Origin of the sequence: Streptomyces sp. NPDC015144 (assembly GCF_043079735.1) — a bacterium.
GTDB lineage: Bacteria > Actinomycetota > Actinomycetes > Streptomycetales > Streptomycetaceae > Streptomyces.
The window spans coordinates 110,891-338,800 of record NZ_JBIBUU010000002.1 but is presented as its reverse complement, the minus strand read 5'-3'; the positions used below and the strand labels follow the sequence as shown (position 1 = coordinate 338,800).

General features: G+C 71.5%; 203 protein-coding genes, 3 tRNA genes, 1 pseudogene and 1 riboswitch (2 of these 208 only partly in view). Of the genes and pseudogenes, 107 read left to right on the top strand and 100 right to left on the bottom strand.

Features of this window, described 5'->3' with window-relative positions:
• The 13 genes in view from ACF08W_RS05615 to ACF08W_RS05555 are tightly spaced (at most 57 nt apart) and all read left to right on the top strand, a layout consistent with a single transcriptional unit that may run on beyond the window.
• Window positions 1-365, top strand: partial view of an acetyl-CoA carboxylase biotin carboxylase subunit family protein gene (locus tag ACF08W_RS05615; RefSeq protein WP_385206926.1) — the end only. 997 nt of this gene lie to the left of the window's left edge; only the last 365 of its 1,362 coding nucleotides appear in the window; its start codon lies beyond the left edge, outside the window; it ends in the stop codon at window positions 363-365.
• A complete protein-coding gene (locus tag ACF08W_RS05610; protein ID WP_392278523.1) occupies window positions 362-1,756 on the top strand; it encodes an acetyl-CoA carboxylase biotin carboxylase subunit family protein in 1,395 nt (464 codons plus the stop codon). The genes ACF08W_RS05615 and ACF08W_RS05610 overlap by 4 nt, the downstream gene beginning before the upstream one ends.
• On the top strand, window positions 1,753-3,015 hold the full coding sequence (locus tag ACF08W_RS05605) for an acetyl-CoA carboxylase biotin carboxylase subunit family protein (protein ID WP_392278522.1): 1,263 nt from the start codon (window positions 1,753-1,755) through the stop codon (window positions 3,013-3,015). The genes ACF08W_RS05610 and ACF08W_RS05605 overlap by 4 nt, the downstream gene beginning before the upstream one ends.
• Window positions 3,016-3,066: 51 nt before the next feature.
• A complete protein-coding gene (locus tag ACF08W_RS05600; RefSeq protein ID WP_385206935.1) occupies window positions 3,067-4,146 on the top strand; it encodes an LLM class flavin-dependent oxidoreductase in 1,080 nt (359 codons plus the stop codon).
• Entirely contained in the window at window positions 4,143-5,414 is a 1,272-nt protein-coding gene (locus ACF08W_RS05595) for an MFS transporter (protein WP_352278191.1), read from the top strand. The genes ACF08W_RS05600 and ACF08W_RS05595 overlap by 4 nt, the downstream gene beginning before the upstream one ends.
• Window positions 5,371-5,901, top strand: a complete 531-nt coding sequence (locus ACF08W_RS05590; RefSeq protein WP_385206941.1) for a flavin reductase family protein — start codon at window positions 5,371-5,373, stop codon at window positions 5,899-5,901. Before ACF08W_RS05595 ends, ACF08W_RS05590 begins: the two co-directional genes overlap by 44 nt.
• Window positions 5,898-6,185, top strand: coding sequence for a hypothetical protein (locus ACF08W_RS05585; protein ID WP_385206944.1), 288 nt, complete (start codon window positions 5,898-5,900; stop codon window positions 6,183-6,185). The genes ACF08W_RS05590 and ACF08W_RS05585 overlap by 4 nt, the downstream gene beginning before the upstream one ends.
• Window positions 6,176-7,426, top strand: coding sequence for a fatty acid desaturase (locus tag ACF08W_RS05580; RefSeq protein WP_392278521.1), 1,251 nt, complete (start codon window positions 6,176-6,178; stop codon window positions 7,424-7,426). Before ACF08W_RS05585 ends, ACF08W_RS05580 begins: the two co-directional genes overlap by 10 nt.
• A gap of 57 nt (window positions 7,427-7,483) precedes the next feature.
• Window positions 7,484-7,948, top strand: coding sequence for a cobalamin-dependent protein (locus tag ACF08W_RS05575; RefSeq protein ID WP_392278520.1), 465 nt, complete (start codon window positions 7,484-7,486; stop codon window positions 7,946-7,948).
• Complete coding sequence (locus ACF08W_RS05570) at window positions 7,945-9,399, top strand: methylaspartate mutase (protein ID WP_392278519.1); 1,455 nt, start codon at window positions 7,945-7,947, stop codon at window positions 9,397-9,399. The genes ACF08W_RS05575 and ACF08W_RS05570 overlap by 4 nt, the downstream gene beginning before the upstream one ends.
• A gap of 4 nt (window positions 9,400-9,403) precedes the next feature.
• The gene (locus ACF08W_RS05565; RefSeq protein ID WP_352278182.1) at window positions 9,404-10,366 is read left to right on the top strand and encodes a quinone oxidoreductase; all 963 of its coding nucleotides are present in this window, start codon (window positions 9,404-9,406) and stop codon (window positions 10,364-10,366) included.
• Window positions 10,363-11,334: a DMT family transporter gene (locus ACF08W_RS05560; protein ID WP_392278518.1), complete on the top strand. Its 972-nt coding sequence runs from the start codon at window positions 10,363-10,365 to the stop codon at window positions 11,332-11,334. Before ACF08W_RS05565 ends, ACF08W_RS05560 begins: the two co-directional genes overlap by 4 nt.
• Window positions 11,331-12,842 carry a pyridoxal phosphate-dependent decarboxylase family protein gene (locus tag ACF08W_RS05555; RefSeq protein ID WP_392278517.1) on the top strand — a complete coding sequence of 504 codons (1,512 nt, stop codon included), beginning with the start codon at window positions 11,331-11,333 and terminating at the stop codon, window positions 12,840-12,842. Before ACF08W_RS05560 ends, ACF08W_RS05555 begins: the two co-directional genes overlap by 4 nt.
• A gap of 114 nt (window positions 12,843-12,956) precedes the next feature.
• Here the strand turns inward: ACF08W_RS05555 and ACF08W_RS05550 are convergent.
• The 7 genes from ACF08W_RS05550 to galU all read right to left on the bottom strand — a co-directional run bounded on the left by ACF08W_RS05550 (window position 12,957) and on the right by galU (window position 18,501).
• Window positions 12,957-13,030, bottom strand: a tRNA-Ala gene (locus ACF08W_RS05550).
• Between the two features lie 74 nt (window positions 13,031-13,104).
• Window positions 13,105-14,280, bottom strand: coding sequence for a gephyrin-like molybdotransferase receptor GlpR (gene glpR / locus ACF08W_RS05545; protein ID WP_392278516.1), 1,176 nt, complete (start codon window positions 14,278-14,280; stop codon window positions 13,105-13,107).
• A gap of 159 nt (window positions 14,281-14,439) precedes the next feature.
• Entirely contained in the window at window positions 14,440-15,081 is a 642-nt protein-coding gene (locus ACF08W_RS05540) for a GNAT family N-acetyltransferase (RefSeq protein ID WP_385207610.1), read from the bottom strand.
• On the bottom strand, window positions 15,078-15,599 hold the full coding sequence (locus ACF08W_RS05535) for a MogA/MoaB family molybdenum cofactor biosynthesis protein (protein ID WP_352278175.1): 522 nt from the start codon (window positions 15,597-15,599) through the stop codon (window positions 15,078-15,080). Before ACF08W_RS05535 ends, ACF08W_RS05540 begins: the two co-directional genes overlap by 4 nt.
• Window positions 15,596-16,159: a cyclic pyranopterin monophosphate synthase MoaC gene (gene moaC, locus ACF08W_RS05530; protein ID WP_392278515.1), complete on the bottom strand. Its 564-nt coding sequence runs from the start codon at window positions 16,157-16,159 to the stop codon at window positions 15,596-15,598. Before moaC ends, ACF08W_RS05535 begins: the two co-directional genes overlap by 4 nt.
• Before the next feature lie 124 nt (window positions 16,160-16,283).
• Window positions 16,284-17,594 (bottom strand): gephyrin-like molybdotransferase Glp, encoded by a 1,311-nt coding sequence (glp, locus tag ACF08W_RS05525; RefSeq protein WP_352278172.1) that lies wholly within the window; start codon window positions 17,592-17,594, stop codon window positions 16,284-16,286.
• A gap of 4 nt (window positions 17,595-17,598) precedes the next feature.
• Window positions 17,599-18,501 carry a UTP--glucose-1-phosphate uridylyltransferase GalU gene (gene galU / locus ACF08W_RS05520; protein WP_352278170.1) on the bottom strand — a complete coding sequence of 301 codons (903 nt, stop codon included), beginning with the start codon at window positions 18,499-18,501 and terminating at the stop codon, window positions 17,599-17,601.
• Between the two features lie 104 nt (window positions 18,502-18,605).
• Here galU and ACF08W_RS05515 point away from each other — a divergent pair, with 104 nt between their 5' ends.
• Window positions 18,606-19,187, top strand: a complete 582-nt coding sequence (locus ACF08W_RS05515) for a 5-formyltetrahydrofolate cyclo-ligase (RefSeq protein WP_392278514.1) — start codon at window positions 18,606-18,608, stop codon at window positions 19,185-19,187.
• Window positions 19,188-19,197: 10 nt separating this feature from the next.
• Here the strand turns inward: ACF08W_RS05515 and ACF08W_RS05510 are convergent, their stop codons facing one another.
• Window positions 19,198-21,990, bottom strand: coding sequence for a penicillin acylase family protein (locus ACF08W_RS05510; RefSeq protein ID WP_392278513.1), 2,793 nt, complete (start codon window positions 21,988-21,990; stop codon window positions 19,198-19,200).
• A gap of 175 nt (window positions 21,991-22,165) precedes the next feature.
• On the opposite strand from ACF08W_RS05510, the gene ACF08W_RS05505 reads away from it, so the two are divergent.
• The 6 genes from ACF08W_RS05505 (at window position 22,166) to ACF08W_RS05480 (ending at window position 28,175) form a co-directional block, all read left to right on the top strand.
• Entirely contained in the window at window positions 22,166-23,758 is a 1,593-nt protein-coding gene (locus tag ACF08W_RS05505) for a potassium/proton antiporter (RefSeq protein ID WP_392278512.1), read from the top strand.
• Between the two features lie 318 nt (window positions 23,759-24,076).
• The gene (locus tag ACF08W_RS05500; protein ID WP_392278511.1) at window positions 24,077-25,360 is read left to right on the top strand and encodes an MFS transporter; all 1,284 of its coding nucleotides are present in this window, start codon (window positions 24,077-24,079) and stop codon (window positions 25,358-25,360) included.
• A gap of 66 nt (window positions 25,361-25,426) precedes the next feature.
• A complete protein-coding gene (locus ACF08W_RS05495) occupies window positions 25,427-25,762 on the top strand; it encodes an FmdB family zinc ribbon protein (RefSeq protein ID WP_392278510.1) in 336 nt (111 codons plus the stop codon).
• 88 nt (window positions 25,763-25,850) lie between these two features.
• Window positions 25,851-26,684 (top strand): S-methyl-5'-thioadenosine phosphorylase, encoded by an 834-nt coding sequence (locus ACF08W_RS05490; protein WP_352278163.1) that lies wholly within the window; start codon window positions 25,851-25,853, stop codon window positions 26,682-26,684.
• Between the two features lie 417 nt (window positions 26,685-27,101).
• Window positions 27,102-27,575: a hypothetical protein gene (locus tag ACF08W_RS05485; protein ID WP_392278509.1), complete on the top strand. Its 474-nt coding sequence runs from the start codon at window positions 27,102-27,104 to the stop codon at window positions 27,573-27,575.
• Window positions 27,576-27,704: 129 nt separating this feature from the next.
• Entirely contained in the window at window positions 27,705-28,175 is a 471-nt protein-coding gene (locus tag ACF08W_RS05480; protein ID WP_352278159.1) for an MscL family protein, read from the top strand.
• Window positions 28,176-28,230: 55 nt separating this feature from the next.
• Here ACF08W_RS05480 and ACF08W_RS05475 read toward each other — a convergent pair whose 3' ends face one another.
• The 6 genes from ACF08W_RS05475 to ACF08W_RS05450 are packed head-to-tail and all read right to left on the bottom strand — an operon-like array spanning window position 28,231 to window position 33,654.
• Window positions 28,231-28,434 (bottom strand): hypothetical protein, encoded by a 204-nt coding sequence (locus tag ACF08W_RS05475; protein ID WP_352278157.1) that lies wholly within the window; start codon window positions 28,432-28,434, stop codon window positions 28,231-28,233.
• 21 nt (window positions 28,435-28,455) lie between these two features.
• Window positions 28,456-28,827: a hypothetical protein gene (locus ACF08W_RS05470; RefSeq protein ID WP_392278645.1), complete on the bottom strand. Its 372-nt coding sequence runs from the start codon at window positions 28,825-28,827 to the stop codon at window positions 28,456-28,458.
• Window positions 28,828-28,859: 32 nt separating this feature from the next.
• The gene (locus tag ACF08W_RS05465; RefSeq protein ID WP_392278508.1) at window positions 28,860-29,531 is read right to left on the bottom strand and encodes a ubiquinol-cytochrome c reductase iron-sulfur subunit; all 672 of its coding nucleotides are present in this window, start codon (window positions 29,529-29,531) and stop codon (window positions 28,860-28,862) included.
• Entirely contained in the window at window positions 29,528-30,130 is a 603-nt protein-coding gene (locus ACF08W_RS05460; RefSeq protein ID WP_352278151.1) for a 4Fe-4S dicluster domain-containing protein, read from the bottom strand. Before ACF08W_RS05460 ends, ACF08W_RS05465 begins: the two co-directional genes overlap by 4 nt.
• Window positions 30,131-30,136: 6 nt before the next feature.
• On the bottom strand, window positions 30,137-32,494 hold the full coding sequence (locus ACF08W_RS05455; protein WP_392278507.1) for a molybdopterin oxidoreductase family protein: 2,358 nt from the start codon (window positions 32,492-32,494) through the stop codon (window positions 30,137-30,139).
• Entirely contained in the window at window positions 32,491-33,654 is a 1,164-nt protein-coding gene (locus tag ACF08W_RS05450; protein ID WP_392278506.1) for an MFS transporter, read from the bottom strand. Before ACF08W_RS05450 ends, ACF08W_RS05455 begins: the two co-directional genes overlap by 4 nt.
• Before the next feature lie 124 nt (window positions 33,655-33,778).
• On the opposite strand from ACF08W_RS05450, the gene ACF08W_RS05445 reads away from it, so the two are divergent.
• From ACF08W_RS05445 to ACF08W_RS05435, 3 genes are all read left to right on the top strand, one after another.
• Window positions 33,779-34,942: a low temperature requirement protein A gene (locus ACF08W_RS05445; RefSeq protein ID WP_392278505.1), complete on the top strand. Its 1,164-nt coding sequence runs from the start codon at window positions 33,779-33,781 to the stop codon at window positions 34,940-34,942.
• A gap of 40 nt (window positions 34,943-34,982) precedes the next feature.
• On the top strand, window positions 34,983-36,251 hold the full coding sequence (locus ACF08W_RS05440; protein ID WP_392278504.1) for a P1 family peptidase: 1,269 nt from the start codon (window positions 34,983-34,985) through the stop codon (window positions 36,249-36,251).
• Between the two features lie 142 nt (window positions 36,252-36,393).
• Window positions 36,394-37,164, top strand: coding sequence for a DUF6227 family protein (locus tag ACF08W_RS05435; RefSeq protein ID WP_352278146.1), 771 nt, complete (start codon window positions 36,394-36,396; stop codon window positions 37,162-37,164).
• A gap of 121 nt (window positions 37,165-37,285) precedes the next feature.
• On the opposite strand, the gene ACF08W_RS05430 is transcribed toward ACF08W_RS05435, so the two are convergent.
• Window positions 37,286-38,881 carry an MFS transporter gene (locus tag ACF08W_RS05430; RefSeq protein ID WP_392278503.1) on the bottom strand — a complete coding sequence of 532 codons (1,596 nt, stop codon included), beginning with the start codon at window positions 38,879-38,881 and terminating at the stop codon, window positions 37,286-37,288.
• A 219-nt stretch (window positions 38,882-39,100) separates the two neighbouring features.
• On the opposite strand from ACF08W_RS05430, the gene ACF08W_RS05425 reads away from it, so the two are divergent.
• Window positions 39,101-40,063: a helix-turn-helix transcriptional regulator gene (locus tag ACF08W_RS05425; protein WP_385207014.1), complete on the top strand. Its 963-nt coding sequence runs from the start codon at window positions 39,101-39,103 to the stop codon at window positions 40,061-40,063.
• A gap of 204 nt (window positions 40,064-40,267) precedes the next feature.
• Here ACF08W_RS05425 and ACF08W_RS05420 read toward each other — a convergent pair whose 3' ends face one another.
• Window positions 40,268-41,266 carry a sigma-70 family RNA polymerase sigma factor gene (locus tag ACF08W_RS05420; protein WP_352278141.1) on the bottom strand — a complete coding sequence of 333 codons (999 nt, stop codon included), beginning with the start codon at window positions 41,264-41,266 and terminating at the stop codon, window positions 40,268-40,270.
• A gap of 476 nt (window positions 41,267-41,742) precedes the next feature.
• Here ACF08W_RS05420 and ACF08W_RS05415 point away from each other — a divergent pair, with 476 nt between their 5' ends.
• A complete protein-coding gene (locus ACF08W_RS05415) occupies window positions 41,743-42,783 on the top strand; it encodes a questin oxidase family protein (protein ID WP_392278502.1) in 1,041 nt (346 codons plus the stop codon).
• 78 nt (window positions 42,784-42,861) lie between these two features.
• Here ACF08W_RS05415 and ACF08W_RS05410 read toward each other — a convergent pair whose 3' ends face one another.
• Window positions 42,862-43,644, bottom strand: coding sequence for a class III extradiol ring-cleavage dioxygenase (locus tag ACF08W_RS05410; protein ID WP_352278138.1), 783 nt, complete (start codon window positions 43,642-43,644; stop codon window positions 42,862-42,864).
• Window positions 43,645-43,782: 138 nt separating this feature from the next.
• Between ACF08W_RS05410 and ACF08W_RS05405 the strand changes: the two genes are divergently transcribed.
• Window positions 43,783-44,295 carry a MarR family winged helix-turn-helix transcriptional regulator gene (locus ACF08W_RS05405; protein WP_385207022.1) on the top strand — a complete coding sequence of 171 codons (513 nt, stop codon included), beginning with the start codon at window positions 43,783-43,785 and terminating at the stop codon, window positions 44,293-44,295.
• 208 nt (window positions 44,296-44,503) lie between these two features.
• On the opposite strand, the gene ACF08W_RS05400 is transcribed toward ACF08W_RS05405, so the two are convergent.
• Both ACF08W_RS05400 and ACF08W_RS05395 read right to left on the bottom strand, forming a co-directional pair.
• Window positions 44,504-46,033, bottom strand: a complete 1,530-nt coding sequence (locus ACF08W_RS05400) for an MFS transporter (RefSeq protein WP_385207025.1) — start codon at window positions 46,031-46,033, stop codon at window positions 44,504-44,506.
• A 263-nt stretch (window positions 46,034-46,296) separates the two neighbouring features.
• Entirely contained in the window at window positions 46,297-47,079 is a 783-nt protein-coding gene (locus tag ACF08W_RS05395) for a TetR/AcrR family transcriptional regulator (RefSeq protein WP_392278501.1), read from the bottom strand.
• Window positions 47,080-47,367: 288 nt separating this feature from the next.
• Here ACF08W_RS05395 and ACF08W_RS05390 point away from each other — a divergent pair, with 288 nt between their 5' ends.
• Window positions 47,368-48,642 carry a M6 family metalloprotease domain-containing protein gene (locus ACF08W_RS05390; RefSeq protein WP_392278500.1) on the top strand — a complete coding sequence of 425 codons (1,275 nt, stop codon included), beginning with the start codon at window positions 47,368-47,370 and terminating at the stop codon, window positions 48,640-48,642.
• Between the two features lie 79 nt (window positions 48,643-48,721).
• Here the strand turns inward: ACF08W_RS05390 and ACF08W_RS05385 are convergent, their stop codons facing one another.
• Entirely contained in the window at window positions 48,722-49,300 is a 579-nt protein-coding gene (locus tag ACF08W_RS05385; protein WP_392278499.1) for a TlpA family protein disulfide reductase, read from the bottom strand.
• A 332-nt stretch (window positions 49,301-49,632) separates the two neighbouring features.
• On the opposite strand from ACF08W_RS05385, the gene ACF08W_RS05380 reads away from it, so the two are divergent.
• A complete protein-coding gene (locus ACF08W_RS05380; RefSeq protein ID WP_392278498.1) occupies window positions 49,633-50,151 on the top strand; it encodes an SRPBCC family protein in 519 nt (172 codons plus the stop codon).
• Window positions 50,152-50,361: 210 nt separating this feature from the next.
• Window positions 50,362-50,434 (top strand) — tRNA-Arg (locus tag ACF08W_RS05375).
• A gap of 191 nt (window positions 50,435-50,625) precedes the next feature.
• On the opposite strand, the gene ACF08W_RS05370 is transcribed toward ACF08W_RS05375, so the two are convergent.
• Window positions 50,626-51,348, bottom strand: a complete 723-nt coding sequence (locus ACF08W_RS05370) for a hypothetical protein (protein ID WP_392278497.1) — start codon at window positions 51,346-51,348, stop codon at window positions 50,626-50,628.
• A gap of 246 nt (window positions 51,349-51,594) precedes the next feature.
• Window positions 51,595-52,143, bottom strand: coding sequence for a site-specific integrase (locus ACF08W_RS05365; RefSeq protein ID WP_392278496.1), 549 nt, complete (start codon window positions 52,141-52,143; stop codon window positions 51,595-51,597).
• A 242-nt stretch (window positions 52,144-52,385) separates the two neighbouring features.
• Here ACF08W_RS05365 and ACF08W_RS05360 point away from each other — a divergent pair, with 242 nt between their 5' ends.
• The gene (locus tag ACF08W_RS05360) at window positions 52,386-52,814 is read left to right on the top strand and encodes a hypothetical protein (protein WP_392278495.1); all 429 of its coding nucleotides are present in this window, start codon (window positions 52,386-52,388) and stop codon (window positions 52,812-52,814) included.
• Between the two features lie 668 nt (window positions 52,815-53,482).
• Window positions 53,483-53,743 (top strand): cold-shock protein, encoded by a 261-nt coding sequence (locus ACF08W_RS05355; RefSeq protein ID WP_385207266.1) that lies wholly within the window; start codon window positions 53,483-53,485, stop codon window positions 53,741-53,743.
• 270 nt (window positions 53,744-54,013) lie between these two features.
• Here ACF08W_RS05355 and ACF08W_RS05350 read toward each other — a convergent pair whose 3' ends face one another.
• Both ACF08W_RS05350 and ACF08W_RS05345 read right to left on the bottom strand, forming a co-directional pair.
• Entirely contained in the window at window positions 54,014-55,852 is a 1,839-nt protein-coding gene (locus ACF08W_RS05350; RefSeq protein ID WP_392278494.1) for an MFS transporter, read from the bottom strand.
• Between the two features lie 343 nt (window positions 55,853-56,195).
• A complete protein-coding gene (locus tag ACF08W_RS05345) occupies window positions 56,196-58,781 on the bottom strand; it encodes a serine hydrolase (RefSeq protein ID WP_392278493.1) in 2,586 nt (861 codons plus the stop codon).
• Window positions 58,782-58,975: 194 nt separating this feature from the next.
• On the opposite strand from ACF08W_RS05345, the gene ACF08W_RS05340 reads away from it, so the two are divergent.
• The 3 genes from ACF08W_RS05340 (at window position 58,976) to ACF08W_RS05330 (ending at window position 61,327) form a co-directional block, all read left to right on the top strand.
• Window positions 58,976-59,698, top strand: a complete 723-nt coding sequence (locus ACF08W_RS05340) for a GPP34 family phosphoprotein (protein ID WP_392278492.1) — start codon at window positions 58,976-58,978, stop codon at window positions 59,696-59,698.
• 238 nt (window positions 59,699-59,936) lie between these two features.
• Window positions 59,937-60,803: a helix-turn-helix domain-containing protein gene (locus ACF08W_RS05335; protein WP_385207277.1), complete on the top strand. Its 867-nt coding sequence runs from the start codon at window positions 59,937-59,939 to the stop codon at window positions 60,801-60,803.
• A gap of 317 nt (window positions 60,804-61,120) precedes the next feature.
• The gene (locus ACF08W_RS05330; protein WP_352278100.1) at window positions 61,121-61,327 is read left to right on the top strand and encodes a DUF397 domain-containing protein; all 207 of its coding nucleotides are present in this window, start codon (window positions 61,121-61,123) and stop codon (window positions 61,325-61,327) included.
• Between the two features lie 132 nt (window positions 61,328-61,459).
• On the opposite strand, the gene ACF08W_RS05325 is transcribed toward ACF08W_RS05330, so the two are convergent.
• Window positions 61,460-62,320, bottom strand: coding sequence for a hypothetical protein (locus ACF08W_RS05325; protein ID WP_352278098.1), 861 nt, complete (start codon window positions 62,318-62,320; stop codon window positions 61,460-61,462).
• Window positions 62,321-62,411: 91 nt separating this feature from the next.
• On the opposite strand from ACF08W_RS05325, the gene ACF08W_RS05320 reads away from it, so the two are divergent.
• Entirely contained in the window at window positions 62,412-63,194 is a 783-nt protein-coding gene (locus tag ACF08W_RS05320; protein ID WP_392278491.1) for an SDR family oxidoreductase, read from the top strand.
• Between the two features lie 102 nt (window positions 63,195-63,296).
• On the opposite strand, the gene ACF08W_RS05315 is transcribed toward ACF08W_RS05320, so the two are convergent.
• Complete coding sequence (locus ACF08W_RS05315; protein ID WP_352278094.1) at window positions 63,297-64,412, bottom strand: ADP-ribosylglycohydrolase family protein; 1,116 nt, start codon at window positions 64,410-64,412, stop codon at window positions 63,297-63,299.
• Between the two features lie 277 nt (window positions 64,413-64,689).
• Between ACF08W_RS05315 and ACF08W_RS05310 the strand changes: the two genes are divergently transcribed.
• Window positions 64,690-65,754: a cobalamin-independent methionine synthase II family protein gene (locus tag ACF08W_RS05310; protein WP_392278490.1), complete on the top strand. Its 1,065-nt coding sequence runs from the start codon at window positions 64,690-64,692 to the stop codon at window positions 65,752-65,754.
• A gap of 109 nt (window positions 65,755-65,863) precedes the next feature.
• Here ACF08W_RS05310 and ACF08W_RS05305 read toward each other — a convergent pair whose 3' ends face one another.
• A complete protein-coding gene (locus ACF08W_RS05305; protein WP_392278489.1) occupies window positions 65,864-68,446 on the bottom strand; it encodes a bifunctional FO biosynthesis protein CofGH in 2,583 nt (860 codons plus the stop codon).
• 494 nt (window positions 68,447-68,940) lie between these two features.
• Here ACF08W_RS05305 and ACF08W_RS05300 point away from each other — a divergent pair, with 494 nt between their 5' ends.
• Entirely contained in the window at window positions 68,941-70,467 is a 1,527-nt protein-coding gene (locus tag ACF08W_RS05300; RefSeq protein ID WP_385207296.1) for an FMN-binding glutamate synthase family protein, read from the top strand.
• A 174-nt stretch (window positions 70,468-70,641) separates the two neighbouring features.
• Window positions 70,642-71,268, top strand: coding sequence for a GNAT family N-acetyltransferase (locus ACF08W_RS05295; RefSeq protein ID WP_392278488.1), 627 nt, complete (start codon window positions 70,642-70,644; stop codon window positions 71,266-71,268).
• Between the two features lie 143 nt (window positions 71,269-71,411).
• Here ACF08W_RS05295 and ACF08W_RS05290 read toward each other — a convergent pair whose 3' ends face one another.
• Together ACF08W_RS05290 and ACF08W_RS05285 are read right to left on the bottom strand one after the other, a co-directional pair.
• The gene (locus ACF08W_RS05290; protein WP_392278487.1) at window positions 71,412-71,957 is read right to left on the bottom strand and encodes an NUDIX hydrolase; all 546 of its coding nucleotides are present in this window, start codon (window positions 71,955-71,957) and stop codon (window positions 71,412-71,414) included.
• Between the two features lie 5 nt (window positions 71,958-71,962).
• Window positions 71,963-73,084, bottom strand: a pseudogene (locus ACF08W_RS05285) (adenosylhomocysteinase).
• 268 nt (window positions 73,085-73,352) lie between these two features.
• Between ACF08W_RS05285 and ACF08W_RS05280 the strand changes: the two are divergent.
• The 4 genes from ACF08W_RS05280 to ACF08W_RS05265 all read left to right on the top strand — a co-directional run bounded on the left by ACF08W_RS05280 (window position 73,353) and on the right by ACF08W_RS05265 (window position 77,020).
• Entirely contained in the window at window positions 73,353-74,474 is a 1,122-nt protein-coding gene (locus tag ACF08W_RS05280; protein ID WP_392278486.1) for a hypothetical protein, read from the top strand.
• Complete coding sequence (locus ACF08W_RS05275) at window positions 74,471-75,142, top strand: YdcF family protein (protein ID WP_392278485.1); 672 nt, start codon at window positions 74,471-74,473, stop codon at window positions 75,140-75,142. The genes ACF08W_RS05280 and ACF08W_RS05275 overlap by 4 nt, the downstream gene beginning before the upstream one ends.
• Window positions 75,084-75,899, top strand: a complete 816-nt coding sequence (locus ACF08W_RS05270; RefSeq protein WP_392278484.1) for a WbqC family protein — start codon at window positions 75,084-75,086, stop codon at window positions 75,897-75,899. The genes ACF08W_RS05275 and ACF08W_RS05270 overlap by 59 nt, the downstream gene beginning before the upstream one ends.
• A 119-nt stretch (window positions 75,900-76,018) precedes the next feature.
• Complete coding sequence (locus ACF08W_RS05265; protein WP_392278483.1) at window positions 76,019-77,020, top strand: linear amide C-N hydrolase; 1,002 nt, start codon at window positions 76,019-76,021, stop codon at window positions 77,018-77,020.
• Here ACF08W_RS05265 and ACF08W_RS05260 read toward each other — a convergent pair.
• Entirely contained in the window at window positions 76,995-77,567 is a 573-nt protein-coding gene (locus ACF08W_RS05260; protein WP_392278482.1) for a putative immunity protein, read from the bottom strand. The genes ACF08W_RS05265 and ACF08W_RS05260 overlap by 26 nt on opposite strands.
• Window positions 77,568-77,676: 109 nt before the next feature.
• Window positions 77,677-78,156 carry an ATP-binding protein gene (locus tag ACF08W_RS05255; protein ID WP_392278481.1) on the bottom strand — a complete coding sequence of 160 codons (480 nt, stop codon included), beginning with the start codon at window positions 78,154-78,156 and terminating at the stop codon, window positions 77,677-77,679.
• A gap of 322 nt (window positions 78,157-78,478) precedes the next feature.
• On the opposite strand from ACF08W_RS05255, the gene ACF08W_RS05250 reads away from it, so the two are divergent.
• The 4 genes from ACF08W_RS05250 to ACF08W_RS05235 all read left to right on the top strand — a co-directional run bounded on the left by ACF08W_RS05250 (window position 78,479) and on the right by ACF08W_RS05235 (window position 81,182).
• Window positions 78,479-79,336 carry a helix-turn-helix domain-containing protein gene (locus ACF08W_RS05250; RefSeq protein WP_392278480.1) on the top strand — a complete coding sequence of 286 codons (858 nt, stop codon included), beginning with the start codon at window positions 78,479-78,481 and terminating at the stop codon, window positions 79,334-79,336.
• Window positions 79,333-79,575, top strand: a complete 243-nt coding sequence (locus ACF08W_RS05245; protein WP_392278479.1) for a DUF397 domain-containing protein — start codon at window positions 79,333-79,335, stop codon at window positions 79,573-79,575. Before ACF08W_RS05250 ends, ACF08W_RS05245 begins: the two co-directional genes overlap by 4 nt.
• 307 nt (window positions 79,576-79,882) lie before the next feature.
• Entirely contained in the window at window positions 79,883-80,413 is a 531-nt protein-coding gene (locus tag ACF08W_RS05240) for a hypothetical protein (RefSeq protein WP_392278478.1), read from the top strand.
• Between the two features lie 346 nt (window positions 80,414-80,759).
• Window positions 80,760-81,182, top strand: coding sequence for a nucleotidyltransferase domain-containing protein (locus ACF08W_RS05235; RefSeq protein ID WP_392278477.1), 423 nt, complete (start codon window positions 80,760-80,762; stop codon window positions 81,180-81,182).
• A gap of 114 nt (window positions 81,183-81,296) precedes the next feature.
• Here ACF08W_RS05235 and ACF08W_RS05230 read toward each other — a convergent pair whose 3' ends face one another.
• A complete protein-coding gene (locus ACF08W_RS05230; protein ID WP_392278476.1) occupies window positions 81,297-81,650 on the bottom strand; it encodes a hypothetical protein in 354 nt (117 codons plus the stop codon).
• A gap of 359 nt (window positions 81,651-82,009) precedes the next feature.
• Between ACF08W_RS05230 and ACF08W_RS05225 the strand changes: the two genes are divergently transcribed.
• Complete coding sequence (locus tag ACF08W_RS05225) at window positions 82,010-82,936, top strand: helix-turn-helix domain-containing protein (RefSeq protein ID WP_392278475.1); 927 nt, start codon at window positions 82,010-82,012, stop codon at window positions 82,934-82,936.
• Between the two features lie 184 nt (window positions 82,937-83,120).
• A complete protein-coding gene (locus tag ACF08W_RS05220) occupies window positions 83,121-83,447 on the top strand; it encodes a peptidase inhibitor family I36 protein (RefSeq protein WP_392278474.1) in 327 nt (108 codons plus the stop codon).
• An 85-nt stretch (window positions 83,448-83,532) separates the two neighbouring features.
• Here the strand turns inward: ACF08W_RS05220 and ACF08W_RS05215 are convergent, their stop codons facing one another.
• A complete protein-coding gene (locus ACF08W_RS05215) occupies window positions 83,533-83,910 on the bottom strand; it encodes a nuclear transport factor 2 family protein (protein ID WP_352278075.1) in 378 nt (125 codons plus the stop codon).
• Window positions 83,911-83,978: 68 nt separating this feature from the next.
• Window positions 83,979-84,410, bottom strand: coding sequence for a GNAT family N-acetyltransferase (locus ACF08W_RS05210; RefSeq protein ID WP_392278473.1), 432 nt, complete (start codon window positions 84,408-84,410; stop codon window positions 83,979-83,981).
• Window positions 84,411-84,584: 174 nt separating this feature from the next.
• On the opposite strand from ACF08W_RS05210, the gene ACF08W_RS05205 reads away from it, so the two are divergent.
• The 3 genes from ACF08W_RS05205 (at window position 84,585) to ACF08W_RS05195 (ending at window position 87,191) form a co-directional block, all read left to right on the top strand.
• Complete coding sequence (locus ACF08W_RS05205; protein ID WP_392278472.1) at window positions 84,585-85,091, top strand: DUF6624 domain-containing protein; 507 nt, start codon at window positions 84,585-84,587, stop codon at window positions 85,089-85,091.
• 153 nt (window positions 85,092-85,244) lie between these two features.
• Complete coding sequence (locus ACF08W_RS05200; RefSeq protein ID WP_392278471.1) at window positions 85,245-86,000, top strand: SDR family NAD(P)-dependent oxidoreductase; 756 nt, start codon at window positions 85,245-85,247, stop codon at window positions 85,998-86,000.
• A 144-nt stretch (window positions 86,001-86,144) separates the two neighbouring features.
• Window positions 86,145-87,191 carry a LysR substrate-binding domain-containing protein gene (locus ACF08W_RS05195; RefSeq protein WP_392278470.1) on the top strand — a complete coding sequence of 349 codons (1,047 nt, stop codon included), beginning with the start codon at window positions 86,145-86,147 and terminating at the stop codon, window positions 87,189-87,191.
• On the opposite strand, the gene ACF08W_RS05190 is transcribed toward ACF08W_RS05195, so the two are convergent.
• Both ACF08W_RS05190 and ACF08W_RS05185 read right to left on the bottom strand, forming a co-directional pair.
• On the bottom strand, window positions 87,167-88,006 hold the full coding sequence (locus ACF08W_RS05190) for an MBL fold metallo-hydrolase (RefSeq protein ID WP_392278469.1): 840 nt from the start codon (window positions 88,004-88,006) through the stop codon (window positions 87,167-87,169). The genes ACF08W_RS05195 and ACF08W_RS05190 overlap by 25 nt on opposite strands.
• A gap of 55 nt (window positions 88,007-88,061) precedes the next feature.
• The gene (locus ACF08W_RS05185) at window positions 88,062-88,586 is read right to left on the bottom strand and encodes a hypothetical protein (RefSeq protein ID WP_392278468.1); all 525 of its coding nucleotides are present in this window, start codon (window positions 88,584-88,586) and stop codon (window positions 88,062-88,064) included.
• Window positions 88,587-88,882: 296 nt separating this feature from the next.
• Between ACF08W_RS05185 and ACF08W_RS05180 the strand changes: the two genes are divergently transcribed.
• Both ACF08W_RS05180 and ACF08W_RS05175 read left to right on the top strand, forming a co-directional pair.
• Window positions 88,883-89,566 carry an alpha/beta fold hydrolase gene (locus ACF08W_RS05180; RefSeq protein WP_392278467.1) on the top strand — a complete coding sequence of 228 codons (684 nt, stop codon included), beginning with the start codon at window positions 88,883-88,885 and terminating at the stop codon, window positions 89,564-89,566.
• 254 nt (window positions 89,567-89,820) lie between these two features.
• Complete coding sequence (locus tag ACF08W_RS05175; protein WP_392278466.1) at window positions 89,821-90,489, top strand: hypothetical protein; 669 nt, start codon at window positions 89,821-89,823, stop codon at window positions 90,487-90,489.
• A 14-nt stretch (window positions 90,490-90,503) separates the two neighbouring features.
• On the opposite strand, the gene ACF08W_RS05170 is transcribed toward ACF08W_RS05175, so the two are convergent.
• Entirely contained in the window at window positions 90,504-91,172 is a 669-nt protein-coding gene (locus tag ACF08W_RS05170) for a DUF998 domain-containing protein (RefSeq protein ID WP_392278465.1), read from the bottom strand.
• Between the two features lie 247 nt (window positions 91,173-91,419).
• Between ACF08W_RS05170 and ACF08W_RS05165 the strand changes: the two genes are divergently transcribed.
• A complete protein-coding gene (locus ACF08W_RS05165; RefSeq protein ID WP_392278464.1) occupies window positions 91,420-92,706 on the top strand; it encodes a phospholipase D-like domain-containing protein in 1,287 nt (428 codons plus the stop codon).
• Window positions 92,707-92,788: 82 nt separating this feature from the next.
• Here ACF08W_RS05165 and ACF08W_RS05160 read toward each other — a convergent pair whose 3' ends face one another.
• Window positions 92,789-93,244: a VOC family protein gene (locus tag ACF08W_RS05160; protein ID WP_392278463.1), complete on the bottom strand. Its 456-nt coding sequence runs from the start codon at window positions 93,242-93,244 to the stop codon at window positions 92,789-92,791.
• Window positions 93,245-93,449: 205 nt separating this feature from the next.
• On the opposite strand from ACF08W_RS05160, the gene ACF08W_RS05155 reads away from it, so the two are divergent.
• From ACF08W_RS05155 to ACF08W_RS05140, 4 genes are all read left to right on the top strand, one after another.
• The gene (locus ACF08W_RS05155) at window positions 93,450-93,830 is read left to right on the top strand and encodes a DUF6507 family protein (RefSeq protein WP_392278462.1); all 381 of its coding nucleotides are present in this window, start codon (window positions 93,450-93,452) and stop codon (window positions 93,828-93,830) included.
• A complete protein-coding gene (locus ACF08W_RS05150) occupies window positions 93,827-96,079 on the top strand; it encodes a hypothetical protein (RefSeq protein ID WP_392278461.1) in 2,253 nt (750 codons plus the stop codon). The genes ACF08W_RS05155 and ACF08W_RS05150 overlap by 4 nt, the downstream gene beginning before the upstream one ends.
• Before the next feature lie 317 nt (window positions 96,080-96,396).
• On the top strand, window positions 96,397-97,089 hold the full coding sequence (locus ACF08W_RS05145) for a hypothetical protein (RefSeq protein WP_352278054.1): 693 nt from the start codon (window positions 96,397-96,399) through the stop codon (window positions 97,087-97,089).
• 22 nt (window positions 97,090-97,111) lie between these two features.
• A complete protein-coding gene (locus ACF08W_RS05140) occupies window positions 97,112-98,539 on the top strand; it encodes a DUF6177 family protein (protein WP_392278460.1) in 1,428 nt (475 codons plus the stop codon).
• On the opposite strand, the gene ACF08W_RS05135 is transcribed toward ACF08W_RS05140, so the two are convergent.
• A complete protein-coding gene (locus ACF08W_RS05135) occupies window positions 98,523-99,323 on the bottom strand; it encodes an alpha/beta fold hydrolase (RefSeq protein WP_392278459.1) in 801 nt (266 codons plus the stop codon). The two genes, ACF08W_RS05140 and ACF08W_RS05135, sit on opposite strands and share 17 nt — an antisense overlap.
• Window positions 99,324-99,470: 147 nt before the next feature.
• Here ACF08W_RS05135 and ACF08W_RS05130 point away from each other — a divergent pair, with 147 nt between their 5' ends.
• The gene (locus ACF08W_RS05130) at window positions 99,471-100,124 is read left to right on the top strand and encodes a TetR/AcrR family transcriptional regulator (protein ID WP_392278458.1); all 654 of its coding nucleotides are present in this window, start codon (window positions 99,471-99,473) and stop codon (window positions 100,122-100,124) included.
• 16 nt (window positions 100,125-100,140) lie between these two features.
• On the opposite strand, the gene ACF08W_RS05125 is transcribed toward ACF08W_RS05130, so the two are convergent.
• Entirely contained in the window at window positions 100,141-100,785 is a 645-nt protein-coding gene (locus ACF08W_RS05125) for an HAD family hydrolase (protein ID WP_352278049.1), read from the bottom strand.
• Between the two features lie 362 nt (window positions 100,786-101,147).
• On the opposite strand from ACF08W_RS05125, the gene ACF08W_RS05120 reads away from it, so the two are divergent.
• The 4 genes from ACF08W_RS05120 (at window position 101,148) to ACF08W_RS05105 (ending at window position 105,310) form a co-directional block, all read left to right on the top strand.
• On the top strand, window positions 101,148-102,158 hold the full coding sequence (locus ACF08W_RS05120) for a FecCD family ABC transporter permease (RefSeq protein ID WP_392278457.1): 1,011 nt from the start codon (window positions 101,148-101,150) through the stop codon (window positions 102,156-102,158).
• Window positions 102,155-103,255, top strand: a complete 1,101-nt coding sequence (locus ACF08W_RS05115) for a FecCD family ABC transporter permease (RefSeq protein WP_385207376.1) — start codon at window positions 102,155-102,157, stop codon at window positions 103,253-103,255. The genes ACF08W_RS05120 and ACF08W_RS05115 overlap by 4 nt, the downstream gene beginning before the upstream one ends.
• Entirely contained in the window at window positions 103,252-104,157 is a 906-nt protein-coding gene (locus ACF08W_RS05110; RefSeq protein ID WP_392278456.1) for an ABC transporter ATP-binding protein, read from the top strand. Before ACF08W_RS05115 ends, ACF08W_RS05110 begins: the two co-directional genes overlap by 4 nt.
• 160 nt (window positions 104,158-104,317) lie before the next feature.
• Window positions 104,318-105,310, top strand: a complete 993-nt coding sequence (locus ACF08W_RS05105) for an ABC transporter substrate-binding protein (protein ID WP_392278455.1) — start codon at window positions 104,318-104,320, stop codon at window positions 105,308-105,310.
• Window positions 105,311-105,343: 33 nt separating this feature from the next.
• Here the strand turns inward: ACF08W_RS05105 and ACF08W_RS05100 are convergent, their stop codons facing one another.
• Complete coding sequence (locus ACF08W_RS05100) at window positions 105,344-106,507, bottom strand: hypothetical protein (protein WP_392278454.1); 1,164 nt, start codon at window positions 106,505-106,507, stop codon at window positions 105,344-105,346.
• Between the two features lie 74 nt (window positions 106,508-106,581).
• Here ACF08W_RS05100 and ACF08W_RS05095 point away from each other — a divergent pair, with 74 nt between their 5' ends.
• A complete protein-coding gene (locus tag ACF08W_RS05095; protein WP_392278453.1) occupies window positions 106,582-109,215 on the top strand; it encodes a helicase-associated domain-containing protein in 2,634 nt (877 codons plus the stop codon).
• 114 nt (window positions 109,216-109,329) lie between these two features.
• Here ACF08W_RS05095 and ACF08W_RS05090 read toward each other — a convergent pair whose 3' ends face one another.
• From ACF08W_RS05090 to ACF08W_RS05075, 4 genes are all read right to left on the bottom strand, one after another.
• Complete coding sequence (locus tag ACF08W_RS05090) at window positions 109,330-109,932, bottom strand: RloB family protein (RefSeq protein ID WP_392278452.1); 603 nt, start codon at window positions 109,930-109,932, stop codon at window positions 109,330-109,332.
• Window positions 109,913-111,274 (bottom strand): ATP/GTP-binding protein, encoded by a 1,362-nt coding sequence (locus tag ACF08W_RS05085; protein WP_392278451.1) that lies wholly within the window; start codon window positions 111,272-111,274, stop codon window positions 109,913-109,915. The genes ACF08W_RS05090 and ACF08W_RS05085 overlap by 20 nt, the downstream gene beginning before the upstream one ends.
• Before the next feature lie 241 nt (window positions 111,275-111,515).
• Complete coding sequence (locus ACF08W_RS05080) at window positions 111,516-112,661, bottom strand: RNA polymerase sigma factor (protein WP_385207624.1); 1,146 nt, start codon at window positions 112,659-112,661, stop codon at window positions 111,516-111,518.
• A gap of 8 nt (window positions 112,662-112,669) precedes the next feature.
• Window positions 112,670-113,077 (bottom strand): YciI family protein, encoded by a 408-nt coding sequence (locus ACF08W_RS05075; protein ID WP_385207397.1) that lies wholly within the window; start codon window positions 113,075-113,077, stop codon window positions 112,670-112,672.
• A 223-nt stretch (window positions 113,078-113,300) separates the two neighbouring features.
• Here ACF08W_RS05075 and ACF08W_RS05070 point away from each other — a divergent pair, with 223 nt between their 5' ends.
• On the top strand, window positions 113,301-114,944 hold the full coding sequence (locus ACF08W_RS05070) for a DNA repair helicase XPB (RefSeq protein WP_385207400.1): 1,644 nt from the start codon (window positions 113,301-113,303) through the stop codon (window positions 114,942-114,944).
• Window positions 114,945-114,953: 9 nt separating this feature from the next.
• Here ACF08W_RS05070 and ACF08W_RS05065 read toward each other — a convergent pair whose 3' ends face one another.
• Window positions 114,954-115,172, bottom strand: a complete 219-nt coding sequence (locus tag ACF08W_RS05065; RefSeq protein WP_385207402.1) for a hypothetical protein — start codon at window positions 115,170-115,172, stop codon at window positions 114,954-114,956.
• 191 nt (window positions 115,173-115,363) lie between these two features.
• Complete coding sequence (locus tag ACF08W_RS05060; RefSeq protein WP_392278644.1) at window positions 115,364-116,323, bottom strand: threonine/serine dehydratase; 960 nt, start codon at window positions 116,321-116,323, stop codon at window positions 115,364-115,366.
• A 474-nt stretch (window positions 116,324-116,797) separates the two neighbouring features.
• Between ACF08W_RS05060 and ACF08W_RS05055 the strand changes: the two genes are divergently transcribed.
• Window positions 116,798-118,888: a HelD family protein gene (locus tag ACF08W_RS05055; protein WP_385207405.1), complete on the top strand. Its 2,091-nt coding sequence runs from the start codon at window positions 116,798-116,800 to the stop codon at window positions 118,886-118,888.
• 48 nt (window positions 118,889-118,936) lie between these two features.
• Here the strand turns inward: ACF08W_RS05055 and ACF08W_RS05050 are convergent, their stop codons facing one another.
• A complete protein-coding gene (locus tag ACF08W_RS05050; RefSeq protein WP_352278032.1) occupies window positions 118,937-119,626 on the bottom strand; it encodes a copper homeostasis protein CutC in 690 nt (229 codons plus the stop codon).
• Window positions 119,627-119,875: 249 nt separating this feature from the next.
• Here ACF08W_RS05050 and ACF08W_RS05045 point away from each other — a divergent pair, with 249 nt between their 5' ends.
• On the top strand, window positions 119,876-122,170 hold the full coding sequence (locus ACF08W_RS05045; RefSeq protein ID WP_385207408.1) for a heavy metal translocating P-type ATPase: 2,295 nt from the start codon (window positions 119,876-119,878) through the stop codon (window positions 122,168-122,170).
• A gap of 68 nt (window positions 122,171-122,238) precedes the next feature.
• Here the strand turns inward: ACF08W_RS05045 and ACF08W_RS05040 are convergent, their stop codons facing one another.
• Together ACF08W_RS05040 and ACF08W_RS05035 are read right to left on the bottom strand one after the other, a co-directional pair.
• Window positions 122,239-123,447, bottom strand: a complete 1,209-nt coding sequence (locus tag ACF08W_RS05040; RefSeq protein ID WP_392278450.1) for a sensor histidine kinase — start codon at window positions 123,445-123,447, stop codon at window positions 122,239-122,241.
• Window positions 123,444-124,121, bottom strand: coding sequence for a response regulator transcription factor (locus tag ACF08W_RS05035; protein WP_385207414.1), 678 nt, complete (start codon window positions 124,119-124,121; stop codon window positions 123,444-123,446). The genes ACF08W_RS05040 and ACF08W_RS05035 overlap by 4 nt, the downstream gene beginning before the upstream one ends.
• A 195-nt stretch (window positions 124,122-124,316) precedes the next feature.
• Between ACF08W_RS05035 and ACF08W_RS05030 the strand changes: the two genes are divergently transcribed.
• From ACF08W_RS05030 to ACF08W_RS05015, 4 genes are all read left to right on the top strand, one after another.
• Window positions 124,317-124,958: a M15 family metallopeptidase gene (locus tag ACF08W_RS05030; RefSeq protein WP_392278449.1), complete on the top strand. Its 642-nt coding sequence runs from the start codon at window positions 124,317-124,319 to the stop codon at window positions 124,956-124,958.
• Between the two features lie 186 nt (window positions 124,959-125,144).
• A complete protein-coding gene (locus tag ACF08W_RS05025; protein ID WP_392278643.1) occupies window positions 125,145-126,152 on the top strand; it encodes an endonuclease/exonuclease/phosphatase family protein in 1,008 nt (335 codons plus the stop codon).
• Between the two features lie 28 nt (window positions 126,153-126,180).
• Entirely contained in the window at window positions 126,181-126,861 is a 681-nt protein-coding gene (locus ACF08W_RS05020; protein ID WP_392278448.1) for a hypothetical protein, read from the top strand.
• Between the two features lie 140 nt (window positions 126,862-127,001).
• Window positions 127,002-128,222, top strand: a complete 1,221-nt coding sequence (locus ACF08W_RS05015; protein ID WP_385207630.1) for a Cmx/CmrA family chloramphenicol efflux MFS transporter — start codon at window positions 127,002-127,004, stop codon at window positions 128,220-128,222.
• Window positions 128,223-128,292: 70 nt separating this feature from the next.
• Here ACF08W_RS05015 and ACF08W_RS05010 read toward each other — a convergent pair whose 3' ends face one another.
• Window positions 128,293-128,568, bottom strand: coding sequence for a DUF4031 domain-containing protein (locus ACF08W_RS05010; protein WP_352280065.1), 276 nt, complete (start codon window positions 128,566-128,568; stop codon window positions 128,293-128,295).
• A complete protein-coding gene (locus ACF08W_RS05005) occupies window positions 128,565-128,933 on the bottom strand; it encodes a hypothetical protein (RefSeq protein ID WP_352280064.1) in 369 nt (122 codons plus the stop codon). Before ACF08W_RS05005 ends, ACF08W_RS05010 begins: the two co-directional genes overlap by 4 nt.
• 209 nt (window positions 128,934-129,142) lie before the next feature.
• Here ACF08W_RS05005 and ACF08W_RS05000 point away from each other — a divergent pair, with 209 nt between their 5' ends.
• The 3 genes from ACF08W_RS05000 to ACF08W_RS04990 all read left to right on the top strand — a co-directional run bounded on the left by ACF08W_RS05000 (window position 129,143) and on the right by ACF08W_RS04990 (window position 132,920).
• A complete protein-coding gene (locus ACF08W_RS05000; protein ID WP_366298363.1) occupies window positions 129,143-130,060 on the top strand; it encodes a MurR/RpiR family transcriptional regulator in 918 nt (305 codons plus the stop codon).
• Between the two features lie 180 nt (window positions 130,061-130,240).
• On the top strand, window positions 130,241-131,200 hold the full coding sequence (gene murQ / locus ACF08W_RS04995) for an N-acetylmuramic acid 6-phosphate etherase (protein WP_385207429.1): 960 nt from the start codon (window positions 130,241-130,243) through the stop codon (window positions 131,198-131,200).
• Window positions 131,201-131,306: 106 nt separating this feature from the next.
• A complete protein-coding gene (locus ACF08W_RS04990; protein WP_392278447.1) occupies window positions 131,307-132,920 on the top strand; it encodes a PTS transporter subunit EIIC in 1,614 nt (537 codons plus the stop codon).
• A 207-nt stretch (window positions 132,921-133,127) separates the two neighbouring features.
• Here ACF08W_RS04990 and ACF08W_RS04985 read toward each other — a convergent pair whose 3' ends face one another.
• Window positions 133,128-133,361, bottom strand: coding sequence for a hypothetical protein (locus ACF08W_RS04985; protein WP_352280060.1), 234 nt, complete (start codon window positions 133,359-133,361; stop codon window positions 133,128-133,130).
• Window positions 133,351-133,599 carry a hypothetical protein gene (locus ACF08W_RS04980; RefSeq protein ID WP_352280059.1) on the bottom strand — a complete coding sequence of 83 codons (249 nt, stop codon included), beginning with the start codon at window positions 133,597-133,599 and terminating at the stop codon, window positions 133,351-133,353. The genes ACF08W_RS04985 and ACF08W_RS04980 overlap by 11 nt, the downstream gene beginning before the upstream one ends.
• 384 nt (window positions 133,600-133,983) lie before the next feature.
• Here ACF08W_RS04980 and ACF08W_RS04975 point away from each other — a divergent pair, with 384 nt between their 5' ends.
• Window positions 133,984-135,609, top strand: coding sequence for an adenosine deaminase (locus ACF08W_RS04975; RefSeq protein WP_392278446.1), 1,626 nt, complete (start codon window positions 133,984-133,986; stop codon window positions 135,607-135,609).
• Between the two features lie 77 nt (window positions 135,610-135,686).
• Here the strand turns inward: ACF08W_RS04975 and ACF08W_RS04970 are convergent, their stop codons facing one another.
• Entirely contained in the window at window positions 135,687-136,316 is a 630-nt protein-coding gene (locus ACF08W_RS04970; RefSeq protein WP_352280057.1) for a TetR family transcriptional regulator, read from the bottom strand.
• 111 nt (window positions 136,317-136,427) lie between these two features.
• Between ACF08W_RS04970 and ACF08W_RS04965 the strand changes: the two genes are divergently transcribed.
• Both ACF08W_RS04965 and ACF08W_RS04960 read left to right on the top strand, forming a co-directional pair.
• Entirely contained in the window at window positions 136,428-137,618 is a 1,191-nt protein-coding gene (locus ACF08W_RS04965) for a cytochrome P450 (RefSeq protein WP_385207444.1), read from the top strand.
• A 5-nt stretch (window positions 137,619-137,623) separates the two neighbouring features.
• Window positions 137,624-137,842, top strand: a complete 219-nt coding sequence (locus tag ACF08W_RS04960) for a ferredoxin (protein WP_352280055.1) — start codon at window positions 137,624-137,626, stop codon at window positions 137,840-137,842.
• Window positions 137,843-138,041: 199 nt separating this feature from the next.
• Here the strand turns inward: ACF08W_RS04960 and ACF08W_RS04955 are convergent, their stop codons facing one another.
• The 3 genes from ACF08W_RS04955 to ACF08W_RS04945 form a co-directional block, all read right to left on the bottom strand.
• Window positions 138,042-140,237: an ABC transporter permease gene (locus tag ACF08W_RS04955; RefSeq protein WP_392278445.1), complete on the bottom strand. Its 2,196-nt coding sequence runs from the start codon at window positions 140,235-140,237 to the stop codon at window positions 138,042-138,044.
• Between the two features lie 68 nt (window positions 140,238-140,305).
• A complete protein-coding gene (locus ACF08W_RS04950) occupies window positions 140,306-140,995 on the bottom strand; it encodes an ABC transporter ATP-binding protein (protein ID WP_385207448.1) in 690 nt (229 codons plus the stop codon).
• Window positions 140,996-141,047: 52 nt separating this feature from the next.
• A complete protein-coding gene (locus ACF08W_RS04945) occupies window positions 141,048-141,275 on the bottom strand; it encodes a hypothetical protein (protein WP_392278444.1) in 228 nt (75 codons plus the stop codon).
• Between the two features lie 462 nt (window positions 141,276-141,737).
• On the opposite strand from ACF08W_RS04945, the gene ACF08W_RS04940 reads away from it, so the two are divergent.
• A complete protein-coding gene (locus ACF08W_RS04940; protein WP_392278443.1) occupies window positions 141,738-142,223 on the top strand; it encodes a MarR family transcriptional regulator in 486 nt (161 codons plus the stop codon).
• A 147-nt stretch (window positions 142,224-142,370) separates the two neighbouring features.
• Window positions 142,371-143,612 (top strand): hypothetical protein, encoded by a 1,242-nt coding sequence (locus tag ACF08W_RS04935; protein WP_392278442.1) that lies wholly within the window; start codon window positions 142,371-142,373, stop codon window positions 143,610-143,612.
• Window positions 143,613-143,790: 178 nt separating this feature from the next.
• Here ACF08W_RS04935 and groL read toward each other — a convergent pair whose 3' ends face one another.
• The 4 genes from groL to thrC form a co-directional block, all read right to left on the bottom strand.
• Window positions 143,791-145,413, bottom strand: a complete 1,623-nt coding sequence (gene groL / locus ACF08W_RS04930) for a chaperonin GroEL (RefSeq protein ID WP_352280049.1) — start codon at window positions 145,411-145,413, stop codon at window positions 143,791-143,793.
• Window positions 145,414-145,782: 369 nt separating this feature from the next.
• A complete protein-coding gene (locus tag ACF08W_RS04925; protein WP_003967346.1) occupies window positions 145,783-145,989 on the bottom strand; it encodes a cold-shock protein in 207 nt (68 codons plus the stop codon).
• 529 nt (window positions 145,990-146,518) lie between these two features.
• Window positions 146,519-146,797, bottom strand: coding sequence for a ubiquitin-like small modifier protein 1 (locus tag ACF08W_RS04920; protein ID WP_352280048.1), 279 nt, complete (start codon window positions 146,795-146,797; stop codon window positions 146,519-146,521).
• 29 nt (window positions 146,798-146,826) lie between these two features.
• The gene (thrC, locus tag ACF08W_RS04915) at window positions 146,827-148,149 is read right to left on the bottom strand and encodes a threonine synthase (RefSeq protein WP_352280047.1); all 1,323 of its coding nucleotides are present in this window, start codon (window positions 148,147-148,149) and stop codon (window positions 146,827-146,829) included.
• A gap of 17 nt (window positions 148,150-148,166) precedes the next feature.
• Window positions 148,167-148,293, bottom strand: a riboswitch (SAM riboswitch).
• A gap of 154 nt (window positions 148,294-148,447) precedes the next feature.
• On the opposite strand from thrC, the gene ACF08W_RS04910 reads away from it, so the two are divergent.
• Together ACF08W_RS04910 and ACF08W_RS04905 are read left to right on the top strand one after the other, a co-directional pair.
• A complete protein-coding gene (locus tag ACF08W_RS04910; RefSeq protein ID WP_392278441.1) occupies window positions 148,448-149,404 on the top strand; it encodes a glucosyl-3-phosphoglycerate synthase in 957 nt (318 codons plus the stop codon).
• Window positions 149,405-149,448: 44 nt separating this feature from the next.
• On the top strand, window positions 149,449-150,882 hold the full coding sequence (locus ACF08W_RS04905; RefSeq protein WP_385207465.1) for a trehalose-6-phosphate synthase: 1,434 nt from the start codon (window positions 149,449-149,451) through the stop codon (window positions 150,880-150,882).
• Here ACF08W_RS04905 and otsB read toward each other — a convergent pair.
• The 3 genes from otsB to ACF08W_RS04890 form a co-directional block, all read right to left on the bottom strand.
• On the bottom strand, window positions 150,879-151,811 hold the full coding sequence (gene otsB, locus ACF08W_RS04900) for a trehalose-phosphatase (RefSeq protein ID WP_352280044.1): 933 nt from the start codon (window positions 151,809-151,811) through the stop codon (window positions 150,879-150,881). The two genes, ACF08W_RS04905 and otsB, sit on opposite strands and share 4 nt — an antisense overlap.
• A gap of 150 nt (window positions 151,812-151,961) precedes the next feature.
• The gene (locus ACF08W_RS04895; RefSeq protein ID WP_392278440.1) at window positions 151,962-152,219 is read right to left on the bottom strand and encodes a DUF3263 domain-containing protein; all 258 of its coding nucleotides are present in this window, start codon (window positions 152,217-152,219) and stop codon (window positions 151,962-151,964) included.
• Window positions 152,220-152,270: 51 nt separating this feature from the next.
• The gene (locus ACF08W_RS04890) at window positions 152,271-153,491 is read right to left on the bottom strand and encodes an extracellular solute-binding protein (RefSeq protein WP_392278642.1); all 1,221 of its coding nucleotides are present in this window, start codon (window positions 153,489-153,491) and stop codon (window positions 152,271-152,273) included.
• Between the two features lie 306 nt (window positions 153,492-153,797).
• Between ACF08W_RS04890 and ACF08W_RS04885 the strand changes: the two genes are divergently transcribed.
• The 4 genes from ACF08W_RS04885 to ACF08W_RS04870 all read left to right on the top strand — a co-directional run bounded on the left by ACF08W_RS04885 (window position 153,798) and on the right by ACF08W_RS04870 (window position 157,985).
• A complete protein-coding gene (locus ACF08W_RS04885) occupies window positions 153,798-154,730 on the top strand; it encodes an ROK family protein (RefSeq protein WP_352280042.1) in 933 nt (310 codons plus the stop codon).
• On the top strand, window positions 154,730-155,884 hold the full coding sequence (gene nagA, locus ACF08W_RS04880) for an N-acetylglucosamine-6-phosphate deacetylase (protein ID WP_392278439.1): 1,155 nt from the start codon (window positions 154,730-154,732) through the stop codon (window positions 155,882-155,884). The genes ACF08W_RS04885 and nagA overlap by 1 nt, the downstream gene beginning before the upstream one ends.
• Window positions 155,885-156,066: 182 nt before the next feature.
• Window positions 156,067-157,071: a 1-phosphofructokinase family hexose kinase gene (locus tag ACF08W_RS04875; RefSeq protein WP_392278438.1), complete on the top strand. Its 1,005-nt coding sequence runs from the start codon at window positions 156,067-156,069 to the stop codon at window positions 157,069-157,071.
• 62 nt (window positions 157,072-157,133) lie between these two features.
• Entirely contained in the window at window positions 157,134-157,985 is an 852-nt protein-coding gene (locus ACF08W_RS04870; RefSeq protein WP_392278437.1) for a ketose-bisphosphate aldolase, read from the top strand.
• Between the two features lie 217 nt (window positions 157,986-158,202).
• Here ACF08W_RS04870 and ACF08W_RS04865 read toward each other — a convergent pair whose 3' ends face one another.
• Both ACF08W_RS04865 and cdgB read right to left on the bottom strand, forming a co-directional pair.
• A complete protein-coding gene (locus ACF08W_RS04865) occupies window positions 158,203-159,135 on the bottom strand; it encodes a CBM35 domain-containing protein (protein ID WP_385207481.1) in 933 nt (310 codons plus the stop codon).
• Window positions 159,136-159,299: 164 nt separating this feature from the next.
• Entirely contained in the window at window positions 159,300-160,931 is a 1,632-nt protein-coding gene (gene cdgB, locus ACF08W_RS04860) for a diguanylate cyclase CdgB (protein ID WP_392278436.1), read from the bottom strand.
• A 402-nt stretch (window positions 160,932-161,333) separates the two neighbouring features.
• Here cdgB and ACF08W_RS04855 point away from each other — a divergent pair, with 402 nt between their 5' ends.
• Window positions 161,334-161,843, top strand: coding sequence for a flavin reductase family protein (locus ACF08W_RS04855; protein WP_385207490.1), 510 nt, complete (start codon window positions 161,334-161,336; stop codon window positions 161,841-161,843).
• 60 nt (window positions 161,844-161,903) lie between these two features.
• On the opposite strand, the gene arfB is transcribed toward ACF08W_RS04855, so the two are convergent.
• Window positions 161,904-162,338 (bottom strand): alternative ribosome rescue aminoacyl-tRNA hydrolase ArfB, encoded by a 435-nt coding sequence (arfB, locus tag ACF08W_RS04850; protein WP_352280035.1) that lies wholly within the window; start codon window positions 162,336-162,338, stop codon window positions 161,904-161,906.
• A gap of 182 nt (window positions 162,339-162,520) precedes the next feature.
• Here arfB and ACF08W_RS04845 point away from each other — a divergent pair, with 182 nt between their 5' ends.
• Window positions 162,521-163,096 carry a TerD family protein gene (locus tag ACF08W_RS04845; protein WP_352280034.1) on the top strand — a complete coding sequence of 192 codons (576 nt, stop codon included), beginning with the start codon at window positions 162,521-162,523 and terminating at the stop codon, window positions 163,094-163,096.
• A gap of 324 nt (window positions 163,097-163,420) precedes the next feature.
• Entirely contained in the window at window positions 163,421-165,001 is a 1,581-nt protein-coding gene (locus ACF08W_RS04840) for a M4 family metallopeptidase (RefSeq protein ID WP_392278435.1), read from the top strand.
• Window positions 165,002-165,034: 33 nt separating this feature from the next.
• Here ACF08W_RS04840 and ACF08W_RS04835 read toward each other — a convergent pair whose 3' ends face one another.
• From ACF08W_RS04835 to ACF08W_RS04820, 4 genes are all read right to left on the bottom strand, one after another.
• Window positions 165,035-166,444 carry a M1 family metallopeptidase gene (locus ACF08W_RS04835; protein ID WP_392278434.1) on the bottom strand — a complete coding sequence of 470 codons (1,410 nt, stop codon included), beginning with the start codon at window positions 166,442-166,444 and terminating at the stop codon, window positions 165,035-165,037.
• Window positions 166,445-166,508: 64 nt separating this feature from the next.
• Window positions 166,509-167,642: a hypothetical protein gene (locus ACF08W_RS04830; protein WP_392278433.1), complete on the bottom strand. Its 1,134-nt coding sequence runs from the start codon at window positions 167,640-167,642 to the stop codon at window positions 166,509-166,511.
• Entirely contained in the window at window positions 167,639-168,235 is a 597-nt protein-coding gene (locus tag ACF08W_RS04825) for an ankyrin repeat domain-containing protein (protein ID WP_392278432.1), read from the bottom strand. Before ACF08W_RS04825 ends, ACF08W_RS04830 begins: the two co-directional genes overlap by 4 nt.
• 63 nt (window positions 168,236-168,298) lie before the next feature.
• Entirely contained in the window at window positions 168,299-168,853 is a 555-nt protein-coding gene (locus tag ACF08W_RS04820) for a heme-binding protein (RefSeq protein ID WP_392278641.1), read from the bottom strand.
• A 164-nt stretch (window positions 168,854-169,017) separates the two neighbouring features.
• Here ACF08W_RS04820 and ACF08W_RS04815 point away from each other — a divergent pair, with 164 nt between their 5' ends.
• Both ACF08W_RS04815 and ACF08W_RS04810 read left to right on the top strand, forming a co-directional pair.
• Complete coding sequence (locus ACF08W_RS04815; RefSeq protein ID WP_392278431.1) at window positions 169,018-170,490, top strand: sensor histidine kinase; 1,473 nt, start codon at window positions 169,018-169,020, stop codon at window positions 170,488-170,490.
• A complete protein-coding gene (locus ACF08W_RS04810; protein ID WP_392278430.1) occupies window positions 170,487-171,116 on the top strand; it encodes a response regulator in 630 nt (209 codons plus the stop codon). Before ACF08W_RS04815 ends, ACF08W_RS04810 begins: the two co-directional genes overlap by 4 nt.
• A gap of 19 nt (window positions 171,117-171,135) precedes the next feature.
• On the opposite strand, the gene ACF08W_RS04805 is transcribed toward ACF08W_RS04810, so the two are convergent.
• Window positions 171,136-172,044 carry a hypothetical protein gene (locus ACF08W_RS04805; RefSeq protein WP_392278429.1) on the bottom strand — a complete coding sequence of 303 codons (909 nt, stop codon included), beginning with the start codon at window positions 172,042-172,044 and terminating at the stop codon, window positions 171,136-171,138.
• A gap of 116 nt (window positions 172,045-172,160) precedes the next feature.
• On the opposite strand from ACF08W_RS04805, the gene ACF08W_RS04800 reads away from it, so the two are divergent.
• A complete protein-coding gene (locus ACF08W_RS04800; protein WP_392278428.1) occupies window positions 172,161-172,658 on the top strand; it encodes a hypothetical protein in 498 nt (165 codons plus the stop codon).
• A gap of 11 nt (window positions 172,659-172,669) precedes the next feature.
• On the opposite strand, the gene ACF08W_RS04795 is transcribed toward ACF08W_RS04800, so the two are convergent.
• Window positions 172,670-173,353 carry a pentapeptide repeat-containing protein gene (locus tag ACF08W_RS04795; RefSeq protein ID WP_392278427.1) on the bottom strand — a complete coding sequence of 228 codons (684 nt, stop codon included), beginning with the start codon at window positions 173,351-173,353 and terminating at the stop codon, window positions 172,670-172,672.
• A gap of 40 nt (window positions 173,354-173,393) precedes the next feature.
• On the bottom strand, window positions 173,394-173,867 hold the full coding sequence (locus ACF08W_RS04790) for a GNAT family N-acetyltransferase (RefSeq protein ID WP_352280023.1): 474 nt from the start codon (window positions 173,865-173,867) through the stop codon (window positions 173,394-173,396).
• Between the two features lie 99 nt (window positions 173,868-173,966).
• Here ACF08W_RS04790 and ACF08W_RS04785 point away from each other — a divergent pair, with 99 nt between their 5' ends.
• Both ACF08W_RS04785 and ACF08W_RS04780 read left to right on the top strand, forming a co-directional pair.
• A complete protein-coding gene (locus ACF08W_RS04785; protein WP_385207523.1) occupies window positions 173,967-174,695 on the top strand; it encodes a rhomboid-like protein in 729 nt (242 codons plus the stop codon).
• The gene (locus ACF08W_RS04780; protein WP_392278426.1) at window positions 174,692-176,092 is read left to right on the top strand and encodes an NAD(P)/FAD-dependent oxidoreductase; all 1,401 of its coding nucleotides are present in this window, start codon (window positions 174,692-174,694) and stop codon (window positions 176,090-176,092) included. The genes ACF08W_RS04785 and ACF08W_RS04780 overlap by 4 nt, the downstream gene beginning before the upstream one ends.
• A 58-nt stretch (window positions 176,093-176,150) precedes the next feature.
• Here ACF08W_RS04780 and ACF08W_RS04775 read toward each other — a convergent pair whose 3' ends face one another.
• Window positions 176,151-178,625, bottom strand: a complete 2,475-nt coding sequence (locus ACF08W_RS04775; RefSeq protein WP_392278425.1) for a hypothetical protein — start codon at window positions 178,623-178,625, stop codon at window positions 176,151-176,153.
• A 298-nt stretch (window positions 178,626-178,923) separates the two neighbouring features.
• Between ACF08W_RS04775 and ACF08W_RS04770 the strand changes: the two genes are divergently transcribed.
• On the top strand, window positions 178,924-180,564 hold the full coding sequence (locus tag ACF08W_RS04770; RefSeq protein ID WP_392278424.1) for a 5-guanidino-2-oxopentanoate decarboxylase: 1,641 nt from the start codon (window positions 178,924-178,926) through the stop codon (window positions 180,562-180,564).
• Window positions 180,561-181,754: a Glu/Leu/Phe/Val dehydrogenase dimerization domain-containing protein gene (locus ACF08W_RS04765; RefSeq protein WP_385207535.1), complete on the top strand. Its 1,194-nt coding sequence runs from the start codon at window positions 180,561-180,563 to the stop codon at window positions 181,752-181,754. Before ACF08W_RS04770 ends, ACF08W_RS04765 begins: the two co-directional genes overlap by 4 nt.
• 59 nt (window positions 181,755-181,813) lie before the next feature.
• On the opposite strand, the gene ACF08W_RS04760 is transcribed toward ACF08W_RS04765, so the two are convergent.
• Both ACF08W_RS04760 and ACF08W_RS04755 read right to left on the bottom strand, forming a co-directional pair.
• Window positions 181,814-182,596, bottom strand: a complete 783-nt coding sequence (locus tag ACF08W_RS04760; protein WP_385207538.1) for a MerR family transcriptional regulator — start codon at window positions 182,594-182,596, stop codon at window positions 181,814-181,816.
• 107 nt (window positions 182,597-182,703) lie between these two features.
• Window positions 182,704-183,837, bottom strand: coding sequence for a serine hydrolase domain-containing protein (locus ACF08W_RS04755; protein WP_392278423.1), 1,134 nt, complete (start codon window positions 183,835-183,837; stop codon window positions 182,704-182,706).
• 177 nt (window positions 183,838-184,014) lie between these two features.
• On the opposite strand from ACF08W_RS04755, the gene ACF08W_RS04750 reads away from it, so the two are divergent.
• Window positions 184,015-184,611 carry a hypothetical protein gene (locus ACF08W_RS04750; RefSeq protein WP_392278422.1) on the top strand — a complete coding sequence of 199 codons (597 nt, stop codon included), beginning with the start codon at window positions 184,015-184,017 and terminating at the stop codon, window positions 184,609-184,611.
• 678 nt (window positions 184,612-185,289) lie between these two features.
• Here ACF08W_RS04750 and ACF08W_RS04745 read toward each other — a convergent pair.
• The 3 genes from ACF08W_RS04745 to ACF08W_RS04735 all read right to left on the bottom strand — a co-directional run bounded on the left by ACF08W_RS04745 (window position 185,290) and on the right by ACF08W_RS04735 (window position 191,483).
• Window positions 185,290-188,337, bottom strand: a complete 3,048-nt coding sequence (locus ACF08W_RS04745; RefSeq protein WP_392278421.1) for a transporter substrate-binding domain-containing protein — start codon at window positions 188,335-188,337, stop codon at window positions 185,290-185,292.
• Window positions 188,337-188,759: a hypothetical protein gene (locus ACF08W_RS04740; RefSeq protein WP_392278420.1), complete on the bottom strand. Its 423-nt coding sequence runs from the start codon at window positions 188,757-188,759 to the stop codon at window positions 188,337-188,339. The genes ACF08W_RS04745 and ACF08W_RS04740 overlap by 1 nt, the downstream gene beginning before the upstream one ends.
• A gap of 1,950 nt (window positions 188,760-190,709) precedes the next feature.
• Entirely contained in the window at window positions 190,710-191,483 is a 774-nt protein-coding gene (locus ACF08W_RS04735; protein ID WP_392278419.1) for a class I SAM-dependent methyltransferase, read from the bottom strand.
• A gap of 387 nt (window positions 191,484-191,870) precedes the next feature.
• Between ACF08W_RS04735 and ACF08W_RS04730 the strand changes: the two genes are divergently transcribed.
• Window positions 191,871-194,036: a DUF4157 domain-containing protein gene (locus tag ACF08W_RS04730; protein ID WP_392278418.1), complete on the top strand. Its 2,166-nt coding sequence runs from the start codon at window positions 191,871-191,873 to the stop codon at window positions 194,034-194,036.
• Between the two features lie 98 nt (window positions 194,037-194,134).
• On the opposite strand, the gene ACF08W_RS04725 is transcribed toward ACF08W_RS04730, so the two are convergent.
• The 3 genes from ACF08W_RS04725 to ACF08W_RS04715 all read right to left on the bottom strand — a co-directional run bounded on the left by ACF08W_RS04725 (window position 194,135) and on the right by ACF08W_RS04715 (window position 198,954).
• Window positions 194,135-195,238: a serine hydrolase domain-containing protein gene (locus ACF08W_RS04725; RefSeq protein WP_392278640.1), complete on the bottom strand. Its 1,104-nt coding sequence runs from the start codon at window positions 195,236-195,238 to the stop codon at window positions 194,135-194,137.
• A 245-nt stretch (window positions 195,239-195,483) separates the two neighbouring features.
• Window positions 195,484-196,587, bottom strand: coding sequence for a serine hydrolase domain-containing protein (locus ACF08W_RS04720; RefSeq protein WP_392278639.1), 1,104 nt, complete (start codon window positions 196,585-196,587; stop codon window positions 195,484-195,486).
• A gap of 114 nt (window positions 196,588-196,701) precedes the next feature.
• A complete protein-coding gene (locus ACF08W_RS04715) occupies window positions 196,702-198,954 on the bottom strand; it encodes an MMPL family transporter (protein WP_392278417.1) in 2,253 nt (750 codons plus the stop codon).
• Window positions 198,955-199,228: 274 nt separating this feature from the next.
• Here ACF08W_RS04715 and ACF08W_RS04710 point away from each other — a divergent pair, with 274 nt between their 5' ends.
• Together ACF08W_RS04710 and ACF08W_RS04705 are read left to right on the top strand one after the other, a co-directional pair.
• Window positions 199,229-200,416, top strand: coding sequence for a sensor histidine kinase (locus ACF08W_RS04710; RefSeq protein ID WP_392278638.1), 1,188 nt, complete (start codon window positions 199,229-199,231; stop codon window positions 200,414-200,416).
• A complete protein-coding gene (locus ACF08W_RS04705) occupies window positions 200,413-201,105 on the top strand; it encodes a response regulator (protein WP_392278416.1) in 693 nt (230 codons plus the stop codon). The genes ACF08W_RS04710 and ACF08W_RS04705 overlap by 4 nt, the downstream gene beginning before the upstream one ends.
• 40 nt (window positions 201,106-201,145) lie before the next feature.
• Here the strand turns inward: ACF08W_RS04705 and ACF08W_RS04700 are convergent, their stop codons facing one another.
• A complete protein-coding gene (locus ACF08W_RS04700) occupies window positions 201,146-201,628 on the bottom strand; it encodes a MarR family winged helix-turn-helix transcriptional regulator (protein WP_392278415.1) in 483 nt (160 codons plus the stop codon).
• A gap of 222 nt (window positions 201,629-201,850) precedes the next feature.
• On the opposite strand from ACF08W_RS04700, the gene ACF08W_RS04695 reads away from it, so the two are divergent.
• Genes ACF08W_RS04695 through ACF08W_RS04685 form a run of 3 tightly spaced genes read left to right on the top strand, consistent with a single transcriptional unit; the run spans window position 201,851 to window position 204,492 of the window.
• On the top strand, window positions 201,851-203,074 hold the full coding sequence (locus ACF08W_RS04695; RefSeq protein WP_392278414.1) for a cytochrome P450: 1,224 nt from the start codon (window positions 201,851-201,853) through the stop codon (window positions 203,072-203,074).
• 12 nt (window positions 203,075-203,086) lie between these two features.
• Entirely contained in the window at window positions 203,087-203,284 is a 198-nt protein-coding gene (locus ACF08W_RS04690; protein WP_352280003.1) for a ferredoxin, read from the top strand.
• On the top strand, window positions 203,281-204,492 hold the full coding sequence (locus tag ACF08W_RS04685; RefSeq protein ID WP_392278413.1) for an NAD(P)/FAD-dependent oxidoreductase: 1,212 nt from the start codon (window positions 203,281-203,283) through the stop codon (window positions 204,490-204,492). Before ACF08W_RS04690 ends, ACF08W_RS04685 begins: the two co-directional genes overlap by 4 nt.
• A gap of 140 nt (window positions 204,493-204,632) precedes the next feature.
• On the opposite strand, the gene ACF08W_RS04680 is transcribed toward ACF08W_RS04685, so the two are convergent.
• On the bottom strand, window positions 204,633-206,069 hold the full coding sequence (locus tag ACF08W_RS04680; protein WP_392278412.1) for a PLP-dependent aminotransferase family protein: 1,437 nt from the start codon (window positions 206,067-206,069) through the stop codon (window positions 204,633-204,635).
• A 93-nt stretch (window positions 206,070-206,162) separates the two neighbouring features.
• On the opposite strand from ACF08W_RS04680, the gene ACF08W_RS04675 reads away from it, so the two are divergent.
• Entirely contained in the window at window positions 206,163-207,032 is an 870-nt protein-coding gene (locus ACF08W_RS04675) for a PhzF family phenazine biosynthesis protein (protein WP_392278411.1), read from the top strand.
• 11 nt (window positions 207,033-207,043) lie between these two features.
• Window positions 207,044-208,015, top strand: coding sequence for an ornithine cyclodeaminase family protein (locus tag ACF08W_RS04670; RefSeq protein ID WP_385215626.1), 972 nt, complete (start codon window positions 207,044-207,046; stop codon window positions 208,013-208,015).
• A 228-nt stretch (window positions 208,016-208,243) separates the two neighbouring features.
• Here ACF08W_RS04670 and ACF08W_RS04665 read toward each other — a convergent pair whose 3' ends face one another.
• The 4 genes from ACF08W_RS04665 to ACF08W_RS04650 all read right to left on the bottom strand — a co-directional run bounded on the left by ACF08W_RS04665 (window position 208,244) and on the right by ACF08W_RS04650 (window position 214,003).
• Complete coding sequence (locus ACF08W_RS04665; RefSeq protein WP_385215623.1) at window positions 208,244-209,071, bottom strand: alpha/beta fold hydrolase; 828 nt, start codon at window positions 209,069-209,071, stop codon at window positions 208,244-208,246.
• Window positions 209,072-209,253: 182 nt separating this feature from the next.
• Entirely contained in the window at window positions 209,254-211,668 is a 2,415-nt protein-coding gene (locus tag ACF08W_RS04660; RefSeq protein WP_392278410.1) for a hypothetical protein, read from the bottom strand.
• A gap of 728 nt (window positions 211,669-212,396) precedes the next feature.
• Window positions 212,397-213,398, bottom strand: coding sequence for an alpha/beta hydrolase (locus ACF08W_RS04655; protein WP_392278409.1), 1,002 nt, complete (start codon window positions 213,396-213,398; stop codon window positions 212,397-212,399).
• A 531-nt stretch (window positions 213,399-213,929) separates the two neighbouring features.
• Window positions 213,930-214,003 (bottom strand) — tRNA-Thr (locus tag ACF08W_RS04650).
• A 179-nt stretch (window positions 214,004-214,182) separates the two neighbouring features.
• Here ACF08W_RS04650 and ACF08W_RS04645 point away from each other — a divergent pair.
• The 3 genes from ACF08W_RS04645 to ACF08W_RS04635 all read left to right on the top strand — a co-directional run bounded on the left by ACF08W_RS04645 (window position 214,183) and on the right by ACF08W_RS04635 (window position 216,669).
• On the top strand, window positions 214,183-215,319 hold the full coding sequence (locus ACF08W_RS04645; RefSeq protein WP_352279043.1) for a sn-glycerol-3-phosphate ABC transporter ATP-binding protein UgpC: 1,137 nt from the start codon (window positions 214,183-214,185) through the stop codon (window positions 215,317-215,319).
• 176 nt (window positions 215,320-215,495) lie between these two features.
• Complete coding sequence (locus tag ACF08W_RS04640; protein ID WP_352279042.1) at window positions 215,496-215,909, top strand: hypothetical protein; 414 nt, start codon at window positions 215,496-215,498, stop codon at window positions 215,907-215,909.
• A gap of 49 nt (window positions 215,910-215,958) precedes the next feature.
• The gene (locus ACF08W_RS04635) at window positions 215,959-216,669 is read left to right on the top strand and encodes a nucleotidyltransferase family protein (RefSeq protein ID WP_352279040.1); all 711 of its coding nucleotides are present in this window, start codon (window positions 215,959-215,961) and stop codon (window positions 216,667-216,669) included.
• A gap of 206 nt (window positions 216,670-216,875) precedes the next feature.
• On the opposite strand, the gene ACF08W_RS04630 is transcribed toward ACF08W_RS04635, so the two are convergent.
• The 10 genes from ACF08W_RS04630 to ispD form a co-directional block, all read right to left on the bottom strand.
• On the bottom strand, window positions 216,876-218,471 hold the full coding sequence (locus tag ACF08W_RS04630) for a DoxX family membrane protein (protein ID WP_392278637.1): 1,596 nt from the start codon (window positions 218,469-218,471) through the stop codon (window positions 216,876-216,878).
• A gap of 167 nt (window positions 218,472-218,638) precedes the next feature.
• Entirely contained in the window at window positions 218,639-219,595 is a 957-nt protein-coding gene (gene rlmB, locus ACF08W_RS04625; RefSeq protein ID WP_352279038.1) for a 23S rRNA (guanosine(2251)-2'-O)-methyltransferase RlmB, read from the bottom strand.
• A gap of 124 nt (window positions 219,596-219,719) precedes the next feature.
• Window positions 219,720-221,120 (bottom strand): cysteine--tRNA ligase, encoded by a 1,401-nt coding sequence (gene cysS, locus ACF08W_RS04620; protein ID WP_385215606.1) that lies wholly within the window; start codon window positions 221,118-221,120, stop codon window positions 219,720-219,722.
• Between the two features lie 81 nt (window positions 221,121-221,201).
• Window positions 221,202-221,609 (bottom strand): PPOX class F420-dependent oxidoreductase, encoded by a 408-nt coding sequence (locus tag ACF08W_RS04615; RefSeq protein ID WP_392278408.1) that lies wholly within the window; start codon window positions 221,607-221,609, stop codon window positions 221,202-221,204.
• 54 nt (window positions 221,610-221,663) lie between these two features.
• Window positions 221,664-222,908 (bottom strand): MDR family MFS transporter, encoded by a 1,245-nt coding sequence (locus ACF08W_RS04610; protein WP_392278407.1) that lies wholly within the window; start codon window positions 222,906-222,908, stop codon window positions 221,664-221,666.
• Entirely contained in the window at window positions 222,905-224,650 is a 1,746-nt protein-coding gene (locus ACF08W_RS04605; RefSeq protein ID WP_392278406.1) for an ABC transporter permease subunit, read from the bottom strand. The genes ACF08W_RS04610 and ACF08W_RS04605 overlap by 4 nt, the downstream gene beginning before the upstream one ends.
• A gap of 4 nt (window positions 224,651-224,654) precedes the next feature.
• A complete protein-coding gene (locus ACF08W_RS04600; RefSeq protein ID WP_392278405.1) occupies window positions 224,655-226,187 on the bottom strand; it encodes an ABC transporter substrate-binding protein in 1,533 nt (510 codons plus the stop codon).
• Window positions 226,188-226,234: 47 nt separating this feature from the next.
• Complete coding sequence (locus tag ACF08W_RS04595) at window positions 226,235-226,831, bottom strand: GNAT family N-acetyltransferase (protein ID WP_392278404.1); 597 nt, start codon at window positions 226,829-226,831, stop codon at window positions 226,235-226,237.
• Window positions 226,832-226,950: 119 nt separating this feature from the next.
• Entirely contained in the window at window positions 226,951-227,490 is a 540-nt protein-coding gene (gene ispF / locus ACF08W_RS04590) for a 2-C-methyl-D-erythritol 2,4-cyclodiphosphate synthase (RefSeq protein ID WP_385215590.1), read from the bottom strand.
• Window positions 227,480-227,910: the 3' portion of a 2-C-methyl-D-erythritol 4-phosphate cytidylyltransferase gene (gene ispD / locus ACF08W_RS04585; RefSeq protein WP_352279027.1), read on the bottom strand. 316 nt of this gene lie beyond the right edge of the window; 431 of the gene's 747 nt are visible here — the last part of the coding sequence; its start codon lies beyond the right edge, outside the window; its stop codon occupies window positions 227,480-227,482. The genes ispF and ispD overlap by 11 nt, the downstream gene beginning before the upstream one ends.

Genomic DNA, 227,910 nt, shown 5'->3' with positions numbered 1-227,910 from the left:
GGATCGGCTCGCTCCTGCCCGACGCCGGCGACGGGTTCCCCGAACGCCTCGCCGCCCTCTCCTACACCGCCGACGGCGAGACGCCGACGGAGAACGCCACCTTCTTCCGGGTCTTCTTCGCCGAGAAGGGGCGCATCGCCTCGGTGCGGGTGAACGAGGAGCTGGCGCTCGCCCCCGTGGTCACGCACCTCCTGCTCAAGGCCGGTGACACGGTCGACGCCACCGCGCGCGAGGTGTTCCTCGGGCAGCTGCTGTGGCGCTTCCCGCGCGAGGAGACCGACCAGGTCCTCCCCGGGCTGACACGCGCGTCCACGCACGCCATCGACATCGAGTACGAGACCCAGGACGAGAGGGGTGCGCGGTGAGCCGATCGACCGGCCGGTTCCTGATCATCGACTACAACCTGTCCCGCATCGACGACGTACGGCACATGAGCGCGTACGCCCGTACGCACCACGGCACGGAGGTCACGCTGATCCGGGCCGACCCGTCCGCCTCCGACGCCGAGATCTGCGACGAGGTGATCGACCTCGACCCGCTGAGCCCGGACTTCGTCGAGCGGGCCGAACGGCTCCTCGGGCCCCGGCGCGAGGAGTTCAGGGCGGGCGTGGTCTTCTCCGACAACGCGGTCCAGAGCGGGGCGGTGCTGCTCGACCGCCTCGGGCTGCGGATCGACTCGCCGGAGCTGGCCGGCGGGGCCTTCTGCAAGCACGAGTACCGGCTCAGCGAGGCGGCCCACCGCAAGCTGCTCGCGGCGCAGCGGCTGCTCGTGCCCGACTTCGCCACGGTCGACTCGCGCGAGGACTTCGCGGACTTCGCCCGCAGCCACCCCCACGGCTTCGTCGTGAAGCCGACCAAGGAGGGCAACAACCGGGGCGTGGCCGTGGTCGGTCCCGGCGACTCCCTGGACACGGCCTTCGCCGAGGTCGGTCCGTACCTGGAGAACGGGGTGATCTGCGAGGAGCTGCTGCCCTACCGGCGGGAGTACTCCTTCGACGGGCTGGGCCGGGTCTCCTTCATCACCGAGAAGGTCAGCGCCACCGGGCGCTACCCCGTCGAGGTGGCCCAGATCCTCCCCGCCCGGCTGAACCACGCCGAGCGGACCGCGGTGGAGCGGGCCGGGTGGCAGGTCAACTGGCTGGTCGGGCAGTGCGACGGCCCCTTCCACAACGAGATCAGGCTGAGCGACGACGCGGCCGGCACGGCGGTCGTCGAGCCCAACCGGCGGCCGGCCGGGATGAAGATCTGGTCACTGGCCCGCTGGGTCTACGGCATCGACTTCTACCACCGCTGGGTCGACGCGGCCTTCGGGCTGACGACGGGGACCGCGCTGCCGGAGCCCCGCTGCTCGGCCGCGACGGTGATGCTGGGCGTGCGGACCGACCGGTCCTTCGCCCCGGTGGACGTCGCCCCCGGCGCGCGTCCCTTCGAGGACGCCGTCGCGGCGACCGCCGCCGCCCACGGCCTGCTCCCGCACGAGCTCGCCGTCAAGGAGTTCGCCTGGCTCTCCCCGGAGCGGCGGGAGCTGCACGCCACCGCCCGGGACAACGCCGACTTCGCCGCCCAGGGCTGCGTGGTGCTGAGCGCCGCGGGCGCCGACATGGGCGAGGTCGTCCGCACCCTGCGCGCGCTCTGGCTGGAGGCGCTGGACGGGGCGACCGGCCGGACGTCCGGGGCCGGCGCGTTCGGGCCGGTGCCCGCCGCCGTTGCCCCGGCGACCCCCGATCCGACCACGATGATGGAGGCGGCCCGATGAGGATCCTGGTCCTGCACCGTGTGCCCTACCCGAAGATCGCCTACCACCGGGGCATCGACCACGAGCTGCACGACGTCACCTACTTCGGCCGGCGCGCGGCGCTCGACACCCTCCCGGACGGGCTGCGCTGCGAGCGGGTCGAACGGCCCGGCCTGCGCTCCCCCTACGACGAGGCACGGGCGTGGCTCGACGCGGAGCCCCGGGGCTTCGACCGGGTGATCTCGATGTCCGAGTACGAACTCCTCGACGCGGCCCGGCTCCGCGCGGACCTCGGCGTCGAGGGCGCCACCGTCGAGCAGGTCGAACTGGCCCGGGACAAGGTCCTGATGAAGCGGGCGGTCGCGGCGGCCGGGCTGCGCGTGCCGCGTTTCCTGCCCGTGGAGGAGTTCCTCGCCTCCGGCGGCGCGTCCCCCTGGACGGGCCGGACGGTCCTCAAGCCGCACCGGGGCGCCTCCAGCGTCGACGTCGTCGTCTTCGACAGCGCGGCCGAGGCCCACGCCGCGCTCATCGGGCGGCGCACCGGGGTCGCGTCGATCGACGAGGACGGCCGGGGCCTGCCGGACCACGAGGTCGAGGAGTTCGTCGAGGGACCGATCCTGCACTTCGACGGACTGGTCGAGCGCGGATCCGTCCTGACCCTGGGCGCCGCCGAGTACGTGGGCACCTGCCTGGCGTACGCGCAGGGCGCCCCGATGGGCTCCTTCCAGCGCGAGGTCACGGACACGCTCGCCGACTGGGTCGCCGCCGCGCTCGCGGCCGTGCGCATCGAGAACGGCAGCTTCCACCTGGAGGCCATCCTCGACGAGTTCGGCCCGGTCTTCCTGGAGGTCGGCAACCGGGTCGGCGGCGCGGACGTCGTCGACACCTTCGAGCTGGCGACCGGCGTCCACCTGCCCTCCTTCGAACTGCGCGTCCTGGTCGGCGGATCCGTCGCGGGCACGCTGCCGCCGCCGCCCGCCGAGCGCGGCTGGTACGGCTGGTTCGTCCACCCCGGGCACCACCTCGGAGCGGGCGTCTTCGAGGGATTCGACGGGGCCGGGCCCTTCCGCTCCGACCCCCGGACCGTCACCTGGCACGAGCTGCCGGCCGGCGCTCCGCTGCCCGACCACATCACGTACGGAGCCCACGAGACCGCGCTCGCCGGGATCGTCGGCACGGACTCCCCGGAGGAGACCCGCGACTGGCTGACGCGCCTGTTCGCGTCGCTGTCCCTGCGGACCTCCGCGCCGCACGCCCGCGTGCCCGATCCGGTCGCGTAGCCCTCCGCCCGGCACGCGACCACCACCCGAGACCGAGGAAGAAGAAGGAACATGGCCGAACTCAGGTTCCACTGGGGATCGTCACTCGACAGTGGCCAGAAGAAGTCGACACAGAAGTACCGGTCCGACCTGCTCGACCTGGACGGCGCGATCGAGTTCGCCCAGGACGCGGACGCGCTCGGGGTCGAGTCCCTGCTCATGGCGCAGAGCTACACCCTGCCGGACCCGCTGCCCATCATCGGGGCGCTGGCCCGGGAGACCGAGCGGGTCAAGTTCATCCTGGCGTACCGGCCGGGCCTGCTCTCGCCCACGCTCTTCGCCCAGATCGTCAACACGGTGTCGTGGATCTCCGAGCGCCGGATCGCGCTCAACATCGTCGCCGGTACCTCCCCCGCCGAGCAGGGCTACTACGGCGACTTCCTCGCCCACGACGAGCGCTACGCCCGGGAGGGCGAGTTCCTCGACATCCTGCACCGCCTGTGGGGCGAGGGACGTCCGGTCACCTTCACCGGCGACCACTACCGGGTCGTCGACGCGCAGCTCGGCCTCGGCCACCGGGGCGGTGGCCGCCCCGAGATCTATATCAGCGGGAACTCGGCCGTGGCGCAGCGGACCGCGATCCGCTACGGCGACTGCTGGTTCCGTTACGGGGACACGCCCGAGGAGATCGCCAAGGCGGCGGCCCCCCTGGTGGCCGAGGGCACGGACGTGGGCCTGCGCCTCCAGGTGCTCGCCCGCGAGACCCGTGAGGAGGCGCTCACCGACCTCGCCGAGATCATGAGCGAGACCGACGAGAACCACCGCGCGTACGTGAAGGCGTTCGTCGAGGCGGGCGACTCGGAGGCGGTCAAGAACTCGATGCGCCTGGCCGAGCAGGCCGGGCACGGCTGGCTCTCGCCGGTCCTGTACTCCGGCGCCGTCGCCTACCGGGGCGGCCCGGCCCTCTGCCTGGTCGGCAGCTATCAGGAGGTCGCCGCCTACCTGATGGAGTACAAGGCGGCCGGGGTCGGGCAGTTCATCTTCTCCGGCTGGCCGGCCCGCGACGAGATGCGGACCTTCTTCACCCACGTGCTGCCGGTCGTCCGCGCGTACGAGAAGGACCACGACGGCGCCCTGGCGGGAACACGGTGAGCAGCGAGCGTACGCGCCGGAGCCTGTTCGGCTCCGGCGTGCTGCTCGGCCTCATGGCCGAGCAGGTCGTGATGTTCAGCGTCCCGCTGCTCATCTTCCAGCAGACCCGCCAGGTCTCCTCGCTCGGCATCGCCTACGCCGTCGAGTGGCTGCCCTGCCTGCTCGCGTACCCGTTCGCGGGGCTCGTCGCGGACCGCGACGGCGGTGCCAGGCTGTTCTCGCGGGCCAACGCCACCCGTGCGGCCGTCATCGTCTGCGCCGTGCTGCTCATCGTGGCGCGGCCGTCCTGGACGGTGCCGACCCTGATGGTGACCGGTGCCGTGCTGGCCACGCTGGTCGCACCGATCCGGATGGCGATCGAGAAGGTCGTACCGCAGCTCGCGCAGGGCTCGGACCTGGCCAGGACCCAGTCCCTGGTGCAGAACATGGAGCTCCTCGCCATGGCGCTCGGGCCCGGGATCGCCATGGTGGCGGTGCTGTTCCTGGGGAAGGTCTGGCTGCTGGCCCTGGCGGGCGCGCTGTTCGCGACGGCCGCCTGCTGCTGGCTGGTGCTGCCGCGCACGGCCGCCGCACCGGCGCCGGCCGGGGCCCGGGGCGCGCGGGCGGTCCTCTCCGAGCTGGGCCTGGGCTGGAAGCTCCTGGTGGGGAACCGGCCGGTCATCCTGCTCGCCGGTCTGAACTTCTCCATCAACCTGGTCTTCTCGACGGTCCTCGCCGCCAACGCGGCCGTGGTCACCGGCGTCCTGAAGGCCCCCGAGTCGCAGTACGCGATGCTCAACATGTTCGTCGGCATCGTCGGGCTGCTCAACCTGCTGCTGACCCCGCTGCTGCTGCGGAAGTTCGACGTGAACTTCCTCGGTTCGCTCGGCTACACGGTCCTCACCGGCTGCCTGCTGCTGCTCGGCACCGCCTCGTCCTTCTGGCTGTACGCGGCGGCGTTCGTGGTCGCGATGTCCGGGGTCGCGTACTTCAACATCTTCAACCGCACCCAGCGGGTGAAGGTCATCCCCCGGGAGCACCTGGGCAAGGTCATGGGCCCCTTCTTCCTGATCGGGCTGCTCTCCTACCCGGTGGGCGGACTGCTCATCAGCACCGTCGGGGCGAGCATCGGCCCGCAGCGGCTCGTCGCCTGCCTGGCCGTCCTCCTCGGGGTGTACGGCGCGGTCTTCGTACCGCTGACCATCCGCAGCTTCCGCGACTTCCACGAGAAGAAGGAGGTGTCCCGTGTCGGCACTGGAACTGAGCCCGCCCTGTCCGGTGGACAGTGACACGTTCCGCGAGGCGATGGCGCACCTCGCGGCCCCGCTGACCGTCGTCACCACCCGCGACGCGGACGGACGCCGGTGGGGCTTCACCGCCAGCGCGGTGACCTCGGTGTCGATGGATCCGCCGCTGCTCCTGGTGGGTCTGGGCAACGGATCGAGCTGCCGGGAGGCGCTGAGCTCCTCGCCCGAGTTCGTGGTCAACGTGCTCGGCGAGCAGCACACCGAGGTCGCCGGCCGGTTCGCCCGGCACGGGGTGGACCGGTTCGCCCAGGGCGGCTTCACCACCTGGCCCGGGAGCGGGCTGCCGTGTCTGGCCGACGCCGCCGCGGTGTTCCGCTGCACGGCCGTCGACCGGATACCGATGGGCGACCACCAGCTGCTCATCGGCGAACTCACCGGTCTGCGCATCCCCCAGGAGACCAGTCCGCTCCTGTGGTACCGGCGGGGCTTCCGCGCCGCCGTCCCGACCCTCACCGGAGAGCCCCGATGACGATGACGACGACGCGGACGCCGAGCACGACGATCCCCGGGGTCGTGGACGGGACGGTCACGCCCTCGGTGGACGGGGAGGGCAACCTCTCCCTCCACATCGAGGTACGCAACGGTCCCGGCCGCGCGGACGGCGGCGACTACATCGAGATCGTCCTCACCGGCAAGGACGCCCGCGCGCTGCTCTCGACACCGGCACGGACCACCTTCCCCTGCTCGGTCGGGGTCCGCCTCCAGACCGATGCCCCACTCGTTGCCACCCGCCAGGAGACGTCATGTCCGTGATCAACCCGGAAGCCCCCGCCGCGCTCCGCCGCCCGGACCCCGTCGAGCCGCGCCGCCCGGCCCCCGTCGAGCCGCGGCAGAGCATGGCCGGGCTCCCCGGATTCCTCCAGTACCCGCTGACCGTCTTCACCGGCAAGCCGCTGCCCGGACAGCGCTCCTCGGGCTGGACGCCCACCTTCCACCTGGTGACCGCGACGGCCTCGCTGCTCGCCGGGCTCGCGGTCGGCGTCACCGCGTACGCCCTCGGCGGCCTCGCGCTGCTGTTGCTGCTGCCCGGCTGGGCGATGACCCTGCACGGGATGCGCAACCTCCGGATGATGATCTACCACCAGTGCTCGCACCGGAACATGTACCGGAAGCGAAAGCCCGACAAGGCCATCGGCCACGCCGTGTCGAGCCTGCTGATCATCCAGAACTTCGCCCGCTACAGCCGCGAGCACGTCGCCGACCACCACGCCACCGGCCACATGACGCTCCAGGACCCCACGGTGCAGGCGTTCCTGGTCAGCCTGGACATGCACCCGGGCATGACCCGCCGGCAGATGTGGCGCCGCCTCCTGCTCAAGCTGGTCTCGCCGCGCTTCCACTTCGCGTTCGCGGTCTCCCGGGTGCTGTCCTTCTCCAAGGAGTCCGCCCGCAGCGAGAAGGCCACCGCGCTCGCGCTGTACGGCACGGCCGTCACCGCCACCGTCCTCACCGGCACCTGGCCGGCGCTGCTCGTCGTCTGGTTCGTGCCGCTCCTGCCGCTCTTCCAGATCAGCAACACCCTGCGGCTCTGCGTGAAGCACACCTTCCCGCCGGCGGGGCTGGAGGACCGGCGCAGCCGGGCGTACTTCACCTCCCTCACCAACGCCATCTTCATCGGCGACCGCGCCCCCTCGCCCGGGCTGCCGGCCGCCCGGCGCGCCCTCGCCTGGGCCCGGTGGACGCTGCGCGCGCTCTTCGTCCACGCCCCGTCCCGCTACCTGGTGCTGACCGGTGACACCGTCGTCCACGACTACCACCACCGCCACCCGCGCAGCGCCGACTGGTCCAACTACCTCTTCGCCCGTCAGCGGGACGCCGAGGAGGCCGCGGCCGCGAGCGACCCCAACCGGCCGCCTTACCACGAGGTGTGGGGCCTGGTGCCCGCGATCAGCTACGTCTTCGACTCGCTGGCCGTCGCCGACCCGGACGAGTTCGACGTGAACCGCCTGAGGTCCGTCAGCAAGCGTGAACTCTTCGCCGCCTTCGACGACTGAGCCCCCTCCACGTGCCCGTCCCCACTCCGTCCTCTCCTCATGATTCGGGAACCAACGATGCGGACCAGCTCCCACCAGGCACCAGCGGCTCGTACGGTCATCCTCGGCGTCGCCGCCAGCGACAGCCACGCCGTGGCCAACCACCTCATCGCCTACTCACTGCGCGGCCTCGGCTACGACGTGGTCAACCTCGGCACCTGCACCCCGGTCGACGAGTTCGCCGCGGCGTGCGTCCGCCACCCCGAGGCGGAGGCCGTCGTCATCGGCAGCCTCAACGGGCACGTCCACGAGGACCTGCGCGGCCTCGACCGGGCCAAGCGGTCCGGCCGCATCCGGTGCCCCGTGATCGTCGGCGGCAACCTGTCGGTCGGCAGCCACAAGGACGGTTCCTCGCACGACCGGCTCTACGCCGCCGGGGTCGACCACATCCTCACCGACCCGTCCGAACTTCCGCTGCTGCTCGACGAGTTGCGCGCCCGGAACGAACGCACCGCCGTGGTGTCCGGACAGGTGGCGTCATGACGCTGACCTCGCTCCCCCCGCTCGGCACGGCACCGGCCCCCGGCACCGGCCCGGACGGGCTCCCGACACCGGCCGAGTCGGCCGCGTACATCCACGCGCTCGGCAAGCCCACCGCGGCCGAGGTCCTCGACCGCTGCCGGGCCCGGGGCCGGGTGGCCATCCAGCCCCGCTGCGGGGTCGGCGGGCACGAGGAGATGAAGGCCCTCCTCGCCACCCTCGAAGCCGAGGCCGCGCCCGACATCCTGACCCTCACCATCGACTCGCACACCCGGCTCAAGCGGTTCGAGGAGGCGCTGCGCACCCTCAACCTGCGCCCCGCCGACCTGAACGGCTACCCGATGGTGGCGCACGGCTGGCGGCGCGGCCGCGAACTCAACGAACTGGTCGCGGCCCCCCTGGAGATCCGGCACGGCTCGCCGGACGCCCGCCTCCTCTTCGACGTGTCCGTGGCCTCCGGCATCACCTCCTTCGAGGGCGGCGGGATCTCGTACAACCTGCCCTACTCGAAGGCCGTGCCGCTCGCCGAGTCCCTCGGGGCCTGGCAGGACGTGGACCGGCGCTGCGGCGAACTCGCCGAGCACGGCGTGGTCGTCGACCGGGAGCTGTTCGGCACGCTCACCGCCGTGCTCGTCCCGCCGTCCATCAGCCTCGCCATCAGCGTCCTGGAGGCGGTGCTCGCCGCCCGCGCGGGCGTGCGCTGCATCTCCGTCGCGTATCCGCAGGGCGGCCATCTCGCCCAGGACGTCGCGGCGCTGCGGAGCATCCCGCTCCTCGCCGAGCGCTACCTCCCGGCCGGGGTCACGGTCCACGCGGTGCTCCACGAGTTCATGGGGGTCTTCCCGCGCGACCGGGGCAACGCCGAGGACCTGATTCTCTACGGCGCCCTGGTCGCCCGGCTCGGCGGCGCCTCCAAGCTGATCACCAAGACCCACCAGGAGGCGTACGGGATTCCGGACACCACCGCGAACGTGGAGGGGCTCCGGCTCGCCGACCGCGCCAACTCGCCCCTCCTCGGCTTCATCGGCGCCGACGAGGACCAGGTGGGCCAGGAGCTGGAGTGGATCCTCGCCGAGGTCGCCGACCTCGTCGAACCGCTCCTCGCCCGGCCCGACCTGATCGGGGCGGTCGTCGAGGCGTTCGCGGAGGGCCGGCTCGACATCCCGTTCAGCGCCAGCCGGTACGCCCGCTCCGACCTGATCCCGCGCCGCGACCGCACGGGCGCCATCCGCTACCTGTCGACCGGCGCGCTGCCGTTCTCGCCCGCCCATGTGCACCGCAACACCGCACTCCTGCACGCGGTGGACGGACCGGAACCCGCCCTGGACACGCTGATGAGCGGCCTGACCGGCGACATCAACCACTTCCGCCACGTGTTCCAGGAGGAGCAGCGCCCCGCCGGGCCCTCCACCGCCCCCTCCCCCTCCCCCGTCCCCACCGAACCGAGGAACTGATCAGATGCGAGCCGTCCACGTCACCGAGGCCGGTACCGCCTCGGCCCTCACCCCCACCGAGCTGCCCGAACCGGTCGCCGCCCCCGGCCAGGCCGTCGTCCGCAACGCCGCGATCGGCCTCAACTTCATCGACGTCTACTACCGCAACGGCACCTACCCGGCCCCGTACCCCCTCGTCCCCGGCCAGGAGGCCGCCGGCATCGTCACCGCCGTCGGCGAGGGCGTCGACGAGGTCCGCCCGGGCGACCGGGTCGCCTACGCGACCCAGCTCGGCGCCTACGCCGAGTTCACGGCGGTACCGGTGGGCAAGCTGGTCCCCGTCCCCGAGACCGTGCCCCTGGACGACGCGGCCGCCGTGCTGCTCCAGGGCCTCGCCGCGCACTACCTCAGCCACACCACCCACCCGGTGGCCCCCGGCGAGACCGTCGTCGTCCTCGCCGCCGCCGGCGGCCTGGGCCAGCTCCTCGTCCAACTGGCCGCGGACCGGGGTGCGACCGTCGTCGCCGTGGCCTCCACCGAGGAGAAGCGGAAGACCGCCCTCGCGGCCGGCGCCCACCACGCCCTGCCCTACGAGGGGTTCGCCGACGCCGTGCGCGAACTCACCGGCGGCGAGGGCGCGCACGCGGTCTACGACTCGGTCGGCGCGGCCACCTTCGCGACCAGCGTCCGGGCGCTGCGCCGCCGCGGCACCCTCGCCGTGTGCGGGCTGTCCAGCGGCCCGGTCCCCCCGGTCGACGTGGAGCTGCTGCGCACCGCCGGCTCGCTGTACCTCACCCGCCCCACCCTCGCCGACCACGTGCCGGACACGGCCTCCCTGCGCTCGGCCGCCGCCCAGCTCTTCCGCCACGTCGCCCGGGGCGTCGTCCGCCCGGACGTGCGGGCGCGGCTCCCGCTGGCCGAGGCGGCGCGGGCGCACGAGTTGCTCGAAGGCCGGGGCACCACCGGCAAGGTGCTGCTGACGCCATGAGTGTCGACATCCGAACGGGCGCGCCGGCACGCCCGGCTACGGGCACCACGACGACCGCCGCCACGGGCCGGAAGGGCATCGGCGTGGTCCCGGCCCCGGCGCTGATGCTCGTCGGCATGGTCAGCACCCAGCTGGGCGCGGCCTTCGCCAAGCAGCTCTTCGGCACCGTCGGCCCGGCGACGATCACCCTGATGCGGCTCGGCTTCGCGGCGCTCGTGCTGCTGCTGTGGTGGCGCCCCTCGGTCCGCCTGGACCGGCGTACGGCGGGTGCCGTGGCGGCGCTCGGCGTGGCCATCGCGGGGATGAACATCTGCTTCTACCTGGCCATGGCCCGGATGCCGGTCGGTGTGGCGCTGACCGTCGGCATGGCGGGCCCGCTCGCGGTCGCCGGGCTGTCCTCGCGCCGGGCGGCGGACCGGCTGTGGATCGTGCTCGCGGCCCTCGGCATCGCGCTCCTCGGCTGGCAGGGCGGTGCGGCGGGCCTGACCGGTCTACTGATCGCGCTGGCCTGCGCCGTCTTCTGGGGCTCGTACGTACCGCTGTCGGCCCGGGTCGGGGCGGTGCTGCCGGGCGGCGGCGGGCTCGCGCTCGCCATGGCCTTCGGCACGCTGTGCTCCCTGCCGGCCGGTCTGGCCGAGGGCGCCGGCGCGCTCGCCCGGCCCGAGGTCCTGGCCTTCGGCTTCGGCGTGGCGATGCTGTCCTCGCTCGTCCCGTACACCTGCGAGATGGAGACCCTGCGCCGGGTCTCCGCCACGGTCTTCGGGGTGCTGCTCAGCCTCGAACCGGCCATCGGCGCCCTGGTCGCCCTCGCCGTGCTGCGGGAGACCCTCTCCCCGGCCCAGGTGGCGGGTCTGGTCGCGGTCGTCGCGGCCTCGATCGGCGTCATCCGGGGCACCCGCAGATCCTCCGCCGCCCGGCAGACCCCGCCCGCTCCTCCCACCCCCACCGAAGGAAGCCACACGTCATGATCTCCACCGGCAGCAACGCGGCCCTCGCGGGCCGTCCCGAGGGCCTGGAGCAGCTCAGGAGCCTTCTGGACACGGCACTCGGCGCCCTCGGCGACGCCGCCCTCAAGCGCGGCGGCCCGGTCGCGCCCGGGGGCCCCGAGGCGGCGGTGGCCGCGGTGTCCGAGGCGCTGGACGGCGGGAGCTTCCTCGCCGAGGAGCCCGGTGCCGAGCGGGTGACGGCGCTCTTCGAGGCGTACGCGCGCTGGTCCGTCGATCTCACCCACCCGTCGGCCGTGGCACGTATGCAGTGCGCACCGACGGCCGCCTCCGCCGCCGCCGAACTGCTCGCCGCCACGCTCAACCAGTCGCTGCACGCCTGGGAGAGCGGCCCCTTCGCGCTCGAACTGGAGCGGCGGCTGATCTCGGAGATGGCCTCCTGGGTCGGCTTCGGCCCGGAGGCGGGCGGCACCCTCACCCCCGGCGGCTCCATCTCCAACCTGATGGGGCTGCTGTTCGGCCGGGAACGGGCCCTGGGGTCCACCGGCGCGGTGTCGGAGACGGGGCTCGCGGGCCGCCCGGTGCGGCCGCGGATCCTGTGCTCCGCGGCCGCCCACTTCTCGGTGGCGCGGGCCGCCGGATTCCTGGGGCTCGGCCGCTCCGCCGTGGTGAAGGTGCCGGTGGACGACCGGGGCCGGATGCTCGCCGACGAGGCCCGCCGGATCGTCGAGGGCCTCTACGCCGACGAGGTCCCCGTCGCCATCGTCGCCACGGCCGGCACCACCGATCACGGCTCCTTCGACCCGCTGCCCGAACTGGCCGACCTGGCCGCCGAGTACGGGATCTGGCTGCACGTGGACGCCGCGTACGGCATCGGCGCCCTCTTCTCGCAGCACCTGGCCCCGCTCCTCGACGGCCTCGACCGGGCCGACTCGGTCGCCTTCGACCTGCACAAGTTCGGCTGGGTCCCGGCCTCTTCGAGCGTGATCGTGGTGCGGGACCGGCAGCACATGGAGTGCCTCGACGAGCAGGCCGTCTACCTCAACCCGTCCGACGACGAGGCCCACGGCTTCACCGCCCTGCTCGGCACGTCCCTCCAGACCACCCGCCGCTCCGACGCCCTCAAGATGGCCGCCACCCTCCTCACCGTCGGCCGCGCGGGCATGGGCGAGTGGGTGGACGCCTGCCACGCCCGGGCCCGCTACGCCGCGAGCCGGATCGCCGCCACCGAGGGCCTGGAGCTGGTCGCGGACCCGCTGCTCAGCACGGTGGTCTTCCGCTGCGTCGCCGCCGGCGGAGCCCCGGTCGCCGACGAGAACGCCTGGAACGCGGCGATCCGCCGCACCCTCATGACGGACGGCCGCGCCCTGCTCGCCCGCACGAAGATCCCCGGCCCGGACGGCTCCCCCCAGGTCCACCTCAAGCTGGTCTTCCTCAACCCGACGACGACCGACGACGACATCGACACCCTGCTCACCGACATCACGACCACCGCCCACACCCTCACGAAAGCCCCCGCACCACCGCGGTAGTCCCTGTCCCGGCGCGCCGCAGGCCCCTCTTTGATCCCTGCGGCGCGCCGCACCACGCCCGGGAAACACGAAATCCCGCCCGATCTTCCGATCGGACGGGATCCGTATGTGCGGTGGACCTGTGGGGATTTGAACCCCAGACCCCCTCGATGCGAACGAGGTGCGCTACCAGACTGCGCCACAGGCCCTTGCAACGAGTGAAACTCTAGCACCCCCTGCGCGATGTACAAAAATCCGGTCCGCGCTGGTCAGCCGAGGCGACTCACTCGTTGGCGGCCCGTGGGCGTTCGCCGTCCTCGTACTGGTCGAAGAGCGGGGTCCGGCCCCGGTCGCGGGTGCGGCGGGACGGGGCCGGGCGGCGGCGGGGGGACTGGTCGGCGGGGGGCTCCACGGGGTGCGAGGTGCCCGTCTGGCTCGGCTCGGCGGAGCTGGAACGGGCGGCGCTCCAGGTCTCCGGGTCGCCGACCTCGACGCCACCGGTGGCGCGCGGGGCGACCGGGGCGGTGACGTACGTCGGCAGCGGGACCGGGACCGGCTCCCAGCTGTCGCCCTGGACCGGGCCGCGCTCGCGCTGCTGGTCGACCCACTCCGCGTGGTCCGTCTGCTCGACCAGGGCGCGGCGGCCGGCCTCCTGCGGGGAGACCTCGGGCGCGGGCTCCGGCTCGGGGCGGCGCGCCTCGGGCTCCTCCTCGGGCTCGACGGCGGACGGACCGGGCGGCTGGTGCCTGCGGGTGCGGTTCTCGCGCAGGTGCTGCGCGGCCACCTCGGCCCGGCGCCGGTCCATGGTGAAGGCGAACCGGTGCCGCTCCTGGGCCCGCAGATGCACGATGTACGAGCTCAGCAGCACCGCCGGGACCGCGGGGGCCCACAGGAAGTGGATGCCGCCGACCGCGGCGACGACCGCTCCGAGGGTGAAGGCCAGGAAGAGGACGACGGTGGTGCGCCGACGCCGCGCGAGGACCTGGAGGCGCTGGGCGCGGCGGGCGCGCTCGGCTTCCGTGCCGCCGCCGCCCGGGCGGGGACGGGCGCGTCTCGCGGGGGCCTGCGCCCGGGGCTGGGCCGCTGCCTGGCCCGGCGCCTGGGACGGGGCCGACGCCTGGGCCGGGACCGGCACCGGTGCCTGGGCCGGGTCGTGCGCCCGGTTCCCGGTGCGCGTCTCGGGCGCGGCGAAGGCCCGGACGTCCACGGAATCCAGTCGGTCCGTGGCGACGTCCGGGTCCGCTTCGTCGGGCCCGGGCTCCTCGGCCGTGCGTCCCCGCAGGTCCTTGGCGTACCGGCGCTCCATCGCCGCCCGTCCGGACAGCAGCCGGATGGCCGTGCTGAAGCGTTCCGTCGGACGGGCTTCGTTGAGCTCGTCCTGCCTGCGGAGCCACATCGGCACCAAGTAGGCGGCCCAGGCCCCGACGATGACTGCGTAAATGAGGCCGCTGCTGCTCACGTCTCACACCGTAGAGGGGTTTGCGCGGGGGGATCCGCCAATTGGGCCGGTGTGTCGCACGATCCGGGTGATATCACAAACGTTTTTTGTGTTTGTTCGGATCGTTCCTGGACGTTTGCCCCTGCGATGTCGCTCGAACGAAGGAGAAATATCGAACACCTATTTGATTTCACGCGGTGTTTGCGGAGCCGCAGGTCGGGTCCGGTGCCAGCGCCGGAGCATCCCGTCCGGCACTTCCTCCGCGGTGAGCGCGTAGATCAGGTGGTCGCGCCAGTCGCCGTCGATGTGGAGATAGCGCGGGCGCAGCCCCTCCGAGCGGAATCCCAGTTTCTCCACGACTCTTCTGCTCGGCCCGTTCTCCGGCCGGATGCACACCTCGACGCGGTGCAGTCCGACCGTGCGGAAGCAGTGGTCGACGGCGAGGGCGACGGCGGTCGGCATCACCCCTCGGCCGGCCACGTCCTGGTCGACCCAGTAGCCGACGTGGCCCGAGCACATCGAGCCCCAGGTGATCCCGGCGACCGTCAGCTGGCCGACGAGCCGGCCCCGGTACTCGATGGCGAAGGGCAGCATCCGGCCCGCGTTGGCCTCGCTCCGCAGATGGCGGACCATCTGACGGTACGTGGGCCGCTGGATCAGCGGGCCGCCCGGGGCGGGCGGCGGCACGGTCGCCTCCCAGGGGCGCAGCCAGTCGCGGTTGCGCCGGTTGACCTCGCGCCAGACGCGCTGGTCACGCAGTTTGATCGGCCGGAGCACGATGTCTCCGTCGCTGAGGACGACCGGCCAGGTCGAGACGTTCAGATCGAGCTCCCCGGTCGGGGGTGGTCGCCGCCGCGCAGTTGGTCGACGGCGTGCACCAGGAGACGGGTGAGGACGGCGAGACCGTCGCGCACCCCGCCGGTGGAGCCCGGCAGGTTCACGATGAGGGTGCGGTCCGCGGTGCCGGCGAGGCCCCGGGAGAGCGCGGCGGTGGGGACCTTGTCGCGGCCCTCGGCGCGGATCGCCTCGGGGATGCCGGGGATCTCGCGGTCCAGGACGCGGCGGGTGGCCTCGGGGGTGCGGTCGGTGGGCGAGATGCCCGTGCCGCCGGTGGTGACGATGACGTCGTACCCGGCGGCGACGCCCTCGCGCAGGGCCCGCTCGACGGGGTCGCCGTCGGGGACGACCCGGGGGCCGTCGACGGCGAGGCCGAGCGCGGTGAGCGCCTCGGCGATCAGCGGGCCGCCCCGGTCCTCGTAGACCCCGGCGGCGGCGCGGTTGGAGGCGGTGACGACCAGGGCGGTGTACGGGGTGGCGGGGCCTCCGCCGTCCCCGGTCACGCGTCCGCCCCGGAAGTCCCGGAAGTCCCGGCGGCCCCAGCAGTCCCGGCAGCCCCGGTGGTCCTGTCCGTCCCCTCGGTCCCGGCGCGGTGGTAGTCGCCGGACTTGCCGCCCGACTTCGACTCGACCCGTACGTCGGTGATCACCGCGGCCTTGTCGACCGCCTTGACCATGTCGATCACGGTGAGCGCGGCGACCGAGACCGCCGTCAGGGCCTCCATCTCGACGCCGGTGCGGTCGGTGGTCTTCACCGTGGCCGTGATCTCCACCGCGTCGTCGGCCACGGAGAGGTCGACGGTGACCCCGGAGACGGCCAGCGGGTGGCAGAGCGGGATCAGGTCGGGGGTGCGCTTGGCACCCATGATCCCGGCGATCCGGGCGGTGGCGAGCGCGTCACCCTTGGGGACGCCCTCGCCGCGGAGCAGCTCGACGACGCGCGGCGAGACGAGGACCCGTCCGCTCGCGCGGGCGACCCGCGCCGTGACGGCCTTCGCCGACACGTCGACCATCCGGGCCGCGCCCGCGTCGTCGATGTGCGTCAGGCTGTTCTGCGTACTCAACTCACTCCGCCTCGCGGTAGGGCGCCGGTTCCCGCGCGGCCCGCGCCGGGGCGCGGGTCTGCGGGGCCCGGGGGTGTCCCCGGGACGGCACAGCGGCAGACACCGTACCGCCACCGCCCGGGAATCAGCGGAGCAGGACCACCTCGACGTCCGTTCCGGGCTCGGCGGAGGTGGTGTCCTCGGGGAGCACGATCAGCGCGTCGGCGTGGGCGAGCGCGGCGACCAGATGCGATCCTGAGCCGCCGACGGGGGTGACCGTGCCGGCCTCCGCGTCGTACGTCCCACGCAGGAACTGGCGCCTGCCGGACGGCGAGGTGAGCGCCTTCTCGCTCGTCAGGGCGGCCCGGACGGTGGGGCGGTGGACGTCGGGCAGGCCCATCAGCGTACGGATCACGGGCCGGACGAACAGTTCGAACGAGATGTACGCGGAGACCGGGTTGCCGGGCAGCGCGAGCAGCGGGGTGTGCTCCGGGCCGATCGAGCCGAAGCCCTGCGGCTTGCCGGGCTGCATGGCGAGGGTGCGGAAGTCGATGCCGCTGCCCTCCTCGTCCTCGTCACCGACCGAGGCGAGGGCCTCCTTGACGACGTCGTAGGCGCCGACGCTGACGCCGCCGGTGGTGACGACGACGTCGGCACGGATCAGCTGGTCCTCGATGGTGGCGCGGAGCGTCTCGGCGTCGTCGGTGACGGCTCCGACCCGGTACGCGAGCGCCCCGGCGTCCTTGGCGGCGGCCGTGAGCGCGAAGCTGTTCGAGTCGTAGATCCGGCCACCGGTCAGCTCCTCGCCGGGCTGCGCCAGCTCGCTGCCGGTGGAGACGACGACGACCCTGGGCCGGGGCAGCACCTTCACCGTCGAGCGGCCGATCGCGGCGAGCAGGCCGATCTGCGGCGGGCCGAGCACCGACCCCTCGGCCAGCGCCGGATCGCCCGGCTTCACGTCGCTGCCCCGGCGGCGGATATGGGCTCCGGCCTCGGCCGGACGGTGCACCCGCACCTCGCCGCCCGCCGCCCCCGGGTCCTCGCTGTGGGCCCGCATCGTGGTGGCGGGGCCCTCGCCCGTACCGCCGTCGGTCCACTCGACCGGGACCACCGCGTCGGCACCGGCCGGGAGCGGGGCGCCGGTCATGATCCGGGCGGCCTCCCCCGGGCCGACCTCCCGGCCGTCGGCGAGCCCCTCGCTGCCCGCCGCGACGTCCCCGACGACGGTGAGCACCGCGGGGAACTCCTCGTCGGCGCCCGCGACGTCGGCGGCGCGGACCGCGTACCCGTCCATAGAGCTGTTGTCGAAGGGCGGCAGGGCGATCTCCACCATGACGTCCTCGACGAGGACGCAGCCCTGGGCGTCGTGCAGTTGCAGCTCGATGGGTTCGAGCGGGCGCACCGCTTCGAGAATGTCCTTCAGGTGCTCTTCCACCGACCACATCGTGCTGCTCAAGGTGCTACATCTCCTCGGTGACGTAACTGCGGAGCCAGGTCCGGAAGTCCGGACCCAGATCTTCACGTTCGCACGCGAGTCTGACAATGGCACGGAGGTAATCGCTACGGTCGCCGGTGTCATAGCGGCGGCCCTTGAAGACGACGCCGTGCACGGGGCCGCCGGCCGACTCGTCCTCGGCCAGGAGCTGGAGCGCGTCGGTCAGCTGGATCTCGCCGCCGCGGCCCGGTCCGGTCCGGCGCAGTATGCCGAAGACGGCCGGGTCCAGGACGTAGCGGCCGATGATGGCGAGGTTGCTGGGCGCCTCGGCGGGCTCGGGCTTCTCGACCAGTCCGGTGATCCGCACCACGTCGCCCTCGGCGGTGGGTTCGACCGCCGCACAGCCGTACTGGTGGATCTGGGTCGGCGCGACCTCCATCAGGGCGATGACGCTGCCGCCCTCGCGCTCCTGGATCTCGACCATGCGGGAGAGCAGCGGGTCGCGCGGGTCGATCAGGTCGTCGCCGAGGAGGACCGCGAACGGCTGGTCACCCACGTGCGGCTCGGCGCAGAGGACGGCGTGGCCGAGACCGCGCGGGTCACCCTGACGGACGTAGTGCATGGTGGCCAGGTCGCTCGACTCCTGGACCTTCTTGAGCCGTTCGGCGTCTCCCTTCCGGGTGAGCGCGGACTCCAGCTCGTAGTTGCGGTCGAAGTGGTCCTCCAGCGGACGCTTGTTCCGTCCGGTGATCATCAGCACGTCGGAGAGGCCGGCGGTCACGGCCTCCTCGACGACGTACTGGATCGCGGGCTTGTCGACCACAGGCAGCATCTCCTTGGGAGTGGCCTTGGTGGCGGGCAGGAAGCGGGTCCCGAGCCCGGCGGCCGGGATGACCGCCTTGCTGATCCTGGGGTGCGACTGAGTCATGCGCAGAACGATAACCGGTACCTATGTGAGGAAGATGAGGTTTCGGTTAACTTTGTACGCCTATATGCACATGGGGAGATCAGGGGTGCCGGTTGAACACCGAGATGGACCGAAAAGCCCGGCTGCGGCGTGAACTGCTGGCCGCGCGACGCCTCCTGACCGGGGAAGACGTGGAGAACGCCGCAGCGGTTCTGTCCCGGCGGGCACGGGCGCTGCCGGAGCTGTCCGGGGCCCGCACCGTCGCCGCGTACGTCTCGGTGGGCACCGAGCCGGGCACCCGGGTGCTGCTGGACGCGCTGCGCGAGCACGGCGTCCGGGTGCTGCTGCCGGTCCTCCTCCCCGACAACGACCTGGACTGGGCCCGGTACGAGGGGGCCGGCCGGCTCGTCCGGGCGGGCCGGGGGCTGCTGGAGCCGGACGGACCCCGCCTCGGCCCCGGGGCGGTGCTGGAGGCCGACGCGGTGCTGCTGCCCGGACTGGCCGCCGACGCGCGCGGCATGCGGCTGGGCCGGGGCGGCGGCAGCTACGACCGGGTGCTGGCCCGCCTCGCGGCGGCCGGGGCGCACCCCGCCCTGATCGTCCTGCTGTACGAGAACGAGGTGATCGCGCGGGTCCCGGAGGAACCGCACGACCACCCCGTCGACGTGGTGGTGACACCGGCCGCGGCCCGTCGGACGGGCCGCTGACCTCAGCGGGTCATGGCTTGAGGGTCAGCGTGTCGGTCGTCGACCGGGCGACGGCGTTGGTGCCGAAGGACCAGCCGAGCAGTTCTCCGTTGACCCACTTGTCGGTCTGGTCGGTGTAGTGCGCGTTGAACGCGTGCCCGGAGGCGCCGGTCAGGTTGATCCAGCGGGACTTGTCCCAGTCGCCCACGTTGACCACCATCCGCATCGACGGCACCCAGACGACCTCGTAGCCGCCCGCCGCGTTCCAGCCCGTGGCGTTCACCGCGGCCTCGCCGCCGCCCAGGTTCCACGGGCCGCGGTTGAGGGCCCGCTGGAGCAGGTCGGGACCGGCGGTGCCGAGGGTCTGGTTCTTCAGTGTCAGCTGGTGCAGCCGGCCCCAGTTCCAGGTGGTGATGTCCTTGCCGAGCTTGGCCGTCAGCTCCCAGCGGGCGTCCTTCATGGCGCGGGCGAAGAGCTGGTCGCGGTTCTCGGTCGGCTCGTCGCGGCGGTTGCCCGCCGTCTTCCACCAGTCGTTGTCCTGGTCGTCCATCAGCTCGGTGACCACCTGGTACCAGCGGTCGCCGCCGTCGGGCTGGGCCGAGTCGGCGTCGCGCATGCCGCACTCGCGTACCAGCTTGTTCTGCTCGTCGACCGGCCCGGAGGCGTCGGCCCGGCGCACGTTGAGGCACTCGCCCTTGACCCGCAGCTCCTTGGGCAGCTTGTTGCCGAAGGCCAGCTTGAGGACGTTGCGCCAGACCGCGTTGAAGTACGCGGCCGCCGCCGAGTCGGGCTCCTGGGTGTAGTCCCAGCCCTCCAGGAGCTTCTGCGCCTCGCGGACGCTCTTGTCCGAGATGTTGATCTTCAGCAGCTCGGGCACCAGCAGCGCGGCGATCGCGCTGTTGTTGTCCATCTGCATCTTCTGCATGTCCTCGGTGGAGATCTTCCCGCCGTCCTTGATCTTCGACTCGATCAGGTCGTTGATCCGCTGGCTGCGGGTGCCGTAGCCCCAGTCCTTGGTCAGCAGGGGGGAGTAGTTCTTCTCGTCGACGACGGCCTGGTTGGCCGTGACGATGTAGCCGCGCTCCGGGTTGTACTCGTAGGGCAGCTGGTCGAACGGGATCGGGTCCTTCTCCCAGCCGTACTCCGAGGTCCAGCCGGGGCTCGGCATCGTGCCGTCGCCCTTGAGGCGGACCGGGATCGTGCCGGGCGCCTGGTAGCCGATGTTGCCCTTGGTGTCGGCGTAGATCAGGTTCTGCGAGGGGACCTCGAAGTGCGCGGCCGCCTTGCGGAAGGTGGTGAAGTCCTTGGCCCGGTTGAGCTCGAAGACGGCGTCCATGGAGTGGCCGGGCTGGAGCGCGGTCCACTTCAGGGCGATCGCGTAGCCCTCGGCGCGGTCCGGGGCCCCGTCGGTGACGGGGGCCTTCTGGCCGACCGTCTCCAGCTCGCCGCTGCGGTCGGAGACCAGCGGGCCGTTGTTGGTCTCGCGGACGGTGATCGTCCGGTCCTTGCCGCCCGCGACCTTGATGGTCTCCTCACGGGTGGTGAAGGGCTTGGTCCTGCCGTCGTAGAGGTAGCCCTTGCCGGAGACCTTCTCCAGGAAGAGGTCGGTGACGTCGGCGCCGAGGTTGGTGAAGCCCCAGGCGATGTCCTGGTTGTGGCCGATGATCACGCCGGGCATGCCGGAGAAGGTGTAGCCGGCGGTGTCGTACTGGCACTTCGCCGAGATCTCGCGGCAGTGCAGGCCCATCTGGTACCAGAGCGAGGGCAGTTGCGGCGCCAGGTGCGGGTCGTTGGCCAGCAGCGGCTTGTCGGTGGTCGTGTACTTGCCGGAGACCACCCAGGAGTTGGAGCCGATGCCGTTGCCGTTCGGGCCGAGCAGCGCCGGGACCTGGTCGAGGGTGTCGGAGAGCGAGGCGAGCTGGGTGTTGAGCCCCTCGGTGACGCCCTGCACGGTGCCGGTGCCGGTGCCGGTGCCGGTGCCGGTGCCGGTGCCGGTGCCGGTGCCGAGGGCGTCGGACGGCTTCGCCTCCGGGTCGTACTTCCCGGTGACCGGGGAGACGGCGCCCTGCTCGACGATCGGCCGGTGCTCCTTGTACGGGTACTCCGGGTACAGGGACTTGATCTGCTTCGCGTCGAGCCTGCTGGTCATCAGCGAGCGGTCGATCTCGTCCTGCATGTTGCCGCGCAGGTCCCAGGCCATGGCCTTGAGCCAGGCGACCGAGTCGACCGGGGTCCACTCGGAGGGCTTGTAGTCGTTGGTGAAGCCGAGGGCCGCGTACTCGACGGAGATGTCCTTGCCGTCACGCCCCTTGAGGTAGGCGTTCACGCCCTCCGCGTACGCCTGGAGGTTCTTCTTGGTCTCCTCGGACAGGACCTTGTCGTACTCCTCCTGCGCGACCTTGCGCCACCCCAGCGTGCGCAGGAAGGCGTCGGTCTCGACCTGGTCGGAGCCGAACATCTCGGAGAGCCGCCCGGCCGTCATGTGGCGGCGGACGTCCATCTCCCAGAAGCGGTCCTGCGCCTGGACGTAGCCCTGGGCGCGGAAGAGGTCGGCGTCGGTGTCCGCGTACAGCTGCGGGATGCCGTAACTGTCGCGCTTGACGTCGACGTTCGCGTCGAGGCCGTCGAGCTTGACCGAGCCGGTCGTCTGCGGGTACGAGGCCCGCACGGTCGATACGGACCAGAACGCCCCGTATCCGATACCCGCGACAAGCGCCAGCACCAGAACGATGACGATCAGGCGGGCACGTCGCCCCTTCTTCCGGCCGGTCTTCGCACCGGCAGCGCCGGGGGCGTCGGAAGAGGCGGTGGTATTGGCGGGCATCGCTGTCCTTCGAGGGGCAGGTGGTCCTGGGAGTGCAGGAGCAACCATAGGCGCAGCGCCGGGGAGGCTCCGACGCGGTATGCGGATGACTCGTACGACGGAGCGATCGTACGGATGCCTGAACCCGTCAAGAAAGCGTTAAAGATTAGGTAAGGTAACGAAGTACCGGCCGCAGATGGCCGATGCCGAAGATCGATACCGGGGGATCGACCGACTCGGCAGGCGCACGCGGGGAAAGGAACGGCCACTGTCTGTCCACACGCTCAACGAACTCCTGCTCGTCTGCTCGCTCGTCCTGCTCGTCGCGGTGGCGGCGGTACGCGTCTCGTCCCGCAGCGGGCTCCCCAGCCTGCTGCTCTACCTGGGCATCGGGATCGCGCTGGGGCAGGACGGCTTCTTCGACGTCTCGTTCAACAACGCGGAGCTGACCCAGGTCATCGGCTACGCCGCACTGGTCGTGATCCTCGCCGAGGGCGGCCTGGGCACGAAGTGGAAGGAGATCCGCCCGGCGCTGCCCGCCGCGGCGATGCTCTCCCTGGTCGGCGTCGCGATCAGCGTCGGCGTCACGGCGGCCGCGGCCCACTACCTGGTCGGCCTGGAGTGGCGGCAGGCGCTGATCATCGGCGCGGTCGTCTCGTCGACGGACGCGGCGGCGGTCTTCTCCGTGCTCCGCAAGGTGCCGCTGCCCGCCCGGGTCACCGGCGTCCTGGAGGCGGAGTCCGGCTTCAACGACGCCCCCGTCGTCATCCTGGTCGTCGCCTTCTCCACCCGGGGCCCGGTGGACAGCTGGTACGTCCTGATCGGCGAGATAGCCCTGGAGCTCGCCATCGGCGCCGCCGTGGGCATCGCCGTCGGCTGGCTCGGCTCGTTCGGGCTGCGCCATGTGGCGCTCCCCGCCTCCGGTCTCTACCCGATCGCCGTGATGGCCATCGCCGTCTCCGCGTACGCGGCGGGCGCGATGGTCCACGGCAGCGGCTTCCTCGCCGTGTACCTGGCCTCGATGATCCTCGGCAACGCCAAGCTGCCGCACTGGCCGGCCACCCGCGGCTTCGCGGACGGGCTCGGCTGGCTGGCCCAGATCGGGATGTTCGTCCTGCTCGGCCTCCTGGTCACCCCGCACGACCTGCTCGACGACTTCTGGCCCGCGGTCATCGTGGGCCTGGTGCTGACCGTGGTCGCGCGCCCGCTGGAGGTCTTCGTCTCGCTGGCACCGTTCAAGCTGCCCTGGCAGGAGAAGGCGCTGATGTCCTGGGCCGGGCTGCGCGGCGCCGTGCCGATCATCCTGGCGACCATTCCGATGGTCTCCGGCGTCGAGGGCTCCACCCGGATCTTCAACATCGTCTTCGTCCTCGTCATCGTCTACACCCTCATCCAGGGGCCGACCCTGCCCTGGCTGGCGAAGGCCCTGAGGATCGCCGACGATCCGGGCGAGACCGCCGACCTGGGCATCGAGTCGGCGCCGCTGGAGCGGCTGCGCGGCCATCTGCTCTCCGTGGCGATCCCCGGCCGGTCGAAGATGCACGGCGTGGAGGTCGGCGAGCTGCGACTGCCGTCCGGGGCCGCCGTCACCCTCGTGGTGCGGGACGGGAAGAGTTTCGTGCCCGCCCCGTCCACGGTCCTGCGCCACGGCGACGAGCTGCTGGTGGTCGCCACCGATCCGGTGCGCGACGCGGCGGAGGAACGGCTGCGCGCGGTCGGCGAGGGCGGCAAGCTCGCGGGCTGGCTGGGAACCGGCGGGCCACCGAAGGCACAGCACCGGGGCGTCTGAGTCCTCGGTCCGGGCAGGGGCCCACACACACATTCACAGGTTCACAAGGGCCCCTGCCTGTACCATGAAGGAAGCTGTCCGTCCCCGGTACGGGGTCGGCCGGCCCGATCGACCAACCCGAACGACCAACTCTGCCTGACGCAGAGCTGGCGCGACCGTATGGCGGTCGTGGCGTCCTCCGCCTCTGCTGAGCGCCCGGCATCTACCGCAGTTCCGCGCGAAGAGGACAGCTCTCGGCAGCACCCGTACGAGCCCGTCGGCGCCCCGTGCCGACGACCGGCGGATGCCCGGCCACCAGGCGGCAGAAAGGCATGGACCGTGGCGTCCACGGTCACCGACCGCCCCGGATACGGGCAGTTGCTGCGCACCCCCGGTGCGTGGACCTTCCTTCTCCCCGGCTTCGCCGCACGGCAGCCCTTCGCGATGCTGACCATCGGCATCGTGCTCCTGGTCCAGCACACCACCGGCTCGTACGGCAGCGCGGGCGCCGTCGCCGCCGTCACCGGTGTCTCCATGGCGCTGTTCGCGCCGCAGACCGGCAAGCTCGCCGACCGGTTCGGGCAGCGCGCCGTGCTCCTGCCCGGCGTCGTGGCGCACGCGGCGTCGGTGTCGGCGCTGACCGCGCTGGCGCTGGCGGGTGCGCCGCTGTGGGCCCTGTTCCTGGCGGCCGTGCCCACGGGCGCGTCCGTTCCGCAGGTCGGCCCCATGGTGCGGGCCCGCTGGGCGGCGCTGCTGGGGGCGGCCCCGGGGCGCTCGGCCTCACCGCTGCTGCCCACCGCCGCGGCCTTCGAGTCCGTGACGGACGAGTTCACCTTCGTCATCGGCCCGGTGCTGGCCACCGCGCTGTGCACCGGGGTGCACCCGGCGGCCGGGCTGGTCACCGAGGCCGCGCTGACCCTGCTGGGCGGGCTGCTCTTCGCCGCGCAGCACCGCACCCAGCCGGCGGTGCGCGCCACCACCGGCGGCCCCGCCGAGCGGCACGCCTCCGCCCTGTCCGTACCGGGCGTACGGGTGCTCGCGGTGGCCTTCCTCGGCATCGGCGCGGTCTTCGGCGGGATGCAGGTCTCGCTGACCGCCTTCGCCGAGGAGATCGGCCGCCCCGGGGCCAACGGACTGCTGTACGGGGTCTTCGCGGCGGGCAACATGCTCGCCGGGATCGCCTGCGGCGCCATCGCCTGGAAGAGCGGCCCGCGCCGCCGGCTGATCGCCGGGTACACGGCACTGGCCCTGACCGCGTCCGGGCTGTGGGCGGTGCACTCGGTGCCGCTGCTGGCCGGTCTCGGTCTGCTGGTGGGGCTCTCCATCGCCCCGGCCCTGATCAGCGGGTACACGCTGGTCGAGTCGCTGGTGCCGGGATCCGCCCGGACCGAGGCGTTCACCTGGCTCACGGGCTCGGTGGCGCTCGGCCAGGCGGCCGCGGTGACGGTGGCCGGGCGGCTCGCGGACGCCCACGGGGCGAGCACCGGATTCCTGGTGCCGCTGGTCGGTACGGTCCTGGCGCTGTTCACCCTGGTGGGGCTGCGTTCCCGGCTGATTCCGGCCGGGAAGGAGCGGACCGTGGCACGTGGCGTCGGTCACCGGGAACCGGTCACGGTGGACTGATGCAGCGGAATACGTCAGTATGGAGCGTCGTTAGCACTCATTGAGTCAGAGTGCCAGGAGGAGCAAGTGCCGACCTATCAGTACCAGTGCACCGAATGTGGCGAGGGCCTCGAGGCGGTGCAGAAGTTCACCGATGACGCCCTTACCGTGTGCCCGAACTGCGACGGACGCCTGAAGAAGGTGTTCTCGGCGGTCGGCATCGTCTTCAAGGGTTCCGGTTTCTATCGGAACGACAGCCGCGGCTCCTCGTCGAGCAGCACGCCGGCCTCGTCGTCGACGAAGACGTCCGGTTCCGGTTCGACGTCGTCCGACTCCGGTTCGTCGTCCTCCTCCTCCGCCTCGTCCTCTTCCTCGGCGTCGACGTCCACCGCGTCCTCGACGAGCGGTACGTCGGCCGCCTGAGCAGCGCGCTCCACACTCTTTCCCGGGAAGCCCCGCCGGTTCGTCCGGCCGGGGCTTCCCGTGTTTCCGGCGCCGTTAGTGTGATCGCATGGCGAACGCAGAGATCGGTGTCATTGGCGGTTCGGGCCTGTACTCCTTCCTGGAGGACGTGACGGAGGTCCAGGTGGACACCCCGTACGGGCGACCGAGCGACTCCCTCTTCCTCGGCGAGGTCGGCGGCCGCAGGGTCGCCTTCCTCCCCCGTCACGGCCGCGGCCACCATCTCCCGCCGCACCGGATCAACTACCGGGCCAACCTGTGGGCCCTGCGCTCCGTGGGGGTGCGCCAGGTGCTCGGCCCGTGCGCGGTGGGCGGCCTGCGCCCGGAGTACGGACCGGGCACGCTGCTCGTCCCGGACCAGATGGTGGACCGCACCAAGAGCCGGACGCAGACCTTCTACGACGGGGAGCCCCGCGCCGACGGCGTGCGGTCGAACGTGCTGCACCTGGGCTTCGCCGACCCGTACTGCCCCGAGGGGCGGCGGGCCGCGCTGGCGGCGGCGCGGGCGAAGGGCTGGGAGCCGGTGGACGGCGGGACGCTGGTGGTCGTCGAGGGCCCGCGCTTCTCGACCCGGGCGGAGTCGCGCTGGCATGCGGCGATGGGTTGGTCGGTGGTCGGGATGACCGGTCACCCGGAGGCCGTCCTCGCCCGTGAGCTGGGGCTCTGCTACACGACGACGACCCTGGTGACGGACCTGGACGCGGGCGCGGAGGCCGGTGAGGGGGTCTCGCACGCGGAGGTGCTGGAGGTGTTCGCGGCCAATGTGGACCGGCTGCGTTCGGTGCTCTTCGACGTGGTCGCCGCGCTGCCCGCGGAGGCGGACCGGGACTGCCCGTGCTCGCACGCGCTGGACGGCATGGAGCCGGGGTTCGAGCTGCCGTGATCCGGGGGTCCGGGTGGGCCGGGTGACCCGTGTGACCCGGGTGACCCCGGTGCGTCGAGTGGTCCGGGATGGGCTGAGTGGGCCGAGTGGTCCGGGTGGCTGTCGGGGCGTGCGTGGGTGACGGAGTTGTCCACAATCCCGGGGGCGTCCACAGCCTCCGGCGGGGATCGCGCGGACGGTGGATCGTGAGGGGAGTCCGCCCGGATCTCCTCACGACAGGTGGTGCCCACCGTGTTTCCTTCCTCCCCTCCCCATGCCCCGCTGCCGCCGACCGCCCCTCCTTCCTCGCCGTCGACCGCCCCGGCCGCGCCTCCGGCCGCTTTCTCCTTCGCGCGACCCGCTCCTTCCTCGGTACCGCCCACGCGTGAGGTGCCCGCCTTCGAGCCGTTACGGGTGCGCGGGGGCGGAGGGCGCCGGTTGCGGCAGGCCCTGTGGCGGCAGCGTCGGGCGCTGGCCGCCGGGCTGGCCCTGACGGCCGCCGTGCTCGGCGTCACGGTGCCGGGCGGAGGCGGTACGGCGCCGGGCGGGGCGGCCGCGTACGGGGCGGGGGCGGGGAGCGGGGCCGACGAGGTGCCGGAGCGGGCCCGGCCACCGGGGCGGCGGGTCTCCGCGCCGGTCCGGATCGCGGACGCGGGGGCGGTGCGCCTCCTGCGCCCCGGCGACCGGGTCGACGTGGTCTCGGCGGGGCGGGGCGGGCCCGGGAGCGGCGCCGGGGACGGCGACGGGGTGCGGGTGCTGGCCAAGGGGGCGCTGGTCGCCGAGGTGCCGCCGCCCCCGGTCGAGGACGCCGGCCGGGACGGCGCGCTGATCGTGCTGTCCGTCCCCCGGTCCACGGCCACCGCACTGGCGGGCGCGGCCATCTCGTCCCCGCTGGCGGTGACCCTGTGCTGAGCTTCATTCGTACTGGCGGCCGATCACTTCACCTTGCCGCGCATCGGAATGGGGTGTTTTCTCCGCTTACTGCCGTACATTTCACCCGAGTCTGCTCGGTCCACGGCACATGCGAAGGAAGGCTCATCCGTGAAGGAGAAGAAGGTCGGTCTGCTGGAAGGGTTCAAAGCCTTCCTGACCCGCGGCAATGTCGTCGATCTCGCGGTCGCGGTCGTCATCGGCGCCGCGTTCACCCAGATCGTGAACGCGTTCGTCAAGGGCGTCATCAATCCGCTGGTCGGTGCGTTCGGCACCAAGGACCTGGAGAGCTACAGCTCCTGCCTCAAGGGTCCGTGCGTCACGGACCCGAAGACGGGCGAGGCGACCGAGGGCATCCGCATCCTGTGGGGGTCGGTGCTCAGTGCCGCGATCGGCTTCGTGATCACGGCCGCGGTCGTCTACTTCCTGCTGATCCTGCCGATGTCGAAGTACCTCGCCAGGCGGGCGGCGATGCAGGCGGCGAAGGACGGCGTCCAGGAGACGCTGGAGGTGAGCGAGCTGGAGGTGCTGAAGGAGATCCGGGACACCCTGGTCGCCCAGCGCGGCGGCCCGACGGGGTGACCCCGGCGCCGTGGGAGCGGGTGGCGGCGCCACCCGACCACCACGGCGCGGAACGTCAGATGTGGTGGGGCGGCTTCTCGTCGAGGAAGCGCGCCAGATCGGCGGCGCTGCCACCGGCCGGGGCCCGCTCTCCCCATCCCTGGTCCGTATCGTCCGAGGACTGCTGGTCCAGCGGATCGTCGAAGACCAGCGCCGGTCTCGGTTTCGGAGCCGGCTGCTGCTCCGGATCACGCGGGCCGGGGGCGGGGGCGGTACTCATACGTCAAGGGTACGGCGGCGGTCAGCGGTCCTTCGGGTCGATCAGCCACAGCACGAGGACGACGAGGAACGACAGGCAGAGGAAGCCCGCGCCCCACCAGGCGGTTCCGGTGCGGCCCTCCATCCAGGAGTCGATGACGACGGTCAGCCCCCAGAGCTGGCCGATGACCACCGTCATGGCGAGGGTCAGCCGGGCCGTCAGCTTCGAGGACCGCTCGGGCTCCTGGTCGGTGCCGGCCCCCGGGCCGGGCCCGGTGTGGCGGACCCGGGGGTCGCCGTAGCCGCTGGTGGCCCGGATCTGCGGGTAGCGCTCGTGGACGGGCCGGTTCAGCTCGGGGCGGGCGCTGCCCGGGTGGTACTCCGGGTACCGCTGGTCCCCCGCGCTCGGGCCCATGGGCCGGTCGCCGCCGGGCTGCGGGGAGCCGGTCATGACGGCCTGCCCGGGTGACCGGCGGCGGTGCCGCTGTCGGGGGCCTCCGCGCCGCCGTCCCTGACGTTCGGGCAGCCGATCCGGGAGGCGAGGTCCGGACGGTTCTCGCCGAGCTGACGGCACAGGCCGTGCTGGACGCTCTCGCCGGAGCGCGTCGTGCCGACCGCCCAGATGCTGCCGTCGGGCTGTTCGGCGAGCACCACCTTGGGCAGCGGGCGGGGCGGCGGACCGGCGGTGACCTCGCCGGTGCGGGCGTCGAAGATCCCCTCGTGGCAGGGGCAGTACAGCTCGCCCTCGGTCCCCCGGTCCTTGCGCCACAGCACGGCGCAGGCGAGGTGGGTGCAGATCGCGGAGTAGCCGACGAGGGTGCCGTCGTCCAGCCGTACGGCGACCGCCCGGTCCTCCTCCTGCGGGTAGCGGAAGGAGAGGGACTCCCCGGGCAGGAGCTGGGCGGCGATCCGCTTCGGCGCGGGCGCCTTGGCGTCCTCCAGTTCACCGTGGCGCGGCAGGATCCCGGCGGCCACGCCGAGGCCGCCGACGGCGAGCCCGCCGGAAACGGTCGTCACGATCCGGAGGTAGTCGCGCCGGGTGGTGAGGGAGTCCGCGGCGATCCGGTCGTGCAGGGCTTCGCGCGGGTCCCCGGCCGGCGGCTGGTCGGTGACGCTCATCGGCGGACGTCCTTCCCATTGATCTCGACGACGGGGAGGCCGCCGGGCACCGGCCACTGGACCCGGTCGGCGGGCACGACCATGGCCACGCCGGTGCGCACCTCGCTCCGGCCGAAGGTGAAGGTGTCGGCGACCTGGACGCCGGGGCGCTCGGCCTGGAGTTCCTCGACGGTCCCGTAGAACAGGGCGCCGGTCGGGCAGACCGTGGCGCACATGGGGGCGAGGCCGTAGGCGGTGCGGTCGTAGCAGAGGTTGCACTTCATCTGGAGCTTCGCCCGCAGGTCGATCTTCGGTACGCCGAAGGGGCAGGCGTTGACGCAGTTGGCGCAGCCGATGCAGCGGGTGGTGTCGGCCTGTTGGACCACGCCGTCGGCGGTCACCAGGATCGCGTCAGCGGGGCAGACCTCGGCGCAGGGGGCGACGGGGTCCTCGCAGTGCATGCAGACCGTGGGAAGGGAGGCCACCGAATGGCCCTCGTCGGTGTAGTCGAGGTGGATCATCGATTTTCCGCGGTGCGAGTCGCACTCCCGGCAGGCGGAGACGCATGCCTGGCAGCCGATGCAGCGCCCCGGGTCGATGAAGATCGTTCGGCCCATCATGGGCGTTCAGCTCCTCTCCGAGGTGCCGCGCCCCTGCGGGGAGGTGGGCGGCAGCGGGTCGGTGCGGGAGACCTGGGTCTCCGGATAGGCGACGTGGCCGGGTGCTACGGGGGGTGCGGGGACCTCGTCGATCGTCTCGGCGTGCTCGATGCGGCAGGCGCACACCTTGTACTCGGGGATCTTGGAGCGGGGGTCGAGGGCGTCGATGGTGAGCGCGTTGGCCGCGGTGGGGACGGGCCAGTGGTACGGGACGAAGACGGTGTCGGGGCGGATCGCCTCGGTGACCAGCGCGGGGAACACCTCGCTGCCTCGCCGGGTGATGACCCGGACCGGTTCGCCGTTGCGGAAGCCGTGGGAGGGGTGGAGCTCGGCCCAGGGGCGCGGGGTCTGTTCGACGAGGGCGCCCAGGCGCCGGGTCTGGTTGCCGGAGAGGAAGTGCGCGACGGTCCGCCCGGTGGTGAGGCTCATGGGGTACTCGTCGTCGTACGGGTCCATCGGGGCGTGCCACTCGACGACCTGGAGATGGATCCTGCCGTCGGGGTGGTAGGTCTTCCCGTCCTCGAAGAGCCGGGGGGTGCCGGGGTGGTCGGTGGTGGGGCAGGGCCAGGCGATTCCGCCGGTCTCCTCCAGGCGTTCGTAGGTGATGCCGTAGTAGTCGTTGACGGTGCCGGCGGAGGCGATCCGCAGTTCGTCGAAGACCTCGCGGGAGTTGGCGAAGGCGAACTTGTCGCCCGCGCCGAGCCGCCTGGCGAGTTCGCACATCACCCAGGTGTCGGTGCGTACGCCGGGCGGCGGGTCCTGGGCCTTGTTGTGCTTGACGACCCGGGCCTCGGCGTTGGCCATCACCCCTTCGTCCTCGGCCCAGGTGGTGACGGGGAAGACGACGTGGGCGTTGGCGGCGGTCTCGGAGAGGAAGAAGTCGAACTGGGCGTGGAACTCGGTGGTGTCGTACCCGTCCTTGACCACCCGGTAGTTGGGGAGGGAGACGAAGGGGTTGTTGCAGATGCCGATCAGTCCGCGGATCTCGCCGCGCTGCATCTGCCAGACCATCTCCATCATCGAGGTGCCGGCGGGCGGGAGTTCGGACTCCTCGATGCCCCAGATCTCGCAGATCTGCCGCCGGTGTTCCTCGTTCATGATCGAGCGGCCGCCGGGGAGGAGGTCGGCCTTCTGCCCGTGCTCCCGGCCGCCCTGGCCGTTGCCCTGGCCGGTGAGGGTGCCGTACCCGGCGCCGGGCCTGCCGATCTGCCCGGTGGCGGCGCAGAGGTTGATCACGGTGAGGCAGTTCTCGACGCCCTGCGAGTGGTGCTCGATGCCCCGGGCGTGCCAGGCCATCGCCCTGGGCGCGCGGGCGAAGGTGCGGGCGACCTGGACGATCTGTTCGGCGGGGATGCCGCAGATCCCGGCGGCGCGGGCCGGCGGGTACTCGGCGACCTTGGCCTTCACCTCCGCCCAGCCGGTGGTGTGGGCGGCGAGGTATGCCTCGTCGGTGAGGCCCTCCTCGACGACGACGTGGAGCACGGAGTTGAAGAACGCCGAGTCGGTGCCGGGCCTGAGCGCGACGTGGATGTCGGCGGTGCGGGCGATCGCGGTCTCCCGGGGGTCGATCACGATCAGGCTCGCGCCGCGGTCCCGGGCTCCCCACACGTACTGGGTCATCACGGGGAAGCACTCGCCGACGTTGGAGCCGGCGATCAGCAGGCAGTCGGTGAGCAGGATGTCGGAGAAGGGGTTCCCGGCCCGGTCGATGCCGAAGGCCAGCTTGTTGGCACCGGCGGCGCTGACCATGCAGAGCCGCCCGTTGTAGTCGACGTGCCGGGACTTGAGGGCGACCCGGGCGAACTTGCCGACCAGATAGGTCTTCTCGGAGAAGAGGCTGGCGCCGCCGAGGAGCCCGAAGGCGTCGTTCCCGTAGCTGTGCTGGATGCGCTTGATCTCGGAGACGGTGAAGTCCAGCGCCTCGTCCCAGGAGACCTCGCGGAACGCTTCGTCGCGGGAGCGGCGCAACAGCGGGGCGGTGAGCCGGTCGGGGTGGTTGACCTGCTGGTACGCGTTGATGCCCTTGGGGCAGAGTCGCATCCGGTTGATGTCGTGGTTGCGGGGTTCGACGCCGAAGACCTTGCCGCCGTGGTCGACGCGGAGATACATCCCGCACTGCACCCCGCAGAAGCAGCAGTGGGTGGGGACGAGCGTCTCGCCCTCCTGGTCGGCGCGCCACTGGTCGGCGGGGATGCCTCCGGCGTCGCGGAAGGCCCGGGTGCCGGGCGGGGCGAGCGCCGGGTCGAGCGGTACGGCCGTACGGAAGCCGGAGCCGGTACGGGGGACGGTGGCACCGGGGTCGGCCGGGCGCGGGTCCGCGGTCACTTGAAGCCCTTCTTCACCTGGGAGAGATAGGCGCTGCCGCGCAGTACCCGCTTGCAGCGCGGGCAGTACTCGGCCCACTCGTCGAAGCCGAGGTCGAGGTCGCGCATGGTGCCGCGCAGGTTCTCGACGTACGGCCCGGTGTCGATGGGCTCCTCGCAGCGGCGGCAGCCCCGGACCTCCTCGTCCCGCCGGGCGGTGTACTTGAACAGATGCATGCCGACCGCGGCCGGGCGCTGGACGATGTGGAAGAACTTCCCGAACGGGATGTAGATGAGGGTGAACACCACCGCCACCATGTGGAGGACGGCCAGGAACTGGTAACCGCCACCGTGCAGGAAGATCGAGGAGAAGGTGAGCAGCAGACCGGTCACCGAGATGACGATGAGCGCGATCAGCGGTACCAGGTCGTAGCCGAAGCGCTGCCCGGTGATGGCGCCGCGGTCCTTCATCCGGCGCCACAGGAAGTACGCGGCGCCGGGGATGACGAGCACGGCGGCGATGTCCAGGCCGTGGAACATCAGCCAGCCCGGGACGGAGAGGGAGTCGAAGCCGAGGATCTTGAACCCCCAGATCCGCATCTCGTAGCCGGGGCCCGAGCCGCTGCCGGAGGTGAAGGTGAACCAGCCCCAGGTCAGCGGGAAGGTGATCAGCGCGGCCAGGACACAGCCCCAGAAGATCAGCTGGTGGGCGGCCCAGCGGGCGTGCGAGCGGGCGCCGAGGAACTTCTGGAAGCCGAGGTAGGTGGCGATCATCCGGGGCAGCGCGGTGGGCGCCTTGCGGAAGTTGGCCGCCGAGAAGAAGCTCCGCCAGCCCTGCTTGAACAGCCGCCGGGCGCCGGGGGCGGAGACCCAGACCGTGTAGCGGTAGGCGACGCCGAAGGCGAGGAAGACGGTGGCGACGGCGTACGGGAGGAGGGCGGAGTCGAAGTTCTCCAGCAGCCGGCTGCCGAACACGATGGCCAGGATCAGCAGGACGGAGACGGCGGTTCCGGCCGCGGTCGCGCGGCCGGCGACGGAACGGGAACCGGCGCCGGTCCGCGGACCGGCGGTGCGTGGTCCGGCGGCGCGCGTGCCGCCGGTGCCCGGGGCGTCGGCCCGGCGCCCGTCGGCCTGTGCGGGGGCGGGTTCGGGGGCGGCGGGGGCGTCTGGCGGCTCGGTCACTCCGTCAACATAGGTCTGTATATGGGGGTTACCCCCGTTTTGCGGATCGGGTGGGTGAATCGTTGCTCCGTCCGGGGGTGTCCCCCCTCCGGCCGGGTGGCGCGCGTCTGGTGTGCTGGCTGCCATGCCTGTCATGACGGCTCGCAGCCGTACCGAGAAGCACCGCGTGTCGACGCCGTTGGAACTCTTCTTCGACCTCTGTTTCGTGGTCGCGGTGTCCCAGGCGGGCGCGCGGCTGGTCCACGCCGTCGCCGGGGGCCACGCCCTGGCCGGGATCGGCGGCTACGCGGCCGTCTTCTTCGCGATCTGGTGGGCGTGGGTCAACTTCAGCTGGTTCGCCTCGGCGTACGACACCGACGACGCGCTGTACCGCGTCGTGACGCTGGTCCAGATCACCGGGGTGCTCGTCCTCGCCGCCGGGGTGCCGCGCGCCTTCGACAAGGGCGACTGGGCGGTCGTCGTCGCCGGGTACGTGGTGATGCGGCTCGCGCTGACCAGTCAGTGGCTGCGCGCCGCGCACTGCACCCGGGGCGCCGAGCGGCGGGTCGCGCTGCGGTACGCCGCCGGGATCACGCTGGTGCAGCTCGGCTGGATCGCCATGCTGTTCCTGCCCGGCAACGCCTCCGTCGGGGTCCGGGCCGCCGTGTTCGTCGTGCTCGTGCTCGCGGAGATCACCGTTCCGGCGGTCGCCGAGCGCGACCGGCCGACGAGTTGGCATCCGCATCACATCGGGGAGCGGTACGGGCTGTTCACGATCATCGTGCTGGGCGAGTCGATCGCGTCGGCCACGATCGCGGTGCAGGAGGCGCTGGACGAGCACGACGCGCTCGGCGAGCTGCTGCCGATCGCCGCGGGCGGGCTGCTGATCGTCTTCTCCGCCTGGTGGATCTATTTCGCCGTGCCGATCCATGACTACCTGCGCGGAAGCAGGGAAGCGTTCCTCTGGGGGTACGGGCACTATCTGATCCTCGGTTCCGCGGCGGCCATCGGCGCGGGCATCGAGGTCTCGGTGGAGGAGGCCGTGGGCAAGGCACATGTCCCGACCACGGTGGCCGCCGCCGCGGTGACCCTCCCCTCCGCGCTCTTCCTGCTGACGGTATGGGCGCTGCACGCCCGCCACTTCAAGCGCGACCTCGCGGAGCAGTTGCCGCTCCCCGTGGCCGCAGCGGCCATCCTGGCCTGCACGTTCGTCGGCGGGTGGGCGGTGCTCGCGGCCGGTCTGGTGGCCTCGGCTGCGGTGGCCGCCGGGGTGCTGCTGTCCCGGCGGTCCGTGTCGGCGGCGGACTGAGCGCGGTGTGCGGGCAGGGCGGCGTGATGAGGAGCTGCGGATGACGGAAGCACCCCGGGGACCGGCGGAGCGCACCGGACCGCCCACTACCGGACCACTGGACTCCGGACCGCCCGCTGCCGGGCCGCTCGACTCCGGACCACCCGCTACCGGACCGCTCGGCTCCGGACCGCCCACTACCGGACCGCTGGACTCCGGACCGCCCGCTGCCGGACCGCTGGACGCGCTGACCGATGTGGCGGGGCTGTGCGTCGGTCATGCCCAGGTGCCCGGCGCGGGCGCGCTGAGCGGGACGACCGTGGTCCTGGCCCCCGAGGGCGGCGTCGTCGCGGCCGTCGACGTACGCGGTGGCGGCCCCGGCACCCGGGAGACGGACGCGCTCGATCCGCGCAACCTGGTGCAGCGGATCGACGCCGTGGTCCTGACCGGCGGCAGCGCGTACGGGCTGGACGCGGCGTCCGGCGTGATGGCCTGGCTGGAGGAGCGGGGGCGCGGGGTGCGGGTCGGCCCCGATCCCGCCCAGGTGGTGCCGGTCATCCCGGCCGCCTGCCTCTTCGACCTGGGGCGGGGCGGTGACTGGCGGGCCCGCCCGGATGCCGCAACGGGCCGCGCCGCGGTGGAGGACGCGGCGGGTACGGGGCCGGGGGCGCCGGTCCCCGAGGGATGCGTGGGGGCCGGCACGGGGGCGGTGGCCGGTTCACTCAAGGGCGGCGTGGGCACCGCGAGCCTCCGGCTGCCCTCCGGGATCACGGTGGCCGCGCTCGCGGCGGTGAACGCGGCGGGTTCGGTCGTCGATCCGCGCACCGGCGTGCTGTACGGGGAGTACGGCGCCGCCGGAGCGCCGGCGCACCACCCGGCGCCCGACACCGTGCGCGCGGCGGCGGACCGCCTGGCCGAGTTGCGGGAGGCCAACGCCCGGCCGCCGCTCAACACCACACTGGCCGTGGTCGCCACGGACGCCGACCTCACCCGGGCGCAGGCGCAGAAGCTCGCGGGCACGGCGCACGACGGGCTCGCGCGCGCCGTGCGCCCGGTGCATCTGCTCACCGACGGGGACACCGTCTTCGCGCTGGCCACGGGTGCCCTGCCGCTCGCCCCGGGCGGCCCCGCGCCGTTCAACGAGCTGCTGGCGGCCGGGGCGGAGGTGCTGGCGCGGGCCATCGTGAAGGGGGTCCGCGCGGCGCACGGCGTCGACGCCCGCCCCGGTGGCGGCTGTTACCCCTCGTACAGCGACCTGTACGGCATACGGGCGCGCCCCTCGCCCGCGCCGGGGGACGGGCCTCCGGCTCCCGACTTGCCCGCCGGATAGGGCAGTTCGGACATTCGGACGAACCATCAGGAACCATCCTTGTGCGCCATACGTTTTCCCGAACCCCGGCCACGATGTCGGCCCCAGGGACTACGTTAAGCACGCAGCAAGTAACACGCGGCGACGGCCTGGAGACAGCACCTTGAGCGATCCGTACGAGACAACCGAGCAGCACCTCGACCGACTCCTGCGACGGGCACTCAACTCTTTCGACCTGCCCGACAGCACGGTCGAAAGACTCGGTACCGCGCTCGCCCACAGCAGTTCCCTGCACTCCTCGCACCACAGTTCCGTGCTCCACCGCGAAACCTACCGGCACACGTACCTCCTGTCGGACGGTTCGGCGCTCAGCCTGTGGGAGCTGGTGCACGGCGGGCCGCGGAGCACGGCCGGCCCGCAGGCGCGTACGGAGCCCGCCCTCACGCACCACGAGCTGTACGACGACGAGGGCGACGCCCAGGTGGCCGCGGCCCGGCTGGCGGGCAGCCTCGGCGACGTCCCGGTCTTCGCGGACGACGCGGTCCAGACCGACCTGGAGACGCTCTCGTTCCTGATGGCGGCTCCCCCGGCCCCGCTCCCCCGGGAGTACGCGCCGGACAACTCCGCCGACCACGCCCGCCGCGTCCTGCGCCGCGCCGAGAACAGCGACGGTCCCGGCGAGGAGACCGCCCGGCTGCTGCGCGCCGCCTTCGCCCACCACATCACCCAGGTCTGCGGCCGCCACTGCCAGGTGGAGGGGCGGGACGCCGGGTTCACCCTGTACGAGCACGCCTTCCTGCTGCTCGACGGCAGCGAGACGAGCCTGTGGGAGGTCGAGCACACGGCCACCCCGGACGGCCGCCACATGTGCGAGGTGTACGGGGACGAGGACACCGCGCGCGGCGTGATGGAGAACCGCACCCACATCTGCTGACCGGGGCCGCGCCCCGCGATCCGGACCACGTGGACATGACGGTGCCCGCGCCCCGGAGCGGGGCGCGGGCACCGTGTGCGGCGCGGAGGCCGGTCGTCAGAGAGGTGGAGGCCGGTCGTCGTCAGGGAGTCAGCGCGGGCTTCCTGGCGTCCTCGACGCCGTCCGTCGCCGCCCCGGCGTCCTCGGAGGCGTTGTGAGGGGCAAGGTCGGCGGCGCCCGCGTCGGGCTCGTCGCCGCCCTCCAGGTGCTGGCGCGGCCGCGCGGGCAGCGCGAACATCACCAGGAAGATCACCGCGAGCACCCCGGCCACCCACCACAGCGAGTGGCGGAACGCCTCGGCGAACGCCGGGCCCACCTCCTGCGGCATCAGCCGGTCGCCGATCGCGCCGAGGAAGACGACCGAGACCAGCCCGAGCCCGAGCGCGTTGCCCATCTGCTGGACGGTGTTGATCAGCCCGGAGGCCGAGCCGGCGTGCTCCTTCGGCACCTCGGACAGGACCGCGTCGGTCAGCGGCGCCACGATCAGACCCATGCCGAGCCCCATGACGGTCAGCGGCAGGATCATCTGCCAGGACGTGATCGCCATGCCGTAGTGGTCGGACTCCCAGATGTAGATCAGCAGACCCGTGACCATCAGCAGCGCACCGGCCTGGAGGACCTTGCGGCCGAACCGGGGCACCAGCTTCTGCACGGAGATCCCGGCGGCGACCGAGACGGCGACCGAGAACGGCACCCCGGTCAGGCCGGCCCGCAGCGCGCTCCAGCCGAGCCCCATCTGCATGTACAGCGTCCAGACCAGGAAGAAGATGCCGAGCCCGACGCCGAAGGTCAGCTGGACGGCGATGCCCGCGGCGAAGCTCTTGACCCGGAACAGGTCCAGTTCGATCAGCGGCGATCCGCTCCGCCGCTTCTTGGCCCGCTCGAACAGCACCAGCGCGAGGAAGACCAGCAGGCTTCCGGCCATCGAGAGGTGGCCCCAGAGCGGCCAGCCCAGCTCGTGGCCACGGGTCAGCGGGTAGATCAGCATCAGCATGCCGAGAGTGACCAGGAAGACGCCGACCAGGTCGAGCCGGAGCGCCTTCGGGGCCTTGGACTCGGTGATGAACTTCCGGCCGAGGAGCAGACCGGCGATGCCGACGGGCAGGTTGATCAGGAAGATCGGCCGCCATTCGAGCCCGGCGATGTTCCACTCGGTGAGCAGCGCGCCCAGCAGCGGTCCGGAGACCGCTCCGAGGCCGACGATCGCGCCGAAGAGGCCGAAGACCTTGCCGCGCTCGTGCGCCGGGAAGGTGGCGTGCACGATCGACAGCACCTGCGGCACCATCAGCGCGGCGGTGCCGCCCTGGAGGATGCGGGAGGCCACCAGCATCTCCGGGTTGACGGCGAAGCCGCAGAGCGCGGAGGCCAGGGTGAAGCCGCCGATGCCGATGAGGAACAGCCGCTTGCGGCCGTAGATGTCGCCCAGGCGGCCACCGGTGATCAGACCGGCGGCGAAGGCCAGGGCGTATCCGGCGGTGATCCACTGGATCGAGGTGAACGAGGCTCCGGTGTCCTCCCGGATGCTCGGTATCGCGATGTTGACGATCGTGACGTCGACCAGGTCCATGAAGGCCGCGGTCATCACGATGGCGAGCGCGAACCAGCGCCGCCGGTCCGACGGGTCCGGGGACGCCGCGGGTCCGGATGGAGCGGACGACAGAGATGAGGAGGAAGTCATGGGGACAACCTAGACAGCCATTAGGTCAGGTAATGACCCAATGGGCCATCATCCTGAGGGGACGCCCGACACACCGGGCGGCCACTCCGGACGGCTGCCGGCAGGGCGGCCACTGTCCGGGCAGCCGGACGACGGGCGGCCGTCACCTGGACGCCCGACACTCCGGACGACACCGGACACCCCGTCCCTGGATGCCCGAACACCGGCGGAAGGCCAGCCATGACCGACACTCCGGCACGACTGCTGAACCTGTTGTCGCTCCTCCAGACGCCCCGGGAGTGGCCGGGCAGCGAGCTGGCCGAGCGGCTCGACGTCAGCCCGCGCACCATCCGCCGCGACATCGACCGGCTGCGCGAACTGGGCTATCCGGTCGAGGCCACCCGGGGCTCGGTCGGCGGCTACCGGCTCGTCGCGGGCGCCGCGATGCCGCCGCTGGTCCTCGACGACGAGGAGGCGGTGGCCATCGCGGTGGGGCTGCGGGCGGGGGCGGGGCACGCCATCGAAGGGGTGGACGAGGCATCCGTACGGGCGCTGGCCAAGCTGGAGCAGGTGCTGCCGTCCCGGCTGCGGCACCGGGTCTCGGTCCTCCAGAACGCGACGATGCCGCTGGCCAGGGGCGACGGCTCGACCGTCGATCCGCGGACGCTGACGGTGATGGCGGCGGCGGTCACCGGGAAGGAGCGGCTGCGGTTCTCCTACCGGGCGGGCGACGGTACGGGGACGAAGCGGGAGGCCGAGCCGTACCGGCTGGTGAGCACGGGGTGGCGGTGGTACCTCGTCGCGTACGACCTCGGGCGCGAGGACTGGCGCACGTTCCGGGTCGACCGGGTCAGCGAGCCGTTCGCGACCGGGGCCCGCTTCGCACCGCGCGAGCTGCCCACCGGGGACGCGGCGGAGTTCCTCGCCGGGTCCATCGCCCGGCGGCAGCCGGAGCTGGCGGTGGACGTGAGTTTCGCGGCTCCGGCCGAGTTCGTCGCAGCGCGGCTGCCGGGGTCGATGAGGCCGCTGGAGCGGACCGGGGAAAACGGCTGCCGGCTGCGGGCGGTGCTCGCGGACTCGCTGGAGTGGGTGGCGCTCCGGCTGGCACTGGTGGACTGCGAGTTCACCGTGCACGAGCCGCCGCAGCTGGTGGACCACCTGGCCCGGCTGGGCGCCCGCCTGACCCGCGCGGCGAACCGCTGAAGGGGCCTCCGCGACGCACGACGCTCCGCCCCCCCTGCACCCCTGCGGGCCCTGCACCCCTGCGACCCGGGGGCCTGGCGGCCTGCGGAGGAAGGGGCCCGGGCCAAAGAAATGAGCCCCGGCGCCAGGGGGGGTGGGCGCCGGGACTCAGCTCGGGGCGGGTCACTCGAAGCGACCCATTTCATATGTTACTGGATGAATCGGTCAGGCCGCAGCGTCGAAGCCCGTGTCGTGCGCCATGCGCTTCAGCTCCAGCAACGCGTGCTTCTCGATCTGGCGGATCCGCTCACGGGTGAGGCCGTGCTGCTTGCCGACCTCGGTGAGCGTCCGCTCGCGGCCGTCCTCGATGCCGTACCGCATGCGGATGATCGACGCCGTGCGGTGGTCGAGCTTGCCGATCAGGTCCTCCAGCTCCTCGCTGCGCAGCAGCGTCAGCACGGACTGCTCGGGCGAGACCGCGGAGGTGTCCTCCAGCAGGTCGCCGAACTGCGTCTCACCCTCGTCGTCCACGGACATGTTGAGGCTGACCGGGTCACGGGCCCAGTCCAGCACGTCGCCCACGCGCTCCGGCGTGGAGTCCAGCTCGGCCGCGATCTCCGCGTGCTCCGGCTCGCGGCCGTGCTCACGGTTGAACTCGCGCTGCACCCGCCGTATCCGGCCGAGCTCCTCCACCAGGTGGACGGGGAGCCGGATCGTGCGGGACTGGTCGGCTATGGAACGGGTGATCGCCTGACGGATCCACCAGGTGGCGTACGTGGAGAACTTGAAGCCCTTGGCGTAGTCGAACTTCTCGACCGCGCGGACCAGGCCCGCGTTGCCCTCCTGGATCAGGTCGAGCAGGGGCAGCCCGGCCCGCGGGTAGCGGCGGGCCACGGCGACGACGAGCCTCAGGTTGGAGCGGATGAATACGTCCTTGGCGCGCTCGCCGTCGGCGACCAGCGCCTCCAGCTCCTCACGCGTGGCCCCGCCCGCCTCGCTGTCCACCGCGCCGTCGAGTATCCGCTGGGCGTAGACGCCCGCCTCGACGGCCTGCGACAGCTCGACTTCCTTCGCTGCGTCGAGCAGGGGCGTTCGCGCGATCTCGTCCAAGTACATGCCGACCAGGTCGCGATCGGCGATCTCTCCGCCCGAGGCGCGAACACTGCTCGCCCGGCTGGTCCCAGAGGTGGCGGACGAACGACGGGCGACGGCACGGGTTGCCATGCGTGCTCCCTTGCTGAGTAGGTCGCGACACCCTCCCGGGTGCCCTGCATCCGATGGAAACAACGACTGGAATCCGGACAGAATTCCCACGCCTGGCATTCTTTTTCTCGATCATGCAGTATCCTGCGCCGTCACATGACGGCACGCATGCGGAAATGCCCTGCGGAACCGCAGGTCAGGCGGGGCTTCGCGAGCGCTCCGACAGTCCTCCGGAACGTTCGCCGCGCCCGTCACATGAGACCGCGCTCACACATACAGGCCCCCTCGCCTCCTGAACGGCGGAAGCCCCACCCGCGTTCCCGCCAGGAGAGACGGCCCGGCCGACTCCCGGGTTGCTCGATACCCCCGGGGGCCCCGGGGCGCGGGACCCCGGGTTGCTCGTACACCCCGGGCCACAGCCCTAAGCCCTGAGCACGGGGCGACCCGGGACCGTGGCCCGTTACGCCGCGTCCGGCCCGTGCCTAGCGTGTTTCGGCATGGGGAACACACCGAGCGACCACACATCGAGCGACAACACCGGCACACTGGACGAGGCGCTGGAACGGCTGCACGCCTCCGGGCCCGAACACGGTGGCTGGCTGAGCAACCATGCCCCGATGGCCGTCGAGGCCCTGGTCAGGCACGGCCAGGCACCGGCCGTCCACCACTGGCTCGACGGCTACCGGCACAAGCTGGAGGACATGCCGGAGACCTCGGCCCGGGTGACCGCCGACAACTGGCGCGAGGCGCTCGGCGACCACCGCCGGGTCGCCGACTGGACGGAGTACTTCCTACGGGAGACCGGGGAACGCCCCTGGCGGGAGGTGCTGGCCGAGTGGTGGCCCCGGCTGCTGCCCGGCATCGCGGCGGGCGCCACCCACCCGGTGATCCGGGTCGGCCACTCCGTACGCACCCTGCTCGCCGGGGAGGAGACCGCACCCCGGGTCGCGGAACTGGCGCACGGGCTGGGCTACTGGGCCGCCCGCCATCAGCCGCTGCCCGCGCTGACCCCGTTGGCACCCGCCCGGTCCGCGGCGGCGGCGCTGGACGCGGTGCCTCCCGTTCCGGACCAGAGCGGCGGCATCCGGGACCGGCTGGCGCAGCTCAGCGCGTTCCCGGTCTGGCCCGGTGAGGTCACCGGCGACCCGGACCAGGCGCGGGCCCGGCTGACGGAGCTGGTCACGGCCGCCACGCACCGGTACGCCACGCACGGCCACGGGGAGCCGGTCATGCTGGTGCACGCGGCGACCGCGCCCAACGCGGTGCTGCGCACCCTGCCCGCGCTCCCCCGCACGCTGTGGGCGCCGAGCACGGCGGCGGCCTGGGCCGCGAGCGCCGCGGTCACCGCCGCGTACGGCCCGGCCGAGGCCACCCCGTACCGGCCGGCGGGCGCCTCCGCCGAGGAGCTGTTCGCCCGGGCGGCGGCGCACGGCGACGACCACACCATCAAGTTCACCGACACCGCGCTGGACGTCGGCGACGCGACGGCCCTCGCCGCCGCCCTCCGCTCGATCGAACTGAACCCGCCGGTCGGATAGCGCGGGAAGGTCGGGCAGTACGGGGGAGACGCGCAGTGCGAGAGGGACCCGCCGGTCGGGGAGCACCGGCGGGGCAGCTCAGCCGAACTGCACCGAGCGCTTCGCGAGCCCCATCCAGAAGCCGTCGATGACGCTGCGCCCCTGATCCAGCTCGCCCTCCGAGGCACCGAGCGTCACGAAGAGCGGCGCGAAGTGCTCGGTGCGCGGGTGGGCCAGGCGGCCGGCCGGGGACTTGTGCTCGAAGTCCAGCAGCGCGTCGACGTCCTGCGCCTGGAGCGCCCGGTTCCCCCAGTCGTCGAACTCCGCCGACCAGCCGGGGACACCCCCGCCGGTGTGGCGCAGGGCGGCCAGGTTGTGGGTGAAGAAGCCGCTGCCGACGATCAGTACGCCCTCGTCGCGCAGCGGCGCGAGCTTCCGCCCGATCTCCATGAGCCGCTGCGGGTCCAGCGTCGGCAGGGAGATCTGGAGGACGGGGACGTCGGCGTCCGGGAACATCTCAACGAGCGGGACGTACGCGCCGTGGTCGAGCCCGCGGTCCGGGATGTCCTGGACCGGCGTACCCGCGCCGCGGAGCAGTTTGCGGACGCTCTCCGCCAGCTCCGGGGCGCCCGGGGCGGCGTACTGGACGCGGTAGTAGTGCTCGGGGAAACCCCAGAAGTCGTAGATGAGCGGGGCCCGCTCCGTGGCACCGAGCGCCAGCGGGGCCTCCTCCCAGTGCGCGGAGACCATCAGGATCGCGCGCGGCCGGGGCAGCTCGGCCGACCAGGCGGCCAGCTCGCCGGGCCAGACCGGGTCGTCGGCCAGCGGCGGGGCGCCGTGCGAGAGGTAGAGGGCGGGCATGCGCTCCGCGGTGACTGTCATGGCACTCCCCATCCGTCGCCGATCCGGGTAAGTCTTCTACTGGCGTGTTTTTGAGAAGGAAGCATTCTTTAATCTTCAAGCTTCCTCTTGCCGGAGACCTTAGCCCTATCTAGTTCAACTTTCAAGAAAAGGCGTAGAGTGGAGCACATGACCACGGCATCCACCGACGAGCCCCGCTGGCTCTCCGACGACGAGCAGCACGTCTGGCGCGCCTACCTCCATGCCACCACGCTCATGGAGGACCACCTCGACCGCCAGTTGCAGCGCGATGCCGGTATGCCGCACATCTACTACGGCCTGCTCGTCCAGCTCTCCCAGGCCCCCCGCCGCCAGAAGCGGATGACGGAGCTGGCCAAGGACGCCAAGATCACCCGTTCGCGGCTCTCGCACGCCGTCGCCCGGCTGGAGAAAAACGGATGGGTGCGCCGCGAGGAGTGCCCGTCCGACAAGCGCGGCCAGAACGCGGTCCTCACCGACGACGGGTTCGCGATGCTGCGCCGCTCGGCCCCGGGCCACGTGGACGCCGTCCGCCAGGCGATCTTCGACCGGCTCACCCCCGAGCAGGCGGACGCGCTGGGCGAGATCATGCGGGTCATCGCCGCCGGGCTGGAGCCGGAGGGCACGGACGCGGACCTGCCCTGGCTCCGCTGACCGCCGCGCACGAACGCGCCCGGCCCGCGTAGGAACGCGCACCCGGGCCCACGTACGACCACTCCCGCCCCGGCTCGCGTACGACCACTCCCCGACTTGGCCCCCGTACGACCGCGACCCGGACCTCCGCGTCCGTTCCGTCCGTACGACCGCGCCCCGGCCCCCGTGCGTACGGGGACCGGGGCGCGACGCGCGTTCACCCGGCGGGTCAGTGGGCGACGACCGGCATCCGCACCTCGTCCTCGGCGCCGTCGGCGCCCGCCCCCGGGCCTCCGGACGCCGGGCCGGATCCGGGACGGCCCGCGTCGATGAAGGCCACCGCGATGACGGAGGCGGCCACCAGGATGCCCACCGCCCACCAGATGGCGCCGGTGAAGCCGTGCACCATCGCCTGGAGCTTCAGCAGCTCCGGGTCCCGGGCGCCGAGCGCGGCGTGCGAGGTGGCGTACGCGGTCGCGGCCGAGGCGGCGATGGTGTTCAGCAGCGCCGTACCGATCGCACCGCCCACCTGCTGCGAGGTGTTCACCATCGCGGAGGCCACCCCGGAGTCCCGGGGCTCGACACCGTGCGTGGCCAGGGACATGGCCGGCATGAACGCCGTGCCCATGCCGAGGCCCATCAGCAGCTGTCCGGGCAGGACGACCGCGGCGTACGAGGAGTCGATGTCCAGCCGGGTCAGCAGCAGCATGCCGACGGCGGCCACCAGGAAGCCGGGGCCCATCAGCTTGCGGGCCGGGACCCGGGTCATCAGCCGGGCGCCGATCTGCGTCGAGCCGGTGATCATGCCCGCGATCATCGGGAGGAAGGCGAAGCCGGTCCTGATCGGCGAGTAGCCGCGCACGACCTGGAGGTAGTACGTCAGAAAAAGGAACAGCCCGAACATCGCGATGACGGCGAGCCCCAGCGAGAGGTAGACACCGCCCCGGTTGCGGTCCAGCAGCACGCGCAGCGGCAGCAGCGGCGACGCGACCTTGGACTCGGTCAGCACGAAGGCGAGCAGCAGCACGGCGGCGGCGACGAACATGCCGATGGTCAGCCCGTCCGACCAGCCCGCGGACTCGGCGCGGGTGAACCCGTACACCAGCGAGACCAGGCCCAGCGCGGAGAGCAGGACGCCCGGGATGTCGAGGGCGGAGCGGTTGCGGCTGCCGGACGGCTCACGGATCACGAAGTAGGCGCCCGCCGCCGCGACGACGGCGAACGGGATGTTGACGAAGAACGTCCAGCGCCAGTTCAGCGCCTGGGTCAGGAAGCCGCCGAGGATCAGTCCGACGGCGCCGCCGCCCCCGGCGATCGCACCGTAGATGCCGAACGCCTTGGCGCGTTCCCGGGCGTCGGTGAACATCACGGCCAGGAGCGAGAGCGCGGCCGGGGCGAGCAGCGCCCCGAACACGCCCTGGAGTGCGCGGGAGCCGAAGAGCATGGCCTGGTTCTGCGCGGCGCCGCCCAGCGCGGAGGCCAGCGCGAAGCCGACCAGACCGACGACGAAGGCCCGCTTGCGGCCCCAGAGGTCGGCGATCCGGCCGCCGAAGAGCAACAGCCCGCCGAAGGCGAGGGCGTACGCCGTGATGACCCACTGCTTGTTGGCGTCGGAGATGTGCAGGGCGGTCTGCGCGTGCGGCAGCGCGATGTTCACGATCGTGGCGTCGAGCACCACCATCAGCTGTGCCAGGGCTATGAACGCCAGGGCCTTCCAGCGGCTGGGGTCCGGGAGTCGGAGGTCGGCTGTTTTCGACATGGGGATATCCACCTAGGAACGCGCGTGTACGTCGCGTACGTCGTGTACGTGAGTCGAGTCGAGTTACGTAAGTCGTGTACGTGGGTTGAGTGCGTGGGACGTGTACGTGGGGTTACGGGTGCGAGGAGTCGTCATGGACCGGCGGCACCGGCGAAGTCGGCGGCCGATGAAGCGAGTCGGGAGTACGGGCTAGGGGTGCGGGCGGGCGTGGGAGGCCGACCCCGGGGCGCCTCGGCGGCCGGGGGTGGAGGTCGGGTCGGGGATCAGGACCGGAGCCGCAGATCCTCCAAGGTCGCAGCCGTGCCCGGGAGTTCGGACCGGGCCGGGGCCTGGAGTCCGTCCAGGAAAAGCTGCAGATGACGGTGGGTGAAGCGGTCGATGTCCGGGCAACCGATGCCGGGCAGCGGCCGGGTGAGCTGGGAGAGGGCGACGATCACGTCCCCGACGGCGATGTCGGTGCGCAGCCGGCCCTCGTCCATGGCGCGCGACACGAGCCCGTCGACGGCCTCGTCGAGGTGCCGGCGCTCGGCGAGCAGGTCGGGGTGGTCCTTGTCGAAGCCGCCGGAGAGCATCGGGCACAGGGCCCCGATCCGCTCGTCGGCCGCCGCGTGCACGAAGCGGCTGAGCGCGGCGAAGGCGTCGGACTCCTCGGCCGCCGCCTCCCGCGCCCGTTCGGTGGTACGGGAGGTGACCGAGAGGACGACCTCGTGCACCAGGGCGGCCCGGTCGGGGAAGTTCCGGTAGAGCGTGGCGTTGCCGACGCCTGCGCGCCGGGCGACGTCGTCAAGCGGGACCTCGGGGCCGAACTCGACGAACATCTCGCGCGCGGCCATCACGATCCGCTCGCGGTTGCGCACGGCGTCGGCCCTCGGGCGGGCCGGGCGGGAGGGGGCCTGCCGGGAGGGGCCCGACTGGGCGGAGTCCGACTGGGACGGGGCCGACTGGGCCGAGCCCGAGTAGGACGGGGCCGACTGAGAGAGGTCCGACTGGGAGTGATCCCAGTGGGACGGGTCGGCTCCGGCCGTGGCGCTGCTGGCGGTGCCCATGACGACCGTCCCCTTCCCTGTTCCGTCGGACCGCCCGGGGGCAGCCTCGTCCTCCCTCATGCTCCCCGGTGCAACCGGGGACCACTTCCCCGTTTCGCGGGGACACGGGTGCAAACGGGGAAGCACTCCCCGGTTATTTCCCACCCGCCTCGTGACCCGCGTCACACCTTCGCGGCGGAGAACCAGCCGAACGGCGCACCCAGCGAGCGCCCGCGCACCACCCGCAACAGGCTGAACCGCAGAGCGCAGTCAGGGTCGGCCGACTGCCGCGGACCCCGAGGCGACTGCATGGAGAATCCCCGCCGCCGGATACGCGACCACCGCCGCCCGATCGTGCTCGCCTCCACGACAGCCCTGGTCATAGCATCCCTGGCCACGGCCAGCAGCGTTCTCCCGGACCCCGACCAGGCCTCGGCGGGACCGGACTCCACCATCAGCGCCGCGGGCATAACGCCGTGCCGAATACCGGCGACCATGGGCGTACAGATGTCGGAGGGGATGCCGACACCGACGGGATACGCCCGCTCGACGGGCCGGATACGCGCCCTCAACCTCATGATCGACTTCCCGGACGCGCCGGGCTCCGGTCCCGCGATGGACCGGTACGCGGAATTCTTCCCGCAGACCACCAAGTGGTTCCGGACCGCCTCGTACGGACGGCTCGACTACCGGCCCGACGCCCCGCTGAAAACCTGGCTGCGGATGCCCCGGCCGTTCTCCGCGTACGGGATAGACCGGGGATCACCGTACGAGCCGGGCTACCGCAAGCTCGTCAAGGACCTCGTCTCCGTCGCCGACCCGAAGGTCGACTTCGCCAAGTACGACCTGGTCAACGTGTTGGTCACCCCGAACGCCGGCCCGTCCGCACTGGACACCGTGCTGTCCGTGACCTTCTCCGGCAACAACGAGGCCCCCCGCGCCGACGGTGTCCCGCTCGCCAACACCTCGTTCATCTACAGCCGCCAGGACGACGGCTCCGGCTCGTTCGCCCGGGACGGCTACCGCGTACTGCCGCACGAGAACGGCCACGTCTTCGGCCTCCCCGACCTGTACACCCCCACCGGCGGCGGCGCGGTCGGGCACTGGGACATCATGTCCGAGGACTGGGGGGCCAACAACGATCTGCTGGGCTGGCACAAGTGGAAGCTCGGCTGGCTCGACAACAAGCAGATCAGCTGCGCCGCCCGCCCCGGCACCACCGACCACCTGCTCGGCCCGCTGTCCGCCAGGGGCGGCACCAAGCTGGCGTTCGTCCCGCTGAGCGACACGACCGGCTACGCGGTGGAGGTGCGCGCCCCGGGCGGCAACGACCGGGCGATCTGCCGCCCGGGGGTGCTGATCTACAAGGTGAGCTCGGACGTCGACACCGGGCAGGGGCCGGTCTCCGTCATGGACAGCACCAAGGGCAGCGCCGGATGCACCCGGCTGCCCAATGTGCACACCGAGCTCTCCGACGCCGCCTTCCTGGCGGGCCAGACCTTCACCGACAAGAAGCACGGCATCCGGATAGCCGTGGTCGACAAGGACGACGGGAAGTACCGGGTCCGGGTATCCCGCCCGTGAGCCCTCCGGCGACGGGGCCGGGGCGCCGGCGGGCGGCCGTCAGCGGGCATGCCCCGGCGGGGGCGTCAGCGGGCGGGCATCAGTGGGCGGTGGCGACCAGGCGCTCCAGGCGGCTCTCGGTGACGGGCTCGGAGGCCGTCGCGGCGATCCGCCCGCGCGGGTCCACGATCAGGGTGACGGGCACCCCGTGGGTGGCCAGCACCCCCTTGGGCAGGTTGAGAAGGCGCTTGCCGCTCGGGTCGAGGACGTTCGGGTACGGCATGTCGTGCTTCTCGGTGAAGACCCGGGCCATCTCGGAGGAGCTGTCCCGGCTCAGCCCCACGACGGCGGCGTCGCCCCGCTCCGCCGCCTTCCGCTGGAACCGGGCCATGACCTCGGCCTGCCCGCGGCAGGCGTCGCACGAGGAGGCCCAGGCCGTGATCACGACGATCTTCCCGTCGAAGTCGGACAGCCGTACCGGGCGGCCGTCGAGCCCGATGCCGGTGTAGTCCGGCGCGCCGGGCCGGTACGCGCTCTCGATCGTCAGCGTGCCGTTCTCGCCGCGGTGGTAGCCCTTGGGCGTTCCGGGACTCCCACCGGCCGTGATCGCCGCGATCAGGGCTCCGACGCAGGCGAGGGCGGCGAGCAGGGGGACTATGGGGCGTTTCAGGAGTTTCATGGGGGTCCTTCGGGGCGGCGTCGGTCAGGCGCCACCCGACGTCCGGGCCGGGGGTTCCCCGTGCGTACTGAAGAAACGGACGGATCAGGACAGCCCGTTCCGAACCCCCCGTACCGAACGTTTCCGTTGGGCACTCAGAACCGTACGCCCACCCCAACTTCCGCCCGCTACCGCCCCCTTGCCCGACCGGCCGCCGGGCCCGCCCGCCGCGATCCGGCGGAGGGCGCCCGGGTACGGTGAACACGGCCTGCGATCCGGGCCGTTCCCGTACCGCGCGCCGCCGGGCAGGACCACCGACGGCGGCGCGTCCGATCCGTCCCTGGAGGATGAACATGCGTCTCGCCGATGCCCGCGTGGAGTGCGTGACCGACATCGCCGCCCCGCCGAAGCGGGTGTGGGAGCTGGTCTCGGACATCACCACCTCCACCCGGTACAGCCCGGAGCTCCAGGAGGTGGAGTGGCTCGACGGCGCCGAGGGCCCGGCGATCGGCGCCTGTTTCACCGGCCGCAACCACAACGAGATGCTGGGCGACTGGCGCACCGTCAGCCGCATCACGGAACTCTCCGAGCCGCACGCCTTCGCGTGGGCGGTCGTCTACGGGGACACCCCCGGCGGCGACCCGCTCTCCATCTGGACGTACACCCTGGAGCCCCTCGCCGACGGCACCGCCACCCGCCTGCGCCACGGCATGAGCCTCGGCCCGGCCCGGGGCCCGCTGAACGCGTACGTGGAAAAGCACCCGGAGAAGGAGGAGGAGATCGTCGGGGGCCGCATCGGCCTGCTCCGCACCGGCATCGAGACCACCCTGGCCGGCATCAAGGCCGAGACCGAGACCGCCCCCGGCCACTGACCCGGGCCCGCACCCTCGGACCCCGCCACCACCCCGGGCCACCCCGACGCGGAAGCCGCCATCGCGCACCGACACCGCTTCCACCCAACCGCTACACTGTCGGCGGTGGCCCGGGCCTTGATCGGCCCACCCGCCACCACCTTGTCGGCAGCCGACCCGAAACCCCTTGCCCTCCGCACAGGCTTTCGGAAACACTTCCGGCGCATCCCCGCCTCCGTAGCTCAGGGGATAGAGCACCGCTCTCCTAAAGCGGGTGTCGCAGGTTCGAATCCTGCCGGGGGCACAAGGGAAAAGGCCACCTACCGATCTTGGTAGGTGGCCTTTGACATCCATGTCTGACATCAACGGTGGCAGTCACTGACAACCAGCGGCGCCCCCTGCTGGGGCAACCCTGTGGCTCATGTCCTCGCACCGCGTGCTCGCCAGGTCCTGTCCGATGAATCGCGTGAGCCGCCCTGTGGTGGATCGTTTCGGTCACATGACGGGGCGGTTGGAAGCCGCGTACTCATCCGCGATGTTGAAGACGCTGGCACAGCGTGGGCATTCCGCCTGGCCGAAGAGATGGGCGATCCCGTCGGCGAGCACGCCTTCCCCATCGCGGACGGCAGTCTCATACATCCATCGACCGATACCGGAGAGGTCCTCGGGGGAGGCCGGCCTCAGGCCGCGTCGGTCCACATCGCCCAGGTGCCAGTCCCGGATCGCTGAATAGCGCCCGTAACCGCCAATGGCGATCGTCACCTCCACAGTGCAGTGAGGGCAGACAACCTGGTAAAAGTCGTCCGCGAAGTCCCCCAGGACCGCACTCCAGTGGTACTGCTCTTCGACAGCAAGCAAGTCACGGAAGGTCGCGAGGTAGTCGTCCGGCCGCGACCGCAGGTGCCGATCCAGCAACTCGCGGAATTCCGCGATCGCGTCAGCACAGCCCGCCAGCAGATCGTCGCAGCCTTGATGCCCTGCCGCGCACCGCACGATCGCCCCGGCCAGCTCACGCGCCCGCGCGCTTTGCGAAGCGAGACGCACCAGACGCGGCAGTGCGGCGATGCTGGCGGGGAACACCAAGTGGCACTCGAGGACCAGCCGGTAACCCATCTCACCCCACGCCTCTGCGTCGTCCTCGCGTTCGACCCGCGCCAGGAGTTCGGGGACGCGATCGACGTCCCCGTGACAGTCGTACATCTGTGCCCAGTTCACCACCTGGGCATTTAACCGCCCTGAGGCTGCCAGGGGCGGCTCCACACCCATGCCCGCCCTTTGCACGACCCAGAGGACAGCCCCCAGGGGCGCCGCGGAAGAGACTCCACAGCAGCGGGGAACTGTTCGTTCGCTGATCACCGCCCACACACGTTGCGCCCTACGAGGTCATGCGTCTGAGCCTCGGCAGGCACGAGCAGAAGCCCCAGCCTGAAAGGGCCGGGGCTTCCCAGTGGATGTCGGAGGTGGTCACTGACGATGGGGGCGCCGCCGCAGCAGCCGGTCCATGTGGCTCATGGCCTCGCGCTGCGTGTCCTGGGCGACGTGGGTGTAGACGTCCATGGTGATGCTGATCTGCGAGTGGCCCAGGATCTCCATCACGACGCGGGGCGCGACTCCGGCCGCCGTGAGGAGGGTCGCGGTGCCGTGCCGAGCGTCATGCAGCCGGATCACACGGAGGCCGGCGGACTCGGCGACGCGGGTGAAGAGCGGTAGACGTTCCGCGGCTCGACCTAGCGGCCGGTGCGGGTGGTGAGGACGCAGCCGGACTCGCCACCGCTCCCCCGCCTTGGTACGAGCAGCTGCCTGCCGCATCCGGTGCCAGCGCAGGGGCGCGATGCAGAGGGCGGGCAGTGGGACGACCCGGCGACGGCGACTCTTGGGGTCGTCGTCGTACAGGACGCCCCGACGGCGCTGGGTCTGCTGGCGGACATGGAGGACGCGGTTGTCCAGGCCGAGGTCCGACCAGCGCAGCCCGACGATCTCACCCCGGCGGAGCCCCATGGCGATGGCGAGCACGAAGGCCGCGTACAGAACTTAACGAAGCACTACTAGGCGGCGTCGCCAGCGGAAGGCAGAGGGGACCCAATCGTCGCCCCAACAACGTCGCCGATGTGGCGACAGTTTTCAGGTTCTGCGATCTGACGCTTCGTGACCTTTCGTGACTAAACTTACTGACTGGGTGACTGAAAAGGCTCTTGCGACTGCCGGAATTCCTGATTTGATCTACGAGTTGCGAAGATCGAACCAAGGGGAGTGGCATGCTCAACGCAAAGGTAATGGGACGCACTTGCGGCGTACTGCTGGCTGCGAGTGCATTCACAGTCGGCGCCACGTCTACGTCGAGCGCTGCTGCGGCAGCGTTCACTAAGACCGCAAGCTGCTCCACCACGGGGGCATCTGGATCGTCGGTTTCCGTGTACGGCTCGGATCCGCGTGGTGAAGTGGCAGTGACCTTGAGCGTCAAGGACACTTCGGCTGACGGCCACCACGTCCGGGTGCGATACCTCACCAAGTCCGACGGCGGCACCACCGTCACATGGCCTTGGCATTCCAACACCGATGGCAATGGGACCACAAAGGTGTGGGAGACCACTGCTCAGAGCAGCTATGGCATTTACGAGAAGGGTGTTCAGATAGCACGCTTCGAGGGCGACACGCTGCTGAACTCATGCACTGGTTGGTCCTGACTCGCCTCCCCCATCCGGCACCAGCGGGGCGCCTCATCGCCGTTGTGAGCACTGAGCGTGGGGGTGTGGCCGCGATCAAGCGGCTTCTGGGGTAGCGCTCTGCAGAGGCAGTTAGCCTGGGCGCTTCCCTTTGGGCTCCAGTGGGCAGCATGCAGTCCAGCGGGCAGCCTGCAGGGCTGGACGGCGGCCCCAGGTGCCCACCGAAAGCTACCTGCCCCTGACTGGCGTGCACCCTTCAACCCCATGTCGCTGCTTACATACTTTGCTACTCCGACCCCGTGTGACGGCAGAGGTTGACGGCAACGTCGCCAGACAACGGCGGATCTGGAAGGGTAGCGGCGGTGCCCCCACCCCATACACGAGATGCCTGAGCCTTGCTCTGGCGACTGATCGGCCGAACTCGCTAAAGCGGGTGCCGCACGTTCGAATCCTGCCGCAGGCACCAGTTCGAAGGGGTTCACCTCCGGATTTTCGGAGGTGAACCCCTTCTGGCGTCCAGACCTGACTCAACGGCGTCGGTCGCTGCCGAGGACCAGGATCTCCATCACCAGCCCGGGCACCACTCCGGTCATCGTGAGTAGCGGGGGCGTTCCATGGGGGCGTCGTGAAACGTCGGCCTGCCGGTCGGGCCTTTTATGATCTTGTGGGTCGGCTGAGGGGAGAGGCAGATGAGTCGTCGCAAGGTGACCCGCAAGGTCACCGCAGGCGTGACCGCGACGGTGCGGGAGTGGCGCGACGAGGAGGGGTGGGGTGTGCTGGACTCGCCCGAGACGCCGGGAGGGTGCTTCGGCCACTACGCCGACATTCAGGCACCTGGATTCCGCACGCTGACACCGGGGCAACAGGTGGATCTCGTCTGGGAAGCACCCGGGTTCAAGCAGGACGGGTACGGCTACCGCGCGGTCAGCATCACCCCCAGATCCGTCTGACATCCGCACCTGGCGTCAACGGCCGCGAACGTCGGCCGCCTGTCGAAGCAACCGGTGCCGGATCAAACGACCCGCCGTTCAACGCCGGTCCGGCACCCTGCACCGCTCGTTGGTGGCCCGCCCTGACGACGGGCGGCGGTGAGGCATTCGCCCCGGCTGGACTTCTCGGTCCAGGCGCCTTCGCCTTCGCCGTTCTCTGTCAGGAGTACGGCGAAGGCGCGGACCGACGCGGGTGCCGCTGTCGATACGGGTGCGCCCCGGGTGGCGGCGTCAGCGCAGTTCCTCCGGGCAGGGGGTGCCGGGGGAGATCTGGTACGGGGCGCCCAGGCGGTAGATGCCGGCGCGGGGGGCGAGGAGTTCCGTCCACTCGTCGCCGTCCGCGTCCTCCTCGACCTTGAGGAGGCAGCCGTTGGTGTTGACGAAGGTGCGCGGGGTGCCGTTGTCCGTACGCCGCTTGGACTCCTCGGTCTCCTGCGGCCGCTCCACGCTCCGGCCCTCGGCGTCGATGAGGGCGAGCCAGCGCGAGTACGGGACGCGGATCAGGACCCGGCCCGGCTTCTTCACGTGGATGGTCAGTTCGCCCGCTCCCGCGCGGTCCACCGTCGCCGGCGGGTCGGCCAGCGGCACCGGGCTCTCCACCGCGTAGAGCCGCCAGTTGCTGTCGGACCACACCGGCTTCAGGTAGGGCAGTCCCCCGTCGACGAGCTCCGCCTCCCGCACCGCGCCGCTGGAGTCGGGCCTGCCCTTGGGCAGCACCACGTAGTGCACGGCCCAGCGGTCGAGCCACTGGCGGTAGTTGGCGGTGTTCAGGGTGTCGTCGTAGAAGAGCGGGTTGCGCTCCATGTCGGCCTGCCGGTTCCAGCCGCGGGCCAGGTTGACGTACGGGGCGAGCGCGGACGCCTCGCGGTGGCTGCTGGCGGGGACGACCTCGACCCGGCCCTTCTCCGCGCCGACCTGTTGCAGCTGGTGGACGAGGGGGGCCAGCTCGCGCGCCCAGGAGGCGGTGGGGGCGGTGCGGACGATGTCGTCGACGCTCTTGAAACCGATCCAGAAGTTCAGCCCGGCGAACGCGATGACCAGCGCGTACCAGCGCCGGGAGCGCGGCACGGCGTAGGGCAGCGCGGCCAGCAGCACCACTCCGGCGTACAGCATCGCCATCCGCGTGATGTTCGACCCGATCTGCGAGTCGATGACGTACGTGAGCAGGGTCCCGATCCCGTACACGGCGGCCGCGGTGCGCACCGTCCGCCAGTCGCGCGGGACCAGGACGAAGACGAGCGCCGAGAAGAGGAACGGCAGCGAGAGCGTCGCGATCGACATCGGCTGCGTCCCGGAGAACGGGAACAGCAGCGCCGACAGCGCCACCACCGCGACCGGGGCCAGCCCGATGGCGTACGCGCCGGGGCGCCGCTTGTGCAGGAAGAGCGCGGCGGCGACCACGCCCAGGAAGAGTCCGGCCACCGGACTGCTCGCGGTCGCCAGCCCGGCGAGCGGCGCGGCGACGGCCGCCTTGGCCCACCGCTTGTACCGCCAGCGGTGCGGCCAGCAGAACACCGCGGCCGTGGCGCCGACCGCGAACATCATGCCGAGCCCGAAGGTGACCCGCCCGGAGAGCGCGTTGCACAGGTACGCGAAGACCCCGGCGAACGAGCAGGCCAGCGGGTTGCGGACGGCCCGGACCCGGACCAGGATCAGCGCGGTCAGCGCCGCCGACACCGTCCCGGCGATCATCATCGTGGTCCGCACGCCGAGCACGGACATCACGTACGGCGAGACCACGCTGTACGAGACGGGGTGCATGCCCCCGTACCAGGCGAGGTTGTACGCGGTGCCGGGGTGCCGCCCGACGAATTCGGCCCAGGCGTCCTGGGCCGCGAGGTCGCCGCCGCTGTTGGCGCCGAGGAAGAACCAGAGCACGTGCGCGACGGCCGCGACGATCGTCGTCAGCAGGACCGGGTGGCTGCGGCACCAGTGCGTGAATCCGGTGGAGGGGGACGGCGGGGTGCGGTCGCCGGTGCGCTTCGTGTTCTCCGCGGTGCGTGGTGCGCTCTCCACGGTGCTCTTCGCCTCCGCGGCGGGCTCCGCCCGTCTCGGCTCAGCAGTGGTCACTGCGCATCTCCCCGTCCTTGTCCGGACCATGATCGGAGCCGACGGCGTACCGCGCGGGCCTTGTCTGCCGGAAGACGCGCCCCAGCATCCACACGTTGTCTCCGGGACGCTAGCACGCACCGTTTTAATGGCCGAAAACAGCCGTCTGGAATTAGCTTGCCCGGAAATGACCGGGTGGGCCTCGCACACGTGCCCCGCAGCGCGTCGGGCGCTGCGGGGCACGGGTGGTACGGGACACAGGTGGTACGGGGCCGAGGGCCCGGCCCATCCGGATCAGCCGATGCGGATCAGCCGATGCGGATCAGCCGGTCCGGGTCAGCCGGTCCGGGTCAGCCGGTCCGGGTCAGCTGATGCGGGTCAGCTTCTGGCTGACGCCGGGGGACTTCAGGTCGCTCTGGAGGGCCACCGGTGCGCTGACCATGCCGGGTCCGGTCCCGACCGTGACCACGCCCACCTCGGTGCCCGCGGCCGCCTCGTGCGGGATCTCCTTGCCGTCGTTCGACACCGACAGCTCGACCTTGAGCCCCGGCCAGCCCTTGGCCTTCAGGTCGCGGGTCGCGACCAGCGGGGTGTGGCCGCCGAGCCCGTCGTCCACGTACCCAACGACGTCGCCCTTCTTCACGACCCGGGCGGAGGTGACGGCCTTCTGCGCGTCCTTGATCAGCTCAAGGCTGTTGTCCAGGGACATCTTCAGGCTGTCGTACGGCTGGCCGGTGCCCGCCTGCTGGCCCATGACGGCGCCGTAGATCCACAGCGTCTTGCCGTCGACCACGGTGTTCGCGGACCAGAGCAGGTTGCCGCCCGCCGGGGTGGACGAGCCGGTCTTGATGCCGCTGACCCCGGGCTCCAGCAGGATCGTGTTGTTGTTGTAGATCGTCTGGTCGATCCCCGGGATGTTGATCTGCGGGGTGTCGACGATGCCCCGGAACACGTCGTTCTGCATGACCGCCCGCGCCAGCTTGAGCTGGTCCTCGGCGGTGGAGACGGTGCCCTTGTCCAGACCGCTGGGGTCGGTGTACGTCGTGTTCGTCATGCCGAGGTCCTTGGCCGCGGCGTTCATCTTCGCCACGAACTCCTTCTCGGACGGGGCGTCCCAGCGGGCGAAGAGCCGTGCCGCGTTGTTGCCGGAGGGAATCATCAGCAGCTGGAGGAGCTGCTTCTGCGTGAACTGCTGCCCCTTCTTGATCGGCGCCGTCGACTCGTCGTCACGGTTGGACTCGTCCTCGGCCTGCTGGTCGACAGTGATCTTCTCGCCCTCCTCCTTGCCCTTGAGGGGGTGGCCCTGGAGGACCACGTACGCCGTCATGACCTTGGCGACACTGGCGATGGGCGCGGGCTTCTGCGCGCCCGCGCTGCCCATCGTGCCGACGCCGTCCACGGTCACCGCCGACTGGCCCTGCTCGGGCCAGGTGAGGTTCAGCCGGCCGCCGCTGAAGGTGTAGGCCGGATCGACCGACAGCTTCGGTTCGGGCGTCGGCAGCGGGCGCACCATCTGCACGATCGCAAAGACGATCAGCAGGAGCAGGACCAGCGGCGTCCAGATCTTGACCCTGCGGACGGCGGTACGGACCGGCGTCTCCGGCGGCGGAGGCGTGTTCGTCAGCTCGGCCAGCAGGTCGAGCGGCGCCTTGGGCGGCATCGGCTGCTGCGTGGTCCGCTCGGCCGGGGCCAGCGAGGCGGGCTCCGCCGCGGCCGCCCCGGCGGGCGCTCCCGGCCGGCCCGGCGCGGGCACGGACGCGGGCGCGGGCGCGGGCGTCTTGGCCTGGGGTACGTCGTCGCCGCGCAGGGGGACGAACGTGCTGGTCCGCCCGGGGGCGCCCTCCGGCTTCGACGCGGACTCCGCGTCCGCCTTCGCGCCGGGCTTCGTTCCGGACTTCGTCGCGGCCTTCGACTCCGGCGGGGCGATCTTGAGCGCGGTCGTCGGCTGGTCGACCCGGGGGGCGGGCGCCCGGAAGATGGCGGTCGGCTGGTCGACGCCACGCTTGTCGTCGGTGTCGGTGTCCGCGTCCGCGTCCGCGCGGGCGTCGGCGCGCTTGTCGCCGGCGTCGGCGGCGTCGTCCCCGGCCTTGTCCTTGCCCGCTTCCTCGCCCTGGCCCTTGTCCTTGTCCTTGGGCTTCGGCTCGGCCTTGTCCTCGGCAGCGCTCTCTTCGGCCTCAGAGTCGGCCTGGACGTCAGCCTTGGAGTCAGCCTTGGAGTCGGCCTTGCCCTCGGGCTTCGCAGCGGCCTTGGCGTCGGCCTTCTCGGGCTCCTCGGCCTTCTCGTCCTCGGCCTTCGCCACAGACTCGGGCTTGTCGTCGGCGTGGGCCTCCGCCTTAACCTCCGCCTCCGTCTCCGGCTCCTTCTCACGGGAAGCGGCCTCGGCATCGCCGGAAGCGTCAGAAGCATCGGAGGACGCCTCGCCCGCTGCCGCCTCCTCGCGCCCCGCAACGCCCTCAGAGGCTTCAGGAGCCGCGTCCGGACCCTTGGCGCCCGTTCCGGCATCCGCCGCCCCGACGGCCCCCTCGGCGCCCTCGGAGTCCGCAGCGCCCCCGGAAACGTCCGCGCCGCCCCCGGAGCCGTCCTCGCCCCCCTCGGAGACGCCCCCGTCGCCCCCGGGCACGCCCTCAGCGTCCTCGGAGGCGTCGTCCTTCACCGACTTCGTACTGAAGACCGCCGTAGCCGTGTCCGTCTTGCCTTCGTCGGCCGTCGGCTTCGTACCGAAGACGGCCGTGGCCGTGTCCGTCTTGCCCTCGCCGGCCGTCGGCTTCGTACCGAAGACCGCCGTGGCCGTGTCCGGCTTCCCGGATGCCCCTTCGTCGGCCCCCGCGTCTTCGGACCCCGTCCGCTCGGCGGTTTCCTCACGGAAGACGGCAAGTCGCGGATCGCTCTCGCTCCGAGCCGTTCCCGACGACTTCTGCTGCTCCGACTTGTCGGGGGACTCGCCCGCCACCGATGCCTCCTCCATACGGCGCGGGAACCCCCCGCGCTGTCCGAACCATCTACCAGTGTCCCGTGGTGAACCACTGGCCCGGCTGCTAGACGAGAACGACATACCTACTGGTTCCCACGCAAAGCACCCTGGCACTCTCGACAGACCAATGTGAGAGGGGTCACCCTGTCATTCATCCACGCGGGGAGGCATGGATGGGCAGGAGCCGCAGAACAATTCCGGAGGAGCTTCTGCTGCTCGCTCTGGACCCGGCCACGGGTACCACAGCGCAGCCGCAGTCGCTCGACCTCGGCCTCGCCGGAGCCCAGCTAGTAGAGCTGGCTCTGGCAGGACGGATAGCCCCTGACGGGGATCGTATCGCCGTGGTGATGCCACGGCCGACAGGAGATCCAACTCTGGACTCCGCACTGGAACTGCTGCGCCGACGCGGCAGCCCGGTTCGGGCGGTCCACTGGATCGGCGGGCCCCGGCTGGGGCTGCGTCAGATCTACCTCGCGCACCTGGAGCGGTGCGGCATGGTGCATGCCGTGGCGGGCCAGATGTGCGGAGTGCTGCCGACAACTCGCTACCAGGCGACGGAGACGGCGATCAGCCGGGACATCAGGACCAGGCTGGACAGTGCGATCCGCACCGGCGTACCGCCGGACCCGCGGACCGCGGCGCTCGCCGCGCTGGCCCACTCGGTCGGTCTCGGCAAGCATCTCTACCCCGGGAACGAGGGGCGCTCGTCGCGCTCCAGGCTCCGGGACCTGATCAGGCACGACCCCATGGGCGGACTCGTGGCACACGCCGTGATGGACGTCCAGAACGGGGCGGCCGCACAGCCGCGCCGCAGTCAGGCGGCCGGAGTTCCGTTGCAGCCGCAAGCGCCGTCGCGATCACGCCGCAGCACCATGGCACGCGCCGCCGCCCACTAGGCCCGCAGCACCGCACCAGCACCAGCACCAGCACCAGCACCAGCACCAGCACTCAACCGAATACCGCCGCGCCGTCGTCACAGACCCGGTTCGGGAGCCGCACCGAGCGCGGGGCAATCGTCAACCACGGTTGCCCCGCGCACATTCGTATGGCCATTTCCCAGCGCGGCGGGGCAGACGGGTGGCAATCTGCTCAGCAGTAGATACGCACAGCTACATAGCCGGAGGTGCCGTTTCCGTGCCGTCCAACGTCAATCCCACCGTCAGACGACGCCGGTTGGGCCAGGAATTGCGCCGCCTGCGCGAACTCAAGGGCATGACGGCCGAAGAGGTGGCGGAGCGCCTGCTGGTCTCGCAGTCGAAGATCAGCCGTCTGGAGAACGGCCGACGTTCCATCAGCCAGCGCGATGTACGCGATCTCTGCGGCGTCTACGAGGTCGAGGACCAGCGGGTCGTCGACTCGCTCATGCAGATGGCCAAGGATTCGCGCCAGCAGGGCTGGTGGCACGCGTTCGGAGACATCCCGTACAGCGTCTACATCGGTCTGGAGACCGACGCGGAATCGCTGCGGGTGTACGAGCCCCAGGTGGTCCCCGGCCTTCTGCAGACCAGGAGTTACGCCGGGGCACTGATCAACGGAGCCCTTCCGGAGGCCCCGCAGAGCGAGATCGACAAGCGCGTCAGCGTCCGGGCCCGCCGTCAGGACCGGATCACCGACCCGGAGAGCCCGCTGCGGCTCTGGGCGGTGATCGACGAGTCCGCGCTGCGCCGTACGGTCGGTAACAAGCAGGTGATGATCGAGCAGTTGGAGCAGCTCATCGAGCTCTCCCACCTGCCGCACGTGACCGTGCAGGTGCTCCCGTTCGACATGGGCGCGCACCCCGGCATCAACGGGCAGTACGCCATTCTGGAATTCCCGGACGCCGCGGATTCCAGCGTCGTCTATATCGAGGGCGTCACCAGCGATCTCTACCTGGAGAAGGGCAACGACGTCCAGCTCTACAGCGTCATGTACGAGCACCTTCGGGCGCAGTCGCTGAATGTCGAGCAGACCCGGCACTTCATCGCCGGGATCGCGAAGGAGTACACGGACCTGGACGGCTGATTCCACGGCCGACTCCACGACCGGCTCCACGGCCGATTCCGTGGCTGATTCGACGAAGGATTCTTCGGAGGATTCCGCAGAGGATTCCGCGGAGGATTCTGCGGCCGATTGTCCGGATTGCCGACAATGGAGTAATGCTGCGGGAGGGGTGGCCGCAAGGTACACCGCCGCCCCTCCCGGACGGAAGATCTTATTGGTACACACCACTCGGTCGAGTGAACGCCTCCTTTGCGCCAGGGGCTTGGCGAGTAGCGTCGATCAGACCAGCCGGAACAGTGATTCCGGACATCGCGCGACTCTTCAGAACCGGAGTGAACATGGCCATTCGTCAGGGTGCTACGGACCAGTGGACGAAGTCCTCGTATTCCGGGGGCAACGGCGCCTGCGTCGAAGTCAGGTCCCCCTTGGTGCGGGCGATTTCCGTGCGTGACTCGAAGGCCCCCGAGGGCCCCTCGATCACCTTCGTTCCCGCCGCGTGGAACCGCTTCGTGCGGGATGTCGCCGAGAGCGGCGTCGACGCCTGACCGGTGCGCCCCCGTTCGCGCAGCGGCATCACCCGGGGTGCCGCCGTCGGCCCTCTCGACCGGTCCGCCGTCCTGGCCGAGAGGGCCGATGCGCGTGTGTGCGGACGGAGTTCGCCGGTCAGGTTTCGCCGGTCAGGTGCGGCGTAGCTGGTCGACGTAGAGGTCGGTGCCCGGCACGGTCGGGATGAACGGCGCCACCAGCTCCACCCTTCCCAGGCCGGACTCGGCGACCTCCGCGTCGAGCCCGGTGAAGTGTTCCGCCCAGCACTCCCCCGGCTCCCGCTGGAGGAACCACAGCAGGGTCAGCCGGGTATCGACGCCCTCCACCTGCTTCACGTAGCTCATCCGGTCGCCGGGAAGCGGCGTCGGGCGGAAGACCGTCACCATCGCCGCCGGTGAGCCGGCCAGCCGCTTCGGCAGGTGCCGGGTGCGCAGCCACTCCAGCAGTTCGGCCCGCCGCTCGGGCCCCTCCGCGTCGACGACTTCGAGGACCAGCCCCGCGTACGGGTGGTCGAGGGCGTGGAAGTCCCGGGGGCCCGCCGCTCCGTCCCGGTAGACCGTCGCCTCGTGGTCCTGGAACGCGGTGAAGACGTGCGTACGGGCCTGGTGGACCCGGCCGTCCTGGTTCAGCCTCCGGTTGATGCCGACGGTCCACCGCATGTGGTCGTCGTAGCGCCCCTCCGTCACCCAGTACGTCGACAGGTAGCAGCCCGCCGTGACCGGCCGCGCCACCGCCGAGGTCTCCGGGTAGCGCAGTTCCTGGAGCGCCCGGGTCGCCACCCAGCGCCGCCCCGCGAAGATCCAGGGCATGGCCATCGCACCCGCGTAGTAGTGGTCGTCCTCGTACCAGCGGTTGTACGCGTACTCCTGGCCCGGGTGCGGTTCGACCATGGTGATCAGCGCATGGCCGGGACGGACCCCGTACGGGCCCAGCGCGGCCAGTTCGGCGTAGGTCTCGCTCCGGGTGCCCCCGGCCGGTGTCTCCTCGCTCATGACGTTCACTCCTGCCCTTCCGTACTCCGTGGCGGCGCTCTACTCTGACGCACCGTCAGAGGAACTGCCAGGGTGTGTCGGGAGGCCGTCGATGTTGCTCGCGGGGAAGACCGTCGTGGTGTCGGGAGTGGGGCCGGGGCTCGGGCACCGGGTCGCGGCGGCGGTGGTGCGGGACGGCGGCAACGCGGTGCTGGGGGCACGGGCCGCGGCGAATCTGGAACGGTCGGCCGCGGAGATCGACCCTGACGGCCGGCACACGGCCTCGCTGCCCACCGACATCACCGACGAGGAGCGGTGCGGGGCGCTCGCCGCGCTGGCGGTGGAACGGTTCGGGCGGATCGACGCGGTGGTCCACGTCGCGGCGCTGGACAACCACTTCGGCGGGGTCGAGGACGCCGATCTCGACGCCTGGCGGTCGGTGCTGGACGTCAATCTGCTCGGCACGCTGCGGATGACCCGGGCCTGTCTGCCCGCGCTCAAGGAGCGGGGCGGGGCGGTGGTGATCATCGGTACGCAGTCCGCGGTGGCCGCGCCGACTCAGGTCAGGCAGGCGGCGTACGCGGCCTCGAAGGGGGCGCTGACCTCGGCCATGTACTCCCTGGCCCAGGAGTTGGGGCCGCATCGGATCCGGGTGAACACGGTGCTGCCGGGCTGGATGTGGGGGCCGCCGGTGCAGGGGTTCGTGCGGGCGACGGCGCGGCGCGAGGGGGTGCCCGAGGCGGAGGTGCTGGGCAGGCTGACCGAGCGCATGGCGCTCCCGGAACCGGCCACGGACGGCGATGTCGCGGAGGCCGTCGCATTTCTGGCCTCGGACCGGGCGCGGGCGATCACCGGGCAGTCGCTGCTGGTCAACGCGGGGGAGCTGATGCGATAGCCGGGCGCGGCGGGCCGGGCTCAGGAACGACGGCCCGGTTCAGGAGGACAACGGCGCGGCCCAAGGACGACAAGCACGCCGGCCCGGTTCGGACATGGTCGCTCAGGCGCGCGGGTAGCGGCTCAGCCAGCCCGGGGCCGCGGCGGCCGGGCCGTGCAGGGCGGGACCCTGCGTCATCTCCATGGCGAAGTCGTCGGCGAGCTCCAGCACCGTGGCCCGGCCCTCCAGTTCGGCGAGCCAGGCGGGCGGCAGGGCGGTCTCGCCGTGCAGGGCCCCGAGCAGCGCCCCGCACAGGGCCCCGGTGGTGGCGGACGGTCCGCCGTGGTTGACGGCCAGCCGGAGGCCGTGCCGGACGTCCTCGCCGACCAGCGCGCAGTACACGGCGACCGCGAGGGCCTCCTCCGCCGCGTCGGTGGCCCCCAGCGACTCGATCAGGGCGGGCCCGGGGATGCCCTGGCGCACCGTTCCGAGGGCCTGCTTCAACGCTTCGGTGACCGGTTCGTGGCCGGGGCGTTCGGCGATCAGGGCCAGGGTGTGCTGGATGGAGCCGTCGAGGGTCTCGCCCCGGGTCAGCCCGTGGACGAGAACGGCGAGGGCGCCGGCCGCGAGCAGGGTGGTGGGGTGGCCGTGGGTCTGGGCGGCGCACTCGACGGCGAGCTGGAGGACGAGTTGCGGCTCCCAGCCGACGAGGAGCCCGAAGGGGACGGAGCGGGTGAGGGGGGCGGCGTCCCGTGCGTCGGGGTTCTTGGGCCGGTCGAGGGTGCCCATGGTGGTGTCGCCGAGGCCCATCAGGCATTCCCGGGTGGGGTCGCGGCGGGCGTAGAGCCATTCCTGACGGCCGAGCCAGCCGTTGTCCTCGCGGCGTTCGTCGGGCCCCCAGTCGTGCTGGGTGGCCGCCCATCGCAGGTGGGCGCGGTGGATGTCGGTGGGCGGGTGCCAGGCTCCGATGTCGCGGCGCACCTGGGCGCGTATCAGTCCGTCGATGGTGAAGAGGCCGAGCTGGGTGACGGCGGTGACGGTGCCCCGGGTGCCGTGCACGGGCAGGAGGTCGGTGACGCCGTCGGTGCCGTGGGCCTCCCGGATCTCCTCCAGGGCGAGCCGGTCGACGGCCGCCCCGAGGGTGTCCCCGATGGCCCCGCCGAGCAGCGCGCCGCGCACCCGGCTGCGGAAGTCCTGCTGCTCGGCACGGCCCCACACGGCCGTGGTTCCTGCACTCACCGTGCCCTCCCCCGCCGGGCCGTGTTCCGGCCCGCCTGCGACTGCGCAGCACTGTAATCGAACAGGAACCGTCGGTAGAGGGCCGCGGAAGCGGGTACGCGTGGGTATGGCAACGGTCGTCCGGCAGGTCGTTTTTGGCCCTGCCGGACGCCCGGAGCCGGACGCCTGGAGCCGGGCGTCAACCACGGCGGCGCCCATGCCCGGAAAGAGGCCGAAGTATCAGGCATCTCCTCCCATACGCGGAGTTTCGCCCGGCCGGTCCTCCTACGCTGCCGCCATGGCAATCCCCACCGAACCCATCGGCAGCATCCCCCGCTCCCCGGAGCTGCTCGGCGCCCTCGCCGCCTTCCGCTCCGGGGAGCTCGACGAGGCCGCGTTCGCGGACGTCCGGTCCCGCGCCGTCGCGGAGACCGTACGGAGTCTGGAGGCGGCGGGCTCGCCCGTCGTGACCGACGGCGAGCAGGCCAAGCCCAGTTTCCTCACCTATCCGGTCGACGGGCTCCCGGGCCTCTCCTCCGACGGTGTGGTCCTTCCGTTCGCCGACGGCCATCAGCGGCAGCTCCCCGCGCTCGGCTCGGGGCCGTTCCGGTACCGGACGTACGCGGCGGAGTACCTGCGGGCGGCGCGGCAGCAGGCGGGCGTGCCGGTCAAGCAGGCGGTCGTCGCCCCTTCGGCGCTGAGCCTGCTCTACCCGCCGGCCGGGATCGACGGCTACCCCCGCGAGCAGTTCCTCGCCGACCTGGAGGACGAGGCGGAGAAGGATATCCGGGGCTGCCTGGACGCGGGGGCGCACGTGGTCCAGCTGGACTTCGAGGAGGCCCGTCTGGCGTTGAAGCTGGACCCGAGCGGTGGCGTGCTGCGGGACTTCGTGGAGCTGAACAACAGGGTGCTGGCCCGCTTCAGCGAGGAGGAGCGGTCCCGGATCGGCGTCTACACCGGCCCCGGCGCCGACCAGGACTCCACCCACAGCCTCGACGTGGACTACGCCGGGCTTCTGCCGGAGCTGTTCAGGCTCACCGCGGGCAACTTCTACCTCCAGTTGGCGAGCGAGCCGGACCCGGAGAAGGTCCTGAGCATCGTCGCCGAGCACCTGCCCTCCGGGGCCCGGGTCTTCGTCGGTGTGACCGATCCGCTCGACCCCCGGGTGGAGACGGCCGAGGAGGTCCGCGACCGGGTCCTGACGGCCGCCCGCCACCTCCCGGCGGACCGGCTCGGGACCTGCGACGACGCCGGGTTCGCCCCCTTCGCCGATGACCGGTCGACCTCGCGGGAGACCGCGTTCGCCAAGATCCGCGCCCGGGTCGAGGGCACCGCGCTGGCCGCGGCGGAACTGGGGTTGTAGGGCCGCGTGGCGGAAGGACGGGGCGCCCGGTCATAGGAAGACCGGGCGCCCCGTCCTTCGTTCCGCCGACGCTCCGCCGTTCCGCCGTTCCGCCGTTCCCCCGTTTCCGTCAGTCGGGCAGGACCGGCAGGAGTTCCGGAAGGTGCCCGTCCGACGCGGCGGCCGCCGCCACCCGCTCCTCGGGGACCTCCCCGTACAGCGTGGTGCGCGGCTTGGCCGGGCGGCCGGCCCGTTCGGCGATGGCGACCAGGTCCTGGACCGAGCGGTACGAGCCGTAGCCGGAGCCCGCCATCCGGGAGATGGTCTCCTCCATCAGGGTGCCGCCCAGGTCGTTGGCGCCGGAGCGGAGCATTTCGGCGGCGCCCTCGGTGCCGAGCTTGACCCAGCTGGTCTGGATGTTGGTGATGTGCGGGTGCAGCAGCAGCCGGGCCATCGCGGTGACCGCCCGGTTGTCCCGGTCGGTCGGGCCGGGCCGGGCGATGCCCGCGAGGTAGACCGGTGCGTTGGTGTGGATGAACGGCAGGGTCACGAACTCGGTGAACCCGCCGGTCTCCTGCTGGAGCCGGGCCAGGGTCCGCAGGTGGCCGAGCCAGTGGCGGGGCTGGTCGACGTGGCCGTACATCATCGTGGAGGAGGAGCGCAGGCCGACCTCGTGGGCGGTCCGGACGACGTCCAGCCAGGTGGCGGTGGGCAGTTTGCCCTTGGTGAGGACCCAGCGGACCTCGTCGTCCAGGATCTCGGCCGCCGTGCCGGGGATGGAGCCGAGCCCGGCCTCCTTGGCGGCGGTGAGCCAGTCCCGTACGGACATGCCGGTGCGGGTCGCCCCGTTGACGACCTCCATCGGGGAGAAGGCGTGCACATGGATGCCGGGCACCCGCTCCCGGACCGCCCGCGCGATGTCGAAGTAGGCGGTGCCGGGCAGGTCCGGATGGATGCCGCCCTGCATGCAGACCTCGACGGCGCCGACGTCCCACGCCTGGGCGGCCCGGTCGGCGACCTGGTCCAGGGAGAGGGTGTACGCGTCGGCGTCGGTGCGGCGCTGCGCGAAGGCGCAGAACCGGCAGCCGGTGTAGCAGACGTTGGTGAAGTTGATGTTCCTGGTGACGATGTACGTGACGTCGTCGCCGACCACGTCGCGGCGGAGGGTGTCCGCGATCCGGCAGAGTTCGTCGAGGGCCGGGCCGTCCGCGTGGAGCAGGGCGAGGGCCTGTTCGTCGGTGAGCTTCGTCGGGTCGTCGGCGGCCTGGCTCAACGCGTGGCGTACGTCGGTGTCGATGCGGGAGGGCACCATGCCGGGGGCGGCGGCCTCGCGCAGCGCCTCCCAGTCGCCGTACACCTCGTCGAAGTCCTCGCGGCGGTCGCCGGTGCGGCCCTCGGTGTCGATGGTGCGGTGGAGGTCGGTGCGGCCGGACGCGCCGAACTGCTCGTCGGGCTCCTGCCAGGGCAGCCCGGCCGGTGTCGCGTCCTCGCGGGCGAGCCCGGTCTCCGGGTCGGCGAGCGCGCGTACGTGCGGCAGCAGCCGGGGGTCGAGCCAGGGTTCGCCGCGCTGGATGAACTCCGGGTAGATGGTGAGGCGTTCGCGGAGCGTGAAGCCGGATTCGGCGGTCCTGGCGGCGAGTTCGTCGATGTGCGGCCAGGGGCGCTCGGGGTTGACGTGGTCGGGGGTGAGCGGTGACACACCGCCCCAGTCGTCGATGCCTGCGCCGATGAGGAGCGCGTACTCGGCGTCGACGAGGTTGGGCGGGGCCTGGATGCGGGCGGACGGGCCGAGGATGTGCCGGGCCACGGCGATCGCGGCGGCCAGCTCCTCCAGATCGGCGTCGGGCATGCCGCGCATCGCGGTGTCCGGCTTGGCCCGGAAGTTCTGCACGATGACTTCCTGGATGCCGTGGTAGGCGCGGGCGGTGCGGCGGAGCTCGAAGAGCGAGTCGGCGCGCTCCTCGTACGTCTCCCCGATGCCGATCAGGATGCCGGTGGTGAACGGCACGTTGGAGCGTCCGGCGTCCTCCAGCACCCGCAGCCGGACGGCCGGTTCCTTGTCCGGGGAGCCGTGGTGCGGGCCGCCGGGCTCGGACCAGAGCCGGGTCGCCGTCGTCTCCAGCATCATCCCCATGGACGGGGCGACGGGCTTGAGCCTCTGGAGGTCGGTCCAGGTCAGCACGCCGGGGTTGAGGTGCGGCAGCAGGCCGGTCTCCTCCAGGACCCGGATGGCCATGGCGCGTACGTAGGCGAGGGTGTCGTCGTACCCCTCGGCCTCCAGCCACTCCCGCGCCTCGGGCCAGCGGTCCTCGGGCCGATCCCCGAGCGTGAACAGCGCTTCCTTGCAGCCCATGGCCGCGCCCTCGCGGGCGATGGCCAGCACCTCGTCGGGCGACAGGAACATGCCGTGTCCGGCGCGGCGGAGCTTGCCGGGGACGGTGACGAAGGTGCAGTAGTGGCACTTGTCGCGGCAGAGCCGGGTGAGCGGGATGAAGACCTTCCGGGAGTACGTGACGACGCCCGGCCGGCCCGCCGCTTCAAGACCGGCGTCCCGGACCCGGGCGGCGGAGGCCGCGAGGTCCGTGAGGTCGTCGCCCCGCGCCTGGAGCAGCACGGCGGCCTCGGTCACGTCGAGGGCGACACCGTCGCGGGCCCGCTTGAGGGCGCGCCGCATGGCGTTGGTGGTCGGGCGTCCGTGCTGCTGATCCGTCATGGTCCCGAGCATACGAGCGGGGCGCGCCCCCCGGACCAGGGCCTCTGTGGCGATCGGGGCCGCCTCGCCAAGGCGGAAGCGGCTGCCGTGCTTCGAAAACAGCGCCGTGGATGGCGGTCGTGTCGCAGCGGGCGACGGCGGCGTGAGGGGCGGTGGCATCGTGGACCCGGTGAGCGGGCGGGGGGTCTTCGACGGTGTCGCGTGACCGGCGGGCCGACGGGACCTCCGGACGCTCCCCGGCAAGGGTTCTACTCGTCCGCTTCGCCCTGCTCGAACCGGGCCTGCCGGGCCCGCCTCGCGCGTCGGGCCGCGCGGCGAGCGAGCGGGGCCGCCCCGTACGTTCGCGCACAAAGCCTCGGGCTATGGTGTGTCGTTTCGTCGTCGGACGGTCGACCCCGCCAGGTCCGGTCCGGTCCGGCGGGACAGCGCCCACGGCCTTTCCCCGTACCGCTAGGGGGACGGGGGGTCGGACAGCCGGAGGAGAGGAACGTTTCATGCGCGCTCGGAGCATCGGTGCGGCGGCCGCGACGGCACTGGCGGTGGTCGCGGCCCGCGACCTCGTCCAGAAGAAGCACGCACTCCTCAGAAACTTCCCCGTCGTCGGGCACGCCCGCTACCTGCTGGAGACGATCGGGCCGGAGCTGCGGCAGTACGTCGTGACCTCCAACGAGGAGGAGCGCCCGTTCAGCCGTGACCAGCGCACCTGGATCTACGCGTCGGCGAAGGAGGAGAACAACTACTTCGGCTTCGGCACGGACGTGGACGTCGAGCACGTACAGGGGCACGCGTACATCAAGCAGCGCACGTTCGCCGACGCGCTGCCCGATCTGCACGACCCGCAGTCCCCGCTGCCCTCGGCCAAGGTCCTGGGCGGTCCGCGCGGGCGCGCCAAGGCGTTCCGTCCGGCGAGCGTCGTCAACATATCGGCGATGAGCTTCGGTTCGCTGTCGGGTGCGGCCATCACGGCGCTGAACAAAGGCGCGGCACTGGCCGGGACGATGCACAACACGGGCGAGGGCGGCCTCTCCCCGTACCACCGCAACGGCGGCGACCTCGTCCTCCAGATCGGGACCTCGTACTTCGGCTGCCGTGACGCGGACGGCAACTTCGACCTGGACAAGCTGAAGCAGGTCGTCGCCGGGGCCCCGGTCCGGGCGATCGAGATCAAGCTCTCCCAGGGCGCGAAGCCGGGGCTCGGCGGAATGCTGCCGGGCGCGAAGGTGACCCCCGAGATAGCCGCGATCCGCGGTATCCCGGCCGGGCAGGACTGCGCCTCGCCTTCGCGGCACACGGCGTTCCACGACGTCGACTCGATGCTCGACTTCGTGGAGCTGCTCGCCACCGAGACCGGTCTGCCGGTCGGGATCAAGAGCGCGGTGGGCGAGATGGGGTTCTGGCAGGAGCTGGCCACGCTGATGGCGCCCGGTGACCGCGGGGTCGACTTCGTCACGATCGACGGCGGCGAGGGCGGCACCGGCGCGGCGCCGCTGATCTTCAGCGACTCGGTGTCGCTGCCGTTCCGGATGGGCTTCTCCCGGGTCTACGGCACGTTCGCCGAGCACGGGCTGACCGACCGGCTCACCTTCATCGGCTCCGGCAAGCTCGGTCTCCCGGAGAACGCGGCCGTGGCCTTCGCGCTGGGCGTCGACATGATCAACGTCGGCCGCGAGGCGATGCTGTCCATCGGCTGCATCCAGGCGCAGAAGTGCCACACCGACAAGTGCCCCACCGGCATCGCCACCCAGAACCCGTGGCTGGTGCGCGGCGTGGACGCCCCCTCGAAGTCCACCCGGGCCGCCGTCTACCTGCGCACCCTGCGCAAGGAGCTGCTGAAGGTGTCGAGCGCGGTCGGCGTCGCCCACCCGTCGCTCATCACCGCCGACGACATCGAGATCATGAACGGCGACTACGAGGCCCGCACGCTGGCGAGCGTCTACGGCTACAAGAACGGCTGGGGTGAACTCGGCACGGAGCTCGCCCAGGAGATCACCGCGCTCCTCACCGCCGACCCGACCGCCTGAACAGCAACCGGCTGACCCGCGCCGACCGGCTGTCCGCTCAAGGACAGCCGGCCGGACGGTTCAGGCAGCGTGCGTGCGTGGTCAAGGCGCTCGGAGGATAGCTGCAGTTGGCGCCGGTGCCTACGGCCGGTGAAAGAGCGGGCGCGGCCGCGCGTGTTGTGTTTCCCTGCCGGAATGACCGGAACGAACAACGAGAGCTTCCCCCTGCCCGCCGAGAGCCCGGACCCGCTCGTCCGGCCCAGGACGGACGCCGACCTGGACGCCTGCGTACGTGTCCTCGCGGAGGTCCATCGCCGTGACGGCTACCCGGTGAACTGGCCCGAGAGGCCGGACGCGTGGCTGTCGGACGGGCCCGTGCTGGGCGCGTGGGTCGCCGAACTCGACGGCCACCTCGACGGCCGCCTCGCCGGTCACATCAGCCTGTCGCGAGAAAGCAGCGGCGATGTGGCCCCGGTGTTGTGGAGCGGGCGGAACGGGGTGGAGCGCGGCAGGGCCGCCGTGGTCGGCCGGCTGTTCGTCGCCCCGTGGGCGCGGGGGCGGCGGATCGGCGCCCTGCTGATCGACCGGGCCGTGGCGGAGGCGGACCGGCACGGGCTGCATCCGGTACTCGACGTCGTCGCGTCCGACACGGCGGCGGCGGCCCTGTACGAGCGGCTGGGCTGGGAGCTGCTGGACACCGTCGAGCAGCGGTGGGGCCCGCACCAGACGGTGACGATCCGCTGTTACGCGGCGCCCGCACGCCCGCTTCCCACCTCTCCTTCAACTCGCCCCGGGCCGAAAGGGCTCCCGGATTCACGGTGACGTTCCCCTCGCCCTCCACGCCTTCCCGCGACGGTCACGGTGAAGCCGCTCCCATGCTCCAGACCGGGGCTCCTCGGGTCGAAAGTGGGTGACTGCCCCCGCTCATGTCGAAGATCGCGGTGGCGGGGGCTACCAGTTGTGGCTCAGCGGAGTACTTGGGCGACGCGCTGCTTGAGGCGCTCGTCGCTGAGGGTGTCGATGTCGCGCCAGGCGGCGTCGGAGACCTCTTCGGTCTGGAGTTCACCGATGCCGGCGGTGGTGCGGAAGAGGAAGCGGAAATCGAAGTGCTGGTGGGCGGGCTCGTCCTTGGCGGGGTTGGCCTCGATGGGGTGGATGTCGATGTGGAGCGGCGTCTCGCCGTGCGGGGTGACGACGTGGGGCGGGATGCCGGTCTCCTCGGCGAGTTCTCGGCCGGCGGCCTGGAGAAGCGTGCCGTCGGAGGCTTCCAGATGGCCGCCCGGCAGCAACCACTTCTGGGTCGCGTTGTGGAGAACGTTCAGGATGCGGCCATCGGGGCCGACGAGGATCGCTCCGGCGGTGACGTGGCCGGGCAGGTTTTTGCGGCTGGTGAGGTCGTCGCCGCCGTCGTTCAGGAGGTCGAGGACAACGCCGAGCTCGCGCTTGTCCTCGGGGTGCTCGTCGAGGTAGGTGGCGATGGTGGTGCGGATGTGGTCGGCTGTGATGGTCATGGTGATCACCTGTTGAAGTAGGAGAGCCAGGTCGCCGCGATGGCTTCGCGGTCGGGTGCGGGGACCTCATGGATGCCGGGGGCGAGGTCGCCGCGGGTGAGCATCCTGATCGCGGCGAGGATCTCGGCCTGGACCAGGAAGATGAACGGCCCAACGCTGGCGCCGTGGATGAAGTTGACGGCGTTGCCGCCGTTCGCCAGATAGAAGTAGTGGCCGGTGGTCTGGTAGCGGGTGACGTGGCTGCCGATCTGCGTGTGGGTGTAGACGTCGGGGAGTCCGGCGAGGTCGAGTTCGTCTTCGCTGCTGGTGACGGTGGCGACGTAGGCGCCATTGCGTAGGTGGGAGAAGTCCTCGCCGTGCAGGGAGAGTGCGCCGGTCGCGCAGAGCACGAGCCCGGCGCCGGTCAGGGCGGCCTCGCGGTCGCGGGCGACGGCGAACCCTTGGGAGAGAGCCTGGGTGCGGCGGACGGGGTCGATGTCGAAAACGGTGACCTGGACACCCTTGGCGTGCAGGAGCCGCGCGATCGAAGAGCCGAGCTTGCCGAAGCCGATCACGAGGGCGGGGCGGCCGTGGAGGATGTCGCCGCAGTCGCGCATGACGGCCTAGGTGGAGAACACCACGGACTGGCCGACGAGGTAGTCCTCGGGGGCCTTCAGTGGGGATCGGGCGACGGAGACGACGGGGCAGGGCAGCTTGTCGAGCTCCTCGTAGCGGCGGTGCCCGTTCTCGGTGTCCTCGATCACTCCGGCGAGCCGGCCGGTGAACCGGCTGTGGACCTCGGCGAGGGTCGGGGCGAAGTAGCCGCCGACATCCAGCAGGCTGACCGTCTCGCCTGCGGCCCGGGACTCAAGGTAGTCCAGGGCGGTGTCGTCGTCGGAGAACAGCTCGCGGGTGAGGATGTCGACCGGAACGGCCTGCTCGACCTCTCTCCTGGCGGCCGGATGGATGGACTTCGGCTTGGGCAGCACAGCGGTGAGCTGGGTCATCGCGGCGACCGCGCGAACGAACGCGGGACGCTCGGCCAGCAGGTGCGTGATCAGGAACGACGCGGTCTGCTCACCCGGGTCGAACTGAGTAGCGATTCGGGCGAAGTACGCGCCCAGTCGAGCGCGTTCGAAGGTCTCCATGGCAGTTCCCTCTCATCCGTTCCGTCCGGGCCGTGCGAGGAGATGGGGACCCAGCGGGTGCGGGCGCGGCCGGACAGCAGTCGGTCGGTTGCGAGGACGGCGTCCAGGTAGGTGCCGACCTGGACGCTCGACAAATGATGACCTCCTGAGCGTGGCGGTCGACTCGGTCACGGCCAATCACCGTCCGTTCCACTCCTGTTCCACTTCCGTCCCGCCGGCCGCGCTCACCGTGCTTCGATGGGGTGCGGGGTGCGGAAGGGAGTGAGGCGTGGCGACCGTGCACCACTGGACCGGCCTGGAGGCCAAGGCCCTGCGTCTCGCCCTGCGACTGAGCGTGCGGGCATTCGCCCAGCAGCTCGGCCTGGCGGTCGCGACCGTGTCCAAGTGGGAGTCCAAGCTCGCCGGAACCGAACCCAGACCCGACACCCAGGCCATCCTCGACACCGCGCTGGGCCGCGCGGACGCTGCCGCCCACCTGCGCTTCGAGACGTTCCTGTCCGAGATGACCAGCCCGGAGCAGAACGCCGGACGGCGCCGCGTCACCGCCTCCGGCCCCAGAGCCTGGGAGTACGAGTCCTGGGCCGATGACCTCGACCGTGTCGTGGTTGCCCTGTCCCGGCAGAACTTCGCCCTCGCCGACAGCCTGCTGTCGCGGTGGCTGGGCCGGTTCAAGGCCCTCGAACTGGACGACAAGGGGCTGTACCTCTTGGCCCGTTCCACCGTTCTCCTCGGAGACCTCAGGCGCTACCAGGGCTCAGTCGTCGGGCTGATGTCGGCGCAGCACTCCTATACCGGCGCCCGCGCCGTCTTCAGCCAGCTCGGCATCCCCCGTCGCGTCGCCCAGCTCGACCTGTCCCTCGCGGTCGTCATGGAGATGTCCGGCAAGCTGGAGAGCGCCGCCCACGCCTACGAGACTCTGGCTGTCGATGACCGGCTCTCCCCACGCGACCGGGCCAGGGCCCGGTTATGGGTAGGGACCGCGCTGAGCAAGGACGGTCAGCACGACTATGCGACCCGCGTCATGATTGCCGCGAAACGCGACTTCGAGGGCCTCACCGAACCCGATGACTGGTCAGTGGCTCACCAGAAACTCGCGCTCGCCCGTCGTGGCGTCGGCGACCTCGAAGGGGCTATCCGGCACCTGGACATCGCCTGCTCCACGGGCACCGCCCAATCCCCGATGGAGCGCGTACAGCTGACCACCGCTCAAGCGCACGTCCTGCGGACCGACCCGGTCACCCATGACGATGGGCTCCGCCTTCTCGACCAAGCCGCTCGGATCGCCGCGCAAGCCGGCCTCGGACATCAGCTACGTAGCATCGAGGCCATCAGACGTACGTGCGAAGGAGCCTTCAAGCCTCAACCGCCCAAACCAGGGAGCAAGCAGTGACGGACGGACGACCGCAGGGAATCACCGACGATCAGCGGGAGGCGGCCCAGCGCATCTGGGACTACCACCACATGCGTCACGAGCCTCGGCCGTGCGACGCGGCCATCGCACTGGGGTGCAACGACCTCGGCGTCAGCACCTACGCTGCCAGCCTCTACGAGTCCGGGCTCTTCCCCACCCTGGTGTTCACCGGCGCCAACAGCCCGGCCACCAGCAACGTGTTCCCCCGCGGCGAGGCCGTGCAGTTCCACGAACACGCCCGTGCGCTCGGTGTACCCGACCACGCGATGCTGCTGGAACCGAACGCCGCCAACACGGGGCAGAACATCACCAATTCCCGTGACGTCCTCGCCGCCTCCGGCATCCAGCCACGCTCCGTCCTGCTGATCACCATGCCGTACATGGAGCGACGGGCGTTCGCCACGTGCCGCCGGCAGTGGCCCGAGGTTGATGTGGTGTGCGCGTCCGATCCTTTGTCCTTCGACGCCTACGTCAAAGCCATGGGCGACGAGGAGGCCGTGATCAGCATGATGGTCGGTGATGTGCAACGAGTCCTCAAGTACCCGGAACTGGGCTTCGCCATCTCCCAGTACGTCCCGGAGGACGTGCATGCAGCCTATGAATCCCTCGTACGCGACGGCTTCACCGAATACCTCATCGCCTCCTGAGCTCCCTACCCCTGGCGGCCTCTGCGCGATCCACCAGCCCAACTTCTGGCCTCGGCTCACGACGCTGGCCAAGCTGTTCACGGCGGACCACTGGATCGTCCTGGACGACGTGCAGTTCGCCCGGCGCGACTACCAGCACCGCGCACGACTGGCTCCGCTCAGCGACCCGGCCCAGCACCGGTGGCTCAGCATCCCCACTCATCTGCCTCACGGGCGGTCCACGCTCATCCGGGACACGGTGATCGACGATCCGGACCGCGCCCGCCGCCGGACGACGGGAATGCTGCGGCAGCACTACGGCACCAGCCCTCACTGGCCGGTGCTCGCCCAAGCTCTGGATCCGGTGCTGGCCGCGTTCGACACGGGCAGGACAGCGAAGGTTGCCGAAGCCTCCACCCGTGCCTTGCTGGACCTGATCGGCTGGCGGGGCCGGATCCTCACCAGCAGCCGTCTGACCGTCCGGCCGGGCCGATCCGTCCGGCTCGCCGACCTGGCCGCCGCGACCGGCGCCCGCACCTATCTGTGCGGGACCGGCGGCATGACCTATCTCGATCCCGATCCGTTCGCTGCCCGGAACGTCGCTGTCGCCCCGTTCCGGCCGCCGGCCACTGGCATCTGGTCCTCCGGTCGCCGCCTCAGTGCCCTGTGGGCCCTGGCAGCACTCGGCCCGGACGCCATGGCCTCCCTCCTCCGGACTCTCGCCGAGCAGCACCTGCGGCACCCACATCTGCCCGGTCTACCGCTACCGAGGCCCTGACGGGCCCGCGAGACGCCAGGGGGCCGGGACTCACACCGCGACCGAAGCACGCACCGATCAGGTGAACACCCGCCCGGTCAACCCTCACCACACCACCCGGGACGTCCAGAATGCGAAGCATGTGTACACGCATCCTGTGGTCGTCGCTGGGCTCCACCCGTATGGCGCACGGCGGCCCCGACAAAGGCAACGTACTGGTCGGCCGGAGCATGGACTGGTACCAGGACACGGAAACGATCCTGGCGGTACGTCCGCGCGGGGAGGAGCGCTGGAGCACGCCCAGCACGCCCGATGACCCAGGCAACTTCACCTGGACCTCGGAGTACGGCAGCGTCGTCGCGCTCATGTACCGCAAGGCCGCGGTCGACGGGGTCAACGAGGCCGGGTTCCAGGTCAGCGGGCTCTACCTCTCCGAGTCGGAGTACGGCGAGCGCGACACCTCCCGCCCCGGGATCGAGCTGTACTGGGCGATCCAGTGGCTGCTCGACTGCTTCGGCACCGTCGACGAGGCGGTCACGGAGATCACGGGCCGGAACGTGCAGCTCATCGAGGACGATCTCGGTGAGAAACCGGGGACCGGGCACCTGGCGCTCGCGGACCGGAACGGTGACTCGGCGATCGTCGAGTTCCGGGACGGCAAGGCGGTCGTGCACCACGACAAGAAGTACACCGTGATGGCCAACTCGCCTTGGTTCGAGGACCAACTGGAGCTCCAGAAGCGGTACGAGGGGCTCGGCGGCGACCAACCGCTGCCGGGCGGTGTCGACTCGCCGGACCGCTTCGCCCGCGCCGCGTACTATTCCGCGCAGCTCCCGGCGACCTCGGACGCGCGCGAGGCGACGGCGTACATGTTCAGCGTGATCCGCAACGCCTCCGCCCCGTTCGGCACGGCGGACGAGGTGCGGCCGAACATCTCGACCACCCGTTGGCGCACCGTCGCCGACCTCACCGAGAGGCGCTACTTCTACGAGTCCACGACGAGCCCGAACGTGGTGTGGGTCGAGCTGTCGCAACTGGACTTCTCCAAGGGCCGGCCGGAGCTCCATCTGGACGTGGTGGCGGAGCCCGATCACGTCGGCAATGTGACGGGTGAGTTCACCCCGGCCCGAGCGCCGAGGTAGCACCCGGCGAGGCGCTGCGGGCGCGGAGCGCCGCGTCGAGTACGCGGATCAGCTCGCCGACCCGGCCACCCCCGTCCGGGGCGGCCGGGTACCGACGCAGTACGTCGACGGCGGCGGGCGTCGCGTGCCCCGCCAGCCGCTCAAGGTGCCGGTCCCCCATCTCCCGTTCCTTGGCGGCCAGTTCCGTCGCGTGAGCGGCGTAGGCGGCGGCGCCGAGGATGTGCTTGACCTGGGTGGCCTTGGCGAGCGGGTGCAGGTAGGCGGAGCCCGCCGCCGACATCGCCGCCCATGCCGCCTCGCGCGCCGCCGCGCTCTCCGTGGCGCGGGCCGCCTTGAGCGCGCCTGCGGCCGTGTCGCGCAGGGCCTTGCCGCGTTCGCCGCCCCGTGCGAACGCCCACGCGGCGTCGATGGCGTACCGGGGCCGGGAGTCGCCCGGCTGGTCGGCCTCGAACACCGCGAGCACACCCTCGGCGCACAGCGCGGCGAACGCGGTGACCTCGCGGAGGTCCTGCTTGCTCAGAACGATCTCGTTCACCTCGTCAGTCACCGCCCCATCCTCGCTGAAGACGCCGACGCCACCGAACCGCGAGGCGATCCGGCTCCATCCGCACCAACCGCCCCCCGCACACGCGGAAACACAACGGCCCGCACCCGCCTCACCCACCAGCCACCGAACACTCCCCCTCCGCAGCCGCCACCCGCACCCCCTCACCCCCGCCCGCCTCCGCCACGACCTCCGCCCACACCGTCTTGCCGACGATCCGGGGCCGGACGCCCCAGGTGCGGGAGAGCGCCGCCACCAGATGGAGCCCGTACCCCGAACCGGCCTCCGCGTCGGGAAGACCGAGCTCCGGAATGCGTTCGCCCCGGGAGTCGGAGACCTCGACCCGGACCGAGTCCGGCAGCGCGAGCAGCCTCAGCTCGAAGTCCCGCCCGGACACAGTCCCGTGCAGCACGGCGTTGGCCGTCAGCTCGGCGACGATCAGGGCCACGTCGTCGGAGAGCCCCGTCCCGAACGGCACACCCCAGGTCGCGAGCTGTTGCGCGGCCAGACGGCGAGCGAGCCTGGCCCCCCGGCGGGTGGTGCTGAAGCGCTGGACGAACTCGTTGCCCGAGAGGGTGATTTCCGCATTCATGTGACTCAGCGTGTCCGCTCGAACCCGCCCTGAACAGCGCCGACACCCCGACTCGGCTTTGTTGTCCGGGTCGGGTCGGCCCGTTGTACGGGTCCACGGCCGTAACCCTCCGCAACCCGGCCCTCTAACGGGTGACGCCACAGGGCCGGACGAACTCGATTCCCGCACGGGTGATTTACACGTTTCTCCAGATCGGCCCCGCCGCCGACTCCTACGCTGATCCGCAATGACATGACGACTCGCTGTGACGGCCCGGACCTGTCGGCTCCGGCGTACGGCGGGTCGGCCGTCACCGGTGGTGGACCAGAGAACGGTGCGGGACATGGACGAGGAAGCACGGCCCGAGCGACCGGCCGAAGAGGACGGAACGGCACACCTCTTCAAGGCACTCGGCAAAATGATCAAGCAGATGCGGGAGAACCTGAAGATGAGCCAGCGCCAGCTGGCCGCCGACACCCACGTCAGCGAGGACCTGATCTCCTCGATGGAACGGGGGGTGCGGACACCGCAGCCCGACTTCCTCGACATCGCGGACGACGTGCTGGGCGCGCAGAACGTCCTACGCGCGTCGATCGAGGAGGTACGGGAGGCGCTGGCGAAGGCCCGCACGCGACATCCGGACTGGTATCGCGGCTACGCGACACTGGAACGCGCCGCCTCACAGCTCAACGTCTACAGCAACCAGGCCATCCCCGGGCTGCTCCAGACCGAGGCATACGCACGGGCGATCTTCTCCCAATGGCGCCCGCTGCTCAGCGAGGCGATCATCGAGAAGCGGATCGCCGACCGGCTGGACCGGCAGCGGGTCTTCGAACGCTGGCCCTCCCCCGAATTCCACTTCATCCTGGACGAGAGCGTGCTGATGCGCCCCATCGGGGGCCGGGACGTACACCGGGAGCAGTTGGGAAGGCTGCTGGATATCGGCCGGCTGCGGACCGTGAACCTCCAGGTCGTCCCGCTGGACCGGATCGAACAGCCCAGCATCGAGGGTCCGTTCACCCTGCTCACCCAGCCGGGGCAGCAGCAGGTCGGCTACCTGGAGATTCACACCTATCCGAAGCTCATCGTCAGCCCAGAAGAGGTCCGGGTACTGGCCGTTCGCTATGGAATTATGCAATCCGTGGCTCTCACGCCTGGGGAGTCCTTGATCGCGATCGAGAAGATGCGGAGAGAACTATGAATACCGGGCAACTGGACTGGTTCAAGAGCAGCTACAGCAGCGGCGGCGGCGGCGAGTGCGTCGAGGTGGCCTACAACTGGCGCAAGAGCAGCCACAGCAGCGGCGGCGGTCAGTGCGTCGAGGTCGCGAGCTGCGACGCTGCCGTCCACGTACGCGACTCGAAGAACATCCCGGGGCCCCGGCTCGACGTCGCCCCCGCCGCCTGGGAAGCCTTCGTCTCGTACGCCCGGAAGAGCTGAACGGGAAGGCCCGTACCGGGTCGTGACGGCCACGACCCGGTACGCGCGACGCCACCAGGACCACCCAGCCCGGTGGCGGTTTCGACCCCCCTGGGAGGCCGCCCCGTGCCCACGCCCGCCGACCACCTCGCGCAGGCACGCGCCGAGAGCGACGGCCCAACCCTGCGGCGGCTCCCGATGTCTCCGTACCCGTTCGTACGGCAGGCCCTGGCCGCCGATTCCCAGCGACAACGTCTGGAAGGACAAGGGCTGAGAAGCCCGCCCCATCGGTGACCGTACGCGGTCACGAGCGTGAATAATCACCGCCATGGACCAGGGACTTGCCGCATTACTGGGCGCGACGGTAGGCGTTATCGGCACGGTCGTGGCGTCGGCGATCTCCAGCGGGACGGCCCGGCGGCAGATGGAGGGCCAAGCCAAAGTCGAGCACTCCCAGTGGCGCAGACAACTGCGGCGAGACGCCTGCAGCGCCTTTCTCGCCCCGGCCAACGAGTCCCGCAGCGCTCTGAAGATGGCGGCGCGAGCGCTTGTGGGCGATGCTCCGGATGTGGCGGAGGCTGATCGGCGGCTCCAGATCGCGCAAGATCAGTTGGCTCTGGTGCAGGCAGCCTGGGCCGGCCTTGCAGTGGAGGGGCCCGAGTCGGTGGAACAAGCCGCCCACGCCGTCCATCTAGGGCTCCACTCGATGCATACGACTCTCCTGGCCTGGCGGGATTCCTCGGGCTCTCCCGATCACAACGTCAACTTCGTCGAGCGTCACGCCGTCGAGGTGACCATGGTCTCCGAGCGCCTCGGCAGCTTCACATCGGCGGCTCGGGCCGCCTTGGACGACACGTGACCTCCGTCGACCAGGCATAGCTGAGGATGCGGCGGTCTACTGGTGGGCTCTCGTATTCGACTGTCGACGGTTCCCCGGGGCCCAGCATGCTGGTGACTTCGTGTGATCTCCCGGGACGTATCGGCTCCATGCCCCGCCAGCCTCACTGCGGAGCCGGGTGGTGTGGGCTGTCGTGTTGCACGATGTGGAGCCGAGTCCGCTTGCTTGTGGCTGCGCCATCGTGGCCCCTGCCGTCGCTGACGGTGGTTGTCGCGGCAGCGGCCTGAGAAGCTGTCCGCGCTGACACGGGCTATTTAGCGGGGGCATTCGAGTGCATCGCGACGATCAGTCAAAGGATCTTCCGGCCGTGCTGTCGCCGGAGCGGGTCGCTGAGATCAACGAGGTCATCGACCAGATCACACGCTGGGCGAGGGGCCGCGAAGACATCGTCGGCCTGCTCTTGGTGGGGTCATGCGCGCGCAACGCCGCGCGGCAGGAATCCGACATCGACATCGTCCTGCTCACCACGGAGGAGTCCCAGTATCTCCTTGAGGATGCCTGGGCCGTGGAACTCGGGCTGGGTGAACTCATCCGCACCCAGTCGTGGGGACCAGTCACAGAACGACGCTACGCCACGGCCTCCGGCACGGAAGTCGAGCTGGGGATCACCTCTCCGACATGGGCAGAGACAGATCCTGTCGATCCGGGAACGCATCGGGTCGTCACCGACGGCGCCCGGGTGCTGCACGACCCGGCAGGCGTCCTTGCCGCCCTTCTCGCCGCCTGCTAACTGACCGGTGACTTTGCCGACAGGGCCCTTGAGGAGCAGCCGACGCAGCAGCCGGGCGGGTGCCCGTCTACGTCACCGGCTCGGCCTGCGGCTGGCCGCCCGCGCCTGAGGCGTCTACTCGTCCTCCTCGGGTTCGGCGGGGCCGATGTGGCGCAGGACCGACTCGTAGTCGCCGGTGGCGACGAGTCCGTCGATGACCTTCGCCATCGCCGCCAGTCCCGGTTCGCGGACGATCAGGCCGTCCCAGTACCACCAGTAGTCCCCCTCCGGTTCGCCCGCTTCGCGGTGCCGGTCCATCAGCCGGCGAACCTGGTCGAGCGTGACCACCGTTCCGGACCAGCGCTCGCCGTCGTCGCGGACCACCCACATGTCCACGTCGCAGACCTCGTCCAGGTCCTCTCCGGCGCTTGGCACGAAGACGATTTCGTACCCGTCCCGTTTGAAGCGGTAGAAGGGGCCGTCCCACATGCGCGCTCTCCTTCCACAGGCTGTGCATAACCACCGGATCGTTGCCCACCGGGACCCGGTGAACCGGGTCCCGGTAAGCCGGGTCGCGGCGAGCCGGTACCCGGCGATCCACGACGTAAAAGGCTTTCAAGTCCTTTGTCTTGAGGACGTTGAAAAAACCCAACCCACCCCGTCTGTAACCTGCGGGCGCCTACGTCACCCACTTGGGTGACTTTGGCCAACTGGGCTGGATTTTGGTGCGGCTTGCGGGCATATGCTCGCGCCAGCACCACCACCCCACACCACATACGTCGGCCCCCGACCGGGACTAGCACTCCCAACCGAGGGCCTGACCACCAAGGAAGAAAGCAGCTTCCCCAATGGGTACCCAGCAGGCTAGCGCGCCCGCGCGCCCCGTGTCCGCCGTACGCGGCGTCGAACACGTCAACACCCGGCACACCAGCCGGTTCACCGTCATCGGCAACCACCTCGCCCAGCACCGCGAACTGACCCTGCTGGCAATCGGGCTCGCCACCCACATCCAGTCGCTCCCCGACGGCGCCCGCATCACCATCAAGCACCTCGCCGAACGCTTCCCCGAAGGCGAAACCCGCATCGCCAAGGCGTTACGCGAACTCGAAACCCACGGCTACCTCAGCCGCGACACCGAGCACCTCGCCAACGGCCAGATCGTCACCCGCACCCGCTCCTACAACCAGCCCCGGACGCAGAAGCCGTCCCCCGCGCCTGCATCCGCGACTGCGCCTGCGCCTGCGCTCGTAGCCAAGGCCGCCCCTGCGCCCGCGCCCGTAGCCAAGGCCGCCCCTGCGCCCGCGCCCGTAGCCAAGGCCGCCCCCGCACCCACGCCCGTGCCGGTACCAGTGCCCGAAGCCGCGCTCCCCCGGCCCCGCGAGCCCCACGAGTCCCGTACGCCCTGCACACCCCGTGCGCCCCGTACGCCCCACGAGCCCCGCCCCAAGTACACCCACGCCGCCATCGACCTCCTCTCCGACCTCCACCACCACGCGCCCCAAGTCACCCTCTCCCAGAACGACATCACCCACCTCGCCCCCATCGCGGCCACCTGGTTCGAGAACGGCTCGACGCCCAGCGCCCTGCGCCAGGCCCTCACCGCCGACCTGCCGCACCCCCTCAAGTACCCGGCGAAGCTCTTGCGCCACCGCCTCACCGTCCTGCTGCCGTCCCCGCCCACGCAGGTGCGGCTCGTCGACCCGCTCCAGAACTGCGACGCCTGCGACCGCGCCTTCCGCGCCCCCACCCCCGGCCGCTGCCGCGAGTGCGCCTGAGCCGGGCGGGCGGGCGGACGGACAGAACACTTTGGTCCGGGACAAAAGGTCGCGCACCGGTCACACGTACCCCCGCATGCTGCTTGAGCAAGCACGACGGCCATCAGCAGGAAAGGGGAAAGTCATCACAAGGAACCTGCGGAGGATCGCGGCTGCGGCCGCGGCATCTCTGAGCTTGGCGGCGGTGGGCCTCACGCTCGCACCGTCCGCGTCGGCCTCGACCAGCCAGTGCCCGCGCGAGTACGTGTGCGTGTGGAACAACTCCAGCTTCTCCGGCGCCCCGACGTGGAAGTCGAAGAGCAACCTGTCAAACCTCACGTCGTCCAACGGCCTGTCCATCGTCAACAACGGCGTGTCCTACCCCGGCGCGGACCACATCCGCTACAAGGTCACCTGGGCGGACGGCCAGTACGCGACGGGCTGCCTGCACTACCCGCCGGACTCCAACTCCCACTCCTTCACCAGCGGCAAGATGACGCTCAACTACGCCAACTGGGGCGGGGAGTGCTGACCGGCTGAACCGGCACCGCGCGGCGGGCGGATGCCCCTTCGGAGGAGCGCGACCTCCGGGGGGCATTCGCCTGCCCGTGAACGGCTCAGGAGGCGAACGGCTCGATCTCGCCCGCGAAAACGATGATCTGGTCGATGAGGCTCCGTCGCAGATGGACGACGTCCGTTCCCGCCAGGCGGGGTCCTCCGTCAGGCGTGGTGAAGACCCACTGGTACCGGGCCCACTCGTCCGGCATGTCCACCGCCGAGCAGCGCACCATCGTGCCGGTCCCCGCCGGGTGGCGCCGGATGTCCAGCACGAACCGCTCGACCGCCGCGATTCCCTCGCTGCGACCCAACGGCCCCCAGAAGACCACGTCCGAGGTCAGGGCCTGGGAGAGCAGGTCGGTCACATAGCTGTCGTCCGAGGCGTTGAACGCGGAGATGAACGTATCGATCGCGGAGCATGCGGTCTCATCCTGCATACCCCAGTAATACCAGGAGTCCCGCGTGCGCTCGCCCCGCGATCGGCCTTCAGAGCCGGCCCTGTTTTCTACTGCCCGAGTATCATCCACTTTTCCGGCGTGATCACCGGCGCGAACCCCACCTTGGCATAGACCCCGTGCGCGTCCTTGGTGGCCAGGACCAGGTAGTTCAGCCCCCGGGCCGCGAGGTCGTCCCGGACGGCCGCGACGAGAGCCGTGCCCAGGCCCTTGCCACGGGCCTCCCGGGCAATGAACACGTCACACAGCCATACGAAGGTGGCGTGGTCGGTCACCACCCGGGCGTAGCCGACCTGGGCGCCGGAACCCTTCTCGTACAGCCCGAAGTTGAGCGAGTTGTCGATCGCCCGCTCCTGCGTGTCACGGTCGCGGTCGTCGGCCCAGTAGGAACCCTCGGAAAGCCAGCGGTACACGGCGTCCCTGTCGAGACGGGCGGGGTCACTGGAGAGGACATAGTCAGAAGAAAGCTCAAAGTTAGCCATGTGGCGCATATAAGCAGCTCAGAGGCCATCTGGGCGATATGTTTTCCCCCACGCGGCGGTCCGGCTCTCCATTCGAACGCGGCCGTCACCGTCCTTCGGGAGGATATTTTCCCGCGGTTTGCACACTTAAGGTTGCGGCGGCCAGTGGGACCTTCGACCTGACATGGAGGAGAGATGGCATCCGATATTGCCGAAGTGGCTGCGGAGCTGACCGAGATGGCCACAGCAGATCACCAGGCCGCGCACCAGGCGAACAGCGACGACCCGGCGGAGCAACTGGCCTGGCGTCGCTTGACCGCGCAGCATGCGGACCGCCTCAGCGAGATCATGGACGCGTACGGATGGCCGACCCCGGAGCTGGTCGGTGAGGACGCGGCTCGGGCCGCGTGGCTGATCGCGCAGCACGCCGACCGGCAGCTCGACATTCAGCGGCGCGCGCTGCGACTGATGGAGCAGGCGGTGTCCAACGGCGCTGCCAGCCCCCGGGATCTTGCCTTCCTGCGTGATCGCACGCTGGTGAACGACGGGCGGAAGCAGATCTACGGCACGCAGATCGCCGGAGTGAAGGACGGCTCGCCGGTCCCGTGGCCCTGTGAGGAACCCGAGCGCATGGACGAGCTCCGTGCCGAAGTCGGAATCCCGCCGTTCGCCGAGTACATCGCCCAGTTCTCGACCACCTGAGCAGCCACTCCGGCACCCGGCATCCGGCGCCCGGCACCCGGCGCCTCGGACACCGTTGAAGGTTGAACTTAACGTCTGAATACCGCCGGACCCGCAGGACGATCCGGTCTTGGATTGAGCTTGCCCAAGACCGGAACAAGGAGTTCTACGGAGATGACGATGAACGGTGCGACGACACTCGACGGCAAGGTGGCGCTGGTGACCGGCGGCAGCCGGGGGATCGGTGCGGCGGTTGCGCTGCGGCTGGCCGAGGACGGCGCGGACGTGGCGCTGACCTACCAGGGCTCGGCCGGGTTGGCCGAAGAGGTGGTCGCCAAGATCACCGCGATGGGGCGGAACGGCTGGGCCGTCCGAGCGGACAGCGCGGACCCGGAGGCGGTGCGCGGCGCGGTGGCGGCGGTCGCCGAGCGGTCCTCGCGGCTGGACATCCTGGTGAACAACGCGGGCGTCGGCGCCGTCGGCCCCATCGAGGAGGTGGCGTTCGACCAGATCGACCGGGTGCTGGCGGTGAACGTGCGCGCGCCCTACCTCTACGCCCAGGCGGCGCTTCCGTACATGGCCGAGGGCGGACGGATCGTGAGCATCGGAAGCTGCATCGCCCAGCGCGTGGCCTTCCCCGGAAGCACGCTCTACGCGACCAGCAAGGCCGCCCTGATCGGCTTCACCAAGAGCATGGCCCGGGAACTCGGCCCGCGCGGGATCACCGTCAACCTGGTCCACCCGGGCCCGATCGACACCGACATGAACCCGGGCGACGGCGACTCCGCCGACTTCCAGCGCGGCTTCACCTCGATCGGCCGCTACGGCACGGCGACGGAGGTCGCGGACGCCGTCTCGTACCTGGCCGGCGAGAGCGCCCGATACGTCACGGGCGCGGAGCTGGCGGTGGACGGCGGCTTCGCGGTCTGACCCCGCACGGTCCGCCCTCGACCATTCACACCTCCACCTTGATCATGAATCATGACCAGACAGCCAGAATAGCCACACTTATCCCATATTCTGGGGTCATCAATTCACCATAGATCAACCTCGTGACGAGTGAGGAGGCTGCCAGTGCCGGCCAGGCAGATCCCCAGCACCTCGACGTTGCTGGCGTTCGAGGCTGCGGCACGGCACGGCAGCTTCTCGCTCGCCGCCAAGGAACTGGTCGTCACCGAGGGGGCGATCAGTCGCCAGGTCGCGCGACTGGAAGCGCTCCTGGGGGTGCCGCTGTTCCGTCGCGGCGGGAACCGCGTCGAGCTGACGGCGCACGGCGCGCGTTACGCCGAGGAGCTGGGGCGGCTGCTCGGGTCATTGGAACAGTCGACGGTCCAAGTGATGACGACACCGCCGCAGCGGCGCGTGCTGGAGCTTGCGACGATCGGAACCTTCGCCACCAAGTGGCTGATTCCGCGACTGCCGTCGTTCCTGCGGGAGCACCCGGACGTGGTGGTGAACCTCAGCACGCGCAACGATCCGTTCGTGCTGAACGGCAGCGGTTTCGATGCCGCGATCACCTTCGCCCATCCGGCGTGGGCGACAGCCGCATCACGGCACTTGTTCCGGAGTCCCCTGATCCCGGTATGCCGACCTGGCCTTGCGCCATCGGGTCCCCGCGCGGACTCCAGGGTGCCGCCCGGAATGCCGTCGCTGCCGTCACTGCCGTCACTGCCGTTGCTGCCATCGCTGTCGTCTCTGCCGTTGCTGCACAAGACCACGACGCCCGAGAGCTGGCGCGACTACTCACGCGAGTTCGGGATCGACCTTCAGGACGCGGTGGCGGGAAGCCGATTCGAGCAGTTCTCCATGCTGATCGAGGCGGCACGTGCGGGTCTGGGCGTGGCGCTCGTTCCGTATCTCTACGTCGCCGACGAACTGCGAACCGGAAAGCTCGTTTCCCTCGGTCCGCCTGGGCGCCAGGCAGTCAAGGACTTCATCCTCGTCACCAACTCGCGGAACGTGCGGAACTCCCAGGGCCCCCAGAGCTCCCAAAGCTCCTGGAACTCCCGTGCGGAACTGCTCGACGAATTCTCCGATTGGCTGGTGGAGGAGGCGAAGCCGGACACCCCGCCCGACGCACCGGAAGCCGCCGGCGCTCAGTCCTCGTCCGTGATCGAATAGCCGCTGCTCGACCGCTCGACCCGAGCGAATCCCCGCTCGTTGAGATGCGCGCCAGCGACGAGCAGGTCCTCGGAGCTGGCCATCTCGAAGACCTTGGAACGTGTCTCGGCGGCACGGACCGGATCGTTGTCCAGCGTGACCGAGGCATCGGGCCGTGGCACCTGGATCGTCGGGAAGTGAACGGTGTCGCCCCAGAAGAGCGCGCTCTGGTCCTCGGAGTTGATCAGGTAGCCGGTGTGGCCGCTTGTGTGGCCGGGAAGCGGAATCGCCGAAACGCCGGGTAGGACCTCGCCCTCCTTGATCGTGCGCAGCGCGCCGCCGTAGGCGTCGAGGGCTTTGCGGGCGATCTGGAAGTTGCCACGGGCGCGTTCGTTGGCACGCGCGAGGTTGCCGTCGTCCTGCCAGAAGGCCAGCTCCCGGTGGTGGACGAGCAGTTCCGCGTGGGGGAAGACAGTCTCTCCCGACCCGTCGAGGAGACCGCCTATGTGGTCCGGGTGCGCGTGCGTGAGAAGGATCGTGTCGACGTCCGAGGGTCGCACCCCTGCCAGCCGCAACCCGGCCTTCAGGCGGCCACCCCAGTGCTTGACGCCGCCCGCCCCGGCGTCCACGAGCGCGGTGCGGCCGGCGCCACGTACCAGGTAGCCGTTGATGTGCATGGGCGACCGATCGTCCAACCCACCTCGCTGTTGCAGCTCGGATGCCTGGTGGCGATCGATGTTCAGGAGAAGGTCCAGACTCGCGGTGAGGTACCCGTCACTGATGGCAGTGACCGTGTAGTCGCCGATCTTCTTGGCGGGGAAGGAAAAGTCCGTCATTGTCAATTCTCAATCTCTCTCGGGATGCGTCAGCCGCGTGCGCGAGTGCTTTGCTTCAGGGCCTTTGGGCATTCAACTGAGGAGTCATCGGCGCGTAGATATGGACACCGTCCGGAAACTGCGAAGGGGGCGGGAATTCAGCGCTTTCCGCCGTGGCCAGCCAACGCATTTTCGGGTTCTTTTCCATCGCCACGGCATGCAGGGCGTGCGGCACGAGTCCCAGCCGCGTCAGAGCCTCTTGACCGGTTTGGCTCAGCACCAGGTACTCGCCCGCGACCACGTCGGGCGCCCGGTCGATTCCGTCGTAGAGGTTGCGGTGCCAGTCGGTGATATCGGGCTGCCAGCGAGCGAAGTTCCCGCCGCCCTTCTCCCGGTACTCGTCCCCGTCCAGCACCTCATGGCCGTCGATGGTGTGAACGGCGAGATAGACGGGACACCCGGCACTGATCGCCTTGAATCGCTGCGAGGTGCGGAACCCCGTGACGGATATGAGCGCCGGCAGCTTGAGGTCGGAGTAGAAATCGTTCCACTCGCCTTCCCGTGTCGGCTCCATAAAGCTGCACTCAACGGTGTAGATCATCTGGAACACCCTTTGCTATGACCGATGGTCAAAATCATAGATCGGGTGATGACGCCGAATACCGAAATGAGCCGGACATTTCTGCACCCCAGTATGACTTCAGGTAATGGAGAGGACGTCAGGCCCTGGGCAGCGATCTGCTTCTCCCCCGGCTGCCGGACCACCACGCGTCACGCGTCACGCGTCACGCGTCACGCCTCGGACTCGCCCGCCGCGCGCGCGTCCGGAACCGGCGTTGTCAGAGGCCCCCGATAGCGTGCCCCGGCCAGCTCCAACGCATCCTGGGGAGAACCGCCGTGGACATCCTGCTCATCGCCGGCCTGTGGCTCGACGCATCCGCCTGGGACGACGTCGTACCCGAACTCACCGCGCTCGGCCACCGTCCCGTCCCCGTCGCCCTCCCGGGCCAGGGTGACGGCGCCGACTCCGCGACGCTCGACGACCAGGTGGCGGCCGTGCTCGCCGCCGTCGACGCGGCACCCGGCAAGCCGCTGGTGGTGGGGCACTCCGCAGCCACCGCCCTGGCCTGGATGGCCGCCGACGCGCGACCGGAGAAGGTGGCCGGGGTAGCCCTGATCGGCGGCTTCCCCGCCCCCGACGGACGGGCCTACGCCGACTTCCTGCCGATCGAGGATGGCGCCCTGCCCTTCCCCGGCTGGGCCCCCTTCGAGGGGCCGGACGCCGCCGACCTGGACCAGGAGGCCCGGGACCGCTTCGCGTCCGCCGCGATCCCCGTGCCCGAGGCGGTCGCCCGAGGCGTGGTGCGCCTGACCGACGAGCGCCGCTTCGACGTCCCCGTCGTGGTCGTCTGCCCCGAGTTCACCCCGGCCCAGGCCGAGAAGTGGATCGCCGCCGGAGAAAGCCCCGAACTCGCCCGCGCCACCCACCTCACGTACGCGGACATCGACTCCGGCCACTGGCCCATGACCACCCGCCCCCGCGAACTCGCCCACCTCCTGGCGGAGGCGGCCGGGGCGTAGGCCCTGCCCCAGGCAGTGTCCTGACGATCACGAGCGGAGCCGGACGACGAGGGCGGCTGCGGTGACGGTGCCGGTGCCGAGGCAGACGTAGCCGCGCTTGCCGAACCTGGTTGCGACCGCGCGGCACGCGGATCCCCCTCCCTATCCACTCTCCGACAACCGCCGGGTGAAGACAAGACTGCAAATTTTGCTGTCAAACCAGGAGAATTTCTCCCGAGCGGAGGTCTGCGCCGCTCTCCACCGGGAGGACACTCATGTCAGATGTCTGGGATCCACACGGCAGCCTGCGGCGCGCGCTGTGGATCGGCGGCGCGCAGTGGTCCGGCAAGAGCACCGTTGCCGAACTCATCGCGACGACGTACGGGTTGACCGCGTATCACTACGACTACCACGACGCCCGCGGGCACCAGGATCGCCGGATCGCGCGTCGTGTCGCCCTGGGTGAGCCCGTGGAAGATCCCACCCCCGACCATGTCTGGTTGGGCCGGGGCCCGGAGGAGATGGCCGCCGAGACGCTGGCCGGCTTCCCGGTCCGCTTCGAGTGGGCGTTGGACGACCTGCGCGCACTGTTCACCGGCCGGCCGGCGATCGCCGAGGGATGGGGGCTGCGACCGGAACTGGTCGCGCCGCTGCTCGACTCACTCCAGCGCATGGTCGTCCTCGTCCCCACCGAGGACTTCCGCCAGCACCAGATCCGGAACCTCCCGCGCGCGGGAACCCTCAACGTCCCGGTCACCGACCCGGCCCGCTCCCAGGCCAACCGTGTCGCCCGTGACCGGCTGATCGCCGAGGACGCGGCGCAGAACGCCCGCCGCCTCGGCATCCGCGTCATCGAAGTCGACGGGACGCTCGACGCGGTGGCTGTGGCGGCGGAGGTGGCCGAGCATTTCGCCCCTTACCTCGGCGTGGCGACGGCTGCCTGATCGCTCGGTGTCCCCTACTGGTTGGCGGACGCAGTCGCCAGGCGGACCGTCACCGCGCTCAGCCACAGCAGACCGAGTCCGGCGCCCGTGGTGAACGCCAGGACCGAGGCGGCCGAGGCCATGAAACCGGCGAGAACGGCCACCGGGACGATGCGGGACGCGATGGCCCAGCCCCGCAGACCCCGGGCCGCCAGCGGGCGGGCCAGGACGAAGAACGCGGCGCACAGGGCGAGGTAGCCGACCATCCCGGAGGCCATGTGGACGGTGCCGTGGCCGGTCATCACGGTCGCGTCGGGTGTCCCGACCGGGAAGCCCGCCCCGGCGTCCGCCGGGAACGCCGCGGCCGCCCAGAAGGAGGCGCCGAAGACGCCGACCAGAGCCGGCCCCCATGTCGCACCGGGGCCGCCGCGCAGGGCCCGTCTCAGTCCGGCCGTCCCGGCGACCAGGAGTGCACCGGTCAGCAGGAAGCTCACCGTCTGGATCCAGCCCGCCTCGCCGAGGGCGAGCTGACTGATCGCGTTCCGGGTGAAGTCGAAGCCGTCCCGCAGGGCTCCCTGGGCGAGTCCGGCCGCCAGGAACAGCGGCCCCGCCACCACGGCACCGGCTGCGGACCACCGTGCGGCGGAACGCGAGGCGGGCGCGACGGAGGGGACGCGGTGGGGAGCGGTGAGCGTGTCAGTCATGGTGGGGCCTTCCTCGCTTCGGTGCAGTCGCTCATATGACCGATGGCGAGGCGAGAATTCATCGCTGCCGACCATGTGCGCTGGACCACTTGCACCCTGGTGGAGGCGGCGAGGACACGGCACCCGAATCGGGTGACCTGGCGCTGAAGTCGTGCTTTGCTGAACCGGTTTGACGGCCCGAGGGGTCGACGCTGCACACCGCACACCGCACACCGCACGGAACGACGAGGAAAGAGGAAAGCCGACGATGATACCGACGCCCGCCAGGACCCGTTCATGGCCCCTGTCCCGGTGGTCCGCCGCCGCGCGCTCCTCGGTGCGGCCCTCCGCCCCGGGGCGGAGGGCGGCCGGTGGGCTGCTCGCCGTCTCCGCCTGCGTGGCCGCGCTGCTCGCGCCCGCGCAGACCGCCGGCGCGGCGACCGTCCCCACCAGCCCGGTCTTCAACAAGCCGACCGGCACCACCGCCGAGCAGCAGGCCATCCGCGCCCAGGTCCGCTCCGTGATCGCGAACGCGGACAGCGGCTCGGTCCTGCGGCTCGCGATGTACCACCTGTGGGACGAGACGGTCGCCACGGAACTCGGTGCCGCGAAGGCCCGGGGCGTCAACGTCAAGGTCGTCCTCGACGAGAGCACCCTGGAGTACCGGGCCTCCTACGACCTCCTGGCGAGCAGCCTCGGCACCAGCACCTCCGCCGCCTCCTGGGTGACCCTGTGCGCCAAGGGCCGCTCGTGTCTCAGTACGGAGCAGACGGGCATCAACCACAACAAGTTCCTGCTCGCGAGCAGTGTCGGCGGCGGCGCCCAGAAGAACGTCGTCGTCCAGCTCACGTCGAACCTGACGCCGTCCAACTACAGCCGCTACTGGAACAGTTCGGTGACCGTCGCCGACAACACCGCCCTGTACGACGGTTACGTCGACTACTTCACCCGGCTCCCGGCCCAGAACCGCACCGCCTGGTCCTACACGTACGGCAACGCGGGCGACTACAAGTACTACTTCTTCCCCCGCGCGGGCAGCGACTCGACCACGGACACCGTGGTCAACGCGATGGACAACATCACCTGCCGCTGGACCGACTCCACGGGCACCGCACGCCGCACCACCGTCCACGCCGCGATGCTGAAGATCACCCGGCAGGGCGTCGCGGACAAGCTGCGCGCGCTGGCGGGCCAGGGCTGCCTGGTCGACCTGGTCTACAGCGAGAGCGACTCCGGTACCTGGACCGCCCTGCACGGCGTCTCCGGCATCACGAACCGCTGCTACCAGCACGACGACGACGCCGACCCCGCGACGCCCAACCGGATCGTGCACTCGAAGAACTGGATGGTCGACGGCATGTACGCGGGCACCGCCCAGAAGGTGATGTTCACCGGCAGCCACAACTGGAGCGGCCCGGCCCTGCGCAACAACGACGAGGCCATGCTGCGCATCACCACACCGGCGGTCTTCGACGCGTTCGAGGCCAACTTCCAGGCCGCGCGGTCCGCCGCCGTGCCCGGCACCAGCGACAACGTGGCCGCCTGCAAGAGCTGACGGCGACCTGACCGGGTCTCATAGGACCGCACCGGTCGCAGCCGTGATCGAGGGGCTGCGACCGGCACCGGCGCCACCGCGCTCAGAAGACGTCGAACTCGTTGCCCTCGGGATCCTGCATGGCGACGGCGTAGAACCCCGAGTCCGGCTCGTCCTTGGTCTGCAGCACGGTGGCACCGGCCCCGACCAGCCGTTCCACCGTCTCGTCGACCCGCCGCTTACGAACATCCAGCGCCACGTCACGGCCGCCGCTGACCTTCAGGTCGAAGTGCCACCGGTTCTTGAGGGACTTCGGCTCCGGCACCTTCTGGAACCACACCCTCGGCCCGCGCCCCGCAGGATCGATGATCGACTCCGGAACGTCCCCCGCCCCGGGCGGCAACTCCTCCTCGGGCACCCCCATCGCCGACCAGTAGGCCCGCCACGTGACATGCCCGCCCGGCGGTGGCTCCGGAACGTAGCCCAGGGCCTCGGTCCAGAACGCCACCATCCGCTGCGGATCGGCACAGTCGATCGTCATCTGCAGGGTCATCTCCATGCCCGGAGCATCGCAGGCACCTCTGACAACCGGCCCGAGCACTCACCCATCCGATCAGGCACACCCCACACCCAGAAGTATTTCCCTTGGCAAACAAAAGGTCACACCATGCCTCCTTTCTCCTGGCAGGAGTTGACTCGAAATCCATTGCTGTCGCTACTAGCGCGTTGATAGAGATGGAGGCTGGTCGCACAAGGGGGTAGGCATGACCGGATGGGACATCAAGCCGAGCGGAGTGGAGTCCGTGCTCTCGTTGGTGGGGTTGGCCGGCGAGGATCTGAGCAAGAGCGTCATGGGCTATGGCGAGAACGTGGAGGACGCCGCGCTCAACGTCGGCACGATCAGCGGACCGTACTGCGGCGAAGTGCCGTCCGGGCCGGTGGGCGCCGCGGTGGCGGACTTCATCGGCGACACCCAGCAGCGGATCAGGTTCATGGCCGCCCGCACGAGGAAGACGATGGACGGCACGGTCAAAGCCGTCAGCGAGTACGTCGACGGTGACCTCACCATGGCCGCGCGGGCGCAACGGGAAGCGGCGAAGGCCCCGACCCCCGCCGAACTCCGCGCAGTGGGAAAGACGTCGTGATCGAGCCGGGAGGAATCCCGCAGTACACCGGAGACTTCGAGCTGTTGGAGAAGGCCGTTTCCGGCCTTCGCACGCATGCCACGGGCATCCGGACCGGCGGGAAGGACATCCACTCCCGCTTCCAGGCGACGGCCGCGTACTACCAGGCCCCCGAGGCGGAGGCGTTGTTCTCCTCGACCCGCCCGGTCATGGACACGGCCGACGAGTTCGCCGGGGACATCGAGGCGTTGGCCGATGCCCTGGCCATCTTCGTCTTCGAGGCCCGGCCGCACGCCGACCGGCTCAAGCAGTTGAAGCAGGACGCGATCGCCTTCGTCGACAGCGTCCAGGGCGACGACACATGGACGCGGGACGAGGAGAAGACCGAGAAGCACCAGGCGTTACTGGACAGCGTACTGGCGGCACGCGAGGGCTTCCAGGAGGCCGAACGCACCGCGGCCAACAAGATCGCCGCCATCAGTCCCGCCACCTGCCGCCCCCGGTGGATCGTGGACGACGGCACGCATGGGCCCGGCATGTACGGCCAGAGCGCCGACGCCCTCAAGGAAGCGGAGGACCTCCCGTGGGGCAGCCCTGAGGGGCGCACCTACGAGCGGTGGAGCCTGGGGTGGTGGGGGCACGGAGCCAAGAGCTGGGCCTGGGACGGCCTGGTGAAGGACAGTATCGGGGCCGGCCTCGACGGCCTGGCCACTCTCGCGGGCTTCCACGGAGGCGAAGCCCGCGACGAGGCATGGGACGGGCTGCGACGTACCGTCGTGGGCGGATACGCCTACGGCATGGACCTGTTCGGCCAGGACGAGCACCTGTCCGACTGGCAGCGCGACAGCAAGGCGTACGCGAAGGAATTCGGTAAGCAGTTCATCGCGTACGACATGTGGGAGGAGGACCCGGCCCGCGCCCACGCGGCCGCTTCCTTCAACATCCTCACTCTCTTCGCCGGGTCGTCCGGCGTCGCCGCGAAGCTCGGGAGAGGCGGCGAGATCGCGAAGGCTGCCGGAACCATGGCGAAAGTCGGCGACGCCCTCGACCCGCTCACCGGCACCTTCAGGGCCGCCAAGGCCCTGTCCGAACTACCCAAGGTGTCCCAGGTACTGGCCAACGTCAGCGAGCACCTGCAGCTACCGAAGACCCGGTTCCCCGATGGCGCCCTCGACCTCGACCACCGGTACCGGGTCGACAAGGACGGCAACTTCATCCCGCTCGACCGGAACGGCGACCCACACCTCGAACCTGCCAGACACGAACCCACCGCCGCCGAACGCGGAGCCGACGCCCGGCCGCACGCCGACCGCGAACCGGCCGGCGTGGGAGGACGCGGACACGGGGCGAGCGCCCACGGGGGCGATAGGGCACCGTCGCCTGGCGGACATGACACCCCAAGATGGTCCGAGGGCTCCCGAGAAGGCAACGACGCAGGGGCGACTGATCATTCGGATAGGGGCAGCCACCCGGGAGATACCTCAGAATCCGGCCATGGAAACGGGCCACTCGCTGACACTTCAGCCGCAGGCGACGGCGCGGGACTTTCAGGACACGCTGATGCCGGAGATCGGTCCGACTCCTTTTCAGAATCAGGCGACTCAGGCCCCATGGAGTTGGGAGGTGAGGCCGAGCGTCAGTTCCGTGAAGCCATGAAGAACATCCCCAACAACAACATTAAGCCAAAGGTCCTCGAGAGGATCGTTGCTCGGATGGGCAAGTACCCCGACGGCCAGGAGATCAGCGAGATAATCACCTCCGGACGCTTGGCCCAGACAAATAAATTCAGAGACGTCGTCTCCATGCTGGGATCCGGGATTCGAGGCCAGGACATTCGAGCGATGGACCAGATCAGACTCGGTGATCAATTTTACAGAAGCGGACTCCGGGACATCGAATTCGAAATCAAGAACCAGGCTTACAAAGCAGACCTCGACGTTCGGGTGACAGACTCGCACGGAGAGAGCTACGGGTACCAGATGAAAAGACTAGAGAATCCCAAGAATCCATTTGAATCAATCGCGAAAGCAGACAACCTGGGACAGCTCTCAAAATCCGAGGCAGACCACAGGATCATGCTCGTGGACGGGCAGGGAACCATGGCAGAATGGCACTCCAGAGGCATCCCGGATGAGCTCCTTCAAGTCCATCGAGGGGAGCACGCTTTCAAAAGCGACAAAGGGCGCGGCATCCTCTTTGTCATCCGCCTTGAGGACGGGACGATCAAGATCCCCCCGCACGCCAAGGCCGACCCGAAGGGCATCCTGTGATTACCACCAACCCCGTGGGCAGCTGGTTCTGGGAAACGAGGATGGGGGGGCCGGATCAGGACCTGGCACTACAGTGCGGCAGCACGGCACTGCACGTATGGCGGGCCATGCGGTCCATCGGAATCGTTAAGAGTCACGCAACGGCCGATGTCACCTCGCGCGCCAGGAGTGATCACTCCATTCTTTTCACCCGAAAGCGGGTACGTGCAACACTTGCCGGGGCCAAGAATGAGACTAGTTTTTTTGAGGCTCTGAATTCGACCCCGAAAGAAGGAGTCGGCTCCGCGGAAGTAAGCTTGGCCGTTCCAGGCACCTGCATGCGCACCGGAACTCCCCATCAAGTCGAAAAACTTTTTACAATTTCAGTCGAAGGGTGGGAAAGTGGGGCGGCTACCGTAACGCTCGACACGTACAGCGACGCCTGGCTTTCTCATGATCTGCGCGGACATCGGCAATCAGAAATACAGAGGGAGAATGCGCCCCGCCTGAGCGCCGCCATCACAGCAATCACACAAGCGCTGGAAGCCGAAGTCGTCGCTTCAGACTTCACGTCCTACGGGATCCCTACCGCAGACGGGTTCGAAGATCTACCAGATGAAGATCCAGACATTTTGGATTCCTGGTACATGGCAGAAATCCCACGCCGGACAGCCTGGCTCAGATCTCTCCTTTCACCGAATTCACCTTGCTTCGAGGCAGAGACCGATGAGCCGGTCACCTGCGTGGAGGTGGCCGAGAGCGGTCGCACCCTCGGCTATCTCTGGGCAGCGGAGGATGGACTCGCAGCAGGGTTCGAGCCCCGTACCCCGGCGGGCGACGAGGCTATCGATGCCGCGCATGACTGGTTGCTCTACCTCAGCAGAGCAAAGCACCGCGGCTTGACATCCGATCAGGCGCTTTCCGAGTCCGATTCATGGTCCGGCAGCGCCCACTCCGGAAGTGCTTTGCCAGAGACTCGAAGAGTCTTCTCCTCGCTGGAGGAACTTCAGGATCTTTCTGGACGCGAATAATGATCCGATTCACGGAGTACGCATGACCCAGGACGTCATCGCCCTCACGCCGCGGATGCCGGACACCAGGACGCTGATGGCCGGGTTGCTCGCGGGGGGACCCGAGTTGTTGGTGCGGCCGGGCGGGGAGGGGGCCGTGGTGGAGCTGTGTACGGCTGCCGGGGCGGCGCTGGTGGCGGTCGAAGCACCTCGGTACGTGCAGGTGCCGGGGGAGGTGGAACGGCTGCTCGGGCCCGGAGTCCGGGGAACGTCGCCGGTGTGGTGGACGGAGGCGCGGGCGAGCAGTGCGGTGGAAGGGGCCGGAGAGCTGGCCGGAGCCGTGGGCGGGCGGCTGGCCTCCGTACTCGGGGGTGACGTCTGGCCGCGTCGGGCCGCGCGTACCGAGGTGGTGGCCGGACTCACCGGCGCGGTCGTGGAGGGGCCGGCGCCCAGTGGGGTCGACCTGCTCACCGACCGGGCGGCCGTCGTCATGCAGGGCCGACCCGTGGTCGCCGCCACGACCTGGCTCACCGACGTCGTGCGCAACGTCGTCCGCACCGGGCTGGAGCTGGACCTCGTCACCCCGGCCGACACCCGGCTCACCTTTCCCGCCCGCACCCTGCTGGACGGGGCGCCCTCCCGGTGGGTCGTGAGCGATCCGGAGTGCGGCTACTACGACGGACTCACCGGGGCGGTGCTGTGCTGGGACGGGGAACGGTTCGCCCCCGTCATGGTGGAGGGCGGTTCCAGGACCGCGGACGCGTTCCTGGAACCATCCGGAGCGGACACCGGTGAGCGGCAGCTTCTGCTCTCGCTCCGAACGGTTCACCCGGCCGACGAACGCCTCGTTCTGGGGCGCGCTCTGGAGCAGTGCTGGCGCACTCTCACCGGTGCCCCGCCTGCGGGCTGGTCAACCGCCGAGCCCGTCAACGTGCCGTGGTCGACACGCCAGTTGACGGATCTGGCCCGAACTCGCGCCCAGCGGTCCCTGCCCACCTGGACCGTGGCCGTCGGCTCCCCCGACCGGCCCGCCATCGCGACCGTACGTACGGCACGCACCCGGCTCGGCGTCGAGGAACACATCACGCTTGCGGTCGGCCACCGCGTCGGCGAGCGCACCCCGGTGGACGCCCTGCCCGAACTGGCCGAGGCCCTCGCAGGCGGGCACGGCCTCGCCACGATGGTCGGGCAGGTCCGCATCGCGCGCGCCGATCTGACCACCCCCGCACGCCACGAACCGCCACCGGTGCCGGTCTCCTTCACTCTCGGCCCCGAGGCCGTCTCCGGGCGCGGCGCGGACCACGCCGCCTTCGCGCCGCTCCGGGTCGGCCCGGCCACCCGGCCCGCGTTGCACTACGTAGTCGGCGACGGCACCGACCCCGCCTCCGCCTGGCGGCGGTTGCGGAAGGTGGGCGGGGACGGGGCCGGGGCCGGACCGGCCCCGGGGGTCACGCCTAGGGGTGGCCGGTGAAGAAGGTGATCAGGGCCGGGGCCAGGTCCTTCGGGGCGATGGTGTGCTCCTCGCCCGGGAAGACCTGGAGGGTGAAGTTGTCGCCCGTGCCGGCGAGTTCACGGGCGCCGGTCAGGATGTGCGGGGCGCCCGCGTCGCCGCTGCCGACGAGGACGGGGACGGTCACCGACGCCCAGCGGTCGAGCGGGAGGGGGCGGCCGGACATGGTGTCGCCCATGACCCTGCCGTCGTAGGGAAGGGTGCGGGCGACCGCCGCCATGCCCGCCCAGAACGGGGCGTGGCGCATGCCCGCGACGGCCTCGTCGGGCAGGTTGATCGCCGCCGTCATGAAGTAGGCCGCGGCGTCCCCGTACGCCTCGCGGGCCACGAGCTCCGTCAGGTGCTCCACGTAGTCGACGGGCAGCGGCGGGCGGCTGTCGTCGGTGATGAACGGCGGCTCGTACAGCGCCAGGCGCGGTACGGCGCTGCCGGAAGCGGTGGCCTCCAGGGCGAGGACGGCGCCCGAGGACATCCCGAAGAGCATGGCCGCCCCTCCGCCCGGCCCCTCGATCAGGGCGTTCAGGTCCTCGATCTCGCGCCGCACCTCGTACGTCGTGCCGTCCCCGCTGTCGCCACGGCCCCGGCGGTCGTAGGTGATCACCGTGAAGTGCCCGGCCAGCAGGGCGGCCAGCTCGGCCGAGTCCGCGCGGGTCATGAAGGCACCGCCGACGAGCACCACCGCGGGGCCCGAGCCCTGCCGCTCGAAGGCGATGGCCGTGCCGTCGGCCGAGAACACCTGATCCATGCGTAACCCCCATCGACATGCGGCGCGTGAGTACTCTCCCGCACCACGGAACTGGACGGTACAGTACCCATGCGAGTACTGGCCGGTCCAGTACCCTCCCGGGAACGGCGGACTGGAACGACGGACGCACGAGAGAAGGAGCCGACGATGGACAGCCGGTCAGCGCGCAAGCACCAGGCGATCCTGGACGCCGCGACCACCGTGTTCCTCGACAAGGGGTACTCGGGGACGAGCATGGACGACATCGCGAGACTGGCGGCGGTGTCCAAGCAGACCGTCTACAAGCACTTCGCCGACAAGGAGAAGCTGTTCGCGGAGATCGTGCTGGCCACCACCCATCGCGTCGACGCCATGGTCGACCTGGTGGCCGACATCCCCGTCGAGGCCGACGCCCTGGACGAGAACCTGACCCGTCTGGCCCGTCAGTTCCTGACCGCCCTCACCCAGCCGCAGGTGATCCAGCTGCGGCGCCTGATCATCGCCAACGCCGACACGTTCCCCGAGTTGGGCGCGGCCTGGTACGAGCAGGGCTTCGAGCGGGTCCTGGCCACCCTCGCGGCCACCTTCCGCAACCTCTCCGACGAGGGACTCCTCAAGGCCGACGACGCGATGCTGGCCGCCCACCACTTCGCCGGGCTGCTGCTGTGGATCCCGGTGAACCGGGCCATGTTCCAGGGCGCCGCCCGGAGCGGCGAGGCCGATGAGGCCGGCGACACCGGAGAGGCATCTGAGGCCACTGAGGCCGAGGTCGACCGGCTGGCCGCCGCCGGGGTCCGCGCCTTCCTCGCCGCGTACGCCTGAGCGCCCGGCCCGTCCGTTACGGCAATGCCCCGGGCTCGTACGTGTCCAGCCAGGCCGGGAAGTCGGTCAGGGACGGGAGGATGACGTCCGCGCCCTCCGCCAGGAGCTCCCGGGCGTCGCAGGGGCCCGTGGGGACGCCGACCGAGAGGGCTCCGGCGGTACGGGCGCCGCGCACGTCGCCGATGTGGTCGCCGACGTAGACATGCGCGCCGTGCTCGCGCAGGGCACGGGCCTTGGCCTCGGCCCACAGGCTGCCGATGACCGCGTCGGGTTCGATGCCGAGGTGGGTGAGGTGGAGTTCGGCGTTGGGGCCGTTCTTGGCGGTGACGACCACAGCGCGGCCGCCCCGGGCCCGGATCGCGTCGACCGCCTCGCGGGCGCCCGGGAGCGCCCGGGTCGGGGCTATCGCGTACGTGGGGTAGAGCGCCCGGTAGCGGTCGGCGACGGCGGGCACGTCCTCGGCCGGGAACCAGTTCCGCAGCTCGTCCTCGACCGGCGGCCCCAGCCTGCTCACCACCAGATCGGCGTCGATCGGCGTGCCCGTCTCGGCGGAGAGCGCGAGGTAGGTGGCCTTGATGCCGGGGCGGGAGTCGATGAGGGTCATGTCGAGGTCGAACCCGACCGTGAGGGGGTGGGAGGGGGGCGCGGGGTGTGAGGACATGACGTCCATTGTTCCCGAGCGCCCGGAGCCGGGCGCGGGCGTCGGGCACGGGGAGGCCGGGAGCCGGGCGCGGGCGTCGGATGCAGGGCGGCCGGGCGTCGGGCGCAGGGCGGCCGGAAGTCGGGCTCGGAGGTCGGGTACGGAGGAGGGCGGGGTACGAGAGACGGGTGGGGGCCTCCGGCCCCGAAACGGCGGTGCTTAGACTTAGCCAAGGCTTACCTTTGCGATGTTCTCAGCCGTTTGTTCCTTGCCACTTCGTCCCTCGTAACTCCGTTCCCCGTAGCTCTGTTCCTCGCAGCTCTGTTCCTCGTAACTCCGATCCTCGCCCCGCACCTCCGATTCTCGTCACGTGATTGGGTCCGATGTCAGCCGCCGCTCCACGCCGCTCCAGACGCGCTCTCGCGACGGCGGCGGCCGTCGTGGCGCTGCTGGTGGCGGTCCTCCTCAGCCTGGCCGTGGGGGCCCGTTCCATACCCCCGGCCGAGGTCTTCGACGCCCTGCTGCACGGCGGGCACTCCGACAACGCCGAAGTCGTACGCAACATGCGCGTGCCGCGCACCCTGATCGGCCTGATGGTCGGGGTCGGGCTGGCCCTCGCCGGGACGGTGCTCCAAGGCATCACCCGCAACCCCATCGCCGACCCCGGCATCCTCGGGATCAGCCAGGGCGCCTCGGTGGGGGTGGTGCTGGCCATCGCGTTCGCCGGGGTCCACACGCTGACCGGGTACGTGTGGTTCGCCTTCGCGGGCGCGGCCATCGCCTCCGTCGCGGTGTACGCCATCGCGTCGAGCGGGCGCGGCGGTGCCACGCCGGTGAAACTCGCGCTCGGCGGGGCCGCGATCAACGCGCTGCTGGTCTCGGTGACCTCGGCGGTGCTGACGACGAAGGCGTCCGCGCTCGACGAATTCCGCTTCTGGCAGGTCGGCTCGCTCGGCGGGCGCGAGGCCGTGGTGGCGGGTCAGATCTGGCCGTTCCTGCTGGCCGGGACGGTGCTCGTGCTGTCCGTCGCACGCGGTCTGGACGCGCTGGCGCTCGGCGAGGACGTCGCCAAGGGGCTCGGGCAGAACGTCGCGACGGTCCGGATCCTCGGCGGCGTCGGCGCCACCGTGCTGACCGGGGTCGGGGTCGCGGCGGCCGGGCCGATCGCGTTCATCGGCCTCGCCGTCCCGCACATCGCCCGCGCCGTCGTCGGCACCGACCACCGCTGGGTGCTGCCGATGGCCGCGCTGATCGGTCCCGTGATGCTGCTGGTCGCCGATGTGATCGGCCGCGTCGTCTTCCCGCCGAGCGAGGTCCCGGCGGGCGTGATGACGGCGCTGATCGGCGTTCCGTTCCTGGTCACCCTCGTACGCCGGAAGGCGGTGCCCGCATGAGCGTCGGAACCGAGGCGCGGGCGGGGGCCCCGGTACGGGTGCGGCCCGCCGGGTACCACGTCGTACGGATCGGGGCGCGGGGCCGGTTCCTGCTGCACCGGCGGGCCGCGCTGGTCGCCGGTGCGCTCGTGGTGGCGCTCGCCGTCGTCTGCGTCGCCTACCTCTGCGTCGGCGAGAACTTCGTGGCGCCCGGCGAGGTGCTGAAGGTGCTGCTGGGGCAGCCGTCCTCGAACGAGCTGGTCGTCGGCACGCTGCGACTGCCCCGGATGGTGACCGGGCTGCTGGTCGGCGTCGCCTTCGGGATCGCCGGGGCGCTGATCCAGACCGTCGCCCGCAACCCGCTGGCCAGCCCCGACATCATCGGGATCAGCCAGGGCGCGAGCGCGCTCACGGTCGGCGCGATGACCTTCGGCATCACCTCGTACACCGTGCTGCCGTACCTCTCCGTGCTCGGCGGGGTGGTGGCGGCGGCGCTGGTGTACGTCTTCGCCTGGCGCGGCGGGCTGCACGCCACCCGCTTCGTCCTCATCGGCATCGGCTTCGCGATCGCGCTGCGCTCGGTCACCACCCTGTTCCTGACGAAGGGCGACTACCTGGTCGCCCAGCAGGCCAAGATCTGGATGACCGGCTCGCTCAACGGCCGGGGCTGGGCCGAGGCCACACCGCTGCTGTGGACGCTGCTGGTCCTGCTCCCCGCCGTGCTGTGGGCGGCCCGCGCGCAGCGCACCGTCTCCATGGACGACGACACCGCGACCGCGCTCGGGGTGCGGCTCGGGCGGGTACGGCTGGGGCTGGTCGCGCTCGGCGTCGTCCTGGCGTCGGTGGCGACCGGGACGGCCGGGCCGGTGGACTTCGTGGCGCTGCTCGCCCCGCAGATCGCCCGCCGGATGACCCGTACCGCGCAGATCCCGCTGCTCTGCTCGGCGCTGCTGGGCGCGGTCATCGTGGTGTGCGCGGACCTGCTGGCGCGCAGGCTCTTCTCGCCCGTCGAACTTCCGGTGGGCGTACTGACGGCGGCGGTCGGCGCCCCGTATCTGATCTGGCTGATCATCCGAGGCCAGGGTGGCGGTCGCGGCCGCAGTGGAGGAACGGCATGACTTCGACCCGTACGACGTCCGGGACCCCGGACCCGTCCCCGGCCCCGTCCGCGGACCTTGTCACGGACCCGGCCCCGGTGGGCGAGGGGCGGCTCACCGCACGGGGGCTGACGCTCTCGTACGAGGAGCGCACCGTCGTCCACGAGCTGGACCTGACCGTGCCGGACGGGCAGGTCACCGTCATCGTCGGCCCGAACGCCTGCGGCAAGTCGACCACCCTGCGCGCGCTCGGCCGGCTCCTCAAGCCGCGCGGCGGGGCGGTCCTCCTCGACGGCACCGAGCTGTCGAGCATCCCCACCCGGAAGATCGCCCAGGCCATCGGGCTGCTGCCGCAGACCCCGGTGGCCCCCGAGGCGATCACCGTCAGCGATCTCGTCGCGCGCGGGCGCCAGCCGCACCAGCACTGGTGGCAGCAGTGGTCGGACGAGGACGAGCGGGCCGTGACGGAGGCGATGGAGCGCACCGACATCACCGCGCTCGGCGAGCGGTCCGTGGACGAGCTGTCCGGCGGCCAGCGCCAGCGGGTGTGGATCGCGATGGCGCTCGCCCAGGAGACCGATCTGCTGCTGCTCGACGAGCCGACCACGTACCTGGACATCGCGCACCAGGTGGAGGTGCTGGACCTGGTGCGCCGGCTCACCGCCCCGGCGGCGGACGGCAGCCGGGGCCGGACCGTGGTCACCGTGCTCCACGACCTCAACCAGGCCGCCCGGTACGCGGACCACCTGGTCGCCATGAAGGCGGGCCGGATCGTCGCCGAGGGCCGCCCGGCGGACGTCGTCACGGCCGGGCTCGTCCGGGAGGTCTTCGGGCTGGAGGCGGTGATCGTCCCGGATCCGGTGACCGGTTCGCCGCTCGTGGTGCCGGGCGCGCCCTGGCAGCCCGGCCGGGCGGACGACTGAGACGCCGGGGCCGGCCCCGTGGACACCCCGGGCCCCGGTCCGGCCCCGTGGACGACGACCGGGCCCCGGGACAGCCCCGTGGAGCCCCGGGCCGGACCCGTGGACGAGTGACCAGTTCGAAGGCACGACAAGAAAGCACGACAAGAAAGCAGGGCAGCCCATGACCGCCACCCCCCTCACCCGCCGTCGCGGTCTCGCGCTCGGCGGGCTCGCGCTGGCCGGTGCGCTCACCCTCTCCGCCTGCGGCTTCTCGGAGTCCGGCGGGAGCGCCAGCGGCTCCAGCGACTCCGGGTCCGACGCGGCCAAAACCCACACCGTGAAGACGGCCATGGGCGACGTCGAGGTCCCCGCGCACCCGAAGCGCGTCGTCGTCCTGGACACCGGCGAGCTGGACTCCGCGCTCACCCTCGGGGTGCGGCCGGTCGGCGCGACGCACTCGGCGTCGGAGGACGGCTTCCCGTCGTACCTTCCCGCGAGCGCCACGAAGGGCATCAAGGAGGTCGGTGAGATCGCCAACCCCAACCTGGAGACCGTCGCCTCCCTGAAGCCGGACCTGATCCTCACCAGCAAGGTCCGCGACGGCGACCGCTACGAGCAGCTGCGCGCCATCGCCCCGACCGTGATGACCGAGTCCACCGGCACGGCGTGGAAGGAGAACTTCCAGCTCCACGCGGAGGCGCTCGGCAAGCAGGCCGAGGCGGAGAAGGCCGTCGCCGCCTACGACGACCATGTGGCGAAGGTGACCGAGGCGATCGGCGGGAAGAAGAAGGCCGCCGCGACCGAGGTGAACTTCGTCCGTTTCGTCGAGGGCGCCGACATCCGGATCTACGGCAAGAAGAACTACATCGGCTCGATCCTCGCCGACCTCGGGGTGGGCCGCCCCGCGATCACCGACAAGGCCAAGGACGGCTTCTCCTACGACGTGTCGCCGGAGAAGATCGACCTGGCCGACGCGGACGTCGTCTTCACGTCGACGTACGGCGACCCGGCGAAGGCCGGCACCGACAAGACGATGGACAGCGGGCTGTGGAAGAACCTGCGGGCATCGAAGAACGGCAAGGTCTTCAAGGTCGACGACCGGCTCTGGATCGCGGGCATCGGCTACACCGCGGCCGACAAGATCCTCGACGAGTTCGAGGCGAAGATGAAGTGACGACGGTCGGCCGGGGTCCCGCGCCTCCCGCCGCTACGACCGTGGCCTCCGCGCGCGCCAGATCAGGTAGAGCGCGGAGGCGACGGCCGCTCCCCGGACCGCCCACGGCCAGGTCTCGTCGATCGCGGCGTTGAGCTGCCCGGCCGCGACGGGCTCGCCCCAGCGGCCCTCGGTCCGGCCCCACAGCCAGAGCAGCGCGCCCGCCGCGACCGTGCCCGGCAGCCCCATCGCGGCCCACTTCGCCTCCGCGCGGGAGAGCGTGCGCGAGCTGTACGCGAGGAGCCAGCCGCCGCCCAGGGCCAGCCAGGAACCGGTCACGGCGCCCGCCACCAGGATCACCGCCGCGAGGAAGAGCAACGGGTGGGTGATACGGCGGCCGCCCTCCCGCTCCTCGCGCGGGGCGCGGCGGACGAGCCGCAGTAGGCGGCGCGACTTCCCGGCGGGCCGCCCGTCGCCCCCGGTCCCCGCTTCCTCCCCGGGCTCCTCCCCCGTCTCCTCCACGTTCTCCGCGTCCTGCTCCGCCGCTTCCGCGCCGGGTTCGGAGGGCGCGAGCGGCTGGCGGAACATGGCCGGGATCTCCACCCCGCCACTGAACCCGGGTACGTCGACGCCCCGGCCGAACGGCACCGGATCGACACGCCACCAGTCGGGCTCGCCCCGGGAGGGCCCCAGCTCGTCCGTACCGGCCCGGTGCGGCGGCAGGGGGCCCTCGTCGGTCATCGGCTCCGGCGGCGCACCGGGGCCCGTCGCCGGGGCGGGCACGTCCGCGAGGGTGTTCCCGGGCACGTCCTCGGAGGCGCTCCCGGGGGTGTTGTCGGGGATGTTCTTGCGGAACAGCCCCCGGCGGGGGCGGGGCACGGCGGGGCGGGGCTCCGGGACCACCTGGGATTCTGGGGCTGATGAGGCTGATGGGGCTGCTGGGGCCTCGGGGTGTCCCGGCCCGCCGCTGTCGTCGGGGGACGCGCCGCGGGTCGAGGCCGCGGCGGCCACCAGTTCGTCCGGGGAGCCGAGGCGACCGATGATGCGGCGGACCGCCGCCGGGCTGTCCCCGGACGCCTTCCCGCGCTGCCGGTCGATCTCGCCCCGGAGCCCCGCGACCAGCTTCATCCGGTCCGCGGAGGACATCTGGCGCTGCTGTGCCAGGTCCCCGACCCGGCTCAGATAGTCGTAGACCAGCTGGTCGCTCTCGATGCCCACGTACGCGTCCCCTCCTGAAGCCTGCACCGAAGGTAGCGCCCTCGGGCCCGTCCGGAGCGGCTACCGTGGGGCGGATGGGGACGATCACACCACCACGGACGCTCGCCGAAGCGCTCCGCGCCCGGGACGACGCGTCGCTGGCCGCACTGCTGCGGGCCCGCCCCGACCTGCTCAACCCGGTGCCGGGCGACATCACCCAGCTCGCGACCCGGGCCGGTACCCGCGCCTCCGTCGTCCGCGCGCTGGAACGGCTGGACCGGTTCGCCCTCCAGACCGCCGAGGCGCTCGCGGTGGCCGCCGAGCCCGTCCCGTACGCGACCCTGCTCGCCCTGCTCACCGGCGACACACCGGACGGCGAACCGGGCGACGCCGAGGACTACGAACCGGGCGACGCGCCGGGTGGCGAACCAGGCCGGGCCGCTGAACGCTCCGCCGGCCAGTCTCCTGGGCGCGCCCGGCGCCAGGCTGCTGCGCGCGCCCCGGGCCCCGGGGCGGCCACCGTGGCCACCGCCGGGACGATCGCCCGCGCCCTCCCCCGCGCTCTGGCCACCCTGCGTGAACAGGCCCTGGTCTGGGGCGATGACGACCGGCTGCGGCTGGTCCGTACGGCGCGCGAACTCCTCTCCCCGTCCCCGCAGCACCCCTCCCCCACCGGTCTCGGGCCGACCGTCGCCGAGGCGACCTCCGGCATGTCCCCGGGCCGCCTCCAGGAGATCCTGGCCGCCGCCGGGCTGCCCGCCACCCATGACCCGGTCTCCGCCGTGCAGGCCCTGACCGGGCTCTTCACCGACCGGGCCGCGATGGGCGCGCTGCTCGACACCGCCCCGGCCGAGTCCCTGGCCGTGCTGGACCGGCTGGTGTGGGGGCCACCGTACGGGGAGGTCACCCCGAACCCCGCCCCGCCGGTGACCTGGCTGCGCGACCGGGGACTGCTGCTGCCGGTGTCGGCCCGCACGGTGGTGCTCCCCCGCGAGGCCGCCCTGCACCTGCGGGCCGGACGCGCCCACCGGGTGCCGGAACCGGAGCCGCCCGTCGTGACGGCCGCCACCCACCGCGATCCACAGGCTGTGGACAACGCTGCGGCCGCCCAGGCGTTCCTCGCGGTGAGCACCGTCGAGGAGCTGGTGAAGAGCTGGGACGGCGGCGGACCGCCGATACTGCGGGCCGGCGGGCTCAGCGTCCGCGAGCTGAAACGGACCGCCACCACCCTGGACGTCCCCGAACGGACCGCCGCCTTCTGGGCCGAACTGGCTTACTCGGCAGGGCTGTTGGCCTCCGACGGCGAGGCCGACGAACGGTACGCGCCGACGCCCGCGTACGACGACTGGGCCGCCCTGCCCGCCCAGGAACGCTGGGCGGAACTGGCCACCGCCTGGCTGGCCGCCACCCGCGTCCCCGGACTCGTCGGCGGCCAGGACGCCAAGGGGCGGACGATGGCCGCGCTCGGGCCGGGGCTCGACCGCTCCGCCGCCCCCGAGGTCCGCCGCCGGGTCCTCGCCCTCCTCGCCGGGCTGGAGCCCGGCACCGCGCCCGCCCCGGAGACCGTCCTCGCCCGGCTCCGCTGGGAACGCCCGCTGCGCGGCGCCGCCTCCGCCCCCGCCTCCTCCGTTTCCTCTGCCTCCTCCGCCTCCTCCGCCTCCGACGGCGGCACCGCCGACCTGCGGTCCCGGGTCGCCCTGTGGACGCTCGACGAGTCGGAACTGCTCGGCATCACCGGCCGGGGCGCGCTCGCCGCCCCCACCCGGGCCCTGCTGGACGACGGCCCCGCCGAAGCCGCCGCGCGCCTCGCCCCGCTCCTGCCCGAACCGCTCGACCACGTACTGCTCCAGGCCGACCTGACGGCCGTCGCCCCCGGACCGCTGGAACGCCCGCTGGCCGAGGCGCTCTCCGTCCTCGCCGAGATCGAGTCGAAGGGCGGCGCGACGGTCTACCGCTTCACCCCCGGCTCGGTGCGCCGCGCCCTGGACGCCGGGCAGTCCGCGGCCGACCTGCACGCCTTCCTCGCCACCCACAGCCGTACGCCCGTACCGCAGCCGCTCAGCTACCTCATCGACGACATCGCCCGCCGCCACGGCCACCTGCGGATCGGCGCCGCCTCCTCGTACGTGCGCTGCGACGACGAGGCCGTACTGAACGAGATCCTCGCCGACAAGCGCTCCGCCACGCTGCGGCTGCGCCGCCTCGCCCCGACGGTCCTGGCCGCGCAGGCCGACCCGGCCTCACTGCTCGACGGGTTGCGCGAGATGGGGTACGCCCCGGCCGCGGAGTCCGCCGAGGGCGATGTCCTGATCACCCGCGCCGGTACCCGCCGCACCCCGCCCCGCACCGCCCCGGCCCCGGTGCCCGAGGGCCCGCCGGTACCGGACGCCACCCTGCTCGACGCGGCGGTCCGGGCCATCCGCGCCGGGGACACGGCCGCCACGGTCGCCCGCAAGGACACCCCGGAATCCCCCGCCACCCCCGGCGCCCTGCCCCGCACCACCTCCGCGGAGACCCTCGCCACCGTCCAGGCCGCCGTACTGACCGGCTCGGCGCTCTGGATCGGCTACGTGAACGCGGACGGCGCCGCCAGCCAGCGGGTCATCGCCCCGGTCCGCGTCGAAGGCGGCTTCGTCACCGCGTACGACCACACCGCCGACGAGATCCGCACCTTCCCCCTCCACCGCATCACCGGCGTCGCCGAACTCGCGGACGACGCCACGGCGTGACGATGTGACGGCGTTACGGCGTTACGGCGTTACGGCGCGACCTCGTGACGACCTCACGACCTGACGGCCTGACACGGCCGGTTTCCCCGGGGAGCCCCACGGCGGCGGACGACGTCAGCCCCGTGCACCGGTGCCGTGCCGCGCCGCCCTCAGCAGCCCCACCAGCCGGTCCACGTCCGTCCACGGGTTGTCCGTGTACCCCTTCGCCCGTCGGCGCAACGCCGCCGCGCGCTCCTCCGCTCCCACGTGCCGGCCGCTCAGACTCTCGTACGCCAGATGCTTGCGACCGGCCGCGTAACCACAGGTACCGAGCTTCTCCAACGCCCGCTGCGCGTCGGCCGACGTGCGGTATCCGGACACGTCCTGGAAGTGGAGCAGGAGCCAGAGCTCGAAGCAGGGGTTGGTGAGCGCCACCTCGACGCCGTTGCGCCGGGCCAGGTCCAGGGCTTCCGCGAGCCCCTCGTGCGGAACGGGTGCTTCGACGTCGATCACGCACCAGACCTCGTCGTACGCCGTGTACCGGTCGTCCGGCGAGTGGGGTGCCCGCTTCTTGTGCTCGATGGCCGCGCGCACGAGTGATTTCGGCTCGCCGTGCTCCTTGCCGAGGCAGATGGCCAGCGGGAGGGTACGCAGTTCGGCTTTCAGCCCCCGGAAGTACTGGACCTCCGTGCGCTCCCCCTCGCAGTAGATCAGGAACCTACGCTGCTCCGGGCGCACGCCCTTCGTCCGCCGTAGCGGCTTCCCCCGCTTCACGTCCACCCCCGTACCGCAGCGCCGCCGTCATGTCCCGCAGCACATCGTCGTCCAGATGCGGCACCGCCCCGTAGCGTCCGCCCAGATACCGCTTCTCCAGATTGTCGGCCGAGCCGCGCACGGAGAACTCGGTCAGGGGGAAAAGTCGCGTCGCCAGTGTCTCGGGGTCCTTCTCCGTGAACCACACCTGGTCCCTGAAGAGCTCGGTCCGGACGTTCCGCCCGAGCAGAGCCGCTTCGTGCGTGCTGAACACCAGCTGGGCTCCGGTGACATTGGTCTCGGGCGACTGGAACATGCCCACCAGGGCGTCCACGAGGTAAGGGTGCAGGCGTGCGTCGAGTTCGTCCACGCAGAGCACCCCGCCCTCCATCAACGTGGTGATCACCGGGCCGATCAGCCCGATCCAGGTACGCGTCCCGCTCGACTCGTAGGCGAGGTCGAGGGGGAAGACCCCGTCCGCCGTACGGTGATCCACCCGCACACGCCGCTTCTGGTCCTGCTGGATGCGGACCTTCTCCCCCAGGACGTCCCTGATCGCCCGGGTGATCCGCTCGTGGTCCTCCCGCGCCGCCTCGTCCCACTCCTTGATCTCCAGGCCGGAGACGCCGAGGTCCGCGAAGCGGAGCAGCGCCATCGCGGATTCCGCCGCCGGCTCTCCGTCCTCCGCGAGGCAGAGCCGCACGGTGTGATCGAGGCGCTGCGGGAAGTCCCGGTCCGTCGCCATCCGCAGACCGGATCCGAACCAGCGGAACACCGCCCCCAACTGCTCGTGCCCCTGGGCCGCCGCCACCGACAGGTAGAGGCTGTTGGGCCTCAGCAGCTCGGCGATCAGCTTGCGCCGCCCGGTGAGCCAGCGCCCGAAGACGACCTGCCCCTCGGCGTCACGCTCGTAGAAACGCCGCTGTCGGCCTTCGGGGTAGTAGTAGAGCCACTCCTCGGTCACCCGGTCGTCGTCGGTCGAGAAGCCGAACTGGTGACGCACTCCCGCCACGACGAAGTCCACGGCGAAGGAGCTGGGGTGCGCGGAGGCGTCCCGCCGAAGGGCGAACGGCCGCCGCGGGACTCCGCCGCTCGGATCCCAGTGCCGGAACGACGACAGCACCGCCGAACGCATCCAGCCCAGCGCGTCGAGCAGATTCGACTTGCCGGAGGCGTTGGTCCCGTACACGGCGACGACGGGAACCGCACTCACGTCGTCCGACAGCCTCACCTCGGCACGCTCCGGGTGATGGTCGCCCACGACGAGCGACAGCTCCTGCTCCTCCCGGAGCGAAGCGTGGTTCGCAACCTGGAACCGAAGCAACATGGCGACTCCTCCCCGCATTGGACGATGTCGTCAGACAGGCTTTCCCGTCAGTATTCGACCTTACTGTCGGCGAAACGACATTGCACCAAGTTGTCACTCCTTCTGTTCGCGTAACTCACTTCGCCTTCTGTCATCGCCTTCTGCTCTTCGCCTTCTGCCTTCGTCCTCTGTCTTCGTCCTCTGTCTTCGCCTTCTGCTCTTCGCCTTCTTCTTCCTCCGGCGTTCCTCCAGCCGTGTCGCGTCAGCGAGGGCGGCGGGCGTTGAGGTGGGCCGCCCGGCGGGTCAGGTGGTCGCGTTCGGCGAGGTTGGTCGCCCGGTGGGCGGCCTCGGCGTACAGCCGGGCCGCGGTCTCCCGGTCGCCGGCGCGCTCGTGGAGGTAGGCCGCGGCGGCGGTGTGGCGGGGCAGGTCGGCGTCCAGTTCCGCGAGGGCGGCCAGTCCGGCGTGCGGCCCGTCCGCCTCGCCGACGGCCACCGCGCGGTTGAGCCGGACGACCGGGCTGCCGGTCAGACGGACCAGCTCGTCGTACCACTCGACGATCTGCGGCCAGTCCGTCTCACCGGCGCTCGGCGCGTCGGCGTGCAGGGCCGCGACGGCGGCCTGGGCCTGGTACTCGCCCAGCCGGTCCCGGGCGAGGGCGCCCTGGAGGATCGCGATGCCCTCGGCGATCGCCCCGGTGTCCCATCGGCTCCGGTCCTGCTCGGCCAGCGGCACCAGGCTGCCGTCCGGGGTGGTCCGGGCGGCGCGCCGGGCGTGGTGGAGCAGCATCAGGGCGAGCAGCCCCGCCGCCTCCGGGTGGTCGACCCGGGCCGCGAGCTGCCGGGTGAGCCGGATGGCCTCGGCGGCCAGGTCGATGTCGCCGGAGTAGCCCTCGTTGAAGACCAGGTAGAGGACGCGCAGCACGGTGGCGACGTCGCCGGGCCGGTCGAACCGCACCCCGGACACGGTGCGCTTGGCCCGGCTGATGCGCTGCGCCATCGTCGCCTCGGGCACCAGATAGGCGCGGGCGATCTGCCGGGTGGTGAGCCCGCCGACGGCGCGCAGGGTGAGCGCCACCGCGGACGAGGGCGTCAGCGACGGATGGGCGCACAGGAAGTAGAGCTGGAGGGTGTCGTCGGCCGAGGGCGCGGGCCCGGCCGACGGTTCCTCGTCGACGAGGTCCTCGCGTCTGCGGCGGGCGGTGTCCGCCCGTACCGCGTCGAGGAAGCGCCGCCAGGCGACGGTGACCAGCCAGCCCTTCGGGTCGCGGGGCGGTGCGTCGGGCCAGACGCGGACCGCCTCGACCAGCGCGTCCTGCACGGCGTCCTCGGCCGCCGCGAAGTCGGCTCCGCGGCGGACGAGGATCGCGAGCACGCCGGGGGTGAGGCCGCGGATCAGCGCCTCGTCCATGGGTGGGGTCACTCCGTGATGGTCGGCGGCTCGGTCAGGAGCGGACGCAGTTCCAGCCACTCGTGGATCGGCCGGCCGCCCGCGCCGGGCGCGGCGGACAGTTCCCCGGCCAGTTCGACGGCGCGCTCGTGGCTGTCGACGTCGATGACCATCCAGCCGGCGATCAGGTCCTTGGTCTCGGCGAACGGTCCGTCGGTGACGGGCGGGCGCCCCTCTCCGTCGTACCGGACCCACTCCCCCTCGGGGGCGAGCGCCAGGCCCTCGACGAACTCGCCGGTCTTCTCCAGCCGGGCCGCGAAGTCGTTCATGTACTGGATGTGCGCCGCGATCTCCTCCGGGGTCCACTGGTCCATCGGTACGCAGTTGACCGCGTCCGGGGCGCCCCGGTAGTGCTTCAGCATCAGGTACTTGGCCATGGTGTCTCTCCTCGTCGGTGCGGCCGGGTGTGGTCGCGTTCGTCCCGGGGACGGAGCCGGGTCCGGGTTCTCGACATCCCCGCGGACATCTTTCAGAAGTTTCTTCGAGGACCGGCCCCGGGCAGGGCTCCGGACCGTACGCCGGGCCCGTTTCCGCTCCGATGCGGCACACTGGACGTTTGGCCTCATCCCTGGCCGCACCCCGTAGAAAGGGCCGACGCGCGTGACCGGACCCCTCATCGTCCAGAGCGACAAGACGCTGCTCCTCGAAGTCGACCACGACCAGGCCGACGCCTGCCGCCGGGCCATCGCCCCGTTCGCCGAGCTGGAGCGGGCGCCGGAGCACATCCACACCTACCGGCTGACCCCGCTCGGGCTGTGGAACGCGCGGGCCGCCGGGCACGACGCCGAGCAGGTCGTCGACGCCCTCGTGCAGTACTCGCGCTACCCGGTGCCGCACGCGCTGCTCGTCGACATCGCCGAGACGATGGCCCGGTACGGCCGCCTCACCCTCTCCAAGCACCCGGTGCACGGGCTGGTGCTGACCTCGACCGACCGGCCGGTGCTGGAGGAGGTGCTGCGCTCGAAGAAGGTGCAGCCGCTGGTGGGGGCGCGGATCGACCCGGACACCGTGGCGGTGCACCCCTCCGAGCGCGGGCAGATCAAGCAGACGCTGCTGAAACTGGGCTGGCCCGCCGAGGACCTCGCCGGTTACGTCGACGGCGAGGCGCACGCGATCGAGCTGGCCGAGGACGGCTGGTCGCTGCGGCCGTACCAGCGGCAGGCCGTGGAGGGCTTCTGGCACGGCGGCTCGGGTGTCGTCGTACTGCCCTGTGGGGCGGGGAAGACGCTGGTCGGGGCGGGTGCGATGGCGCAGGCCAAGGCGACCACGCTGATCCTGGTGACGAACACGGTCTCGGCCCGGCAGTGGAAGCACGAGCTGGTGAAGCGGACCTCGCTGACCGAGGACGAGATCGGCGAGTACAGCGGGACCCGCAAGGAGATCCGGCCGGTCACGATCGCCACGTACCAGGTGCTGACGACCCGCAGGAAGGGGATCTATCCGCACCTGGAGCTGTTCGACTCCCGGGACTGGGGGCTGGTGATCTACGACGAGGTGCATCTGCTGCCCGCTCCGGTCTTCAAGTTCACCGCCGACCTCCAGGCGCGGCGGCGGCTCGGCCTGACCGCGACGCTGGTGCGCGAGGACGGCCGCGAGTCGGACGTCTTCTCGCTGATCGGGCCGAAGCGGTTCGACGCCCCGTGGAAGGAGATCGAGGCGCAGGGTTACATCGCACCGGCCGACTGCGTCGAGGTGCGGGTCAATCTGACGGACTCCGAGCGTCTCGCGTACGCGACCGCCGAGACCGAGGAGAAGTACCGGTACTGCGCGACGACAGCGACGAAGCGGAAGGTGACCGAGGCGCTGGTGCGGCGGCACCGCGGCGAGCAGACCCTGGTCATCGGGCAGTACATCGACCAGCTCGACGAGTTGGGCGAGCATCTGGACGCCCCGGTGATCAAGGGCGAGACGAGCAACGCCCAGCGCGAGAAGCTCTTCGACGCGTTCCGGTCCGGTGAGATCAGCGTGCTGGTGGTGTCGAAGGTCGCGAACTTCTCGATCGACCTGCCCGAAGCGACCGTGGCCATCCAGGTTTCCGGCACGTTCGGCTCCCGCCAGGAGGAGGCGCAGCGGCTGGGCCGGGTGCTGCGGCCGAAGGCGGACGGGCACGAGGCGCGGTTCTACTCGGTGGTCGCGCGCGACACGGTCGACCAGGACTTCGCGGCACACCGCCAGCGTTTCCTGGCCGAGCAGGGGTACGCGTACCGGATCGTCGACGCGGACGAGCTGCTGGCCGAGGGCTGAGCCCGCGGCTCAGCGGGCGTGGTGGTGGCGGCCGGTCTCTCTGCCGTGGTGCCGGGGGTCGGTCTCGTCGGCGTACTCACCGAGGACGACCACGTCGAAGGCGGCGCGGACGAAGACCTTGACGGCGCGTACCGCGTCGCCGACGCGGTGGGTACGGAGGTGACCGGTGGCCGCGGTCGCGCCGTGCGCGGGGCCGGTCCTGCGAGGGTTCAGGCTGACGGTGCTCATGTGTTCCATGGTGCTGCGCCGGGGCCGATAGGGGTATCGGCCCGGGGGTGGAATTCGGCGGCTTCCCAGGTAGGCCCCTGGGTGCACCCGCCTCCACCCCGTCCCCTACGGGGCTGACCCACAAACGGCGTACGCGCCCGCCCCACGGCGCTCCGGCGACTGCGGAGCGCCGTGCCGTGGCGGGGTGGTGTTCAGCGCAGCCCGAAGCGGCCGGCCCAGGTGGTCACATCGTCGGTCGTCGCGTTGCCGCCGCACACCACCAGGCCGATCCGGGCGTCCTCACCGACGCGCTCCAGGACCCGGCGCGCCGCGGGCAGCAGGCATCCGGCGGCGGGCTCGGCCCAGACCTTCGCGTGGTCGGCCAGATCGAGGGTGCCCCGCACGGCCTCGGCGTCCGTCACCGTGAGCACGTCCGTGACCAGCGCCGAGACGTGCTCGTAGGTGAGCTGTGAGGCACTGGGAGCGCTCAGTGTCGAAACGATCGAGGAGAGTTCGACCGGCACCGGCCCGCCGGACACCAGGGCCTCCGACATCGCTCGCGCGCCCTCGGTCTCCACGCCCCAGATCCGTACCCCGGGGCGGCGCGCGTGCAGCGCGGCGGCGACCCCGGAGATCAGTCCCCCGCCGCCGATGCTGACGAGTACGTCGGTGAGTTCCCCGGCGTCCTCCGCGAATTCCAGGCCGACCGTGCCCTGGGCGGCGACGACGACGGGGTCGTCGAAGGGATGGACCGGGGTGAGTCCCTTGGTCCGAAAATCGTCCAGGAGGGCGAACGCCTCGTCCATGGTGTCGGCGAGGACGACGCTCGCCCCCGCGGCCTCCGCGACGGCCACGGCGCGGCCCGGAGCGGACCGCGGCATGACGACGGTCGCTTCGATGCCCAGCGCTCCGGCCATGACCGCGGTCGCGATGCCGTGGTTGCCGCCGCTCACCGCCACGACCCCGGCGGCGCGCTCCGCCTCACCCAGCGCCAGCAGCTTGGCCGTCGCCCCCCGGGCCTTGAAGGAGCCGGTGCGCTGGAGGAGTTCCAGTTTCACGGTGACGTCCGCGCCCAGGAACGCGGACAGGCCGGGGCTCGGCACCGTGGGGGTCCGTATCACGTGCCCGGTGATCCGCTCGGCTGCGGCTTCCACGTCCGCGACATCAATCAGCACATTCGCCTCCGTCACACGATCCGAGCCGCGACAGCCGGGGATCCGTATCGTCCACGGCACGGGGCGGCGGCCACGCGGCCCCGCTCCCGCGCGGGTGGGATCGTCCGGGCGGCAGTTCGATCACCCTACGCCGTCCGTTCCCCGGTCGGCACGGATCGCGGGACCGGGCACCGGCCTCCGCCGGGGCGCCCGCGGGGGACGGTGGCGCTCCGGTCGAAATGCGTTGGCCCCGGCCCGGCCCGGTCGATACAATCGCCGGTCTGCCCGCCTCCCGCACCGTGGTACCGGCGGCCCGCGAGGGCCCGCGCCGGCAGCCGGGGGAGCGCCGCCGACCGGACGGAAACCGGTCGACACCCCGACGCGCGCCCGTCGCGCGTATCCGTGATCGATCCCTCAGCGGACCGTACGGCCCGCGCAGTGAGCGGGTCGGCGCGGTCCGCCGTCCTGCGTTGAAAAGCCGGAGGCGACACCGTGCCCGCGCACGAACTCGAGAACGACAGCACCACCGATCCGCTGGCCCGCGAGCGCGCCCATCTCGCCGCGTCCCGCGCCGCGTTGCGCGCGATGCGTGAGGACGCCCAGGCCCTCGACATCCGCGACGTGACCGCGAACTGGGTCAACGCGGCCGTCCTCCAGGCCCAGATCGACGAACGGATCAAGTCCCTCGCCGACCTCGCCCACACCCCGCTCTTCTTCGGCCGGCTGGACTATCTGCACCGGGTCGGCGGGGAGCGGGCGGAAGGCGCGGAGGGCGAGCAGTTCTACATCGGCCGCCGCCATGTGCACGACGCGGGCGGCGACCCGATGGTCATCGACTGGCGCGCCCCCGTCTCGCAGCCCTTCTACCGGGCGTCCCGCAAGGACCCGCAGGACGTCGGGCAGCGCCGCCGCTTCGGCTACACCGGCGGCGAGCTGACCGCGTACGAGGACGAGCACCTGACCGACCCGGGCGAGGCCGAGCAGACCAGCCGGCTGCTCCAGGCGGAGATCGAGCGTCCGCGCGTGGGCCCGATGCGGGACATCGTCGCGACGATCCAGCCCGAGCAGGACGAGATCGTCCGCAGCGGGCTCGGCGGGACGGTGTGCGTGCAGGGCGGTCCCGGTACCGGGAAGACGGCCGTGGGCCTGCACCGGGTGGCGTACCTGCTGTACGCGCACCGGGAGCGCCTGGCCCGTACCGGGACGCTGGTGATCGGGCCGAACCGGTCCTTCCTCCAGTACATCGAGCAGGTGCTGCCCGCCCTCGGCGAGCTGGCGGTGGAGCAGTCGACGGTGGACGACCTGGTGGCGCCCGCCGGTATCGAGGTTCGCGGTACGGACACGGCCGAGGCGGCGGTCGTCAAGGGCGACGCCCGGATGGCGGAGGTGCTGCGGCGGGCGATCCGTTCGCATGTGACGCCGCCCGAGGAGCCCGTCGTGGTGGTGCGCGGTTCGCGGCGCTGGCGGGTGCCCGCGTACGAGATCGCCGAGATGGTCGAGGAGCTGCTGGCCCGGGACATGCGGTACGGGGCGGCGCACGAGGCGCTGCCGCAGCGGATCGCGCACGCCGTGCTGGTCCGGATGGAGGAGGCGGGCGAGGCCCCCGACGACCGGGTGCAGAACGCGGTGGCCCGCAACGCCGCGGTGAAGGCGGCGGTGAAGGCGGTCTGGCCCGCCGTGGACCCGGCGAAGCTGGTGCTGCGGCTGCTCGGCGACGCGGAGTTCCTGGCCGCGCACGCCGAGGGGCTGCTCGACGCGGACGAGCAGAAGGCGATCCTGTGGACGAAGCCCGCGCGGAGCGTGAAGTCGGCGAAGTGGTCGGCGGCGGACGCGGTGCTGATCGACGAGGCGAACGACCTGGTGACCCGGACGCACTCGCTGGGGCATGTGGTGCTCGACGAGGCGCAGGACCTGTCGCCGATGCAGTACCGGGCGGTGGGCCGGCGCTGCACGACCGGTTCGGCGACGGTGCTGGGCGATCTGGCGCAGGGCACGACGCCGTGGTCGACGGCGAGTTGGGCGCAGGCGCTGCACCATCTGGGGAAGCCGGACGCGGTGGTGGAGGAGCTGACGGCGGGGTTCCGTGTGCCGCGCGAGGTGATCGCGTACGCCTCCCGGCTGCTGCCGGTGATCTCGCCGGGGCTGGCGGCGGTGGAGTCGGTGCGTGAGTCGCCCGGTTCGCTGGAGGTGCGGGCGGTGGACGGCGCGGACGGGCTGGACGCGGCGGTGGTCGCGGCGTGCGAGGAGTCGCTGGCCCAGGAGGGGTCGATCGGCCTGATCGCGGCGGACGCCCGGATTCCGGCGCTGGCGCGGGCGTTGGAGGCCGCGGGGCACGCGTACCTCTCCCCGGGCGAGGAGACGACCGCCGCGTCCCGCCTGACGCTGGTGCCCGCGTCGCTGGCGAAGGGCCTGGAGTACGACTACGTGGTCCTGGACGAGCCGGCCGCGGTGGTGGACGGCGAGGCGGACACCCGGACGGGGCTGCGCCGGCTGTACGTGGCGCTGACCCGTGCGGTGTCGGGGCTGACCGTGGTCCACGCGGCGGACCTGCCAGGCGAGCTGTCGGCGCCCGCGGCCGCCTGAGCGTGCGGGGCGGGGAGGCCGGGCTCCCCGCCCCCGCTCGCGCCCCCGTTACGCGTCGAGGACCGTGCGCCACTCGCGTACGGCTGCCGCGTCCACCGGGCCGGACCAGCCGAGCGGGCGGGCGGCGCCGCCGATGTGCACGGCGTCGATCCCGGCGGCCAGCAGCTCGGGGAGGTGTTCCAGGCGCAGGCCGCCGCCCACCAGGATCTGCGGCTCGTAGCCGGGCTGCCCCTTGCGGGCCGCCTCGGCCAGCAGGGTCGGGATGCCCTCGTCGACGCCCTTCGCCGAGCCGGCGGTGAGGTACGTGTCCAGGCCGGGCATGTCCGCGAGGCGCTTGCGCAGCGCGTCCCGGTCGGCGGCCCGGTCGATCGCCCGGTGGAAGGTCCAGGGGCAGCCGTCCAGCTCGGCGATGAGCCGCTCGACGGCGACCAGGTCCGGGCGCCCCTGGTCGTCGAGGAAGCCGAAGACGAACTCCTCGGCGCCCGCCGCGCGCAGCTCGTGCGCCTTGGCCACGAGCACCTCGATGTCACCGGCCGCGAAGCCGTCCGCCACCCTGAGCATCACCCGCAACGGGATGTCCACCGCCGCCCGGATCTCCGCGAAGGTCGCACAGGACGGGGTCAGGCCGTCCGCCGCCATGTCGGTGACCAGCTCAAGCCGGTCCGCACCACCCGCCTGGGCCGCGACCGCGTCCTCCGCGTCGAGAGCGATCACCTCCAGGACTGCACGGTTGCTCATGGGATCCCAATCCTCCAGGAGACAGCAATAGGTCTAGTCCAATGTCCACCCTACGGGCCGGTAGGCCAGGGGCGCAGCCTCAATGCCAGGTGAAGATACGTGAGCTCGACCGCACATCCGGTGACCGAACGCACACGTTCCGGGCTCGCACGGCATATCCACCCTTGCGCTTTATAGGGGAGGGGGGTATACATGAGTCAGCAGGGCATACCCCCTAGGGGTATCAACGTCACGGTCAGGGAGGACAACGTGTCCGCGCACATCGCCACACCAGGCACCGACACCGGCACCGCCGCAGAGGTCGAGCTCGCGATCGGCGGCATGACCTGCGCCTCCTGCGCGGCCCGGATCGAGAAGAAGCTCAACCGGATGGACGGCGTCACCGCCACCGTCAACTACGCCACCGAGAAGGCCAAGGTCAGCTACCGGGGCGAGGACGTCTCCGTCCAGGACCTGATCGCCACCGTCGAGAAGACCGGCTACACCGCGCAGGAGCCCGCTCCCCCGGCCTCCACCGCCGCGGCGGACGCGGCCGAGGGCGACACGGCGGGGGCGGACGAGCTGCGGCCGCTGCGCCAGCGGCTGCTGACCGCCGTCGCGCTCGCGGTGCCGGTGATCGCGATGTCGATGATCCCGGCGCTCCAGTTCGACTACTGGCAGTGGCTCTCCCTGACGTTGACCGCCCCGGTCGTCACGTACGCCGCCTGGCCGTTCCACAAGGCCGCGTTCACCAACGCCCGGCACGGCGCGGCCACGATGGACACGCTGATCTCGGTCGGTACGTCGGCCGCGTTCCTCTGGTCGCTGTGGGCGCTGTTCTTCGGTACGGCGGGCATGGTCGGCATGACGCACCCGTTCGAGCTGACGATCGGCCGGACCGACGGCTCCGGGAACATCTACCTGGAGGCCGCCGCCGGGGTCACCGCGTTCATCCTGGCCGGGCGCTACTTCGAGGCCCGCTCCAAGCGGAAGGCGGGCGCGGCCCTCAAGGCGCTGCTCGAACTCGGCGCTAAGGAGGTCACCGTGATCCGCGGCGGCCGCGAGGTGACCGTACCGACGGCCGAACTCCAGGTCGGCGACCGCTTCCTGGTCCGCCCCGGCGAGAAGATCGCCACGGACGGCACCGTCGTCGAGGGCGCCTCGGCCGTCGACGCCTCCATGCTGACCGGCGAGTCCGTACCCGTGGAGGTCGGTGTCGGCGACCCGGTCACCGGCGCCACGCTCAACGCGGGCGGCCGGCTCGTCGTCGAGGCGACCCGGGTCGGCGCCGACACCCAGCTCGCCCGGATGGCCAAGCTCGTCGAGGACGCCCAGAACGGCAAGGCGGCGGCCCAGCGCCTCGCCGACCGGATCTCCGCGGTCTTCGTCCCCGTCGTGATCGCGCTGGCGCTCGGCACGCTCGGCTTCTGGCTGGGCAACGGCGCGGGCCTGACGGCCGCGTTCACCGCCGCCGTGGCCGTACTGATCATCGCCTGCCCCTGCGCCCTGGGCCTCGCCACCCCGACCGCCCTCATGGTCGGCACCGGACGCGGCGCCCAGCTCGGCATCCTCATCAAGGGCCCCGAAGTCCTGGAGACCACCCGCCGCGTCGACACCATCGTCCTCGACAAGACCGGCACCGTCACCACCGGCCGCATGACCCTCCTCGACGTCCACACCACCGACACCACCACCGAGAACGAAGTCCTCCGCCTCGCCGGAGCCCTCGAACACTCCTCGGAACACCCCATCGCCCAGGCCGTCGCCACCGGAGCCACCGACCGCACCGGCACCACCCTCCCCACCCCCGAGGACTTCGCCAACGTCCCCGGACTCGGCGTCCAGGGCATCGTCGACGGCCACGCCGTCCTCGTCGGCCGCGAACAACTCCTCGCCCAGTGGGAGATCCACCTCCCCGTGGAACTCGCCCGACTCAAGGCAGCCGCCGAGACCGCCGGCCGGACCGCCATCACCGTCGCCTGGGACGGCGAGGCACGAGCCGTCCTGGAGGTCGCCGACGCGGTGAAGGACACCAGCGCCGAGGCCATCGAGCGGCTGCGGGGCCTGGGGCTGACCCCGATCCTGCTGACCGGTGACAACCGGGCGGTGGCCGAGTCGGTCGCGGCCGAGGTCGGGATCGAGAAGGTGTACGCGGAGGTCATGCCGGAGGACAAGGTCGACGTCGTCAAGAAGCTCCAGGCCGAGGGGCGTTCGGTCGCCATGGTCGGGGACGGGGTCAACGACGCCGCCGCCCTCGCCCAGGCCGATCTGGGCCTCGCGATGGGGACGGGTACGGACGCCGCGATCGAGGCGGGCGACCTGACGCTGGTCCGCGGCGACCTGCGGTCCGCCGCCGACGCCATCCGGCTGTCGCGCCGGACGCTCGGCACCATCCGCACCAACCTGTTCTGGGCCTTCGCCTACAACGTGGCCGCGCTGCCGCTCGCGGCGGCCGGGCTGCTCAACCCGATGATCGCGGGCGCCGCGATGGCGTTCTCCTCGGTCTTCGTGGTCGGCAACTCGCTGCGGCTGCGGGGGTTCAAGGCGGCGGCCGGGAGGAGCTGACGGCCTCGGCGCACGTCGGCGGGACGGCACCCTTCGGGGCGCCGTCCCGCCGACGTGTCCCGCACCCCTCAGGGCCCGTCCGGCCGAGCGCGACCGGACGGGCCCTTGTCGTCGGGCGGCGGGCCCGGCAGCGACACCCGGACGGTGAGCCCTCCCCCGGGGTTGGGGGTCAGCGTCAGGTCCGCGTGGTGGGCGCGGACGATGCTGGCGACGATCGCCAGCCCGAGGCCGTGACCGCGCCGCCCCGGGTCCGGCCCGGCCACCCGCCCGCCGCCCCGCAGGAACGGTTCGGTGAGCCGGTCGACCGTCCCGGCCACCGGCGGTCCGGCGTTGGCGACGGTCAGGAGGGCGTGGCCGGGACGCGCCGGGTCGGGGCCGGTCGTCAGGGTGAGCGTTCCGTCCGTGGGCAGGTTGTGCCGTACGGCGTTGTGGAGCAGGTTCACGACGAGCTGACGCAGCAGGACGTCGTTGCCGGTGGCCGGGGCCGGGCGGATGTCGGTGGTCACGGTGACGCCCCGCGCCCCCGCCTCTTCGCGGACGGCGTCGACGGCTCCCCGGGCGGTGTCGGCGAGGTCGAGGCGCCGGGTGGCGGGCGGGTTGTGGTCGAGCGCGGAGAGTTCCAGCAGGGCGTCGGTGATCTCGATGCCGCGCCGGTTGGTCTCACTGAGCCGGGAGACGAGCTGTCGGTAGTCCTGGCCGTCGGGGTCGGCCGCGGCCACGTCGAGCATGGTGCGGCTGACGGCGAGCGGGGTGCGCAGCTCGTGCGAGGCGTTGGCGGCGAAACGCTGCTGGGCCTCGAAGGACCTCTGGAGGCGGGCGAGCATGTCGTCGAAGGTGTCGGAGAGTTCGGTGAACTCGTCGCGCGGGCCGGTGAGTCCGATGCGGTGGTCCAGGGAGCCGTCGGCGGCCCGCCCGGCCGCCCGGGTGATCTCCTGGAGGGGGCGCAGGACGCGGCCCGCGATGATCCAGCCGCCGCCGAGCCCGAGCAGCGCCAGGAGCAGCAGGGTGACGCCGGCGGCCACGAACAGGGCCTGAAGGATGTCCGGCCGGGCGGCCAGGGACGCGGCCTGCGGGTTCACCGCGGTCAGCGGGTAGTTGGGCAGGAAGCGCAAGGCCAGGTAGACCATGATCAGGCTGAGTGCCCCCGATCCGAGGACGAACAGCGCGTAGGTCAGGGTGAGTTTCATCCGGGCGGTCAGCCGCCGCGGCCGCGCGGTCCGCGACGCGCCCCGCTCCGTCTCCCCGGATTCCTGGCCGGGTGCCGTGCGGCGGTTCACCCGGCGGACCCGGTCGGCCCATCGATGCGGTAGCCGACGCCCGGCACGGTCTGGATGGCGGAGGGTTCGCCGAGCCGTTTGCGGAGGGTGGAGATGGTGATGCGGACGGCGTTGGTGAACGGGTCGGCGTTCTCGTCCCAGGCCCGCTCCAGCAGCGTCTCCGCGCTGACGACGCCGCCGCGCGCGGCCATCAGGACCTCCAGGACGGCGAACTGCTTCCGGGTGAGCGCCACGTACCGGCCGTCGCGGAAGACCTCGCGCCGGAACGGGTCCAGCCGGATTCCGGCGCACTCGATGACCGGGGGCGTGCTGTCCTTGGGCCGGCGGGCCAGTGAGCGCAACCGTACGACCAGCTCCTTCAGGTCGAAGGGCTTCGTCAGGTAGTCGTCGGCACCGATCTCGAAACCGGTGACCTTCTGGTCGAGGAGCCCCGCCGCGGTCAGCATGAGCACCCGGCAGCCCAGCCGCCGTTCCACGATGGCCCGGCACACGTCGTCGCCGTGCGTCCCCGGGATGTCGCGGTCGAGCACGACGACGTCGTACTCGTTCACTTCCAGGCGCTCCAGGGCGGCGTCGCCGTCCCCGGCGATGTCGGAGGCGATGGCTTCGAGCCTCAGACCCGCCTGCACCGCCTCGGCGAGATACAGCTCGTCCTCGACAATCAGCACCCGCATACGGCCTCTCCTGCTCTGCTTCGCACCCGGACCTCCCACATGAACCATGCCGGGCCCATCGAAAACGTAGCGCTCCGGACCTATCGAAAACGTATGGGGAAATCGAGACGGCCCCACAACACGGTCCGCTCTTCACTCGGTGCATCGGCCCGCGGCACCCGCCGCCCGCCCCGACCGAGATTTCCGGAGGCCACCATGCACGACGACCCGGCAGCGAGCCCTTCCGCCACGGCGGCGCGCCGCTTCCCCGTCCGGACGGCGGCAGGGGTGTGCGCGGTCGCGGTGCTGGCGCTCGCGGCGGCATGCGGCGTCACGGCCCGGAGCGAACCGGCCGCCCGGGCCGTCGCGGCGGCGGACCGGGGGCCGAGCGGCCCGGCGACGGCAGGGGCCTCACCGCGGAGCGCCGACGACGACGACACCCCGCGGGAACGTGACCTCACCCCCTTCGACACCCGGTCCCCGGCCATCGACCGGCTGGACGAGAACCTCCTGGAGGCCGTACGGAAGGCGGCCCGGGACGCCCGCGAGGACGGCATCGAGTTCCGGATCACCTCGGGGTGGCGCAGCAGGGAACACCAGCAGCGCCTGCTGGACGAGGCCATCCAGAGGTACGGGAGCGAGAAGAAGGCGCGGCAGTTCGTGAACACCCCGGAGAAGTCGACCCACGTGTCCGGGAAGGCCGTCGACATCGGCCCCACCGACGCCGACGACTGGCTCATCCGCAACGGCGCCGACTACGGCCTGTGCCAGGTCTACAACAACGAGATGTGGCATTTCGAGCTGCTGACCAGCCCTGGCGGCCACTGCCCGACACCGCGGACCGACGCCGCCGGCTGACCGGTGCGGCGCCGCTCCCTGCCCCCGGGCTTCCGATCATCCGCGCTTCCGAGCTGCCTAGCTTCCGAAGGACATGTCATGGCCGATCTGCGCGAGGACCCCTATCCGGATGTGTACATCGGAGGCGGATTCTCCGACCCCACCGGCCTCTCCGGTCCCACCGACCTCTCCGATCTCTCCGGGTCGATGGCCGACCCCGTGCACGCACCGGACCTGCACGCCCCGGACCGGCCGGGACCGGACCGGCCGGGGCGGCTCCCGCGCCGGTACGGCCCGGTGCTCCGTACGGGCCGGACCACGAGCGCCGTCGCGGCGGGGGCGGCGCTCCTGATGGTCGGCCACCCGCTCGTGCCCAACCGGCCGGGCAACCTCGGCAGCCTGCTCGAAACCCTGCTGCCCTGGACCGGCCTGGTCGTTCCGGCGCTGCTCCTGACCGCTCTGCTCCGCAGGTCGGTACCGGCCGTCGTCGCCGCCCTTCTGCTCGGGGCCGTGTGGGTCGGCGTGTTCGGACCCCTGCTCCTCGGCGGGGGGAGCGGGGGAAAACCGGATCTGACCGTGGTCACGCACAACGTCGGCGCCGCCAATCCCGACCCCACCGCGACCGCCCGTACGCTGCTGGCCGCCGACCCCGACCTGGTCGCCCTGGAAGAGATCACCGACGACGCGCTGCCCGCGTACCGCGAGGTACTGGACCGCCGACTCCCGCACTCCGTACGCATCGGCACCGTCGCCCTGTGGAGCCGCTACCCCCTCGCCGAATCCCGCCGTATCACCATCGACCCCGGCTGGAGCCGCTCCCTGCGCGCCCGGGTCCAGGCGCCGAACGGCCCGCTCGCCGTCTACGTGGTCCACCTGCCCTCGGTACGCGTCGGCGCCGCCGGCTTCACGATCGGGCGGCGCGACGCGGCCCTCACCGCCCTCGACCGCATGCTCGACGACGAGCGGCAGGGGAAGGTCCTCCTGCTGGGCGACCTCAACGGCGCCACCACCGACCGCCGCCTCGCCCCGTTGATGTCCCGGCTGACCTCGGTCGAGGACGAGGCGGGCAGCGGTTTCGGCTTCAGCTGGCCCGCGGCCTTCCCGATCGCCCGGGTCGACCACATCCTCGTCCGGGACGTCACCCCCACCGACGCCTGGACCCTCCCCGCCACCGGCAGCGACCACCGTCCCGTCGCCGCCGCGCTCAGGACGTAGCGCGGGGCGAGCCCTTAGGGTCGGTGCCATGACCGACAGCTCCCGTGCGAACGGTGCCCCCGGCGCGGGGCGCGACGACTCCCTCCGTGAGCGCTGGCGGACGGCGCTCGTCGGTGCGCGGGGCGGCGCCCCCGGCCCCGACCCGGCCCCGTACGCCGACAACCTGCTGGCCCGCTGGGCCGAGCCACAGCGGAAGTACCACACCACCGCACACCTGGTCGCCGTGCTCGGCCACATCGACACACTCGTCCCGTACGCGGCCGACGTGGACGCGGTGCGCCTCGCCGCCTGGTTCCACGACGCGGTCTACCGGCCCGACCGGTCCGAGAACGAGGAGCGCAGCGCCGCGCTGGCCGAGCGTGCCCTCCCCGAGGCCGGAGTGCCGGACGGGGTCACGGCCGAGGTCGCCCGTCTCGTCCGGCTGACCGTCACCCACGACCCGGCGGACGGCGACGCGAACGGGGAGGTGCTCTGCGACGCGGACCTGGCGGTGCTCGCGGCCGGCCCGGAGGAGTACGCGGCGTACGCGGCCCGGGTGCGCGAGGAGTACGGCTTCGTGCCCGACGAGGCGTTCCGGGAGGGGCGGGCGGCGGTGCTCCGCCAACTGCTCGGGCTGCCAAGGCTGTTCCGTACGCCCTACGGGGCGGAGCACTGGGAGCCCCGGGCGCGGCGGAACCTGCTGACCGAGCTGGAGCTGCTGAACGGCTGAGCCCCTTCGCCCGCCTGCCGGCAACGGGGCCGGGCGACCGGAAGATGACAACTACGTAAATCCGACAAGCGCCGGGAATCTGACGGCGTCGGACACGGTTGTCTGCTGGCATGCCCGACTCTGCCGCTCGACGCTCCCGCATGCCCCTGGCCGTCTACATCCTGGGACTCTCGGTCTTCGCCCTGGGGACCAGTGAGTTCATGCTCTCCGGTCTGCTGCCGCCCATCGCCGACGACATGAACGTGTCCATCCCGCGCGCCGGACTCCTCATATCCGCCTTCGCGATCGGCATGGTGATCGGTGCCCCGCTGCTCGCCGTCGCCACGCTCCGGCTGCCCCGCCGCACCACCCTGATCACCCTGATCACCGTCTTCGGGCTCGGCCAGGTCGCGGGCGCGCTGGCCCCGACGTACGAGGTGCTGTTCGCGTCCCGGGTGGTGAGCGCGTTCGCCTGCGCCGGGTTCTGGGCGGTGGGCGCGGCGGTCGCCATCGCGATGGTGCCGGTGAACGCGCGGGCCCGCGCGATGGCCGTGATGATCGGCGGTCTGTCGATCGCCAATGTGCTCGGTGTGCCGCTGGGCGCGTTCCTCGGGGAGAACCTCGGCTGGCGGTCGGCGTTCTGGGCGGTCGGCGCGGCCTCCGCGGTGGCCTTGGTCGGGGTGGCGACGCTGATCCCGCGCATCCCGCTGCCGGAGCAGAAGCCCCGGCTGAAGCGGGAGATGGCCATCTACCGGGACCGGCAGGTGTGGCTGGCAATCGTGATCACGGCGCTCGCCGCGGGCGGTGTCTTCTGCGCGTTCAGCTATCTGGCCCCGCTGCTGACGGACGTCGCCGGGCTGGACTCGGGCTGGGTGCCGACCGTGCTCGCGCTCTTCGGCGTCGGCGCGCTGATCGGTACGACGATCGGCGGCCGGGTCGCGGACGCGCATCTCTTCGGGGTGCTGATGAGCGGGATCGCCGCCTCGACGGTCTTCCTGGTCGCGCTGGCGCTGTTCGCGTCGAGCCCGGTCGCGGCGGTCGTGCTCGCGTTCCTGCTGGGAGTCTCGGCGTTCTACACGGCTCCCGCTCTGAACGCCCGGATGTTCAACGTCGCGGGCGCCGCCCCGACGCTGGCGGGGGCGACGACGACCGCCGCGTTCAACCTGGGCAACACGGGCGGCCCCTGGCTGGGCGGTGCGGTGATCGACGCCGACTTCGGCTTCACGTCGACGGCGTGGGCGGGGGCCGCCATGACGGTGGTGGCGCTGGTGGCCGTGGTGATCGCGCTGCGGCTCCAGGGCGGCGGACGCTCGCGCCGGGTGACGGGGGCTCCGGCCGCGGTGTCGGAGCCGGTGGAGGCGGCCGCGGAGGTACGCCCCTGATCCCGCACCCCTCGCACGCGCGCCGGTGCACGCCGCGTACATCACATGCGCCGGTCCCCGGATTCCGCCGTCAGGCGCCGGGGGCCGGTCGTCGTTTGGGGCGGCGCAGCCCCGCCTCCGTGATCCGGCGGACCAGCTCCTTCGAGCCGATCTGCCGGGCCCCGGCCCGTACCGCGTCCTCGTAATGGGACTCCGGTACGTCGTAGTGGTCCCGGTCGAAGGCCCGGGGCGGGCAGCCGATGGACGCCGCGAAGGCGTGCAGCTCCTCGAAGGACACGTCGCTGACCAGGTGCGACCAGAACCGGCCGTGCCCCGGCCACTGCGGCGGGTCGATGTACAGGGTCACCGGCGCGGTATCCCGGCCAGCGAACCGACCGGCGCCACCGCCACCGCGGCCTTGGCGCACACCCAGTGCGGGTCCGGTCCCAGCTCGGGTTCGACGTCGAGGGCGTGCGGGTCGCCCGCGTCGCAGACCGGGCAGAGCGGCCAGCGTCCGTACCGTTCGAGCAGGGCGTCCTGCACGTCCTGGGCGACCAGCCCGACCACGAACTCGACGCCCTCCGGCCACTGCTCGACCCACCAGCGGCGGTGCGTCACCGCGTCCTCGACCAGCGAGACGATCCCGGCCTCGGCGACGCCCCCGGCGGCGAGATCGGCCATGACCAGCGCACGGGCCGTGTGCAGGGCCTGTTCCAAGGGATTCATCTCCATGGCCCCATTGTCTCCCGCCCGTGCGGCCCGGACCGCCGGGCACGGACCCGCGCGCGGCCGGGAACGCCCGGCACCCGCCCCTCAGGACCGCCGGACGGCCGGGAACGGTCCGCCCGTACGGCCGGAAGCAGACAGACCGGCGACCGGCCGAAGGAACAGGGACCAAAGGAGGGGTTGACGGCCAACCGGGTTGAAAATATCTTTCAAATGTGACCCATGACCTGAAGGAAAGTTTCAGCGCCGAGTCCCCGCCCGCCCCGGCGGCCCTCGCGGCCAAGGTACGTACGCTCGCGCCGTCCATGACCCGTTCGATGCAGCGCGTCGCCGAGGCCGTAGCCGGGGATCCGGCCGGCTGCGCCGCCCTCACGGTCACCGGTCTCGCCGAGCTCACCGGCACCAGCGAGGCCACCGTGGTCCGCACCGCCCGTCTCCTCGGCTATCCCGGCTACCGCGATCTGCGCCTGGCCCTCGCCGGGCTCGCCGCGCACCAGCAGTCCGGCCGGGCCCCCTCCGTCACCGCCGACATAGCGGTCGACGACCCGATCGCGGACGTGGTCGCCAAGCTGGCCTACGACGAGCAGCAGACCCTCGCCGACACGGCCGCCGGGCTCGACACGGTGCAGCTCGGCGCCGCCGTGGCCGCCGCCGCCACCGCCCGCCGCATCGACATCTACGGGGTCGGCGCCTCCTCGCTCGTCGGCCAGGACCTGGCGCAGAAGCTCGCCCGGATCGGCCTCATCGCACACGCGCACACGGACCCGCACCTCGCGGTGACCAACGCCGTCCAGCTGCGCTCGGGCGACGTGGCGATAGCGATCACGCACTCCGGCTCCACGGGCGACGTGATCGAGCCGCTGCGGGTCGCCTTCGACCGGGGTGCGACGACCGTCGCGATCACCGGCCGCCCCGACGGCCCGGTCACGCAGTACGCCGACCACGTACTGACCACGTCCACCGCCCGGGAGAGCGAACTGCGCCCTGCGGCCATGTCGAGCCGCACGAGCCAGCTCCTCGTGGTCGACTGCCTGTTCATAGGTGTCGCGCAGCGCACCTACGAGACGGCCGCACCAGCCCTCGCCGCCTCCTACGAAGCACTCGCCCACCGCCACACCCCGCGCCCCCGCTGACCGGGCCCGCCCCGACGGACCGGGGCACCCGTAAAGCCGTACGGACCAGAACCGCACCCCGCGCTTCCGCTCCACGCGCATCCGAACCGCGCGCACCCGACCCACGCACTCCCGAACCGCACGCAACCGAACCGCTCGCACCCGATCGAGACGAAGACCGAGAAAGCTGAGCCGCCCCCCATGACCTCCACCACTTCCCCCGACGCCGCCGGCGGATACGGCGAGCTGCGCGCCGAGCTGGCGACGCTCACCACCGAGGCGTTCCGGCCGGAGCTCGCCGAGATCGACCGCCTCGGCACGCTCGACATCGCCCGCATCATGAACGGCGAGGACCAGTCCGTACCGACCGCCGTCGCCGCCCGGCTCCCCGAGATAGCCGCCGCCATCGACGGCACCGCGGCGCGCATGGCCCGCGGCGGCCGGCTGATCTACGCGGGCGCGGGTACCGCCGGCCGGCTCGGCGTGCTCGACGCCAGCGAATGCCCGCCCACCTTCAACACCGACCCGTCCGAGGTCATCGGGCTGATCGCGGGCGGCCCCGGCGCCATGGTCAAGGCCGTCGAGGGCGCCGAGGACAGCAAGGAACTGGCCGCCGCCGACCTGGACGCGCTGCACCTCACTGCCGACGACACCGTGGTCGGCATCTCCGCCTCCGGCCGCACGCCGTACGCGATCGGCGCCGTCGAGCACGCCCGCGCCAAAGGCGCCCTGACGATCGGTCTGTCCTGCAACGCGGACTCGGCGCTGGGCGCCGCGGCGGAGCACGGCATCGAGGTCGTCGTGGGCCCGGAGCTGCTCACCGGCTCCACCCGGCTCAAGGCGGGCACGGCCCAGAAGCTCGTCCTCAACATGATCTCGACGATCACGATGATCCGGCTCGGCAAGACGTACGGGAACCTGATGGTCGACGTCCGCGCCTCCAACGAGAAGCTGCGCGCCCGCTCCCGCCGGATCGTCTCGCTCGCCACCGGGGCCTCCGACGCCGAGATCGAGGCCGCCCTGGCCGCGACCGACGGCGAGGTCAAGAACGCCATCCTCACCATCCTCGGCCAGGTCGACGGGGAGACCGCCGCCACGCTGCTGGCCGCCTCCGACGGCCACCTCCGCGCCGCCCTCGCCGCCACGACCGACACCGACTGACCCGACCGCCCCACCCGCACCACTTCCCCCCTCGTACCACCCGCCCCCTCCGCATCACCCGCACTGCCTGCACCACCCGCACCCCCCCACAGCAAGGCCCCGCACCATGGCACCAGAAGACAAGAACCGCGCCACCGCCGCCGCGATCCTCCCGCTCGTCGGCGGCGCCGCGAACGTCGACTCCGTCGCCCACTGCATGACCCGGCTCCGGCTGGGTCTGCGCGACCGCTCGCTCGTCGACGACGAAGCCCTGAAGGCGGTCCCCGCCGTCATGGGCGTGGTCGAGGACGACACGTACCAGATCGTCCTCGGCCCGGGGACCGTCGCCCGCGTCACCCCGGAATTCGAACGAATCATCGAGGAGGCTCGGGCGACGGAGCCCGGCGCACACCCCACTCCGGAAAGCGCCCCCGGAGCCACCGCCGGAACCACCGGAACCTCCGACCCCGCGTCAGCCCCCTCCGGACCCGATGCCTCCGCGGCCGGGCTGGCCGCGCAGGGAGCCGCGATGAAGGCGGCGCGGAAGGCGAAGAACGCCACCCCGTTCAAACTGTTCCTGCGCCGGATCGCCAACATCTTCGTCCCGCTGATCCCCGCGCTCATCGGCTGCGGCATCATCGCGGGCCTCAACGGACTGCTGGTGAACCTGGGTCGGCTGCCCTCCGTCACCCCCGCGCTGGCCGCGATGGCGTCCGGCTTCATGGCGCTGATCGCCGTGTTCGTCGGCTTCAACACGGCGAAGGAGTTCGGCGGAACGCCGATCCTGGGCGGCGCGGTCGCCGCGATCATCGTCTTCCCCGGCGTCGCGAACATCGAGGCGTTCGGCCAGAAGCTCTCCCCGGGACAGGGCGGTGTGCTGGGCGCGCTCGGCGCCGCGGTGCTCGCGGTGTACGTGGAGAAGTGGTGCCGCCGCTGGGTCCCGGAGGCGCTGGACGTCCTGGTCACCCCGACCCTGACGGTCCTGGTCTCCGGCCTGGTGACGATCTTCGGCCTGATGTACCTGGCCGGTGAGGTCTCCACCGCCATCGGCACCTTCGCCGACTGGCTGCTCTCCCACGGCGGCGCGGGCGCGGGGTTCGTCCTCGGCGGCCTCTTCCTGCCCCTGGTGATGCTGGGCCTGCACCAGGCGCTGATCCCGATCCACACCACCCTCATCGAGCAGCAGGGCTACACCGTGCTGCTCCCGATCCTCGCGATGGCGGGCGCCGGCCAGGTCGGCGCGGCCGTCGCGGTCTACTTCCGCCTTCCCCGCAACGGGTCGATCCGCCGCACCATCAAGTCCGCGCTGCCGGCCGGTCTGCTCGGCGTCGGTGAACCGCTGATCTACGGCGTCAGCCTCCCGCTCGGCCGTCCGTTCGTCACGGCATGCGTGGGCGGCGCGTTCGGCGGCGGCTTCGTCGGTCTGTTCAACCAGCTCGGCGACAAGGTTGGTTCCACGGCCATCGGCCCGTCCGGCTGGGCGCTCTTCCCGCTCCTCGACGGCAACCACGGCCTGGGCACCACCGCCGCGATCTACGCGGGCGGCCTGCTGGTCGGCTACCTCACCGGCTTCCTCGCGACGTACTTCTTCGGCTTCGGCAGGGACCTGCTGGCGGAGTTCGACGTCGCACAGGAACCGGCCCCTGCCACGTCCTCGTCCCCGAACCCGGTCACGGGGACGAGCACAGACCCCCGGGGCAACGGCCCCGACTCCCCGACGAAGGAACCCGCCGGAGTCTGACCCACGACCGACCCACCGAACCACCGACCCCACGAAGCACCGACCCCACTAGCCACCGGGCCCCACGATCACGGGCGGCCCGGTGGGCGGCCGGGCGGGCGGGGAGCGTCGACGGGAACGGCGTAACGGCGCTGGTCCGTCTCGTCACCGCTCCCGTTCCCGTCGACGCCCCACGCCCCCGTGGTCAACGCGGCAAACCCGGCACCCTCACGGCAGCCTCCCCTCCCGGTTGACCTCCCGGACCCTGGCCCGCAGGACCTCCCGCAACGGCGCCGGGCGCACCGAATCCGGCGGACACTCCCACTCCGGCCCGCCGCCGGGCGCCCGCAACTGCACGTACGGACCGATCGTCCCCATCACGCGCCCCACCCGGCCGTCCCGGATGTCCACCGCGAACGACCCCGGCTCGGGCGCCCCCGGCTCGCGGTCCTCACTCCGCATGACCGGCCGACCTCTGCGCCTCCAGCACCGTGCTCAGCCGCAACGCCGTATCGAGGTTGCACCGCCCCAGGTCCACCAGCGGCGCCGACGAGTCGTCCGCCGCACACGACACCGGGTCGATCCGCAGCGACGGCAGAGTGATCCCGACGTTCGAGAACCCCTCCTTCAACCGCGTCACCGCGTCCTCCGCAGCCCGCACTCTGCCCTCCGCCGCCCCGCGCCGTTCCTTGATCGTCATGAGCCATTCCTTTCCACGCTGAGTAACGAAAATGCACACCCAGCGTGTCCAACGCGCCGCACGCCCGGAAGAGGCGCAGAACCCGCAACCGCACATCTGTCACAGGGAGTTGTCATGCTGCGCCCAAGCGATTCACTCCTCCGGAGTGCGGCGCACCAACGAACGCGGACGCACCGCCCAACACTCCCCGTAGCCCCCGAACCTCCACAGAGCCCCCACCACCACCCTCTTCCCACACCACTCCCGCCCTCTCGTTGAGCGGCGTCACCATCGCCTGCCCGGAGAACGGGGAACAAAGACCGAAATCCCTCGATTGAGTGGAGGTTTCAGGCCATACATGTGGTTTGGACGATGAATACCCTCTCCGGACGCAATCATGCGGCGGTGATCTCAACATTCCGGACGGCCCACCGTCCCCGTCCCCGCCCCGCGTCGCTGCGCACGGCCGGACTCGGCGCGCTCGCCGTACTGACCCTGCTCCCGGCGATCCCGGCGGCGGCCGCCGCCCCCGCACAGGCCCCGGCCGCCCACTCCGCCGCCCGCCTCCTGCCCCGCGCCGTCACCCCCGCCGAGGCCAGGACCTCCGCGCACCTTGCGTCGCTGCGGAACAACCCGGCGCGGCTGAAGACCTTCTTCAAGGCCCTGCCCAAGGGCGGCGACCTGCACAACCACCTCTCGGGTGCGGTCACCACCGGATACCTGATCAAGCTCGCGGCCGAGGACGGGCTCTGCATCGACGCGACGATGACGGCCGTGGCGCCGCCGTGCGGTCCGGGCACCCGCCCCGCGGCCGACGCGCAGCGCGACGCCGCGTTCCGCCGGCAGATCGTCCGGGCCTGGTCGATGCAGGACTTCCCGCCCAACGAGCTCGGGCACGACCACTTCTTCGACACGTTCGGCAAGTTCTCCATGGCCACCTGGTACACCAGGGGCAAGATGCTCGCCAACGTGGCCAACACCGTGGCCGAGCAGAACCAGTTCTATCTGGAGACCCTGGTCACCCCCGCGTCGGACAGCAGCAAGGCGCTCGCCGACAAGGTCGGTTACGACTCCGACCTCGCCGCCCTGCACCGCAAGCTGCTGGCCGGCGGACAGCTCGACCGGGTGGTGAACGAGGCGGTCAAGGAGGCCGACGACACCGACGTGCAGTTCCGGGCGACCGCGCACTGCGACACCCCGCGCCCCGACCCGGGCTGCCGGCTCCCGGTCCGCTGGATCTCCCAGGTGTCCCGGGGCAGCTCCCCGGTCCGGGTGTTCACGCAGATGGCGGTCGGCATGCGGCTGGCCGAGCGCGACCCGAGGTTCGTCGCGGTCAACCTCGTACAGCCCGAGGACGGCGCCACCGCGCTGGCCGACTACAGCCTCCAGATGCGGATGCTGAAGTACCTGCGCGGCCAGTACCCGGGCTCGCACCTCACCCTGCACGCCGGTGAGCTGGCACCCGGCCTGGTCAAGCCCAAGGACCTGACCTTCCACATCCGCGAGGCCGTACTCGTCGCGGGCACCGAGCGCGTCGGACACGGCGTCGACCTGGTCCACGAGGACGACTGGCGACAGCTGGCCCGGACGATGGCCCGGCGCAACGTGGCCGTCGAGGTGCCGTTCTCCAGCAACAAGCAGATCCTCGGCATCGCCGGCAACGACCACCCGTTCAACGCGTACCGCCGCTACGGCGTCCCGATCGTGCTGGCCACCGACGACCCGGGCGTCTCCCGGATCGACATCAGCCACGAGTTCCAGTACGCCTCCAGCACCTACGACCTCGGCTACGTCGAGCTGAAGGACCTGGCCCGCGCCTCGCTGGAGTACGCCTTCCGCGAGGGCCGCAGCCTGTGGGCCCGGAACACCGCCCCGTCCGCCTACCGCCCGGTCGCCGCCTGTCTGGCCGACCGGCTGGGCAGCGACCGCCCGAGCCCGCGCTGCGCCCGCTACCTCGCCGCCAACCCGAAGGCGGCGACCGAGTGGCGCCAGGAGGCGGCCTTCGCCGTCTTCGAGCGCAACAACGCCTGACCGGCGGCCGCTCGTTCCCTCCGGGCCCGGGACTTTCCGTTCCGGGCCCGGTCACGTCGCATCCACCCGGTGCGCCGTTACGGAGTCGGCGCCCCCGGCGCCTCCTCCGCCCCCTCCGCCTCACCTGGTGGCGCCGCCCAGAGGTGGCCGAGCGTGCCGAGCACCAGACGGCAGACCTCGTCCGGCTCCGCACCGGCCAGCGGCTCGCGCGCGACCACCGTCCGCATCAGACCGATGCCCAGCAGCCAGGCCATAGCGAGATCCGCCCGCAGCACCGCGTCGGGGGCATCGGAGAGCCCGGCCAGCGCCTTCTGGTACTCCTCCCCCAGCTCCCGCAGCGTCCCGGCCGACTCACCACCGCGCCCCGTCGAACGCAGATAGACCTCCAGGGAGCGGTCCTCCGTCCCCTCCGCACTGCGGGTCAGCATCGATCGCAGAGCGGCCTCGAACAGTTCCTCCGGCGGCGTCGCCCGCACCTGCTCCAGACCGCCCTGCGCCATGACCTCCGTGAGCAAACCTCGTTTCGAGCCGAAATAGCGGAACAGCAATGCCTGGTTGGCCCCGGCCCGTGCCGCGATACTCCGGACCGTCGCCCCCTCGTAGCCCCGCTCCGCGAACAGGTCACGGGCCGCCTCCAACAGCCGCCGACGAGTGGCCGCCGCGTCCCTGCGGCGCTCTTCGGGCGGCGGAACGGAACCGGGTTCCATGGCGCTCTCCTCTCGAACGACCCGTCAGGATAACGGCCGTAAAGCATCGTTGACCGCCGGAGACAGAGGCTCCTACCGTTGTAAGCAGCTGCTTACATCCGGGAGGACGCAGTGACCACCGCTGACATCTCACCCCTCGCCTATCCCTTCAACACCCCCGACGGGCTCCAGCTCGCCGACGCCTACGAACGCGTACGCGAACAGCCCGGCCTGTTAAGGGTCCAGATGCCCTACGGCGAGCCGGCCTGGCTCGTCACCCGCTACGCCGACGCCCGGCTGGTCCTGGGCGACCAGCGCTTCAGCCGGGCCGCCGCCGCCTCGCACGACGAGCCCCGGCAGTCCGAAGGAAAACGGGACGGCGGCATCCTCGGAATGGACCCGCCCGACCACACCCGGCTGCGCTCTCTCGTCGCCAAGGCGTTCACCGTCCGCCAGGTCGAGAAGCTGCGCCCCCAGGTCCGCGAGCTGACCGGCGAACTCCTGGACGCGATGGAGGCGGCCGGGGCCCCCGCCGACCTGGTCGATCTCTTCGCCCTGCCGCTACCGGTCGCCGTGATCTGCCGCATGCTGGGCGTACCCACCGAGGACCGGCCGCTCTTCCGCAAGTGGAGCGACGACGCACTGTCGACCAGCTCCCTGACGGCCGAGGAGTTCGAGGCGAGCCGCGAGGAACTGCGGGCCTACATGGCCGGGTTGATCGAGCAGCACCGCCAAGCCCCGCAGGACGACCTGATGACGGCGCTCATCGAGGCCCGCGACGGCGGCGACCGGCTCTCCGAACTCGAACTCGTCGATCTGTGCGTGGGCATCCTGGTCGCCGGGCACGAGACCACCGCGTCCCAGATCCCCAACTTCGTCCTCACCCTCCTGGACCACCCCGACCAGCTCGCCCGCCTCAGGGCCGAGCCCTCGCTCGTACCGAACGCGGTGGAGGAACTGCTCCGCTTCGTCCCCCTGGGCAGCGGAGCCGGGCAGGCCCGGTACGCCACCGAGGACATCGAGGTCGGCGGCACGCTCGTCCGCGCGGGCAGCCCGGTCCTGGTCGCCGTCGGCGCCGCCAACCGCGACGCCCTACGGTTCTCCGCCCCGGGCGTCCTCGACATCGCCCGCGAGGGCAACCAGCACCTCGGGTTCGGCCACGGAGTCCACCACTGCCTGGGCGCCCCACTGGCCCGGCTGGAGCTCCAGGAGGCGCTGTCCGCCCTCATCACCCGCTTCCCCGGACTGCGCCTGGCGGCCGACGTCACCTGGAAGTCCGAGATGCTGGTGCGCGGCCCACGCGTCATGCCGGTGGAATGGTGACCGCCATGACCTGGAACGTACGCGTCGACCCCCAGCTCTGCCAGGGCTCTGGCATGTGCGCCGGCACGGTCCCCGAGGTGTTCGAACTCGACGGCGAGCGCGCCCGCGCGCGGACCGACGAGATCGAGCCGGACGAACGGGTGCTGGACGCCTCCGACATCTGCCCCGCCCTGGCCATCACGGTGCACGACGGAACCACCGTCATCGGCCCCCACCGCGACTAGAACACCCCACCCGCACCAGGCCGGATCGGGGATCAGGGTCCGCCACGCGAGCCGCGAGCCCGCCCCGGTTCGATCCGGTCCGGTCCGGTCCGATCCGAACCATCCCGCCCAGGCCCCTCCCGATCCGATCCGATCGCGGCAGCCCGCCTCGGCCGACCCGGTGTGCCGGAGCCCACCCCCCTCCGGCACACCGGGCCCGTCAGTCCCGCCCGATCAGCTCGGGGTCCACCCGTCTTCCGACCAGCGGCAGAGCGCCGATCGCGGCGACCACCACAACGCCGGCGGCCGAGAACAGCAACAGCGGAACCCCCGCCCCGTCCCAGAACACCGCACCGCCCCCGGTGATCAGGTAACCGGACTCGGTGAGCTTCCCCGCCACCAATGCGAGCAGCAGCCCCACCGCCAACGGCGACACCACCTGGACGCACTGCACCACACGCAGCGTCCGGGGCCGCGCCCCAAGCAAGGACAACGCCGTGACCTGCGCTCTTCGTTCCACGGCCCGATCGGTCACCGACACCAGGTAGGCCGCGACACCGATCACCAGCCCCAGCACCATCCCCGCCCCCAACAGCGCCTTGACGACAGCGATCTGTTGCATCCCCTCGACGTTCGTCCCCACCAGGTCGACGGCGGCGGTGGGCGCGACGGCACCGATCCCGTCCAGCACACCCCGAACGACCGCCGGATCCGGCGCGCTCGTCAGGAGGAGTGTGGCGTTGTCCGGCCGGGCCTTCCTCGGCACCATCGAAGGCGGGACCAGGATGTCCGAGTCCACCGCTGACAAGTCATGTGCGCGGAAGCGGACCTCCCTCTGCGGGACCGTCACGTCCACGGTCGTGCGGCGGGATCCCTGCCAGAACCGGAAGGGGAACACCTCACCGATCCGCTCCGGGCCGGAGGGCACCCGCTCGTCGGTGAGCCGCATGACCTTCCCGTCCACGCACCCGGTGGTGGCGGTCACCATCCTGGCCAGCTGCGCGCACGTCGCCACCGTGGCGGAGATCTCCGGGGGCGGCTCGTCCAGGTTCCCGTCGAACCAGGATCGCTGCTCGGTGACGCTCCCCTTCACCCCCGGCAGTAGCGTCAGCGCCGTCACGTCGGCCGCGCCGATGCCGTCGAGTGGGATGCGGTAGTCCTGCTGGACGGTGTTCGGGCGAGACACCTGGTCCAACTCGACCAGCACACCCTGCGCCAGGGACGCGGCGAAGACCAGCAGCACCAGGCCCGACGCGACCCTGAGCGCACTGCCCGGCTCGACCTCGTTCCGCCGCATGGCCAGCCCGAGCGGCAGGGACGACGTGGCCCCCGCCACCCGCCGCGACAGTCGGTGACTGAGCACCGGCAGGGTGAGCACCAGGCCGATGCCGACCATCACCACCGCTGCGGGCATCAGCAGCGAGGACAGCGCGGTGTCGCGCGGTGGCCGGTCCAGCACGCCGAGCACGCAGTAGCCGACGACGATCCCCATGCCCGCGACCAGCAGCAGCACACCCCAGGCACGGGGCGTTCCGGCCACCCCGCTCCGCCGCACGGCCAGGGGGTTCGCCGCCGCCTTCGCGGCCCCGGCCCTCGCCGCGAACCAGGCCAGCACCGGAGCCCCGACCAGGCACACGGCCACCGTGGTCACCGTGAGATCACCGTCGCCCACGTACCACTTCAGGCCGGGCAGCCCGATACGGCCGATGATCTGGTTGGCCAGCCAGTACTCGGCGAGCCCGAGAACCGCACCGAACAGCGCGGCGACGACCGTTTCGGCGGCGTTGACCCGCCCAACGCCCTTGACGCTCAGCCCGAGCAATCTCAGCGCCGCGAGCCGGCGGAGTCGGGTGGCCGCGGAGAGCCTGGCGCATACCGAGAGGAAGACGGCCAGAGGCAGGAGCACCACGCCCGCCAGCGTGAACCGGAGGATGTCGAGTGTGGACGGCTCCACGACCGGGCTGGGCGCCCATCGCACCCCGAACCCCGCCACCGGCGAGCCGCCGTGGAGCTGATCGGGGCGCATGCCGATGTACGCGTAGAGCTCATCGGGGTGGGCGAGTCCGGCAGGGCCGATCAGGCCACGCTCCCGGCCCGGCAGCAGCTTTCCCACCCCGGGCTCCGCGCCCAGGAGATCATGGAGCCGGGGCGACACGAACACCTCGCCCGGATTCGGCAGCCCGGGAATCCCCGGCGGCGGGTCGGGCACCTTCTCGCCCCGGGCGACGAACACCCGGCCCAATGGCCGTGAACCATTGGCATCGGCAGTGGCCAGCAGACGGGTGGCACCGGCCGCTGAGGAGTGCGGGCCTCGCGGCTCCCGCGCCGCGACCCGGCCGTCCCGTGCGTCGAGAACGGCGGGAATGGTGAGGACCGCGGCAAGACAGCACACGCCGATCGAGCCACCCACCACCATCAACAGGAACCGAACCCGGTTTCCGCGCTCGGACCCGAGCAACAGCCTGAACCCCAGAAGGATTTCCCTCACACCGGCATCTGCGCGCCGAGCACACCGTCCGTCATCACGTACCGGCTGTCGGCCCGGCCCGCCACCGCCGGATCATGGGTGACAAGCACCACCGCCGTCCCCTGCGACCGGGCGAGTGTCAGAAACTCGTCCAGCACCGCCGCCGCGTTGACACTGTCCAGCGACCCGGTCGGCTCATCGGCGAAGACGACGGCCGGGCGATGGACCAATGCTCTCGCCACTGCCACCCGTTGGCTCTGTCCACCGGACACCTCTGAGGGCCTGCGCTGTCTCAGGTCGCCCAGCCCCAGCCTCCCGAGCACCTCGCCGGCCGCCGCATGCGCCCGCACCTTGCGCTGCCCCGCGAGACGCAGGGGAAGCGCGGTGTTCTCCTCGATGGTCAGCTCCGGCAACAATTCGCCGTACTGGAAGACGAACCCGAAGCGGTCCCGCCGGAGCGCGCTCAGTTCCGCGTCCTCGAACTCGCCCAGCGATCGTCCCTCGAAACGCACGACTCCCCGACCGACCGGCAGAACCCCCGCGAGGCAGTACAACAAGGACGACTTCCCCGAGCCACTCTGCCCGGTGACGGCCACGACCTCCCCCCGTCCGACAGAGAGCCAAGCATCCCTGACCGCGACCGTGCTCCCGTACGAGAGCTCAACACCCCTGGCCGACAGGACCTCGACCTCACTGACCTGGCCCACGGGAACCTCCTCGAAGAGCGGCCCGGGCGCTACCGCCCGGGCCGGGCGGTAACTACTTGTTCTTGTAGTGCATGGTGCGCGAGCAGTTGTCCGGGCGCAGGGATCCACGGTCACGACAAGCGCGGATGTGGGCCGTACTGGTGTACCGAGCCGCCCCGTCGTAGACCGTCTTGTGGAGGTGGACCGTCTTCTTCTGCTGCCCGTTGAAGCGGTTCCAGCTGTACCCCTCGACTCGCACCTGGACGTACACGTTGTTGCCGTCACCCGGAGACACGTCCACGAGGTCACCCTGCCATTCGAACCCTCCGTGATTCCGCCCCGCGGGATTGAACCGGTACTGCCCCTTGGAAAGCTTCACTCCCCCGCTCTCCAGGTCAGGGACCCGCTGCCATCCGGCAGCCATGGCGACCCCCGCCCCACCGAAGAACAATCCTGCGGCGAGCACCGCGCTTGCCGCCGCTTTCGACTTCCTCATCCCGCGCCTCCCATCGACCGACCCACCACCAGAAGGAAGCGGGTGATTACACACTGTAGTCAGCCACCGCCGACGGAGCCATCACGCTCAGTAATGTTCACCGCATCGAGTGATTCGCGAGACACGAGAGCGCGGACACAGAACCGCGAGCCCCGCCGGCACCCGTCGAACTCCCTTGACCCCAAGCGCGGTTGAGCTTCTACGGTCGGTCCCACTGGCCACATCGGCCACGTCACACCGACCCGAGCAATGGTGGAGGAAGCAGTCATGGACTACTCGCACAACGACGCCGATCTGATCAAGCAGCCCATCGGTTACTGGAGTTGGGCCGCCTACAACGCCGTCGTCTCCCGGACCCGGGCCGCGCTCGAAGGGATCGGCACCAGCCAGCCGCAGTGGTGGGTTCTCGCACAGGTCGCACAGGCCGCGCAGGTCGCACAGGCCGGGCACGCCGAGGGCGGCAGGGATCGGGGCGAGGTGTCCCGGCTCCTGCGGAACTACCTCGACACCGGCCCGGAGGCCATGGAGGCGGAGATCGACCGGACCATTTCCCAGGGCTGGATCACCGAGGACGCCGAAGGGCGCCTCGTCATCACGGCCGAGGGCCGGGCGTTCCACAAGAAGGCCGCCGCCCTCCAGGCGGAGCTGTGGGCGGAGCGGCACGCCGGTATCTCCGACGAGGAGTACCTGACCACGCTCAAGGTGCTCCAGCGGTTCATCCACAACACGGGCGGGACCGCCTGGCACCACTGAGGCGGGTGGCGGGCGGGGCAGTGGGATGTGTCCGAAAGTTGCTCCCACCTGGGGGTGGTTTGGCCGGGCATCTCCCGCTGGACGGCTTCGGTACGTGCTCCCCTGGGCGCGCATCGTTATCAACCGTCCCAAAGGGGAACGCCACCCATGCCCGAGCCGTCCCGCGAGCAGATCGTCTCCGCGCTCCACGAAAGGCCCGCCATCGCGCTGACGCCCGGCACGCGGCTGGACGCCGAGCGGCCCGGCTCGCTTCCGGTGTCGCCCAGCGCCGTATGGGATCTGCCGGGCGGCACCGCCTGGGTGTACCGGGGTGAGGGGAACCCCGGTCTCGTACGGCCCGTGATCCTGGCCGACGGTTTCGGGACGGGCCCCAGCGAGCTGGAGTCCTCCTGGCAGATCCTGGAGTTCGGCGACTTTCCCCTCATCAGCGAGCTGCGCCGCCGTGGCCGTGATGTCATCCTGCTCGGCCACCACGACCGCGGGGCGTCGATTCTGGACAACTCACGCACCGCACGCGCCGCGATCACCCGTGCCCTGATGGAACGGCAGGGCGGCACCCCGCTGGTCGTCGGCGGGTTCAGCACGGGCGGGCTGGTCACCCGGCACGCGCTGGCCCGGATGGAGTTCGAGGGCTTCGACCACGGTACGGGGCTGTACTTCTCGTACGACAGCCCGCACCGGGGCGCCTGGATCCCGGTCGCGCTCCAGGCGTTCGCGCACTACGTCAGGGATCTCGACGGCCGGTTCTCCGACCAGATCAACAGCCCGGCCACCCGGGAACTGCTGTGGCGGCACATCGGTACGTGGAACGGCACCCCGGACCGGGACGGGGCGCGCGCCGCGTTCCTCGCCGAGATGGCGGCCGTCGGTGAGTGGCCGCGCCGTCCCCGGCTGATCGGGGTCGCCAACGGCACGGCCGACGGGGTCGGCACCGACGTACGGGCGGGCGAACTGGCCCTGGAGGGCACAGGCGGATCGGTCGTCGGCACCCGTCTCCACACCCAGGCGCCCGGCCCCGACGAATCCGTGGCGAAGCTCCGGGTGGTGGCCCCGAAGACCCACGAGGTACGGACCACGGGGCTCCCCTCGATCGACGGCGCCCCCGGCGGCTCGCTGGAGGGCTTCGGCATCCTCGCCGACGGGCTCAACGCCCTGCACCCCGATCTCGGTCTCACGACCGCCGTGCGCATCCGGTCGCACTGCTTCGTGCCGTCCGTCAGTGCGGTGGACATCGGCGAGCTGGACACGGACGACGAGTTGTACAAGGACATCTCCGCGCTTCCGGCCGGGACCGGCGGGCTGGACGCCTACCGGCTCGCCTCCCGGAACGAACCGCACGCGCTCGTCACCGGAGAGCTCTGCACCTGGCTCCTCAGCCACCTTCCGTAGCGAAAGCCACCTTCCGTAGCGAAGCCGCCTTCCGTATCGAAGAAAGCCGGCTTCCACGGGGAAAGCCGACTTCCCGACGGAGCGCGGAACGGCGTTGGCCCCCGGGACCAGAAGGTCCCGGGGGCCAACGCCCGCAGAGCTCGGAAGCCGTGCGGAAGGAACTACCGATCCGTCAGGATCAGAAGTCCATGTCACCGCCCGGCATGCCGCCCGGAGCGGCCGCGGCGGCCTTCTCCGGCTTGTCTGCGATGACGGCCTCGGTGGTGAGGAACAGCGCGGCGATGGACGCGGCGTTCTGCAGGGCGGAGCGCGTGACCTTCGCCGGGTCGAGGATGCCCTCGGCGATCATGTCGACGTACTCGCCGGTGGCGGCGTTCAGACCGTGGCCGACGGCCAGGTTGCGCACCTTCTCGACGACGACGCCGCCCTCAAGACCACCGTTGACGGCGATCTGCTTGAGCGGGGCCTCCAGGGCGAGCTTCACGGCGTTGGCGCCGGTCGCCTCGTCACCCGAGAGCTCCAGCTTCTCGAAGACGGCCGAGGCCTGGAGCAGAGCCACGCCACCACCGGCGACGATGCCCTCCTCGACGGCGGCCTTGGCGTTGCGCACCGCGTCCTCGATGCGGTGCTTGCGCTCCTTCAGCTCGACCTCGGTCGCGGCACCGGCCTTGATGACGGCCACGCCGCCGGCCAGCTTCGCGAGGCGCTCCTGGAGCTTCTCGCGGTCGTAGTCCGAGTCGGAGTTCTCGATCTCGGCGCGGATCTGGTTGACGCGGCCCTGGACCTGGTCGCTGTCACCGGCACCGTCGACGATCGTCGTCTCGTCCTTGGTGATGACGACCTTGCGGGCGCGGCCGAGCAGGTCGAGACCGGCGTTCTCCAGCTTGAGGCCGACCTCCTCGGAGATGACCTGGCCACCGGTGAGGATGGCGATGTCGCCGAGCATGGCCTTGCGGCGGTCGCCGAAGCCCGGGGCCTTGACGGCGACGGACTTGAAGGTGCCACGGATCTTGTTGACGACCAGGGTCGACAGGGCCTCGCCCTCGACGTCCTCGGCGATGATCAGCAGCGGCTTGCCGGACTGCATGACCTTCTCCAGCAGCGGAAGGAGGTCCTTCACGTTGCTGATCTTCGAGTTGACGATCAGGATGTACGGGTCGTCGAGCGACGCCTCCATACGCTCCATGTCGGTGGCGAAGTACGCCGAGATGTAGCCCTTGTCGAAGCGCATACCCTCGGTGAGCTCCAGCTCCAGACCGAAGGTCTGGGACTCCTCGACGGTGATGACGCCTTCCTTGCCGACCTTGTCCATGGCCTCGGCGATGAGCTCGCCGATCTGGGTGTCGGCGGCGGAGATGGAGGCCGTCGAAGCGATCTGCTCCTTGGTCTCCACGTCCTTGGCCTGCTCCAGGAGGGCGGCGGAGACGGCCTCGACGGCCTTCTCGATGCCCCGCTTGAGCGCCATCGGGTTGGCACCCGCGGCGACGTTGCGCAGACCCTCGCGGACGAGCGCCTGGGCGAGAACGGTGGCGGTGGTCGTACCGTCGCCGGCGACGTCGTCCGTCTTCTTGGCGACCTCCTTGACCAGCTCCGCACCGATCTTCTCGTACGGGTCCTCCAGCTCGATCTCCTTGGCGATGGACACGCCATCGTTGGTGATCGTGGGGGCGCCCCACTTCTTCTCAAGGACGACGTTGCGACCCTTGGGGCCAAGGGTGACCTTGACGGCGTCGGCGAGCTGGTTCATGCCGCGCTCGAGACCGCGCCGGGCCTCCTCGTCGAACGCGATGATCTTGGCCATGTGAAGTGGTCCTCCCGGACAGGGGTGGATTTCTCCGGACCGGATGGCGCCCGCGACGGACGGCCTGCGTACCCGGTGGTTCCTTGCCCCACCGGGCTGCGGGCCTCACCGGCCCGGTCCAAGTTCTGTCACTCTCACCTGGAGAGTGCTAACGCCAATGATTAGCACTCGACCCCCGAGAGTGCAAGCGTCCCCCTCGGGATGTGGACAGTGCGCCGGGCGCGTGGCGGACGGCGCGCGGGGCGCGTCGGGGGGTCGGGCGGGGCGCGAGGTCCGCGCGCCGGGCGCGTCCGGGACGCACTGAGGGCCCGTACCTCATGGGTACGGGCCCTCAGTGCGTGAGTGGCGTCGTTGGCCGACCGCTCGAACTCAGCCGACGGCGAGCTTGACCATGTCTGCCTGCGGCCCCTTCTGGCCCTGCGAGATCTCGAACTCGACTCGCTGACCCTCTTCAAGGGTGCGGTATCCGTCCATCTGGATCGCGCTGTAGTGGACGAAAACATCCGCACCACCGTCGACCGCGATGAAGCCGTACCCCTTCTCCGCGTTGAACCACTTGACGGTGCCCTGAGCCATGCCTAACTCCCCTATTACTGGCCCTTGCGCAGGTCCGCACTTCGCGGACCCGGGTCAGAACTCCCCCTCCGACAGGTAGAGGGCGTGTGCGCCGGAACGCGTCGACCGCGGCTGAATGTATCTGTCCAACTGCCCTCTGCAACAGGTCAATCGGACGAGAATTCTGGGCAGCGCTGAACACCCGGATATGCGCGATTCAGAGGATTCCCGGGCAACTCGGGCCGGGCAAAGGTGACTTATGCCGCAAGCGGAACACACACTTTGGCTGCATCTTGTCGGGGCCGGGCGCATTCTCATACGCGGTTGGCGCGAGCAGCTGGGGGGACTTCCCCTACTCTACCGCGCTCAACCATGCAGAATTGCCCCCTCCGTTTGAATCCGGAGAGGGCAATTCGACAACGCGGGCGACAGTCACGGCCGATCGGCGCGGCATCAGGAACACCAGGACATCGCGACATCAGGCCTCAGGACATCAGGCCGTCGGACATCGGAACGGCGTGAGGACATCGTGATGTCAGGGAGTCGGGCCTCAGCAGCCGCCGGCCACGGCCGGGATGATCGAAATGCCGGCGCCGTCCGGCGTCGCGGTGTTCAGGCCGTCCTCGAAGCGGACGTCGTCGTCGTTGACGTACACGTTCACGAAGCGGCGCAGCTTGCCCTGGTCGTCCAGGACGCGGGCGGCGATGCCCGGGTGGTTCTGCTCCAGGGACGCGATGACCTGGGAGAGGGTCGAGCCCTCGGCCGGAACCTCGGCCTGGCCGCCGGTGTAGGTGCGGAGGATGGTGGGGATACGGACCTTGACGCTCATGGGTGTGTCCTTCCTGGAGGCTCGGTTGATCAGCTGGTGGCGAGGCCGGCGGCGCGGAACGCCTCCAGGCTGGGGCGGATCGTCGCGGTCGCCTGAGAGGTCTCGGCCACCGCGTCGAGGGTCTTGAGTCCGTCGCCCGTGTTGAGGACGACCGTGGTCAGCGCGGGATCGATCAGACCGGCCTCGATGAGCTTCTTCGTCACGCCGACCGTCACCCCGCCCGCCGTCTCCGCGAAGATCCCCTCGGTGCGGGCCAGCAGCTTGATCGCGTCGACGACCTGCTCGTCGTTCACGTCCTCGACCGCGCCGCCGGTGCGGCGGGCGATGTCCAGGACGTACGGACCGTCGGCCGGGTTGCCGATCGCGAGCGACTTGGCGATCGTGTTCGGCTTCTGCGGCCGGACGACGTCGTGACCGCCCTTGTACGCCACCGAGACCGGCGAGCACCCCTCGGCCTGGGCGCCGAAGAGCTTGTACGGCTTGTCCTCGACCAGGCCGAGCTTGATCAGCTCCTGGAGCCCCTTGTCGATCTTGGTGAACTGGGAGCCGGAGGCGATCGGGATGACCAGCTGGTCCGGGAGCCGCCAGCCGAGCTGCTCGCAGATCTCGTACGCCAGGGTCTTGGAGCCCTCGCCGTAGTACGGGCGCAGGTTGACGTTGACGAAGCCCCAGCCCTCGCCGAGCGGGTCGCCGATCAGCTCGGAGCAGAAGCGGTTGACGTCGTCGTACGTGCCCTCGATGCCGACCAGCTCGCCGCCGTACACCGCGGCCATGACGACCTTGCCCTGCTCCAGGTCGTGCGGGATGAAGACGCAGGAGCGGAAGCCGGCGCGGGCGGCGGCAGCGCCCACCGCACCGGCGAGGTTGCCGGTGGAGGAGCAGGACAGGGTGGTGAAGCCGAAGGCGCGGGCGGCCTCGATGGCCTGGGCGACGACACGGTCCTTGAAGGAGTGCGTGGGGTTGCCGGAGTCGTCCTTGACGAACAGCTTGCCGGGCTCGACGCCCAGCTCACGGGCGAGGTTGTCGGCCTGGACGAGCTTGGTCCAGCCGGGGTTCAGGTTGGGCTTCTCGGCGACGTCCGCGGGGACCGGCAGCAGCGGGGCGTAGCGCCAGATGTTCGCCGGTCCGGCCTCGATGCGCTTCCTCAGCTCCTCGGGGGAACCGGTCGGCAGTTCGTACGCGACTTCGAGCGGGCCGAAACAGGAGGCACAGGCGAAAATGGGGCCGAGCTCGAAACGCTCGCCGCACTCGCGACAGGAAAGGCCGGAAGCGGGTCCGAGATCGACGGACGCGGCGGATTCGGTGGTGTCGACGGAAGCGTCGGTGCTTACTGCAGCGGTCTGCGCAGCCATGATGGCGAGGCCCTTTCTCCTCATCTTCCCCGCGGCGCGTTTCGCCACGAGACGGAATTGGCACCTTCCTCACCGGACCGCACGGTCGGTGGGGGGGTTGCCGGGACTTCAACGGGCCGTTCCCTCAGTCCCTCTGGATGAGCGCTGTGGCACCGGATCTTCGATCCGGGCATTTTTCGGCGGACGGACCCCGGCATGCGATGGTCGTCCGCGTTGTTCAAGACTGTAACCGAAGCCGCGGGCTGTTGAGATAGTCGTCCGACCCGCGAGATGGATCACACAACAGGGAGTACCGACCGTGCTGGAAGAGGTCGAGCACTGGCTGACCAGGCGTTCCTGGCCGGCCGCCGACCGCCCGCTGGACCGCCTCCTGGCCGCTCGGGCCGCGGCCGGGGAGGCGGGGCGCGGGAGTGTCAGCGTCGTGCTGCCCGCGCTGAACGAGGAGGCGACGGTCGGCGAGATCGTCGCGACGATCCGGCGCGAGCTGATGGAGAAGGTCCGGCTGGTCGACGAGCTGGTGGTGATCGATTCCGGTTCCACGGACGCCACCGCCCGGGTGGCCCGGGAGGCCGGTGCGCGGGTGGTGCACCGCGACGCGATACTCCCCCGGATACCGGCCGTGCCCGGCAAGGGCGAGGTGCTGTGGCGGTCGCTCCTGGTGACCGGCGGGGACATCGTGTGCTTCGTCGACGCCGACCTGAAGGACTTCTCGCCCGACTTCGTCTCCGGCATCGTCGGCCCCTTGCTGACCGATCCGGACGTGCAGTTCGTCAAGGCGATGTACGACCGCCCGCTCGGTGACACCGCGGGGCAGGGCGGCCGGGTGACCGAGCTGGTGGCGCGCCCGCTGCTCAATCTGCACTGGCCCCGGCTGGCCGGATTCGTACAGCCGTTGGGGGGCGAGTACGCCGTGCGCCGCTCGCTGCTGGAACGGCTGCCGTTCCCGGTCGGCTACGGGGTGGAGCTCGGGCTGCTGGTCGACGCGCTGCACACGGTCGGGCTGGACGCGCTGGCCCAGGTCGACGTGGGGGTGCGCAAGCACCGGCACCAGGACGGGCAGGCGCTCGGCCGGATGGCCGCTGCCATCTACCGCACGGCCCAGCTCCGGCTCTCCCGCGGGCACTTGGTGCGTCCGGCGCTCACCCAGTTCGAGCGCGGAGCGAACGGCTTCGTGCCCCGCACCCATGCGGTGGACACCGAGGAGCGGCCTCCGATGTGCGGGATCGAGGAGTACCTGGCCCGCCGGGCGGCCTGATTTCGCACGTTTGGGCGGTTCGCGATCGGGCTAGATTCCGCAACATGGTCTCCGCGCGCGATTCCCGTCCCACCGCCCGGCCCGACGACGCCCCGGCCGACGGTCCCCCGGCCGGTGCCCGGGTGCTCGTCGCGTCCAACCGCGGCCCGGTCTCGTACACCCGGGAGCACGACGGCTCGCTCGCCGCGAGACGGGGCGGCGGCGGGCTGGTGTCCGGGCTGAGCGCCGTCGACGACAAGCTGTGGGTGTGCGCGGCGCTGGGCGACGGGGACCGGGAGGCGGTCCGGCGCGGGGTGGGCGAGCCGGGTGTGCGGATGCTCGACATCGACGCGGTCACCTACGCCGACGCGTACAACGGCATCGCCAACTCGGTGCTCTGGTTCATCCACCACCTGCTGTACCAGACCCCGACGGAGCCGGTCTTCGACCGGGAGTTCCGGCACCAGTGGGCATCGTTCGAGCGGTACAACCGGGCCTTCGCCGAGGCGCTCGCCGAGGAGGCCGGGCAGGGCGCCGACGTACTGGTGCAGGACTACCACCTGGCGCTGGTGCCGGGCATGCTCCGCGCGCTCCGCCCCGATCTGCGCATCGGCCACTTCTCGCACACGCCGTGGGCGCCGGTCGACTACTTCCGGCTGCTCCCCGACGACATCGCCGAGCAGTTGCTGCGCGGCATCCTGGGCGCGGACCGGGCGGCGTTCCTGACCCGGCGCTGGGCGGACGCGTTCACCGACTGCTGCAACCGGATCCTGGGCGGCACCGGCGAGACCCGGATCGGCGTGCACGGGCTCGGCGCGGACGGGGACTTCCTGCGCCGCCGGGCCCACGAGGCGGACGTGGACGAGCGGCTGGCCGCGTTGCGCGAGCAGGTCGGCCCGGACCGGAGGACGATCGTGCGGGTGGACCGGACCGAGCTGTCCAAGAACATCGTGCGCGGCCTGCTCGCGTACCGGGAACTCCTGGCCGAGCGGCCCCAGTGGCGCGAACGCGTCGTCCACATCGCCTTCGCCTACCCCTCCCGGCAGGACCTGCTGGTGTACCAGGACTACACGGCCGAGGTGCGCCGGGTCGCCGACGACATCAACATGAAGTTCGGTACGGCCGGCTGGACGCCGGTGGTGCTGCACGTCGAGGACGACTTCGCCCGCTCGCTGGCCGCGTACCGACTGGCGGACGTGGCGCTCGTGAACCCGATCCGCGACGGCATGAACCTGGTCGCCAAGGAGATCCCGGTCGTCTCCGACCACGGCTGCGCGCTGGTGCTGTCCCGGGAGGCGGGGGCGTACGAGGAGCTGGGCGGCGACGCGGTCGTGGTGAATCCGTACGACGTGTCGGCGACGGCGACGGCGCTGCACGAGGCGCTGACGATGGCCGAGGACGAGCGGGCGGCGCGCACCGAGCGCCTGGCCGCTGCGGCGGTCGCGCTGCCGCCGCAGCAGTGGTTCCTCGACCAGTTGGACGCGCTGCGGCGGGATTAGGGCGTGTCTCGGGGGTTGTTGGTCGTTCCGATGGTTTCGGCCAGTCGGGCGAGGAAGGCGACGACGCCTGCGGGGCCGTCGAGGCGCAGGTCGGCGCGGTCGGAGAGTTCGGTGACCTCCGCGCTGCCGCTGCAGATCAGGAGTCCGGGGACGGCGTCGGGGCCGTCGGCGCGGAGCTTCTCCACCGCGGCGTAGGCGGCGAGGTCGCCGAGGTCGTCGCCCGCGAAGAGCACGGACCGGGCGCCGGTCTCCCGGAGGTACTCGGTGAGGGCCACGCCCTTGTCCACGCCGGGCGGGCGCAGCTCCAGGACCAGACGGCCGGGCTCGACGACCAGTCCGTGCCGGGCGGCCAGCTCGCCCAGGGGCCCGCGCAGGGCTTCGAACGCGCTCTGCGGGTCGGTGGCGCGGCGGGTGTGGACGGCGATGGCCCGGCCCTTCTCCTCGGTCCAGGTGCCGTGCCAGGAGCCGGAGCGGTCCAGGACGCCGGGGAGTTCGGCGCGGACGGCGGCGATGCCGGGGTGCGGGGCGGGGGCGTGGACGGTGCCGGTGACGGCGTCCCAGCGCTCGGCGCCGTAGTGGCCGAGGACGACGAGGTGGTCGAGGCCGGGGACCCCGGCGAAGCCGCCGTGCCGCACCGCGACGCCGGCCGGGCGGCCGGTGATCACGGCGACGGAGGCCACCTTCGGGGCGAGCGCGGCGAGGGCCGGTACGGCGCCGGGGTGGGCGCGGGCCTGCTCCGGGTCCGGGACGATGTCGGCGAGGGTGCCGTCGAAGTCGAGCGCGATCACGGCACGGTCGGGGCGGGCGAGGATCGCGGCGAGGGCCTCTCGGCCGGCCCCGGTGGTCGGGACCGGGAGCCCGGCGGGCGTCCCGTCCGGGGCGGGGGTGGGTGCGGATGCGGGGGTGGGTGCTTCCGGGTTGCTGCCCATGGGGCGAGCCTATAGCCGGGGAACGGGGTGGGGGCGGCGGTCGGCCAAGGACCTTCCCGGGCGGGGTCCGGTTCGGGGCCGGGGCGCGTTCCCGGGCTCGTTCCTGGGTGGGCCGGCCGCTTTCCTCTCCGTGAAGACCGTGCCCGGTGCTCAGCGGCGGGCGCGGCGGGCGTCGCGGATCCGGCGGAGGCGGTTGACGGTGACCGGGTCCTCCGTCAGGGCGCGGCGGTCGTCGAGGAGGGCGTTGAGCAGTTGGTAGTAGCGGGTGGGCGAGATGCCGAGCTGCTCGCGGATCGCCCGCTCCTTCGCCCCGGGGCCGGACCACGACTGCCGTTCGACGGCCAGCACGGCGCGGTCGCGCTCGGAGAGGGCGTCGGGGGTGTCGGGCCCGGGGTCGGAGGTGGTCATATCAGCCAACCTATCCCCCGTCCGGCGGGCCGCCACCCGTGCCGGTCCCCGCTACTTCCCGCGCTCCGCCGCGGCCGCGTCCCGGGCGACCAGGCCCAGTGTCTTCTCCGGGCTGCCGCCCGGCTCGACGGCCCGGCCCATGTTCTCCTTGAGCGAGGCGCTGGTCCGGGCCCAGGAGGTCTTGCCGTACGGGTAGAACTGCGAGTCCGGCAGCGCGGCCAGGAACTTCCGCAGCGACGCGTACTTCGGGTCGGCCTCCATGGCCGCCGAGGCACTGTCGGTGACCGGGAGCATGTCGTACTCGTCGGCGAAGGCGATGACGTTCTTGTCGGTGAACAGGTAGTCGAAGAACTTGCCCAGCTGCACGCGGTGGCCGTTCTGCTTGAAGCCCATGATCCAGTCGGCCACGCCCAGCGAGCTCCGTCCGGGGCCGTCCCGTCCGGGCATCGGCACCATGCCGACCGACACGCCCTTGCGCGCGGCCTCCTGCATCAGCGTCGGGTGGCCGTTCAGCATGCCGACCCGGCCCTCGGTGAAGGCGGCGAACGCCTTGCGCCGGTCGAGTTTTCCGGGGGCCTGCGGGCCGACGAGCCCGGGGTCGACGAGGTTGGTCTTCAGCCATTCGAACGTCGTCACGTTCTCGGTGGAGTCGATGTCGTACGAGCCGCTGTCGTCGGTGTAGCCGCCGTCCCCGCCGAGCAGCCACATCATGGTCTCGGCCTGGGCCTCCTCCTGCCCGAGCGGCAGGGCGAAGGGGTACGTCACGCCGCGCTGCTCGAGCGCCGCCGCGTCGGCGCGGATGTCGTCCCAGGTCCGGGGGGCGGCGAGGCCCGCCTGGGCGAAGAGCTTCTTGTTGTAGAAGAGCAGCCGGGTGCTGGCGACGAACGGCAGTCCGTACTGGGTGCGGGTGACGCTGCCCGCGTCGGCGAGTGGCGGCAGGAAGTTGGCCTGGGTACGTATGGACAGCATCTGGTCGGCCCGGTAGAGCTTGCCGGCCGCGGCGTAGTCGGCGTAGGAGGCGACCTGAGCGACGTCGGGGGCCTGACCCTTCTTCACCATCTCGGCGACCTCGCGGTCGATGTCGTCCCAGGAGCGGATGCTGACGTCGACCTTGATGCCCGGGTGGGTGGACTCGAAGCCCTCGACGACCTTGTCCCAGTACTTCTGGGAACTGTTGGCCGGGCCGGTCCCGTAGTCGGCCGCGACGAGTTTGAGGGTGACGTCTCCCGAGTCCCCGTCACCGCCCCCGCAGCCGGCCAGCGCCGCCGTCATGCCCAGTGCGGTGACGACCGCCGTCAGTACCCGGTAGCGCAGTTGCACAGCCCCGACCGTCCTCGTCCATCGCGTTGTCGGCACCGGCCGTGCCGGTGCCGGGGTCCTTGGATGAGGAGCGATCCTGCACCAGTCGATCATGAAGGTCTACACCTTCGGCGGTCTCGCTTTCGCAACGCGACCGGTACGTCACCAGGTGCTGCCGCCGGAAGGGGGCGCCCGCCTTGACCGTGATTTTGTATGCATCCGCAACAAAACGGGTTAGTGGACTAGACCTTTTTCGATCCTCGGGCGAAACTGTTTCCCGTGAAACACGTCATCGCCCTCGATGTGGGCGGCACCGGAATGAAGGCCGCACTGGTCGGGGCCGACGGCGCGCTGCTGCACGAAGCGCGACGGGCGACCGGCCGCGAGCGCGGCGCCGACGCGGTCGTGGAGTCGATTCTCGGCTTCGCCGCCGACCTTCGGGCGTACGGCGAGGAGCACTTCGGCGAGAGCGCCGTGGCAGCCGGGGTGGCCGTTCCCGGCATCGTCGACGCCGCGAACGGGATCGCGGTCTACGCGGCCAACCTGGGCTGGCGCGACGTCCCCCTGCGCAGCCTGCTCGGCGAGCGGCTCGGCGGCGTTCCCGTGGCGCTCGGCCACGACGTACGCACCGGAGGGCTGGCCGAGGGCCGGATCGGTGCCGGCCGGGATGCCGACCGCTTCCTCTTCGTCCCGCTGGGCACCGGCATCGCCGGGGCCATCGGCATCGCCGGCACGATCGAGGCGGGCGCGCACGGATACGCGGGCGAGATCGGGCACATCGTGGTCCGCCCGGACGGCCCCGACTGCGGCTGCGGCCAGCGCGGCTGCCTGGAGACCCTGGCCTCGGCCGCCGCCGTGAGCCGCGCCTGGGCCGCCGCCTCCGGGGACCCCGAGGCGGACGCGGCGGACTGCGCCAAGGCCGTCGAGTCCGGCGACCCGGCGGCGGTGGAGGTCTGGCGGAACGCGGTGGACGCGCTCGCCGCCGGGCTGGTCACCGCGCTGACCCTGCTCGACCCGCGCACGCTCATCATCGGTGGCGGTCTCGCCGAGGCCGGGGAAACCTTGTTCACACCACTCCGTGCGGCCGTCGAGGAACGGGTCACGTTCCAGAAGCTGCCCCACATCGTCCCGGCAGCCCTCGGGGACACCGCCGGATGCCTGGGCGCGGGGCTGCTCGCCTGGGATCTTCTCTCCACGGAGGTATCCGCCTGATGGCCGGACGCGCAGACAGCACGGTTCTCGCAGGTGCCCGGGTGGTCCTTCCCACCGGGACCGTCGAGAACGGCCGGGTGATCGTCGAAGGCACCCGGATCGCGGGCAGCGCGGCGCAGGACGCCCGGACCCTCGACCTGAGCGGCCACTGGCTGGTGCCCGGCTTCGTCGACATGCACAACCACGGCGGTGGCGGCGCGTCCTTCACCTCCGGCACCGTGGACGAGGTCCTCACCGGCATCCGCACCCACCGGGAGCACGGCACCACCACCCTGGTCGCCTCCACGGTCACCGGCGAGATGGACTTCCTCGCCCACCGGGCCGGTGTCCTCTCCGAGCTGGTGGAACAGGGCGACCTGGCCGGCATCCACTTCGAGGGACCGTTCATCTCGCCCTGCCGCAAGGGCGCGCACAGCGAGAACCTGCTGCGCCACCCGGACCCGGCCGAGGTCCGCAAGCTGATGGACGCGGCGCGCGGCACGGCGAAGATGTTCACCCTCGCCACCGAACTGCCGGGCGGCATCGACTCGGTGCGGCTGCTCGCCGAGCACGGCGTGATCGCCGCGATCGGCCACACCGACGCCACGTACGAGCAGACCGTCGAGGCGATCGACGCGGGCGCCACCGTCGCCACCCACCTCTACAACGCGATGCCGCCGCTCGCCCACCGCGAGCCCGGCCCGATCGCGGCGCTGCTGGAGGACGAGCGGATCACCGTCGAGCTGATCAACGACGGTACGCATCTGCACCCCGCCGCCCTGGAGCTGGCCTACCACCACGCGGGCGCCCACCGCGTCGCGCTGATCACCGACGCGATGGACGCGGCCGGCTTCGGCGACGGCCACTACCAGCTCGGCCCGCTCGCGGTCGAGGTCAAGGACGGCGTCGCCCGGCTGGTCGAGGGCAACTCGATCGCGGGCTCCACGCTCACCCTGGACACCGCGTTCCACCGGGCCGTCACCATCGACCGGATCCCGGTCGGGGACGTCGTGCAGTCCATCTCCGCCAACCCGGCCCGGCTGCTCGGCGTGTACGACCGGGTCGGCTCGCTGGAGCCGGGCAAGGACGCCGACCTGGTGGTGCTGGACGAGAACTTCGTCCTCCGGGGTGTCATGCGCAAGGGCGAGTGGATCAAAGAGCCCGAAATCGCCTGATACCGCGCATTGTTGACGGCGCGTCGAATACGTAACAAAGAGGCGGCGGTTGGTCCGGAGGTCTGGGCCGATCGCCGCCTCTTTGACATGATCGCCTGGAAAACAGCCGGTGAATCGGTCGACGAAGGCGCGCTCCACCCCGGTTCCGCGCTTCGGAGCAGGGTGGGAGGAAGGCGGTCGCGGTGATCCTGACGGTCACACTGAACACGGCGCTCGATCTGACGTACAGCGTGCCCGCGCTCGTCCCGCACACCAGCCACCGCGTCCGCGAGACGTCCGAGCGGCCCGGCGGCAAAGGGCTCAACGTGGCCCGGGTCCTCTCCGCGCTCGGCCACGACACCGTGGTCACCGGCTTCGCCGGCGGCCCCACCGGCGCCCTCCTGCGCGAGCTGCTCGCCACCGCGGCCCCCTCGGCCGCCGGCCCGGTCACCGACGCCCTGGTCGACAGCGGTCCGGTCACCGACTCCCCGGTCGACAGCACCCCGGTCACCGACGCCCTGATCACCGTCGCCGGGAACACCCGCCGCACCATCGCCGTGGCCGACCGGGCCACCGGCGACACCACCCAGCTCAACGAACCCGGCCCGCAGATAGCCGCCGACGAATGGGCCGCCCTGCTGAGCCGCTACGAGGAACTGCTCCCCGGGGCCGACGCCGTCGCGCTCTGCGGCAGCCTGCCGCCCGGCATCCACGTCAGCGCGTACGCCGAACTCGTCCGGGCCGCCCGCGCCGCGAAGGTCCCCGTCCTCCTCGACACCAGCGGCGAACCGCTGCGCCGCGGCATCGCCGCCCGCCCCGACCTGATCAAGCCGAACACCGAGGAGCTGGCCCAGCTCACCGGCGCACAGGAACCGGCCCGCGCCACCCGCGACGCCCGGCGGCGCGGCGCGCACGGCGTCATCGCCTCGCTCGGCCCGGACGGGCTGCTCGCGCTCGTCCCCGAGGGCAGCTGGCGGGCCCGGCCGCCCGCCCCCGTCCGGGGCAATCCGACCGGCGCGGGCGACTCCGCGGTGGCCGGGCTGCTGTCCGGGCTCGTCGAGGGGCTGAGCTGGCCGGACCGGCTGCGGCGGGCGGTGGCACTGTCGACGGCGACCGTGCTCTCCCCCACGGCCGGTGACTTCGACCGCGCGGCGTACGAGGAGCTGCTGCCGCGCGTCGTCGTCGAGGAACACGCACCGGCGGCCTGAGGGGCCGCGCCGTACCGGACCCCGCCCGCTCGCGGTCCGGAGGAAGCAACAAGAGGTCCGCAATGCCGCTCGTCAGCACCGGTGAACTCGTCTCCGCCGCCCAGGCCCGGGGACGCGGAATCGCCGCCTTCAACGTCATCACCCTGGAGCACGCGGAGGCCATCGCCGCCGGGGCGGAGCGCGCCGGGGCGCCCGCGATCCTCCAGATATCCGAGAACGCCGTGAAGTTCCACGGCGGACGGCTCTCCGGCATCGCCGCCGCGGCCGCCGCCGTCGCCCGCACGTCGAGCGCCCCGCTCGCCCTCCACCTCGACCACGTCGAGTCCGTGGAGCTGCTCCACCAGGCGCACACGGAGGGCTTCGGCTCCGTCATGTTCGACGCGTCCCGGCTGCCGTACGAGGAGAACGTGCGGGCCACGGCCGAGGCGGTGGCCTGGGGCCACGAGCGCGGCATCTGGATCGAGGCCGAGCTGGGCAAGGTCGGCGGCAAGGAGGGCGAGGCCCCGCTCGACGCCCACGCCCCCGGCGTCCGCACGGACCCGGACGAGGCCGCCGCGTACGTGCGCGCGACCGGGGTGGACGCGCTGGCCGTGGCGGTCGGCTCCTCGCACGCCATGACCGAGCGCACCGCCGCCCTGGACCACGAGCTGATCGGGCGGCTGCGCGCGGCCGTCCCGGTGCCGCTGGTGCTGCACGGCTCCAGCGGCGTCCCGGACGCGGAGATCCGCCGGGCGGTCACCTCGTCCGGCATGGTCAAGATCAACGTGGGCACCGCCCTGAACACCGCGTTCACCGGAGCGGTCCGCGCGTACCTGGCCGAGCACACCAGCGGCGTCGACCCGCGCAAGTACCTCGCCCCGGGCCGCGAGGCGATGACCGGCACGGTGGCCGGGTTCCTGGCCCTGATGGGCTGAGCCCGGCACGCGGTGCGTCACGCCTGCCGGGTAACACCAGTTCCACCGTCACGGGGGGGGCGAGGTCTGGCGTCGACCAGTCCGGGTGGTTGAGATGAGGCAAAGTCGCTGAAGGGCTGCCCCGCGATCGACAGCGGGACAGCCCTCAAGGTTGCGAAAGGTCGGCGGACACACGGACCGACCGCGTGAATCCACGTGTCCGCCGTTCCGAGAACGGCTAACCGTTCACAGGGGTGACTTTCAACCAGTCCAGGATCACGTCGCACTGATTCCCTTCTTGGCACGAGATGCTGACCTGGTTCTCACCCTTGACCAGGTCGACCGGCGCCCAGGTGGTCTGCCAGTTCTTTTCCCAGTCCGAGTCGGACGAGTGGATGAAGTTCTTGAGGCCGATGGGCTGCGAATTCGGCTTCCCGTTCACTGTCAGCGTGGCATTGGCGTCCTTGGCGGGAATCGCGTAGCGCACCGTCAGGCGGTACTTGCCTTCCTTCTCCATCGCCGCGTTCCACGTCACGGACGACCCGACCTCGTTCAGGCCCGTGACATATGAACCGTTCGGGCCTTCCGCGCCCTTGACCGACTGGCTGACCACCGCCGAACCGCCGAGCTTCAGTGTCGCCGCGTCCTGCTTGGGCAGCTCGACCGGGGCGTCGGAGCTGGCGGACTCCTCGGGCTTCGGGGACTCCTCGACCTGGCCGCCGGGGGCGGCGGAGGAGTTCGCCTCGCTCTTTTTGTCGTCCTTCTTGTTCTTCTCCGAGAGCAGCGCGGCGCCGATCCCGATGAGGACGACCAGAACCACCGCGACCGCGCCGATCAGCAGGCCCTTGGTGTTCGGCCCGCCCCGGCCCGGGGTCTCGGGGCCGCCGGGACGGCCCTGGCCGCCCTGCGGCGGGGCTCCGGGGTACGTCTCGGGCGCCGCGTACTGGGCGTTCGGCTGGCCGTACGGCTGCTGCTGGCCGTACTGGCGCTCGCCGACGGCACGCACCTGGTTGTACGACGTCCGGGGCACTCCGCGCTGCGGTGCCACCGGCGGGTAGCCGTAGCCGCCCTGCCGGGGCGGCTGGGCGCCCGCTGCCTGTCCGTCCTCGTACAGGTAGCCGAACGGATCGTCGTCCTCGGGCGTGTTTGCGCCGTTGTTCCCGGCCGTCATCCCTGGGTCACTCCTCACCATCTCGCCAGCCGTCGCCGAATAGTGCCAGCCGTGGCCGACCGGCCGAGCCTACCCCGAACGGCTCAGGCCAAGAATCGCCGTCCACCGCGGCCGCGTCCCCGCCGGGGCGGCGGCACGGCCCCGGAGCGGCCGCCCCGTTAACCTCAGCCGGCTCTGCGGTGAACCTTTGAGCGGGACCGCTTCTCCACGTACATCCGCTGGTCGGCGGAGCGCAGGACTTCCTCGGCGGTCATCCCGCAGGCGGCCCAGCCGATGCCGAAGCTCGCCCCGACCCGGACCGCCCGGCCGTCCACCCGGATGGGCGGGATGATGGCGTTCCGCAGCCGGACGGCGAGGTCCGCGGCGTCCGCCTCGCCCAGCCCGTCGGCGAGGACCACGAACTCGTCACCGCCGAGCCGGGCCACGGTGTCGCCGTCGCGGACGCCGGTGGTGAGCCGACGGGCGACCTCGATCAGCACGGCGTCGCCGGTGTGGTGGCCGAAGCGGTCGTTGATCGACTTGAAGCCGTCGAGGTCGCAGAAGAGGACCGCCAGCCCCTTCGCCCCGTCGTCGTGCCCGGTGTCGGGCGCCACGACGTGCACATGGTGGTCGTACGGGCCGCCGGGGGCCTGGTCCACCTCGTAGCCGCGCCCCGCCCGGTCGTCGGGGTCGCGGTGGGCCGCGTCCGGCGACTCCAGCGCCCCGGCCGCGCCCGGGCGCTCGCAGAGCCGGGCGCCCAGCCGGGAACGCAGCTCGGCGCTGTTGGGCAGACCGGTGAGGGCGTCGTGCGAGGCGCGGTGCGCGAGATGCAGCTCGTGGCGCTTGCGCTCCTCTATGTCCTCGACGTGGGTGAGCAGGAAGCGGGGGCCGTCCGCCGTGTCGGCGACCACGGAGTTGCGCAGCGAGACCCAGAGATACGTTCCGTCCCGCCGCCCGAGCCGCAGCTCGGCCCTGCCCCCCTCGGCGGAGGTCCGCAGGAGGGTGCCGATGTCCTCGGGGTGGACCAGGTCGGCGAAGGAGTAGCGGCGCAGCGCCGAGGCGGGGCGGCCGAGCAGCCGGCACAGCGCGTCGTTGGTGCGCAGCAGCCGGCCGTGCTGGTCGCCGCCCATCTCGGCGATGGCCATGCCGCTGGGCGCGTACTCGAAGGCCTGGCGGAAGGACTCCTCGCTGGCCCGCAGCGCCTGCTGTTCCCGTTCGAGGCGGACCAGGGCCCGCTGCATGTTTGCTCTGAGCCGGGCGTTGCCGATCGCAATGGCGGCCTGCGAGGCGTACATCTGGAGGGCTTCGCGGCCCCAGGCACCGGGGCGGCGGCCGTTGCGCGGCCGGTCCACGGATATGACGCCCAGCAGATCGGGGTCGCCGCCGGTCGTGTACATCGGGGCGTAGAGGCGGTCCTGGGGGTGCCACTCGTCCTCGAAGCGGGGGTCGGGCCCGTCGGTGTGCCACTGGGGAACGTCGTCGTCGAGGAGGACCCAGCCGTCGGTGTGCGGTATGAAGCGGAGCTCGTCCCACGCCTGCCCCATCATCAGCCGGCGCTCCCAGGAGGCACGTGAGCCGACCCGGCCGGTGATCAGGGCCTCCGCCGCGCTGTTCCCGGCGAAGGCGGCGACGACGAGGTCACCGTCGGCGCGGACCAGATTCACACAGGCCAGCTCGTAGCCGAGACCGGTGACGATTCCGTCGGCCACGGTCTGCAGCGTGTCGGCCAGGCTCCGCGCCGTGTTGAGATCGGCCACGGCCTGGTGCAGCTGCCGCATCGTCGCAAGGCGGACGTACGGCTCCGACTCGGCCTCCATCGTTCGCACTCCCCGAGACCTCGACAGCACTCCAGGTTTCATATCGACGTACTAACCGCAGTGTCATCGCAACTGAATCACAGTGAGCTGTGCCATCGGTACACAGGGTCAACGAAAAACGCACTCTGTGACTCAAGTCACAAGAGATGGTAAAGAATCGGGGGTGGTGGGTGAATTCGCCCCGTTCTTTTGCCGAACGCAAATCCGGACGTTGCAACGACGGCACGGGGGCGTCCGCGGCGGGCGGGGGCGACCGTCCGGGTCGCACGGGGACGCCTGGTCCTAGGACCAGGCTGGTCCCATGGCCCGATGCGGAGGCTCTCGCTCCGCGGCTAGCGTGCCGGTGTGTCCCAGACGATGACCTCCACCCCGCGCCCCCGGCCCGTCCCCCATGCTGAGGGGGTGAGCAACGATGAGTTCCGTGCCGCCCTCGCCCGGCTGGCCGCCGGCGTCGTGCTGGTCACCGCCCAGGAGCCGCCACTGGACGAGGACGGACGCGGCGAGGACGCCGGGATGACGGCGACCGCCTTCATGTCGGTCTCACTGGACCCGCCGCTGGTGATGGTCAGCCTCCGCAATGGTTCCCGGATGGACGACCTGCTGGACGAGCAGCCGCTGTGGGCGGTGTCCGTGCTCGCCGAGGACCAGCGGCACATCGCCGGGCGGTTCTCGATGAAGGGCCGGATCAGCGACCGGCTGCTGTTCGAGGAGCTCGACTGTGCCCGGGGGCCGATCACCGCGGCGCCCCTGATCGACGGTGCGCTGGCCACGCTGGAGTGCCGGACCGAACAGCGGGTGGTGGCCGGTGATCACACGCTGGTGATCGGCCGGGTGCTGGGCGCGAAGCTGCCCTCCGGGGGCGGCGGGGCGCCACTGATGTACTTCCGGGGGCAGTACCGGCACCTGAAGTAGGGGGTCGCCCCGGTCACACGGCGGCGGACCGCCCCGGCCGTGGAGGAGAGGGGCGCCCCGTCACCAGTCGCGGCCGGAGCGGCCGCGCTTGGTCTCGCCGCGCTGCTTCTTCTCGCGGAGCCGGCGTTCGTTGATCCCCCGGGGGATACGGGTCTTGCGGCGCGGGCGGGGCGGCGGGGCCGTCGCCTCGGCGAGCAGGGAGGCCAGCCGGACGAGCGCCGTCTCGCGGTTGCGCCACTGGGAGCGGTGCTCGGAGGCCCGTACCGCGATCACCCCGCCCACCAGTCGGCCCTCCAGCCGCTGGAGCGCCCGCTCCTTCCACACCTCGGGGAGCGCTTCGGTCGCCGCGAGGTCGAAGCGGAGCTCGACCTGGGAGTCGCTGGTGTTGACGTGCTGGCCGCCGGGCCCGGAGGACCTGGAGAAACGCCACATGAGCTCGGCCTCCGGCAGGGAGACCGAACCGCGGATGACATAGGGCCCGGACATGACACCCATGGTCCCCGCTCCACGGCGGGTTCGTCACCTTCTTTTCCCCAGGAGGTGGCACGTCCGGCCGGGGATTTCGGTAAAGAAAGCAAAGGGATCAGGAACCTCCTGGTCCCTTGCCCGCGTTATGGCCTGTGACGGTAGCTTCGTGACGGCACGAAGCCCGCGAGTGATGATGAAAGGGACTCCCCATGGCTGTAAGCCTGTCCAAGGGCGGCAACGTCTCCCTCACCAAGGAGGCCCCCGGCCTGACGGCCGTCACGGTCGGCCTCGGCTGGGACGTCCGCACCACCACCGGTACCGACTTCGACCTCGACGCCTCGGCCATCGCGGTCGACGCCTCCGGGAAGGTCGTCTCCGACGGCCACTTCGTCTTCTTCAACAACAAGTCGACGCCGGACCAGACCATCGTCCACACCGGTGACAACGTCACCGGCCAGGGCGAGGGCGACGACGAGCAGATCAACGTCAACCTGGCGGGCCTGCCGGCCGAGGTCGACAAGATCGTGTTCCCGGTCTCGATCTACGACGCCGAGAACCGCAGCCAGAACTTCGGCCAGGTGCGCAACGCGTTCATCCGCATCATCAACCAGGCCGGCGGCGTCGAGATCGCCCGCTACGACCTGAGCGAGGACGCCGCCACCGAGACCGCCATGGTCTTCGGCGAGCTGTACCGCAACGGTGCGGAGTGGAAGTTCCGCGCCGTCGGTCAGGGCTACGCCTCCGGCCTGCGCGGCATCGCGCAGGACTTCGGCGTCAACATCTGAGCCCACCTGCCTGAGCTCCGGCGCACGACGCCCTGACCCGGGCGTGTCTGCTCCGCACGAGCCCCCGGCCGCTGCCCGCGGCCGGGGGCTCGTGCGTGTCCGCGCCTGCCCGCAGGTTTCGTGCTCGACCGGGGCCGGCCGAACCCGCCGCTATTCCTGGCCGAGTATGGCCAACTCCCGCCGATTAACGAACACTTGTGTATTCCATTCGGACAAGAAGTAGTCAAATAAATGTGAGGTATTTGTTGGCACACGGTCAATGTCGCTCATTCGGTGGCACGCTCTCGGCTCGTAACCCCCCACGGAACGAGCATCGGAGAGCGCATGACCCTCCACAAGCACACCCGTCGCGCCGCAGCCCTGGCCGCCGTGGCCGCGATGGTCGTCGTCGGCGTACAGACCGGCGCGGCAACGGCCGCCCCCACCACCTCCGGTGACGGCCCCTCGGTCACCCGCAGCGCCGTCCCGTTCAGCGCGAACACGGCCGCGAAGCGCACCGCCGCCATCATGTCCGCGCAGAGCGACGCCGCCTCGACCGCCGACTCGCTCGGGCTCGGCGGCAAGGAGAAGCTGGTCGCCCGCGATGTGATCAAGGATGCGGACGGCACCGTCCACACCCGTTACGAGCGCACCTACGACGGTCTGCCGGTGCTCGGCGGCGACCTCGTCACCCACACCGCCGCCAACGGCAAGCTCAAGGGCGTCACCAAGGCGACCAAGGCCCGGATATCGGTGGCCTCCACCACCCCGAAGATCAAGACCGCGGCCGCCGCCCGCACGGTGATCTGGGCCAACTCCGGCAAGCCGGTCCTCGCTCTGGAGACCGTGAAGACCGGGGTGCAGAAGGACGGCACGCCGAGCCGGGTGCACACCATCACCGACGCCACCACCGGCAAGGTCCTCCGCAGCTACGAGGCGGTCGAGACCGGGGTCGGCCACAGCCAGTACAGCGGCGACGTGGAGCTGTCGACCACGCAGAACGGCTCCTCCTACGAGCTGACCGACAACGACCGCGGCGGCCACAAAACGTACGACCTGAACCAGGGCGAGAGCGGCACCGGCTCCCTGGTCACCAACACCACCGACACCTGGGGCGACGGCACTGGCAACGACCGCCGGACCGCCGCCGCCGACGCCGCCTACGGCGCCGCGCAGACCTGGGACTTCTACAAGTCGGCGTTCGGCCGCGACGGCATCGCCGGTGACGGCAAGGCCGCCTACTCCCGGGTCCACTACGGCGACTCCTACGTCAACGCCTTCTGGGACGACAGCTGCTTCTGCATGACGTACGGCGACGGCGCCGACAACAAGAGCGCGCTGACCGCCCTCGACGTCGCGGGCCACGAGATGAGCCACGGCCTGACCTCGTCCACCGCCAACCTGGACTACTACGGCGAGTCCGGCGGCCTCAACGAGGCGACCAGCGACATCCTCGGCACCTCCGTGGAGTTCGCCGCCGACAACAGCACCGATGTCGGCGACTACCTCATCGGCGAGAAGATCGACATCAACGGCGACGGCACCCCGCTGCGCTACATGGACGAGCCGAGCAAGGACGGCGGCTCGGCCGACTACTGGGACAGCAACGTCGGCGACCTCGACGTGCACTACTCCTCCGGCGTCGCCAACCACTTCTTCTACCTGCTGTCCGAGGGCAGCGGCGCGAAGACCATCAACGGCGTCGACTACGACTCGCCGACCGCCGACGGCTCCACGGTCACCGGCATCGGCCGGGACAAGGCCGTCCAGATCTGGTACAAGGCGCTCTCCGAGTACATGACCTCCTCCACCGACTACGCGGGCGCCCGTGAGGCGACCAAGGAGGCGGCGACCGACCTGTACGGGGCGGACAGCGAGGAGCTGGCGGCCGTGGAAGCGGCCTGGGACGGCGTCAACGTGAAGTAGTACCGCGCACCGGCCAGCGGTGACGGGAGCCGGTCAGCCCTGCGGGGCGGGCCGGCTCCTGCCGTACAGCCAGGTCTTCCACAGCGCGCTCAGGTCGCGGCCGGTCGCCCTCTCCACGTAGGCGGTGAAGTCGGCGGTCGACGCGTTGCCGTACCGGTGGGCGCCGGTCCAGCCCTTGAGCAGGGCGAAGAACCGGGTGTCGTCGCCCACCGCCCTGCGGATCTCGTGGACGACCATCGCCCCGCGCCCGTACACCGGGGGCTCAAGGATGTCCGCGGCGGTCGGCGGATCGGCGGGCGGGAAGGCCCAGTTGACGTCCTTCCGGAACGCGGCGTCGAAGCTGTCCCCGACCGGGACGCCCTCCTTGTCGGCCGCCCACAGCCATTCCGCGTAGGTGGCGAACCCCTCGTTGAGCCAGGTGTCCCGCCAGCTCGCGGGGGTGACGGAGTCGCCGAACCACTGGTGGGCCATCTCGTGGACCAGCAGCCGGGGGCTTGGCGGCCCCGGGAAGAACGGCCGGTTCTGGGTCTCCAGCGCGTAACCGGCGTCCCCGGTGCGGCCGACGATCGCACCGGTGGAGGCGAACGGGTACGGGCCGAAACGGCGCGCCGCCCACGCCACGATCTCCGGTACCCGGGCGAGGACCGGCGCGCTGTCCGCCGCCACTGTCCGGTCCGCCGCGGTGAACACCTCGATGCCGCCCGCCTCCTTCGACTTCTTCGTGTCCTTCGTCTCGAAGTGGCCGACGGCGACGGTCGCCAGATAGCTCGCCATCGGCTCGCCGACGTGCCAGCGGTAGGTGGTCCGGCCCGCCGAGGTGACGGGGGGCGCCGGTTCTCCGTTGGAGACCGCCGTCAGCCCCTTCGGGACGGTGACCGCGATGTCGTACGACGCCTTGTCGCTCGGGTGGTCGTTGCCGGGGAACCAGGTCATCGACCCGGCCGGTTCGCCGAGCGCGACCGCCCCGTCCGCCGTCCACAGCCAGCCCTCCCGCGAGCCGTCCGGGTCGGTGAGGGGGCGCGGCGAGCCCGCGTAGCGGATCACCGTGCGGAAGGTGTGCCCCTCGCTCAGCCGGACCCCGGCGTCCGGTCGAAGCGTCAGCTTCTGCCCCGCCCGGCTGACGGCGGCGGGTCGGCCGTCGACCGTCGCGGACTCCACGGTGAGCCCGAGGAGGTCGAGGTGGAAGGCGCTGAGGTCCCGGGTGGCGCGGGCCGTGAGGGTGGCCGTGCCGCGCAGCCGGTGGGCGGCCGGGTCGATGTCGAGCGCGAGGTCGTAGTGGGTGACGTCGTAGCCGCCGTTGCCGAGCTTCGGGAAGAACGGATCGCCCGCCCCGGCGGCACCCGGCCGGCCCTCGACACCCCCGGAGCAGCCGGTGCTCGTCACCAGCACCAGCAGGGCGAGGGTGACGAGCACAGTGCGGCGTACCGGTGTTCGGTGGTTCACCCCCGCGATCCTAGGGGCTGGTTACGGCTTTTCAGCGGTAATGCCCGGTGACCGGTCCGGCGGTTCAGAGGACGGCGATCCCGAGCGGGCGGGCGCCGGCGGCGATCTCGAACGGGCGCTCGCGGCCCGTGAGGTCGACGACGGTGATGGCGTCGCGGTAGCCGTCGCGGGTGAAGCCGCCGGTGACGTACGCCGTGCGACTGTCGTCGGTGACCGTGACGTCCTCGTGCGGTCCGGGCAGCGGTACGACGCGTTCGGTGCCGTCGGGGGCGCGGACGGTCAGCGAGGGGCCCCGGTCGCCGGAGACGATCGGGCCGGTGCCGACGACGAGCAGGGTGCCGTCCGGGGCGAGCGTCGCGCCGTGCTGGTGGGTGTCGGCGGTCATCCGCTGGATGGCGGAGCGCCCGGTGCGCGGGTCGAGGACGACCAGCCGTTCACCCTCGAAGGGAAGCAGCAGCCTGCCGTCCGAGGGGCGCACGACGGCGTAGTGCGGCTTCAGCCAGGAGCCGAGGCCGCCCTCGGTCCCGTACGGGGCGACCTCGAAGCGCCGGGTCCGGCGGGTGTCCGGGTCGACCGCGGTGACGTCGAAGGAGTCGTGGCCGGTGGCGTACACCTCGGTGCCGTCGGGCGCGACGTCCACGTCGAAGGGGCGGCGGCCGACCGGGACGGTGCCGGTGACCTCGCGGGTGGCGGTGTCGATGATCTCCAGCACGCCCGTGCGGCCGGGCACGTTGACGCCGACGTAGACCCGCGACCCGTCGGGGGCGAGCGCGATGCCCATGCCGCCGCCCCGGTACTCGCCGGTGGTGACGGGCCCGGTCCGCGTCCGGTACGGGATCCGGGCGAGGCGGGTGCGCTTCTCGGTGTCGACGACCGCGACGCCCTCGGCCGTCGCCACCCAGGCCAGCCCGTCCTCGCCGACGACCAGGCCGTACGGGGCGGTGCCGACCTCGACGGAGCCGAGGGTGTGGCGGCGGTGCGCCGGGTCCGGGTCGACGAAGGTCACGGTGGTGGAGCCGAAGTCCGCGACGAGCAGGGTGCCGTGCGGGGTGGCCTTCGCCGACGGGAGGGGTGACGGGCTGGCCGAACCACGCCCCGGCGCGCTTTCCGGCGTACGGGACGTCTCCGGCGTACCGCCCGCGCAGCCCGCCAGGGCCGCGGCCGCGAGGAGCGTGACCAGGGCGTGGCGCGCCTTCACCGGGCACCCCGCAGCAGGGCGGCGATCTCCGCGAAGCCGCGGCGCTCCGCGTGCTCCAAGGCGCTCGTCCCGTCGGCATCCGGCAGACCGGCATCGGCACCGGCGGCCAGCAGCAGCTCGACGATCTCCTGGTGGGCCCGGCCGCCGTCGCCGAGGATCACCGCTTCCAGCAGGGCTGTCCAGCCGAGCCGGTTGACGTGGTCGACGTCGATGTCGGTGAGCCGCAGCAGCTCCCGCACGTACGCGGCGTGGCCCCGCTCGCTCGCCGGGATGAGCGCGATGCCGCCGAAGCGGTTGCGGAGCGTCAGGTCGGGACCGGCCGGCAGGAGGACGTGCAGCATCCGGACGCTGCCGGTCACCCCGGTCGCCAGCCAGGGGCTCTCCTCGCGCGTGTCCTGCGCGTCGGGGTCCGCACCCGCCGCGACCAGCAGCCGGGCCGCCTCGACGTGGTCGCCGTGGACCGCGAGGAGCAGCGGGGTGCGCAGCTCCTCGTCGCGGCAGTCGACGCGGGCGCCGCCCTCGATCGCGGCCCGCACCCGGTCGGGGTGACCGGTGCGCGCGGCGTCGAGCAGTTCCTGATCGAGGGCGTTCATCCCCGTGTCTCTCCTGTCGGTCCTGTCGGTCCCGTCGGACCTGTCGCTCCGTCTGTCCGGCGGTTACTTGCCCAGCGCGGCGACGCCGGCCTGGGCGAACTTCTCGTCGAGGTCGCCGGAGGGGGCTCCGGCGACGCCGATGGCGGCGATCGGGGCGCCCTTGGCGGTGACCGGGGCACCGCCGGCGAGGAAGAGGGTGCCCGGGATGTCCTTCAGGGTGGGGGCGTTGGCCAGGCGCTTGGCCAGCTCGGAGGTGGGGGCGTTCCAGGAGACGGCGGTGTACGCCTTCTTCACCGCCGACTCGTAGGCCTGGGGACCGGCACCGTCGCCGCGCAGGGTCAGGATGGTGTTCCCGTTGCGGTCGACGACGGCGACCGAGACCCGCTGGTTCTCCTTCTTCGCCGCGTCCAGCGTCGCCTGCGCGGCCCTCGACGCCGCCTCCAGCGTCAGGTGCGTGCTCTCCTGGAGGTTGCCGTTCTTGGTGTCGGTCTTGACGGCGGCGGCGGGGGCGGCGGCCGGGGCGGAGGCACTGGCGGAGGCGGCCCCGACCGTACCGGCGACGACGGCGGCGGCGGCGACACCGGTCAGGACACGGGCGCGCAGCGACAGCTTCTTCATGGTGAACGACTCCTCGGATTCGGCCAGCGGGTCCGGCTCTGTCCTCCATGCTCCGGCCGCCCCCGGTCCCGTACGGTCGACGGACCGGCTCGACGCCGCGCCCGGGACGGTCGACGGCCCCATCGGCCGAACGGTTGATGCGGGGGCGCCGGACCGGGGTGACCATGGCGGTATCCGTGCAGATCACGACCGTACCCAGGTGGGTCGGCCGGAGCCCTGACCCGGGGAGCGAGAGGTACGAGGTGAAGCACCGGTCCAGCCCATCGGCATCCGGCACCGGCACTGGCACCGGCGCGGGACGGGCCGCGGACGGCTTTCACTCCACGACCGGTACGGAAACGGCCGCCGGTGCGGGGCGGGGAACGTCTGCCGGTGCGGGGCGGGGAGCGGCTGCCGGGGCGGCACAGGGCTACGATCCGGGCGCCCGGTGGCTCACGCTCCTCATGCACGCCGCGTTCTTCCTGCTGCTCGGCGCCTCGCTCACCCGCTTCCTGCTGCGCCACCCCGGCGAGGCCCGCACCCCGTGGATCATCGCGCTCTCCCTCGCGCTCGCCGTGCTGTACGTGCTCGGGCCGGTGCTCGGAACGCGTCCGACGCCGCGATCGCTGGTGTGGCTGGGCGTGCTGGTCGCCGTGTGGATGGTGGTGGTCGTCCTCGCGCCGAGCTTCGCGTGGTGCGCGGTGCCGCTCTTCTTCACCGGGCTGCGCATCCTTCCGCCGCGCGCCGCGCTCGCGCTCGTCGTACTGCTCACCCTGTTCGTCGTCGCGGCGCAGCTGCGCCTGGCCCAGGGGTTCGACCCGAACCTGGTCCTGGCCCCGCCCGCCGTGGCGGTGATCGCGACGGCGGTCTTCGTCCACATGCGGCGCCAGGCCGAGTACCAGCGCGAGCTCTCCGAACGGCAGCGGGAACTCATCGACGACCTGCTGCGCACCCGCCGCGAGCTGGCCGCCACCGAGCGCCGCGAGGGCACCCTCGCGGAGCGGCAGCGGCTCTCGATGGAGATCCACGACACCCTGGCCCAGGGGCTGTCCAGCCAGCAGATGCTGCTCCAGGCCGCCGACCGCACCTGGGACGCCGACCCGGCGACCGCCCGCCGTCACGTCCGTACGGCCACCGGCATCGCGGAGCGCAATCTCGCCGAGGCCCGCCGCTTCGTCCACGACCTGGCCCCCACCGATCTCGCGGAGGGCGGCGGGCTGGAGGCGGCCCTGCACGCGCTGGCCGCCCGGGAGACGGCACAGGCGCAGGGGCGGCTCACCGTCCGCTGCCACGTGGAGGGCGAGCGGCACTCCCCGCTGCCCGACCGGACGCAGTCCGCCCTGCTCCGGATCGCGCAGGGGGCGCTCGCCAACGTGAAGGAGCACGCGCACGCCACGGAGGCCGCGCTGACCCTGACCCACCTCGACGACCGGGTCGTCCTCGACATCGCCGACAACGGGCGGGGCTTCACCCCCACCGGGGCCACCCGGACCCCCGGCAGCGTGCGCGGTCACGGGCTGCCCGCGATCCGGGCCCGGCTGGGCCAGCTCGGCGGCACGCTGACCGTCGAGTCGGTGCCGGGCGAGGGTACGGTGCTCTCCGCCGCCATTCCGCTCGCCCCCGTCACCCCGCCCACCGCCGCGAAGGACCCCCGATGACCGCGACGCCGCCCGTACGCATCCTGCTCTGCGACGACCACGTCGTCGTCCGCGCCGGACTGCTCGCCCTCCTCGGCAGCGAACCGGACATCGAGGTCGTCGGCGAGGCCGGCAGCGGCGAGGAGGCCGTCGCCCTGGCCGCCAAGCTCACCCCGGACGTCGTCCTGATGGACCTCCAGCTCGGCGCGGACATCGACGGGGTCGAGGCCACCCGCCGGATCTCCTCCACCGGCGTCCACGTCCTGGTCCTCACCACGTACGACACCGACGCCGACATCACCCGGGCCATCGAGGCGGGCGCCACCGGCTATCTGCTGAAGGCCGAGCGCCCCGAGGAGCTCTTCGCCGCGATCCGCTCCGCCGCCCAGGGCCGTACGACGCTCTCCCCACCGGTGGCGAGCCGGGTCATGGCCCGGATGCGCAAGCCGCTGCCCACCCTCACCGATCGCGAGCTGGACATCCTGGCCCAGCTCTCCCAGGGCCTGGGCAACCGCGAGATCGCCCGGGCCCTGTTCATCAGCGAAGCCACGGTCAAGACCCACCTGGGCCGGATCTACGACAAGCTCGGCGTCGACACCCGCGCGGGCGCCGTCGCCGTCGCCAAGGAGCAGCGCCTGCTGCCGTGATCCCCCGTGATCCTGGTCGTCAGCCCTGGTCGAAGAGGTCGTCGGTCGTCTTCACCGTGAACGCCCGGTCGACCCAGAGATCGAGCGTGGCCAGGTCCCGGCACGCGCCGATGCGCTCCCGGTCGGCCTCGCTCACGGCCACGCCCCGACGGTCCAGCATCCGCAGCACGCTCAGGGAACGCTCCTTCGCGATGCCTTCCTCGCGCCCTTCTTCGCGCCCTTCTTCGCGCCCTTCGTCGCGGAAGCTCTCGGCGACGATCCCGCGGAAGTGGCTGAGGCTCGTGCTCATCAAATTCCTCCAGATCTCGCGGGCCTGGGTGTCTCCCAACCCCGCCTCGGTGAATTCGGCGAAGATCGCCGCGGAATCGGCGTCCGTGGCTCTGAGGGCCACGGCGAGGGCTTCCAGTATGGCAGCGATGTCCTGATCGTTACCATGTGTGATCGCAGAGAACACCGCCATGGGGATGTCGGCGGCGGCGCGCGCCGCGTCCGTCACGACGGGAACGTTGTGCGGGCCCAGGACCAGCGGGAACACGGCGAGGCTCGGATGCTTCTCCAGTCCGATACGGATCGGCTCGGCCGCCCATTCGGCGGTCGCCTTGTCCCGGCAGACGACCAGCAGCACCGGCGGGTAGCGGAACTTCGCGTACAGGTGGGCGAGGTAGTACGCCCAGCTGCTCCGCTTCTCCGGGTCCTTACGTCCCTGCGCCTCGATCGCCAGCACGTAGCATCCGCCACCCACGACATCGATCCGCAGCAGTGTGTCGACGTGCCGTTCGACGGGACACATCTCGGTCAGGTCCGTGTCCATGAGGGACACGGCGACCGGTTCCGGGAAGGGCACGCCCAGCGCCTCGAAAGCGCTGGTGAACAGCGTCGGATTCTCCTGGAAAATCCGATGCTGTGCTTCATGGGGTGAACTGACCATGCGCAAAAACTATGTGCCTGGCATATGCCAGAACAGGAATTCCCCGACCATTCACCGGATCGAGCGCATCGACCGCCCCGGCGTTGACGGTGCTTCCGGCATGACACCATCGAGACATGCTCGACATCGGCTACTCCCTCTCCCGGCGCTTCCCCGACCCGCCGCAGACCGACTACCGCCGCGCGGACGTCCACGCGCTGCGGCACGACCTGTTCTGCGGTGACGTCTACCTCGCGGACACCAAGGAGGACCGGGAGCTGTCCACAGCCTGGGGATGGGTGCCGGTGCTCGACTTCGCGTGGGCGCTGTGCGACATCGTCGAGCGGATCGACCAGGACCCGCGGGGCAGCCGCTCGCACCGGCGGCAGCAGGCCGAGCTGGACTTCACCGAGTCGTCCGACCTGATGTTCTTCGAGCGCCGCTTCGGCTGGGTCGACATCGAGGCGGACTGGATGCCCGGCGACGAGCCCCCGCTCACCTTCGGCCACTCGCTGCTGCGCCGCGAGGCCCGCGACTTCCTGCACGACCTGATCGCCGACCTCTCCGACCTGCACGAAGGGCTCGCCGACAACCCCGTCATCTGGGACCTCCAGGCCCGCTTCCCCCGTATCTGATCCGAGCGCCTCTACGCCTCCACCCGCACCCCGATCTGCGCCGCGAACGCGGGGGCCAGCTCCATCAGCTGCACCGGGCTGATCACCGCACCCGCCAGCCGGTCCACCCCGCGCGCGATGTCCAGCTCCGCGGCCGCCCGCAGATCCACCGCCTCCATCCGCGCGGAGCTGAAGTCGGCCCGTCTCAGCACACAGTCGCGGAACTCCACCCGGACCAGCCGCGCGCCCCCGAAATCCGGCTCGGAGAGCACACAGCCCTCGAACACGACGTCCGTGAGCCGGGCCTCGCGCAGATTCAGGTAGTCGATCTTCCCGCCGCGCACCAGCACCCGCTCCAGCACCGCACCGTGCAGCTGCACCCCGCCCAGCCGGGCGTCCACCACTTCCACGTCGCGCAGCGAGGCCCCCGCGAGATCGGTGCCCACGCCCCGTACCCCGGTCAGCACCGAGTCGATGAACCGGGCCCTGGCCAGCCCCGTACGGTCCAGTGCGCAGCCGTCCAGGGCGCAGTCCATGAACCGGGCGCCCCGGCCCGACCCGTCCGAGAGGTCCGTCGCCGCGAACCGCACCCCGTCGTAGTCACCGTCCGGCTCCAGCCCCGCGCCGTCGTACGGAACGAGCGGCGGCAGCCGCACCTCCGGCCGCCGTGCCGCCGCGATGGTCCGCTTCGCCGTCTTCCCGCTGCTCCGTGCCATGCCCCCATCCTGGCGCACCCCACCGACAACGCCCCCGGAGCTACCGCCCGCCCAGCTCCGCCAGGGCCGCGTCCGTCATCCGGTACACCGTCCACCCGTCCTGCGGCCGTGCGCCCAGCGACTCGTAGAAGGCGATGGACGGGGCGTTCCAGTCCAGCACCGACCACTCCAGGCGCTGGTAGCCGCGCTCCACGCAGATCCGTGCCAGCTCGGTCAGCAGCGCCTTCCCGTGGCCGCCGCCGCGCCGCTCCGGGCGTACGTACAGGTCCTCCAGGTAGATGCCGTGCACCCCGCGCCAGGTGGAGAAGTTCAGGAACCACAGCGCGAAGCCGACCGGCTCGCCGTCCTCCGCCTCGGCGATGTGCGCGTACGCGGCGGGCCGGTCGCCGAACAGCGCCTCGTGCAGCTGCTCCTCGGTGGCCCGCGCCTCGTGCGGGGCCTTCTCGTACTCGGCCAGCTCACGGATCATCGTGTGGATGGCGGGGACATCTGCGGGAACAGCGGTACGGATCATGGGGGCAGGGTAAGCAGACGACCGCCGCCCGCTTCCTCCGCCCCCGTCCTCCGGGATGTCGGTCACGCCGCCGGTCCCGGGGCCGTGCGTCAATCGGATATGACCCCGAGCAGCCCCGCACCGCCCACCCGGCGCCGCTCCACCGCCGGCCGGTGGCTCCGCAGCACCGGCTCCTGGATCCGCAGCGCGCCCGGCACCTACGTCTGGCTGGCCGCGCTCTTCGTCACCACGGTCCTCGTCCACTTCATGTCACCGGACTTCGAGGAGGACTTCCTGCGGCAGCGCTCCACCAACATCCACGAGCTGAGCCACGACCCGGTCCGCGTCCTGTTCACCAGCGCCCTCTGGATCGACGGCGGCCACTGGCTGCCGTACGCCTTCCTCTACACCGTCTTCCACGCGACCGCCGAACGCTGGCTCGGCACCCTGCGCTGGTTCGCCGTCGTCGTCCTCGCGCATGTGCTCGCCACGCTCGCCAGCGAGGGGGTGCTGGCCTGGGGGATCCGGCACGGGCAGGTGGTGCCGTCCGCCGCCGACACACTGGACGTGGGGGTCAGCTACGCGCTCGCGGGAGTGGTCGCCGTCCTCACGTACCGCGTCCCGGCGCCCTGGCGGTACGTGTACGCCTTCGCCGTCCTCGTCTTCTACGGCGTCCCGCTCATCACCAGCCGGACCTTCACCGACCTCGGCCACTTCTGCGCCGCGCTCATCGGCCTCGCCTGCTACCCGCTCACCCGCTCCGGCAGGGGACGAAACCCCTCCCCGCGCAGTAACGTCCCGCCCGAGAGCCACGAGGGCTCCCTACCGGACAGAGCAGGGTCAACATGAGCACCGTCAGCACCGTAAACGGCGGCATATCGTTCTGGTACGCGGACCAGGGCGTCCCCCTCGGCCGGGAACCCCTGCCCGGCGACTCCACCGCGGACGTCTGCATCGTCGGCGGCGGATACACCGGGCTGTGGACGGCCTACTACCTCAAGAAGGCCGTCCCCTTCCTCAACATCACCGTCCTCGAAGCCAAGTTCTGCGGCTACGGCGCCTCCGGGCGCAACGGCGGCTGGCTGTACAACGGCATCGCGGGCCGCGACCGCTACGCGAAACTGCACGGTCACGAGGCCGCCGTCCGCCTCCAGCAGGCGATGAACGAGACGGTCGACGAGGTCGTACGGGTCGCCGCCGAGGAGGGCATCGACGCCGACATCCACCAGGGCGGTGTCCTGGAGGTCGCCTACACCCCGGCCCAGCTGGCCCGGCTCAAGGACTTCCACTCCGTGGAGATCGCCTTCGGCGAGACGGACCGGGTGCTGCGCGGGGCCCGGGAGACCTGCGAACGTGTCAACGTGGCCGGGGCGGTCGGCTCCAGCTGGACCCCGCACGGCGCCCGGCTGCACCCGGTCAAGCTGGTCCAAGGGTTGGCCGCCACCGTCGAGGCGCTCGGCGTCACCGTCCACGAGTCGACCCCGGTCACCGAGATCACCCCCAAGCACGCCCGCACCCCGTACGGCACCGTCCGCGCCCCGTACATCCTGCGCTGCACCGAGGGGTTCACCGCGAACCTCAAGGGCCAGCGGCGCACCTGGCTGCCCATGAACTCCTCGATGATCGCCACCGAGCCGCTGCCGCGATCGGTCTGGGACACCATCGGCTGGGAGGGCCGCGAGACCCTCGGCGACATGGCGCACGCCTACATGTACGCCCAGCGCACCGCCGACGACCGGATCGCGCTCGGCGGCCGGGGCGTGCCCTACCGCTACGGCTCCGGCACGGACAACGACGGCCGCACCCAGCCCGCCACCATCGAGGCGCTCCGCGACATCCTGGTCCGCTTCTTCCCCGCCGCCGCGGGCGCCCGCATCGACCACGCCTGGTCGGGGGTGCTCGGCGTCCCGCGCGACTGGTGCGCCACCGTCACCCTGGACCGTTCCACCGGGCTCGGCTGGGCGGGCGGTTACGTCGGCTCCGGCGTCGCCACCACCAACCTCGCCGCCCGCACCCTGCGCGACCTGGTCCAGCAGGACTCCGGCCAGTCCGGCCCCACCGAGCTGACCACCCTCCCCTGGGTCGGACACAAGGTCCGCCGCTGGGAGCCGGAGCCCTTCCGGTGGATCGGCGTGCACGGCATGTACGCCGCCTACCGCGCCGCCGACCGCCGCGAACTGGCCTCGCCGAGGGCCGGTACGGACCCGGTCGCGAAGTTCGCGGACCGGCTCGCCGGCCGCCACTGACCGCACACGCGGAGGCACCCGCCACCTGGGTGGTGGCGGGTGCCCGTGGTCCGGCGGGTCAGGCGTGGCAGTGACTCTTCTGGTGGCAGGGCTTCGGCTTCGGCTTGCAGTCCTTGCCGTGGCACGGCTTGGGCTTGCACTCCTTGCCCTCGCACGGCTTCTTCTGGACGTTGATGCGGGCCTGGTCCGTGTTGGACACCACGGCGCCGTTCCGTGCCGAGGCCACCGCGGTGTTGACCACCTCGCCGCGTACCGCGTCCGCCCGGGTGACGGTGTACGTACCGGTGCAGGTCGTGGAGGCGCCGGGGGCGAGCGTGGTCGCCTCGCAGGTCACCCCGGTCACCCGGTCATCACTGACCGAGACGCCGGTCAGCTCCTGGTTGCCGGTGTTGGTGACGGTGTAGGTGTACGTCACCTCGTCGCCCACCTTGTAGGTGCGCGAGGTGTCCACCTTCTTCGTCAGGTGCAGCGAGAGCACGGCCTCCTGCTCGGTGCGCACGGTGGCGTCGTCGGGCTCCGACTGCACCTCGGTGCGGCCGAACTGTCCGCGCGCGTCGGCCACGTTGACGATCTGCCCGCGCTCCGCGTCCGCCCGGGTGACGGTGTACGTACCGGTGCAGGTGGTGGAGGCGCCGGGGGCGAGCGTGGTCGCCTCGCAGGTCACATCCGGCACGAGGTCGTCGGTGACCGCGATGTTGGTCAGCGGCACATTGCTGGTGTTGGTGACGGTGTACGTGTACGTCACGTGGTCGCCCGGCCGGTAGACCCGGCTGTCGTCAACCGACTTGGTGAGCCCCAGGGACAGTTCGGAGGCGACCAGCACGGTGGCCCGGTCCGGCTCCGACTCCACGGCGGTGCCGTCGGAGCGGCCGTGCGCGGTGGCGGTGTTGGTGACCGACTCGTCGGCCGCGTCGGCGTCGGTGATCCGGTAGGTGCCGGTGCAGGTGGTGCTGTCACCGGGCTGCCCGGCCGGGGCGAGCGTGGTCGTCCCGCAGGTCACCCCGGTCACCCGGTCGTCGCTGACGGAGACGCCGGTCAGCCCGGTCGGGCCGATGTTGGTGACGGTGTACGTGTAGGTCACCTCGTCGCCGACCTCGTACACCCGGGTGTCGTCGACCGACTTCTCCAGCCGGATGCCGGGGCCCCTCTGCACCGGCAGGGTGACCTCGTCCGGGGGTGATACGACGGGGGTGTCGTCGGCCCGGCCGTGCGCGGTCGCCCGGTTGGTGACCTCTCCGGCCGCGGCGTCCGCGGCGGTGACGGTGTACGTGCCGGTGCAGGTCATCGACGCGCCCACGGCGAGCGTGGTCCGCGGACAGCTGATCCCGGTGACCCGGTCGTCGGCCACGGTCACATCGGTCAGCGGCACCCCGCCGCTGTTGGTGACCACGTACTCGTACGGCACCTCCGTACCGGGGGTCAGCGGCAGTTCCAGCGGCGGTTCCTGGGAGACCTGCTTGACCAGGTTGAGCTGGGGCAGCGGCGCGGCCGCGTGGACACTGACGTTCCGGATGAGGTGGACGTCGGTGAAGTCACCGGTCGACGCGGCGAAGCCGAACTTGTAGGTGCTGGGCACCGGCTGGGGCGCCGGGGTGGAGAGCACCTGGCGGCTGCCGTTGCCGTCGTGGAAGTCGATCGCGACGGTGACGACCGGGTTCGGCGCCGGGGAGATCTCGACGGTCACCGTGCGGCGGGACGGCTCCAGCAGGGCCTCGGCCTCCTGCGGGGTGACGCCCGCCGGGAGCGTGGTCGTCGGGCCCTGGAGGCGGCCCGGCAGGGTGGAGGGCCAGGGGCCGGTGGTGGAGAAGTTGCTGGTCGTGGCGTCCAGGAAGCAGTAGCCCTCGGTGCCGTTGCCCGGCCCGCGCAGGGTCACCATGTTCTCGCCGGGCGCCGGGATGTAGAAGGCGGTGCCGGACGGGGAGCGGTTGGCGCAGCCGGTGCCCCGGCGTTCCCAGTCGCCGAAGTAGTTGCCGAGCACGTCGAGGCCGACCCCGAGGTAGCCGTGGTTGACACCCGGCAGGAAGGGCTGGGACGGGTCGTTGCTGGGCAGCTTCTGCGCGTAGCCGAGGCTGCCGCCGAAGGCCCCGGGAGCGGTCAGCGAGGCGGCGCCGTCGATGAGGAAGAACGAGATGCCGTCGGCCGGGGGGTTGGTGGTGGCGCCGTACTGCCACTGGTCGAAGCTGGTGACCAGGCCCTGGTTGGCGGGGAGGGCGTGGTTGTAGAGCACCGCGGCGGACTGGTCCTGGGAGGCGTCGGTCAGCCGGAGGTAGCCGTGCGGGGCAGCGTTGTCCGGCGGTACGGGACCGGTGGCTCCGGCCGGGCACCCGGTGAGCGGGTGGGTGCCGGGGCCGGGTGCCGGGGCCTCGGGGGCGCCGGTCAGGCAGGCGGGCCCGAATCCCTCGAACTCCGGGTCCGCGGTGGCCCCGGTGAAGGTCTCGTTCACCAGGGGTACGCCCGAGGGCTGGGCCGTGGCCGACTGCGCGGGCAGCCCCAGACCGGCCGCCACCATCCCGAGCACACCGAGCCCGCCCACGGCCCAGCGTCCCAGCCTGCTCTGCCCCCGACCACGGCCACGGCCTCTGGTCCGGGATCCGAAATGTCTCAGCCTCATGCCGGGCAAGGTAGGGATTCGCCCCGGCCGCCGGAGGTGGCTCGCCCCGCGGACACCGCCGACCATTCCACCGGCGTACGCAACCGGGTGGCGGCCCTCGTCCGGTCGTGGTACGCGCGAACCACCCTCCCGGATTGAACGCACATTCAGTACCCGGCACATTGACAGGCCGGGCCCACGCTCTCGATACTGACCCTTCATTCAGTAAGGAGTCCGTGCCGTGCCCGCACCCGCCCCGTCCGGTCCCCCCGCCCCCACCACCCCGATCACCGGCGGGGAAGCCCTGGTCAGAGCGCTCGCCGCGCACGGCGTGACCCGGATCTTCGGCATCCCCGGCACGCACAACCTGGAGATCTACCGGCATCTGGCCGCCCACCGGATCGAGCACATCAATCCCCGCCACGAACAGGGCGCGGGGTACGCGGCCGACGCGTACGCCCGGGCCAGCGGGCGGCCCGGGGTGGCGCTCACCACCACCGGCCCGGCCCTGCTGAACATCGCGGCCGCCGTCGGCCAGGCGTACTCCGACAGCGTCCCGCTGCTCGTGGTCTCCCCCGGCATGCCGCTGCGCCACCCCCGGCAGTCCACCGGGCTGCTGCACGAGACCCGCAGCCAGACCGAGGCGCTGCGGGGCGTCGCCGCCGTCAGCCACCGGGTCTCCTCCGTCGAGGAGATCGGCGTGGCCGTGGCCCGCGCCTTCACCCTCTTCCGGACGCGACGCCCCCGGCCGGTGCACATCGAGGTCCCGCTGGACCTGCTCACCGCCGCCGAACCGGCCGGGCCGGTGCGCACCGCCCCGCCGGTACCGCCCGTCGCGGCGGACCCCCGAGCGGTCGCGGAGGCCGCCGGGGCGCTGTGGGCGGCCGACCGGCCCGGGATCGTGCTGGGCGGCGGGGCGCGCGGGGCCGCCGCCGAGTGCCTGCGCCTGGCCGAGCTGCTGGACGCCCCCGTGGTGACCTCGGCCAACGGCAAGGGCATCGTCCCCGAGAGCCATCCGCTCGCGCTCGGCGTCTCGCTGCACAGCCCGGCCGTCCAGCGCTGGCTCGCGGAGCGGGACGTGGTGCTCGCCGTCGGCACGGAGCTCGCCGAGTCCGACCTGTGGACGTCGCCGCCCGCGCTCGGCGGCACACTGGTACGGGCCGACCTCGACCCGGCGCAGATGTACGCGGGGCTGCCCGCCGGCATCCCGCTGGTGGGCGACGCCCGCCCCACCCTGCGCGCCCTCCTCGCCGCCCTGCCCGCCCTGCCCGCTCCTCCCGGAAGGGCCGGGGCACACCGCACCGTCGCCGCCCTCCGCGCCGAACGGGACGCCGCAACAAGGGAGTTGGACGGCCACCTGCTGCCGTACCTGGCGGCGATGCGGTCCGTGCTCCCCGCCGACACGGTCCTGACCTCCGACAGCGCCCAGTGCTGCTACAACGGCGCGCTCCCGCACCTGCCGGTCGGCCCGGAGGGCCGCTACCTCCACCCGACGGGCTTCGGCACGCTCGGCTACGCGCTGCCCGCCGCGATCGGCGCGAAGGCGGCCGACCCGGACCGGACGGTGGTCGCGCTCAGCGGCGACGGCGGCCTCCAGTTCTCCGTGCAGGAACTGGCCACCGCCGTACAACTGGGCCTCCCGCTGCCCGTCGTGGTCTTCGACAACGGCGGCTACGGCGAGATCCGCGACGAGATGGCGGCCCGCGGCGACCGCCCCACCGCCGTCGACCTCCCGCCCGTCGACCTGCCCGCGCTGGCCCGCGCCTACGGCGGCCACGGCGTACGGGCCGACTCCCCCGAGGCGCTCGCCGAGGCGCTGCGCCACGCCCTGGACACCCAGGGCCCCACCCTCATCACCGTCCCCGAGGAGCCCTCCCGATGACCCCGTCCACCGCCAACGCCCCGCTGGTCTCCCTCACCTGGACCGACCAGGAGACCGGGCACCGGGGGCACCTGGTCATCGACCGCCTGGTGCGCGGCGTCTCCAGCGGCGGCCTGCGGATGCGGGCCGGCTGCACCCTGGAGGAGGTCGCCGGACTGGCCCGCGGCATGACGATGAAGGAGCTGCTGCACTACGACCCGGCCGCCCGCTACATCCCGCTGGGCGGCGCCAAGGGCGGCATCGACTGCGACCCGCGCGACCCCGCCGCGTACGGCGTCCTGGTCCGCTACCTGCGCGCCGTCCGCCCGTACGTCGAGCACTTCTGGACCACCGGCGAGGATCTCGGCCTCACCCAGGACCTGGTGGACCGGGCCGCCGCCGAGGCGGGCCTGGTCTCCTCCGTCCAGGCGGTCTACCCGCTCCTGGACGACGAGGAGGCGGCCCGGCAGCGCCTCGCCGACGCCTTCACCATCGAGGTGGACGGCATCGGGCTGGACGAGTTGGTGGGCGGCTGCGGGGTCGCCGAATCGGCGCTCACGGCGCTGGACCGGGCGGGCGTCCCGTACTCCGGCACCCGCGTCGCGGTGCAGGGGCTCGGCACCATGGGCGGCGCCACCGCCCGCTTCCTGGCCCGCGCCGGGCTGCGCGTCGTCGCCGTCGCCGACATCAAGGGCACCGTCGCCAACCCGGACGGCCTGGACGTCGAGGCGCTGCTCGCCGCCCGCGACGGGCACGGCACGGTGGACCGGGCCGCGCTCCGCCCCGGGGACCGCGAGCTGCCGCCCGACGCCTGGCTGACCGCCGACGCCGACGTCCTGGTCCCGGCCGCCGTCAGCTACGCCGTCGACACCGCCAACCAGGCCGGGATCACCGCCCGCTGGATCGTGGAGGCGGCCAACATGCCGGTGCTGCCCGAGGCCGAGGCGCTGCTGGCCGCGCGGGGCATCACCGTCCTGCCGGACGTCGTCGTCAACTCCGGTACGAACGCCTGGTGGTGGTGGACGCTCTTCGGCGACATAGGCGCCGACGCCGACGAGGCGTTCGCGTACGTCCGCCGGTCGATGCGCACCCTGGTCGACCGGATGCTCACCCGCGCCGAGGCCGAGGGCACCACCCCCCGGGCCGCCGCCCACGCCCTGGCCGCCGACCGGTTGCCGGCCGTCACGGAACGCTTCGGCAGCTACCGCTGACCCCGGAACGACCCGACCCGACCTGACCCGACCGCATTGAGTGAGCGGAAGGGCCCAGGTCAGCGGGGCCGCGGCCCCGGGATGCGGACTCCGGCGGCGCGGAGCCTGGCCTCGACGAGCGCGGCCAGCCGAGCCGCCCCCGGGGCCTCCTCGCCGTGCCGGGCGACCATCTCGTACCGGGTCGCGGCCTCGGTACGGGCCTGGAGCCCGGTCACGATCTCCAACTGCTCGGGGTGGGCGAGGTAGTGGTCGGCCAGCGCGACGGCCACCTCCTCGACCCGGGGATCGTCGGGCGCCCAGCCGACGGACTCGGCGGCCCGCTTGCTCAACTCGACGAACGCGGCATTCCCCAGGGCGCGTTCGACGCGGGCCAGATGCTCGTCGAACCCCTCGGGCACCAGCGCCCTCGCCAGCACCAGCCCCTCCCGGGCCGCCGCGGCCTCCTCCTCGTCGAAGCCGAGATCGGACATCCGCTCCAGCAGCGCCACCGCCCGCTCGGGCAGCAGCGCCCGGTCGCCGTCGGCGAGCCGACTCAACGTGTCCCGACGCGCGGTCAACTCGTCTATCTTCTCGGTCAGTTGGCGTTCCACATCCGTGAGCGCGGCGGCGAACCGGTCGGCGTCGGCGTCGAGCAGCTCCCCGACCTCGGCCAGCGGCACCCCGGCGGCGGCCAGGGTCCGGGCCTGCACCAGCCGCAGCAACTCGGCCGACCCGTAACGCCGGTAGCCGGAGCCGTCGCGGTCGGGCTCCTTCACCAGGCCGAGCTTGTGGTAGTGCCGCACCGTCTTCACCGTGACGCCGACGAACTCCGCCGCCTGCCCGATCGTGACCCCGTTGTTCATCCGTCCAGCCTGCCTCGTACCCGGACCCGGCCACGCCGGGATCGGCGCGGCTCCGGTCCGCTTTCTACGCGACGCCCCGGCCGAAGGGAACTCCTCTGCCCCGGCGTTCACGCGTCCGGCCGCCCGGCGGCACCGGTCCGTCCGGCACCGAACACCGCGTCGACGAGCCGCTGCGTCGCCCGCTGGAAGGGCAGGGCCAGGGAGAGCGTCGCGTCGTCCACGTAGTTGAGCGTGCCGGTCAGGGTGGTGGAGCCGTCCGGGGTGGCGTACATCAGCGCCGCGTGTCCGGCGGCGCCGCCGTTGTGGGTGATGACGGTGGAGCCGTCGCCGAGGTCCTGCACGAAGACCCCGAGTCCGTAACCCATCCCGGGGGCGGGCGTGGGGCGCGGCGCGCACATTTCGGCCAGCAGCTCCGCGGGCAGGAGCCTGCCGGTCACCAGCGCGCGGAGGAACGTCTCCAGGTCCCGGGAGGTCGAGATCATGTCGCCGCCGCTGGAGATCCAGGAGGGGTTGAGGCGGGTGACGTCGACCGTGTGCTCCACGCCGTCCTCCTCGTACCGGTAGTAGGCGTGCGCGTGCGGTTCGGCGATGTCCGGCTCGGTGCTGGGGGCCGTGGTGCCGGAGAGGCCGAGCGGTTCCGTGATCAGCCGCCGCATCTCCTCGGCGACCGGACGGCCGGTGACCTTCTCGATCAGCAGCCGGGCCAGCACGTAGTTGGTGTTGGAGTAGCTCCACCCCTCGCCCGGCTCGAACCGCGCCGGCTTCGACAGGGCGAGGCGCACCAGGTCCTGCGGCGGGTACGTGGTGAAGCGGTTGTCCACCCACTCCTTGCCGGCGGTGGTGGCGGGGATGCCGGGGACGACGGTGCCGTCCTCGTAGTACTCGCCGGTGAAGTTGAAGATCCCGCTGGTGTGCTGCAACAGCATCCGCACCGTGACCCTCGGGTCCACGTCGAACTCCGGCAGCCGCCCGCCGACCGGGTCGTCCAGCCCGATCCGGCCCTCCGCGACGAGCGCCAGCACCAGGGCGGCGGTGAACGTCTTGGTGTTGCTGCCGATCCGCACGTACCCGTCGACCGGTGGCTTCTCGTCCCCGCCCAACCGGCCCACTCCGGCACTGCCGGTCCACTCGCCCCGCGCGTCCCGCACCCGCAGCGTGATCCCGGTGATCCCGGACTCGACGATCTCCTCCAGGATCTCCTGAAGCTCCGGACGGCACTGATTCGACAGGCTGTTGGACATCGCGACCACTCCCTCGTACGCATCCGCCGCGTCCCTCGCGGCTTCCGGTACGAGAAGCGTCCGCCCTGACCTCGGGTCAACCTCAACAGTGATCCAGGTCACTCCCCCGGGCAGTTCGTTGTCGGACCCCGCTGTTACGTTGGCGCTGGAATCCCGCCCCGGCCCCGGAGAGAGCGCATGTACGACGAACGGCTCGCCGCCTTCTCCCGCGACCGGCTGGACGGCCGCCCAATCCCGGACGACCTGCGTGTGCTGCTGATCGCGCAGTGGGAGGGCCGCACCGACCTCGCCCGCCTTCTCGGCCTCGAATTCTTCGAGCCGGGCGAGGTCCACCCACTCCTGGACACCAGCTACCTGACCCCGCAGGAACTCGCGGACCCGGAGCTGCGGGCCGTCAACGCCGCCGCCGCGGAGATGGCCGGACACGTGAAGCTCGTGGCGAAGGGCGGAAAGGGGTGGCTCGGCTACTGGCTCCATCCCGGCGAGCCCGCGGACCGTCCCTGGCGCCTCGTGGAGCTGGACACCGAGTTCAGCTTCTGGAGACCGGCCGGCCGCACCCTGGCCGAGGGTGCCGCCGCCGACCGGGCCGCCTACCAGGACGAGCCCGACGAGCGCATCGCCTTCGCGCGACTCGCGGCCGACCTCACCGCACTGGGCCTCCCCCTGAGCACCCGGGACTACGACGCCCTGGACGACACCGAGTACGAGGTCGACCCGGAACGCCTCATGGAGGAGCTGACCGAGGCCGCACGCGAGAAGCACGGCCTCGGCTGAGCGGACCGCCCCTGCCCGCCGCCCCCACCTGACCGGGGCACCGCAGGGCCCCGAACCAGGCCGACCGGGCAGCCTCGGCCGCCCGCGCCGGGGGCAGTCCCGCCAGGGCGTGAAGACGATCCGCGAGCGCCCCGCCAGGGCACGCCCGGCCCACCCGCAGCCCTTCACGCCCGACCGGGCCGCGCCCACCGCGATGTGTCGCCGGCCTACTTGGCGCTCGACCGGGCCCGGAAGCCTGCGAGGGCCCCGTTGGACTGTTTCTGGCCCCAGGTCAACGGAAGCTTCCGGGCGACCTTGTAGCAGGTCGCCGCGTGAGGATCGAGGTCTCGTCCAGGACGACTCCGCTTCCCTTCCGGGGGATCTTCATCAGCGCGCGGTCCAGGCGTGGGGCACGGACAGCGAACAAGCCGACGGCCTCACGCACCAATCAGGAGACGGTGGTGTGGTGTATTCCGTTGCCGTCAGCAAGGTTGCCCGGCTGCTGGTCGCAGCACAGTACCGCCAGCACAAGGGCGGCGAATTTCATGGAACCCGCCACTGTGAGCCGATCTTCTTCAGATGGACGCGTATCAGATCGGCGAGGTAGTTCAAGGAAGCGCTCGACAGCGACGGGCGGTGCAGGCAAGTCCACCAGAGCCCTCGGCGCAAGGGCTGCTCTTCTTCACACCAAACTCGGAATCAGCTCTCGCACTCCGTCAGGTCAGCAGGATTTGGCGGATTCTTGGCCCCCGTCAAAGCGGTCAGGTTCTTCCTGAACATCTTCTCCCAGTCACCGCCAGACACAATATCTTTGAGTGCCGAGCACACCTCGTTCTTCAAGGCCGGCGTCTCGGAACGCATGGCCACGCCGTAGCCCCCTGCGCCAGGGATGCTATCCAGTCGTCGCACCTTGCTCGGATTGGCCCTCTCGTACCCGGCAACGGCGATGTCGTCCGAGGCCATCGCGTAGACGTCGGAAGCCGGATCCAGCAGTCTGTCCAGGCAATCCTGGTCGGTGAGGGGCTGTGCTTTCGCCATGGTGAATCCCTGCTTCGGCAGCGCCGTCTCGTACGTCGAGCCACGTGCGGTGCATACATTCACGTGCAGGCGACGCAGGTCACTGGAGTCGTCGATCGTGTACTTGGTCGGCTTCGCGCCGACCAGGAAACCCCCACTCGGTATGTAGTACGGGCCCGCGAAGTCGAGGGAGGTCGCCTTGCGGTCATCCGTGATGCTGTATGAAGCGATGACGAAGTCGACCCTTCCCGTTTCCACGTAGGCGCTCCGACTCTCACTCGTCACAGGGGAGAATTCGACCTCACGATTGCCGTACCCCATATTTCGAGCAATTGCTCGGGCCATATCGACTTCGAAGCCCGACAAGCTTTTCGTCTTCTCCTCATACATGCTCATGCCCGGCTGATCCCTCGCAACGCCGATACGCAGCAGAGGGTGCGAGACCCGCCACCGATCACCCTCGCTGTGGTCCCCGCCGCTCTGGTCCCCGCCACTCACGAGCCAGCCGGCCGTGATCAGCAGAGCTGAGCTCAGGGCGACAACAGGCAGCCCCAGCATCTTGTTGCGCCGCCGGACTGCTTGGGCGCCGGCGTTCAGGAACTTCCGCTGCAGGGCGGTGGGGTGACTGTGCCGGGTGGAGCTGGTGACCCATTCCTGGGCAAGACCGAGAGTGGACCCACGATACAGATGGGAGGGGTTTCGCCCGTCCCTGTCCCATGCATCGGCGTCCTGGGCAAGCTGTTGATGGATACGCATTCCGGACCGATCGTCGTCGATCCACTGACGCAACCGTGGCCAGGCGTGAAGCAACGCCTCATGGGTGATGTAGGCAGTTCCCGCCTCGATGGTGACCAATTGGGCTTCGACCAGCTTTTCCAGAACTTCATCCACGGTCTCCGGATGGGTCGAGTCGTGAAGTAGCTGGATGCGATTGGCTCGACGCCGGGAGTCCTGGGTGCCTTCACCGATGTGGACCAAGCTCAGCAGCAAGGATCGGGCTGCCTGCCGTTCGGCGGAATTAAAGTGACTGTAGATCGCCTCGGAGGTGTTTTCGACTGAGTTTCGGACATAGCCAGTGGCCACGTAACCGGCCACAGTCAGTGAGCGACCCTCGCGACGTTGCCATGTGGCGCGCAAGGCATGAGACAGGAGCGGCAGATACTCCGGGTCGGAGCCTTGCCCTGTGTCATCGACACCGAGATCGCGCAGCAGAATCTCAACCAGCCCTGGTTGCAATTCCAGTCCGGCGATTCGAGCAGGCTCGGCGATGGCCTCACGCAGTTCCGGGGCGGTCATCGGCCCGAGGAAGAGGGGAGTGTTGCGCACAGCGCGCCGCAGTTCAGGGTAGGTGGCACAATGGTCGTGGAAATCTGACCGCAGTCCCAGGACCACCAGTGCGGACGGCTCATCACCACCACCACTGGCGGCGGCGCACAGGGCACTGATGAACAGCTGGCGCTCACGTCTGTCCACGCACTGGGTAAAAACTTCCTCGAATTGGTCCACCACCAGCACCAGACGCGACCCGGTGATCGTCGTCCGGCCAGCTCGAGCGCGAAGCATCTCGCGGATGACGGAGGCGAGTCGAGCTGGGTCACTGTCGAGCTCTTCGCGCAGCGATGCACTCGGCACGCCGGCCAGCCGCTCCAGACGGCTGGTCAGTTCGGCCAACGGGTGCTCGGTAGGGGTCATGAGCAGGTGCGGCCATGTTCTGGCCCCCGGCATCGGCATTACCCCCTTACTCAGAGCGGACAGCAGACCTGCGGCCAGCACGGAGGACTTGCCGGCCCCGGAGGGGCCCGTGAGGACCAACGGGTCGGTTGTGTCCATACACCCAGCCAGCCTTCCGGCGAGCTCGGTAATCACATGCTCCCGGCCGAAGAACCACTGTGCCTGGCTGGGAGTGAACGCGGCCAGGCCCGGATAGGGGCACGTTTGAGGTATCGAATCCTCCCGCGCTCGTTCCGGCGCGGGCGACAGAAGCGGCGGCCGGTAGGCAGGGTTCGGACACAACACCAAGTCGTCGATCCACTCGCTCGCACGGTGGCGGGGACGCGGAAAGCCTCGCACGGGCAGCGTTCGGTCCAGGTAGCGATAGGCCTGTCGTAGCGTCAGCTGTTGCGGGCCTTCCGGGTCGCCATCGGAGAGCAGACGGATGAACTCACCGGTGAAGGCGGTGTGAGGGGCGCCTGGCGTGGCCAGCGCCAGCTCATCCCGGGCTGCCGCGGCCAGGACGTACCCGCCGTGGACCCGAGCCAGGTCCACCTCCTGGTCCTCGATGCTCCCCAGGACACCCACGGCCCTCCCCGAAAAGCAGCAGTCGAGTACAACGATGATGGACCGGGCCCGAGTTTCGAGCAGGGATCCACGCAACGCCGTGTAGGCCAGCGCGGTGTATGCCACCCGGCCCGGGCGGGCATCAGTGGCGACGGTGGCCAGATACAGTTCGCCAGCGGGGTTGACCAGCCCGTGGCCCACGTAGTAGATCCACAGCACTCCCTCAGCAAGCTCGGCCTCCTCAGCGATGGCAATCCCCAACTCGGTCGGATTTGCCGGGTCGCGGACCACTCGCAGGTTTTCCTCAGCCAGTCCGCAGCGCTCGACCAGCACCTGCCCCAGATCGGCCAAGGTGCCCATCACCGCCGGCACCGGCGGCAGGCCGGATGTCTCGCTGTGGGAGCTGGTGCCGATCAGAAGCACCCGAGTTCCGGGCGCACTCAGGCTGGTCATCAAGATTGCGATCGAGGCGATACAGCCGGATCGGCCTCATCAGCCACGACCGAGTTGGGATCGCCCTCCAGCGTCCTGGCCAACTCGGCGACCAGTTCCCGTACCTCTGCTACATCCGTTCCACGTACCCGCTGAGCCGAGACCTCTACGCTCGTCCCGTCCGGCCGGGTCAGTTTGCACGCGACCTCGCCGGTGCGGTGCCGCATCCATGCGATGACAGCGCTCGCCAGCACCGCGGACACCCCGCCTGGGGCCAGGGCGATGGTGAGCATCTCCGGGATCGCGCCGAGAGCGCCAGTCGGCGGCGGCGATTGCATCAACCGTACCCGGCCCCGGAGTTCCTCCTCGACTGTCAGCCACTCGTGCAGGGGACGCAGCTCATCCGCCACACCTGCCCCAGTGATCACAACACTCACGTTCATTCCCAGCTCCCCTGCAATCCGAAACTCATGACGGCCTTTCCTCATCCGCAGGCAAAGGCCAGGCCCTTATACCCACTCCGACACCTCGCCACGGAGTTGCCAACATTAACGGTAAACCGTTGCACACAAAGCGACTTGAGGACGCAAGGTCGCCACCTGATCTCATTGACACGTGTTGGTGGTACGTAATCCCCGCACCAAATCGACCACTCAGGGGGGATACGTGGCAGGTATACGCCGGCCCGCCCCACAAAGGACTCAGATGGCTGTTTGCCTCGGCCGTTTCACCGGCTTGGGTCGCCGAGTCCGCTCTTAAGGCTGACAGCTAGGGCGGCTCGGTTTTGCCACCCGCACGAGGACGCACCCTTCGAGGTTCACCCACGGTGCACTTCTTGGATTGAGGCGACCGGAGATCAGCGCCTGTAATCGAACTCTGGACCGCGCGGCCGAATATGGAGTTCCCTGGCAGGCTGAGATAAAGCAGGTGACCGAGACACTGAGCTTCTTCACCTGTCGACAACCGAAGTGAGCGATCACTCTGGTCAAGGCCCTACTGGTGCTGACGATCCGCGAAGTTGCCCAGTGACCGATGATCCTTGCCGAAGCCGTCCGCCTGCTACCAGTACGAGCACACAGACCGCGGGCACACACCAGTCCCTGACTAGCAACTTCAGAACGCACAATACTCAGTGCGCGTCAACGGGACAACGCCGCGGGTTGGCCCCATACCTGGACGGGGGACCGTCGCGTCGGGGTTCCTGTTCGACGCGGTCCGGTGCACGTCGGAGAACGCGCGACGACGGGGACCGGTACGGGCCCTGCAGGTGGTGCGCGCCCGACAACACGATCCTGGCATTCCGGCGCGTAGGTCCACGCCGCGAAGCCGTTCGGGATGACACCGCGCGACGCGAGACGCGCGGCCGAACAGGTCGACACGCGCCGCGGGGTGTCTCGGGGGCCGCTCGACAACGGCGCTCCGCTCGGATTCAGCATGACCATGGAGAGCGGGGCCGTCGCGGAGTGGACCGTACGCCCCGTGCGCCATGTCGAACTCCATGTACCGATCCACCACAAGCAAAGGCTGTACGCAAACGGAGCCAGCCCTATGAGTCCGCAGGTCTTTGCCGAGGCACCCCGCATGACACCTCCCCCGACGGCAGAACTCGCCCGACTCGTCGAGCACGGCGGCACGGCCTGACTGACTTCCTGGAACCACCGACGCGAACATCTCGGGCTGAGCATCGTCGCCGGTGAAGACATCACCGCCAAGCCTCCGCCTCTCGCTTACACCTCGCCGATCGGCCTGCCCACCGGCCCCGGGCCAGCCGAACTGCGGCCTCCGAACTGGTTCGACTGGGCACTGTGGTCCGGCTCACCAATCCATCGTTGTGGGAAGCGATCGTGGGCGCCGTGCTCCGCCAGGTCGTGCGTGCCGAGCAGACCGTCCGGAGCACCAGGCGTTCCGCTCCACGTAGGAGCGCCGGTTCGACACGGCGGGCGGCGAACTCTCCGTAGTTCCCAGCGCCGAGACGGTACTCGGCATCTCACCCGACAAGTTCACCGTTGCCGGCACGGAGTTCAACCGCACCGCGCTGCGCGCCGCCGCCGCCGCGACGTACCTCGACTGGGGCGAGCAGTGGCCCATCCTCGCCCCGGACACCCTGATCAAAGAACTCGTTGAAGTGCCTCGCATCGGCCCGTGGACCGCAGCCGCGGCAACGGCAACGGCCGACTACAGGGGCAACTTTTCCGTCTACCCGCACAGCGACATCGCCGTGCGGGTAGGCCCGTAGGGCGGCTCCTGGTCTTGATCTCTGCGGGCCGAGGGCGAGTTCCGGGTCCGGTGGCGCCAATGGGCCCCGACACGTACACAGCTCCCCCTGCCTCTCTGCACTCCCACCTGGGGAGGCAACCAGCTCGGTCCGGTCTGGTTCGGACCAGACCGGGTCGCTAGGCGGCGGCGCGACGGAACAGCGCGGTCCACAGGAACGGCACACCGAAGAGCGGTGACTCGGCCGACTCCTCGCGCATCCGGCGCATTTCGATCTCCTCCAGACCGGAGAAGATCCGGCGCAGCGCCTCGGGCGAATAGGCGAGGCCGCCGTGCAGTCGGCGTTCGCGGTAGAAGTCGGCGTCGGGGAGTTCCGATCCCATTCCCCCGTCACCGGCGGCGAAGCAGCTGAGGACAAGATGGCCGCCGGGGGCCAGGACGCGGTCGAGGAGGTGTAGGTAGCTGATGCGGCGGTGCGGGGGCAGGTGGTGGAAGCACCCGGAGTCGACGACCAGGTCGTACGGGCCGTCCAGCACGTCGGCGGGGAGGGTGAAGGCGTTGCCACAGAGGAAGCGGATGTCGGCCCCGGCCTCCCGGGCCCGGTCCTTCGCCCAGGCGACGGCCACCGGGGAGAGGTCGAGCGCGTCCACCTCGAAGCCGTTCGAGGCGAGGTACAGGGCGTTGCGGCCCGGCCCGCACCCCAGGTCGAGGGCGCGGCCGGGAGCGAGCAGGCCGCGCTCCACATGGGCGGCCAGATTCTCGTCCGGCTTCGGTACGAAGAACGGGGCCGGGCCGGACCGGTCGGCGTAGAAGCGGTCCCAGAAGTCCTTGCCGTCACCGGTCGCCAGACGACCGGCCCCGGGCTCGGGGCAAGTTTCGGTCTCGGCTTCGGCTTCGAACAGTCCGTCCAGGAGCGTGAGAACGTCCTCGACGGTGCGTACGGTCCGGTCCATCCGGCCCCCCTTTCGACCGAGGCCAATTCTAGGAACGGCCGAGCCAAAAGTGCAGGTCACGAGGTGTTTCACCGAGCCCCACCGGGCTGCCGCACGCCCCGGAGAAGCCCGCGCGGGGCAGCGGCGGCCCAGGGCTCCGGGACGCGTCCCCCATCGGGCCGGAGCACCTCGCCGGGGCCGGGAAGGCCCCGTTCACGGCCGCGCCCGGACGACTGTTTCGACGAGTTTCCCGTACGACCGGACCCGCGCCCGTCGCCGCACTAACGCCCCTGTGAACGGCCGGGGTTGGCCCGCGGTCTGCCCGTTCCGTCCTTTCCTCCCGCCGGTTCCTGCGGCAGAGTCGCGTTCCGAGGCGGTGCAAGCGATCTCGTGCGAATGGATTCCTCCATGCGGTACACCCCGAAGTCCCGCCGGAACGACGGCCCCGGCCCCCATTCCGGCCCCGGCCCAGGCCCCGGCCGCGACCACGAACGCACCGGTCCGGAAGGCACCGTTCGCGCCCCCGCCACGCTTCCGGCCGCCCCGGTCTCCGCCCCGCCCGGCTCCCTGGACGACTTGCAACGTACGTACGGCAACGCCGCCGTCGCCCGCATGATCGAGGGCGAGCGGAACCGGGCGGACGCCGACCAGGGCCACGATGCCGTCCGCGAGGCCGTGAGAACGGCCGGGCGTGGCGGCACCCGGCTGCCGGGCGGCATGCGGGCGACCATGGAGCGGGCCTTCGGTGCCGATCTCGGCCACCTCAGGGTCTCGGTCGACGCGCGGACCACCGCGGCCATCGACGCGAAGGCGTACACCGTCGGCGACAACATCGTCGTGCAGAACGCGAGCGTCCTGCGCGACATGGGGACGATGGCCCACGAGATCCACCACACCACGCAGCGCGGCGCACCCGCCGGGCTCAGCGACCCCGGCGACCGGTGGGAGCGCGAGGCCGCCGAGGTCGGCGACCGCGTCGCCCGCGGCGGGAGCGCCCACCCCCACGCCACGACCGGCGGCGAGGACCGTGGGAACGGCGCCGGCCACCGGGACGCGGTCCAGCGCCACGTCGGCTTCGAGTTCGAGTCGCAGTGGCGCATGCGCGACCACAACGACCTGACCCAGGCGGACGAAGAGAGCTACCAGAACGAGATCGTGGAGCGCGAGGCCGTCCGCCACGCGCAGATCATGGTGACGCTCGCCGGAAAGTCGGCCGACGCGAAACGCCTCCTGGACGAGACCGAACAGAGCGCGTCCGAGACGGATCTGATGCGCAGGTGGCTCACCCCGGCACCCCCGGACCGCCCCTACGAACGCCGGCTCACCGACGAGGGCGCGGGGCGGCTCCGACGACTGCGGCAGGAGGCCCCCGACACGTACGAGCAGCTCATGGCGGACGGCGAGACCGCGCTGCTCAGGAACAACGCGATCCGGGAGACCCCCATACCCGGCCGGGACGTCCCCAAGATGGGTGTGGTCGGCGGCGGCACGAAGTACCAGCTCACCTCGGACGTCAGCCCCACGGGCGGCTCGGCCCTGGAATGGGTGACCGATCCGCTGGACAGCAAGGACGAGGTCGTCGAGGTGATGAACACGATCACCAAGGTCTCCAGCGCCCTGGACGCCAGGCAGGCGGAGACGTCCTTCCCGCTCGACGGCATCCGGGTGGCGGGCTTCGAAGCGCAGTCCGGGATCATGGTGTTCCCGCTGCGCGGCCCCCTCCTCTACGAACCGCAGACGACCGGCGGCTTCAAGCTCGATCAGCTGCCCCGGTTCCTGGAGTACCTGGAGGTGCCGAAGAAGCCGTCCAACCCCTTCAAGCGCCCGGCCCACCGACAGCGCAAGCAGGCCGGCGAGGACCTGCACCGGACCGCCCTCACCAAGGTCACCAAGATCCGTCTGGCGGCCGAGGAGCTGGCCAAGGAGCTGCCCAGGGAGAGCATCGGGGACGCATCGACGGACGGCCTGGTCGGCCTGGTCTCCCTGATCGGCAGCTACCTCCATTACGGCGCCAAGCTGGAGGAGAACCCCAACTCGAAGTCGATCGCGGGCGGACTGATGTCCCGCACCTCCTTCGCCCACAACTTCGCGCTGCTGCCCGGCCCGCTCCAGGCGTACTTCCGCGAGGACCCGAACAGGTTCGTCGCGTTCGCCCTCAGGGCGGTCGGATTCCCCGAGGACGGGAGCGCCCAGCTGTACGCCAAGCCCGTCGCGCGCGGGGACGCCGGCGACCGCGAGACGAAGCAGATCACGCTGACCCGGGCCGAATGGCTGAAGGGCATCCCGGCCGGCAAGGACCTGCTGCGGAACTTCGCGCACCTGAACGACGAGGAGAAGGAGCAGGTCGGCGACCGCGAGGAGGAGTGGGACTACGTCCACCCGTCGCTCGGCAAGCTGGGCACGGTGGAGGACCAGGTGGGCAGGCCGGGCGAACAGGAACTCGCTCTGGTCGCCGAACTGCGCCGCATGAAGCAGGACATCCCCACCGCAGCCATCAAGCCCTTCGCCCTCGCCGCCTTCGGCCTGATCCAGCGCCTGAACGAGCGGAAGACCCTCAAGTACAAGAAGAAGTAGGGCCGCGGTCTCACCGGCCCGTCCTCCCGCCCACCTCCTTCTCCGCCCCGGTTCCGGGCCTGTTCCGGGCCTGTTCCGGGCCTGTTCCCCGCCCGGGGTCAGCGGCACAGTGCCGTGTCGACGGCGGCCTCCACGTGCCGGGAGGCCGCGCCCGTCGGGGTGGTGGTCACCGCGACGGTGGCGGCGCGTCCGTCCTCCGTGACGCCTCCTCGTGTCCGGTACCCGAGGGCGGTTCCGCCGTGGCCCCAGTAGACGCCACCGCACGACAGTGGCGTACTGGTCAGGCCCAGGCCGTAGCGGACGCCGGGGCCGCGTTCCTCCGCGGGGACGGTGGTGCGCATCTCGGCGAGCTGGGCCGGGGGCAGGAGCTTGCCGCCGAGGAGGGCGGCGAAGAAGCGGTAGAGGTCGCTGTTGGTGGAGACCACCGCGCCTGCGGCCCAGGCCATGGACATGTCCATGGTGGTGTAGTCGACCAGGGGCCCGTCGTCCGTTTCCCGTTCGTAGCCCTTGGGGTGGGGCTCGTGGACGGTCGTCTCTCCGGGGGCGGGGAAGTGGGTGTGGCGCAGCCCGATGCGGTCGATGATGCGTCGGCCGATCTCCTCGCCCACGGGGCGGCCGGTGACCTTCTGGATGATCAGGCCCGCGACCAGGTAGTTCGTGTTGTTGTACTCCCACTTCTCCCCCGGCGCGAAGTGGGCCTTCTGCGCGAGCGCACCGTCGATGAGCTCGCGCGGCTCGAAGTACCGGTACCGGACGGCGGGGAAGTCCTCGAAGACGGGGGCCGCCATGTATTCGGGAAGTCCGCTGGTGTGCTGGAGGAGTTGGCGGACGGTGATGTGGCGGCCGTCGATCCCGTCACCGCGCAGCAGGCCGGGCAGGTAGGTGTCGACGGGGGCGTCCAGGGCGACCTTCTTCTCGGCCACCAACTGGAGCACCACCACCGCCGTGAACGCCTTGGTGTTGCTGCCCGCCCGCACCTGCCCGTCCTTCGGTACCTTCGCCCCGGTCTTCAGATCACCGACACCCGCCGTGTAGACGCGCGTCCGGCCCTCCCGGTCCGTGACGGTGGCCAGCGCGGCAGGCACCCGGTCCTCGCGCACCAACGTGTCCAAGCTCTTCTGAACCGTGTCCGGCCTGGCGGCGGACGCCGCGGACGGGAACAGCGCACCGGCGACCATGACCGCCCCGGTCAGCACCGACATCGCCAGCAGGACTCTGCGCCGACCACCCGGCTTGAGCGGGGGACGAGACCTCGGCGGGACACATACATCCATGGGGCAACTCCTTTGGTGACGGTGAAGAGCGGTCGAAGAGTGGGGCGGCGGCGCGCCCCGGCGCGGACCGCCGGCCCCGCCCGCGTCGGGCATCTGTGCCCACAGGGCGGGGCCGGCGGTCATCCCGGCCGTCCCGGTTGATCCGGTTGATCCGGCTGGTCAGGTGGGAGCCGTCAGCGGCACAGGGTCGTTTCGACGGCGGCCTGCGCCTGCTCCTCGGTGGCGCTGTCGGCCGGTATGGCGGTCAGCGCGATGTTGACCGCGCGGCCGTCCTCCGTGACACCGCCCAGGGTGGCGTATCCCGGGATGGTGCCGCCGTGGCCCCAGTAGACGCCGCCGCACGGCAACTGCCGGCTGGCCAGGCCCAGCCCATAGCGGTAACCCGGGTCCGACGGATCCACGGGGACGGTGGTGCGCATCTGGGCGAGCTGGGCCGGGGGCAGGAGCCTGCCGCCGAGGAGAGCGGTGTAGAAGCGGTTGAGGTCGCTGTTGGTGGAGATCACCGCGCCTGCGGCCCCACCCCACGACGGGTCGAGTTCGGTGACCTCGCGCCAGGGCGAGCCGGGCGCGTCCCGGTGGTAGCCCTTGGGGTGGGACTCCTCGATGGTCATGTCCCCGGGGGTGGGGAAGTAGGTGTGGCGCAGCCCGATGCGGTCGACGACGCGCCGGTTGATCTCCTCACCCAGCGGGCGGCCGGTGACCTTCTGGACGATGAGGCCCGCGACCAGGTAGTTCGTGTTGCTGTACTCCCACTTCTCCCCCGGCGCGAAGTGGGCCTTCTGCGCGAGGGCGGCGTCGAGGAGCTCGCGCGGCTCGTAGTACCTCTGCGGATCCTTGAGGATCGCGGGCTTGTCCAGGTATTCCGGAAGTCCGCTGGTGTGCTGGAGGAGTTGGCGGACGGTGATGTGGCGGCCGTCGATCCCGTCACCGCGCAGCAGGCCGGGCAGGTAGGTGTCGACGGGGGCGTCCAGGGCGACCTTCTTCTCGGCCACCAACTGGAGCACCACCACCGCCGTGAACGCCTTGGTGTTGCTGCCCGCCCGCACCTGCCCGTCCTTCGGTACCTTCGCCCCGGTCTTCAGATCACCGACACCCGCCGTGTAGACGCGCGTCCGGCCCTCCCGGTCCGTGACGGTGGCCAGCGCGGCAGGCACCCGGTCCTCGCGCACCAACGTGTCCAAGCTCTTCTGAACCGTGTCCGGCCTGGCGGCGGACGCCGCGGACGGGAACAGCGCACCGGCGACCATGACCGCCCCGGTCAGCACCGTCACGGCCATCAGGACCTTGCGCCGACCACCCCGCGAGAGCGCGGGACGGAACTTCGGCGAAACCGGCGAGACCGGCGATACATGTGCGTACATGGAACTACTCCTGTCGGTAGGGGAACAGCGTCAGTGGGTCGGGGAGAGGTGGTCGTGGTGCGACGGGCCTGCCGGTGACTCGTCCTGGCGGCCCTGGTGGCGGCCCTGGTGGCGGCCCTGGTGGCTTCCCTTGGGGCGTCCCGGGCGGACGGGCCACCACGTGGCCCGGCCCAGGAGCGCGACGAGCGCGGGTACCAGCACGATCGAGACGACGAAGGCGGAGAGCATGATGCCGAGCGCCGTCGCGAAGCCGATCTGCTGCGTGCCGGGGTCGGAGTTGGCGCCGAGGCTCCCGAAGGACGCGGCGAGGACGACACCGGCCGTGGCGACGGCGGGAGCGGTGTGGCGCACGGCGCGGGCGACGGCGGCGCGGGCCGGCCCCGGCCGGTCCATCTCCTCGCGGATGCGGTCGCTGATCAGGATGTTGTAGTCGGTGCCGAGCGCGACGACGAAGAGGAACAGCACCAGCGGCAGGATGAAGCCGACCCCCGGCCGGTCGAGGAGGTGCTGGAAGAACAGGGCCGACGCGCCGAGGGTGGCGGCGAAGCCGAGGCCCACGGCGACCATGAGCACGGCCGGGGCGAGCAGGCTGCGCAGCAGGACGATCAGGATGAGCGCGATCAGCGCGGCGGCGACCGGGAACACGGTCCTCAGGTCGTGGCCGACGGCGGTGGAGATGTCCGCGAAGACCGCGGCGGTACCGCCGACATGGGCCTGCGCGCCGGGAGGTGTGTGGTCGGCGACGGTGGCGCGGACGGGGCCGGACACGAGGTCGCGGGCCCGTTGGCTCCGGGTGTCGACGGTGAGGTGGACGTCGATACGGGCGGCGGTGCGGTCCTTGGTGAAGACGGTCTCGCCGACCCGGCCGACGCCGTCGACCCCGGCCAGGGCCTTGGGCAGCGCGGCGAGTCCCCGGTCGGTCAGCGTGGCGCCGTCCTTCGCGGTGACGTAGACCGTGGCCGGATCGGACACACCGGCGGGCAGGGAGCGGGCGATCTCGGCGGCGGTGACGGCCGCCGGGGTGTCCTGGCCGCCGGACGTCTGGCCGAAGTCCATCCGCATGCCGACGAGTCCGGTGGCCAGCGCGCCGAGCAGTGCGACGGAGGCGACGATCAGCGTGAGCGGGCGGCGGGCGACCAGATCGCCGACGCTCGCGGCCTTGCCGGTGCGCGGCTCCCGCCCGAGCGAGCGGGACGGCCAGAACATCGCGCGTCCGGTGGCCGCGAGCAGTGCGGGCATCAGGGTGAGGCCGGCGAGGAGCATGACGAGTACCGAGACGGCGATGGCCGGGCCGAGCACCCGGAACTGCCCGAAGGTCGCGATGCCGAGCGTGGCGAAGGCGGCGACGATGGTGAGCGCCGCGGAGGTGATCGCCGTGCCGACCCGGGCGCTCACCTCCGCGGCGACGGCACGGGCCGACACGTCGGGGCGGGCCCGGAGCTGTTCCCGGAAGCGGAAGAGCAGGAACAGGAAGTAGTCGACGCCGATGCCGATCAGGACGACGCCGATCATGCGCGGGGTGGACGGGTCGAGGTCGATGCCGGCGAGCATCGAGGTGCCCACGACCACACCTCCCGCCGCGCCCGCGACGACGGCGACCGCGATCAGGGGGACGAAGGCGGCCAGCGCGCTGCGGAACACCAGGATGTGGATCAGGACGATCAGACCGAGCATGAGGGCGCCGACGACCGTCGCGGTGGTCTCCTCCGCCTCGGCCGTGTCGACGAGGTCGGCCAGGCCGCCGGTGAATCCGGTGCGCATCCCGGCATCGGCGAACTCGTCCTTCGTCCCGTCCCGGAAGGCCCGGTAGAGGTCGTGCAGGCCGGGGTCCGTGCTGTTGCCGGTCAGCTGCGCGGAGAGCAGCTCGAAGCCGCGGTCCGGCGCGACCATGGCGGGAGTGACCTTCGGGGTCTGGGAGTAGTCCTCGTACATGAACGAGGGCGTGTCGTCCTCCGGCTTGGGCATCTCGACGTGCCGGCGGCCCAGCTCCTCGGCGACCTCGCCGATGCGCCGCTGGTCGGCCCGGGTGAGGGGCTTGCCGTCCTGCCTGCCGACGAGCACGGTGACCGCGTTGGCGTCGGACTTCACCCCGAACTTCTCCTCGGCGACCTTCAGCGCGGCCGCCGAGTCGTACTGCGCGGGCAGGAAGTCCCCGTTCCCGGTCCGTGTGACCTTGAAGACCAGCGCCTGGGCGAGCAGGGTGAGGAAGATGCCCACCACCGCCCAGAGGGCGATGACCTTCCACGGGTTGCGGGTGGAGAACCCGGTCAGGGCGCGGATCACGGTGTTCTCCAACGGTGGGTGGGATGCGGCGTTTTCGGCACAGGAAAAGCTCATCACCGCGGAACGCGCGGATCGTCCGAGTACGGGACGAGAAGCGGCCTGGGAGCGTGGGCCGGGGGTGGCCGCCGACCAGGACCCTGGTCCCAGGCCGAGGGTCGGCCCGGGGGCCCGGGAGGCGCCCGGATCCCGGTGCGAGACTGGATCGCGGGCGGCAGGCGTGCCGCACCGGTGGCGGCTGGTGAGTACGGCCCGGTCAGGAGAGAAGAGAACCGTGATGGTGACGAAGCGCCCCGACCCCGGCGCCCCGGGGATCCCGGCGGGCGGCGAGGCGCTGCCGTGGACGCGCGACGACGCCCTGGTCATGACCGGTGTGGCGGCCGTGGACCTGATCGGCTTCACCCTCAGCAGCCAGTCCGAGCAGGGCGACGTGCCGGTGGCCGGCTGTTTCCTCGTGGTGGTGGCCGCGCTGCCGCTGCTCGTCCGGCGCCGGACGCCGGTCCTGTCGTTCGCGGCCGTTCTGCTGCTGGGGCTGGTCCTGCACCTGAACGTGCCGATGAGCCAGCACTTCAATGCCGCGGTGGTCGTCGCGCTCTACACGGTCATCCGGTCCCGGCGCACGGCCGTGGCGGTCGCGGCGTCGCTGGCGGCCGTGACGATGTCGCTGGTGGACACGGCGTCGTGGCCGCAGCCACCGGTCGTGGACATCGTGGGCACCGTCTCCGCCGCGGCGGTCGTGGCGATCGCCGCGACCGTGATGAACCACTGGCAGCGGGACATCGAGGCCAGACGCCGACTCCTCGCGGAACAGGCGGTGGCGGCCGAACGGCGGCGTATCGCCCGGGAGTTGCACGACATCGTGGCGCACCACATCACCACCATGCAGCTGATGTCCGGGGGCGCCCGGGCCAACCTCGCCCGTGACCCGGAGGTGGCCCGGGAGGCGCTGGTCACGCTGGAGGCGTCCGGCCGGGTGGCCCTGCGCGAGATGCGGCAGCTGCTCGACGTGCTCCGGGCCGGGGACGAGTGGGAGAGCGAACCGACCGCCCCGCAGCCGGGCGTCGGCGACCTGGAGCGGCTCGTCGCCGAATCGTGCCGGGCCGGGCTCCCCGCCTCGCTCGACGTACGGGGCGAGGAGCGTGCGCTGCCGCCGAGTGTGGGCCTGAGCCTGTTCCGGATCGTCCAGGAAGCGCTCACCAACGCCCGCAAGTACGCCGGAGACGCGCGGGCCCACGTACGACTGGCGTATGCGCCGGACGGGGTGACCGTGGAGGTCTCCGACGACGGACCGGGCACCGGCCCCGCAGGACCGGGCAACGGATCGGTGCCCGGCTACGGTCTGGTCGGGATGCGCGAACGGGCCGTGCTGCACGGCGGCACCCTGGAGGCCGGGCCGCTGGACGAGGGCGGGTTCCGGGTGTCGGCCCGGCTGCCCCTGCGAACCGACGCGGGAGCACTGCGGTGACCGGGGCGACGACGCGCGAGCCGGCCATCAGGGTCCTGATCGCGGACGACCAACCGCTGGTACGCCGTGGGCTGGCGCTGATCCTCGGCCCCGACCCGGCCTTCGACGTGGTGGGCGAGGCCGCGGACGGCGAGGAGGCGGTCGCCCTCGCACACCGGCTGCGGCCCGACATCGTCGTGATGGACATCCGCATGCCGGTGCTCGACGGCGTCGCCGCGACGGGCCGGCTCACCCGGGAACTGCCCGGCTGCCGCGTCCTGGCGCTGAGCACCTTCGATCTGGACGAACACGTGGTGGCCGCCCTGCGCGCGGGCGCCTGCGGATTCCTGCCGAAGGACACCTCGCCCGAGGAACTGGTGGCGGCGATCCACGTGGTCCACACCGGCGAGGCGGCCGTCGCCCCCCGGCTCCTGACCCGGCTGATCGCCACCTACGTCACGGCCCCGCCGCGCCCCGCACCCCCCGTCACCGCCGACACCGGCGACCTCACCCCGCGCGAGGCCGAGGTGTGGCGCCTGATGGCCACCGGCCTCGACAACGCGGAGATCGCGCGGACCATGCGCGTCAGCACGTCGACCGTGAAGAACCACATCACCGCCGTCTTCGGGAAACTGGGCGTCCGCGACCGCGCCCAGGCCGTGATCGCCGCGTACGAGACCGGACTGATTCAGGCGGGCCGATCGGACTAGGACCTGTCTTAGGTGTACTGACCCTTGAGGTTGCGGTCCGTCAGCTCGTCGCGCCTTGTTCCGAGCGGGCCAGGGCGAGCCCTTCGAGGCGTTCAATGCCCTGGTTGAGTTCGCCGAGCAGGGTCACGAAGTCGCGCGTTCGCCGCTCGGTCCACCCCGTCGCCCCGATCAGGCGCGCGACCCCTTCGAGGCCGATCGCCCGGTCGGCCCGGAGCCGTTCCAACCCGAGGGCGGTGGGGCGGTACTTGCGCGCCATTCCACCGTCGGGGTCGGGGATGCGTTCCACCAGATCCTTGCGGAGCATCGCGCTGACCTGACGGTTGATGGTGGAGATGCCCACCTGGAACGTGTGGGCCAGTTGCTTGAGCGTGAGCGGCTCGCCAGCCTCCAGGCGCGTGAGCAGCACGTAGGCGGAGCGGTCCAGGCTCTGGCCGGAGCGTGGCCCGCGTGAGGCGACGAAGTGGCGGGACAGCAGCGTCAGCTCCCGCTCGAAGTCATTGAGCCGGTGCTCTCGTTCGTCCATGCCTCTGCCCCTCCTGTCAGCGCGTCCCTCCATCATCGCGCACGTCGCCGCCCCACCCTCCGAGGCCCCGACGCTCCGATGCCCGACGTCCCGATCTTGTGCATGATGCAATTGATGTGCATGATGAACTACCGTTGCACGATGCACATTTGGTCGAGGGCCGCTCTGTCCCCACACGCATGAGCACAGCTCTCGCCTCCCCCACGAGTAACGGAGTAACGCGTGAGCGCAGACCCTTCCGCAGGACCGTCCGCCATCACCTATCCGACCGAGCGATCGTGCCCGTTCAGCCCGCCCGCCGAGTTCGCCGGACTCCGCGCGGTTCCCGGGCTGCCGCGGGTCAAGGCGCTGGAGGGCGCCGAGCCCAGGCTGATCACCCGCTACGAGGACGCCAAGGAGGTCCTGTCGAGCCAGGGCATCTCCGCCAGGCTCGACAACCCGGCCTTCCCCCTCTTCAGCCCCGGCGACGTCCAGCAGCGCGACGACAAGTCGGAGAGCCTGATCCGCACCGACGACCCCGAGCACCTGGTACAACGCCGCCGACTGGCGCGGCACTTCACGGTCAAACGGGTCAACGCCCTGCGCGCCGACATCCAGCGGATCATCGATGACGCCGTGGACGATCTGCTGGCTTCCGACTCACCCGCCGACCTGATCGAGCTGGTGGCCCAGCCCATCCCGTCGCGGGTCATCTGCCTGCTGCTGGGCGTGCCGTACTCCGACCACGCCTTCTTCCGGAACGCCGCCTCCCGCGCACTCGCCGGCAACGCGGACCCGAGCGAGGTGCGCGTCGCCCTGGGCGAGCTGGCCCAGTACCTGGACGCGCTGGTGGGCGAGCGGCTCCGCACCGGCGGCGGCGACGACGTGCTGGCGCAGTTGGCCCGTGACCTGGTGATGCCCGGCACCATCGCCCGGGCCGAACTCGTCACCATCGGGATGACGTTGCTCGTCGCGGGCTTCGAGACCACCGGCAACATGATCGGCCTGGGCACCGCGCTGTTCCTGCGCCACCCCGACCAGCGCGACCTGTTCCTCGCCGGTGACGAGGCGGCGCAGGCCGAGGCGATCGAAGAAATGCTGCGCTACCTCTCGGTCGCGCAGCACCCCCGGCAGTTCGCCGTCACGGAGGACATGACGGTCGGCGGCTGTCCCGTCCGCGCCGGGGAAGGGGTGCTGATCTCCCTGCCCTCGGCCAACCGGGACGCGGCGGCCTTCGACGACCCCGACGTGTTCGACGTGCGGCGCCCCGCCCGCGGGCACCTCGCGTTCAGCCACGGCACCCACCAGTGCCTCGGTCAGGCGCTGGCCCGCCTGGAGCTGCTGCTGACCTTCCGCACCCTGTTCGCACGGGTGCCCACGCTGCGTGCGGCCGACGCGTCCCGGCCGTACGACATCAAGCAGCACAGCCGTGTCCACGGCCTCAACTCGTTCCCCGTCGCCTGGTAGGAGACCCCACACATGAAGATCACCGTTGACGAAGGCAAGTGCGTCGGAGCGGGCCAGTGCGTCCTGATCGCCCCGGACGTGTTCGACCAGCGCGACGAGGACGGTGTCGCCGTCCTCCTTTCCGAGGAGACGCCGGAGCGGGAACGCCCCCGTGTCGAGGAGGCGGCCCGGGTGTGCCCTGCCGCGGCCATTCTGTGGGACGGGCGGTGAGCCGCAGCATCCTCGTCGTCGGAACGGGCGCAGCCGGCCTGACCGTGGCGGAGGAACTGCGTCGCCTGGGCTACGACGACGCCCTCACCCTCGTCGGCGGGGAGGACCACCCGCCGTACGACCGACCGCCGTTGTCCAAGCGCTTCCTCAAGGGCGAGGCGGGACCCGAGCAGTTGTGGCTGGCGGGCCCCGACGCACTGGAGCGGCTCGACGCCTCCGAGTACCGGGGGCGGCGGGCCGTCGCCGCCGACCTCGCGGCACGCGTCGTCACCCTGGACGACGGGACGGCCCTGCCGTACACGGACCTGGTCGTCGCCACCGGCGTCGCTCCGCGCACCCTGCCCGGGACCGCCGGACTCCCGGGCGCCGTGACCCTCAAGACCGTTGAGGACGCGGCAACCCTGGCCGGGCGGCTGCGTCCGGGGCAGCGGCTGGTCGTGGTGGGCGGCGGGTTCCTCGGGACCGAGACGGCGTGGACGGCGCTGTCCCTGGGATGCGAGGTCACCTTGGTCACCCCGGCCTCCACCGTTCTGCCGGGACTCGGCCCCCACGTGGGCGCCCTCGCCGGGGAACGGCTCACCGCAGCAGGTGCCACCGTCCTCACCGGGGCGACCGTCGAGAAGATCCACCGAGGCGGCCGACTCCCCCGGGACGAGGGCCTGGAAGTACTCCTGGACAACGGCACCCGCCTCACCGCCGGGACCGTGCTCACGGCGATCGGCTCGGCCCCGGACGTGGACTGGCTCACCCGTACGGAGCTCGACCTGTCCGACGGCGTCCGCTGCGACGCCGTCGGCCGGGCGGCCCCGGGCGTCCACGCATGCGGCGACGTCGCGGCCTGGTACCACCCGCGAAGCGGCCGGCACCTGCGCCTCGAACACCGGATGCACGCCGGGGACCAGGCCCGCGTCGTCGCCGCCGATCTGCTGGGCCAACGGCGCGACCTGGAATGGGTGCCCTACTTCTGGACGGACCAGGGACCCCACAAGATCGCCGTACACGGGCTGATCACGCCCGAGGCGGAGTACGAGCCGCACGAGGCCGACCCGGAGGACGACCGGTTCACCGGGGTCTACCGGACGGACGGACGCGTGTGCGCCGTCCTCGGCTGGAACGCCCCGCGCCAGGTCCTCCGCCTCCGCCGCGAGCTGCTCACCACCCCGGGACCGACCGAGGCCCTCCCCCCGGCGGCCCCGAAACCCGCATGAGTGCCCGAAGCCCCTCCTGACGGGCAGGCCCCACGCCTGCTCGACCCCGTCCACCGGATCACTGATCGCCTACGACCCTTGACCGGGACATCGGACTACTCGTCCGGCACACCGCGAAGCGGCCCGGGGCGCGGGCTCCCTCAGGGGGCGTCGTCCCGGGCGGCATGGGCCTCGGTGAGTCTGTCGACCGCAGTGTCGAGCGCCTCGGGCGGGAGGGTGAAGGGAATGCGCAGGTAGCGGTCCAGGGCTCCGTCCGGGGAGAAGTGGAAGCCGGGTGTGAGGGCCAGGCCGTGCCTGGCGGCCAGGTCGGTCAGGCGTCGTGAATCGGTGTCGAGGAGTTCGAGCCACAGGGACAGTCCGCCTTGCGGTACCCGGAAGCGGCACCACGGCAGGGCCGACAGCCGCGCGGCGACGTGGTCCCGCTGATGGGCCAGTTGTACGCGCCGGCGGTCGAGGACCGCCTGTCTGCGTTCCAGCAGGCGGGCGGCGACGAGCCGGTCGAAGGGCGAGGGGGCGAGGGCGGCGGCAAGCGGAAGCGCCGCCAGTCGGCGGACGACGTCCGGGTGTGCGCGGATCCAGCCCACACGCAGGCCCGGCCACAGGGACTTGCTCAGGGATCCCACGTACACGATGTGCCGGTCACCCGCGCGTGCCGCGAGGCGGGGCGGCGGGGCGGCTGCCGCTGCCCCGCGCAGGTCGAGATCGCGCATGGTCTCGTCGAAGACGACCAGGGTGTCGTGGGAGGACAGCCGCCGCCCGAGTTCGGTGCGGTCGCCCTCGTCCATCAGCAGGCCGGTGGGGTTGTGGAAGTCCGTGACCAGGTAGGTCAGGGACGGCCGGGCCGTCGCGAGGGTACGGTCCAGGGCGGGGAGGTCCCAGCCGGTGGGGGTGAGGGGCTGGGAGACCAGCTCGGCCCCCGCGCCGCGGAAGAGGGCGAGCGCCCCCGGGTAGGTGGGCGAGTCCAGGACGACCCGGCTCTTGGACCGCAGGTATGCCGCGCTGAGCAGACTCAGCGCGGCATCGGCGCCGCTGGTCAGCAGGAGGTGTCCCGCGTCGGTCGTGAGCCCCTGGGCGTTGTAGAGGTCGGCGACGCCCGTGTGCAGCGCCGACGGCCGGCGGGCCCCGGCGGCGTCCCCGAGCAGCTCGGCGGGCAGTGTGTCGGTCGCTTCCCGCACGGCTTGGAGCAGTTCGTCGAAGGGTGCCGCGGGTTCCGCGACGGTCAGATCCAGCGGCGCCCCGTTCCTGCCCGCCTCACCCCGGTCGCTGGCCCACGGCGAGAGGCGGTCGTGCAGCCGGGGCGGCAGGGAGACGGTGCTGCCGGAGCCGGTCCGGGTGACGATCAGCCGCTCGGCGCGCAGGATCCGGTAGCTCGCCGCCACGGTGCCCCGCGCGAGGCCGAGCTCGTCGGCGAGGAGGCGCTCGGCAGGAAGCTGTGCGTCGAGCGGGAGCCGGCCGTCGTAGACGGCCTTCTCCACGGCATCGGCCAGCCTGCGCGCCAGCGTGCCCTCACCGTCGCGCCACTCGCCGAGCATCCGGGGGAACCGTGACGCGGGGATGCGCCGCACCACTCGATCCACATAGGCCACTTTACGCGGATTGGACCACGACAGCGGGGTCGGTGCCGCTTAGCGTCGAGACGTACCCCCGCTCCCGCACCGCCTGGAAGCCTCATGCCCCTGCACTACCGCCATGTCGACGTGTTCGCCGACAAGGCCTACACCGGCAACTCCCTCGCCGTCTTTCCCGACAGCTCAAGCCTGTCCACCGGGCAGATGCTCACGATCACGCAGGAGCTCCGCCACTTCGAGGCGATCTTCCTGAGCGGCACGGAAGGAAGTCATCGCGTCACCGCACGGGTCTTCGATCTCTTCGAGGAACTCGACTTCGCCGGACACCCGGTCCTGGGCGCGGCCGCGGTCCTGCACGAACGAGACGGCGCCCCCGGTCCCCGGCGCTGGACGTTCCACCTCTCCGGCAGGACCGTCGAGGTGTCCACCCGGCGCACCGCCGACGGCTACCACGCGGACCTCGACCAGGGAGCACCGGAGTTCCTCGCGACCGTACCGACGCAGGACAGGGCGGGGATCGCGGCGGCTCTGAACCTGCCCGTCCGGGCACTGGCCGATCTTCCCCTGGAGGTCGTCTCCACCGGCCTGCGCTACCTCGTCGTGCCGGTCGTGTCGGGGCTGCCGGAGGCGAGGATCGTCCCTGGCGACTTCGCCGAGGTGGTCGGGCGGTACGGCGCGCAGTTCGCCTACGTCCTCGACGTCCAGGCGCTGGAAGGCCGCCACTGGAACAACGACGGCGTTCTGGAAGACGTGGCGACCGGCAGCGCGGCCGGCTGTGTCGGCGCGTACCTGGCGCGGCACCGCGTCGTCCCCACCGAGAAGGAGTTCGTCCTGCGGCAGGGGCGCTTCACCGGCCGCCCGAGCCGACTCTCCGTCCTGCCCCAAGGCCGTCCCGACGCGCTGCGCAACGTCCGGGTCGGCGGCGCTGTGAGCCTGGTGGCCCGCGGAACGCTGGACACTCTGCCCGAGTGAGGACCCCTCTCATGCCCGGTTTCCCCCACTACACGCCCGACCGGATCCGCGCGGTCGTGGATCTCGCCGACCTCGTGGAGCCCGTCGCCGACGCCTTCACCGCGTTCAGCACCGTCGAAGACGCCCGGGCGCCCGTCATGGTGCTGCCCGTGGCAGAAGGCGGGGACTCCCACGTCAAGGCCACCTACCTGCCCGGGGGCCGTCACTTCCTTGTCAAGGTCGCCAACTGGTTCCCGGGCAACCGGGCGCGCGGCATGACCGAAGGCGGCGGGTTCGTCGCGCTCTTCGACGCGTCGACCGGCGCCGTCAGGGCCGTGCTGGAGGACGAGCACCACCTCTCCGACCTCCGCACGGCCGCCGCCGGAGCCGTCTGCGCCCGCGCGCTGTCCCGCCCGGACGCAACCCGCGCGATCGTCCTCGGCACCGGCAGGCAGGCCGAACTCCAGGCCCGCGCCCTCACCCTCGTACGCCCGGTCCGCCGGCTCCGTGTCTGGGGCCGCGACCACCGCCGGGCGCTCGCCCTCGCCGACCGCCTCGGCCAGGATCTGCCCCACGTCGACGTCACCGCGACCGCCGATCCGGAGCGGGCCGTGCGCCACTCCGACATCGTCGTCACCGCGACCGCCAGCCCCACCCCCGTCCTGTTCGGCTCCTGGCTCCGGCCCGGTCAGCACATCACCGCCCTCGGCGCCGACGACCCGACCAAGCGTGAACTCGACGGAGCCTGTCTGAACCGCGCCACCCGGGTCATCGTCGACAGCAGGGACCTCGCTCTCCGCCACGGGGACATCCACGCGGCCCTCGCCCGTGGAGAGATCACGCGGGACCGCGTGGACGGCGAGATCGGCGAGGTCCTGGCCGGCCGAGCCCCCGGGCGACGTACACCGGACGACATCACGGTCGCCAAGCTCATCGGCATCGGCCCCCAGGACCTCGCCGCCGCGGAGACGGTCCTCACCCTGCTGGAAAGGACCGGCGGATGATCTCCCCGCAGCGCCCCGTTCGCGCACGCGTCGCGACCCGCGCCTCCACGTAGTGACCGAAATCGGCCGCCAGGCGGTTCGGCGGGATGGCGCCCGCATACGGCACGCGTACGGCACGGACAACCGCGCCCGTGCGGGAATGGGCGGGTGGGTGGTGGCCCCGGGGCCACCACCCACCCGACTTCGAACGGTCCGCACCGCGGCCGTGGCCGGCAGCGGGGACGGAGGTCACCGGTTGAGGAACTCCAGCAGGTCCTTGTTGAAGCGTTCCTTGTCACCCGGCACCAGGGCGATGCCGTGCGAGCCGCCCTCGTAGACCTTCAGTTCCGCGTCCGCGATGAGCTCGGCGGACTTACGGCCGGTGGCGTCGATCGGCACCACCTGGTCGTCGTCGCCGTGCACGATCAGGGTGGGGACGTCGAACTTCTTGAGGTCCTCGTGGAAGTCGGTGGCGGCGAAGGCGTCCACGCAATCGACCCCGCCTTCGATGGTCTGCGCCATGGCCATGTACCAGAAGGCGTCCTTGTTGCCCTGGGTGACCTTGTTGCCCTCGCGGTTGGCACCGAAGAAGCCGACCGCCGTGTCCTTCCAGAACTGCGAGCGCTCCTTGAGGATGCCGGCCTTGATGTCGTCGAAGACTTCCTGCGGGACACCCTCCGGGTTGTCGGGGCCCTTCAGCATCAACGGCGGGACGGCGGAGAGCAGGACGGCGGAGCGGATCCTGGCGGTGCCGTGGCGGCCGATGTAGCGGGCGAGTTCGCCGCCGCCCATCGAATGCGCCACGAGTGTCACGTCCTGCAGGTCGAGGCTGCTGAGCAGGTCGTTCAGGTCGTCGGCGAAGGTGTCGAAGTCGTAGCCTCCGTACACCGGCGTCGAACGGCCGTGACCGCGGCGGTCGTGCGCGATACCTCGGTAGCCTGCGTCGGCGACGGCCTTCAGTTGGTCCTGCCACGCGTCACCGTTGAGCGGCCAGCCGTGGATGAAGACCACGGGTCGGCCACGACCCCAGTCCTTGTAGAAGATCTCGGTTCCGTCTCGCGTCGCACAGATCGGCATTGCGGGTCCGTCCTTTCCCTGCGGCAGGGAACATCGCTGTCCTTCCGAGGATCACCCGGTCACGCGTCGGTCACCACTCAAAATGTCACGGAATGTGACGTCATGGAGGCCGGGCGGGCCCGGGGCGGGCCCGCCCGACGGGGGACGGTGAGGGCGGGACGGGTGGTGGGGCGTGGTGCGGGTCAGGTGTGTCGGCGTCGGCGTCGGCGTGCGGGGCCGATCAGCAGAACGGAGCCCGCGGTCGCGCAGGCGAGTGCGGTCAGGGCGAGCGGGCCGCTGTTCGCGGCGCCGGTGTGGCTGAGTTCGCCGCCTCCACCGTGGCCGCCACCGTGGCCGCCGCCGTGGCCTCCGCCGTGGTCGCCGCCCGGGGGCTTCGTGTGGCCGGGGCCGGGCCAGGTGTGTGTCGGGTGGGGTGAGGGTGAGCTGCCGTGTGAGGTGTTGGTGAGGGTGCAGGTGACGTCGTCACCGGCGGTGAGTGTCACCTTCCCGTCGGCAGCGTCGACGTCCTGCCCTTCGGTGTCCGTGCAGGTCCAGCCGGCCGCCTGGTATCCCGCGGGGCCGTTCGACTCGCCGAGGGAGTACGTTCCGGGCGGTACCGGGACGTGGGTGACGTCGGCGCTGCCGCTCGTTCCGGAGAGGTTCTTCGGGCCGTCCGCGGTCAGGGTCCAGTCTCCGGGCTCCGCCGTCGCGCCGTGCTTGTTGGCGACATGCTTGACCAGGGTCAGCCAGGTGTCGTCCTTGTGTTCGCAGGTCACGGTGTTGCGTACGGTGAAGGTGTTCTCCGCCCGGGTCAGCCGTGCCTCGTAGGGGAGCACCTCGTCGGCGGGATCACCGTTGGCCGAGGTGATCCTGCGGCTGTCGAGGGTGCAGGTGTCGGGGACGGTCGTGGTCTCGGCGATCGTGGCGGCGTCACCGAGGAGGTAGCCGCCGCGCGGTACTCCCCACTCCTGGGGCGTGGCGGCCGCGGAGCCGGGTCCGGTCAGGGTGAGGCCGGCGTCGAAGCCGGGCGGCCGGTTGGCGTGCGGGTAGGTCTTTCCGTCGATGCGCCATTCCTTCTCGACGGTGATCTCGGCTTCCGCTTCCTCCCGCGGCCGGTTGTACACGGTGCAGCTGACGGCGGAGAGGCGGGGGACGTCCACGCCGAACGCCGGGTTCTGCGCCGTTCCGGAGTTGGTGACCGGCACCGGGGTGTCGGTGTCGAGATCGGTGCAGACGGCGTTGAGCCCGCCCTGCGTCACCAGGTCGTAGCCCGGTTGCTGGGCCTCGGCCACGGTGATGTCGGCGGATTCGGTACCGGCCGGATAGGTGGGTTCGAACGCGACGGCACCGGTGTTGTCCGCGGAGGTCTCCTGTGTGTCGGGCAGCCCGCCGATGCCGGGGGTGGTGGTCGTCGCGCTGAACGTCCAGCCCTCGCCCGCGGGAGTGGCCCCGGTGACGTCCTCGCCGGTGTTGTCCGCGGGCACGATCTGCTTGACCACGGAGAGCGTCCCGGCGCAGTTGCTGAGCGCGAGATCGGTCAGGGCCGCTCCGGCCCCCGCGAAGTCGGCGGTCTGGTAGTAGTCGGCGGTACGCGTGTTGGTGCCGTCGAACGCCTCCGTACCGGAGATGGCTCGGAGGTTCAGGCCGGACACCCCTTCGACGCCCCGGCCGACGCCCACGGCGATGACGCGCGAACCCTTCGCCTTGACCGCGTTGGCCGAGAAGATCCCGCCCTCGACATCGGCGAAGTGGGTGTGCGAACCGTCGCCCATGCGGGGGTTGTTCCAGTACGTCGGGTTCCCGTCGGTGAGGACGACGACCGCGTCGTAGTGCGGTTCGGCCTTGGCGACCGCGTAGAGCCCCTGGTCCCAGTTGGTGCCGGAGCCCAGGGTCCAGTCCGCGTAGAGGGCCTTGAAGGCGTCCGCGCCGGTCTGCGTCGACAGTGGCATCAGCTCGGGGTGGTTGCTGGTTCCGGTGCTGGGGGAGCCCCGGTCGAAGGAGAACAGCGCGGCCCGGGAGGGGGTGCCGGCCAGCGCGTCGACGAATCCGTTCGCCGCCGCCTTCAGCGCGGGCAGCGAACTTCCCACGGACGCCGAGAGGTCCAGGACCAGCGCGACGTTCAGGCCGCAGCTCTCCGGCAGGTCGGGGTTGTTCCGGGACTGCTGCCAGATGCCGCCGGAAGCGACGTACGGGCTGGCCGCGTAGTCGGTGCTGAACATGAAGTCGCGGGTCGAGGAGTACGTCCGCCCGCTCTCCAGCGCCGGTGTCAGGAACCGGTACGGGGACCGTACCGACCCCGACCCGCTCCCGGCACCGGTCCGCAGAGCGGTGTTGGTGTACCACCCGGGGGGCACGCCGTCCTCGGGCTGACCGACGTAGTAGCGGGCACCCTCATTGGCTCCGCCCGGGCCGGTGTCCGGCACGACGAAGCTGCAGTCCCCGTCACCGTCCGAGGTGCACCGCGCCCAGTCCGCGTCGAGGGGCGTCGTGGTGTCCTGCGAGGAGTACAGGGCGAGCCGCACCCCGGCCAACGGCCCGACCGTCGAGTCCGTGACCCGGTCACCTCCCGTCCTCACCGTGACCACGGAGCTGTCGGGCGTCGGCGGAGGGACCGTCATCGGAGCCGCTCCCAGCAAGGACACGAGCGCGACCGCACCTGCGAGCGCACGGCCCACGCTTCGGACCCGGCCCCGACGCCACCCCGGTGCAGCCGACACGCTGCTCGGCATACGCATGGATTCCCCTTCGAGCGAAATACGGAGAACCCAGACAAGCAGGTACTACAACAAAATTTTTACCATTAGTGCACATAGGGGCGTGTACGTCAGTGCGGTTCCCCACGTGGCGGGAGTGACTGACTCGATGGTCAGGGTGGGTCGACATCCGGTTCGTCGCGGACGTATCCGACCTCACCGGCCCCCGAGCGGCGGCGGCCGGTGAGGCGGAGGAGCCGTCGCGAGATCCGCAGCACGGCAGGTGCGCTGGTGTCGGAGCCCGGCAGCGGCCGGATGCGATCCGTTCGCTGTCGCCCGCGCAGTGCCGGCGACAGCGAACGGAGTGCACGTCGACGAACCGGGCTTCTGTTCATCGGGGGAACCTGTCGAAGTACCGGTGGCGGTCCGTGGCGATCCTCACCCGGCCTGGTTCGAGGCCACGCGCCGACCGTTTCCCCACGGCGCGAAGACCGCGGAGGACAACGCTCAGCAGTGGGACTGGACCACAACTGCTCCAGGGGGACTCGCCCAGGCTTCCGTACCCGGTCGCCGGAAGGGAGAGCGCCGCCGCCGTGGTCGCCCGAGAAGCGAAGGGCTCCCGGCCTCGCGGGCCTCCAACCGTCCTGCCCCCGCTACTTACCGCGTTCCACTCCCTGCGGGAGCGGGTGCAGGGCGTCGTGCAGCGCGCCGACAGTCTCCGCGATCGCGTTCTTGTACGAACGCGTTTCCCGGAGGCCGTTGAGCATCATGAAGTCATGAGGGACTTCGGGGTAGTGAGTGCTGGTGACCGGGACACCGGCGGCCCGGAGTTTGGCGACGTAGGCCTTGGCCGCGTCGAGCAGCACGTCGGAGTCGGTGATGACCAACGCCGGTGGCAGACCACGCAGTTGCTCCGTGCTGGCACGCAGCGGGGAAGCGGTCGGCTGAGTGCGCGTGCGCTTGTCCGGCGCGTAGGAGTCCCAGAACCACTCCATGCCGGGGCGAGTGAGCCAGCAGGACTCAGCGAAGCGCTTGTAGGAAGCAGTGCCGAACTCGGCGTCGGTCACGGGGTACAGCAGCGTCTGCTGGACGAAGCGCGGCCCGCCTCGCTGCTTGGCCAGCATGGTGACCGCGGCGGTCATGTCGCCGCCGACCGAGTCACCGGCGATGGCGAGCCGGGAGGAATCGACGTTGATCTCGCGGCCGTTCTTGGCGACCCAGCTGGCAGCGGTGTACGCCTGCTCGATGGGGACCGGGTACTTCGCCTCGGGCGAGGGGGTGTAGTTGACGAAGACCACCGTGGCGCGGGCGCCGTTCGCTATCTCGCGGACCAGCCTGTCGTGGGTCTTCGCGTTGCCGAGGACCCAGCCGCCGCCGTGGATGAACACGATCCCCGGGAGCGGGCCGGTGACCCCGGCGGGCCGGACGATCCTGATGGACACAGGTCCGGTCGGGCCTCCGGGCACAGTCCGTTCGCTGATCTCGGCGGCTGGTGCGGGCACGGGTCCGGCCTGAAGGTCGTCGAGGACCTTGCGGGCCGCCTGCGGCGTGAGTGTGTTGATCGGGGGGCCGCCCTTGGCGGCCAGGTCGTTCAGGAACTCCTGCGCCTTCGGCTCGAGCTTGACGGGAGGAACTCCACAGGGTGTGTTCTTCACGGTGGCCGCGACGCCTTCGGCAGCGGTCGCGGGGAGGGGCGCTTCGCTTCGTGCTCCGGTGGTACCGCAGGCACTGAGGGCCCCGGCAACGGTGACCAGCACTGCGGTGGCGCACAGGTGTCTGCGCCGACCGTGAGTACGTGAAATTGCGTTCATTACCTCTCGTTTCGCCAGAAGGTTCCCCCTGGGCTGAGCCTTCCCGGGGTCCATTCGACGAGCACCCCGGAATACGCCGGTGGAGTTGGTCCCCGTGGAGGAAACGGACGCCGCCCACTGCGCAGGTCGTCTACGGAGTTCGAGATCGCGAGCACGGGTGCGCAACGTCATGGGCACGACGCCGAGAACGGGATCCCCCGCGGGGCCGGCCGCGCGAAGCACTCGCAGGGGTGGACAATCCGGGAGCAACCGGACCGGGGGTGACCATCCGCGCTCGCCCCGCCGACGCGGTTCGAAGCGGGTACGCCCGTGGAGGTCCCGCCACGGAAAACAGAAAGACCCAGATCAGAAGGTTCCTGTCCTGGGTCTTCGCAGAGCCCCCTGTCGGATTCGAACCGACGACCTACGCATTACAAGTGCGTTGCTCTGGCCAGCTGAGCTAAGGAGGCGTGCCGGAGCAGTCTAACCAACGTCACACCCCTCGCGGTCCGGAAATTTCGCGGACCTCGAACTACTGACAGATTCCACATGTCCAGGTAGCGTCGCTGAAGGTTCACTCAAGTGGACCAGACCACTCCCGTCACTCGGATCGTCCGGCACGTTCCTGCCGGTGGAGGAGAAGATCAGCATGGCCAGCGTTACGTTCGACAAGGCGTCCCGCATCTACCCCGGCTCCACGAAGCCGGCCGTGGACCAGCTGGAGATCGACATCGCGGACGGCGAGTTCCTCGTCCTCGTCGGTCCTTCCGGTTGCGGCAAGTCGACCTCCCTGCGCATGCTCGCGGGTCTCGAGGACGTCAACGGCGGCGCGATCCGCATCGGTGACCGCGACGTCACGCACCTGCCGCCGAAGGACCGGGACATCGCCATGGTGTTCCAGAACTACGCGCTGTACCCGCACATGACCGTCGCGGACAACATGGGCTTCGCGCTCAAGATCGCCGGTGTCAACAAGACCGAGATCCGGGCGAAGGTCGAAGAGGCCGCCAAGATGCTGGACCTCACCGAGTACCTCGACCGCAAGCCGAAGGCGCTCTCCGGTGGTCAGCGCCAGCGTGTGGCGATGGGCCGTGCCATCGTGCGTGAGCCGCAGGTCTTCCTCATGGACGAGCCGCTGTCGAACCTCGACGCCAAGCTCCGCGTCTCCACCCGTACGCAGATCGCCTCACTCCAGCGCCGCCTGGGCATCACGACCGTGTACGTCACCCACGACCAGGTCGAGGCCCTCACCATGGGCGACCGGGTCGCGGTCCTCAAGGACGGTCTGCTCCAGCAGGTCGACTCGCCGCGCAACATGTACGACAAGCCCGCCAACCTCTTCGTGGCCGGCTTCATCGGCTCCCCGGCGATGAACCTGATCGAGGTCCCGATCACCGACGGTGGCGTGAAGTTCGGCAACAGCGTCGTCCCGGTCTCCCGCGAGGCGCTCTCCGCCGCCGCCGACAAGGGCGACACGACCGTCACGGTCGGCATCCGCCCCGAGCACTTCGACATCGTCGAGCACGGCGGCGCCGCCGCGAAGGCCCTGTCGAAGGACAGCTCGGACGCCCCGGCCGGCCTCGCCGTCTCGGTCAACGTCGTCGAGGAGCTCGGCGCCGACGGCTTCGTCTACGGCTCCGCCCAGGTCGGCGGCGAGGACAAGGACCTGGTCGTCCGCGTCGGCGGCCGCGCCGTCCCGGAGAAGGGCACCAAGCTGCACGTCGTGCCGCGCCCGGACGAGCTGCACGTCTTCTCGACCTCCACGGGTGCCCGTCTCACCGACTGACGCCCGCGCATCACGCGCTCAACGGCCCTGAACAGCCGTGAACGGCCCTGAAGCACCCGGCATATCGGGTGTTTCGGGGCCGTTCGTCAATGCGCAATTCGAAAAGTCCCCTCGAACCATCCCTCGCAAGAGTGACGGAATGTTGTCACGGCATTACCGGCCGCTACGCTCGCTGCGTGACCCACACTGCGCGCCGCATCGGCCGATCCCTTGCCTTCGTACTGCCCGTCGTGATGGTCCTCTCCGGGACTCTCGCTGTCACCAGCGTGCCGTGGGCAGCCCACAACTCCGAGCCGCAGGTCCTCGCCGCGGCGACGCACGACATCTCCGCGCGCCCCGCCACGCGCACCCCGCAGGACGCCCTGCGCGACCGGCTGCTCGTGGAGCTCCGGGAGAAGGACCCGGGCGTCGCCCTCACCGACCTCCAGCGCTCCGTCGAGGGCCGCCCCTCCCTCGCCCGGCACTGCATGTCGATCGCCCGGGCGCTGGGCCGCGCGGCCGTCGAGAAGTACGGCCCGACCCGCGCCCACCGCTTCTCCCGCCCCGTCTGCGACACGTCCTTCGCCTCGGGCGTCGCCCGGTTCAGCTGAACCGCCCGCGCCGGGCACCGCGTGCCGGGCACCGCATAGGGTGCCTGGCATGCATACGTATCCGACGCAGGCCGTGGTTCTGGCGGGTGGCCAGGGATCACGGCTGCGCCCGTACACCGATGACCGCCCCAAGCCGATGGTCGAGATCCCGGGCACCGGGACGCCGATCATCGGCCATCAGCTTTCCTGGCTGGCCGCCGAGGGCGTGACCGACGTCGTGGTGTCGTGCGGGCATCTGGCCGAGGTACTGCAGGAGTGGCTGGACTCGGCGGTGCTGCCGCTGCGCGTGACGACCGTCGTGGAGTCCGAGCCGCTGGGGCGCGGCGGCGGCCTGAAGTACGCGGCCGCCCGGCTCCCCGACCCCGAGCAGCCCTGGTACGCCACCAACGGTGACATCTGGACGCGCTTCTCCCTGCGCGAGATGGCCGCGTTCCACGCCGAACGCGATGCGACCGCCACCCTGGCCCTGGCCCGTCCCCGCATCCCCTGGGGTGCCGTCGAGACGGACGCGTTCGGGCACATCACCGACTTCATCGAGTCGCCGCCGTCCCCGTATCTGATCAATGCCGGGGTGTACGTCTTCTCCCCCGCCTTCACGGGGCTGCTGCCCGACCGGGGCGACCACGAGCGGACCACCTTCCCCCGGCTGGCCCGGGAACGCCGACTGGCCGGCTACCCGCTGCCGCACGGGGCGTACTGGCGGGCCATCGACACCGCGAAGGACCTCACCGAGGCCGCCAAGGAGCTCGACGAGCGGTAGCAGGAAGCAGGACGGGCCCGCGCGACGGACGCCCGCAGCGGACGGAGGGGCGGTCACCGGTACGGAAACCGGTGACCGCCCCTCTGTCGCAGGAACCTCCGTGGCAGGAACCTCCGTCAGGAACCTCCGTGGCAGGAACCCCCGTCAGGAACCTCCGGCGCGGGAACTTCCGTGGCGGGAACCTCCGGCGCCGGAACCGCCGTCGCTCAGCCGAGCAGGCCGCCGATCGGGTTCTGCCCGGCGCCGGACGAGGCGCCGTCGTCCGTACCGCCGCCGTTGTCGGAGCCGCCCGTGGAGCCGCCGCCCGTGCCGGTGGAGCCGGCGGACGTCGGGCCGGAGCTGCTGGCGGACGGGGGCTGCTGCGGGGTCGTCTGCTGCGGGGCCTGCTGCCCGGTGCCCTGGGTCTCGCTGGGCCGGCCGGCACCGGCCACCTGGCCCGCCGTCCCCTGCGTGGCGCCCGCGGTCGGGGTGGGCGGTGCGGTGGGCGCCACGGCGGCGCCGCTGCGGGACGGGGCGGGGCTGCGCTGCTCCGGGCTCTGCGACGTTCCGCCCGTACGGGACTCCTCCGGCAGCGGGACGCCGGGGAGCTGGTTGGTCGGGTCGCCGTTGGGGCCGGGCACCGTGACCACCCCGGAGGAGCGGACCGCGCCCCCGAGCACCGAGCCCACCAGCAGCGTCAGGCCCACGACCAGCGCGGCGCAGAGCGCGCCCCGGCGGAGCACCCGGCGGCGCAGGTCCCAGATGGCCGAGCGCGGGCCGAGCCTGCGCCATGCCTCACCGGCGAGCCGCCCGTCGATCGAGTAGACCGGCGCCCCCGCGATGATCAGCGGGCTCCACGCGGCGAGGTAGATGATGTCCGGCGCGTCGTAGGCGGCGACGGCGCGCCAGCTCACCGTGAGCAGCAGGGCGGCCGACAGCAGCGCGCCGACCGCCGCGGCGACCCGCTGCCAGAGGCCGAGAACGGTGAGGACGCCGACGACGACCTGGAGGAAGGCGACGCTGAGCCCGGCGCCGACGGGGTGCGCGAGCGCGAAGTCGCGCAGCGGCTCGGCCTGCGCCCAGGGGTGCAGCGCGGTCAGCCACTTGACCATGGAGCCACGCTCGCCGCCGTCGAAGAAGACGGGGTCGCAGAGCTTGCCCATGCCCGCGTAGATCGAGATGAAGCCGAGGAAGACCCGCAGCGGGAGCAGGACGACGCCGAGGTTCATCCGGCGGCCGGGGAAGTACGCGTTGCGCACCGAGTCGGCGCTCTCGCGCCCGTCGCGGGCCTCGGCCGTCTCCTCCGCGCCGTCCGCCCCGTCGTCGGGGAAGTCGTCGCCGTAGGCGTCGTAGCTGCCGGGCGGGAACGGGCCGTCGTCGGTGTCGTAGGCGCCGACCGCGCGGCGCATCGGCGGCAGCAGCGGCCCGCCGCCGTAGCCGCCCGGCTGGTGCGGGGCGGTGACGACGGGGGTGGGCTGGGTCTCTTCGAGGAGGTCGATGAGGCGGGTGCCGGCCGTGGCGGGCCCGCCGTCGCCTTCGGCGGGCGTCGCGTACGGGTCGTACCCGGTGGGGCGGCCCACGGCGGTGTTCCGCACGGCCTGGAGGAGTCCGCTGGCCCCGGCGTCGCCGGGCTCGGACCTGCCGCTCCACACGACGGGCGCGCGTCGGCCGCGGGCCGCTCCTGCACCGCTCATGGCGGGAATCCTGGGGGCGCCGGCCGGGGCCAGACCGCGCAGCCGCGGGCGCTGGCCGGGGGCGAGCCGCACCCGGAAGCTGGCGTGGTTGACGATGACCTGCGCAGGATCGCAGTCCACCTTGGCCATACTCAGGGCGGGTTGGTCGTCGAACCGAGGCGTTCTGGTGTCCACACTCATCTAACCGAGTGATGTGTGGTTAGGACACTGCCTTGACGGCCCCGATGTGTCCGAGGCCCGTCAATGGGGTCGGGTACGGGGGCGGACCTGCCGGGCCGCCCCCGTACCGCCGGGTCTCAGCCCCGGCGGCGGGCGACCTCGTACAGCACGATCCCGGCCGCGACACCGGCGTTCAGCGACTCGGCGCCGCCCGGCATCGAGATGCGGACCCGGTAGTCGCAGGTCTCGCCGACCAGGCGGCCCAGGCCCTTGCCCTCACTGCCGATGACGATGACGACCGGGCCGTCCAGGGCCTCCAGGTCCTCCACCGTGTGCTCGCCGTCGGCGGCGAGGCCGACGACGGTGAGGCCGGCCTTCTGGTAGCCCTCCAGGGCGCGGGTCAGGTTGGTCACCCGGGCGACCGGCGTACGGGCCGCCGTGCCGGCCGAGGACTTCCAGGCGCCGGCCGTCATCCCGGCCGCGCGCCGCTCGGGGACGACCACGCCGTGGCCGCCGAAGGCGGAGACGGAGCGGACGATCGCGCCGAGGTTGCGCGGGTCGGTGACCCCGTCGAGGGCGACGATCAAGGGGTCGTCGCCCTCGTCGTACGCGGCGGCGGTGAGGTCCTCGGGGTGCGCGTACTCGTACGGCGGGACCTGGAGGACGAGGCCCTGGTGGTTCAGGCCCTTGGTCATCCGGTCCAGCTCGGCGCGCGGGGCCTCCATCAGGTTGATGTTGCCGCGGTCGCCGGCGAGCTGGAGGGCCTCGCGGACCCGCTCGTCGTTGTCGATGTACTGCTGGACGTACAGGGTGGTGGCCGGGACGCCGTCGCGCAGGGCCTCGTAGACCGGGTTGCGGCCGACGACCATCTCGGAGGAGCCCTTGACGCCGCCGCGGCGCGGGGCGGGGCGGCGGGTCGCGGCCTGCTTGGCCTGGGCGTTGGCGATGCGGTTCTTCTTGTGCCCCTTGCGGGCGGAGGCGGGCGGCGTGGGGCCCTTGCCCTCCAGGCCACGGCGTCGCTGGCCACCGCTGCCGACCTGCGCGCCCTTCTTGTTGGACGTGCGGCGGTTCCTGCGCTGGCTGTTCCCGGCCATGACCTACCTGTTTCGTTTGCTGCTCAGAGATGCGCGTCGGACGTGCGTGTCGGACGCGCGCGTGTCGGACGTGCGTACGTAAATGAAGTGTGCCGCCCGGGAGGCCGGACGGCACACTCGGGGCCTACGAGCGTGGGCCGAGGGTCCAGCGTGGTCCGGACGGGCTGTCCTCGATGACGAGCCCGGACTGGCCCAGCTGGTCGCGGATGGCGTCGGCCGCGGGCCAGTCCTTGCGCTCCCGGGCCGCCTGCCGCTGGTCCAGGACCAGGCGGACGAGCGTGTCGACGATCCCGTGCAGGTCGTCGCCGCGGTCGTCGCCGCCGGCCCAGTGGTCGTCGAGCGGGTCGAGGCCGAGGACGCCGAGCATCGCCCGGACCTCCGCGAGCCGGGCGACCGCGCTCTCCTTGTCGTCGGCGGCCAGCGCGGAGTTGCCCTGCCGGACCGTGGTGTGGACGATCGCGAGCGCCTGCGGGACGCCCAGGTCGTCGTCCATCGCCTCGGCGAAGGCGGGCGGCACCTCGGTGGCGGGGGCGACCTGCTCGCCCGCCTTCTCGGTGACGCGCTGGACGAAGCCCTCGATCCGCGCGAACGCGGACTCGGCCTCGCGCAGGGCCTCCTCGCTGTACTCGATCATCGACCGGTAGTGCGGGGTGCCGAGGTAGTAGCGGAGCACGATCGGGCGCCACGCCTTGACCATCTCGCTGACCAGGACCGAGTTGCCCAGCGACTTCGACATCTTCTCGCCGGACATGGTGACCCAGCCGTTGTGCACCCAGTACTTGGCGAACTCGTCGCCGTACGCCTTGGCCTGGGCGATCTCGTTCTCGTGGTGCGGGAAGATCAGGTCGATGCCGCCGCCGTGGATGTCGAAGGCGGTGCCGAGGTACTTGTGCGCCATGGCGGAGCACTCCAGGTGCCAGCCGGGGCGGCCGCGGCCCCACGGGGTCTCCCAGCTGGGCTCGCCCGGCTTGGCCGCCTTCCACATGGCGAAGTCGCGCTGGTCGCGCTTGCCGGTCTCGTCGCCGGAGGGCTGGCGCAGGTCGTCGAGATCCTGGTTGGAGAGCTCCAGGTAGCCGGGGAAGGAGCGCACGTCGAAGTAGACGTTGCCGTCCGCCTCGTAGGCGTGACCGCGCTCGATCAGGCCCCGCATCATCTCGATCATCTCGGGCACGTGGCCGGTCGCACGCGGTTCGTAGGTGGGCGGGAGGCAGCCGAGCGCGTCGTAGCCGGCGTTGAACGCCCGCTCGTTCTCGTAGCCGATGGCCCACCACGGGCGGCCCTGCTCGGCCGACTTCGCGATGATCTTGTCGTCGATGTCGGTGACGTTCCGGATGAACGTGACGTCGTAGCCGCGGTATTCGAACCAGCGGCGCATGATGTCGAAGTTCAGCCCGGACCGGATGTGCCCGATGTGCGGAGCGGCCTGGACGGTCGCGCCACAGAGGTAGATCGAGACACAGCCCGCGGTGAGCGGGACGAAGTCACGGATCTGCCGGGCGCTGGTGTCGTACAGGCGAAGAGTCACGCCTCCAGGGTAGTGGGCGCGCACCAGTGCCCCGCGACCTCTTGGCACATCGCGGGGCGGACTTCGTGGCGCGGCGGCGGTTCAGACCCGGCCGACGACCTTCCTCGGCGTGATCCGGACGATCACCCGCTCCGCGTCGTCGTTCGCGGCCGAGGGGTTGAACTCCGCGAACTTCTTGCCGGTGTACTTCAGCGACAGCTCGTTCATGAGGTCCTCGGCGCCCTCGGTGGTCAGCTCGGCGGTGCCGCGGATCTCGGCGTAGGTGTAGGGGGCGGCGAACGGCTGCACGACCACGGAGACCCGCGGGTCCCGGCGCAGGTTCTGCTCCTTGCGGCGGCCCACCGAGGTCGAGATCAGCAGGTCGTCGCCGTCCCGTTTGACCCAGACCGGGGAGAGCTGGGGGCTGCCGTCGGGCTGGATGGTGGCGACGGTGACGAAGACGGGGCTGTCGAGGAGTTCCTTGAGTCCTGCGGAGAGTGCGGCGGTCATGGCGTACGTCCTCCCGAGACGATCGGTGCTTCCTTCTGGTGACGCAACCTCCGCTCAGCCGCTCCGATTCCCCTTTTCCCGGCCGTTCACCGGAAGGGTGGACGCCAGCACGGCGCCGGTCAGCGGTACGGCGGCGAGGACCGCCCAGCGGAGGGGGCCGGGCGCCTGGAGCAGCGCCCCGGTGGCGGCGCTGCCGAGGAGCACGGCGATCCCGGAGACGGACGAGAGCGCCCCGGTGGCCAGCCCGAGCCGCCGGTCGTCGACCAGGTCCGGTACGAGCCCGCGCGCGGCCGGGACCAGCACCATCTGGCCGAGGGTGAGCAGGACGACGAGGACGGCCCCGGGCAGCAGCCCGCCGGGCCCGGCGGGAGCGAGCGGAACGGCGGCGAACCCGGCGGCCACGACGAGCAGCCCCGTGACGAGCGCGGTGCGCGGGGCGATCCGGCGGGCGGCGAAGCGGGTGAGCGGCAGTTGGACGCAGACGACCAGCAGCGAGGAGAGCGCGAACAGCCAGCCGAGCGCGGACTGCGACCCGGTGGCCTCCTCCACCTCGGCGGGCAGCGCGAGGTAGAGCTGGTTGTACGCGATCAGGTAGCCGCTGTACGCGAGGCAGAGCACCAGGAAGGGGCGGTTGCCGAACACCTCGCGCACGGAGTGCCGGGGGTGGGCCGTACGGGTGACGGGGGCGCGGCGGGGCATCAGCCGGGCGTGTCCGGCGAGGACCGCGACGAAGACCAGCGCGCCCGTGAGGCAGGTGGCCCGGAAGCCGTCGTCGAGGAGCAGGAGCAGGGAGCCGAGCAGCGGTCCGACGAAGGCCCCGGCCTGTCCGGCGGCGGAGAAGACGGCGAGGACCTGGGCGCGCGGGGTGCCGGTGGCCCGTTCGTGGCGGACGGCCTCGCGGGCGGTCTCGGACTCGACGGCGGGCGAGAACAGCGCGGCGGCGAAGCCGATCAGGACCACCGCGGCGATGACCGTCGCGGTCGATCCGGCGACGGCCAGCCAGCCGAATCCGGCGATCCGCAGGGCGCAGCCGGCGAGGACGACGGGCCGGGGCCCGTACCGGTCGGTGAGGGCGCCGCCGACGACGAAGAGGCCCTGCTGGCTGAAGGTGCGCAGGCCGAGGACGAGGCCGACGAGCCAGCCGGCCATGCCGAGACCGGTGCCGAGGTGCCCGGCGAGGTAGGGCAGTACGGCGTAGAAGCCGATGTTGAAGGCGAACTGGGTGGTGGTGAGGAGGCGGAGGTAGGGGGTGGTGGTCCGTACGGGGGTCCCGACCGCCTCCGTCCCGGGGGCCGTCACGGCGCCTTCGTCCGGCCGCGGGCCGCCGTCGCGATGCCCTTGCGGCCGCGGACCGCCGTCGCGGTGAGGACGGTCAGGGCGCCGAGGACGGCCAGGGCGGCGGCCGGGGCCAGTACGGGCCAGGGGGCGCGTTCGGCGTACGGGAGGTTCTCCGCGAGCATCCGGCCCCACTCCGGCGCCGGGGGCTGCGCGCCCAGGCCGAGGAAGCCGAGCGAGGCCAGCGCCAGGGCGATGGCCGGTGCGCGCAGCACGGCGTGGCGCAGGACCGGGGGCAGCACGGCGGGCAGCAGGTGGCGCCGGGCCACGTGCCAGGGGCCGGCGCCCGCCGCGCGGGCCGCCGCGATGTGCGGGGCCGCCTTCTCCTGGGTGTACAGGGCGGTGGTGTGGGCGGCGAGCGGGGCCCAGGCGACGGCCGCCACGGCGAGGGCGGCGCCCCACGGGCCGGGGCCCGCGATGCCCGCGACGACCAGGCCGGAGAGGATCGCGGGCAGGGCGTTGGCGCTCTCGGTGAGCGCGCCGGCCCGCACCGCGCCGAGGGCCAGCCCGGCCAGCAGGGTCGCGGCGGAGACGGCGAGCGCGGTGAGGACGGTGCGGGCGGCGCCGTGGCCGAGGCGGGCCAGCACGTCGCGGCCGAGCTGGTCGGTGCCCAGGGGGTGGGCGGCGGACGGGGCGGCGAGCCGGGCGGCGGCGTCGACGTGCAGCGGGTCGCGCAGCAGCCCGGCGACGGTGACCGCGACGAGGAGCGCAGCGAGCAGCACGGCCCCGGCGGTGAGCAGCCGCCGGGCGGGCAGCACCGGGGGGACCAGCGCGGGGAGGGCCCCGTCGCGCAGGGCGGGGCCGAGCAGGGTGCGGGCGGCGAGCCGGGTGACGGCACCGGCGAGGACGCCGAGGAGCAGCAGGACCAGTACGCAGGACTGGAGGACCGGCAGGTCCTGGGCGAGGGCCGCGGCCAGCGCCGTACCGCCGAGGCCGGGCACGGCGTACAGCGTCTCGACGGCGACGGCGCCGCCGGTGAGTCCGACGACGACCAGGCCGAGCTGGGGCAGCAGTCCGGGCAGGGTGCGGCGCAGGGCGTGCCGGGCGACGCGGCGGCCGGGCAGTCCGCCCGCGGCGGCCGCCCGCGCCCACGGTTCGGCGAAGGCGGCGGGCAGCGCGTCGTCGAGCAGCCGGCCGAGCAGCGCGCCCGCCGGTACGCCCATGGCGAGCGCGGGCAGCACCGCCTGGGCGGGGCTCCCCCAGCCGAGCGCGGGCAGCCAGCCGAGCCGTACGGCGACGATGGCGGCCAGCACGGCGGCGAGCAGGAACTCCGGCAGCGCGGCGAGGACGGCGGCGAGCGCCCCGGCCCGCGCGGTGACGATCCGCCGGCGCGCCCCGCGCCGCAGGGTGCTCGCGCAGAGGGCGGCGGCCAGTGCCAGGGCGACGGCGAGCGAGAGGCCCATCAGGGTGAGCGAGACGCCGAGCGCGGACCGGACGTCGGGGGCGACCGGCTGCCCGGAGACCCAGGAGGTGCCGAGGTCGCCGTGGAGCAGCCCGGCCAGCCAGCGGCCGAGGACGGTGAGCGGGCCGCCGTCGAGTCCGGTCTCGGCGCGGATCGCGTCGAGGGTCTCGGGGGTGGGCGGCCGGTCGGCGTACCGGGCGTGCAGGATCGTGAGTGCCGGGTCGGTCCGGGTCAGCCGGGGCAGCAGCCCGATGACGGCGACGACCGCGAGGAGGGTGCCCAGCCGCCCCGCCAGGTGCTTCACCCGGTCACCCGACGCGGGTGTCGGCGGTGATCAGGGTCCGTTCCATCGGGTCGAGCGAGACGCCGTGGACGCGGCTCTCGTCGTAGCCCTGGACGAAGCGTTCGTGGAGCAGCGGGACGAGGGCGTCGGTGCCGAGGACACCGGCCTCGGCGGCCATCTCGGCGCGGTGGCGGGCGGCGGTGTCGGCGAGGGCTCCGGCCTTGTCCACGGCGGCGTCGACGCGCTTGTCGCAGAGCTGGGAGATGTTGAAGCTGCCGTCGCAGGTGAAGTCGGAGGCGAGGTAGGAGACCGGGTCGGCGGTGTCCAGGAGGGTGTTGCGGGCCTGGATGAACGCGTCGAACTTCCCGCCCAGCGCGTCGGCCTCCAGCTGGGCGTAGTCGCGGACGACCTGCTTGACGGTGAAGCCGCGGGCGGTGAGCTGCTGCTGGACGACGGTGGCGACCTCGGGCAGCTCGGGCCGGTTGGTGTACGTGGCGAGGACGATCTCCCCCGTCTTCGCGACCTGCTCCTTGCTCGCGGCCTTCGCCCGGTGGGTGGGGGCGGTCCGGTCGGCGGCGGCCCAGGGCACGCCGGGGCCGAGGAGGCCCTTGGCGGTGTCGGCGCGGCCCTCGTAGACGCCCTTGACCAGGGCGGCGGAGTCGATCGCCTCGCGGGCGGCGGCGCGCATCGCCGGGTCGGCGAAGACCCCGCGCCGGGTGTTGAGGGAGAGGCCGTTGGTGCGGGCGGAGGGGAACTCGTGGACCAGCCCGTCGCCGAGGAGGGGCGCCTGGGAGAGCGGTACGTACTCGGCGACGTCGGCGGCCCCGGTGCGCAGGGCGTTGGCGCGGGCGGTGCCGTCGGCGACGAACTTCACGTCGACTCCGGGGGCCTTGGCCTTGCCGCCCCAGTAGCCGTCGTTGCGGCCGAGGGTGGCGCTGACGGCGCCGTTGACCTTGGTGAGGGTGAAGGGGCCGGTGGCGTGCCCGGCGGGGTCCACCTTGCCGCCGGTGTACGCGGCGCCGGAGAGGATCGTGAGGGAGGGATTGGCCAGTCGCTGGGGCAGCAGCGGGTCGGGGGCCGCGGTGGTGATCCGTACGGTCCTCGTGTCCGGGGTGGCGACGGTGAGGCGGGTGTCGCTGAGGACGCGCGGCTTGGGGGACGCCTTCTCGGCGGCGCGCAGCGAGCGGGCGACGGCGGCCGCGTCCAGCTGCGTGCCGTCCTGGAAGCGGGCCTCGCGCAGGGTGAAGGTCCAGGTGCGGTCGCTCTCGCGCTTCCAGGAGGTGGCGAGGGCGGGCTTGGGCGCGCCGTTGGCGTCCAGCGCGGTGAGGCCCTCGATCACGGCGAGCCGGCTGAGGGTGACCGCGTCGTCGCCGTAGGGGGACATGGCCTGGGCGGGCGGGAAGGCCATGACGACCCGGAGCCGTTGCGCACCGCCGCCCGAGCTGCCGGAACCGTCGGATCCGTTCGAGGACGAACAGGCGGTGGCCAGCGGGACGAGGAGGGCGGCGGCGAGGAGCGCCGCGGGCAGCGCGGGGCGACGGCTTCGGGGCAGGGACATGAAAGCGACCTTATATGAAAATGATTGTCATTTAAAAGATGGCGGCGTTACCGGACCGGGGCGGCGGACACCGGAGCCGCCACCGGCATCGGCAGTTCGAAGTGGACGATGCCCTGCCCGCCGCCCGGGAACACGCGCTCGTCGCAGACCTCCTCGGCCAGCGAACGCCAGAACGGCTCCGCGCCGGGCACCGCCGGATCGGTGTGCAGGTAGATCGCCTCGTACCCGCCCGCCCGCGCGGCGAAGTCGCACAGCTCGCGCACCAGCCGCCGGGCCAGCCCGTGCCTGCGGTGGCCGGGGGCGACGTAGATCCGGCAGAGCTGCGCGGTGGTGCCGGACGGGAAGCGGTCCGCGACCCACTGCGGATTGGGCGGCGCCTGCGGACCCCGGTCGCGCACCGCACCGGTGGCGACGATCTCCCCGCCGTACTCGACGACCAGCAGGGTGCACCGCTCCGGCCGGAGATAGGCGGCCTCGGGGTCGATGATGTCGGCGTGCCAGCGCGGCACGTAGCCGGACTTCAGATCGCGGTAGACGGTGTCCAGCATCACGGCCCGCGCCCCGCCGAGATCGTCCGGGGTGGCGGTGCGCAGGACGTATCCGTCCGCCTCGGGCGCCGCCGGCGCCTGGGTCATGGTGCTCATCGGCGGCTCACCGTTCTCCTGCCTCTACGACACATCGCTTGCCGTACCAGCGTACGTGCAAGCGATGTGCAACAAGAGGCGCGGTCCGGTGTACCGCCAGGTCAGGGCCGCGCCACCGGTCAGGCGGTGCGGTAGACCAACGCGGTCGCGATGCCCGCGAGCCCCTCGCCCCGACCGGTGAAGCCCAGCCCGTCCGAGGTGGCGGCGGAGAGCGAGACGGGCGCGCCCACGGCGGCCGAGAGCACCCGCTGCGCCTCCTCGCGCCGCTTGCCGATCTTCGGCCGTACGCCGACGACCTGGACGGCCACGTTGCCGATCTCGAAGCCCTCGGCCCGCACGATCCGGGCGGCCTCGGTGAGCAGGGTCACCCCGGCCGCGCCGGACCACTCGGGGCGGCCGGTCCCGAAGTGCTGCCCGAGGTCACCGAGCCCGGCGGCCGAGAACAGCGCGTTGCACGCGGCATGGGCCACGACGTCGGCGTCCGAGTGCCCGGCGAGCCCGGGCCCCTCGCCGTCCCAGCGCAGCCCCGCGCACCACAGCTCGCGCCCCTCCTCGAAGGCGTGGATGTCGGTGCCGATCCCCACCAGCGGGATCATCGGCCCGGTCCGCCCCAAGGGGGAAACCGTTTCCTCGGAATCCGTCGACCTCTCAGAAGCCATCGTTCGCCCTCCTGCGTGCGAGTACCGCCTCGGCCAGCACCAGATCGAGCGGCCGGGTCACCTTGAACGCCTCTTCGTGCCCGGGGACGACCACGACGGGCGCCCCGGTCCGCTCCACCATGCCCGCGTCGTCCGTCGCACCCTCGCCGCTGAGCGCGACGGTCTCGTGCGCGCGGACGAGCGTGTCCCGGTCGAAGCCCTGCGGGGTCTGCACCGCGCGCAGCCTGGCCCGTACCGGCGTGCCGAGCACCGGCTCCGGCTCCCCCGGCGCCCCCGGCTCGACCTCCTTGACGGTGTCGGCCAGCGGCAGCGCCGGTACGACGGCGGGCGCCCCGCCCCGCACCGCCTCGACCACCGCGTCGACCGTGTCGACCGGCACCAGCGGGCGGGCGGCGTCGTGGACCAGGACGACGGAGACGT

Coding starts and splice junctions, on each gene's coding strand:
- ACF08W_RS05415 (WP_392278502.1), top strand. CDS start 41,743: ATGGGGAACACACCGAGCGACCACACATCGAGCGACAACACCGGCACA.
- ACF08W_RS05085 (WP_392278451.1), bottom strand. CDS start 111,274: ATGTTGCTTCGGTTCCAGGTTGCGAACCACGCTTCGCTCCGGGAGGAG.
- ACF08W_RS05475 (WP_352278157.1), bottom strand. CDS start 28,434: ATGAGTACCGCCCCCGCCCCCGGCCCGCGTGATCCGGAGCAGCAGCCG.
- ACF08W_RS05005 (WP_352280064.1), bottom strand. CDS start 128,933: ATGGAGATGAATCCCTTGGAACAGGCCCTGCACACGGCCCGTGCGCTG.
- ACF08W_RS04840 (WP_392278435.1), top strand. CDS start 163,421: ATGACCCTCCACAAGCACACCCGTCGCGCCGCAGCCCTGGCCGCCGTG.
- ACF08W_RS04800 (WP_392278428.1), top strand. CDS start 172,161: ATGCTCGACATCGGCTACTCCCTCTCCCGGCGCTTCCCCGACCCGCCG.
- ACF08W_RS05440 (WP_392278504.1), top strand. CDS start 34,983: ATGACGGAAGCACCCCGGGGACCGGCGGAGCGCACCGGACCGCCCACT.
- ACF08W_RS04665 (WP_385215623.1), bottom strand. CDS start 209,071: ATGCCGATCTGTGCGACGCGAGACGGAACCGAGATCTTCTACAAGGAC.
- ACF08W_RS04920 (WP_352280048.1), bottom strand. CDS start 146,797: ATGAGCGTCAAGGTCCGTATCCCCACCATCCTCCGCACCTACACCGGC.
- ACF08W_RS05580 (WP_392278521.1), top strand. CDS start 6,176: ATGTCCGTGATCAACCCGGAAGCCCCCGCCGCGCTCCGCCGCCCGGAC.
- ACF08W_RS05515 (WP_392278514.1), top strand. CDS start 18,606: ATGGACCGAAAAGCCCGGCTGCGGCGTGAACTGCTGGCCGCGCGACGC.
- ACF08W_RS05430 (WP_392278503.1), bottom strand. CDS start 38,881: ATGACTTCCTCCTCATCTCTGTCGTCCGCTCCATCCGGACCCGCGGCG.
- ACF08W_RS05425 (WP_385207014.1), top strand. CDS start 39,101: ATGACCGACACTCCGGCACGACTGCTGAACCTGTTGTCGCTCCTCCAG.
- ACF08W_RS04720 (WP_392278639.1), bottom strand. CDS start 196,587: ATGGCCGTGACGGTGCTGACCGGGGCGGTCATGGTCGCCGGTGCGCTG.
- ACF08W_RS05125 (WP_352278049.1), bottom strand. CDS start 100,785: ATGTCCTCACACCCCGCGCCCCCCTCCCACCCCCTCACGGTCGGGTTC.
- ACF08W_RS05155 (WP_392278462.1), top strand. CDS start 93,450: ATGACCGGATGGGACATCAAGCCGAGCGGAGTGGAGTCCGTGCTCTCG.
- ACF08W_RS05290 (WP_392278487.1), bottom strand. CDS start 71,957: ATGACCATCACAGCCGACCACATCCGCACCACCATCGCCACCTACCTC.
- ACF08W_RS05015 (WP_385207630.1), top strand. CDS start 127,002: ATGCCCCTGGCCGTCTACATCCTGGGACTCTCGGTCTTCGCCCTGGGG.
- ACF08W_RS05395 (WP_392278501.1), bottom strand. CDS start 47,079: ATGGGCACCGCCAGCAGCGCCACGGCCGGAGCCGACCCGTCCCACTGG.
- ACF08W_RS04820 (WP_392278641.1), bottom strand. CDS start 168,853: ATGAAGAAGCTGTCGCTGCGCGCCCGTGTCCTGACCGGTGTCGCCGCC.
- galU (WP_352278170.1), bottom strand. CDS start 18,501: ATGACTCAGTCGCACCCCAGGATCAGCAAGGCGGTCATCCCGGCCGCC.
- ACF08W_RS04970 (WP_352280057.1), bottom strand. CDS start 136,316: ATGGAACCCGGTTCCGTTCCGCCGCCCGAAGAGCGCCGCAGGGACGCG.
- ACF08W_RS05380 (WP_392278498.1), top strand. CDS start 49,633: ATGCGTCTCGCCGATGCCCGCGTGGAGTGCGTGACCGACATCGCCGCC.
- ACF08W_RS05470 (WP_392278645.1), bottom strand. CDS start 28,827: ATGGGCCCGAGCGCGGGGGACCAGCGGTACCCGGAGTACCACCCGGGC.
- ACF08W_RS04990 (WP_392278447.1), top strand. CDS start 131,307: ATGGCACCAGAAGACAAGAACCGCGCCACCGCCGCCGCGATCCTCCCG.
- ACF08W_RS05020 (WP_392278448.1), top strand. CDS start 126,181: ATGACCGACAGCTCCCGTGCGAACGGTGCCCCCGGCGCGGGGCGCGAC.
- ACF08W_RS04905 (WP_385207465.1), top strand. CDS start 149,449: ATGGTCTCCGCGCGCGATTCCCGTCCCACCGCCCGGCCCGACGACGCC.
- ACF08W_RS04675 (WP_392278411.1), top strand. CDS start 206,163: ATGCCCCTGCACTACCGCCATGTCGACGTGTTCGCCGACAAGGCCTAC.
- ACF08W_RS04940 (WP_392278443.1), top strand. CDS start 141,738: ATGGACTACTCGCACAACGACGCCGATCTGATCAAGCAGCCCATCGGT.
- ACF08W_RS04760 (WP_385207538.1), bottom strand. CDS start 182,596: ATGAACAACGGGGTCACGATCGGGCAGGCGGCGGAGTTCGTCGGCGTC.
- ACF08W_RS05065 (WP_385207402.1), bottom strand. CDS start 115,172: ATGAGCACCGTCAGCCTGAACCCTCGCAGGACCGGCCCCGCGCACGGC.
- ACF08W_RS04635 (WP_352279040.1), top strand. CDS start 215,959: ATGCATACGTATCCGACGCAGGCCGTGGTTCTGGCGGGTGGCCAGGGA.
- ACF08W_RS04925 (WP_003967346.1), bottom strand. CDS start 145,989: ATGGCTCAGGGCACCGTCAAGTGGTTCAACGCGGAGAAGGGGTACGGC.
- ACF08W_RS04660 (WP_392278410.1), bottom strand. CDS start 211,668: ATGACGGTCCCTCCGCCGACGCCCGACAGCTCCGTGGTCACGGTGAGG.
- ACF08W_RS04805 (WP_392278429.1), bottom strand. CDS start 172,044: ATGGTCAGTTCACCCCATGAAGCACAGCATCGGATTTTCCAGGAGAAT.
- ACF08W_RS05200 (WP_392278471.1), top strand. CDS start 85,245: ATGACGATGAACGGTGCGACGACACTCGACGGCAAGGTGGCGCTGGTG.
- cdgB (WP_392278436.1), bottom strand. CDS start 160,931: ATGGAGGCCGAGTCGGAGCCGTACGTCCGCCTTGCGACGATGCGGCAG.
- ACF08W_RS04780 (WP_392278426.1), top strand. CDS start 174,692: ATGAGCACCGTCAGCACCGTAAACGGCGGCATATCGTTCTGGTACGCG.
- ACF08W_RS04710 (WP_392278638.1), top strand. CDS start 199,229: ATGGTGACGAAGCGCCCCGACCCCGGCGCCCCGGGGATCCCGGCGGGC.
- ACF08W_RS05320 (WP_392278491.1), top strand. CDS start 62,412: ATGTTGCTCGCGGGGAAGACCGTCGTGGTGTCGGGAGTGGGGCCGGGG.
- ACF08W_RS04670 (WP_385215626.1), top strand. CDS start 207,044: ATGCCCGGTTTCCCCCACTACACGCCCGACCGGATCCGCGCGGTCGTG.
- ACF08W_RS04750 (WP_392278422.1), top strand. CDS start 184,015: ATGTACGACGAACGGCTCGCCGCCTTCTCCCGCGACCGGCTGGACGGC.
- ACF08W_RS05255 (WP_392278481.1), bottom strand. CDS start 78,156: ATGAATGCGGAAATCACCCTCTCGGGCAACGAGTTCGTCCAGCGCTTC.
- ACF08W_RS05265 (WP_392278483.1), top strand. CDS start 76,019: ATGTGTACACGCATCCTGTGGTCGTCGCTGGGCTCCACCCGTATGGCG.
- ACF08W_RS05310 (WP_392278490.1), top strand. CDS start 64,690: ATGGCAATCCCCACCGAACCCATCGGCAGCATCCCCCGCTCCCCGGAG.
- ACF08W_RS04985 (WP_352280060.1), bottom strand. CDS start 133,361: ATGCGGAGTGAGGACCGCGAGCCGGGGGCGCCCGAGCCGGGGTCGTTC.
- ACF08W_RS04725 (WP_392278640.1), bottom strand. CDS start 195,238: ATGTCGGTGCTGACCGGGGCGGTCATGGTCGCCGGTGCGCTGTTCCCG.
- ACF08W_RS05110 (WP_392278456.1), top strand. CDS start 103,252: ATGACTTCGACCCGTACGACGTCCGGGACCCCGGACCCGTCCCCGGCC.
- ACF08W_RS04955 (WP_392278445.1), bottom strand. CDS start 140,237: ATGGTGGTGGGTGGCTCGATCGGCGTGTGCTGTCTTGCCGCGGTCCTC.
- ACF08W_RS05225 (WP_392278475.1), top strand. CDS start 82,010: ATGGGTACCCAGCAGGCTAGCGCGCCCGCGCGCCCCGTGTCCGCCGTA.
- ACF08W_RS05105 (WP_392278455.1), top strand. CDS start 104,318: ATGACCGCCACCCCCCTCACCCGCCGTCGCGGTCTCGCGCTCGGCGGG.
- ACF08W_RS05185 (WP_392278468.1), bottom strand. CDS start 88,586: ATGATCTACACCGTTGAGTGCAGCTTTATGGAGCCGACACGGGAAGGC.
- ACF08W_RS05210 (WP_392278473.1), bottom strand. CDS start 84,410: ATGGCTAACTTTGAGCTTTCTTCTGACTATGTCCTCTCCAGTGACCCC.
- ACF08W_RS05120 (WP_392278457.1), top strand. CDS start 101,148: ATGTCAGCCGCCGCTCCACGCCGCTCCAGACGCGCTCTCGCGACGGCG.
- ACF08W_RS05505 (WP_392278512.1), top strand. CDS start 22,166: ATGGCCGATGCCGAAGATCGATACCGGGGGATCGACCGACTCGGCAGG.
- ACF08W_RS04785 (WP_385207523.1), top strand. CDS start 173,967: ATGACCCCGAGCAGCCCCGCACCGCCCACCCGGCGCCGCTCCACCGCC.
- ACF08W_RS05325 (WP_352278098.1), bottom strand. CDS start 62,320: ATGAGCGAGGAGACACCGGCCGGGGGCACCCGGAGCGAGACCTACGCC.
- ACF08W_RS04865 (WP_385207481.1), bottom strand. CDS start 159,135: ATGACGGCCGGGAACAACGGCGCAAACACGCCCGAGGACGACGATCCG.
- otsB (WP_352280044.1), bottom strand. CDS start 151,811: ATGGGCAGCAACCCGGAAGCACCCACCCCCGCATCCGCACCCACCCCC.
- ACF08W_RS05460 (WP_352278151.1), bottom strand. CDS start 30,130: ATGATGGGCCGAACGATCTTCATCGACCCGGGGCGCTGCATCGGCTGC.
- ACF08W_RS04890 (WP_392278642.1), bottom strand. CDS start 153,491: ATGACGGCGGCGCTGGCCGGCTGCGGGGGCGGTGACGGGGACTCGGGA.
- ACF08W_RS05355 (WP_385207266.1), top strand. CDS start 53,483: ATGAGTCGTCGCAAGGTGACCCGCAAGGTCACCGCAGGCGTGACCGCG.
- ACF08W_RS05140 (WP_392278460.1), top strand. CDS start 97,112: ATGACCCAGGACGTCATCGCCCTCACGCCGCGGATGCCGGACACCAGG.
- ACF08W_RS04960 (WP_352280055.1), top strand. CDS start 137,624: ATGACCTGGAACGTACGCGTCGACCCCCAGCTCTGCCAGGGCTCTGGC.
- ACF08W_RS05305 (WP_392278489.1), bottom strand. CDS start 68,446: ATGACGGATCAGCAGCACGGACGCCCGACCACCAACGCCATGCGGCGC.
- ACF08W_RS05390 (WP_392278500.1), top strand. CDS start 47,368: ATGGAGAATCCCCGCCGCCGGATACGCGACCACCGCCGCCCGATCGTG.
- ACF08W_RS05555 (WP_392278517.1), top strand. CDS start 11,331: ATGATCTCCACCGGCAGCAACGCGGCCCTCGCGGGCCGTCCCGAGGGC.
- ACF08W_RS05600 (WP_385206935.1), top strand. CDS start 3,067: ATGGCCGAACTCAGGTTCCACTGGGGATCGTCACTCGACAGTGGCCAG.
- ACF08W_RS05245 (WP_392278479.1), top strand. CDS start 79,333: ATGAATACCGGGCAACTGGACTGGTTCAAGAGCAGCTACAGCAGCGGC.
- ACF08W_RS04745 (WP_392278421.1), bottom strand. CDS start 188,337: ATGACCAGCCTGAGTGCGCCCGGAACTCGGGTGCTTCTGATCGGCACC.
- ACF08W_RS05420 (WP_352278141.1), bottom strand. CDS start 41,266: ATGGCAACCCGTGCCGTCGCCCGTCGTTCGTCCGCCACCTCTGGGACC.
- ACF08W_RS05175 (WP_392278466.1), top strand. CDS start 89,821: ATGTCAGATGTCTGGGATCCACACGGCAGCCTGCGGCGCGCGCTGTGG.
- ACF08W_RS05115 (WP_385207376.1), top strand. CDS start 102,155: ATGAGCGTCGGAACCGAGGCGCGGGCGGGGGCCCCGGTACGGGTGCGG.
- ACF08W_RS04825 (WP_392278432.1), bottom strand. CDS start 168,235: ATGAACGCCCTCGATCAGGAACTGCTCGACGCCGCGCGCACCGGTCAC.
- ACF08W_RS04595 (WP_392278404.1), bottom strand. CDS start 226,831: ATGAGCACCATGACCCAGGCGCCGGCGGCGCCCGAGGCGGACGGATAC.
- ACF08W_RS05170 (WP_392278465.1), bottom strand. CDS start 91,172: ATGACTGACACGCTCACCGCTCCCCACCGCGTCCCCTCCGTCGCGCCC.
- ACF08W_RS05130 (WP_392278458.1), top strand. CDS start 99,471: ATGGACAGCCGGTCAGCGCGCAAGCACCAGGCGATCCTGGACGCCGCG.
- ACF08W_RS04870 (WP_392278437.1), top strand. CDS start 157,134: ATGCCGCTCGTCAGCACCGGTGAACTCGTCTCCGCCGCCCAGGCCCGG.
- ACF08W_RS05570 (WP_392278519.1), top strand. CDS start 7,945: ATGACGCTGACCTCGCTCCCCCCGCTCGGCACGGCACCGGCCCCCGGC.
- ACF08W_RS04765 (WP_385207535.1), top strand. CDS start 180,561: ATGACCCCGTCCACCGCCAACGCCCCGCTGGTCTCCCTCACCTGGACC.
- ACF08W_RS05340 (WP_392278492.1), top strand. CDS start 58,976: ATGGGCAGGAGCCGCAGAACAATTCCGGAGGAGCTTCTGCTGCTCGCT.
- ACF08W_RS04615 (WP_392278408.1), bottom strand. CDS start 221,609: ATGACCGCCGCACTCTCCGCAGGACTCAAGGAACTCCTCGACAGCCCC.
- nagA (WP_392278439.1), top strand. CDS start 154,730: ATGGCCGGACGCGCAGACAGCACGGTTCTCGCAGGTGCCCGGGTGGTC.
- ACF08W_RS05035 (WP_385207414.1), bottom strand. CDS start 124,121: ATGCGGGTGCTGATTGTCGAGGACGAGCTGTATCTCGCCGAGGCGGTG.
- ACF08W_RS05160 (WP_392278463.1), bottom strand. CDS start 93,244: ATGGAGATGACCCTGCAGATGACGATCGACTGTGCCGATCCGCAGCGG.
- ACF08W_RS05510 (WP_392278513.1), bottom strand. CDS start 21,990: ATGCCCGCCAATACCACCGCCTCTTCCGACGCCCCCGGCGCTGCCGGT.
- ACF08W_RS05030 (WP_392278449.1), top strand. CDS start 124,317: ATGCACGACGACCCGGCAGCGAGCCCTTCCGCCACGGCGGCGCGCCGC.
- ispF (WP_385215590.1), bottom strand. CDS start 227,490: ATGGCTTCTGAGAGGTCGACGGATTCCGAGGAAACGGTTTCCCCCTTG.
- ACF08W_RS05145 (WP_352278054.1), top strand. CDS start 96,397: ATGCGCACCGGAACTCCCCATCAAGTCGAAAAACTTTTTACAATTTCA.
- ACF08W_RS05050 (WP_352278032.1), bottom strand. CDS start 119,626: ATGAGCAACCGTGCAGTCCTGGAGGTGATCGCTCTCGACGCGGAGGAC.
- ACF08W_RS04600 (WP_392278405.1), bottom strand. CDS start 226,187: ATGTCCCTGCCCCGAAGCCGTCGCCCCGCGCTGCCCGCGGCGCTCCTC.
- ACF08W_RS05445 (WP_392278505.1), top strand. CDS start 33,779: ATGCCTGTCATGACGGCTCGCAGCCGTACCGAGAAGCACCGCGTGTCG.
- ACF08W_RS05205 (WP_392278472.1), top strand. CDS start 84,585: ATGGCATCCGATATTGCCGAAGTGGCTGCGGAGCTGACCGAGATGGCC.
- ACF08W_RS05270 (WP_392278484.1), top strand. CDS start 75,084: ATGCAGCCTATGAATCCCTCGTACGCGACGGCTTCACCGAATACCTCA.
- ACF08W_RS05385 (WP_392278499.1), bottom strand. CDS start 49,300: ATGAAACTCCTGAAACGCCCCATAGTCCCCCTGCTCGCCGCCCTCGCC.
- ACF08W_RS04735 (WP_392278419.1), bottom strand. CDS start 191,483: ATGGACCGGACCGTACGCACCGTCGAGGACGTTCTCACGCTCCTGGAC.
- ACF08W_RS04740 (WP_392278420.1), bottom strand. CDS start 188,759: ATGAACGTGAGTGTTGTGATCACTGGGGCAGGTGTGGCGGATGAGCTG.
- ACF08W_RS05575 (WP_392278520.1), top strand. CDS start 7,484: ATGCGGACCAGCTCCCACCAGGCACCAGCGGCTCGTACGGTCATCCTC.
- ACF08W_RS04700 (WP_392278415.1), bottom strand. CDS start 201,628: ATGGACGAACGAGAGCACCGGCTCAATGACTTCGAGCGGGAGCTGACG.
- ACF08W_RS05165 (WP_392278464.1), top strand. CDS start 91,420: ATGATACCGACGCCCGCCAGGACCCGTTCATGGCCCCTGTCCCGGTGG.
- ACF08W_RS05095 (WP_392278453.1), top strand. CDS start 106,582: ATGGGGACGATCACACCACCACGGACGCTCGCCGAAGCGCTCCGCGCC.
- groL (WP_352280049.1), bottom strand. CDS start 145,413: ATGGCCAAGATCATCGCGTTCGACGAGGAGGCCCGGCGCGGTCTCGAG.
- ACF08W_RS05215 (WP_352278075.1), bottom strand. CDS start 83,910: ATGCAGGATGAGACCGCATGCTCCGCGATCGATACGTTCATCTCCGCG.
- ACF08W_RS04895 (WP_392278440.1), bottom strand. CDS start 152,219: ATGACCACCTCCGACCCCGGGCCCGACACCCCCGACGCCCTCTCCGAG.
- ACF08W_RS04815 (WP_392278431.1), top strand. CDS start 169,018: ATGGCGGTATCCGTGCAGATCACGACCGTACCCAGGTGGGTCGGCCGG.
- ACF08W_RS04645 (WP_352279043.1), top strand. CDS start 214,183: ATGGCCAGCGTTACGTTCGACAAGGCGTCCCGCATCTACCCCGGCTCC.
- ACF08W_RS05585 (WP_385206944.1), top strand. CDS start 5,898: ATGACGATGACGACGACGCGGACGCCGAGCACGACGATCCCCGGGGTC.
- ACF08W_RS05330 (WP_352278100.1), top strand. CDS start 61,121: ATGGCCATTCGTCAGGGTGCTACGGACCAGTGGACGAAGTCCTCGTAT.
- ACF08W_RS05565 (WP_352278182.1), top strand. CDS start 9,404: ATGCGAGCCGTCCACGTCACCGAGGCCGGTACCGCCTCGGCCCTCACC.
- ACF08W_RS04630 (WP_392278637.1), bottom strand. CDS start 218,471: ATGGCCAAGGTGGACTGCGATCCTGCGCAGGTCATCGTCAACCACGCC.
- ACF08W_RS04810 (WP_392278430.1), top strand. CDS start 170,487: ATGACCGCGACGCCGCCCGTACGCATCCTGCTCTGCGACGACCACGTC.
- ACF08W_RS05490 (WP_352278163.1), top strand. CDS start 25,851: ATGGCGAACGCAGAGATCGGTGTCATTGGCGGTTCGGGCCTGTACTCC.
- ACF08W_RS05075 (WP_385207397.1), bottom strand. CDS start 113,077: ATGGCCAAGTACCTGATGCTGAAGCACTACCGGGGCGCCCCGGACGCG.
- ACF08W_RS05605 (WP_392278522.1), top strand. CDS start 1,753: ATGAGGATCCTGGTCCTGCACCGTGTGCCCTACCCGAAGATCGCCTAC.
- ACF08W_RS05250 (WP_392278480.1), top strand. CDS start 78,479: ATGGACGAGGAAGCACGGCCCGAGCGACCGGCCGAAGAGGACGGAACG.
- ACF08W_RS05190 (WP_392278469.1), bottom strand. CDS start 88,006: ATGACGGACTTTTCCTTCCCCGCCAAGAAGATCGGCGACTACACGGTC.
- ACF08W_RS04980 (WP_352280059.1), bottom strand. CDS start 133,599: ATGACGATCAAGGAACGGCGCGGGGCGGCGGAGGGCAGAGTGCGGGCT.
- ACF08W_RS05560 (WP_392278518.1), top strand. CDS start 10,363: ATGAGTGTCGACATCCGAACGGGCGCGCCGGCACGCCCGGCTACGGGC.
- ACF08W_RS05410 (WP_352278138.1), bottom strand. CDS start 43,644: ATGACAGTCACCGCGGAGCGCATGCCCGCCCTCTACCTCTCGCACGGC.
- ACF08W_RS04690 (WP_352280003.1), top strand. CDS start 203,087: ATGAAGATCACCGTTGACGAAGGCAAGTGCGTCGGAGCGGGCCAGTGC.
- ACF08W_RS04935 (WP_392278442.1), top strand. CDS start 142,371: ATGCCCGAGCCGTCCCGCGAGCAGATCGTCTCCGCGCTCCACGAAAGG.
- ACF08W_RS04755 (WP_392278423.1), bottom strand. CDS start 183,837: ATGTCCAACAGCCTGTCGAATCAGTGCCGTCCGGAGCTTCAGGAGATC.
- thrC (WP_352280047.1), bottom strand. CDS start 148,149: ATGGCTGCGCAGACCGCTGCAGTAAGCACCGACGCTTCCGTCGACACC.
- ACF08W_RS04845 (WP_352280034.1), top strand. CDS start 162,521: ATGGCTGTAAGCCTGTCCAAGGGCGGCAACGTCTCCCTCACCAAGGAG.
- ACF08W_RS05230 (WP_392278476.1), bottom strand. CDS start 81,650: ATGTGGGACGGCCCCTTCTACCGCTTCAAACGGGACGGGTACGAAATC.
- ACF08W_RS04730 (WP_392278418.1), top strand. CDS start 191,871: ATGCGGTACACCCCGAAGTCCCGCCGGAACGACGGCCCCGGCCCCCAT.
- rlmB (WP_352279038.1), bottom strand. CDS start 219,595: ATGGCCGGGAACAGCCAGCGCAGGAACCGCCGCACGTCCAACAAGAAG.
- ACF08W_RS05135 (WP_392278459.1), bottom strand. CDS start 99,323: ATGGATCAGGTGTTCTCGGCCGACGGCACGGCCATCGCCTTCGAGCGG.
- ACF08W_RS04795 (WP_392278427.1), bottom strand. CDS start 173,353: ATGGCACGGAGCAGCGGGAAGACGGCGAAGCGGACCATCGCGGCGGCA.
- ACF08W_RS05360 (WP_392278495.1), top strand. CDS start 52,386: ATGCTCAACGCAAAGGTAATGGGACGCACTTGCGGCGTACTGCTGGCT.
- ACF08W_RS05465 (WP_392278508.1), bottom strand. CDS start 29,531: ATGAGCGTCACCGACCAGCCGCCGGCCGGGGACCCGCGCGAAGCCCTG.
- ACF08W_RS05240 (WP_392278478.1), top strand. CDS start 79,883: ATGGACCAGGGACTTGCCGCATTACTGGGCGCGACGGTAGGCGTTATC.
- ACF08W_RS05300 (WP_385207296.1), top strand. CDS start 68,941: ATGCGCGCTCGGAGCATCGGTGCGGCGGCCGCGACGGCACTGGCGGTG.
- ACF08W_RS04790 (WP_352280023.1), bottom strand. CDS start 173,867: ATGATCCGTACCGCTGTTCCCGCAGATGTCCCCGCCATCCACACGATG.
- murQ (WP_385207429.1), top strand. CDS start 130,241: ATGACCTCCACCACTTCCCCCGACGCCGCCGGCGGATACGGCGAGCTG.
- ACF08W_RS05025 (WP_392278643.1), top strand. CDS start 125,145: ATGGCCGACCCCGTGCACGCACCGGACCTGCACGCCCCGGACCGGCCG.
- arfB (WP_352280035.1), bottom strand. CDS start 162,338: ATGGGTGTCATGTCCGGGCCCTATGTCATCCGCGGTTCGGTCTCCCTG.
- ACF08W_RS05080 (WP_385207624.1), bottom strand. CDS start 112,661: ATGGACGAGGCGCTGATCCGCGGCCTCACCCCCGGCGTGCTCGCGATC.
- ACF08W_RS05295 (WP_392278488.1), top strand. CDS start 70,642: ATGACCGGAACGAACAACGAGAGCTTCCCCCTGCCCGCCGAGAGCCCG.
- ACF08W_RS05400 (WP_385207025.1), bottom strand. CDS start 46,033: ATGTCGAAAACAGCCGACCTCCGACTCCCGGACCCCAGCCGCTGGAAG.